Below are 230,686 nucleotides of genomic sequence, written 5' to 3'. Positions count from 1 at the left end.
GCGCATCGACCGACGGGTGATTTCGCTGACGCCCAACCAGCAGGCTCAGTTCTCGCGGGAAACGACCTCGTTCCAGAAAAAACTCGCCGATCAGCCCGTAGTGATTGATCGGGAAATGACCGCCGACAATTTCGAGTTCGACGAAACACCGGTCGAGCAGGTGCTTCAGCGCGTCGAGAAAGCGTATGGTATCGACATCATTTACGATTCGGATGTGCTGCAAAACTGCGCCCTCACGGCCTCGCTGGCCGACGAGAGCCTGAACAACAAGCTGACTATCATTTGCAAAGGCATTGAAGCGCGCTACGAAGTGATCGACGGTAAGATCATCATTCAGTCGCGCGGGTGCCGATAAAAGACCCTCCATCAACCTCCCTTTAATTCCGTACAACCAACCTAAAACGTTCCTTATTTCCACTCTTTTCCGCGTATGAAACAGGTTTACACCTCTACCCGAATGACAGCCCTACGGGTTTTCATGGCCTTGCTGCTGATGGCCGGGAGTCATTTGGCCAGTAGCGCCGTGCAGGAGCTGCTCGAACAGCGCATCAGCATCAGTCTGGAACAGACACCCATGAAGCGGGCGTTTGTCGAGATCAGCCAGGCAGCCGGCGTCAAGTTTGTGTTTAACTCGAAGGTGATTCGGGCCGACGAAAAGATCACGCTCGTAGCCCGCAACGAACGCCTGGAAGACGTCCTGAACCGGCTGCTCAAACCGCGCAACATCCAGTTTGAAGTGTCGGGGCGGCAAATTATTTTCTCCCGGCCGGAGCCCAAACTCCTGCCGAGCCTGCCCCCCACCGGCCTCGAACAACCACTTGCCGCAGCCGATATTACGGTGACCGGTAAGGTGTTCGACGAAAAAGGCGTGGGCCTGCCCGGCGTGAGCGTCGTGGTGAAAGGCACCACCCGCGGTACCAACACCGACGCTACCGGTAGCTACAAAATCGACGTGCCGAACGCCAGTACCATTCTGGTTTTCAGCTTTCTGGGATACCAAAAACAGGAGGTTACGATTGGTTCGCAATCCAACCTGACCGTGACCCTACAACCCGACAACCAGACCCTGAACGAAGTGGTGGTAGTAGGTTTCGGTACGCAGCGCAAGGCCACCCTCACGGGTTCGCTGGCGACCATCTCGACCCGCGACCTGGAGCAAAGCCCCACGGCCAACCTCACTAACGCCCTCGCCGGACGCTTGCCAGGTTTGTTTGCCAACCAGTTCAACGGGGGTGAGCCGGGTGTCGACCGAAGCAACGTATATATTCGGGGGTTGGGTACCTACGGCAATCAGGCCCCTATCGTGATTATCGACGGACTGGAGCGCAGCATGGACTACCTGGCCCCGTCGGAAATTGAAACGTTTACGATTCTGAAAGATGCCTCGTCGACGGCTCCGTTTGGGGTGCGGGGGGCCAACGGGGTAATCCTGATTACGACTAAGCGCGGCAAAGTGCAGGACCGGGCTCTGGTCAATTTCAAAACCTCGATGGGTGTAAACCAGCCCGTTAAGTTCCCAAACTACCTCGGCTCGGCTGATTATGCCACGCTCTACAACGAGGCCATCGTGAACAACAATCCGGGTGTTAACCCGGCCACGCTCAACCTGTTTTCGGATCAGGCTATCCAGAAATTTCGGAATGCCGTGGGCGACAACTCCGACGGTAACGGCTATAACTGGGACTATTTCGATTACGCCTTCAAGCCCGGTAAGCAGCAGGACCACAGCCTCAACATCAGTGGAGGGTCGGGTAAGGCTCGCTACTTTGTGCTGGCCAACTACTTCCGGCAGGATGGCAACTACCAGCATACCGACCTGAGCAACTACAACACCCAGGCCGTATTTAAGCGGTACAACTTCCGCTCGAATATCGACATCGACATTACGAAGGATTTTTACGCCCGGCTCGATCTCGCGGCCCGCATCACCGACCGCACCGCGCCGGGAACCACAGCCTCTCGCATTGTCGAGATTGCCAACACCCAGCCGCCGTATCTGCCCATTGTGTTGCCCGCCAACGATAACCCCGCCAATGGCCGGTCGGTGGTCAACAACCCGCTTGGAATGCTCTTCGGCGACCAGATTTACCGCTTCAACATGCTCGGCGAATTGAGCCGCACGGGTTTCCTGAACGAGAAAAACACCTACCTCAACGGGTCGTTTGTGCTGGGCCGCCACCTCGATTTTATCACGCCGGGCCTTAAAGTTGAAGGTCTGTTTGGCTACGATGCCTCCGAAGGCATCTGGGTGTACCGGCAGGTAAACACGTACTCGGAAGGCTACCGCGTGTACCCCGGTTACGCGACACTCCAACCCGACGCCGGTATTGATGTGTACCGCAACCCGGCCATCTACACCGGCATTTACAAGCGGGGCAACAAATACGACTCCGATCAGACGCTGAGCAACACCTCAAGCCGCAACCCGAGCGACGGCCGTTCGTACACGCAGCTCAAGCTGGAATACCTGCGCAACTTTGGCAATCATAACGTAACAGGTCTGGTGCTGGCCAACCGGTCGAAGCGGGTGATCGACAATCAGGTTCCGTTTGTGTATCAGGGCCTCACGAGCCGTATCACCTACGGCTACGATGACCGGTATCTGTTTGAAATCAACGCGGCCTACAACGGCTCCGAGAACTTTGCCAAAGGCAAGCGGTACGGTTTTTTCCCGGCGGTATCGGCGGGCTGGGTCGTCTCGCGCGAGAAATTCATGAGCAACCTGCCCTGGGTGAACAACTTCAAGATCAGAGCTTCGCACGGGCTTGTGGGTAGCGACCGGATTCCGAACGACGCCCGGTTTGTGTACCTCCAATACTACAGCGGTGGCTCTGATTACAGCTTCGGGACGGATAACTTCGGCTCGGGTGCGGGGGGCGGCCTCCGCGAAGGCAACCTCGCCAATGCCAATCTGAGCTGGGAGAAAGCCCGCAAAACAAACATCGGTATCGACCTGGCCCTGTTCCGCAACCTGACCTTCACGGTCGATCTGTTCAAAGAGCACCGCTACGACATCATCACCGATCTGGCCGACAACACCAAGCTCGGCTTCCCGACGATTGTGGGCAAAAGTGCGCCGTACATCAACTCGGGGATTGTCGACAACAAAGGGATCGACCTCGAAGTGGGCTGGTCGGGCAATCTGGGTTCAGGGTTCTCGTACTTTATACGGCCTAACCTGACCTACGCCCGCAACCGGATTGTGTTTATGAACGAAGTGCCCTACGCCATGCCCGACCGGGCCAATACCGGCCGCCGGATTGGGGAACACTTCAACTACATTGTCGATCATTTTGTGCGCGATGCCGCCGAAGCCGCCGAGCTTAACGGCCGCAACAACGGAGCCGGTTTTCAGCCCTGGGGCAAACTGGTGCCGGGCGATGTGGTGTACAAAGACATCAACGGCGATGGGGTAATCAACGACCTCGGCGACCGCGTTGCCACGGGCAACCCCCGCAACCCCGAACTGATGTTTGGCTTGCCCGTAGGCGCGCGCTACAAGGGCTTCGATTTCAGCATGCTTTTCCAGGGGGCCTCCCGCACCTCGGTGCAGCTGAGCGGCCCGGCCGTGTACGACTTCCCCCTGTTCTCGCAGGATAAGTACGGCAAGGTAAAACCCATGCACCTCAACCGCTGGACACCCGCCACAGCCGCTACGGCTACCTACCCGGCCCTGCACTTTGGCGAGCACACCAACAACAAAAACCCGTTCAGCAACCTGTTTCTGTACGACGCACAGTACCTGCGCCTGAAAACGGTTGAGCTGGGGTACAACATTCCTAAACCGCTGTTGCAGCGCATTCACCTCCAAACGGCCCGCGTGTACGCGCAGGGGCTCAACCTGCTTACCTGGGATAAACTGAAAGATGCCGACATCGACCCCGAAGTACGCGAAGGCGATGGCTCCTGGTACCCCGTGCAGAAGGTGTTCAACTTTGGTCTCGACATTACTTTTTAATTGCCTCAACTCATGAAGCGTACCCTCGTATTCTCCACCCTTTTCCTGTTCTTCGCGCTGGTACTGGTTTCGTGCCAGGATGACTTTCTCGAACGTCGGCCCGACGATCAGATTGATGCCGAACAGGTGTTTACCCGCTACGTGAAAGCCAATCAGCTGGTTACCGACATATACGCGCAGGTAAAAGCCGCCAACCGCCCGCTGGTGTATTTTGTCCACTTCTCGACCGCACCCGCGACCGATGAGTGCGAAGGATCTACGGTAGAAGGCGGTATTACGAACAAATTTAACTCGGGCGACTGGGGCCCCAACGCCATGCCCGACCGTAGCGACGGCGGACAGTACTGGAACGGTCTGTACAGCAAAATCCGGCAGACCAACGTATTTCTGGAAGGCGTTCGTAAATACAAAACCCCCGACAACCCCTTGCAGGAGGGCGATCTCGATCGACGGATTGGTGAGGTGTATTTCATGCGCGCTTACCTCCATTACCTGGCCGCCCGCATGTACGGCGAAATTGTGTACGTTGACCGGGTAGTACAGGCTACCGACCCGATGAACTTCAAGAAGGAGTCGTTTCACTCGATTGTCGGCAAAATTGCCCGCGACTGCGATTCGGCCTACGCCCGGGTGCCGGGTTTGTGGAGCGGCACCGATTTCGGCCGTATCGACAAAGGGGCTTGTCTGGGTCTGAAAGCCATGGCCCGCTGGATGGCGGCCACTCCGCTCTGGAACGGCGGTACACTGGCCGGCGATACCCGGCAGTTCAAATCGGAATACAGCTACAACCAGACCCGCTGGGCGCAGGCCCGCGATGCCGCCAAGGCCGTACTCGACTTCAAAGCCGATGGAATTCCCCGCTACAGCCTGTACGTTGGCCACGATGCGAGCGACTTCAAGGACGATGCCGGGGTGAACAACAACAACTCGAAGGTGTATGCCCGCCTTTGGGACCTGTACCACAGCATGGATGCCTACCAGAAAGAAGCGGTCTTTTTCGTGACCCGCGACAAAGACAACAACTGGCAGGGCGACGTGTACCCACCCAGTTCGGGCGGCAGTGCGCGCCAGATGCCCGTGCAGGAGCAGGTTGATGAGTACGAGTACATTGCGCCAAACGGATACGGCTACCCGGTGTACGACAGCCGCGCCAAGGCCGACGGCTACGACGACGAAAACCCCTACGAGAGCGTGAAGCGCGACCCCCGTTTCTACCGCGATATTGTGTATCACGGCTCTACGTTTAAAGGCAAGGTGATCAATACCGCCGAGGGATCGGACCGCGTGGGCGCAACCAACTCAACCACAACGGGCTACTTCCTGCGGAAAATCCTGCGCGAGTCGTGGAACCGCGACAAGAGCTTTGCCATCAACGGCCCACCCGTTTGGCGACTGCCTGAGTTCATGTACATCTACTGCGAAGGCGTGAACGAAACCACCGGCCCCAACGCCGAAATCGCCGATCTGCTCAATCAGGTACGCAAGCGGTCGTTTATGGCACCCATTGCGCCCGAGGCCGTCAGCAACAAGAAACTCATGAGCGAGTACATTCAGCGCGAGCGCCGGGTCGAGCTGTTTTACGAAAACAACCGGATCTGGACGACACGCCTGTATCTGGAGCCCAGCGCGGAAACCGAACTGGCCAAAGAGCAAAACTGGCAATCGGCTGGCAGCACCAACGATGAGCGTTCGCAAAAGGCATGGCCTTACCCCAAAACCCAACGGATGGTCAACGGAATGCGGCCTGTAGAAGACCCCAACGGCAAAATTGTGATTGGCACGAAGAAGTACAAGATGCGCCGTTTCTTTATCGAAAACCGGGTATTTCTGGCCCCACGCCACTACCTGTTCCCCATTATGCAGAGTGAGCTACAGCGTACGCCCACCCTGCTTCAAAACCCCGGTTGGTAAAGCTTTGCGCCCTTCATCCGGTATTACTGAGTAGTTTCCATACCTGACTCCGACCTGGCATTTCCTTTAGAGATGCCAGGTTTTGTCATTTTAGGGAGAGCGATGACATCTTTCTAAACAAGATATCATCGCCTGGAGCCAAATTCTGAAGAATAGCCGACGGGAGTTACTATCTACTAAACGGTTGCTGACGCGTGGGCCTTCGACAGGCTCAGGCTGACTGGCGGCTCTCAAAACAACGGTCAGCCTGAGCCTGTCGAAGGCCCACGCGTCAGCAAGTTTTCTCCAGAGATGTCATCTCTGAGTTAGGTCCCCAGAGCCGCCCAGATTTTGTCGTACACTTCCACGGCCGATACCGGCTTAGTGCCGACCGAGTTACCGATCAACACCGGATGAAATTCGGGAGCCGTACCTACCCGCCCGTGCGAGCCCCGGATAATCGTAGCGTCGAGCGGAATCACATCCATCAGGTAGCGAAAGCCCAGTTTTTTGCGGAGCAGCTTGTAGCCCGCCCGGAGTTTGATGAGCGGGTTGGCCGGGTCCATAAACATCTCGACGGGGTCGTAGCCAGGCTTACGGTGAATATCCACGAGCCGCGCAAAATCGGGGGCCACACGGTCATCGAGCCAGTAGTAGTAAGTAAACCAGCTGTCGGCATCGGCCATCAGCACGAGGTCGCCGGCCCGCTCGTGGTCAATGTGGTAGGCCTTCTGTTGTTCGCGGTCGAGTACCAGCTCCACACCGGGGGTTTTCTCACACAACGCCCTCACTTTAGGCAGCAAGGCCGGATCGTTGACGTACACGTGTGCCACCTGATGATCCGACACAGCAAACGCCCTCGAAGCCCCCGCATCGAGCAGCTCCAGCCCGCGCTCCACACGCACCTGAATCAAATCGGCCTCGCGAAGGACCCGGTTGATGTGCACCGGCCGGCTCACGGGCGTGATGCCGTATTCCGACAAAACCATGACCTCGGCACCCACCTTTTCGTAGTGCGTAATCAGGTCACGGCAAACATCATCAATCTGCTTTAGCTCAGGCGCAATTTTAGCCAAATCCTGCCCACCAAACTTTTGCAGGCAATAATCCAGATGCGGCAGGTAAATAAGCGTCAGCGTGGGGTCGTGCCACTTGTCGACCAGCAGTGATGCATCGGCAATCCAGCGCGTCGATACGATATTAGCACCCGGGCCCCAAAATTGAAAAAGAGGAAACGTACCCAGCTCAGCCTGTAATCGGTCGCGGAGGTCGGCGGGTTGGCTGTAACAGTCGGGCATTTTGCGGCCGTCGGCGAGGTACTGCGGCCGGGGCGTAACCGAGTAATCGGCCGAGCTGTACATATTGTACCACCAGAACATTTTGGAGACCGTAAACGTGGGATCGACTTTTCGGGCGCGCTCCCAGATTTTCTCGGCCTTCACCAAATGGTTCGACTGCTTCCAGAACTTGATTTCGGCATCGGTATGATCGTACCAGCCGTTGCCCACAATACCGTGTTCGGTCGGCCATTTGCCCGTGATGTACGTAGACTGTACCGAGGTCGTCACGGCGGGCAGCATGGGATTTATCGTGGCCCGATTTTTCGTGGCCATCCAGTTTTTGAGGAAGGGCGTGTGCTCGCTAATGAGCGAGTACGACAAACCAACCACATCTATTACGACAGTCTTTTTCATAGCGAAAGAGTGAAAGAGTGAAAGAGCGAAAGAGTAAATGGAAACCGGCAAGTTGTTCTTGCGGCAGCCACTCACTCTTTCGCTCTTTCACTCCGCTTCGGCGGACCGATTCACTAATTGTCTTACCCAGTTCAGTTCGCGCTCGATGGAGTCGACAAGGTTTAGCTTGAGACCTTCGGGCAGTACCTCCCAGGTGTAGGTTTCTACTTCCATCTGATCGGTAAACGGGGTCACGGCCTGTAACCGGAGCACCTCCCGAATATCGTCCTGTGTGGATTGCAGCAGGCCGTAATCTTCCACGAAAATAGGCACGTGAAAGTGCGACCGCCATTCGGCATGCGTCTCACTAAACTGAGCCAGGGCGTCGGGCAAATCATTGAACCGAACCAGTTCGCCCGTTTGCGTACGGGCCACCACCTGATGCAGATACGTAGGCTCGTTGAACCCGGCAAAAGCCTGCCGGATGGCCTCTCGCCCGTCGGTTTCGGCGGGTATCGTGGCTTTGAGGGCGGCACTAATCTGAATTTTCCCGACTCGTAGATCGGCCGCTTTGAGCTTAGCCAGCACATCGGCCGGGCGCTCATAGCCCACCGCAAAATGGCACACGTCGTAACACAACTGCACATGCCGACGTAGCGCTTCGCCCGCAGCCGAAGCACTCATGCCGAACTGCCCGGCCAGATGCCGCTCGCCCATGGGCAAGAGATAGTCGGTGAACCAATGCACAAACTCGTCGGCCGTTTCGAGCAGGCCATCGGGTTCGGGTTCCAGATCAAGGTGCATAGCCAGCCCCGTTTCGCCTTCCAGCTTCACGAGGTGCGTCAACACCTCCAGCAGGTTCTGCGTGGTTTGGGTAAACGCGGCATCGCGGGCGTCGGCATCGCCCCACCGAAACCAGTGTCGGTACGACAGGGGCGAGGTCGAAATGCCGGGCTGCGTAGTGAGCGGCCCCGTTTGCAGTTGTGCCAGCAGCGTAAACAGCCGATTGGTGTAAGCCACCCGCTCGGGCGTAGTCCAGTCGGGTTTGTGCACCGCATCTTTGACCCGCACGCCATGAAAACCGCCAAACGGAAACCCATTCATGGTAAACACATAACAGCCCGTTTCGGTCAGCCATTGACGCAACTCGGCTACGCGTGTGCCGACCGCCAGCTCGGTACTCGCTACGTTCGACAGGCGCAGGCCGAGACCCAGCGGAGCGTCGGGCGTCAGTCGGTTTTTGAGGGGAGGAATGGCCCGTTGCAGGGCGGCAAAGTGCTCAACCCAGTGCTCCCCGGCGTGAATGTTGGTGCAATAGCCGAGGTGTCCGAGAGATATCTGCATGATGAAGGTTTGCCAAACCTGCAAGGTTCTGGAGACCTTACAGGTTTAAACAGAATGAAGGTTTACCAAACCTGCAAGGTCTCAAAGACCTTACAGGTTTAAACAGGTTGTTGGGATACGGGCGAGGGTGGTTTATGGTTTTAGGTTTATCGTTTGTAGTGATCGGCACAAGGGATTATAGCAGCCGACAAAAACCAAAAACCAAAAACTAAAAACAATAAACCAAAAACCGGAACCACATTTAGTCGAGTGCCAGGCTCGGTTGCCGGTTGGCCAGCAGATGAATAGCCTGCCGGAGCAGCGTTTCGTCCATCTCGTTGACCTCCTCACCATAGCCGATACCCCGCAGCAGCAGAATCGTCAGCCGACCGCCAAGGTGCTCGCGGAACTCACCCAGGCCACGCAGCACACCGGCGCTGTCGTCCTGATCGAGGGCCGGGTCGTACAAGGCGAAACCAAGTGTTTCGAGAACCGCCAGCACCCGGTTCAGGTCTTCGTCGGCGAGGTAACCGAGCAGGTGCGCGTATTGACAATCGAGGGCCATACCAATGGCAACAGCCTCGCCATGCCGCAACGCAAAACCGGTAAGTTGTTCGAGTTTGTGTGCGCTCCAGTGCCCAAAATCGAGCGGGCGCGACGACCCCTGCTCAAACGGGTCGCCCCCGGCAATGTGGTTCATGTGCAACTCGGCACAGCGGTACACCAGGTACTGCATGGCTGCTTCGTTGCGGTTGGCCAGGGCCAGGGCATTAGCCTCGATCCAGTCGAAGAAAGGCGCATCTTTAATCAACGCCACTTTCACGGCTTCGGCCATGCCCGAACGCCAGTCGCGCTCATCGAGGGTCCGCAAAAACCGGTAGTCATTGAACACGGCTACGGGCGGAGCAAACGTGCCGAGGAAGTTTTTCTTACCCCGATAGTTCACGCCGTTTTTCACACCAATACCCGAATCGTTTTGCGAGAGTACCGTGGTCGGAATCCGAATATGCCGAATGCCCCGGTGCGCAATGGCCGCTGCGTAGCCCACCAGATCGAGCACCGACCCGCCACCGATACCCACCACGTACGAGTGCCGGTCGATTCCGTAACGATCCACCGCGTCGATGATGCGTTCGACCAGAGCGGAGTCGTTTTTAGCGGGTTCTCCGCCCGGCACCGTCACCAGATCGTCGACCAGCTCCACGTTGGGTTGCCCGGCGAAATAATCCCGGATTTGTTCGCCCAGATCGGGGAAGTGCGCCAGTACGCCCTCATCAATCACGAAGAGCAGCTTTTTGCGTGAGGCTTCGCTGCTTTGCGCGGCCAGAAAATCGGCCAGCGAGGTATTGTGCGAATCAAACAGGCCGTCGGTGAAGCTGATGCTGTACGTAAAGCGGACGCTGAATGACTGATTAAGTTGATTCATGTTAGTTGACGCCAAGGCGCGCTGTGTTCACATCGAACAAACGCGGCCTACTTTTTTTAACGGTTGTTGTACGCCTAAGCAAGCAGCCTGTGCCTATGATATGGGCCTTGAAGGGCCGACACAACCCACTTCTGAATAACTACCAAAAACAGGAGTAATTCGTTTCTACTCTGAACAAAACCGACCACCGGGTGACCTGTTTATCGTTCAAAGATACATGGCTACGTAACCGCAAACAACCGCGCCAGCAACCGCGACAACGGCAGCAAACACATGACCAGCAGGGCAAACGGGAAAGAAGCAAACGCAGCTACCCAGGCCGCATTCATCACAATCAACGACAAAACGCCTGCCTTTACGGCCATGCCGATATTACGGCCAATCGGCTCGCGCACGGCCTGCCAGAGCGGCACAAAAATGTAATACCCGAAAATAATCAGAAAGGGCAAGGCGGTACCCAACTGCCCCCGCGACTGGGCAATGGCGGCAATTATGGCGATGACAGCCCCGTAGAGCAGGCCCGCCAGGCGCAGCGTGCGCGTGTTGCCCCCGTGTACTTCGCCCTGACTAATGGCCGTGATAGCTCCGATGTACAGCACCGGCACCACCCCCAGCCAGGCCCACGGCTGCACCTGATCGGGCAGTACGCTTACGCCCAGCAACAGATTAAGCCCCCGGCACAAACCCATATTGATGGGGCCAATCAGGGCGTGATGCTTGCTGAACCGGTTGTACACCAAAGCGGCCACACCCGTAGCCACGGCCAGCCAACCCGACAGAGGGTTTACCATAAACGCGGCCACGACGCCAACCGCCAGCAGTATGGCGCCGAGGGTGGTAGCCGCCATCAGGCTTACGCGCCCACTCGGAATGGGCCGTTCGGGCCGCTCCACGGCATCGAGCTCGGCATCGAACACATCGTTGAACACCACCCCGCCCCCGTACAAACCCACCGTAGCCAGGCTAAGCCAACCCACGGGTGCCGGGGCCGCATCGGGGAGCGTCAGATAACCGGCAATTGCCATACCCGCCAGCACATCGGCCACGGCGGTAATCAAGTTCGCCGGGCGAGTCAGGCGGAGAAGGGGAAGAAGCATAAAGAGTGATAAGCGATGAGTGATGAACGATAAGTGATAAAAGTCGTGCGTCAGCCAGTTCATCACTCATCGTTCATCACTCATCGCTATTTGATAATGGTTGAATCTTTGTCAATACGGGGTGCCTGCCCACCACGCAGTACCGACGAGCCGTTGAAACGCTGGCTCTGGTCGATGGTGAGGGGCTGGTCGAAATCGCTCAGGCTTATCTGGCCGCTGGGGGCAAAGGCTGTCACGGCGTTTTCGAGGGTCACGAGCCGGATGGCCTCGTCCGAAATACCGTTCTGCTTCATCAGGGCGGCTGTTTTTGGCACCGCCAGCGGGTCGCTGATGCCCCAGTCGGCAGCCGAGTTGATCATGATCCGGTCGGGGCCGTATTGCCGGACGATCTCAACCATGCGCTCGTTGCCCATTTTGGTGAATGGGTAAATGGTAAAGCCCGCCCAGAAGCCCCGGTCGAGCACCTCACGTACGGTTTCCTCGTTGTTGTGGTCGATGATAACCATGCCGGGGTCAATGCCGTGTTCAATGGCAATGTCCATGCTGCGGGTCGTTCCCCGTTTTTTGTCGCGGTGGGGGGTGTGTACCTGCACAGGCAGGTTGGCCTCTTTTGCCAACTCAAGCTGGGCGCGGTAGTATTTTTCTTCGGCAGGGGTCTGGTCGTCAAACCCAATTTCGCCGATACCCACCACGCCCTCTTTGTAAATAAACAGGGGCAGAATCTCCATCACCTGTTCGGCCAAAGCCTCCTGATTGGCTTCTTTGGAGTTGAGCCCCATGGTACAATAGTGCCGGATACCAAACTGCGACGCCCGGAACCGTTCCCAGCCAACCAGACTGGCGTAGTAATCCCGAAACGAATCGACGCCGGTACGGGGCTGCCCCAACCAGAACGCCGGCTCCAAAACGGCCACAATACCCGCATCAGCCATCGCCTGATAATCGTCGGTAGTGCGGGAAATCATATGCACGTGCATGTCGAAGAACTTCATGCCCCGTATTGACTCTAAGAAAGAAGACATAAGCAGTCAAGCAGAATTAGATGTATAATGTACAGTATAAAATGTATAACGAAAAAGCTGACTGTCAACAGTTAACTCAATTATTCATTATGCATTGCACATTCACTTAGCTGTATGAATTGTAAAAGAGTGAAAGAACGAAAGTGTGAAAGAGCGTGGGCCGCAAAGCGTAGAAAGGGGGGAATCTACCTCCTGAACAAGCCATTCACTCTTTCACTCTATCACTCTTTCGCTCATTAGTTTGGGTAAATGTTCGGGAACCTCGCGTCCGGCGGCCCGGCGCTCGGCGGCAAAGTCGTGCAGAATCGCTTGCAACCTGGGGTTGTTACGCGCCCACAAGCCCTGAATCTGCGTCACATCTTTACCAATAAAAAAGGCTTTCATCACCAGCTGATTCCAGGCGGCTTCGTCGAGTTGCTCGGCCGGGTATGGGTTATGCAGCATGATAGCCGCCTGCACATCGGCAATATTGTTCCGAACGCCTTCCGTAGCCTGAAAACGCCAGTCTTCGGGGTATTCGAGTACGGGCAGGGCGGAGTACAGGGCCACCAGTTCGTTCATTTCGGCCGCCCGAAACAGTTCGGTGATACTGCGCCGGTACTCCTGCCGGTCGGCCGATGGATACTGAAGCAGCCACCACACGCGGGCCAGCCGATCCATGGTCCAGTCGACAAGCTGGAAACCGGGGCGAGCCTCGGCCAACGCCGTAGCCATCTCGTCAGAAACCACCACGGGCGCCTTACCCATAAACCGGGGCATGGCCGTAAAAACCCGGTAAAAGACGGCGTTGGTCGGTTGGTTACGGTACAGATCGAGTTGCTGCCGAAGCCAGGTGAGGGCGCGTTCGGCGTCGGGCTGCTGTTCGAGCAGGGCAAACAAAAGTGAGCTTACAGGTCGCATATCCATTAGACAAAAGTACGATTGACAGGCTCAATACTCTTTTAAAAATAGCCTGATTTCTGTAGCCCCCCGAACTGATTTCGGTCACGTAGGGCGGGGGTGCAGAGGATAGGAAACCTTTCTTACCCATTTTTCGACCACTCATCCCAAACTCCCGCGCCCCCCTACGCCTATCGGCATCATTGAGGTGAAACAACAAATAAACTACTCCCATGAAACCGTTCGTAGCCTTCTCTGCCGCTCTGCTTTTGGGTGCATCTGCCCTGTGTACCTCTGCCCTCTCAACGCCAGCCATGGCTCAGTCGAAGCCCTCGACCGAAGCCTATTACGAAGAAAAGCCCCGCCTTGAAGCCGTTGTTTATCCGGCGGCTACCCCGCTCAAACTCTGGATGAATGTGGAAAAGGAAGACCCGCGCGCCCGTATCAAAGTGGAACTGTTCGACGCACAAAACCACTTGCTCCACAGCCAGACCTACAACGCCCGGGTAAACCGGTTCAACCAGAAATTTGACCTCAGCAACATGCCCGATGGGCGGTACACGTTCCGTATCACCGACGGGAATTCGGTTCGCGAACGGACGTTCAAACTCTCGTCGCCGGGCTTGCAGGAACAGCTGCCCAACCGATTGGTGACACTGAACTAAACGAGGGGAGGGAAAAGGGTTAAAAACCCGTTAAATGCCATCCTGATTTTCGACAGTTCAACGGTTTTTTTAGACCATTCAGCCGTCGCTTTTACCGCTTGACGCATTATCGTTTTCAACAATAGCACTGACTGTCACAACTTTGCAGTGTTCAAAGCGAACAACAACACAACAAAAACTTTTGAACCACTCCCCGGAGTACAAGTATGAAAACTGTCATTAAATCCATCCTTTTAGGCCTGTCCCTTTTCGTTGCTTTTTGTGCCCTTTTGTTTGTCTCGGCTAGTGCCGTTGAAGCCCGGCCCATCAAACGCGACAACAATGCCATCACCACCGTGCGCCATGCCGCCTTTGCCGTCAACGCAGGCCGGGCCCTGAGCGTAAACGTTGAAAAGCCAGCCGGCGAAATGTTGCGTGTCCAGTTTACGAATGGCGAAGGCCGCGTGATGGCCGAGCAATTTGTGAGCAAGCAGGCGGGTGCCTACAGCATGAAATTCAACATTGAGCAACTGCCCGATGGTGTGTATCAGGTTCGGATTATGGGTAAAGAAAAAGTAGGTGAGTACTCGTTTACGCTGAAGTCGCCCGAGCAGCAAGCAACTCGTCAACTGAGTATTCAATAACGAATGTGGGCGCAACCGGTAAAACACGGTTGCGCCCAACCCAAAACAGTGAGGTAAAACAATTAGGTGCCCTATTCCTATCTTCCTTTCCTTTTAAACACCCCGGCCCGCCAACGCGAACCGGGGTGTTGTTTTTTAGGACGGTACCTTCTCGAACCAGGGTTGCGCCTTTTCGAGCTGCCCGGCCAGCCGGAATAGCGTAGCCTCATCGCCGAGCATGGCCGTAAACATAGTCCCAACCGGCAAGCCATCTGCCGACCAGTGCAGGGGCACCGACATCGACGGTTGCCCGGTCATGTTGGCAATACCGGTAAAGCTGATGTAGCCAAGCGATTTTTCGGCAAGCTCGTCCATAATCTTGCTGCCTTTGAGCCGTTTCAGGCCACCCAACGTATCCACGAGCCGAATCATCCGGTTTTCGGCGGCCGTGTTCTGAAACAAACCAATTTCAATAGGGGGCCGGGGCAGTGTAGGGGTCAGCACCACATCGAACCGGTCGTGTAGCAGGCCCATACTGCGGGTCAGCTCGTTCCAGCGTCGTTTCTGAAACGCGTAATCGACCGCCGAAAACCCTTCGGCCATACGTGCAATGGCCCAGGTGTTCAGCTCCACATCGTCGCGACGGACGGGCCGCCCGAGGTAGTTGGCCAGTTCGCGCAGGGTAGCGCCCGTTTCGCTCACCACCATCGTAAAAAAGGCCTCCGTCAGAATACTCTTGCTGTACGGCAACTTGATCTCCTCGACCTGATGCCCCAGGCTTTCGAGCAGTTTGGCGGCATCCTGCACCGCCCTGACGCATTCGGGATGTGTGGGCTGCGACGGAATCAGGGCCTCGGTCGAGAAGCCAATACGCAGTTGACCGGGCTCGCGGGTGGCCTCTTCGGCAAAGGGCCGTTCGGGATTGGGCAAAAAATAGGGGTCGCCCGTCATGGGTCCGCTCAGGGCATCGAGCAGGGCCGCACTGTCGCGCACGGAGCGGGTCACGGCATGGTTCACCACAGCTCCCGACCACATTTCGCCATTGGCCGGGCCAAGGGGCACCCGCCCACGGGAGGGCTTCATGCCAAACAGGCCGCAGCTACTCGCCGGAATCCGGATGGAGCCGCCCCCGTCGCTCGCCGACGCCATCGGTACAATACCCGCCGAGACTGCCACGGCCGAGCCCCCGCTGCTACCGCCCGGCGAGTGGGCCGGGCTCCACGGATTACGGGCCGGGCCGTACAGTTTAGACTCGGTGTAGGGCGTAAGGCCAAACTCAGGGGTGTTGGTTTTACCAAACAGCACCAGACCGGCCTGCTTCATGCGGGTCACGGCTTCGCTATCGGTTTGGGGCACGTAGTTCTGATACCCCGCACAGCCCGACTTGAGCGGTACGCCCGCCCATTCGAGTTCGAGGTCTTTGAGCAAAAACGGCACCCCCCGAAACGGCCCGACACCCGGCAGTTGGGTAGCCATTTCACGGCCCTTGTCGTACAGCGGTGTTACAATGGCGTTCAGTTGGGGGTTTACCGCTTCGGCACGGGCAATGGCCGTTTCGAGGAGTTCGGCCGGGGTTACTTCGTTGCGCCGAACCAGCTCGGCCAGGGCCGTAGCATCGTATTGGCGGTATTCGTCGAAGGCCATAGCAGGCCGGGCAGGAACAGTCATGGTACAGTGTAGGTGGTTTTGGGTATGCACTAAGGCCGCTCGGCCGTTACCGACCGGAGCCTGATTTTGTCGTTGGGTCCCTCCTGCCCCGGTGTGGCTTCGAGCTGAATCTGGTAGATGAGGCCATCCCAACCGCTGCGGTTAGTCAGGTCAATTTCGTAGGTACGCATCTGCCCATCGCCGATGATCGGAAAGTCAACCACCCGGTCGGGGGTACCCACAAAATCGCCATCGCCCGGCTTGAGCCAGTTGAAGCGGGCCGTACGAGCTGCGGTTGTGAAGGCGGCCTGAACGTAGATTTTATTGAGGTCGGCGGCTCGCCAAAACACGCGCGGGCTCTTCAGGCTGAACGCGCTTTTGCTCAGGTCGGCCCGGCTCCAGCGCACCACCAGCTCGTTCTGAATAGGCCAGCCGGCATCGGTCGTATTGTAATAGTGCCAGCCCTGCCGACTGTTGGTGAACCGGAAATTCGGTTTGGTTTCGGGCCGGGGCTGCGCGTACACAAACGCCCGAATATCGGTCACCGTGCCGATAATCAGGTTGTACTCATACTCGTACACGGTGTTATGGTCCATGACCACCAGCGGGGTGGCCGCCTGGTAGCTCGTGGGGTCGTCGAATTCGGTGCCGGTACTCGAAGAGCCCAGAAAGCCCGTCACAAACCGGAACTGATTGGGCACGTGCAAGCCCAGGCCACGCCCGTTTTTGTCGAGCAGGGCCGTCCAGTTTTCGGTAGCCTGCCGCACCGCCATATCCTTTTCGGCCGAGAGATTCACAACCGGTGCGTTGGTAAAAGGCTGTGCGCCCGTGTAGGTCACAATCTGATTGAGAGGGGCGTTGAGGTAGGCACAAGGCACCTCCTGCGCGCGGGCTTCGTACTGCGTGGTGTCGCGACGGTTTACCTGCGTGCGGCTCCGAACATGCACCACATTGTCGCGCAGGGTGAGCCAATGCTCCATAACGCACTCGGCGGGCTCGTTGAACAAGGGCCACACCAGCGGGATCGTCTTCACATAAATCCGGTTACTATCGAGCTGCTGATAGCCGATTACCTGCGCCGGGTTGTTGTGCATATCACCGGTTTGTACGGGGTTCCAGCCGAGGTTTCGCCAGACAAAAGCGGGCTGTTTGCCATTCTGCACGTACGGAATCGGGCCCGAGTAGAGACTCGTCTGGAGTTGCCGCCCCAGATCGAAGTTATTGATCATGTTGGTGCCGCGCGGGCCATCGGTCAGAAACGTAATGGCGCCACCGGCCACCAGATCGACACCCACCCGCACTTTGGCATTGCTCAGGATCACCAGACGTGGCACCCCCGGCGCTGCGGGCGGGGCGGGCAGATTGGGATTAAACACCGAGGTCCATCCCGAGCCCGAGTTGCCACCTCCCCCGCCGGGTACATTAATGGGCGGTTGCCCTGTTTGCGGAGGGGTTGTTCCTGTTGAGGTTGAGCCGCCACCGGGCTGTGTGACCGAGCCGCCACCGGTGGTGCTGCCGGGCGGGGTGGTACCGATGGGGTAAAACGTTTCGACACTGGGCTTGCAGGAAGCCAGCCCGGCCAGTAGCAACAACAGGTATGGATAGAAAAGGCGCATAGACAAAGATACAAAAAGGGTAGATTACTGGCTTACACTCCGCAACCGCAGCCGACTGCCGCGCTCGCTGGCAGAGGCATCCGCGCCCGGTGTCGCTTCTAGTTGAATCTGGTAAATGATACCATCCCAGCCGGGCGCGCGGCTCAGATCAATGGTATAGGTACGAAACTGCCCATCGCCAATGATCGGAAAATCGACCCCACCGCTTCGGAGCACTTCAAACTCCTGATCGCCGGGTTTGCGCCAGTTGAGCCGGGCGGTTTTGGACGAGGTGGTAAACGCAGCTTCGAGCACAATCCGGCGCACGTCGGCCGCCCGCCAGAATCCCTTGGGCGACTTGATGGCAAAGCTGGGCAGGGTCGGATCGGTGCGGCCCCACTGTACCGACAACTCGTTGCGAATGGGCCAGCCGGTATCGCGGGTATTGTAGTAATGCCAGCCCTGCCGGTTGGTGGTGAAGCGGAAATTGGGGCCGGTATCGGGTCGGGGCTGGCTATACACATACTGCCGAATGCGCTCCACCGAACCCACAATCAGGTCGTACTCAAACTCAAACACGCCGTTGTGATCCATCACCTGAAACGGAATAGCCGTGAGATAGCCGGTATCCCCGTCGCGTTCGCCACCAACGCCGGTAGCCCCGAAAAAGCCCGAAATGAACCGAAATTCGTTGCGCCGGTAAATACCCACACCCCAGCTGTTTTTGTCGACCAGAGCGGCCCAGTTTTCGGTAGCATACCGTTCGGTAATGGCGTGCGGAGCGTTGAACTCAAACAGGGCATCGTTGGTAAACGGTTTATCGCCGGTGTACGTGATAACCCGGTAATACGGCGCATTGAGGTGCATACAGGGGGCCTCCTGCGTACGGGCCTGATACTGCGTGGTGTCGGGTCGGGAGAGCTGGGTGCGGCTACGCACACGAATCACATTTCCCCGGAGTTCGAGCCAATGCTCCATCTGGCACTCGGCAGGGCGGTTGCGAAGGGGCCAAATGAGCGGGCTGGTTTTTACATAGAGCCGGTTGGTGCTGTCTTTACGGTACGAGACCACCTGCGAGGGGTTGTTGTACATATCGCCCGTTTGCACGGGGTTCCAGCCGAGGCCAATCCATTGGGGTATAGGCCGGTTGCCGGCTTCTTCAAAGGGCACCGGCCCGGAATAAAGACTGGTCTGAAGCTGCCGGCCCAGATCGTAGTTATTGACCATGTTGACGCCCGTGAGCGCATCGGCTAGGTAGGTGATGGCACCGCCCGCGTTGAGGTCGATACCCACTTTTATCTGACTATTTTCCAGAAAAATGCGCTGTGGAGCCGGTATCACGGGCGGAGGGTTGAACCCACCGCCGGGCAGAATCGGGGCCGGAAACACCGTTTCAACATCGTCGCCACAACCGCCCAGCCCGATCAACAGACTCAGCACCAAACTAACCAGATATCCTTTTCGCGGGTGGATGTGCTGCATGAACAAACTTCGTTTATCGACAAAAGTATCCGTTTGTCGAACGTGATGGTTTCTACAAGGTAGGTATTTGCGGTTTTTTGACTCAGTGCGCCCTTTCCTTCTCTCAGTATGGGTAAAACATACAGCCTCCTGACGGTGTCTTTTTGGCACGCGGATGACACGGATTAGGCAGATGAACGCAGACCCCGGTACTGGCTATTTCCAGAAACACTGACCACATTGGGAATATCAATCCGCGACGATTCGCCTAATCTGCGCCATCCGCGTGCCAATTCACATCCATCCGTGTCATTCGCGTGCTAGTTGGATTTCTTTTTACCCGAAGCCGGATAACACCCTAATAATTAAATACTTACCCCGAATCTCCTCTCAAAAAACCATAAACCACAAACTATAAACTACGCAACTGTATTAAGGTATGCGGTTTAACCCCTAATTTTGCGGGATTTTTGGCCTTACGCTTCCCAGCGTAGACGGCCAAAAAGATACTTTGCCCAGTTTGCTTTGCACATTCCGGAGCGCCGGATCGCCGGACCGCCGGACCGTTTTATTACCCCGCTCAGAAATGCCCAAAAACGCCAACATCCGCTCGGTACTTATCATCGGCTCTGGCCCCATCATCATCGGTCAGGCCTGTGAGTTTGACTACTCTGGCTCCCAAGCCGCCCGTTCTATCCGCGAGGAAGGCATCGAAGTGGCCCTGATCAACTCCAACCCGGCGACGATCATGACCGACCCGATCAACGCTGACTATGTGTACCTGAAGCCGCTGGAGAAAAAATCGATTGTCGAGATTCTGGAAAAGCACCGGCAGATGGGCAAGCCCATTGACGCCGTACTGCCTACCATGGGTGGCCAAACGGCTCTCAACCTCGCCATCGACTGCGATAAGGCGGGTGTCTGGGAAAAGTACAACGTACAAATTATCGGGGTCGATATCAAAGCGATTGAGACGACCGAAGACCGCGAGAAATTCCGCCTGCTGATGCTTCAGCTCGACGCGGGCGTTTGCAAAGGCCGTACGGCCCGCTCGTTTCTGGAGGGTAAAGAGATTGCCCAGGAGATTGGCTTCCCGCTCGTGATCCGGCCCTCATTTACGCTCGGTGGTACCGGCGGGGGTTTCGTTAACACGCCCGAAGAATTCGACAAAGCCCTGACCAACGGTCTGCACGCGTCGCCCGTACACGAGGTACTGGTAGAGCAAAGCGTAATGGGCTGGAAAGAATATGAGCTGGAGCTGCTGCGCGACGGTAACGGCAACTTTATCATCGTCTGCTCGATCGAGAACTTCGACCCGATGGGCATTCACACCGGCGACTCTATCACGGTGGCCCCGGCCATGACCCTGCCCGATACGCTGTACCAGAAAATGCGCGACCTCGCCATCAAGGTGATGAACGGCATTGGGCAGTTTGCCGGTGGCTGTAACATTCAGTTCTCGGTAAATCCCGAAACCGACGATATCATCGTGATCGAGGTGAACCCACGGGTGAGCCGGTCGTCGGCACTAGCCTCCAAAGCAACGGGTTACCCCATTGCCAAGATTGCCGCCAAAATGGCAATCGGCTACAACCTCGACGAACTGATCAACCCGATTACGGGCACGACGTCGGCGTTTTTTGAGCCTGCTATCGACTACGTGATCGTGAAAGTACCCCGCTGGAACTTCGATAAGTTTCCGGGTGCCGACCGTTCGCTCGGTCTGCAAATGAAGTCGGTAGGCGAGACCATGGGTATTGGCCGCAACTTCCAGGAAGCGTTGCAGAAGGCGTGTCAGTCGCTCGAAATCCGGCGCAACGGTCTGGGTGCCGACGGCCGCGAACTGACCGACATCAACGCCCTCAAGCAAAGCCTGGCGCACCCCAGCTGGAACCGGTTGTTCCATATCTACGATGCGTTTAAGGCCGGGATGTCGTTCCGCACGATTCGGCAACTGACCAAAATTGACCCCTGGTTCCTGCACCAGATTGAAGAACTGATTGAGCTGGAGCGCGAGATTGAGCAGTACGACCTGGACGATGTGCCGGCCGAACTCATCCGCACGGCCAAGCAGAAAGGCTATGCCGACCGGCAGCTGGCGCACCTCCTGCAGGTAAAAGAAAGCAAGATTTACCAGTACCGTCAGGATCACAACATCCGGCGGGTGTACAAGTGCGTGGATACCTGCGCGGCTGAGTTTGAGGCCAAAACGCCGTACTATTACTCGACGTTTAACAACCAGTTGCCCATCACGCAGGACCGCCCCGAGCCGGTATCGGACCTGCCCGGCAACGAGTCGATCCGTTCAAACCGCAAGAAAGTGGTTATTCTGGGCTCCGGCCCCAACCGCATCGGGCAGGGTATCGAGTTCGACTACTCGTGCGTACACGGGGTGCTGGCCGCTAAAGAAGCGGGTTACGAAACGATCATGATCAACTGTAACCCCGAAACCGTTTCGACCGACCCCGACGTGGCCGATAAGCTGTACTTCGAGCCGGTGTTCTGGGAGCACGTACACGCCATCATCATGCACGAGCAGCCCGAAGGCGTGATTGTGCAGCTGGGTGGCCAGACGGCCCTCAAGATGGCCGAAAAACTGACCCGCTACGGCATCAAGATTATCGGTACGAGCTGGGAAGCCCTCGACCTGGCCGAAGACCGGGGCCTGTTCTCCGACATGCTCCGCAAACTCGACATTCCGTATCCGAAATTCGGTACGGTGCGCGAGTCAGAAGCCGCAATCGAACTCTCACGCGACCTCGGCTTCCCGTTGCTGGTACGCCCCAGCTACGTACTCGGCGGGCAGTCGATGAAGATCGTGATCAACGAAACGGAGCTGGAGCAGCACGTGATGAAGATTCTGTCGGACATTCCAGACAACAACATCCTGCTCGACCACTTCCTCGAAAACGCGATTGAGGCCGAAGCCGACGCCATCTGCGATGGTGAAAACGTGTACATCATCGGGATTATGGAGCACATCGAACCGGCGGGTATTCACTCCGGCGACTCGTATGCCCTGCTGCCGCCATTCGACCTGAGCGAAGCCGTCATAGGCCAGATTGAAGAGTACACCCGGAAAATCGCCGTGGCACTGAAAACGGTTGGTCTGATCAACATTCAGTTTGCCATCAAAGACGAGAAGGTGTATGTAATCGAAGCCAACCCGCGCGCCAGCCGGACGGTGCCGTTCATTTGCAAGGCTTATCAGGAGCCATACGTTAACTACGCGACGAAGGTGATGCTGGGTGCCAACAAGGTGACCGATTTCGACTTCAAGCCGGTGAAGAAAGGCTACGCCATCAAGATTCCGGTATTCTCGTTCAACAAGTTTCCGAACGTAAACAAGGAGCTTGGGCCCGAAATGAAATCGACCGGTGAAGGCATCTATTTCATCGACGACCTGCACGACGATTTCTTCCTGAAAGTGTACTCGGAGCGGAATCTGTACCTGAGCCGGTAAACGTTACCCGGTAAGCGTTACCCGGTAAGCAATTGTTACTTGTTGTGCCACAGCCTAAACAGGCTGTGGCACAACTGTTTTATGGCAATTTACGTTAAGTTTGTAGACTCACGGAGCTAAACGGAGAATTGTTTTATGACTGTATTAACCATACCACTGGATGATGCACTGGCGACCAAACTCCAGCAGGAAACCGCATTGACCAATGGCGATGAAGCGGCCATTGTTCGGAAAGCACTCAATGACTATCTGCGCCGTCAGCATATGGAACGGCTTCGTCAGGAGTTGCGTCCCTATGCCGAAGCCGCCCTGATTCGGTCAGAGGAAGACATCTTTCGTGAAGTTTCGTAATGCTGCCACCCGACACTCGCCTTGTATTTGACACCAATGTGCTGTTGTCCGCTTTCGTCTTTAAGAAATTCGCGGGCGAGGTTTACGAATACTGCGCTGAGCACTGTGTACCTTTTACCTCAGACTGGATTCTGGATGAGCTGAACGAGAAACTGGAGCAGAAGTTCAAACTGCCCCCTTCGCTATGTCAGGAGATAACAGATCGAATCCGGTCTGACGCCCAGGTTAGCTTACCCACTAATCCGCTCCCAACCGACTCCCCGGACCCCGATGATAACCATGTATTGCGGCTGGCACTCTTTGTCGAAGCTCAGTTTTTGATCACCGGCGACAAGGAACATTTACTGCCTTTGAAACAGGTTGGCCTAACGGAAATTATCAGTCCCCGCGAATTTTACGAGCGCTACATAGCCTGAGCGGGGCCACCATCGGCAACAAAGACCTTCAACGCGTCGTTGTCACTACACACGTCTCCACCCAACTCAACCAGAAACAATTCACCCAAAACGTCAGACGACCTATGAACCGTGTTTTGGCCGTTGCTTCGTTCGCCCTGATTGGCCTTGCCGGCTGCAATGAGCCGACCAATAACGCCACTACAACCACCGCGCCCGGCTCCACCACAACCACACCCGCCACCTCGGCCAACGCGCCAAATCTGCAAATGCAGACGATCCTGACGGGTTACCAGATCATCTGGGGCATGGATTTTCTGCCCAATGGCGACCTGCTTTTCACCGAAAAACAAGGGCGGCTCTACCGGTTCGCCAACAATACCGCCACCGAACTAACGGGCTTCCCCGCCGATGTGAACGCCCGCGGGCAGGGGGGCCTCCTCGACCTGCGCGTGCATCCCAACTACGCCAGCAACGGCTGGGTCTACGCCGTTTACTCAAGCGCCCCGGCAAGCAACGGCCCAACCCAACTGAACCTCGTCCGGTTCAAGGTGAACGGGAATCAGATCACCGACCTGAGCACCCTTTTCAAAACGTCGGCTACTAACACCTGGCAGGGGCATTACGGCGGCCGTATTGAGTTTGACCGCGATGGGCTTTTATACCTAAGCGTGGGCGAGGGTGGCTCCGGCACCTATGGCGGTCCCAATTCATCGAACCAGAACGGCCAGAATCTGAACTCCGACTGGGGCAAAATTCACCGCCTGACCGACTCAGGCGGCATTCCGGCCAGCAATCCGATACTACCGGGTCGTACCGCACCCACCACCATTTTCTCGTACGGTCACCGCAACCCGCAAGGTCTGGCTCTGAACCCCACTACGGGCGACATTTGGGCCACCGAACACGGCCCGCGCGGGGGCGACGAGGTGAACATCATTCAGGCGGGCCGCAACTACGGCTGGCCCGTGGTTTCAAACGGTCTCAATTACGACGGCTCGGTGATTTCGGGCAGCCCCACCCGGCAGGGCATACAAGCCCCCGTTTTCACCTGGACCCCGTCGATGGGGCCGTCGGGGCTGGCCTTTCTCACAAGCGAGACGTTTAAAAGCTGGAAAGGTGATCTGATGGTCGGTGGCCTGGCCCTGACCTATCTGAGCCGCTGCGATGTGCGCGACAACACCATTGCGGGCGAAGAAAAGCTGCTCGACCGGCAGGGCCGCGTGCGTTGTGTGCGGCAGGGGCCCGACGGTAACCTCTACGTTTCGCTCGAAAACCCCGGCCGAATTATCCGGATTGTGCCGCAGTAAAACGATGTGGCCAGGGCAAGTCGGGTGCCAGCTTGCCCTGTTTCCTGACGAAGATAAGTTATTTCACGCGCTCGAAGCGACTCTCATACCCATCCATAAAGTTGTCAGTGAGAGTCAGATTCTTCCGGTCTAGTATAAGAATATCGTTAGTAAAGCCCATGAAGTAAGGCCCAATACCCCGGCCGGATACCGACGGCTTAACGGTCCGGTTCAGCACCCGAATACTGGAAGTCTCTTTACCGTTGTACGTGTTCGCGGACTTTTCGATGGTGTAACTGCCCGACATTTCCAACGTATCATTCCGAAACGATTCGAACGTACCCTGCCGCCCAATTCGGAGCACAAACCGATCTTTAGGGTTCGGCTTGACACTATGACCGGCAAAGCCTCCTCTTGATTCTTTCCATAACCAATCGCCCACAATAAGTGGATCGGGGTCTTTTGATTGGCACCCCCACGCGCCAAACAGGAGCATTATCAGGATTAGCTTTTTCATGTGTAGTTTGGATAGATGATATAAGCTAAGATACATCGACAACGTAAACCGTTGGAATCCGATGTAACTTTCCATAAAATAAACCTTTACGCAGGTGGGGCCGTTTGGAAGATAAACCCTCCCTTTTTACCATGACGATTCAGACGACAACGGCCCTCAACAACGGCGTCCAAATGCCGATGCTGGGCCTCGGTGTGTATGCCCCCTCGCAACAAAACGAAGTGCAACAGGCCGTTGAATGGGCCCTGGAGGCCGGTTGTCGGCTCATAGATACAGCCAGCATATACGGTAACGAGCGCGAAGTAGCCGCAGCCATTGCCGCTAGTGGGATTCCCCGCCGGGAGGTGTTTATCACCACCAAAGTCTGGAACACCGACATGGGCTACGAGGCTACGTTTCGGGCCTTCGACCGGAGCCTGGCCAAGCTCGGCACCGACTACGCCGACCTGTACCTCATTCACTGGCCCATCCGCGAAAAACGGCTCGACACCTGGCGGGCTCTCGAAAAGCTGTACGCCGACGAGCGGGTACGGGCCGTTGGCGTTTCCAATTATTATGTACCTCATCTGGAAGAGCTGTTCACGGTTGCCAATATCACCCCGGCCGTCAATCAGTTTGAGTTGAGCCCGTATTGCCACCCCGCCGAAACCATGGCCTACTGCCGCCAGAAAGGAATTCAGATTGAAGGCTACGCTCCGCTGGTGCGGGGGCTCAAGGCCGACGACCCGCGCTTGCAGGCCGTGGCCCGGCAACACGGCAAAAGTACGTTTCAGGTGCTGGTGCGCTGGTCGTTGCAACACGGTGCCGTCACGATTCCGAAGTCGGTGAAACGCGACCGTATTCGGGACAACTTCGATGTGTTCGATTTTGAACTCACCCCCGACAACATGGCCGAAATGGATACCTGGCACGACAACACCCGCATTGCCGATGATCCGATGACCTTGCTGTAGTACCCAGGCAAGCTCTTTAACAACGCCAACCGGCCTGTTCACCACCCCCAGAAAAGACCAACGATCGGGTGATCCGGCACCGAATTGTCTACGGGGAGGTTCATCGCTTTCTGATACATCTTATCTTCGTGGGTTCCAGACACTCTTGGTAACTCCATGAACAAACTTTTACTATCAGCTACGGTCCTGTTGCTCACCACAGGCGTCTACGCACAGAAGAAAGTCCGCCGGACAGCACCCACCCCGGCGAGTCAGGCCATTGCGGCCACCCCAGCCGCCGACCGGCTGCGCCCCCGCGCCAGCACCTCACTCGTGCAGAACCTGCCATTCAAATCGGTAGGACCAACGGTCATGAGCGGGCGCGTGGTCGATTTGGCCGTGAACCCGGCCAACTCCAACGAGTTTTATGTGGCATACGCCAGCGGGGGGCTTTGGCACACCAGCAACAATGGTATCTCGTTTGAGCCACTGTTTCAGCACGAGGCCGTAATGACCATCGGAGCGTTGGCTGTTGACTGGAAGCCCGCCGTACCCACCATTTGGCTCGGCACGGGCGAAGCCAACTCAAGCCGGTCGTCGTACTCGGGCGTGGGCTGCTACAAAAGCCTCGACGGAGGCAAAACCTGGCAACTGCTGCCGGGCCTCGAAGAGTCGCACCATATCGGCAAAATTGAACTGCACCCCACCGACCCCAACGTAGCCTGGGTGGCCGTAGCGGGGCACCTGTACACCCCCAACAAAGAGCGGGGCCTTTACAAAACCTCCGACGGGGGTAAAACCTGGCGGCAAACGCTCTACATCGACGATAAGACCGGCGCTATTGATGTAGACACCGACCCCACCAACCCACAGGTGCTGTACGCGGCTATGTGGCACAAAGAGCGCCGGGCCTGGAATTTCGTAGAGGGTGGCAAAACCTCAGGCCTGTACAAAAGCACCGACGGGGGCGAAACCTGGAAACTCATCACCGGAGCCGCTTCGGGTTTCCCGCAGGATGAGAACACGGGGCGCATCGGCCTGAGCATTTTCCCCAAAAACACGCAAACTCTGTACGCCATTCTGGACAACCAGAACCCCCGCCCGGCCAAAGAGAAAAAAGCCGAGAGCCAAACCAAAAAGCTCACCAAAGACGCCCTCCGGGTTATCTCGAAAGAAGATTTCCTGAAATCCGAAGACGCCTTTATCGCCGAATACCTGGAGGAGCAAAACTTCCCGGCCCGGTACACACCCAGCCTGCTCAAAGACATGGTGCGGACCGACAAGATCAAGCCCATCGCGATTCTGGAATACACCGACGACGCCAACTCGCGGCTGATCAATGCCGAGGTGATTGGGGCCGAGGTGTACCGCTCCGACGATGGCGGTGCCCGCTGGCGCAAGGTCAATGCCGACTATCTCGACGGCCTCTACAACACCTACGGCTACTACTTCGGCAACGTCTGGATTGCACCCGACAATGCCGACAAAATCGTGATTGCCGGGGTGCCCGTGATCCGGTCGGAGGATGGCGGGAAAACCTACCGGGGTATGGATCAGGCCAATGTACACGCCGACCACCACGCCCTCTGGATCAACCCCCGCAACAACAACCACATGATTTTGGGCAACGACGGGGGTATCAACATCACTTACGACAACGGCAAGACCTGGTTTAAGGCCAACACGCCCGCAGTAGGGCAGTTTTACGCTGTTGCTGTGGACATGGCCAAGCCGTACAACATTTACGGCGGATTGCAGGACAACGGTGTCTGGACCGGCCCCAGCACCTACAAAGCCGACTACAACTGGTACGACGGCGGACAGTACCCCTACAAATCGTTGCTTGGGGGGGATGGGATGCAGGTACAGGTTGACTGGCGCGACAACAGCACCGTGTACACGGGTTTCCAGTTTGGCAATTACTTCCGAATCAATCGCAATACTGGCGAGATGAAGCGGCTCGTGGTCCCGACCGAGGTGGGCGAGGCCCGGCTGCGCTGGAACTGGGAAGCCCCTATTCTAATCTCACGCCATAATCAGGACGTGATCTACTTCGGCTCCAACCGATTCCACCGGAGCCTGAACCGGGGCGACGAGTTCAAAACCCTTTCGGGCGACCTCACCGCAACGGCGGACCGCCACGGCCCCAAACCCGGCGATGTGACCTTCGGGACGCTGACGACTATCGACGAGTCGCCCCTGAAATTCGGATTGCTCTACACCGGTAGTGACGACGGCCGGGTGCATGTTTCGCGCGATGGCGGGTACACCTGGACCGACGTTTCGGCGGGTCTGCCGCAGGGGCTGTGGGTAAGTCAGGTATCGGCCTCAGCGCATCAGGAAGGCACCGTGTACGTATCGCTCAATGGCTACCGCGACGACCATTTCCGGCCGTATGTGTTTGTTTCAAAAGACTACGGTCAGACCTGGCAATCCCTGGCCGGTAGCCTGCCTCAGGAGCCGGTCAATGTGGTGCGCGAAGACCCCAAAAACCCGAAACTACTCTACGTAGGCACCGACCACGGACTTTACATCAGCCTCGATGGCGGTCAGAATTTCGTTCGGGCCAGCTCGGCTACCCTGCCTGCCGTAGCGGTTCATGACCTGGTGATTCACCCGCGCGACGGGGAGCTGGTAGTGGGCACCCACGGCCGGTCGATTTACACCGCCAACATCGAACCCCTGCAACAAATGGTCGATTCGCTGATGACGAAGCCCCTGCACCTGTTCGCCCTGAAGCCGATCACGGCCAACCCCAGCTGGGGCCGGATTTTCAACAAGTACGACGAAGCTCCGACCTACGCGTACCCCATGACGTACTACGCGAAGCAGGCTGGTCAGACAGTGGTAAAAATCACGACAGACAAAGGGCTGGTGCTGAAAACCCTTACCGACACCACCGAAGCGGGCCTTAACTACCTGACGTACAATTACACCGTTGATGCGACTGCGCGTGAGGCCTACGAGAAATACCTCAACGACACCCGCAAGAAAGACGACAAACCCGTGGAGCTTACCCCAGCCGACGACAAAAACCTGTACATCCGACCCGGCAAGTACAAGCTGAGCCTGACGCAGAACGGCACCACCATAACGCACGATCTGGAGATAAAAGCGCCCGAACGCCGGTCGCGTCGACCACTTACCTTCGCTTCGCCCGACGAGTTTGAAGCCTGGCGCGAAGAACAGGAAGAAGGCGGCAAGTAAACACCAGTACATTACCCATTAAAATGCCCCATCATGGCGTTACTCAGCGAGCCAACCAGCCTCCCTGCAACGCCATGATGGGGTTTACGATTACCTCCTTTATGTCGACACTCCTTCAGGCCACCCCGGCCCACCTCGATCAACTCATGCCTCTGATCGAAGGCTTCTACACCCATTTTGGCTATCCGTATGAGGCAACCACCCACCGCGCTCTGGTGGATCACTTTCTGAACACTCCACATCTGGGGTCGCTCTGGCTTATTCAGCACGAGGGCCACAACGCGGGTTATCTGGCCCTTACCTATGGATTTACGTTTGAGTTTCTCGGTCGCGATGCCTTCGTTGATGAACTGTACATCACAGAACCATACCGCAGCCTAGGCCTCGGTCGCTCGGCCCTGAAACAGATTCAGCACCTGGCACCCGAACTCGGCCTGGTGGCTATTCACCTGCAAACCGAGTCGTACAACGGCCGCGCCAAACGCCTGTACGAGCAATCGGGTTTTCGCGATCTGGGCCGCTCCACCCTCACCTGGCGACCGGGTCTCGCCTGACCGGGTCTCGCTGACCGGATTGCCGCTTGTCCGCGTACGGCACCACTCGCCGTTGGCCGGGTTGAACACCCCAAAAGCTCGGCGTATCTTCATCCAAACAACTCGTTATGCGCCGTCGCCTTCTTCTTTTTCTCTTCATGCTGCCGGGTCTTTGCACTGCCCAAAACCGGTTTGCCCTCGATTCACTCGCCCAAAAAGCCCGGCTTTACCTCAACGCCCGGCAACCCGATTCACTGTACGCGCTCATGGGCGACGATTTCAGACGGGAGATCTCGCGCGAACAGTTTCGGACCATTTCGATGGGCCTGAGCGCACAACTGGGCGAATGGAAACGGAATACCTTCCGGCAGTTTAAAGGTGATGCCATTCGGTACGCGGCCGTGTTTGCCAATGCGCCGATGGATTTCTACCTCAGCCAGGACAAAACGGGCCGCATCCAGACCTTTCTGTTTCGGGCCTACGAACCCGACCCACCTGCCGAGTTGCCGACAGTTGCCAACAACAATCCGCTACGCACCCGGCTCGACGTACGCGTCGATTCGCTGTGTCGGCTCTTTTTTGCCCAGAACAAAGGCGTAGGCCTGAGTATCGGCCTGCTCCGCAACGACAGCCTGTTTGTGTACGGTTACGGCGAAACCAGCCGGGGCAACCAAACAGTGCCTACTGCCAGCCATCTGTTCGAGATTGGGTCGGTCAGCAAAACGTTTACGGCTACACTTCTGGCCGATCTGGTACAACGCGGCAAACTGAAACTCACTGACCCAGTCAACCGATACCTCCCCGACTCGATTCCGGCCTTGCAGAAAGACGGGAAACCCGTAACCCTCCTGAGCCTGAGCAACCATACCTCAGGCCTGCCCCGGCTACCGGCCAACCTGCTGCTGGCCAACCCCGTTAATCCCTACAAAGCTTATGACCGCCGGGCTTTGTTTGCGGCTCTGAAGCAAATGAGCCTGCTCACGCCCCCCGGCCAAACGCTCGCGTACTCCAATCTGGGTGTTGGGCTGCTGGGCACTCTGCTCGAAGTCCAAACGGGCCAATCGTACGAGACGCTGGTTCGCGAGCGCATTGCCCGGCCGCTGGGCATGACCAGCACCGTACAAACCCTCACCGAAGCTGAAAAGCCCCGGTTTGTGCAGGGACATGACCTCCGGCAAAACGCGGTATCATCATGGGAGTTCGATGCCCTGGCGGGAGCCGGAGCACTCCGGTCCAACGTCACCGATCTGCTCCGGTACCTGAAAGCGCAACTCGGCGACGCGCCCAAAGCACTCAGAAAAGCTATTTCGCTTACCCACGCACCCACCTACACCGAACCGAAGCGGCAAATTGGCCTCGGCTGGTTCAGCGACCCGGAGGGCTGGTTTTTTCACAATGGCGGCACGGGTGGCTTCAGCAGTTTTGTGGGCTTCGACCCGGCCGCCCGCACGGGGGTTGTGGTGCTATCAAACAGCGCCATTCAGGTCGACCGGCTCAGCGCTCAATTGGTCGAACTTATCGGAAAGAAATGAGTTGAACGGCTATACACCGGCTGGCACAGGCCGGCCGGGTACATCTGACAAACACCACCATGCACCTTCACGTAGGCTGTACGCTTCAGTTTGAAGCACAGGATAACACGCCCGTTATTTTTATGCTCCGCCCCCGCTCCGGTAGTGGGCAGTGGATTATTTCGGAAGAGTACGAAATTACACCCAATGTGCCCGTTACCGAGTTTACCGACCGGTACGGTAACCTGTGTCAGCGGCTGGTAGCCCCCGCCGGGCCGTTCAGCGTTCGGACGGCCGCCACCGTCCAAACCGACGACACCATCGACGTAGCACCGGGGGCTCCGTTTGTGCCGATTGAAGACTTACCCGACGATGTGCTGCATTTTCTGCTGCCGAGCCGCTATTGCCAGTCCGATCAGTTGGGCGAGTTAGCCGCCGACATCACGGCCGCTGTCGAAACGCCGGGCTACGATCAGGCCGAGGCCATCCGACGCTGGATCAACCAGAACATCCGCTACGAGTATGGCACCAGCGACGCCAGTACCTCGGCCGTCGACACGGCCGCGCACCGGGTGGGCGTTTGCCGCGACTTCACCCATTTGGGTATGGCCCTGTGCCGCAGTCTCAACATTCCGGCCCGCATGGTGGTCGGGTATCTGCACGAGTTGAAACCAATGGACCTGCACGCCTGGTTCGAAGCCTATGTTGATGGACGTTGGTACACCTTCGATGCCACCCAAACTGAACCAAAATGCAACCGCGTGACGGTTGCCTATGGCCGTGATGCCGCCGACGTGGCCTTCACCACCCAGTTTGGGCCGATGCTGCTAAATACGATGGAAGTTTGGGTGAAAGCAGGGGAGTAGCAAAAAAGGCAACCGGCTACCCGGTTGCCTTTTTTACCTGTTGAGAAAACAAAAGAGGCCACTAAATTTAGTGGCCTCTTGCTTAGTAGCGGGAGCTGGACTCGAACCAGCGACCTTTGGGTTATGAGCCCAACGAGCTACCAACTGCTCCATCCCGCGCTGTTGGGAGTACAAAAGTAGTAGGTCTTTCGGGAAAATCAAACTACCTTTGTAAAAAAATAACGAAGCCCCTCCGCATATTGTTCTGCCGGAGGGGACTTTTTTTCTGTAGCCATTGGTTATCAACACTATATGGGATCACCTAAAAACAAAAAAAATTTGGCGGGTGCCGACGTGCCCGACCCCGCACAAGCCGACAGTACGCCATCGGGCACGTCGGCACCCGCTTCTCCGTCGCTCGATTCTGCTGCCGACGATACATTTTCCGATGATGCGCTTGCACCCATCTCCACTACCCCCGCTACCGAGTACCCCGGCCGCGCAGGGTTTGTGAGTATTGTGGGCAAACCCAACGTGGGCAAGTCGACACTCATGAATCAGCTGGTTGGCGAACGGCTCTCGATTATCACCTCGAAGGCCCAAACCACCCGCCACCGGATCATGGGAATTCTGAACGGTACTCACAACGACGAACCGTTTCAGCTGGTCTACTCCGACACGCCCGGTATCATTAAGCCGCTGTACAAACTGCACGAATCCATGATGAGCTTTGTGCGGGGTTCACTCGAAGATGCCGACGTGATTCTGTTCGTTACCGATATTTTCGAGAAGCACGACGAAGACGACGTACTGCGCCGACTGCAACATGCCGAGGCTCCGGTCATTCTGCTGGTCAACAAAATTGACCTGGCAACGCCTGAGCAGGTTGAAGAAAAACTTGCCTACTGGCAGGGGCATTTTGGGGCGGCCGAGGTGCTGCCTATCTCGGCCCTCAACGCCGTTAACATTGATAAACTCTTCGACGGGATCATCAGCCGGTTGCCGCACCACCCGCCCTATTTCCCCGGCGACGAACTAACCGATAAGCCCGAGCGTTTTTTTGCTTCGGAGATCATCCGGGAAAAGATTTTCCTCAATTACAAAAAAGAAGTGCCGTACAGCTCCGAAGTTGTCATTACCGGCTTCAAAGAGCGCGACGACATGATTGTGATTTCTGCCGAAATTCTGGTTGAGCGCCCCACCCAACGGGCCATTCTGCTGGGCGAAGGCGGTAAGATGATCAAGAAAACGGGCATTATGGCTCGCGAAGAACTCGAACAGTTTTTCAACAAAAAGGTATTTCTCGAAACATTCATCAAGGTAGAACCCGACTGGCGCAACAAAGAGCGTATGCTCAAGCGGTTTGGGTATGATGAATAACAGTTAACAACGAACAACTGACAACGAACAGCAATCAATAAGCCGTTTACGGAGCTGGTTACTGTTCGTTGTTCGTTGTTCACTGATCCCTGAAAATGGCAAACATTGTTGCAATAGTTGGTCGCCCAAACGTGGGTAAATCAACGTTTTTTAACCGCCTGACCGAGCAGCGGCAGGCCATTATGGACAATCAGCCGGGCGTAACCCGCGACCGGCACTACGGATACGCCGAGTGGACCGACAAACGGTTTACCGTGATCGATACGGGCGGTTATGTAGTAGGCTCCGAAGACGTATTTGAAGGCGCGATCCGTGAGCAGGTCGAAATTGCAATCGAAGAAGCTACGGTCGTTTTGTTCATGGTCGATTCGATGACGGGCCTGACCGGGCTCGATCAGGACTTTGCCAACATTCTCCGGCGCTCTAAGAAGCCCGTATTTGTGGTGGCCAACAAAGCCGAAACCGCCGACCGCATGCAGGCTTCGGCCGAGTTTTACGCCCTGGGCCTTGGCGACCCCTACCCCATTTCGTCGCAAACCGGTACCGGTACCGGCGACCTGCTCGACGAGGTGATTAAACATTTCCAGACCGAAGACCCCGAAGACCCCAACGCGGGGGTTCCCCGGATCGCCATCATTGGTCGGCCCAACGTGGGTAAGTCGTCGTTTCTGAACGTACTGCTGGGCAAGGAGCGTAGTATCGTGACTGATATCGCCGGCACCACCCGCGACGCCATCGACACCCGCTACAAAGCCTTCGGTAAAGACTTTATTCTGACCGATACGGCCGGTCTGCGCCGGAAAGCCCGCGTCAACGACAACATCGAGTTTTATTCGATTCTGAGGACGCTTAAAGCGATGGAGGCCTCCGACATCTGCATTGCCATGCTTGATGCCACACGCGGCCTCGAAGCGCAGGACCTGAACATTATTGGGCAGGCCGTGAAAGCCAAAAAAGGCGTGGTGCTGATGGTCAACAAATGGGATGCTGTCGAGAAAGACCACAAAACGGCCGACATCTGGCGTAAGGAGATGATTCGGCGGCTGGCCCCGATCGATTACCTGCCGATTCTGTTTGCGTCGGTACACGAGAAGCAGCGCATTTTTCAGGTGATGGAAAAGGCGATGGAGGTGTACGAAAACAAACACAAGAAAATTACCACCTCGAAACTGAATGAGGTGATGCAGCCCGAGATTGAGAAGTACCCTCCACCGGCTACCAAGGGTAAGCACATTAAGATCAAGTATATGATTCAGCTGCCTACCCCCTCGCCTACGTTTGTCTTTTTCTGCAACCTGCCTCAGTACATCAAAGAACCGTACGAGCGCTATCTGGAAAACAAACTCCGCGAGCATTTCGGGTTCGATGGGGTCCCGATTACGATTTTCTTCCGGCAGAAGTAAGCTTCAGGTATTCTTTGGCCTCTCCCCGAACAACATGCGGGGAGAGGCTTTTGTATTTTAGACCCAGCCGTACTTGGGTAGGTCAACTGTTTTGTAAGGTGTGCTATAATCGGAAAGCCAGTTGGTAGCGCCAAAGGTCGCTTGGGGACGCAGGGAGCGCAATCCCCCGAAGAGGGTATTTTTCGGACCAAGCCGGACTATTTTCTTTGCGGAATATCCTTTTTGCACCGGCGCGTTTTTCACGAATGAGAGCAAGACTAACCGTCAATTTTTACAATTAGCCGGAGGGATTCACATTTTAGCTACCTATTAACAGATAGCATAGGACCAATTGTTAATATTTTCAGTGCCGTTATGTTACTTCGTGAACATATTTCCGTCCAACAAACAACCGGAACAGTTATGGTATCATTACGTGTTCTAAAGCAAAGAGTCCTGGTAAACGGTTTATTTACAAAATTTATAGATGTTACCATTGAGTAACATGCTTAGAATTTTAACTTACCGCAAAATTACTTAGACCAGACAATAAAAATCCTTTATGATCAATTGCTTATAAGTTGTTTAGTAACTGATCTTTGCTTAATTTTAGTGGCATTAGTGCAGTACTTTTTTAATAACCCCATATGATAACCACGAATAACATGGAAGATGAAAAGCGTGTAGAGCGAGCAGCCTACGTGCTAAAGGCGGTCGCGCACCCCTTGCGAATTAAGATCATTCAGATGCTGGATGAGCACCGTGAGTTGAATGTTTCAACTATCTACAAGAACCTGAACGCTGAGCAGTCTTTGATCTCACACCACCTGATTAACATGCGCGACAAGGGAATCCTTGATATCCGGCGCAGCGGCAAAAACATCTACTACTTTCTGGTAGACAACGCTATGTCAGAAGTGATTACCTGCATCTACAAAAGCAAAGTATTGAGCTAATACGTTAGCTACGCAAAAAGCCCTTCCAGAGTCATCTGGAAGGGCTTTTTTGTTTTAATATGGGCTTGGCGGCTTATCCAAACAACTCACCCGTCTTGTACGTCGGCACTACACCGAGGTGGATGTAGGCTTTCTCGGTGGCTTCGCGCCCGCGGGAAGTCCGCTTCAAATACCCTTCCTGAATCAGAAACGGCTCGTAAACCTCTTCAATCGTTTCGGATTCTTCGCCACAGGCGGTGGCAATGGTGGTGATTCCGACGGGGCCGCCCTTAAACTTATCAATAATGGTCGACAGAATACGGTTATCCATATCATCGAGACCATTCTGATCCACATCGAGCGCACTCAGGGCCATCTCGGCGATATCAACGGTGATGGTACCATTGCCTTTCACCTGCGCAAAGTCGCGGGTACGGCGCAGCAGGTTGTTGGCAATCCGTGGGGTTCCCCGACTCCGGCGGGCAATCTCAAATGCTCCCTGCTCGTTGATGGGCGTCCCCAGAATAGCCGATGAGCGCTGTACAATGGATGTCAGTAGCTTGGCGTCGTAATACTCCAACCGGCAGCTAATCCCAAAGCGAGCCCGCAGGGGCGACGTGAGCATACCCGCCCGAGTGGTGGCTCCGATGAGTGTAAACGGATTCAGCTTGATCTGCACAGTACGGGCATTAGGACCCGAATCGAGCATGATGTCAATTTTGTAATCTTCCATCGCCGAATACAGGTACTCTTCCACAATAGGGTTGAGCCGGTGAATCTCATCGATGAAGAGTACGTCGTTGGGCTGCAAATTGGTGAGCAGACCCGCCAGATCGCTCGGCTTGTCGAGTACGGGCCCCGACGTCATTTTGATATTGGCCTCCAACTCGTTGGCCACAATGTGCGACAGGGTGGTTTTACCCAAACCCGGAGGCCCGTGGAGCAGCACATGGTCGAGGGCATCGCCCCGCTGCTTAGCCGCCTGCACAAACACCGAGAGGTTGGCCAGCACCTTGGCCTGCCCTGTAAAATCACCAAACGACAACGGCCGAAGTGCCCGTTCGATCTCTTTGTCGGTGGCGGTCATTCCGTCGGTTGTTCCGCTTAAAAAGTCTTTCCGCATAGCAAAAAAAGAAGAGGCAACCGTTGAGGCTACCTCTTCAAATTTACGAAATTTTCGGGAGAAATGGGCGTGTAAACCGGATGAATACGGCCCGTTACACCGGTTTTTTACCGAATCAGCAGCACCGATCCACGCCGAACTACACGCGGCAATTGCGGGTCGTACTGACTGCCGTACGTAATCACGTAAGCGTACATCATGGGTGGGTACACCTCACCCCGATACGTACCATCCCACTTGACCTCAGGACTGTCGCTGGCAAAGATCACCTCACCCCACCGGTTGAATATCTTGATTTCAAACCCCGACGTATAGGCACTGTACACGTCGAATTGGTCATTCAGGCCGTCGCCATTGGGCGTAAATGCTTCGGGCGTGAAAACCCTCGGCTCGCAATAATCGACGACCTGCGTCGACGCTACGGCCGTACAACCCGATGGATCGGTGGCCTGCACCGTGTACCTGCCTACTGTACTCACGCGCAATGTGCGGCCCGGACCACCCGCGCCACCCCACACAAACGAAGCACTCGCGGGGCCACCAGCCACCAACGTAGTAGAACCCCCATCGCCCACACAGAACCGGTACTGCGGAGCCAGCTGAATGGCAGGTGCGGGCCGGTCGGTGATCTGCACACTTGCCGTACCTGTACATCCGTTGGGGTTGCTCACCCGTACCGAGTACGTGCCGGGCGCCGTAACGCTGATGGTCGGTGAAGTGAGGCCATTACTCCACTGATACTGGTTGTTGGCAACGGTTGAACTGACGGGTTGTAGCAAAGCCGGGTCACCGGCGCATTTGTCCTGCGGAGGTCCCAAATCAGCAAAGCCCGTGGGGTCGAGGCCGACCCGCGTGGAGGCCGTGGCACTGCACCCGTTTACGTCGCTCACCTGCACCGTGTACGTACCGCTGTTGATACCCGTCAGTATGGAGGCATTACCCACGATGGCGTTGGCTCCGTCGCGCCAGACGTACAAGGCGGGAGTACCGCCCGTTGCATTCAGACTAATGGTGCCACTGCCCGGCCTTGAACAAAGCTGATCGCGCGGAACGGGGGTTATTGCCAGCGTATTAACCGGCGAACGCAGGGTGTAGTTGGACGTCGAGGAGCATGATAACTGGTCGGTGACCCGAACGGTGTACGTGCCTTCGCCCAGAGCCGACAATGAGTTGCCGGTGGTCGGTAAGGGCTGGTTGTTTCCTGCCCAGGCATACGTAAACGTACCCGAGCTTTGGGGCGATACCAGAATACTACCGTTCAGGATGGTGCAGCTACTGGGATTAACGGTCGAGGCTGTCAGCCGTGGATTTTGGCGCTCAGTCACCGTAACCGACGCCGTATTGGTACACAAATCAGCTGCATTCGGTAGCGAGTTTGGATTCCTGTAGGTAGCCGTTACCGAATACACACCGGCCGCATTAACGGTTGCGGTTCTGGTCGTTTGCCCATTACTCCAGTTAAACGAGTTATACGAAGGAGCAATAGCAGAAAAGCCTACCGTTGTACTGCTACCCTGGCAGAGTATAGGCTCAGGTGCCAGCGTAAACGGTTCGTTAGGCCGGGTAAAGAGCACATTGGCGTCATCGCGGACAAAGCATTCGGGGCTTTCGTTAAACGCGAAGGCTATGTACGTACCGTTTCGGGTGGCCTCAAACGTTTTTCCCCTACCAACAACCCGGTTGGCATACACCCAGGCGTAATTCTGGGCCTGTACATCAATCGACAAGGTGGCCGACATTGGCATCCGACACACAAACTGGTCATTCAGGGTGATGCTCTGCGGAACTGACGCAATGGTGACTGCGTCGGTAGCTGTAACGACCGTACAACTGGGGCCAAAGGTGTTATTGGGCCCTTTCTGAAACGTTTCCACAGTTAACGTGGCCGTGTAACTGCCGGGTCGGGCGTACTTGTGCGACGCCTGGGTAGCCGTACCGGAATAGGGTGTTGTACCGTCGCCAAAATCAATGGTATAACGCTCTTTCAGATCGGGGCAGAACGGCCCAATGGTAAACTGGGTTGTATCGCCGATACATTCGCCCTCATGACTCAGTCCCGCCCCGTTCGATGGTGGCTGACTGAAATTGGCAATCTGGTTGGGCAGTCCAAGCTGCCCCGTTTTACTACCCAACGACTGCCCCCGCGGGTTGAACCGGAGCGTGTCGAGCAGGCTGGCGTTGGGGTTTTCGATTACCCCCAGCTCCGACTGGCCGGGTATCGACATGTAAATCCGTCCATCGGGGCCAATCTGCAAGGCTCCAAACTGCTGGGTAGTGCTGGTAGCCACTTCGGATCGGGCGGCCGTGAGCTGATCGGGATCGGTAATGGTCAGATCGTAGCGGAGCAGATACGACGACACCGCCGTGCCGCTGGCGGGGTCGCCTTTGAGGGTCACGTACAGGCTTTTCCCATCGGGCGAAAACTCGACCCCGTACGCACTGGGCGGGGCTGGCCCGAGGTCGATAGTTCGGTCGTATTCGAGCGTACCCGTTTTATCATTGAATTTATACAGTTCCACAATGTTGTTGGCAATCGCCGTGTTGGAGCCGGGTACGCCCGGTACAATCATGGCCACCGGGCGCACTACCCCATCGGCCGTATTACTGCCGGGGTTGGTGGCCGTGCCCGACGTCCCCGTGGCCGAGGTCGCCGTAGTGCTCTGCGGGGCCGGGCCTATTTTGATGTACCCTTCGCCCTGAGCGGCCAGTGTCTGCGACCGGCTTTGTGTGATCACCACCGTTTTCTGCTCAGGCACCGCATTCCGGGTGATGTGCGTAATCCGAAACGTACTACCGCCAAAATCACGGGTGATCACCCAATAGGTTGAATCCTGCTCGTTTTGCACCCCTGCCGAACGTTCGGTGCTCAGTGCCGTGGTCGATGAGCCCGCTACGGGCAGGTTAGTTTCGACAATGGCTCCCTTGCCATCGTTTTTGCGCATGTCGACAATGCTGTACGTAAGCTGCCGGGTCCCGTTGATTTCGGCGGTGGTGTACACATAGTACTGGTACTCGCAGCCCCGGCAAGTGCCTTTCGGCACAATCAGGGCCGATTGGGTTGAAATCTGGCTGCCACCCAGCGATGCAACCGCCGTAGTGATAACCGGCTTCGAAGTTGTTGGGTCGATCACCAGTTTTCCGTTGGCGTCAAACTGTACCGCGCCCATCACGTTGCCGTCGGCATCATACACTTTTACCCCATCGGTATAAAACAAAACGTTGCCTTTGGCATCAGAAATAGACGAAGCCCCCTCAATGGTACTGAGCTTACCATCGTCGATGGGTGAAGGCGAACCGCCACCGGCAAAATCGAGACCGGCATTATTACCAAAATACCACTTGGCGCCGGGCGAGCCTGCCTGTTCGGGGCAAACTTGTACCTGAATCCGGTTTTCGGTTGTACAACCAAAGGCATTCGTCACCTCGACCGAGTAGCAGCCTGAGCCGGTCACGCTAATGGTTTGGGTGATTTCGCCTTTGGGAGCCCACTCATACGTCACGCCCGAAGGGGCTCCATTGGGGTAGGGATCTAAAGTTAGCACCTGCCCTTTACAGATGGTCGTATCAGTACGCCAGTTCTGAAACTCACGCGGTGCGGTGCCGATATTGATCTGAAACGTTTCGGTTTGGGCGGGCAGGGCACTATTTGAAAAGGTACGGGTGACAGTAACCGTTTTTAAGCCTTGCGATGAATAGCCGTATTGTACCACACTGTACGACGTGGTCGAGGTCGACGCACCGGGGGTAGCGGTGCCGCTGATGGGAGCACTGTCAAACTCCCATTTCCACGAAGCAACGCCCGGCGTAGCATCCCGAAACGTGGTGGGTTCGCCCTTGCACTGGCTATCCCCCGACCCGATTTCGGTTTGCACGCACGGACGCCGAATGCTGATACCCGACGGTAATCCGTTGCCGGTTCCCGTCGACGACGTGGGTGGGGTTCCCTGCCCCAACACGGGCCACAAACTGCTCAGTCCCAGCAGACAGAGCAAGACACCAAAAAACCGAAAATATGTAGACGCGTAGCGCATAAATAACCTGTCATCCTCTAAACCTATACTACCACCTCTCCCATAACTAATGCAGCGGCCGTTCGTTAATTTTAACGAAAACCAGGCCGCAAAATTTTATCTCATCGTTGCCGCCACGGTGCGCCCAAAAAAGGCGTAATTTTATAAACATTCCCAAATTGGTGCGGGCAATTTGCGCTAATTAGTTAGCGTTTAATTGAAACGGCAAGCTTTTTGCGCTGACCATGACCATTATGACCAAACGTTTCCTTTTGTTGGGGTTTATCCTGCTCCTGAGCCAGCTTGGTTCGGCGCAAGATCCCCAATTCACGCAGTTCTACGCGGCCCCGCTGTACCTTAACCCCGCTTTTGCCGGATCAGCGCTGGCACCCCGTGTAACGGCTAATTACCGCAATCAGTGGCCATCCGTTGCAAACTACGTAACGTCGATGGTTGGCGTTGATCATTACATCGATCGGTTTAATAGTGGTGTGGGGCTCATGCTGATCAGCGACAATCAGGGACAGGGCCAGATTCGTTCGACTGAGATTGCCGGGCAATACGCGTATCAGGTTCAGATCAACGAGGTGTCGGCCGTGCGGTTGGGCTTACAGGCGTCGTACGTTAACCGCAATGTAGGGTATTTTGGTCTTACCTTCGGCGACCAGTTCAGCAATCGTGGGTTCATTGATGGCAGCACCAGCGCCGACGCCGGCCTGCTCGGTTCGGCCCGGCCCAACAAGTACGTCGATTTCTCGACCGGTGCCCTGTACTACTCCGATTGGGTTTGGCTCGGCGTATCAGCCCACCACATCAACCGCCCGAGCCAGGGCTTCTTTGCGGGCGACAACAGCCGCTTGCCCATCAAAGGAAGTATTCATACCGGTTTGCGTATTCCGCTGATGGGCTTCACGGGGCTGGGCGACGAGGCTGAGCGAGAAATCAGTTTCTCCCCGGTGGTTCACTATAAATTTCAGGGTAAGTACGATCAGCTGGACATAGGCGCTTACTTCACGTACTCTCCGCTCACGGTAGGGGCTTATTACCGGGGGCTACCCTTCAAGAAATACGATCAACGGATCAATAACCACGATGCCATGGCGTTTCTGGTGGGTTTCCGACAGGATAAATTCTCGGTTGGCTACAGCTACGATGCTACCATCTCGACCCTCGGTTTTGCGAGTGGCGGCTCCCACGAAATTTCGATCTCCTATCTTTTCGATCCGATTGAGAACAACCGGAAAGCCCGCAACCGGCGCCGGAACCCTCAGTTGGCCTGCCCGAAGTTTTAACACAAAAAAATCCCCCTGCCGCGCGGCAGGGGGATTTTTATTTGACTACTAATTGCACGGTATAGCGGCTTTTTTGTTCGAGCAACAGTTTTTTGTCGACCAGCACCCGGTCGATGGTGGCCTGATCGTAGTAGCGGATGGTGATGAGCTCCAGGCCTTCATTGTAGCTAACCCGGAAGTTCTGCCGGAGCAAATCGAGCAGAGCCGGTAGCCGGTCGGGGTTTGTATCGACTACTACCGAGAAGCTGATTGCGGTGTTTTGCATCAAATTAATTTTGATCCCGGCGGCCGCAAACTGCCCGAAAATCTGACTCAGGTTATCTTCGGCTATAAACGAAAAATCCTTCGGGTGCAGCGAAATGAGCGTCTGATTGACCTTGAAGATAAATGAGGGGGTAGTCAGTTGCCCTTCCGACGCGTTGATCACCGTGCCGGGTGCTTCGGGCTGCAAAAACGACCGTACGTACAACGGAATTCCTTTGTTCTGAAGCGGCTTGATGGTTTTTGGGTGAATCACCGTAGCCCCGTAATAGGCCAGCTCAATGGCATCCTGGTACGTCAGTTGGGTGAGTAATACGGTTTGGTCGAAATACTTCGGATCGGCATTGAGTACCCCCGGTACATCTTTCCAGATCGTGACGCTCTCGGCATCGGTACAGTACGCGAAGATAGCCGCCGTGTAATCGGAGCCTTCGCGGCCCAGCGTGGTTGTGAGCCCCGTACCAGCAGCCTGCCCCACAAACCCCTGGGTGACAATCAGGCTACCGTCGCCACAGCCATTGACAAACCCCCGTATGGCACGCTGAGTCTGTTCCCAATCCACTTTGCCTTCGCGAAAAGTATCATCGGTACAGACCAGTTGGCGGGCATCGGCCCAGATAGCCCCGCAGTAAGCAGCCACAATCTGGGTCGAGATAATTTCGCCGACCGAAACAATCTGATCATAAATCTGATCGAACGGACCAGACGGTTTCTGCCGCAGTACGGTATCGACCCACAAAAAGGTACCATAAGCACCCCGGAACGTCTGGGCCCAGTCGGCACCGGCGAGGTCGCGCATGATGGCTTCGTGGTAGCTTTGCACCGTTGCCCAACGGGTGAGGGCTTCGTCGGTTTTATGATCGGCATAGGCGCGGGTCACCTCTTCGAGTGCGTTGGTGGTTTTACCCATCGCCGAAACCACCACAATAGCGCCCTGCTGGGCCTGTGTACGCAGAATATGGGCCAGGTTCCGAACACCGGCCGCGTCTTTAACGGATGCCCCGCCAAACTTAAAAACCTTCATTCGGGTCATAAATGGACAGGATTACAGGATTAAACAGGATTTTCGTGTGAATGGAAATCCTGTTTAATCCTGTAATCCTGTCAAAAGAACTTTTTTAAATGACAATCTTGCTCCCCGCATACAGAAGCTCTTTCACGGCCGAAGCAATGCCTTCAGGATCAAAGCCACACTCGCGGTGCAACTCGATTTGCTCGCCATGTTCGATGATGGCGTCGGGGATACCGAGCCGTTTTACATGAGCCGAATAGCCGTGCTCGGCCATAAACTCCAGCACCGCCGAGCCGAAGCCGCCCATCAAACAGCCATCTTCAACAGTCAGCACCCGGTCGAAACGAGTAAAGATCTGGTGGAGCAAAGCCTCGTCGAGTGGTTTCACATAACGCATGTCGAAATGCGCCGGGTGAATACCTTCTTTCGCCAGGGTAGCAGAGGCCTCTACAGCATAATTGCCGATGTGGCCCAGCGTCAGGATAGCAACGCCTTCGCCGTCCTGAATTAGCCGACCTTTGCCAATTTCCTGCTTTTCGAGCGGAGTACGCCAGGCGGGCATCACGCCCTCGCCCCGTGGATACCGGATGGTAAACGCCCGTTTGCCCTGCTGAACCTCGTCGGAAGCGGCCGTAAACATCATGTTCCGCAGCTCCTGCTCATTCATGGGGGCCGCCACAATCATGTTGGGCACGCAACGCATGTAAGCAATGTCGTAAGCACCGTGGTGCGTAGGGCCGTCGGCACCGGCAAAACCCGCCCGGTCGAGGCAGAAAATAACCGGCAACTCCTGAATACACACATCATGCACCACCTGATCGTAGGCACGCTGCATAAACGTGGAGTAAATATTACAGAACACCACCTGCCCCCGGGTGGCCATACCGGCCGAGAACGTAACGGCATGCTGTTCGGCAATGCCCACATCGAAGGCCCGGTCGGGCATGGCCTTCATCATGATATTCATCGACGAACCTGAAGGCATAGCCGGGGTAACGCCCACCACTTTGGCGTTTTGCTCGGCCAGCTCAACGAGCGTATGCCCAAACACATCCTGATACTTAGGCGGCTGCGGGCTGTCGTACACTTTTTTCTTGATTTCGCCCGTGACCTTGTCGAACAAACCGGGCGCGTGCCACTTGGTCTGATCTTTTTCGGCGGGGCCATATCCCTTACCTTTCACCGTCAGCACGTGCAACAGCTTGGGGCCGGGAATTTGCTTAAGGTCTTCGAGCACACTCGTCAGGTGGTCGATGTCGTGTCCATCAATTGGACCGAAATACCGCAGGTTGAGCGACTCAAACAGGTTACTTTGCTCAAGCAGAGAACCTTTGATGCCCGTTTGAATCTGCGACACCAACTCCTGAGCGGTTTTGCCCAGCTTGTCCATTTTGCCGAGCAGGTTCCAGATCTCGCCCTTTACCTTATTGTAGGTTTGCGAAGTGGTGATGTCGGTCAGGTATTCGCGCAGGGCCCCCACATTGGGGTCGATGCTCATGTTGTTGTCGTTCAACACAATGAGCAGGTTGGCATCGGTAGCCCCCGCGTGATTCATCCCTTCAAACGCTTCGCCAGCCGTCATCGAGCCATCGCCAATAACGGCAATGTGCTGCCGCAGGGGGTTACCCTCCAGCTTCGACGCAACGGCCATACCCAAAGCGGCTGAAATAGACGTCGACGAGTGGCCTACGCCAAAGGTGTCGTACTCGCTCTCTTTGCGCTTGGGAAAACCCGAAATGCCTTTGTAGAACCGGTTGGTATGAAAAACGTCGCGCCGACCAGTTAGGATCTTGTGGCCGTAGGCCTGATGACCCACATCCCAAACCAGCTGATCGTCAGGCGTATTGAAGACATAATGAAGTGCTACTGTCAGTTCAACCACGCCGAGGCTGGCCCCGAAGTGCCCTCCATAAACCGATACGTTATCGATGATAAACTGACGAAGCTGGTCGCAAACCTTAGGGAGTTCTGTCTTATCGAACCGACGGAGATCGGCGGGCGTGTTGATGGTAGCGAGTAAGTTGCCGGGGGTAATCAGCATGGTTGATCGTCAAAATCGTTGTGTTACAACAACAAACGGGCCTGAATAATGTTCACGCCTGTTTGTCCGTAGCGATTAAAACACAATGCGAAGGTAGGACGAAAATAGGACAAAACGAATAGTAGCACTGTCGGGCAGTCAGACACGGGCAACCGGGCCTGTGTACCTGAGCCACCCAATCTGCTGCCAACCGATCTAACTCCGCTGACTGGCGCGGAACAGTTTCTGTTTTTCTTCGCGCGACAGGCTCTCGTAGCCCGAACGCGAAATCTTGTCCAGAATAGCGTCAATTTCGTCCTGATCAGGCATCGACACCGACGCGTTTCCGGGACTTGCGCCGGCCGCAGCGTAGGTACTGGCGTTGGCGTTGGCATTGCTCCGCTGCCGGTACGACACCTTCACGGCGGGCTTGGGGCGGGTCAGCGACTGCCAGCCATCCATGAGCCAGTAAATTGGACGACCAAGATCGGTGCCGTTCTGAAGCAGTTTGATAAAGAAAAAGCCCATCACGGCTCCGCCCAGGTGCGCCAGTTCACCACCCGAGTTGGGTCCGAGTGAGTTTGCCAACGACAGTACAATCAGAAAAAACACAATGTACTTAATCCGAACCGGGCCGAAGAACAGCAGGTGAAACGAGTAGTTGGGCAAGAGCGTAGCCGCACCAACAGCCACCGAGAAAAACGCGCCCGATGAGCCCAGCATATACACACCACCTGAGCGCTGCACAAAGTACGGCACCAGATTAAACATGGCCAGATACAGCAAACCACCGGCAATACCGCCCAGCACATACAACCCCAGCAACCGACGCGCCCCCAGGTATTCATCCACCAAACGCCCGAACCAGTACAGGCCCAACATATTGAATAGAATATGAAACGGCTTCTCGTGGGTAAAGAAGTAGGTAATCAGCGTCCAGGGACGGCGTATGAACTCAGCGGCACTAGCCGGAATCGTCAGCTGCTCGACTACTTTGCTGTAGTACGCAGGCGATTCGGATACCGTAAATACAAGATACAGAATCAGCAACGTCAGAAAAACCACGACGTTGACTAATATCAGTTGCGCCAACGTGTTGTTGGGCTTCGAAAATTCAGACCGGAAATCGTCAAGTAACCCGCTCATCACTCAAAAAAACATTTTTCGTTGAGAACCCCAGTATTTCACCAATATGAACGCAAACAACATGCCGCCGATATGCGCAAAGTGGGCCACGTTGTCGGACTGGGCCTGATACAAACCCGAGTACACCTCATAGGCTCCGTAGAACAGAACGAGATACTTTGCCTTGACCGGTATAGGTGGAAACAACAAAAGCAACTCAGTGTTTGGAAACAACAGGCCAAACGCCATAATGACCCCAAAAATAGCCCCCGAAGCCCCCACCATGGGCGAATCAATCAAACGCTCCCAGCGCCCATTGACAAAGCTAAGACTCTGTCGTTGAAAGGATTGATTGTCCGGATTTTTCGTGTACGCATCAATAAATCCTTCCAACTGATCGTAAGCCGCGCTGGCCTGACTCTCCACAAATCCCCAGAATGCGTCGGGTGTTGGGTTGGCCCGGTACTCTTCGACCAAAGCGTACACCCGACTCATTTCGTAATAGTTAACACCGAGATACAGCAGGGCTGCTCCCAGACCGCAGAACATATAAAAAAACAAAAACCGCCGGGAGCCCCAGACGCGCTCCAGCATGGGCCCAAACACAAACAACCCGATCATGTTGCTGAATATGTGCCCGAAGCCCGCGTGCAGAAACATGTGCGTCAGGAATTGCAGCGGCTGAAACTTATCCGACAGAAACGAGTGTAGCCCGAATTGTTCAATCACTGGCTGTGAGGTAAACACAAACGCCAATACGTTCAGCAGAATAAGGGTACGGACTACCGGTGTCAGCATATCAAAGTATTCAATTTACGGTGTTTAACCCGATTATAGTTTAAAAAGTCCCTGAATTTTATCCAACGTCAGTACGGTCGTGATCGGTTCGCCGGTGGGTGTGTAACCGGGCGTACTCGATGCGAATAATTGATCGATCAGGGCTTTGCTTTCCAGATCACTCAGCCGGTTCTGATGCCGCAACGCCGACCGCCGGGCCAACGACCGCGCCAGAGCCTCTGACCGTTCGAGTTTAAGACGACCGGTATCGGCCCGGAGTTGCGCCAGCAGGTTCGAAAAAAGTTCTTCTTCGTTTTCGCCGGGGGTCAGGGCAGGTATGCCCCGCAGCACAAAGGTGTTGGCCCCCAGCTCATCGAACTGGAACCCTACGCCCGTCAGCTCGTCGCGCAGGTCGATGGCCAGTTGGTAGTCGACCGCCGAAACGCTTACCGTTTTGGGAAACAGCAATTGCTGCGACGCGCCGTTGCGCTTGGTCAGAGCCGCGTGAAACTGATCGTACAGAATCCGCTCGTAGGCCCGGCGCTGATCGACCACCAGCACGCCCGATTTCACCGGTGCCAGCAAGTACCGGCCCTGCACCTGCATGATCTGGCCGCCCGCGTTGGGGCTTTCGAGCGTCGGCACGGGCTCAAACGGAATCTGATTGGCTTTGCTGCCCAGAGTGAGGGCGTCGATAGCCTCGTGCGTGTCGCCAGCCGCGCTTGCGGGAGCGGCTACCGCCGGTGGTAACCACTCGGCCGGCTCACTTTGCCCCCCCGAAGCACTACCAGCTTCGTCACGATTCAGCGCCCGGGCCCGCTCAATAATCAGGTTGGCATTGGCCGAAAGCGGTTTGGCCACATCGGCCTTAGCCCCACCCGTGATTGACCCGCCCGTTCGTGGGCCGCCCGCTTCAAATTGACTTGCACCCGGCGGAAACTGATCGAACCGGGGAGCTGACAGGGGTTTGTCGGGGGCATTGGTCTCGCGTGCGGTCGTGTGCCCCAGCCCTCCGCTCGCCCAGGCGGGCATCACGGGGCGCGGCAGGTCAGAACCTGGTTTGTCGGCAGCGTCGGCCCCCCGACGGTCGCGGGCGCTGTTCTGACTGCTCAGAAAATTGACGTTGGAGTCGAAATCGAGCGAGGGTGAGAGATTGTACACCCCCATGGCCTTCCGGACGGCCGCCATCATGATCGCGTACACCGACCGCTCGTCGTCGAACTTAATTTCGGTTTTGGTGGGGTGGATATTGATGTCGATATGCGAAGGGTCGATATCGATGAAAAGAACATAGAACGGGTGGTAATTATCGGGCAGGGTGCCTTCGTAAGCGCCCAGCACGGCATGATGCAGGTAATTGTGCTTGATGAACCGGTTGTTTACGAAAAAATACTGCTCGTTGCGGGTTTTCTTGGCCGATTCGGGCTTGCCAATGTAGCCGCGCACGGTCACGTAGGGCGTTTGCTCTTCGCAGTACGCCATTTGATCGCGGTAGCCTTTGCCAAACATATCGACAATTCGGCGGCTAAGCTTACCCGACGGCAGGTTAAACACTTCGCGGTCGTCCTGAAACAACGAAAAAGCCACCTCCGGGTGGGCCAGCGCCACGCGCTGAAACTCATCCAGAATATGCCGCATCTCCACCGAGTTCGACTTCAGAAAGTTGCGCCGGGCGGGTACGTTGAAAAACAAATTTTTCACCAGCAGATTGGTACCCGGCAAACACGAAATCTGCTCCTGCGCCTTGATCTCCGAGCCTTCAATCCGAACCAGTGTACCCAGTTCTTCGGCGGCCCGGCGGGTGCGCATTTCAACCTGGGCTACAGCCGCAATCGACGCCAGCGCTTCGCCCCGAAACCCCATCGTTTTGATCCGAAACAGGTCGTCAGACGAGCGAATCTTGGACGTTGCGTGCCGCTCGAAACTCATGCGGGCGTCGGTCTCAGTCATACCCGCCCCGTCGTCGATCACCTGCACCAGCGTACGGCCGGCATCCCGCACAACCAACTGCACTGATTTGGCACCGGCATCTACCGAGTTTTCAAGCAACTCTTTCACCACCGACGCGGGCCGCTGTACCACCTCACCAGCGGCAATCTGGTTGGCAATCGAGTCGGGTAGAAGCTGTATGACGTTATGCATGGGCGTAATGTATAATGAGTAATGTACAATGAATAATGAGTAATGATGGCAATAGCGCCGAAAACGCTCCACTATTCATTATACATTACACATTATCCATTAGAAGCGAAGTGGCACCACCACTTTCAGGCTGGCGTTTCGACCCATATTGAATACCCCAAGCCGACCGGTCGCCGGGTTTTCCCCGAAATATTTCAACCGATTCTGATGGCTTTGGTACGCACGGTCGAGCAGGTTATTGATCGACAGATACACCGAAAATCGGGTTTGACCGTCTTTCCCTACCACGTCGGCACCAGCTCCTACATTCCATAACGTAAAAGCAGGCGTTGGCGTTTCGGTTCCGAACGCTAATAATGCCCTATTCTGTGCCTGATTATACTCGATTTCGGTTTGCGCATACGCATTTCGTAAGGAGCGCCCCAGTTCGGCCCGGGTTAGCTTGGCCTGTACAATGGTACGCGGGGGCGGCAAGAACGGCAGATACCGGGCCGAATCGCCCTGAGCCGATAAATTTCGCGAACGAACCAGCGAGTACGTTCCCGACAAATGGAGCCATTTGGCCCCTGCCGGATTGTACACCAGCTGGGCCTCGGCCCCGTACAGAACGGCGTTGCCCTGCACGTAACGATAGGTCAGGATCGGCCGGGCGGGGTCCACAATAGAGTCTTGCCCCATCCGGTTCAATACCTTTTCGGAATAGGTGTAGTTTTGAATCCCATTGCGGAACAGACTCGCCGTAATGGAAAGCTCCGGGGTTTCGTAAACTACGCCCAAATCGCTCTGGAATGATGTTTCGGACTTCAGGTTGGGGTTACCAATTTCATACCGGAATGTACCGGCATGTTCGCCATTGGCCGACAGTTCGGGGGTTGTGGGCGCCCGGAACCCCCGCGCCAAATTGGCTTTTATGGTCAGTTTGGGCGTAAGAGCATACGAAGCCCCCAGGCTCGCCGTTGGGTTGGCGTAGGTTTTGTCTAAACCCGCAAACCGCACCGCCCGGTTGGTGCCATTGGTTTCGGTAAACGCGCCCGACTCATCCACGTAGAGCGGGTTGATCTGCATCCGGCGCACATCCACCCGCACCCCACCATTGACCGTGAGTCGGTCGGTTTTTTTCTGAAAAAAGGCCACCACCCCGTTGTCGAGCGATTGATAACCGGGGTACAGCACTTCGAGGCCCCGGTTCTGGTTTTTCTGCCACAGCCCGCTTGTACCCACGGTAAATTCCCAGCCGTTGCGGGCGTCCATGAAATACTTCAGGTCGTAATACACATTTTGCAGGAAGAAATACAGCGCTGGCTGGCCGGGCGTGAGTGTACTGGCAAACTCCTGCCGCCGGTTTTGGCTGTAGCTCACCACCGCCGACAGGTTGCCCCGACCTAGCCGGGCAAAGGTATTCCACGACAGCTTGGCGTGATTCAGATTCTGGTAATTGGCCGGATTAATGGCGCGGCTCCGCAACTCGGCATCCGTCACGGGCGCTACATCTTCGGTGGTGTCGTTGACCCGCACCAGTTTCACAAACCGGCCGGTACGGTCGCGCTCGCCCGTTACGATGTTAATGTCCTGGTGCCAGTTGGAGAAGTTGAGTTGTGAATAGCCCCATTTCCGGCTGATGCCAACGGCCCCGTTTACGTCCATCTCGCGGTACGCTGAGCCGTACACCCGCCCGTCGAAACGGTTGCGGTAGTTGCCTGCGCTTTTGCCGCTCACCCGCAACCGGGCGTACAACCCTTTCTGACCCGTGGTTTCCATCATGGCTGAGAGTCCAAGCATCCCGTTGTTGCTCTGGTAGTTGGTCATGATTTGCCCCTGTGTTACGCCCGGCTGCGGGGGGCGTGCCGAGATCAGGCTCATAACCCCGCCCAGCCCGTCGGAACCGTACAGCAAACTCCCAGCTCCTTTGATAATCTCGTAGCGATCAATCGAGTACTCATCAATTTGCAGAGCGTGTTCTTCGCCCCACTGATTGTCTTCCTGCCGCACGCCGTCGTGCACGGTGATAACCCGGTTGAAACCCAAGCCCCGAATTACGGGTTTCGACAGACCTACACCCGTCGAAATTTGCGACATACCGGGCAGTTTCACCACTGCATCGACCAGGTTGGTCGAGGCTGTTTGAAGCCACTGCATTTTCGAGTACGTCATGATTGGGATAGGGCTCTCTTTCACGGTAGAGCCCGTTGTGAGGCCGGTGACCACCACTTCATTCAGTTGAGTAGCCTCGGTAGCCAGCATGAAATCGAACCGGGTGCTATCGGCCGAGAGCTGCACCCGGCGGGTGAGTGTTTTATAGCCCACCAACCGCACCTCCACCGACAACGGCCCTATAGGCAAGCCCGGCAACCGAAACCGGCCGAGCGTATCGGTTGCCGCTCCTTTTTGCAGGGATGGGATGTAGATGGTAGCCCCGATGAGCGGTTCACGGGTTTTCTGATCGGTCACCAGACCATTCAGCACCGCGTTACCGGCTGGCGTAGTCGATTGAGCAATAGTGTATTGGGGCAAGTTAAGGCCAAGCCAGAGAAGGCCCGCCGTCAGACAAAGCCGAAGAAGTAAATTCATGAAGAGAATGTTGCATGGTAAACAGTAAGAAACAGTTTATGGCGTAAGTTCTCTGGCGTGCGTCATGAGGGTACGCAGCAACAAGCCGTGCACCCGTACGCGCCGTACGACCCACTATGATTCCATAAACAGAAGTGTGTACCTATACAACGGGCGGCCCCCGGAGCAGGAAAACAGCCAGCGTGGCCGGCTTGAATACAGAAGCCCGGAAAAGCGGGGGTACACTCAACAGGCTCAGAACAACCGGCAACAGCAACACAAAAAGCGAAGGCTGCCAATCGGTATGGAGCAGATGGCTCAGCGAGTCGAGCCAGATGATTTCCTGTTGGGTGTGATTGTTTGGCTGGTACGGATCGTCGCCAACCGGAATGTAGGGGTGCGCGTGACTAACAACGGTACCGTCGGCCAGCCGGTGCGAGTGCTGAAAGACCACGCCGTTGACGAGCATCAACAGGTGTAGCCCCAGCAACAGGCGGGCAATCGTCAGACGATATGGGAAGGCGGATAGCACGTTTTGCTCGTCACAAAAGCTTATTATGCAAATGTAGCTAATAAACCGCGTTGTGGCCTTGTCGGTTTTAGCTCACCAGCCTCACAAATTGAGTGAGCAAAAAAAGATGCCACACTCGGTTGAGTGTGGCATCGGAATCCTTATCGCGTTTCCTTACCGGCGGCCCCGGCCTCCGCGCCGGTTTTCGCCTTTGGGAGCGGCCTTGTCGCGGCCCCGTTGCCGACTGGCTTCGCGCAGGCCGGGCGCTTTGGGCTTCTCCGACTTTGCACCACCCCGACGACCCGAATCCCGGCGGGAACTGCCGCCCCGGCGCGAGTCGCTCGTGAAGTCGAGGTCAGCGTCGGTGGCCCGTTTGCCGGTATCACCTACCAACGTAAAGTCCATGCTCCGCCGGGCCAGGTTGGTTTCTTTCACCCGTACCTGAACAGCATCGCCGAAGGTGAACATCTTCTTCGAACGCCGACCGATGATCCGGTAGTTGTCTTTATCGAACTCGAAGAAGTCGCTTGTGAGATCGCTCATTCTGACCAGGCCCTCGCAGCTGTTTTCGGGAATCTCAACGAAAATACCGAACTCGGTAACCCCCGAAATAACCCCGTCGAACACCCGGTTGGGGTCCATGCGGCTCATAAACTCCACCTGCTTGTACTTGATGCTCGCGCGCTCGGCTTCGGCAGCCGCCCGTTCGCGCTCCGACGCGTGCCGGCACCCATCCTCAACTGGTTCGGAATCTACTGAAGCCCCTTTGTCGAGGTAATGCTGCAACAACCGGTGGGCCATCATGTCGGGGTACCGACGAATAGGCGACGTAAAGTGCGAATACCGCGTGAAACCCAGCCCAAAGTGACCCAAATCCTGAGTACTGTAGCGGGCTTTCGACATAGTCCGAACGGCGAGTTGCTGAAGCATATTCTGCTCCGGCCGCCCTTCAATGGCGTCCATAAACTGATTCATTGACCGCGACAACTGATCGGGATCATCGACCGTCAGCTTAAAACCAAGCCGTTTGGCAAAGTCCGATAGCACGCGCAGCTTCTCTTCGTCGGGGCCTTCGTGCACCCGGTACACCATCGTATTGGGCTTGCCTTTGGTCGACAGGCGGTGCACAAATTCGGCTACCCGCTTGTTGGCCAACAGCATAAACTCCTCAATTAGCTTGTGGGCGTCTTTTCGAATTTTGGGCCGCACGGCAATCGGCACCCCGTTTTCGTCAAGTTCAAACTTTACTTCGGGTGTTTCGAAGTTGATAGCGCCATTGCGGAATCGCTCGGCCCGCAGCTTGTGCGCGAGGGCGTTGAGCAACCGCAGTTCTTCTACATAATCGCCCGCCCCGGTATCCATAATGTCCTGGGCTTCTTCGTAGGCAAACCGCCGGTCCGAGTGAATCACCGTCCGCCCGAACCACTCTTTCACAATTTTGGCCTCGGGTGATAGCTCAAACACGGCCGAAAAGGTCAGCTTGTCTTCGTTGGGCCGCAGCGAACACAGGCCGTTCGACAGTTTTTCGGGCAGCATAGGTACCACCCGATCGACCAGATACACCGACGTAGCCCGCTCAAACGCTTCGGCTTCGAGGGCCGTACCGGGTACCACATAATGCGTTACGTCGGCAATGTGAACCCCAATTTCGTAATTACCATTTTCGAGGTAATTGACCGAAAGCGCGTCGTCAAAATCCTTAGCGTCGACGGGGTCGATGGTAAAGGTTGTGATCGGGCGAAAATCGCGCCGTTTGGCAATTTCGGCAGCCGTAATCTCGGTCGGGATTTTCTCGGCGTCGGCCTCTACCCCATCCGGAAAATCGAGTGGCAACCCAAACTCGGCCAGAATGGCGTGCATTTCGGTGTTGTGTTGCCCAGCCGCGCCCAGTACCGTAATCACCTCACCTTCGAGCCGATGGCGTCCGGTGGCATCTTCGGGGTACTTGGTCAGCCGAACAATTACCTTCTCACCCTGCTTGGCCCCGCCAATGTTATCGCCCGAAACGTACACTTCGTCGTACAGCCGTCGGTTGTCGGGCTGCACGTAAGCGTACTTGCCCCACACGTCGATGGTGCCCACCAGTTCGGTCCGGCCCCGCTCTACGATCTGCACAATACGGCCTTCCTGCCGCCGACCCGACCGCCGGGCTCCGCGCCGACTGCCGTCGCTGAAGGCCACCACCCGCACTTTGTCGCCATCAATGGCACCGCCCATATCATCGGCTGATACCCAGATGTCAGCGTCACGGTCGCGGGCCGCCGTACCATCGCCAGTTAGCACCACAAACGCAAACTGTTCGTTTACGTGTTCTACCGTACCCAGCAAGGTTTTTTGTTCGTCGCTTGCCCGGTACGCGCCTGTTTCGTCGAGGAGCAGCCGCCCCTCATCAATTAGCTCGCCAATAAGGCCATGCACCATCAGCTTCATCTTGCGGTCGCCGATTCCGAAATGATCCAGAACCTGCTGCTGCGAGAATGAAGATTCGTTATTTATTTCAAAGAAAGCCGCGATGTCCGCTTTCAATTCATCCAGAAACGAGTCGGGATTGCTCAACCGGGTTGGTTTCCCCCGTCGGTCGGCACCCTGTTCGCGAGCCCTACCGCCCGATGCGCGGGCAATACTCGGCCGAACCGAGCCATCTGCCTGCCCCGACTGCGGCCGGGCGTATTCATTTTGTTTAGGTTTTTTACTTCTCATTATTTTAAAAAATGTAGCATGAGTACAGCTACGCGCACCTCAGGCGGCACCCCTACTAAGCGGGTATGCCGACGTGCATGGATGCTTACTCATCGTTTACTCGTGCAGGATTCCCTCAAGCCCACCAAGGGCCGGAACCGGCACCAGATTGTCCTCCACAATACTATCAGGAACAAAGATGAATTTTTTATCAAAAATTTGATTATCAATAAAATAACTCACCCAATATTCATTATTCAGATGAAACACATTGGGCATAATGGTTTCAATTAATTGATGATCGCCCGGCTCAATTTGCGGGAAAAAGTGCCGAAGCGTGGAGGTCTTCAGCTTTTCATCATTTTGTTCGCCGTATCCCTGCGAGGTCACAAATACCGTATGGATAGGCACCTGGTTTTGGTTGATGAGGAAAACCTGCCAATCGTACTCGTTCACCTCATTCAATTTCCGCGCCACAACAACCTGTATCTTCTCAACTGGCAAAAAAGGAATGTCTTTCTTCATGCTAACTCACCCCTGCCTCTCGCCTTTTTCGGGAGAAAAAACGGGGAAATTCTATTTCATTAAACGATTTCCATCTCAAAGAGGGCTGCCAAGTGCCGCTGCATAATCCCCGCCACTTCGGTCATCTCTACCGGGCGCCCCAACTCGGCCGACAGTGAAGTCACGGCTTTGTCGGTAATACCACAGGGGACAATATGCCCAAAATAGCTCAAATCTGTATTCACGTTGAGGGCAAAACCGTGCATCGTTACCCAACGGCTCGCTTTTACGCCCATTGCGCAAATCTTGCGGGCCGGGCCTGTGGTGGTCAACCCACCGGCTTGCACGCCCTCACCGAGCCACACACCCGTCAATCGTTCACTCCCCAGCCCTTCGATGCGCCCGGCTACCAGACCATAATCGGCCAGGGTACGAATAACTGCTTCTTCGAGCAAACGCATGTACCGGTGAATGTCGGTGAAAAAGTTATCCAAATCCAGAATCGGGTAGCCCACCAGCTGACCGGGGCCATGGTAGGTAATATCCCCCCCCCGATTGATCCGATGGTAGGTAGCCCCGATGGTTTTCAGAAAGTCGTCATTCGCCAGCAAGTTGGTTTCATGCCCACTTTTTCCGAGGGTGTACACGTGCGGATGCTCGCAAAAAATCAGGTAGTTCGAGGTTGGTAACTGCTCCTCGGCGGGGCGGCTCCGGTTGGCTACTTTCTGAGCGATCGTGTCGGCAAACATCCCTTCCTGCCTGTCCCAAGCCTCCTGATAATCAATCAGTCCCCAATGCTGCACCTGTACTTTTTTGTTCACGCGGGTAGTGTTTTAATCAGACTTTTACGCGCCAAATGCAACGATCAGAATAGCCTGGCCGGCCTCCTCCCGATACAATTTTCACGATTCAACGTCTTAATACACAACACCAAAACCCCGGCAGACGTTCGGTACCTCTGTTGGGGCCAACAGCTCACTAACTATTTATCGGCATGGCCGCACATAATGATTTTGGCAAACAGGGCGAGGAAGAGGCCATTCGGTATCTGCAGGCCGAAGGGTATCAGGTACTGGAGAGTAACTACCGCTACCAGCATGCTGAGATTGATCTGATTGCTCAGAAAGGGAAGTTACTCGTTTTTGTAGAGGTGAAAGCCCGCAGCAGTACGGCCTACGGCAACCCCGAAGAGTTTGTGTCGTACACCAAAGTGAGGCTACTCAAACGGGTGGCCGAGCACTACATCTTTGCCCGCAACTGGCATCACGATGTCCGGTTCGACATTATCGCCATCGTCCGCACGAATGGCGAGATGAAGGTGAAGCACATCGAAGATGCGTTTTATTAAACTTGCTGACGCGTGGGCCTTCGACAGGCTCAGGCTGACCTTAATTTGTGAGTTTCCAGTCAGCCTGAGCCTGTCGAAGGCCCACGCGTCAGCAAAATAGTCAGGCAACCAACGCTACCTCGGTAATTTCCTGAGGCAGTTTGATCTTATCCAGCAACTGCTCTTCGAGCAAATCGGCCCAGGTGGTCATGTACAAAACTACGTCGTTGCGGACATTATGACGCAGGTGCCGTTTCTCAAGCGGGAGCCGGTGAAGTACAGCCCGGTCGTCCAGTTTTTCGAGGTGCTTCAGGTCTTCGAGCGTCAGGCCGGCATTTAACATTTCGTTGATAACCAGATCAATTGGCATGGCGCTCGTGGGGCAGTAGTCGTCGACCTGTTCGTTCCAGTCGCCGTACCGTTCCATGGCGTACCGATGAATCTGATCTTTGCTCAACTTAGTTAGCTCCTGAGCCAGGTTGCCGCAGTTGCAGCCCCCCATGTGGCCCCACTGGTAATGCGCTCCCTGCTGTAAGTTACGGGCCGTTCGGCGAAGGGCCTCAATAAGTTCGAGGTTCGGTCGTGCCATTGTTTTAATGGATAATGTACGTGAATGTATAATGAATACTGTACAGTGAACAATGATTTATGCTGCTGCATATCAACCTTTTCACTATTCATTCTACACTAAGCATTATACAATTAATTTTGACAGGGTACTATAATGGGCGATAATATACAATGGGTAGCGATTAATATAAAATAGCTCTTGCGTGAAAGCCATTTCACATTATTCACTACCCATTATACATTTTGTGCAAGGTAAATGTTTTACCGCACCAACTCCATCAAATCTTTGTCGTTCACCTCTTTACGAATGTCGGCCATGTCGAGGAATCGCTTGTAAATACCGTCGAGCGTCGGTTTATCGTACCGGAAGCCCAGCAGTTCGAGCCGGTGCTTGAGCGCGTGCCGTCCCGAGCGGGCCGTCAGTACGATCAGCGATTTATCCACACCTACATCGAGGGGGTTCATGATCTCGTAGTTTTCAGAATGCTTCAGGAAGCCATCCTGATGGATACCCGACGAGTGCGCAAACGCATTGCGGCCTACAATCGCTTTGTTGGCCTGTACCGGCATCCGCATCATTTCGGATACGAGCCGACTCACCGGAAACAGGCGCGTGGTGTCAATACCGGTTTCAAAACCTAACTCTTTGTGCACTTTGAGCGCCATCACCACCTCTTCGAGTGAGGTGTTGCCCGCCCGTTCGCCAATACCGTTCATGGTCACCTCTACCTGCCGGGCGCCGTTGGCAATACCCGCCAGGGTGTTGGCCGTTGCCAGACCCAGGTCGTTATGGCAGTGAATCGAAATCGTAGCCTTATCGACGTTCGGCACGTTGTTGTAGATGTACCGGATTTTGTCGCCGTACTCATTGGGCAGGCAGTAACCCGTTGTGTCGGGAATATTGACCACCGTAGCCCCGGCCGCAATGACAGCTTCGGTCAGGCGGCACAGAAAATCCAGATCGGCCCGGCCAGCGTCTTCGGCGTAGAATTCCACATCGTCGACGTACGAGCGAGCGTGTTTCACGGCCGACACGGCCTGTTCCAGGATGGCCTCGCGGGTGCTCCCGAACTTGTTGCGAATGTGAATATCCGACGCACCGATACCCGTATGAATACGCCCTTGCCGCGCGTGCTTCAGCGCTTGTCCGGCCGCGTCGATATCGCCTTTAACGGCCCGCGACAGGGCACAAACGGTTGGACGGGTTACGGCTTTGGCAATCTCCTCGACCGACCGAAAATCGCCGGGACTCGAAATCGGGAAACCGGCCTCGATGATGTCAACGCCTAATCGTTCCAGTTCCTTGGCTACCACTACTTTTTCTTCAGTTGTTAGCTGACAACCGGGTACCTGCTCGCCGTCGCGAAGAGTTGTGTCGAAGATGAAAATGCGCTGACTCATTACGTTTAGGTCTTGTTATCGGATTGATAGCGTAAAAAAGGCCCTTTTCCAGTCGGAGAAGGGCCTTGGCAATATGAACACTGTGTTCCTTCTCAGGCCCTTATCGAGTTGATAGCATTAGCTGAAGGCGAAGAAGAATACAGGACAAAGTCATTGCGAAATTTCGCTGGTTGCGTAATTACACCACAAAAATAAGGAGTCCCATCAAAGTTCCAAACGTGTCCCTCAATTTTTATCAGGCTAATTGCGCCAGAACCTGCTCACCCATTTGGTTCGTTCCCAACACCTTATCGGCTGGGGTATCGGCATCGGCAATATCGCGGGTCCGATAACCGCTTTTCAGTACAGCGTCAACGGAATTAATAACCGCTTCTGCCTCTGTTTTCAGGCCAAACGAGATTTCCAGGAGCAAGGCTACCGACAATACCGACGCCAGCGGATTGGCTACGCCTTTGCCGGTAATATCGTGCGCTGATCCGTGAATCGGTTCGTACACGCCGGTGCTGTCGCCAACCGAGGCCGAAGCCAGCATGCCCATCGAACCGGCAATCTGCGAGGCTTCGTCGGTCAGAATATCCCCAAAAAGGTTACCCGTTACCACCACATCGAACCGCTTAGGGTCTTTGATCAGCAGCATGGCAGCCGCATCGATAAACTGATGCTCTACCGTTACGTCGGGGTATTCGGGCGCAATAGCCTGCACCACTTCGCGCCAGAGCCGGCTGCTTTCGAGTACGTTGGCCTTATCGACCGAGCAAAGGCGCTTGCTCCGGGTCCGGGCCGCTTCGAACGCTTTACGCACAATCCGCTCTACCTCGTACTTGCTGTAGATCATGGTATCGTACGCGGTGTTGCCGTCGTCGAGCCGCTCCCGCTTACCAAAATACACGTCGCCTGTCAGCTCCCGGAAAAACAGAATGTCGGCCCCACGCAGAATTTCGGGCTTAATGCTCGATGCTTCCAGCAGTTCGTCGAACAGCTTGATAGGCCGCAGGTTGGCGTACAGGCCCAGTTCTTTGCGCATTTTCAGAAGTCCCTGCTCAGGGCGCACCTTCGCCGAGGGGTCGTTGTCGTACTTGGGGTGCCCTACGGCTCCGAACAGGACGGCATCGGCCGATTTCATTTTGGTGAGGGTTTCTTCGGGCAGGGGCGAACCAGTTGCCTCAATGGCAACGTGCCCAATCAGGGCTTCGTCGTAGGTAAACTCATGCCCAAACTTCTGAGCAATTACTTCCAGAATCTGCTTGCCAACGGCGGTCACTTCGGCACCGATACCATCACCGGGCACTACAAGGATGTGTTTTTTCATGGGGAAAAAGGAAAAAGGGAAAAAGGAGAAGGGAAAACGCCGGATTCAACTTCCTGTTCCGTTCTCCGTTTTCCCTTTTCCGTCTATTCAAGTGTATTTAACATTTTCTGGGTAGCCTTAATGGCCGACACGGTTTGGTCGGAGTCGAGCCCCCGGGTTTTGAATTCGCGGTTTTTAACCTTCCAGGTAATGATTGTCTCGCACAAGGCATCGGTGCGCCCCCCGGTCGGAATCCGAACGGCGTAGTCGGTGAGCATGGGCAAGGTCATCTTTTTACGGCTGTACACCTTCTTGAGCGCGTTCATGAAGGCATCATACTGCCCATCGCCCTGCGCGTTTTCTTCGAACAGCTCCTCGTCGATCCGAACCCGCAGCGTAGCCGAGGGCTTGAGGTCTTTGGAGTGAGTGAGCACGTAATTGAGCACCTCCACCCGCGACGCAATGGCGTTGGTATTCAGAACGTCGGCAATCACGTAGGGCAGGTCTTCGCGGGTGACAACCTCTTTCAGGTCGCCCAGTTCGATAACGCGCTGGGTTACTTTCTTCAGGTCTTCGTCCGACAATTGAATACCCAGCTCGCGGAGGTTGTTGTCGATATTGGCCTTACCCGACATCTTGCCCAGCGCGTAACTCCGTTTGCGGCCGAAGCGCTCAGGAAGCAACGCATTGAAATACAGGTTGTTCTTCTTGTCACCATCGGCATGGATACCCGCTGTTTGGGTAAAAACGTTATCGCCCACAACGGGTTTGTTATCGGGAATCCGAAGGCCCGAAAACGTCTCGACAATCTTGCTAACCTGATACAGCGACTTTTCGACCACGCCCAGCTTGAGCTGGGGCATAAAGTCGCGCAAGACGGCGATGGTGCTGGCCAAGGGGGCATTTCCGGCCCGCTCGCCCAACCCATTTACGGTCAGGTGAATGCCATGGGCACCCGCTCGCAGGGCCTCCATCACGTTGGCCACGCCGAGATCGTAGTCGTTGTGCGCATGAAAATCGAAGTGCATACCGGCGTACCGCGTCACCAACTGATCGACAAACGTGTAGCTTTCGGCGGGTGTCAGCACGCCGAGTGTATCGGGCAGTAATACCCGGCGGACAGGCTGCGTCTGGAGGAAATCCAGGAACTGCAGCACGTAGTCCGGTGAGTTACGCATCCCGTTGCTCCAGTCTTCCAGGTACACATTGACCTGAATACCGAGCTTCTGCGCGTCGGTTATGGTCTGTGCAATGTCGGCAAAATGTACCTCCGGTGTTTTCTTGAGCTGGTGCGTGAGGTGGTTGAGCGAGCCTTTGGTGAGCAGATTCATGACCCGCGCGCCCGAAGCCTGCATCCACTCGAGCGAAGCCCCGCCATCGACAAACGTGAGCACCTCGACCCGATCGAGCAAACCCGCCCCGGCTGCCCAGCGCGTGATCTGCTGTACCGCTTCCAATTCACCCGCCGACACCCGCGCCGATGCAACCTCGACCCGGTCGACTTTTACCTCGGTCAGCAGCAGTTGCGCCAGGGCCAGTTTTTCGGAAGCCGAAAACGACACCCCGCTGGTTTGTTCACCATCGCGGAGGGTCGTGTCCATAATTTCAATGTAACGGTGGTTCATTGGAGAAATGAGTGATTGAGTGATTGAGTGATTGAGTGAATTCGTAAAACCAGAGTTGATTCCCTTTTTTATTCGCTCATTCACTCAATCACTCATTCACCAATTAAAATGGTCTCGTTTCGGCAAACTGCTCAATCTCCCCTTTCATAGACAACAGATAATCGATATCGTCGAAACCGTTGGTGAGGTTGTGCTTCTTGTAGCCGTTGATGCCGAAGCTCTCGCTCTCGCCCGTTGCCAGAATCGTGATGGTTTGTTCGGGCAGGTTCACCTCCAGCTCGGTGTTGGGGTCGGCCTCGATGGCTGCGAAGATTTTCTCCAGAAACTCAGGGCTCACCTGCACCGGCAGAATGCCGATGTTCAGGGCGTTGCCCCGGAAAATGTCGGCAAAAAAGCTTGATACCACACACCGGAAGCCGTAGTCGTAGATAGCCCAGGCAGCGTGCTCGCGACTTGAGCCACTCCCGAAATTTTTGCCTCCTACCAGGATTTTACCTTTGTAGGTCGGGTTGTTCAGCACAAAATCGGCCTTGGGGGTATCGTCATTGTTGTACCGCCAATCGCGGAACAGATTGTCGCCAAATCCTTTGCGCTCTGTGGCTTTGAGGAAGCGGGCGGGTATGATTTGGTCCGTATCAACGTTCTCGATGGGCATCGGAACGGCCGTAGACCGGAGAACCGTAAATTTATCGTAAGCCATGGTAAAGTTTTCAGTTTAGTGTTTACGGTTTTTAGTTTGTGGATTCCGGCTAACTGACGGCATAGATCCGTCACTCGAAAACCACAAACTAAAAACCGTAAACTATATAAATTCCCGTGGGTCAGTAACCTTGCCGGTTACGGCGGCTGCGGCTGCTACAAGCGGGCTGGCCAACAGGGTGCGGGCACCGGGGCCCTGACGCCCTTCGAAGTTGCGGTTTGAGGTCGATACGGCGTACTTGCCGGCCGGGATTTTGTCTTCGTTCATGGCCAAACAAGCCGAGCAGCCGGGCTGACGAAGCTGAAAACCGGCTTCCGACAGAATGTCGAGAATACCTTCTTCCTTAATCTGAGCCTCAACAATATGCGAACCCGGCACGAGCCAGGCCGTTACGTTGTCGGCTTTTTTGCGGCCCTTTACGATAGACGCAAACGCCCGGAAGTCTTCGATACGGCCGTTGGTGCAGCTGCCGAGGAACACAAAATCGACGGGTTTGCCCAGCATCGAATCGTTTTCGGCAAAGCCCATGTATTGCAGTGATTTTTTGTAGCTGGCTGCGCCATCTTTTACGGCTTCGGCCAGCGGAATCTGGCGAGTTACGCCCGTACCAAGGCCGGGGTTGGTGCCATACGTGATCTGAGGCTCAATGTCGGCCGCATCGAACGTGAGGTCCACGTCGAATTCGGCACCGTCGTCGGTTTTGAGCGATTCGAAATACGGTACAAGCTTGTCCCAGGCCTCGCCCTGCGGAGCCAGCTCGCGGCCTTTCAGGTAGTCCAGCGTGGTTTGGTCGGGGGCTACCATACCGCCCCGTGCACCCATCTCGATGCTCATGTTACATACCGTCATGCGGCCTTCCATGGTCATGTTCCGGAACACATCGCCTGCATACTCGACAAAGTAACCCGTGGCTCCACTGGCCGAAATCTGCGAAATAATGTACAGAATAACGTCTTTGGGCAGAACGCCTTTGCCTACGGTGCCATTGACCGAAATCCGCATTTTTTTCGGCTTCGGCTGCATGATACACTGGGTTGCCAGCACCATTTCGACCTCCGAGGTGCCGATACCAAACGCAATAGCTCCGAAAGCTCCGTGCGTGCTGGTGTGCGAGTCGCCACAAACGATGGTCATACCGGGCAGGGTGATCCCGTTTTCTGGGCCTACCACATGCACGATCCCGTTTTTCTGGTGGCCCAGCCCCCAGTGCGAGATGTTGTATTTTTTAGCGTTACGCTCCAGAGCCGCCAACTGATTGGCCGACAGCGGATCGGCTACGGGCAGGTGCTGGTTGATGGTGGGCGTATTGTGGTCGGCCGTAGCAAAGGTGCGGCCCGAAAACAGGACACCCGCGCCCCGTCCTTCGAGGCCCAGGAAAGCAACCGGGCTGGTTACTTCGTGAATAAAATGACGGTCGATGAACAACACATCGGGCCCATCTTCGACGTGCCGGATGACGTGGGCATCCCAGACTTTATCGAACAAGGTTTTGGGGGTACTCATAACAGAGAGGACATTAAGTGTTCGTTACGCAATGCGGGCGTACGTCGGCTTTAGCTATCCTGTGCGTTACCTGAGCACTCAGGAGCCGGCGCCCGCAAACTCTGCAACAAATGTGCGTGTTTCGGTACGATCTGGCATCCCGTTGTTCGTCCAGTAAATAGCGATTTTAGTCCAAACGATAGTTTTGTACGTAAAACAATATAAAGGTTATTTTTTGAATTGCTGTTCGAGCTCACGTTTCGACTCGTCCATAAACTCTTTCACTATTTTCATCACCTCGGGCTGATACTTTGTCATGGTTCTCGTCATGATGTCTTTGGTAATTTCCGGGAGCTTACTGACAAATTTCTGACCAGCAGGCGTCCGATAGAATACACAAAAGGCGTCAATCTCCTCCATCGTGAAGTGCTGATCGTAGATTTCAACCATATCTTCATTTAGCATCTTCAGGCTATTTGCTTTCGTGATCGTTATCATTTTCTGCATGAACGTATCCCGTCTCCGAATCATTGACGAGTCCACTTTCACGCGCGTGCTATCCAGGAATGAATTTGATAAACTTTTGTAGGCGGCTATTGAGGCATCCATTTGCTTCAAAATCAACGAATCTTGCTTCATGAGCGTGAACAAATACTTTATCCGGGCTCTCTTCTCCGAATTTTGAGCATTTGCAGGCAGAGAAAAACAGAACAGACTAACGGCGATATACAGTATTACTTTCATTTCAAGTATGTGGTTTCTTTCAAATGTAATCACTAAAACCTAAGTTGTATTATCTATTTTGATGACTTTCCTGTACGGCATTTCGATTCGTCAGCCATCGTTTTGCCCGTTGCAGCAGTGTTGCCGTTCTCGCATCGCTCAATAGATGGTGAGATGAAACGAGAGCTGTTCTTATTTCAACCCTTTTATTACCCGCTCCCATTCGAAGGCCGGGCCAATATCCAGCTTGTCAGGGCGGAAATTGGCATGGGTCAGAATACCACTGAACCCGTTGATTCGGCTCTCGGTAAGCAAACTATACCGTTCGGGTTCGGGCAGGAAAGCGCGTTTGATATTGTACTTGCGCGTCAGGTAGCGCAGTAGCACAATTAAACTATCGTACTGCTTCGAGGTAAACGTAGCAAAGTAACTTTTGCCCCGGAAAGGCGTTTTGAGGGCCTTGAAATGGGCCGTGTCGGTCAGGCTACAGTAGATGTCGTCGGAGTTATTGTCGGAGCAAAGGTTGTTGCCGATCTTATTCAGGAAACCAATGTTTGAGATTTCGATAGCAATTGTCCGCTTGCTCATGGCGGTATTGCCACCGACTGCGCCCGGCCCGAGGTGGTACGACCAGTATTTCGACGACCACAGGTTCAGGATACGCCCGTCGCGGGCAATGACAAACGGCACCGATATTTCCTGCGATGGTGCCGTGAGCGAGGCTATGTCTCCTTTCAGATAGCCCGCTGTGTAATGTAGTACAATGTTGGTCTTGGTTATTTCCTCGTCGAAAAAGAACGACGTATCCCCGTTTTCGCGCCCGCACCGGATATACGTCAGCTTTCCCGACTCACCCGGAATAGGCACGGTAGTGGGCGTCAGGATATGCTTACGGCCCATACTATCGAGGCCCGTGTCGAAAAAGGATTGTTCGTAGGTAGTGAGGCTTGCGGGTTTCATGCGTGCAAGTTAGGCCAATTCGCCCGCAGGCTCTACAGGCTCACGACGTAATCCAGCAATTGATCAATTTCGTGTTGAGGGCGGTTTTTCAAGAGGTTTTCGTACATGAGCGACTTGGTTTCGTCGGTTGTTTGCGCAATCTCGCTCCGGGAAATTTTGACCACCTGATTGCCCACCAGCATGAGCGAAATCTGCTTCGCGTCGGCGTAAACCACTCGGCCCAGAAGCACCTGACCATCTTTTTTGGTAATTCGGGAGCCCGCCATACCCGGCTTAATCACCCGCGAAGGGTGCAGAATTTCGCCCAGAATATCCTCGCGCGATAGTTGCTTACCAATGCCTTTCAGATTCGGCCCGAGCAATTCGGTGGTGCCGTCGACCTGATGACAGGCCAGGCAAGCGTATTCGGCAAACAGCTGCCGGCCGGCCTCGCGCGAGCTAACCGACGCCAACGGGCGGTTGCCGTTGCGGACTTTGGCCGGTTGGCCCGCCAAGGCCGGGTCGTATTCGAGCTTGTAAAAACTCCCAGACTTAGGCTGGGTCGAATTGTACCAGTAGTCGGCTACGCCATGATTGGCCAGATACAAGGCCCCGTTGCGGCCAAAAGCCAGGGCTGAGAGTTTGGGGACATCGGCAACGATCTGCTCGCGGAAGCTATACCGCCCATCGGCTGCGCGAATGATCGACACCCGGCTCACAGCCCCCCGGGTCCAGCGTTCGCCGGGGCCGTAGAATGCCACAAACAGATCGCCGGCCGTACCACCAAACGGATTATCAGGCCGGTTGAAAATGATGCCCGAGGGCGCCACTTCGGTTTCGAGCGAGTAGGCCGGCCCCTGCACTGTTTCGGCCGTTTTGTACTTGGCTTTGTTGTGGCCGTAAAAACCCTCTTTCACCAGCAGATTGAGCTCTTCGGTTGGGTTGCCACCGCCCGCGTTGTCAGTAAAAAACAAGTCGCCGTGTTCATTGAACGCCATACCGTACACCGATCGGATGCCGGTTGCCACTTTGGAAACCTGCTTGCCATCGGGCGAAATCCGCAGAATAGCGCCCCGGTACTGGTTAGGATCGGGCGAGGCTCCGGCATTCCACGAATCGGTGGTGAGGGCGCAGTACAACCAGCCATCGGGGCTCACAGTAAGGCCCGCCGTCCATTCGTACGGGTGCCGACTGTAGGGAATATCCTTGAAAACGGTCCAGTTTTTATCGGCTTTACCGTCGTTATTTGTATCCAGAAATGCCCGAATCTCCTGGCTCGTCCCGATAAAAACGGTATCGCCTTTATGGGCAAACCCTGCCGGTGATTGCAGCCCCAGGGCCGTAACGTTGCAGTACAGGACAGCCTCATCTTCGAGTCCGTCGCCGTCGGAGTCACGCAGGCGGTACACCTCACCACTTTTGTTGGCGGCAAACAATTGGCCGCGCGGACCCAGAGCCAGCTGGACGGGGTTCAGAATCCGGACGCCCTTCGTGATGGGCAGTTTGGTCAGGCGGTACGGGCCATAGACCGCCACCGTTGTATCGGCATTCGTACGAGAGTCGGGTTTGAAACCCGCCCAGCGGTAGGCCGACAGACCGAAAGCGGTCAGGCACACGCCCAGAACAAGCCATAACGGAGTAATTTTCGTCTTCATAAAAGGTGGTAAAGCGGTCGATTTTTTTCAATAGTCCAGCCCAATCAGGTTTCCCACAAAACCCAGAACGCGGACAGCGGCATCGGGCGGGTTGCGGGCGATGATGTCATTTCGGTACCGGTTCATCAGCACCCCCATATACAGCATTGTTTTGGGGTTCATCGAAAATTCGGTTTGCCGGTTATTCGTCACCTTGTCCAGCACTTTGCTCACATCTTCGAAGTATTCCTCCATCCGCAGGGCGGGCTGATGCGCATTCAGCACTTTCACCGTTTGGTCCGTCGGGTTCCGAAACGTGTGGGAAACACCGGCGGGCACCATCAGCTTGTCGCCTTCGCGGGCAACGATCCATTTGTCTTTGACATAGAACTCCATCTCACCTTCGAGCACCTCGTACGTTTCGATGGCGTTCGGGTGAATATGCAACAGCGGGTCTTTCATGTTGCAACCGGGCAAGAGTTCCCAGTGAAGGTCGAGCGACTTTCCGTTGGTATCGGCCCGCGTTTGCAGCACCGTGAATACCATACCCAGCGGGGTGAGGTCCAGAATTTGGTTGGCCGTTGCCATGGCTTTTACCTATTACGTGTTGGTGATTAGGTTTACAGGAGTCGGCCCGGTCTATACGCATCATGCCGGGCATTTCCATGGCAAACAAATTGCAAAAACACACGCAACTATAAAAGAACTATTTATTAATCAGGCGCTTACCGAACAATAAATATACACTTAGGCTACTTATAGTTAATCAGGCAGAAGGATTTTGTTAGTGCTACCATTCCTATTCCGTACAAAATAAAGTACTTATCTTTGTTTATGTCCTTTCGATTAGACCGTACTGCTTTCCATGCAGGAACACACGAGCAAACGGAGCAATACCATGCCGTCTGCCAACCGGCTACTTATGCAGAACGGTTGCGCGCAGCCGCTTATCTGAACAGTATTGCGTTTCTCTACTCTATAGAGCACCCACCCCGCCTGGATAGACAGGCGTTTTCGGCTCGATCACATTCGCACCAGCATGGCCAATCTGTTCAATGACGATTTTCAGGACTTTTTACGAGCTCTTCACCAATGTGATGTGCGCTATGTGCTCGTAGGAGGTTACTCGGTAATTCTACACGGGTATAGCCGAACTACGGGTGATATGGATATTTGGGTGGATAAGACACCCGAAAACTACGAACGCCTATGTCATGCGTTTTCTGTTTTCGGAATGCCCACCTTTGATATGACAGCAGAGAATTTTCTACACAACCCTGCTTTTGACGTTTTCACTTTCGGACGTCAACCTGTTGCCATTGATGTTATTACAAGTATCAAAGGCTTAACCTTTACCGAGACCTACGAGGAAGCAACAAATGTAGAGATAGAAGGAATTCCGATCAGGCTCATTCAATACCATCATCTAGTGCGTGCGAAACAGGCAGCTGGTCGCCCGCGCGATCAAAATGATCTAGATAATCTCCGGCGTGTTAACGAGTAGCCGAAAGACCAAACAGCAGCAGGGTATCGTCGCCTTCGCGGGTCAGCTCAGATTCGAGCGTGAAGCCCAGTCGTTTCAGCAACCCAACCGAAGGCACATTGGTCGGTAGCGTGATGGCCTGAAGTTTGGGTAGCCCAAGCTCACCGAACCCAACAACCAGGGCTTGCCGGGCCACCTCATAGGCATACCCCTGCCCGACGAAAGCCGGCAGTAAGGCATAGCCAATATCGGGGTGTTCGAGATAATCGCGTTGCAGAAAGCCACACAGGCCAATGGGCTCCCCGGTTTCTTTGAGCGTAACCCGCCCCAGCCCAAAACCGAAGCGTTCGTAGTTTTTCAACGGCCCCTGCCGCAGGTACTCTTCGGCCTGTTGCTCCGTGCGCACGTTACGGTCGCCGATGTATTGGAGCCAACCGGGTGTGTTGAGTAGTTCGACGATAAACGGGCTATCGGCGAGGGTCAGCGATTCGAGTCGCAAGCGCTCCGTTTCGAATACCAGACGGTTCATGGAATCAGGAGGCTATTGCTTTACCCGCACGTATTCTTCCGTGTTCAACCGGTCGATGCCCGCGCTTTCGATCTTTTCGACGCCCCGCTGCACCAGCGTATCGTTTTTAATCCGAATGGTGAAGGCAAAATCGTGTCCTTCCCAATTGCGGTCGTTGCAGTACTCCAGGTGCTCAGTATAGAGACTATCGCGCAGCTCGTAGCGCCCTCCCCCAGCGGCAAACGCAACCGAGGTGTCTTTGTCTCGGCCGTGTTGCAAAAAGGCAAAATGTGAGCCGTTGATCACCTTGATAAACGATGTTTTGCCGGTGTAGTCGGTCACGGTAGTGTCGCCTTTTTCGATCAGCGTAGCCCGGAAAAGCTGCCACGTGCCTTCGAGCGCCGGGCTGGAGGTCTGTGCTCCATCGGGCTCACGGCCACAGGAGAGTAGCAGAATAGACAAAGAAGCCAGTTGAAACAGTGCTTTCATAATTGGTAGCCGATAGTGGTTTTGGCGGTACATTGTTGAGACGCCACCCGCCCCATAAACCGCCCGATTTGGTGTACTTACTCATTAGGGCCCATGAAACGTTGGGGGTTGCGTTTCTTACCCAACATCAATGCACGGGCCCGGCGGCTGACCCAACTTTGCAACCAGTTTTCGTTGTTACCCCCAACCATTATGCTCCGTATCACGCCCCGTTCCTTAGCTTTATTGGCCGGATGGTCTATTGTGTTGATGGCCCTTCTGGCCGGATTTGCCCACGGCTACGTATTCAGTAGCCTGTTTGTACCAGGCAACGCGCCCGTTACCGTTCATCAGCTACGCCTGTCCGAAACACTTTTCCGGGCCGGCATTCTCGCTTTCTGGGTCGTTTTGCTTTGCGATGTTGTGGTGTCGGGCGCGCTGTACCTCTTTCTTAAACCCGTCCACCAGCGGCTTGCGTTATGGAGTAGCGGCTTGCGGCTGGTGTACACGGCCATGCTCGGAGCCGCGCTCATGCACCTGACCGCCATTGTACCCCTTCTCCATGCCCAAACGCCGACGGCCGAGGTACCGGGCGAGCCGATACTGCGTCTATTCGGGCAGTTTAGCCTAGGTTGGTCGGCCGGGCTGATTGTGTTCGGGGCGCACCTGTTGGCATTGGGGGTGCTGGTTTACCGGGCTCGGTTTGTGCCCCCGGTTTGGGGTTGGTTGCTGGGGCTGGCGGGAATCTGCTACCTCAGCACGAACGTGGCGAATCTGCTTTGGGATGATTACCCTACCCACAAGGCAACCGTCGAAGGTATTCTGAGCCTGCCCATGATTGTGGGCGAACTGGGCTTTGGGATCTGGCTGCTGGTACGAGGAGGCAAACCGAAGCCAACGCAGGCATAGCCAACCGTTTCGGGCGCCGGAACCGCTACGCTTTAGTCAATAACCGTTTGCGGATTCGGCTCAGCGACTCGGGCGTAACCCCCAGATAACTCGCGATTTGATGCTGAGGTACGCGTTGTAACAGACCCGGCCGATGCTCTTGCAGATGCCTGTACCGTTCTTCGGGCGAGAGGGTCGTAAAGGTGGCAAACTCGTCCTGCATCTGCCCGAGGTTTTGTTCCATCATATCCCGCGTGATGGCTACCAACTTCGGAAACTGGTTGTACATGGCCTGCTCCTGATTCGGGCTCCCCTCAATCAGCAGGCAGTCTTCGGTACAAACCATGTAGAACCTCGACGGTACCTGGTTGGCGTAGCTGTTGAAATCGACAACGGCCTGCTCTTCGGTGAAGAACGCGGTGGTTTTTTCCATACCGTCCAGCAACCGGTACTGCCGTACACAGCCTTTCAGCACAAAGTAACACGCCTGGGCCACCTCGCCTTCGCGCAGCAGATAGCTCCCTTTTCTGACCACGCGCACGGGTATTTGCCGGGCGATTTCGGCCGCTTCGGCCGGGGTGAGTAGGCCAAACTTTGACACAAAGTCCAGCAGTTCTGTTTGCATACGTTTGGCGGTTTGCCCCAACGGTTACCCTACCCGCTTGGGCGTGGCTCCGTACTGTTGCTTGTAGGCTTTGATAAAGTGCGACACGCTTTCGTACCCGATCTCCATACTGACCTCCGACACGTTTTTGGTTGTGTTGCGCAGGAGAAAATGCGCGTGTTCGAGCCGTTTCTGGCGCATCCATTGCCCCGGCGATGTGTGAAAATGGCTTTCGAAATCACGCTTGAACGTCGACAGGCTCCGCCCCGACAACCGGGCCAGTTCACTCATCGACAACGGCTTGAGCAGGTACGCATTCATTAGGTAATCGAGGTCGGTTTTCTGGCCCTGGTAAATATCGAGCAAGATACCACGCAGTTGGCCGGTAGTGTCGAGTTCGAGCAGATGAATCAGCAATTCCTGGTATTTGAGCCGCAGCAACTCGTTCAGGTACGGCGTATCGGCCCCAAAATACGGCAACAGCGACTGAATAAACGTGGTAAACGCCGGTGAAGAAGCCAATGATAAAATAGCCTCGCCCGGCAAGGGGCGCTCCGACGAGGAGGCAAACGACGACTGAAATACCGGGAGGTGCTGACTCACAAACTCCTTGAGTAGCTTCTCGTTGACGAAAAACACCAGGCTTTTGTAGTTGGTGTCGATGGATTCGTTCATGGAGTAGCAGCCGCGCTGAAAAAACAGAATCTGCCCTTTGTGCACGTGTAGCTCCTGCGTGGGCGAGCTGAATTTTTTTTCGCCCTCCAGCACCACAATCACGGCATGCTCTTCAAAAAAGACTTCGTTCCGTTCGGGGTACACGTCGCTCCGGTACGCCACAAACGTCATCTCGGTGGCATCGGGCCGCCGGATACGTAAGGTCTCAAACTGACTCGGCTGAATGGATGACGGAACGCGAAGCATATTTTTCGACAGGATTTACTTTTTTGACAGGATTTACAGGATGGGCAGGATTTTGTCTTGTGAGAAGGTTTCGACAGGATTACAGGATGGACAGGATTTTTTTGTACACCAGGAGTTACTTTTGGACTCTTATCGCTTTATTTCATTCTATATGATTCATAAAGAACTTACTGAATTGGTTATAGGGGCTGCTTTCACTGTTCATAATACATTGGGTCCGGGCTTTTTGGAAAAAGTGTATGAAAACGCGTTGGTGGTCGAATTGCAACAACTCGGACTGTTCGTAGAAGCCCAAGTGCCTATTCCGGTTACATATAAGGGCGTTCCTGTGGGCGATTTTGTGGCTGACCTGTTTGTTGAATCCTGCCTTCTGATTGAGTTGAAAGCCGTGGAGCAGATTCACCCAAAACACGAAGCCCAGCTTGTGAACTACCTCACCGCAACGGGTATTGACATCGGACTACTAATTAATTTCGGGTCAAGTGTAAGCGTAAAACGCAAATACCGCGTCCGTTCATCCACATAGCATACTAGATCCTGTCCATCCTGTAATCCTGTCAAAACCTTCTCAATCAACATACAAAACAAAATCTTGCCCATCCTGTAACCCTGTCAAAACCTTCACGCAAGACAAAATCCTGCCCATCCTGTAATCCTGTCGAAAAATTTAAATCAAAAACTGGAACAAATCCGGTTGGTCATTGAGGTATTCAAACACGATGTTCTGCGCCTGCATCCGCTGGAGCAATGGCTCAAAATCGTCGCGGTGTTTCAGTTCGATACCCACTACGGCCGGCCCCATTTCGCGATTGGTCTTTTTGGCATACTCGAACCGGGTAATATCGTCGGAGGGGCCAAGCACATTCAGAAAATCGCGGAAGGCCCCAGCCCGCTGCGGAAACCGGATAATGAAGTAGTGTTTGAGCCCTTCGTATAGGAGTGACCGTTCCTTAATTTCTTCGGTGCGGGTGATGTCGTTGTTGCCGCCCCCCACCAGACACACCACGTTTTTGCCCCGGATTTCGTCTTTCACCAAATCGAGCGCGGCAATAGACAGCGCCCCGGCTGGCTCGGCCACAATAGCCTCTTCGTTGTAAAGTTGCAGAATGGTCGTGCACACTTTGCCCTCGGGCACCAGCACCACCCGGTCGAGATTCTGGCGGCAGATTTGGAACGTAATATCGCCCACGCGTTTCACGGCCGCCCCGTCGACAAACTTGTCGATATGGTCGAGGGCGACGACATGGCCCTGTTCCAGTGAGACTTTCATAGAAGGCGACCCCAGCGGCTCCACACCGATGAGCCTGGTTTTGGGGCTCAACTGCCGAAACACCGTCGACACGCCGGCCGCCAACCCGCCCCCGCCGATAGCCATGAGGACGTAATCGATTTTGAAGTTGGCGTCTTTGAAGATTTCGAGCCCTACGGTGCCTTGTCCCTCCATCACGAGCACATCGTCGAACGGGTGCACAAACGTACTGTCGTGGGTTTGCACGTACTGGTTAGCGGCCGCGTAGGCATCGTCGTAGGTATCGCCAATCAGCTCCACATCTACAAATGCCTTCCCGAACAGCTTCACCTGCTTTACCTTCTGGTTGGGCGTAGTGGTAGGCATGAAAATAATGCCTTTGACACCCATTTTGCGGCACGCATACGCTACGCCCTGCGCGTGGTTGCCCGCACTGGCGCACACCACCCCCTTGGCCAGCGACTCGTTGGGGAGGGCCGCCATCTTGTTGTACGCACCCCGGATTTTGTACGACCGAACCACCTGAAGGTCTTCGCGCTTGAGAAAGATATTGGCCCCGTACCGGTCCGACAGGTTCAGGTTTTCCTGCAACGGCGTATGGGTAGCCACGCCCCGGAGCCGGTCGGCCGCGAGGTAAATATTGTCCAGATCAGGGAGCGGTTGATTATTGGAATCGATCACAGCGAGAAGTCAGCGCAGAGCCTTCGTTGAATGAAGTGCTAATTTCTCAATTTCTGGTCAGAATGTGCTTACCTAAGCAACGGAAAACGGCCAGACGTTCAGGTTGCATTGCGGATCTCGCTTACCACTATTGCCCCCTATCAGCGATTAGCGGTTGGGCACGTTTATGGTTTGGTGGTCAGACTGGTTTTGCTGAAAGTCTTCGGGACTCGTGCCATATTCGATTGCCAAAACAAACAGCATAAAACAAAGAAATGAAACCTTCTGCATCACAGCCAGCAACCCCCAATCGCCTGTCCCATATAGGTACAAAGTGAAGTAAAAGATAAGCAGGCTCCCAATGCAAAAAACCTTTAACCAATAAAGTCTTGTCCTTAAAACAGAGACCGTGATATAAAACAGTCCAAGCATGTTCAGTGTACTCGAAACCGTCACCATGATATCATGCCAGGCTGTTGCAATGAGAAAAGTAAAAAGCATGTTTATAATGCCAATATGTTTTAAAACCATCGCCGAATGCTTTTGAGGTATTTTTCGTGAAGTATGAATAAAGAAAAGTAAATAACCGATGGAGTTGAAGACCATACCGGCTAATGCCCAAATTCTGGCTGGGTTTATGTCTCCATTGAGTGCTCTGGCTAAAAACAAATTGCTGAAAAAGTTCTTCGACCAGTCAAACCCAACCGACGTTTTGTCAAGGATTGAGCCGCCTGGATAAAGCAGGGTGGCAATCACCAGCAAAAGCACAGAGATAATTACACACAGCAAAACTGAATACCTACGCATCGTTATGTAAATTTATTTATTATGCGTCCTTTGCATGAACGGTTGCAGTGGCCGCAGACGTTAACCGGCCTGCCGCTGTACGGGCATTTATAATAAGGAGAGGTATTCATGTAACAGACTCTTGTTACCCTTACAGTACCTCTATATTTTCTGTCGTTTCCAAAGTTAGTTAAGTACTGCCTTGTTTATCTGCTGTATGCCTAACAAAAAGGGTAGTAACCGGCTCTTAACCAGCTACTACCCAATCAACGATACCTTATAAAACGGCTTAGTTCCGCTCGGGGCGCAGGTTGCGCACGGCGGCACCAGCCTGCCACATTTCAGAGTCGCGCAGTTCGGCCAGTTCAACTTCCAGCTTCTCGCGGTAGTCGGGCTGCGAGTTGCGGGTGATGCTGATTTCGGCCTGCTCCTGCGATTTTACCGAGTTGTAGAGTTGCTCAAATACAGGCTTGGTGGCGTCGCGGAATGGCTTCCACCAGTCGAGGGCACCGCGCTGGGCCGTGGTCGAGCAGTTGGCGTACATCCAGTCCATGCCGTTTTCGGCCACGAGCGGCATCAGCGACTGCGTCAGCTCTTCCACCGTTTCGTTGAAGGCTTCCGAGGGGCTGTGGCCGTTGGCCCGCAACACTTCGTACTGAGCGGCAAAAATACCCTGAATAGCGCCCATCAGGGTGCCCCGCTCGCCGGTCAGGTCCGACGTTACTTCGCGATAGAAATCCGTTTCGAACAGGTAGCCTGAGCCAACGCCGATACCCATAGCGATGCACTTTTCGCGGGCTTTGCCGCTCGCATCCTGGTAAATGGCGAAGCTTGAGTTGAGGCCTTTACCTTCTACAAACAACCGGCGCAGCGACGTACCCGATCCTTTGGGAGCCACCAGAAACACGTCGACATCGGCCGGCGGCACAATGCCCGTTTTCTCTTTGTACGTCACCCCGAATCCGTGCGAGAAGTACAGCGACTTGCCGGGTTTGAGGGCCGCTTTTACCGTAGGCCACAATTCAATCTGAGCGGCATCTGACAGCAGGAAGCAAATGATGGTGCCCCGCTCCAGCGCTTCGTCAATTTCAAACAGCGTTTCGCCCGGTACCCAGCCATCAGCCACGGCTTTGTCGTACGTTTTGCCCTTCCGCTGACCAACGATCACGTTGAAGCCATTGTCGCGCATGTTGAGCGACTGACCGGGACCCTGTACCCCATAACCGATTACGGCGATGGTTTCGTCTTTCAGGGTTTCGAGGGCTTTCTCGAGCGGAAATTCTTCACGGGTAACAACGTTCTCAACGACTCCGCCAAAATTAATCTGTGCCATTCTGGTAATTGTATGTAAGTAAAAGGTAAAAAACAGGGGTTATTCGGGGCTTCAGGCCATGTAGTACGCCCACTCAGCCTCGGGCAGGTATTCCACGAGGCCTTTCTCGGTTTTGCCAACGGCCACTCGGCCCGAGCGAACAAATTCCAACATTTCGTGCTGCTGCCGCAGGTATTCGAAGAAGGCAAAAATCTCCTGCTCGCTACCAGTTTTCTCAATCACCACGTAATCGAGGCCCCAGTACACCACCCACGCTTTGTGCTGCTTATTGACCGTCTCTACATCAAGGGGCTTGGCACCGAGGGGCGTTGCCACCTTAAAGAGAGCAATTTCGTTGTACACGATCTCATCGTTGAGGTACCCGAACACGGCCAGTACCTCCACAATTTTGCGAATCTGGCGAACCAGCTTCTCGACTTCCTCCCGCGATTCGTGTTTGATCACAATCGTGAACCGCGATACGCCCATCCGCTCGGTTTCCGATACGGTCAGGCTTTCGATATTGATGCGCCGACGGGTGAAGATGATCGTGATGCGGTTTAGCAACCCAATCGTGTTCGACGTGAAGACGCATATGGTGTATGTGGTCATGCTCAGTTTTGGGTTTATTCTAACCGGATCTGCGAAACACTGGCACCGGCCGGAACCATCGGAAACACGTTTTCTTCTTTCTCAACGATTACCTCAAGCAGATACGGCCCCTCGTGCGCCAGCATCTGATCGAGCGAGTCCGACAGTGTGGCCCGGTCTGAGCAGGTGTGCCCATCCATACCAAACCCGCGGGCGATGGTGATGAAATCGGGGTTCTGCAACTCCACAAACGAGTACCGGCGCTGGTGAAACAGCTGTTGCCACTGCCGTACCATCCCGAGGAAGTTATTGTTCAGAATGATGGCCTTAACCGGCTGTTTGTTCTGCACAATGGTACCCAGCTCCTGAAGGGTCATCTGGAAGCAGCCGTCGCCGATGATGGCTACCACCTGCCGGTCGGGAGCGCCTACCTGCGCACCAAAGGCTGCGGGCAGGGCAAAGCCCATTGTACCCATGCCACCCGACGTAACCAGGCTGTTGGGCCGCCGGAACTGGTAGTACCGCGAGGCCATCATCTGATGCTGCCCCACATCGGTCACGAGTACGGCCTCACCATTAGTTTTCTTCGAGAGCAGATCAATCACCTCGCCCATCTGAATTTTTTCGCTGACTCCCGATAGGCTGGGTACGGTGATTTTCTCGTTCTCAATCGCTTCGTATTTCCGAAACTCATTCCGCCATACGGTATGGTCGTTCGGGTTCACGAGCGGCATCAGGGCGTTCAGAGCCTCTTTGGCATCGCCCACAACCGGGGCGTGGGCCTTGATGATTTTATCGATCTCGGCCGGGTCAATTTCGATGTGCACCACCTTCGCCTGCTTGATAAACTTGCTGGCGTCGCCCGTCACCCGGTCATCGAACCGCATCCCGATAGCGATAATCACATCGGCCTGATCGGTCAGAACGTTGGAGCCGTAGTTACCGTGCATACCGAGCCAGCCCACGTACAGCGGGTGGTCGGTCGAGATGGTCGACTGCCCCAGCAGGGTTGTCGCTACCGGAATTCCGGTTTTCTCGGCAAAGGCTTTCAGTTCTTCCTCGGCCTTGGCGAGTTGCACGCCATGCCCCGCCAGAATATACGGGCGTTTGGCCTCGTTGATCAGTTTGGCAGCCGCTTCGACCTGATCGGGCTTGGGCACCAGCCGCGGCCGGTAGCTGATCATGCTCTGGCAACGCTCGTAGGTAAACGGCCGGGTCATGAGTTCCAGCTGGGCACTCTTGGTAATATCAATCAGTACCGGACCGGGCCGCCCCGACTGTGCAATGTAAAATGCTTTGGCCATCACCTCGGGCACCTCGTCGGCGCTCGTGATCTGGTAGTTCCACTTGGTAATGGGCATGGTCACGCCCATCACATCGGCTTCCTGAAACGCATCGGTACCGAGCAGCTTCTTGCCAACCTGCCCCACAATGCACACCAGCGGGGTAGAGTCGATGAGGGCGTCGGCGATGGCCGTGACGAGATTGGTAGCTCCCGGCCCCGACGTCACCAGACAAACGCCCGCCCGGCCCTGCATGCGGGCATAGCCCTGTGCCGCGTGGCCGGCGCCCTGCTCATGCCGAACCAGAATATGATTGATCTGATCCTGAAAGTCGTACAGGGCATCGTACACCGGCATAATGGCCCCGCCCGGATACCCGAAAATCGTATCAACGTTTTCGGCCAGCAGAGCACGCATGAGAGCTTCTGAGCCAGACATTAGCTTCATGGCTGCCGGCTCGGTTTCTATTTCAGGTAAGACGCTGACCGTTTCCATAGGGAGGTGCGTTTTAGTTTGTCAGGCTTTATCTTGTTCGCGTTCGAGCGCATCAAGAATGTGTTCAATCAAAATCAGTAATGGCGTGGCTTCCTCCGTGACTGTCAACCAGACAATCATTAAGTCAATATCAATGTATTGATGAATCAGCCTATCTCGCATACCAGCCATGTCTTTCCACGGAACTTCGGAGAATCGTTCACGTAGAGACGTTGACAGACGTTTGGTCGCTTCTCCAGCTATTTCCAACTGTCTAACTCAGGCATCCTGTGTTTTCGAGTCAGCCAGAAACTCGTCCAGAGTCATTCCTTCAGCGTACTCAAGCAGTTTCCTGAAGCTATTGGCAATATGCTCAAGATATATCCGGTCGTCTTTCATTACGAGAGAATTTTCAGGTCCTGAAAGACATATTGGCGCATCCGTTCATTCTTCAAAGCCCCTTCCGATACCAGATCAACCGGTATGTTGAGCAGTTCCGACATTTCTCGTTGCATCCGCACAAACGTCAGCAATGATACTGGCCGGGTCAGTTTCACTAAAATATCGAGGTCACTATCCGGCCGGTTTTCACCTCGTGCCCACGAGCCAAACACACCAACCCACTCCGGCTGGTAAGGCTGGAGATAACTTAGGATTTTGGTATTTTGGTCAGGCGTTATCATTGCGTTTGTTATGTTCAATTCAGTTTTGTTGTACTCGGGGCCGTTCCTTTTCGGGTCGCCACCAACAGCCCGGTCGACCAGGCCAGTTTCACCGTATGCAGGTCAGGGCGGCTTTCCAGGTCAGCCACCAGCTTGTCTACGTTCTGATCGTGTCCTTCGGGCCAGTTGGACTGCGGCAACATATCGTCGATCACATACATGCCTCCCTCAGCTAATAGCCCCAGTGCAGCATCCAGATGACTGTATTTGCCGGGCCAGGCATCCGCAAAAATCAAGTCGAACACCTGGTTTTTATTCGTTTCAAGCCAATTTCCGGCATCGGCACAAACCAGCGTCAGCCGCGTATCGTCGCCCAGAAACTCCTGCGCGATGGCCTGGTATTCCGGCTCATTATCAATCGAAACCAGGGTCGACTGGGCATCCATACCGGCCAACAGCCAGGCAGTTGCCAGCCCAGTTCCCGTACCAATTTCGAGCACTGCCGCGCCCGGTTTAGCCCCCACCATGGCTTTCAGAAAAGCACCCGTTTGGAGATCGGACGGCATCGAAAACCCAATTGCCTGTCCCGCCTGAGCAATTGGGTCAAATCCAGGAGGGATGTTGGCTACGGAATCGGAGAACATGAGAGGCCGTTTAGTTATGCTTCGTCGGTTACGCAGCCTTCGCTGGCGCTTTTCACGTTGCGGATATACTTACCCAATGTCCCTTTGGTAAAGCGAGGCTGGGGTTGTACCCAATGGCTCCGGCGCTCGGCCAGTTCCTCATCCGATACGTGCAGCGTCAGTTCCCGGCCTACGGCGTCGAGCGTAATCCGGTCGCCGTCTTTAACCAGAGCAATAGGGCCACCCTCAAACGCTTCGGGGGTTACGTGACCGACCACAAACCCGTGCGTACCGCCCGAGAAACGGCCGTCGGTAATCAAGGCAACCTTGTCGCCAAGGCCCGCACCCATAATCGCCGAGGTGGGCTTCAGCATCTCACTCATGCCGGGGCCACCTTTGGGGCCTGCATTGCGGATCACGATAACCTGACCCGGCAGAATCTCTCCTTTCGACAGGGCCACGATAATGTCGCCTTCCTGCTCAAATACTTTGGCGGTTCCTTCAAAACGCTCGCCTTCTTTGCCCGTAATCTTGGCTACTGAGCCGGTTGGAGCAAGGTTGCCGCGCAGAATCTGAATATGGCCCGTTTTCTTGATCGGCTGGGTCAGCGGGAATACAATCTTCTGGGCTTCAAAATCGAGGTCTGGAGCCTCAGCAAGGTTTTCAGCGACGGTTTTGCCCGTCACAGTCATACACTCGCCATGAATCATGCCCTGCTGGTAGAGATACTTCATCACGGCCGGCACACCGCCGATAGCGAGCATGTCTTCCATGTAATATTTACCGCTGGGCTTCAGGTCGGCCAAAAGTGGGGTCCGGTCGCTGATCGCCTGAATCTCGTCGAGCGAAAGGGTCAGGCCAGCCGCCCGGGCAATAGCCAGATAATGCAGTACAGCGTTGGTCGATCCCCCGAGAGCCATCACAATAGTCAGAGCGTTTTCGAGCGACTGCTTCGTAATAATATCGGCCGGGGTAATGTTCAGCTCCAGCAACCGGCGCATGGCCGCGCCAATTTTCTTACACTCTTCCTGCTTGCCCTCGTGCGTGGCGGGGTAGCTGCTGCTAAAAGGCAAACTTAGGCCCATCGCTTCGATGCTGCTGGCCATGGTGTTGGCCGTGTACATACCTCCGCAGGCACCAGCTCCCGGAATCGAGTTTTTAATAACGCCCTCGTAATCTTCGTCGGAGATATTCCCGGCGTATTTTTTGCCGAGTGCCTCAAACGCCGACACGATGTCGAGTTTTTGTCCTTTATAATGCCCCGACCGGATGGTACCGCCATACACCATGATGCCGGGGCGGTCGAGCCGGGCCATCGCCATTACGGCACCGGGCATGTTTTTATCACAACCCACCACGGTCACCACACCGTCGTACCATTGAGCCGCTACCACCGATTCGATAGAGTCGGCGATCAGGTCACGGCTGGGTAGCGAGTAACGCATCCCATCGTTGCCGTTGGTCATCCCGTCTGATACACCAATGGTATTAAAAATTAAACCCACCAGACCATTCGCCTGAATCCCCTGCTTCACGTAAACCGACAGGCCATTGAGGTGCATATTACACGTATTACCCTCGTAGCCGGTACTGGCAATGCCAATCTGGGGCTTCTGCATATCTTCCGACGTCAGGCCAACCCCATACAGCATGGCTTTAGCAGCTGGGTTGTCCATTTGTTGCGTCAGAATGCGACTGAATCGGTTAAGTTCGGTTTGTGGCGAGTCAGATGTCATGATATTTAGCGAAATTTCGCTCTTTGCGTAATCACGCTGTAAATTAACACTCTATTTTTTTTCGGCGCAACAACCGGTCCTTTTTATGGTGAAATTTCTGTTCTCTCCAAATGGTCGTAAATTTGATACTTGCTACCAGGCATTTGGGTAACCCGTTGACGCATTCACACCCGGCTATTCATGGATCAACTTCCAGACAAGCATCTTGATAACCAATCGATTCAGCACCGATTACGGCAGGTATTTGACCAGTTGGGGCTGACGATCTACCAGATTGCCAAAGACACATCGGAGAATCCATCTAAGTTTTACAACATTCTGAACGGTCGGGCCAAGCCCTCGTACGACACGATTCTGAACCTGCTGGTGCAGTACCCGCAAATTCGGGCCGATTATATTTTCAGGGGTGTAGAGCCTGTGCTGGATATAAATGGGCCTCCGCCCGTTGTGCGGGTGCCGGTGCCGCCCGCCGAACCCGATCAAATCGAGATTCCGTTTGTGCCCACCCGGTTCTACGCCAGCTTTGTCGAATCCATCAGCGACGGAATCCGGGAAGCCGATCTGGAAAGCTATCCTGTCAGCGCAGCTATAGCCCGGAAGTACCCACAAGCCATTGTACTGGAAATCGAAGGCAACAGCATGAGCCCGCAGTTGGTGAGCGGAGCCCGCGTAATGGCTACACCGGTAGCCGAAGGCGACTGGGTGTATCAGTCGGGCGGAGTGTATGCCGTGATGTACCGTGATTATCTGGTGGTGAAACGAATTCGGGAAAACAACCTGCTTACCCATCAGCAACTGACGCTGTACTCCGATCACCCTAATGGCGGCAGCGTCACCATCAGTGCCGACGACCTGCGGGGCCTCTGGAAAGTTGTACGGATTGTAGAAGCCCCGGTTGAATGAATAGTTTACGGTCTGTAGTTTTCAGTTATGACTTACGCACATAAGCCCCATTGTGAGCACTATGCCTGTCAACCGTAACGCATAAACTCTATACGAACTGAGTGAACGAACCATGTAAAATGCATAGTGAATAATTGTATTACCTACTGACAAACAACTATTTAATTATGCATTCTACATTGTTCATTATACATTTAATTCAGTCTGACTACTTATGTCATTAAGCCCCCGAATTATTGCCTTTCTGCTGGCAGTTCTGATTTCGGGCTTGACCGTTGCGTTTCTGAGCGTGGTAGACGGCGTCACCATCAACATGCTTTTTGTGGTGTCTGTATCGTCGTTTGTGGTTTCGTTTTTTCTGATTCTATACGCCGTTGAGCTGTTGGTGTACCGGGAAGTGAACAAAATGTACAAAACGATTCGGCGGCTCAAGCTTCGCGATTTCAACCTTTCCAACAAGACGATCATCAAAAACAACAACCCGTTTAAGAAACTCAACGATGAGATCTTTGTGTACGTGGCCAAAAAGCAGAAAGAGATTGATGAACTGAAGCGGCTCGAACAGTTTCGGCGGGAGTTTCTGGCCGATGTATCGCACGAACTGAAAACCCCCATTTTTGCTGCTCAGGGGTTTATTCATACCCTAATCGACGGGGCTGTCGACGATGAGTTTGTCCGCGACAAGTTTCTGGCCAAGGCCGCCCGCAGTCTCGACGGCCTCGATGCGCTGGTGAAAGATCTCGTGGCCTTATCGCAGCTCGAAACGGGTGAAATTCGGATGCACCTCGAACGCGTCGATATTTACCAGATCACCTTAGAGATTTTTGAGCAGCTCGAAAATATAGCCGAGGCCAAAGGCATTACCCTCCGTATTAAATCGAGTTTACAACGCTCTGACCTGATACGAGCAGACACACGAACGGACACAGCCCGACCGAACGCGGCCCGACCAAGCGTGGCCCGACCCGACGTACAGGGGCCTGTGTGGGTCATGGCCGACCCCCAGCGCATTACCCAGGTGATGACCAACCTGATTGAAAACGGTATTAAATACGGGAATGATGCCGGTAAGGTGGTCGTGAGTTTTGCCGACGACAAGAAGCATATTTCCATTTCAGTGCGCGACGACGGGCCGGGTATTGCCCCCGAGCACCTGAGCCGAATCTTCGAACGTTTCTACCGGGTCGAAAAAAGCCGGTCGAAAGAACGCGGAGGCACTGGTTTGGGTTTAGCCATTGTGAAGCATATTCTGAATGCCCACAAATCCAAGATTACGGTCATGAGCAAACCCGACAAGGGGACCATGTTCCGGTTTAAATTAGAGAAAGCGGTTGAAACTGAACTTTGAATCCCTCATCGTTTTTGAAAACGATGACTACATTCTGATCAATAAACCTCCTCATGTGGCCTCGCTCGACGAACGGACGCAGGACCGGGGCGGGGTTAGTATTTTGCGTCTGGCCAAAGAGTACCATGCCGATGCACAACTGGGCCACCGGCTCGACAAGGAAACGTCGGGGATTCTGGCCATTGCCAAAAACCCCGAAGCCTACCGGCATCTGGCCATGCAATTTGAGCACCGCGAAGTGGCCAAGCGGTACCATGCCGTAGTCAACGGTATCCATGACTTCGATGGGGTATCAGTGTACCTGCCCATTGCCCCCATTAAAGATGGCACCGCCGTACGGATTGACCGGGAAAAAGGCAAAATTGCCGAAACCATCTTCAATACGTTGCGGGCTTACGGGCATCATACCCTGGTGGAGTGTATGCCAATTACCGGACGTATGCACCAGATTCGGGTACACCTTATGTGTCTAAAGGCGCCCATCGTCAACGATCCAACCTACGGTGGCGCCCCGATTTACCTGTCTAAAATCAAGCGGAAGTTTAATCTCAAAAAAGACACCGAAGAGCAACCTCTGATTCAGCGGGTAGCCCTGCACGCGCACTCGCTCACCTTTGATCTGCTCAATGGTGAAACCGCAACCTTTGTGGCCCCATATCCTAAAGACTTCGATACGGTGGTGAAGCAATTGGAGAAAAATGCGTAATTCGGCGGCCGATTGGCTGCCGGTTGTTCATTAACAAGCACCGGCGCCTGCTTTCTGAATACATTGTTGGTTAAAGAATATCTTACTTTTATGTTCGTACACTCTGTTTACTTCTGGCTTCAGAACCCCCAAAATGAGGCTGACCGCGATGCCCTCAACGCCGGGCTGCAAACCCTCAAAACGATTGATGCCGTTTCGACCGTTTATGTAGGTCGCCCGGCCGAAACGCGCCGTCCGGTGATCGACCATAGCTACGATTTCGCCCTGACGCTCGTGTTTACCGACAAAGCCGCCCATGACGTGTATCAGGAGCACCCGACGCACCTGCAGTTTGTAGCCGACTGTAGCCACTTATGGAACCGGGTCCAGATTTATGATTCGGTTGAATAACCCAAACGCCCTATGATTACTACCCGTTTCATAGGGCGTTTTTCTTTTATAAACCTTTACCATAGTAGCCAACGTCAGAATCAAGGTAGATTTACTTTCCCTGTCCCGTCACGTATATTCCCCATAGATCCTGCTCAATCTGCTGCTCTGTGGTAAGCGAGCCTACATTTTAATACTTTATCGAGCAACTAACTATACAACGTTACTACTTATTAGCAATCAGTTTATTAACCAGGGCTTATCCGAGAGATTCTTTAGTGTATTATAAGTTATTGATTATCATTTTATTCTGAAACGTCTACTTATAAATTGACGCTAAACTCCCCAATTTGATACTGAGTAAACGACCGCTCCATTAATTGCGGCTTAAAGAGTAATACTCATGGAGTAGATAGAAAGTACGGCCCTCTTTATGGGAAAATGGCAAAAATTTATATTCTTAATACCATCTCCTATGAAGTTAATGTTTACGCCAGTTAAGACCCACTGGCTTACCTCCGCCTGCCTTGTGGCACTGCTGGCAGGTGAGCCTGCCTGGGCTGTTACGGGTACTCCACCCAGAGCCCTTACCGAACAAGCCAGCCGCCAGGAGCGGACCGTGTCGGGACGTATCACCTCAGGAGACGACAATCAGGGATTACCTGGTGTGAACGTAGCCGTAAAAGGAACCACACGCGGTACCACTACGGATGCCGAGGGACGTTATCGCCTGTCGATTCCCAACAATCAGGCCGTGCTGGTTTTCTCTTCCGTGGGCTTCATTGGCCAGGAAGTAGCTGCGGGCAACCGGAGCACCATTGACATTAAAATGGAGGCCGACGACCGCACGCTCAACGAAGTTGTTGTGGTTGGTTACGGTACGCAGAAAAAGAGCCAGTTGACCGGTGCCATTACGTCGGTAGGCGCAAAAGAAATTCAGGAAATGCCCATTACGAACCTCGGTCAGGCCTTGCAAGGCCGCGTAGCCGGGGTCGACGTAACGCAGGCAGGTTCGCGGCCGGGAGCGGTACCCACTATTCGGATTCGGGGTCGCCGGTCGTTCAGTGCCAGCAATGACCCACTGTACGTAGTCGACGGGATTCCCCTCTCGGCAGGTTATGAGGACATGAACCCGAACGACGTGGCTTCGATGGAAGTCTTGAAAGACGCCACCGCAACGGCCATTTACGGGGCGCGGGGTGCCAACGGGGTCGTTCTGATCACAACGAAGCGAGGAGGCCAAAAAGGGAAAACAACGGTGTCGTACGACGGCTACGCGGGGGTATCAAAACCATTAGACAAACTTGAACTCTTCAGCGGTTCCGAATTCGCCGAGTTTGTCCGGGAAGCCTACCGGGCTACAGGCGGCTACAAAGACGCAAACGGTAATCCCGTTCCGACTGGCGTTGCCGACCCAGTTGCCGATGCCAAAGTAGCCGTGTTGGGTGGTGACCCCGCCGTTGCAAAAGGCATTGCCAATGGCACTAACACCGATTGGCAGGACCTGATTTTACGAAATGGCTCCATGCAAAACCACTCTATCGGTATTCAGGGAGGTAGCGACCGTACTCAGTTCTACGTGTCAGCGGGCTATTTTCAGGATAAAGGCGTTTCGGCGGGTCTTGACTTTACCCGGTATTCGCTGCGAGCCAACATCGACCATCAGATCAATAAGGTGCTGAAAGTAGGACTTTCGTCGTACTTCATGTACAGCCAACGGAATGGCGAAGGGCTTAACCCGTATCAGTTCACGATTCAGCAGAACCCGCTGGCCGTTCCGTACGACGACAATGGTAACCTGATTTTCTCGCCAACGAACGACGCCCTGCTGACCAACCCGCTGGCCGAAATCATACCGGGCAACCAGGTTGATGAAACCAAAAAATACCGGGTGTTCAACAGCATTTTTGCGGAAGCCAACATCATTGAAGGCCTGAAGTACCGGGTTAACTTTGGCCCTGACTTCACGCTGGCTCGCCGGGGTGTTTTCATTGGTTCGCAAACCAACGCCCGTAAACTGGGTGACCCACAAGCCTGGAATGAGAACCGCTTTGGATTCAACTACACGCTGGAGAACATCGTAAACTACACGAAATCGTTTGGCGGTAAGCATAACCTGAACGTAACGCTGCTCCACTCTATTCAGCGTGACAACTTCGAGCGGTACCGTACTGATGTGCAGGGTGTGCCGGCCGAAACGCAGCAGTTCTACAACCTGGGAGCCGCCAGCTCGGTACAGGCTACGGCCAGTGAACTGGTTCAGTGGACGATTAACTCGTACATGGCCCGCGTGAACTACGATTTCAACGATAAGTACCTCCTCACAGCTACGATTCGTCGGGACGGTTCGAGCCGGTTCGGTGAGAACACAAAGTATGGTAACTTCCCCGGTATTGCTCTCGGCTGGAATATCAATAATGAGCCCTTCCTGAAGTCTGTAGCCTGGATTGACCTGTTGAAACTACGGGCGGGATACGGATCGGTAGGTAATCAGGCCGTAACCCCTTACCAAACGCAGGGACTTCTGGGCCGGACGGCTTACGCCTGGGGATCAACCGCTGCATTCGGATATCGGCCCAGCACCATTGGCAACCCAGACCTCCGCTGGGAGTCGTCGGCGACGGTCAACTTCGGTCTCGACTTCAGCTTATGGCGTGGCCGTCTGCAGGGCTCACTCGAACTCTACCAGACCAACACGACCGCTCTCCTGCTGGCCGATCAGCTTCCTGGCTCTACCGGCTTCAATTCGGTAACGCGTAACGTAGGCGAAACCCGCAACCGGGGTATTGAACTCGGCTTCACGACGTACAACATCAACTCGCCATCTGGCTTTAAGTGGTCGACTGATTTTCAGTTCATGAAGAATACCGAGGCTATTGTATCGCTGTACAATGGTAAAATCGACGACGTGGGTAACGGCTGGTTTATTGGCCGTCCGCTGAGCACCGTGTTTGATTACAAGAAACTGGGCATCTGGCAGACGAGCGAAGCCGATGTGGCCAAATCATTCGCCAGCGAAGCCGGACAGATCAAAATTCAGGACACGAACGGTGACGGCCGCATCAATGCCGACGACCGGGTAATTATCGGTTCAGACGTACCCAAGTTCAGCGCGGGTGTCACCAACCGGTTCGCTTACAAAGGCTTCGACCTCTCGTTCTTCTTCTTTGGTCGGTTTGGTAACCTGCTTCGGAGCGATTTCCACCGTGATCGGAACGCCCTGGCTGGCCGGTACCAGCAAATCAAAGTGGATTACTGGACCCCCAACAACCCGACCAACGAGTTCCCCCGTCCGAAGAGCAATCAGGAGTTCCCAGTTTACAACTCAACTATTTCGTACTTCGACGGAACGTTTGTGAAACTCCGGAACGTCAATTTCGGCTACACATTCAACCCCACAATTGCCCGTAAGTTCAAAATGGAGTCGCTGCGCTTTTTTGCCAGCATTCAGCAGCCGTTCATCTGGTCAGAATACCGGAGCAAGTACAATGGCATTGACCCCGAAGTACCGGGCCTCAACGTAAGCGCAGGCGGTATTGTACCCGCAACTTCGGTTACGACTTTTGGTCTGAACGCCAAGTTCTAAAAACGTCCGGTTTTAATCAGAAAACGAAGTTGACAAGACACGTTTTTAAGCGACTAAACAATGAAAATCAAGAATATAAAAAATTCAATTCGCATTACTGGCCTGGCAACACTGCTGTTGTTTAGCCAGTCGTGTAAAGATGTGCTGGAAGAAACGGTCATTTCGGGCATTGGCAACGATTACGTAAATACGGCCAAAGGCTTCCAGGATGCGGTGAAAGCGGCTTACTCGACGCTCCGCTACTACTACGGTACGCAACAGGGCCTGACAATGACCGAATACGGCACCGATATTTACGCGACTGGAGCCGACGGCGGTTACAAAGGTTTTCACTTTTACGATGGCCAGCTAAACCCCACTGTCGACTATCTCGCCAACACCTGGGATGAGCTGTATCGGGGCATTAACACCTGTAACGCCATCATTGAGCGTGCTGCCAACGTAGCCGGTGTACCCGATGCGGTTAAGAAGGCGCGGGTGGCCGAAGCCAAGTTTTTGCGGGCCCACTACTACTACATTCTGCTGATGCAATGGGGTAGCGTTGACCTGCGGCTTACCGAAACGCTGGCTCCCACCAAGGAGACCAAGCGGGCTCCAGAATCGGAGATTTACGCGGCTATCATTAAAGATCTGAATGAGGCTATCGTTGATCTGGAAGCAAAGGCGCAATCGGCCGAATATGGCCGGGCAACCCGCCCCGCAGCCGAAACCTTACTGGCAAAGGTATACCTGGCAAAAGGCTATTCGACATCGAAAGCCGCTGATGATTTCAGCAAAGCAGCCGCGCTCTGCAAAACCGTAACAACAGCTTACGGCTTTAAACTGCTCGACGATTTTGCCAGCGTGTTCGATGAGAACAATCAGGTGAATAGCGAGATCGTTTTTGCTGTTCAGTACACCACTGACCCGCTTTCAAACCTGACCAACGGCGTTGGTGCTGCCAACGGTGGTAACAACCTGCACCTGTTCTTCGGCATGCAGTACGACGTACAGCCGGGTATGAAGCGTGATGTATTCTACGGTCGTCCATTTAAGCGGCTCCGCCCAACCTCGTACCTGTTGAACACGGTTTTTGCCGATCGCACCAACGATTCACGGTACAAGAAAACGTTCCGCGATACGTGGCTCAGCAATAACCCTGGTAACAACCTGAACGCGGCCTCATTCGACGACTCGAAAACTAAAGTTTCGTTTGCCGCCGGTGACACCGCCATCTTTATTCCGGGTGTTGAATGGACCAAGGCACAGCGGGCCGCTAAGAAGTATCAGGTGTTGGTGCCCAGTGCGTATAACGAAGCGCTGTTCCCCACGCTCCAGAAATTCTTCGATACCAAACGCCCTGACTTGACCTACGAGCCCGGTAGCCGCGACTATTTCGTGTTCCGTTTGGCCGATGTCTATCTGATGTTGGCCGAGGCTTCGCTGCAATCGAACAACATTGCTGATGCCGTAACAGCTATCAATATGGTCCGTACGCGGGCTGCCTGGCCGGGTAAGAAAGACGCTATGACCATTGCCGCCAAAGACATGACCTTCGAGCTGATCATCGAAGAGCGTGCCCGCGAGCTGGCTGGCGAACAAACCCGCTGGATTGACCTTAAGCGTTGGGGCCTTCTGGTCGACCGGGTGAAGAAGTATAACCCACAGGCGGCTGTCAACATCAAAGACTTCCACGTGGTACGCCCGATTCCGCAAACACAGATTGACCGGAGTGCCAAAGGAACTGATGGAAAATCGGTATTTGCCCAAAACACAGGGTACTAATTCGGTTTATCAGATTTAAGCAACGAGCCGCCGGGAGTTTCCCGGCGGCTCGTTGTCTTTCAGGCCTTACCGTATTTGCTGGCGATACCGAAGGCTCTCGGCCATAGGCGCTCCACGAAGTATAAACCAGGCTAAACGGCCAAACTCTCGATCACGGAATACTTTCCGCGCATTTTTGAGCGCATAGAATACCCGCAATGCCGCCCGTTCAATAGGGCTGTGATACTTTCGGAAATAATGAAACAGCGAAATGTAAAACTCCCGGCGCACCGTCCAGCTTTGTGAACCACTTCCGCCCGCGAAATGAACAAACTGGGCAGCTGGTACAAGGGCCGATTGCCAACCCGCCCGCTTTACCCGCAAGCAGAAATCTTCCTCCTCACAATACAAAAAATGGGTAGTATCTAAACCACCCAACTGCCGTAAAACGGACCCTCTGATAAACATGGCGCTTCCCGTAACTACAGGCACTGTGATCGGCTCTGTGTACTCTTTTTTCTTATCTGGGTAGGCGTTAGGTTCTACAAGCCGCATGAATGCAGTCCCTAACACATTAATGCCCAAAGAGGGAAAATACGCGAATGAGTGATCCATCGAACCATCACCTTTATAAGTCTGTGGTGTGCATACCCCTACCTGTGTATTTATTTCCAGAAAAGCACTGAGGAGTCCACATACATCGTTCCGAAACAAGGTATCGTTATTGAGGAGAAAATAGTACTCCGAATCTGGCCGGGCCTGCTGCACACCCAGCATATTCCCTCCGGCAAAGCCCAGATTAATACAACTCGATACAAGCTTTACTTTATCCGTTTCTGAAATGGACAGCAGCCTGTCCCGGTCGGCAGGCTCCGAATTATTATCCACTACAATAATTTCGTATGAGTCGTCCTTTGTCTCTTTCCTAATCGATTCGATACAGTCTATTGTATAACTGGCTGAATTATAGCTCACCAGTATTATCGACACGAAGGGGGTGCTCTTCTTTATCATTCAGGTTATTTCTAACAAAAACGCCAGCAACCTACAATCTGGTTACTGGCGTCACAAAAAAACTAAAAAGAGTGGGCGCTCGTGCGCTGTACGGAATTAAAAATGGCGGTCACCGGCTTCGCGCTTACCCAGCATTACGGCCCCTACCATTGCAACCAGGAACAGAACCGATGCGAGTTCAAACGGAAGTAAGTAATCCCCGTAAAGAACCATACCAAGATTTTCGACAAGGCCGGTCTTCGCATCGAACGCTATTGCGTTGTACGATCCGACTTGGGCAGCCTTAAAAATGCCGAGCATCAGGACCATCAGAGTACCACCAACGATCACGGCAGCAATTTTAGCTAGGCTCGTCTTCGATTCTTCGTCTTCTTTACGTAGGTTCAAAAACATGATCGTGAAGAGGAAGAGAACCATGATTGCCCCGGCATATACGATAATGTTAACAGCCGCCAGAAACTGAGCATTCAACAGGACGTAATGTCCTGATAAACAAAAAAACGTGGCGATCAGGGCCAGTACGCTATGGATCGGATTTCGCGCTGTAACCACCACAATGGCACTTAGTACCGTAACAAACGCCAGTATCCAGAACAGGTACCCTGTGGGAGTCAGTTGCTTAAAATGCGCTAAAAGTTCGTTCATTTCTAAAAGTTTCAGGTTTGAGGTGTAAGCGTTGGCCTGGGGCAGACCCCGGCTCACGGCACTTGCACCCCGAAACGATTTTTATCCCACTGACCGCGACAGACTTGGCTCAGTTGGTGTAGCCTGAACGTTCGGGTTGTTGCGCACGTACCGATCATCCATCTTTTCCACCAGCTGGTCTTTCCCGTAAACTACATTATCGCGCTCGGTAAATACCGGTACGAAACGATCATGCCGGAGATAGATCGCTTGCTTGGGGCAAGCCTCTTCGCACAAGCCACAAAAAATACACCGCAGCATATTGATCTCGTACACAGCCGCGTATTTCTCTTCACGGTACAGCCCCTCGTCGCCTTTCCGGCGCTCGGCCGCTACCATCGAGATAGCCTCTGCCGGGCAGGCCACGGCACACAGGCCGCAGGCCGTACACCGCTCGCGCCCCTGTTCATCGCGCTTGAGCACGTGATGCCCCCGAAAAATTGGTCCCAGGTAACGCTTTACCTCCGGGTACTGAATGGTTGGCTTTTTCTGGAAAAAGTGCCGTATCGTGATGCCCAGCCCCTGGAGGATAGCCGGAAGATACATCTTCTCGGCCAAGGTCATCTCCTTGTTGCTGACTTGTTTGGATCGGTTTGTTAACTGCATAGTACACCCGTTTATGATCTGAAATTGCCTGCTCGTGGGGTAGCAAACGCTTTTATATCGCCCACAAACACAGCCATCCAGACTTTTTTACGCTTTCTGCATCGCTACGGCGCCTTTGGGCGCTTTGGCCGCCGACATGACCGCCAATACAACCATTACAGCAACAATGGCCCAGGTAGCGTAATTAAAGTTGAAAAGTAAGCCCGCACCCGTCACAATTACGTTCAGGATTGAGAGCGGAATCAGCGACTTCCACCCCAGGTTCATCAGCTGATCGTACCGGAACCGAGGCAAGGTCCAGCGTACCCACATGAAGAAGAAAATGAAGAAGAAGATTTTACCGAAAAACAGAACCGTACCAATGGCCGTAGCCACGTTATGGCCTGTGTTTGCACCAAGTGCGTTGGTCAGGGCTTCGTGCGCCTGAGCCGCAAACGGGTAGTGATAACCACCAAAATACAGCGACGCGATTACCGCCGATGACACAAACATGTTGATGTACTCGGCAAACAGATAGAAGCCAAGCTTCATGGAGCTGTATTCGGTATGGTAACCACCTACAAGTTCCGTTTCGCACTCAGGAAGGTCAAACGGCGTACGGTTACACTCCGCAAACGCACACACTAGGAAGATAACAAAGCCTAAAGGCTGTGTAAACACCCCCCAGCCAAAGAAACCAACCTCGGCCTGCTGCTCAACAATAGCCCGAACCGACAGAGAACCCGTCATCATCAAAATCGCGATGATCGACATACCCAGCGCAATTTCGTAGCTGATGTTCTGCGAAGCTGCCCGGATAGCGCCCAGCAGAGAGAACTTGTTGTTGGAAGCCCAGCCTCCCACCATGATTCCGTACACCCCGAGCGAAACCACACCGAAGATGTACAGCATCCCGATATTGATTTCGATACCCTGCACCGGAATTTCGTACTGCCCGAACCGGATGCTATCGCCAAACGGAATAACAGCGCTCGACATCAGGGCAGTCAGCATAGCCAGGCAAGGGCCCAGAATAAAAAGCCATTTGCTTGCCTGCGCCGGAATAAAGTCTTCTTTGAAGAACATCTTACCCGCATCGGCAATAGGTTGCAACAACCCCCACGGACCCGCCCGGTTTGGACCCAGACGATCCTGCAGAAAGCCCGCAACTTTACGCTCGGCGTAGGTTGAGTAGGTAGCAATCAGCAACGTAATCCCGAAGATTACGAGGATGATAATTGCTTTGGTTATAAGAACGGTTAAATCCATTATTGTGCGTTTCCAGTTTTCAGTTTTCAGCTTCGGGTTGTTTGATACAGCCTAAAGTCGAAAATTGAAAACACTAAACTGTAAACTAATTATTCCGTAGCAGATGGCAACGACTTGTTGAACCGCTCAGGGGGTAGCTGCTGAATACCCAGCTGACTGGTATCGCGGGTATCGTCGACCGTTTTGTACTGAGCAGCGGCCAAACGTTGTCCGAAAGCGGGCTTCTGCAAATCAGCCCGGTACTTATTGGCCGAAATAACCGAGCCACGAGCAATTTTGGTTGGTCCTTCGATCACCCAATCGCTCGTATTTTTGGTCTCAAAGCGGCAGGTGTTGCAGATAAACTCCGTCACCTCATTCCACTCATTCCGCCGAGCCGTTACCCGAATCACCTCTTCGCCCCGGTACCACAGCGTTACCTTACCCGAACAGGTTGGGCAATCGCGGTGTGCATCAACCGGCTTGGTAAACCAAACCCGGTTTTTAAAGCGGTAGGTTTTATCGGTCAGGGCACCAACCGGGCAAACGTCGATCACGTTGCCGGAGAAATCGTTGTCGATAGCCTTTTCGATGTACGTGCCGATCTCGGCAGCATCGCCCCGGTTCAGTACCCCGTGCACGCGCTTGTTGGTGATTTGGTCGGCCGTGAACACGCAACGGTAGCACAGAATACAGCGGGTCATGTGCAGTTGCACATACGGGCCCAGATCATGCTTGTCGAACGTCCGGCGTTCTTCTTCGTAGCGTGTGTTGGCCGCACCGTGGTCAAACGCGAAGTTTTGCAGGTCACACTCACCCGCCTGATCACAAACCGGGCAGTCGAGTGGGTGGTTGATCAGCAGAAACTCCACGACTCCTTTACGAGCATCGAGCACCTGCGGGTTGGTCGTATTTTCGACCACCATACCGTCTTGTACGGGCGTGATGCAGGAAGCTACCAGCTTGGGCATCGGACGAGGGTCTTTTGCCGAACCAGCTGCTACGCGCACCAGACAGGCCCGACATTTACCACCACTTCCTTTAAGGGGCTGGTAGTAACACATGGCCGGAGGGGCCACCTCAGGGCCAATTTTACGAGCCGCCTGCAGAATGGTCGTTCCAGGCTCTACTTCGACCTCGATACCATCTACAGTGACTTTGAATAATTGCGGTTTTACGTCTTCCATCGCTATTTGTACAACGAATTGGTAATTCGTTGGGCCGTCAGGCCAAAAAATTCGATAGTTATATTGGCCTAAAGGCCCAACGAATTACCAATTCGTTGTACTAAGAATTATACCAGCGCCATATCGCCTTTATACACGGCTCCCGGCTGGGTAGCTTCGTGCGGGTTGGTAATATGCCACTCAAACTCATCCCGGAAATGACGGATTGCACTGGCTACGGGCCAGGCAGCCGCATCGCCCAATGGGCAAATAGTGTTTCCTTCGATCCGACGGGCCACATCAACCAGCAGATCAATATCGTGCTGGTTACCATGTCCGTATTCAATCCGGTGAAGTACTTTCTCCATCCAGCCGGTTCCTTCACGGCAAGGGCTACACTGCCCACACGACTCATGGTGGTAGAACCGCGAGAAGTTCCACGTATTCCGAACGATACAGGCCGTTTCGTCGAACACGATAAAACCACCCGAACCCAGCATGGTACCCGTCTGGAAACCACCTTCCGACAATGACTCGTACGACATCAGTCGCTTGTCGCCATTGCCGAGTTTCAGAATCAGATTAGCGGGCAAAATGGGAACTGAAGAGCCTCCCGCTACCACAGCCTTTAGCTTATGACCGGGCCGGATGCCACCGCACCATTCATCGGCATAAATGAAATCTTCGACCGGTAAACCCAGCTCAATTTCATAAACACCCGGCTTATTGATATGCCCCGACGCCGAAATCAACTTGGTGCCGGTTGAGCGACCAATGCCAATAGCGGCATAGGCATCGCCACCATGATTCACAATCCACGACGTAGTAGCAATCGACTCTACGTTGTTCACCACCGTCGGGCACTGATACAGGCCTTTCACGGCGGGGAATGGCGGCTTATTACGTGGGTTACCCCGCTTGCCCTCGAGCGATTCGAGCAGGGCAGTCTCTTCGCCACAGATATAGGCACCACCACCAGGCTGCACGACCAACTCAAGATCGTAGCCACTACCCAGGATGTTTTTCCCGAGGAAACCGGCCGCTTTCGCTTCGGCAATGGCTTTTTCGAGAATATGAATCACGTACATCAGCTCACCCCGTACGTAGATAAACGACTTGTTCGCACCCAGCGCAAAGCTGGATACGATCATCCCCTCGATAAGCAGGTGGGGCATCGTTTTCATCAGGTAGTGATCCTTAAACGTTCCTGGCTCCGACTCATCGGCGTTGCAAACCAGGTACCGGGGGACACCCTCTGGTTTGGCCAGAAAACTCCATTTCATACCCATTGGGAAGCCAGCGCCCCCCCGGCCACGCACACCCGACTTCTTCACCTCTTCCACCACCTCATCGGGAGTCATGGTTTTCAGGGCTTTCTCAACGGCGGTATAGCCACCTTGCTTCCGATACACATCGAATGTCTCGATGCCCGGAACGTTGATATGCTCAGTAAGTACTTTAATAGCCATCGTGTGGGTTATTTCGACAGTTCGTCAATGATCTCGTCAACTCGTTCGTTGGTCAGGTGGGTATAATACTTCTCCCGAATCTGAAACACGGGGCCCATTCCACAGGCAGCCAGACATTCTACTTCTTTGATGGTAAACTGTCCATCAACTGTTGTCTGCCCCGCTTCAATACCGAGCCGCTGCCGCAGATGTGCGTACACTTCCTCGCCCCCCATCAGGCAGCAAGGGCCCGTCCGGCAGTACTCAATTACGTGCTTGCCAACCGGGTTAATGTGAAACATGGTGTAGAACGTAGCTACCTCATACACTTCGATTGGTTCAATCTGAAGCAGTCCGGCTACGTAGTCCATACCTTCTGTGGGAGTCCAGCCCTCCTGCTCCTGCAACAAGTGTAACAGGGGCAACAAAGCCGACTTTTGCCGTCCTTCGGGGTAGCGGGCAATAATTTCTTTTGCCTTTTCCAGCCGCTCCGGCGTAAACTGTATAGTGGGTTTCGTTTCTGTCGTCATTGTTTAAGCATCCAATTCTCCAGCAATCACGTTCAGGCTACTCATAATCACGATGGCATCGGAGAGCGTGGTACCCTTACACATTTCCGGGAAGGCCTGATAATAGATAAAGCACGGACGCCGGAAGTGTAGGCGATACGGAGCACGGCCCCCATCGCTAATCAGATAGAAGCCCAGTTCGCCATTACCCCCCTCAACGGCATGGTACACTTCGCCAGCCGGCGCGTCAATCTCGCCCATCACAATCTTAAAGTGATAGATCAGGGCTTCCATGTTTTTGTACACCTCCTGCTTAGGCGGCAGGTAGTACTCAGGCGCATCGGCGAAATAAGGGCCTTCGGGCAGGTTTTCGAGGGCTTGCTCTACAATGCGTAAGCTTTGCCAGATTTCCTCATTACGAACCATAAACCGGTCGTAGGTATCTCCGCTCTTTCCAACCGGAATGTCGAACTCGAAGTCTTCGTACGATGAATACGGATTCATCACCCGCACGTCGTAGTCGACACCGGCCGCCCGGAGGTTAGGGCCCGTAAAGCCGTAGCTCAGGGCACGCTCTGCCGAAATAGGCCCTACATCAATCACCCGATCCATGAAGATCCGGTTACGGTTGAAGAGGTTTTCGAACTCGCGCATTACAGGCGGGAAGTCCTTAATAAATTTCCGAATCTTACGGATGGCCTCGGGCGAAAGGTCGCGTTCCATGCCCCCAATCCGACCCATGTTGGTCGTCAGGCGGGCACCGCACACTTCTTCGTAGATTTCGTAGATCTCTTCCCGCTGCTCAAACAGATAGAGGAAGCCGGTAAACGCGCCCGTGTCTACACCGAGGATACCGTTACAGATGAGGTGGTCGGCAATACGAGCCAGCTCCATCATGATAACCCGAATGTATTGCGCGCGCTTGGGCACCTGTACGCCAAGGAGTTTCTCGACGGTCATGTGCCAGCCAAAGTTGTTGATCGGCGACGAACAGTAGTTCATCCGATCGGTCAACGTGGTGATCTGGTAGAAAGGCCGCCGTTCGGCTATTTTCTCGAACGCCCGGTGAATGTAACCCACCGTTTGTTCGCCCGACACGATTTTCTCACCATCCATTTGCAGGATATTCTGGAAAATTCCGTGGGTAGCCGGGTGTGTCGGGCCGAGGTTCAGCGTTGTCAGTTCATTGACGTACTGAATTGGTCCTTCTGGAGTGGCCGGGGTGTTGCGTGCCCCAACGGCATCTATGCTAAGGTCTTCTGTAACCATTTTTCAAAGAGTGAATGAGTGAAATAGCGAAAGAGTGCAGGTAGCGGCAATCGCTCTCTCACTCTTTCAGTCTTTCGCTCTTTATCTTCCAAAAAGCGCGTCAATTTTATCCCGACGGGTGCCGTCTTCGAGCGGATACTCTTTGCGCATGGGGTGATAATCCATTTCTTCCATGTTCAGAATCCGCTCCAGTTTAGGGTGCCCATCGAACAGAATACCGAAGTAATCGAACGTTTCGCGCTCCATCCAGTTGGCCGACTCATACAGCACGGTGGCCGTCGGTACGTGCAGATCCTCGTTAGACAGATACACCTTGAGCCGGATCCGGTAGTTGTTGATCAGGCTGTGCGCATGGTACACCACACAAAACTCCCGACCGGGGCTATCCGGGTAATGAACAGCGGTGATATCGGTCAGGAAGCTTATCTGAAACGTTTTATGGTCTTTCAGATACTGGAGAAGCGGAATGAGTTGCTCGCGCGTGACTGTCAGCGTAAGCAGATCAAACGGGTCGTCGAAATCTGACACCGCATCGCCAAATTGCTGAATGATGTCCTGAGCAACCGTTTCGTTAGTAAGCATAATGGTGGATTATTGGATGCCGTATGAATTCAGCAACAATTGGTATTCTTCGGTGTTCCGGCGACGCAACGACTCGTTACGGGCCAATTCCTGAATTTGCATAACGCCTTCGATCACCTGCTCGGGGCGAGGAGGGCAACCGGGAATGTACACATCAACCGGAATGATCCGGTCGATTCCTTGCAATACGCTGTACGTATCGAAAATACCACCGCTCGATGCGCAGGCACCCATGGCGATTACCCAACGAGGCTCGGCCATTTGCAGGTAAACCTGCTTTACAATGGGGGCCATCTTTTTGGCGATGGTTCCCATCACCATGAGCATGTCGGCCTGCCGGGGCGAGAAGCTCGGACGCTCCGACCCGAACCGGGCGATGTCGTAGTGCGAGCCCATGGTAGCCATAAACTCAATACCACAGCAGGAAGTAGCAAACGGCAAGGGCCACAACGAGTTGGCGCGGGCCATGCCAATGACTTTATCGAATGAGGTCGCGAAGAACCCGGAGCCTGTATGCCCATCGGGAGCTTCGACCATTTTGACGCTTGTTGACATCAGTTTACTGGGTATGTCTTTGTTTAAATATAACGATTTTGTGTATCGTTATCGTTTCTTACGATAGGCTTATTCCCACTTCAAAACGCCCTTCCGTATCACGTAATAGAACCCCGACAGCAACAGCCCCATGAACAGAATCATCTCAAGGAAACCCGTTACACCCAGCTGTTTAAAGTTAACTGCCCAAGGGTACATAAAAATTACTTCTACGTCGAACAAAACGAAGAGGATAGCGATCAGAAAGTACTTGATAGAGATTGGCGTGCGGGCATCACCAACTACCGGAATACCGCACTCAAACGGATCATCTTTCTTCTGACTGTTTCGCTTTGGGCCCACCATATGCGTAACAATCATGGTTGTTACGATAAAGCCCAGGGCCAAAATTAATTGAATGAACACCGGCAAATAATCCGATGGTACGTAAGCAGCATTCATACAGAGAGCTCGACAAAATGTGTTGCAAGTTAAGCATAAAATAAACACGGCCGTTTGCGAGGCTGGAACATTGTACCATAACAAACTACTCAGGAAACGCGCTGTTGACCTGAATAGTTATGCACAAAAAAGCCCTTGTCGCAACAAGGGCTTTCGAACCGAAAATCGGCGGAATATTAATCGACCACAAACCGTTTGGAAACGTTGAAGCCTGCCGAGCGCACCCGAACCACATACTGCCCTTTGGCCAGTGACGACATGGGTAACAACTGCCGCTGATTGAACGAGGCTACCGTGGTGGTGAATACCAGCTGACCGGTAAGCGAGTACACCGACACTTCGGCATTAGGCAGATCTTCGAGTGTTTCAACATACACCACTCCGTCTTTCGATGGGTTGGGGTACACACTCATTCCCTGGTCCGCTTCGCTCAGGACATATTCAAACGGATTGGAAAAACTGGAATAACAGGTGATGCTGCTACCGTTATTCAGGGTATAAACCGTTTTAGCCCGCGCTGTGTAGGTACCACTGCTACCCACCTTGGCTACCGACGTGTTCTGATTTTGCAGGGTATTAGGTCCCCTGCGCCAGTCGAAGAAGTCACCGAACCCCGACGCTGCCGGAACCGTGGCTTTGAGTGAATACGTACCCGCCTGCGAGATGACCGGCACAACTAACCGGGGCCGGACCACCAGATTAACAGGCGTCGACTGGGCGGAGCGGCAACCATACAGGTTAGTGGCTTGTACGGTGTAGGCACCGGCAGCACCTACCGTGAGTGTCCGGCTTACAGCGCCGGTATTCCAGGTGATACGTGTGTTGGCGGGCGAATTAACCGACAGCGTCAAGACCGAGTCAGAACAAACCTGTAATTCGGTGGCAGCGGGGGAGCCCGGTTGTCGGGCTAAGGTAATTGTAGGGGTTGCTGGCTGAATCGGATCGGCTACTTCAACAGCCGGGGCCAGGAAGGTATTCCCTTTCGCATCTTTCAGCGTAGCGCGGTAGGTACCCGCTGCTGTTACACTCAACGTTTGGGTCGTTTGACCCGACTGCCAGCTGTAGCTTGCCGCGTTGGGCAACCGGATCGACACACCATTGGGCGCGCAGCTTACCGTGATGGCCGGTTGAGGTAAAGGCAATAACGGGAGCGAACTGGTAAAGAAGATAGCGTCCATACTGTTATACCAGGCTTGCGCCAGTTGCCGTAGACCATCGCCCCCGAAGTGAACATCGTCGCCGGGGCGGGGGCGCTGAATCGCGTCTGTAAACGGGCCGGGCAGTACGTTGTTGTTGTACACGTTGATCACGTCTGACTGAGCCTGAACAATATTCTCACTCACTTTGCCCTGATTGTAGGAAGAACGGGCCAAGATCCAGGCCGGATACCGATCGGTATCTGCCCGAGTCTTATTAACAAGGTACTGCATCAGTGTAGCGTACTCCTGCCGACCCAGATTGAGGGGAACGTTATCGGTTTCACCCTGCTGCCAGAGTACGGCTCGGAGCCCAAACAGTGAGCTGTAGTAACGCAGGGCAATAATCAGGTTGCCGTAAGGCATACCCACCGGGAAGTTTTCGTCGGGGGTACCCATGCGGAAAATGTTCTTGGTAATTTTTCCATCGGCACTTTCGGTCCAGTTGCGGATGGTAGTACCCGCCCAGGCTGTGTTGATGAACAAAACCGGGCAGTTGTATTGCTTGGCAATAAGATCACCGAGGATTCCCCAGCACCACGCACTTTGCCCACGAGGCCCAATCAGGGCTGAGGCACTCAGTTGCTGGAACTTGGGGGCTGGTGGGTCGGCGAGGGAGTTTCTGGCGAAGTTATCATAATCAACGCAGTTGACCCGATCATCGGTGGCGCCGGCGGCTCCGAGATCCTGAAAACCCTGCGCATTGGATTGCCCGGTTACAATGAACACCTCACCGATGCCCACTTTCCGCACTACATCTTCACCGATCACTGTACGACCTGAGAAAGCCCGCACTTCGAGCCGGTACCAGCCGGTTGTTCCCCGCACGGGCCCCTGAAATATACCACCCTGCGGATTACGCTGAATGGTTTGCCAGGCGGTAGTTAGCCCCTGCCCTACATTCTCGAATACCAGTCGTGCCTGCACACTATCGACCGGCTGGTAGTAGCTACCCGACACAAAGATTGTTGATGTCTGATCATTATTGCGCTGGAATACGGCCCGGCTCTCGGGGTATGTGATTCGTACAACCTGCGCTTCGACCCGCCCCGCACATAGCCCAGCTAAAAGCAAAAATGCGTTTAAAATGCCCCGTATGCTCTGTTTCATAAAGATGTATGACAAGCCTGATTTTACCTACATTCAAAAATCAGCCCAAACTGAATGTGTCACTAAAAGTAAGTCCAAGTGTGCGCCAGCGTCACCCCTTCCAACTTATTATAACTTACCAGTAGCAAATTTAGTATATCCCGGTAAAATACAAATCAATATGGCGGCTCGCCAGGTAGTTTATCGGTCTTAAACGACGAATCGCCGGGCAGTTTGACCACCCGACGATTCGTTGTCTGCTTCGATGAGTATCTGGTTAAAAACCCACCAAAATACGTTTTGACTGATTAAATCCGGGAGCCCGAACCTGCAGAATATACTGACCGGGGCTAACATTGGTTAAACTTAGCGTTTTGCGGTCATCGAATAGCGGAACCGGTACGGTCATGATTTCCTGGCCACTGAGCGAGTAAACGGCAATAACCGCATTCTGAATATTTTCCAATGTCTCGACCGTCACTTGGCGGGTTGGGGTTGGGTTAGGATACACGCTCAAACCATTGAAACTGGCATCGAGCGTGTAGGCAAACGGCTGCGAAAATGGCGAGGCACACGTTAAGTCCGGGCTGTACACAATAAACGAACGCACCTGATACGAGCCCGACTGAGCGGCTTTGAGTGTGCTTGTCCGAACGGCTAACGAATCGGTATTCCGACGCCAGCTGTACGAGGCCTCGGTAGTTGGCCCAAAAGCCTGCAAGGTAAACGTACCCACCTGATTGATGGTCGGCGTAGCTGGCAGCGGCCGGGCATTTACCGAAATAGCGTTGCTTTGCGGAGAAATACAGCCATTGTTATCGCGGGTGCGGGCCGTGTAGGTTCCTGACCGGCGTACGGTCAGAGCTTGGGTTGAGTCGCCCGACGACCAGAATGTACTTACCGAATTAGTAGCAGTCAACGTCACCTGATCGCCCTCACAAAACGTAGTTCGACCCGAAGCGGCAATAGTAGGCGCATTGGGCAGCGGATTGACCCGCACATCCAGACGCGACGACTCGGCCGATACGCAGTTGAACTGATTCCGTACCCGTACCGTGTAGCTTCCGGCCTGATTGGTGGTGATACTCCGGGTGGTTTGCCCGTTGCTCCACTGATAGGAGGCATTTTCGGGAGCCGTAAGGGTTATAGATCGGTCAGCACAAAACGTAGTAGGGCCGTTGGTAGCAATGACAGGCGTTGCCGGATTCGGGTTTACAACTACATTGATAGCATTGGACCGTGGAGATGAGCACCCGTTTTGGTCGGTAATCGTTACTTGATACGTGCCACCCCGCCGTACGTCGATCACCTGGCTGGTTTCGCCCGTGCTCCAGTTATAGCGCACATTGTCGGCATTAACGCGTAAAATCGTGTTGTCGCCCTCACAGAACGTAGTCGGTCTTTCATTGGCAATTACAGGGGCCACCGGATTGGGGTTGACCTGCACATTGACTGCCTGCGAGTTGAACTCACAGCCACTTACATCCCGATAACGCACAAAAAAGCTACCTGACGTATTCGTTGTCAGCACCCGGTTGTTGGTCACAACCTGATTGGTTTGGCCGTTAATGAAGGAGATGTTGTTCTCGTAATTTGCCGTCAGGTTTACCGAACCGCCCTCGCAAAACGTTGTGGGGCCGCTTGGAGCTACAAACGGAGCATCTGCCACACGCACAGCGGCCGTGTAGCTTACATTACCGAAACCATCTTTAACCTTAGCCCGGTACCGGTTTCCGCCACCACCACGAATAATGGTTGGCCCGCCGTCGGCGCCAACAACCTGCCCCTGATCATTCAATGTTTCCCAAACAATGCTCGAAAACTGCCCGTTGACCGTGTACGACACCTGATTATTGCCGGGGCAGCCTGCTGAAATAGTTGCCAACGAAGCCGGAGCTACAGGTTGGGCACTATTGAAAAAGGTGTCATCGAGCGAGCTATTCCACAGAGCTGCTACCTTCTCCAATCCGGCATTGTTGAAGTGGGCATTATCGGCCCGATCCAGAATCACGTCGGTGTTGGGCCCTCCGAATATGCCCCCCGATGGATTGATCGCTACGTTTTGCCCGTTGATTACTTTCGTATCTATACCGCCCATGTCACTGTCGTATGAGGCCCGGGCAATCACCCACGGGATCCGTTTGCCGGTATCCTGCTGTACCCGGTTTATAAGCCACAGCAAATCGTTGGTGTACTGAGTGGCGGGGGTATCGCGGAAGTTGTCAGCCTCTCCCTGATGCCAGAGTACAGCCCGTAACCCGTACTGATTCGCGTAAAACTGAGCAGCCTGTTTCAGGTTACCATAAGGCATTCCGGCAGGTAGCGGCACCTGTGAATACACATTGAAGGTTTGGCCAACTTCAACACTCTCACGCCAGTTGCGCACGGTTGTAGCGCCCCAGCCTGCGTTGAAAAACATAACGGGCACCCCAAGGCGTTGCACCAGAAAGTCGCCAAGCCGCCCCCAATAGTAGGGCCCGAATCCGCGTGGTGCCAACACCATATTGTTGTCAACCTTGGTAAATGCAGGGTAACTCGGGTCGGCCAACGATTCGTTTTGCTGCCCCACAATGGCCGTATTGACCCGATCGTCGCCAGCGGGTAGCCCGTCGGGACGTACGCCCTGGGCATTTGATTGGCCGGCCACAATAAAGACTTCGCCAACCCCAAACGGCTCAAGCGATGCATAGCCGACCGTCTGGTCATTATTCATCCCCCGCACTTCGAGCCGGTACCAACCTCCCGATACATTCGTTAGTTCACCCGAAAAACTGCCCCCTGTGGGGCTGTTCTGGATAGTACGCCAATCAAAGCTGGCCCCGCCATTGAGGGCTGTTAACTTCGCTTCGATTCGGGTTACCGAACTGGTGTAGAATCCCGCTACACGCACTGTAGCCTGATTATTTAATCCGCGTTGAAAAACTGCTCGGGTTGTGGGAAACGTAATCTGTACCTGGGCTATACTAATGGAAGACAACAGCAGTAAGCCGAAGCAAGCTACGTAAAATGTAAAATTTTTCATGACGGGGCTCCCTACAGAAACGACCTCCTCTACCGGTGAGCGTTTCGGGTTTTATGATTCGGTGTCGGATAAGGGTTGGGCGGCTGATAATGTTTGCCAGATGGCGTCTTTCAACTCGGTCAGTCCCTCTTGTTTTACCGCTGATATGAAGACGCATTTAACCCGGTCGGGTAACGTTTTCTTCAATCTGGCCAAGTCTTCTTCGGTTGCCAAATCCGTTTTTGTGATCGCCAGCAACCGCTCCTTCTCTACTAACTCGGGGTTATACTGATGTAGCTCGTTGACCAGCGTGTTGTATTCGGCCCGAATGTTCTCGGCAGTAACCGGTACGGTAAACAGCAACACAGAGTTGCGTTCGATATGGCGCAGGAACCGCAGACCAAGCCCTTTCCCCTGCGACGCCCCTTCGATGATGCCCGGTATATCAGCCATGACAAACGACTTGTAGTCGCGGTAGGCTACCACGCCCAGATTAGGTACCAGCGTCGTAAATGGGTAATCAGCAATTTCGGGCTTAGCAGCCGACATCACCGACAATAAGGTTGATTTACCGGCATTTGGGAAACCTACCAGCCCCACATCGGCCAGCAGTTTTAGCTCCAGAATAATCCACGCTTCCTGGCCTGCTTCGCCCGGCTGGGCATAGTACGGCGTTTGTTGGGTGGCCGATTTGAAATGGTCGTTTCCCAGACCACCACGGCCCCCGGGCAACAGAATTACCTCTTCGCCATCGGTGGTAATCTCGGCCATCTGCTCGCCCGTTTCGGCATGGCGGGCAATGGTCCCCAGAGGTACGTCAAGGATAATATCTTCGCCCTGATGCCCCGTCCGCCGACCGCCTTCACCACCCTGCCCCGGCGAAGCTTTGATGTGCTTCCGATACTTCAGGTGCAACAGGGTCCAGTGCTGGGAGTTGCCGCGCAAAATAATATGCCCGCCCCGGCCCCCGTCGCCCCCATCGGGGCCACCCTTAGCCACATGTTTTTCACGCCGGAAGTGCACAGACCCTGCTCCACCGGCTCCTGAACGACAATTTATTTTTACGTAGTCAATAAAATTTGATGATGCCATGCTCAATTGGTTACCACCGGCCCGTTCTTACCTCGTCCCTTCACGCAGTGGTTCGTACGCATTAGTTGAGTTGGGCCTCAGTGATTTTATGACAGATAGCATCGAAAATGCTATCGATATCGCCTACTCCGTCAATTGCCGCGTACTTACCCTGATTGTTGTAGTACCCGGCCACAGGCGTTGTTTTATCGTTATACTCCTTAACCCGCCGACGAATCAGCTCTTCGTTCTGATCATCGGGCCGTCCCGATGTCTGCCCTCGTTGTAAAAGTCGACGAGTCAGTTCTTCTTCCTCCACGATCAAAGCAACCATGGTCGTAATCCGCTCATTGTACTGAGCCAACAACGCATCGAGTGCTTCGGCTTGTGGCACCGTACGCGGGAAACCGTCGAAAATAAAGCCGGCCGCCGATTGGTTTTCGCGCAGTTTGCTATCAATCATTCCAATCACTACCTCGTCGGGAACCAGCAAGCCCTGATCCATCAACGACTTCGCTTTCAACCCCAGCTCCGTGCCTGCTGCAATCTGTGACCGGAGCAAATCACCCGTTGAAAGGTGCACCAACTGGTACTTGGCAATCAATTTTTCGCTTTGCGTGCCTTTGCCCGCACCCGGAGGGCCAAACAGTACAAGATTAAGCATGGGGTTTATGTAGTGGGCTTTTAAACATTTGTTAATTGCGGGCGCAAAGTTACGACTGACACGATAAAATAATAGGCACTCATCTTCAAACAGGTTTGTTTTTATCCATTGGAAAACAAAAGCGACTTCCCTGGTTGAGGAAGTCGCCTGAAAACTGACCTAAATCAGCGTACTTATTTCGCAGAGCCTTTCTTGGCTGGCGTCTTGGGAGCGGGCTTAGCGGCCGGTGCTGCAGGAGCTGCCTGAGCCGGTTTTGGGCCTTCCATAAACTCCTTCGCTTGCTTATCGTTCGGGTCAATAGCCAGAATCTTCGATGCTAACTCTTTCGCCTTGGCGTCATCTTTGCGCGCTACAGCATCACCGGCAAGCAGACGGTACGACTGCACTAATAAGCGGTTGAACTGCTGTGCTTTTGATGCGTCAGCTGCGATATCCTGGGGAGCCAGCTCCGTGAACTTCTCGAGATAGGGAACAAAAGCCCGATTCGACAAAGCCTCTGCTGATGGGTAAGCATAGTAGTTCGACGTACCCCGGTAGTAATAAGCCGGCGAGTAGTTTGGCGTAATCTCGGCCAGCTTAGCGTACGACGAGTCGGCACGCAGGAACCACTGCTTACGCAACTGACGAGCCGCTGCCGTATCTTCTTTAGCCACATCACGACCAATCCGGAAACCCATGTTGTAAGCGGCAAGACCCATCAACAGATAGTCGTTGTTCAACGGCTTACCCTGACCGATCGTTTTCACGTAGTAGTCATACGCCCGGTCGTACCGCTTGCTGTCGTTGTATTTCTTGGCAATTTCACGGTACAGGTTCTCCGTCGTATCTTCAGGAGCTGCCTTCTCAAGGTTGATAATCGAGAGTGAATCTCCTTCAGGTGTACCCAGCTGACCATAAGCACGGCCCAGGTATTTGTAATCGTCATAGATTACTTTCTGAGGAGCCGTAGCAATAAACTTCTTCAGTGATTCAACCGCTTGCTCGTTCTTACCCAGCGCGGTGTAAGCCCAGCCATACATACGGTCCAGAACGGGATCGTTTACCTTACCTTTCAGCTGATCCAGATAGCTGGTTGCTTTCAGATAGTCGTTGGCCAGGAAGTAGTACTTGGCAACCGTTGTCAGGTAATCAGGATCGGTTGTACCGCTTTTCTGTACGTACTTCTCCATGTTGGCTGCCGCACCTTTGTACGCCCGTGAGCCAGCCAGTGCATCGGCCAGTGAGCGGTACGTCAACGCAAACTCAGGGTCCGTCTCAATTGCTTTGTTAAAGAACTCCTGCGCTTTCACGTAGTTCTTACCACGCAGATACAGGCGGCCAATTTTGTAGTTTGCCTCGGCCAGATTCGGTGAAACCGAAAGGGCATCTTCGTAACGCGAGACCGCCATACCACCATCATTTTTGATGAAGTAGGCATCGCCCAACGCCATCTTGATGTCAGCGTTCGTATTTTTCTTATCCAGCTTGGCCGCTGCATCTAACAGGGCAATTGCCGCTGCCGGATCATTATTTTTCTCGTTCAGCGTATATGCTTCACCAGCCCGGAACAAAACGTCCATGTTTTTGCTCTTGGTGGCACTTACAGCCTGATCAATCTTTGTTTTGGCGGTAGCCCGATCCCCCTGAGCCAGTGCCACGGCGCCCAAACCAACGCTGTTCAATTGATTTTTTGGGTCAGCAGCTGCTCCTTTTTCAAAAGCAGCTTTGGCCTTATCAAGTTGGTTGGTGCGGAGGTAATAATACCCCAGATAGAACTGATTGTCGGCCGATGGCGAGCTGCTTGCCAACTGCGTGAACGTTTGTTCAGCTTTTGCAAACCGCTCCGACTCCAGGTCCTTCAACCCCGTTTGAATATCCTGCGCAAACACCGGAGCCGTCAACATGGCACCCAGTGCCAGTGTTGTCATCAGCGATTTTTTCTGAATCTTCATCATGTACTTCAGGTTGGTAAGAAGTTAGTTTCTACTGTCCCAATAAAACAAGCGGCAAAACTAAAAAATTGCACTTAAACAGAAAAATTTACTCACTTCTGAATATAAACTTCTCGATTGTATGGCCTAGTTGGCCAAAGACCCAATTTCTCAACAATGAGGCTTCCGGCATCCCGGGCCAAGTAATTAATGAGTCCACCACCCAATCCAGAGTGAGCTTCCCGACTAATAATATACAGTGGCCGACGTAGCGGATAGTCCTGTAAACCAAGGCTTCGCTGGAATGGCTGAAAATATTCGTCACGGCTAGCAGGGTTCGCTTTGTCTGACACTCCGAGCACCCGCAAGTCGCGAGATAACTCAGCTGTCAACGGCTCATCGCCATCGCTGATCCAGTTTACGCCTATAAAACCCAGCGCCCGCGGATTCTGCCGCACGTACTCAATCACCTCCCGGTTCGACTTGGCGGTAAACAAACGCAACTTCGAGACATCGGTCACTTTGAACGTTCGCAAGACAAAGTCAATGTTGCTTCCGTTGCCGTTGTCGAAAACAAGCGTAACCGGCCCACTTTGCGTACTGCCTTTTAACTGCCCCCAATCGGTAATTTGTCCACTAAACAGCCCCCGCAGTTCATCCATTGTAATGAGGCTATCCCGATTCGCTTTTCCGGTGATCAGGGCTACTCCATCCGTCGCAATCCGTTCGGTTTTACCTACGATTTTACGTCCATCCAGTACAGCCTGCTCGTTCTTGGTTAGTGGCCGCGTACAGAAAACCATCCGGGCACTATCCCGAAGCATCATGGCAATGGCTTCCTTTTCGGGGCGGAACACCACGTTGAATTTGGCATCGGGGTAAATACCCGAATAGGTGCCTGTCAGTTGTTCAACCAAAGGCCGAAACGACTCATCGGACACAACTGTAATCGTGCCTCGGGAGGGCGTATCAAGTTCCTGCTGTTTCTGAGACGAGTTGCATCCCAGTACAGTCGCTACCAACGCTAAGGTTAAAAGCAATGATTTCATCGTGTCTAATGGATGCAACGAGTCGAATTATTCCACATCGCTGACAGTGTGATTATTGGATTTAAAAAAAATAGTATGGTTTAATGAACGGGGCTTATTTAGCTCCTGCTCATTAAACCATACTCACAGGCTCGGCTTAATCCCGATCTCTGTCTTTATACATGTAATACGCCCGAAAGGCGCGTGAGCCGCCATACCAGATAAGCAAAGCTGCCATACCGTAGCGCAATGGTCCGGGTGGAGGGAAGATGACAAAAGACTGAGAGGAGGCTATCAGTGCGATGCCTCCTCCCAGATATGCCACCGAAGCAACTGCTGCTAAAACAAGCGTCAGCTGTTCCGATAATCGATTACGCTGCGGCATTACTCCAACTGGAAGTTAATGGGCAGGTTATACTTTACACGTACCGGACGGCCCGACTGCTTACCTGGCTTCCACTTAGGCATAGCTTTAACTACGCGGGTGGCTTCCTCGTCCGTTCCGAAACCAAGGCCCTTCAGAACCTGTACGTCCTGAATACTACCATCGGTGTTTACTACGAAACTAACAAATACACGACCCGATACGTTGGCCCGCTGAGCAGCAGCTGGGTAACGCAGGTTTTTGCTCAGGTAAGACGAAAGAGCAGCCATACCACCCGTAAATTCGGGTTGCTGTTCTACCACAGTGAAGACTTCATCTTCTTTCGGGGCAGGTGCCTCAACGGCTACTTCGACTTTAGTTGGACCAGCCGTTTCTTCAGGGGCTACAATCACCTCTTCGGCGTTGGGGTCACCTTCCTGCGTCTTTTCAGCAGCCACAGCCTCTTTCAGTTCTTCAACGGCCGGAGGGGGCGTTTCTTCGGGAACCTCTTCGTCCGGCTTAACTTCGGGCGGGAGGAACTTCACCGTGTTCACCTTCGGTACTTCTACCGGTGGTGGTGGTGGTGGTGGTGGTTCGTTCGGATCAATTGGCGGTGGTGGCAATTTCATCAAGTCCACTTCCACCATTGCCTGCTCATCAGCACTTTCCGAAGACAGGGCGTTGATGATTGTCGGCGAAAGGGTGGCCAAGGTGAAAATCACAGCGCCAATCAGAAGAGCCCGGGCTACCGTACGCGGATAGTCCTTCCGCAGCGTATAAGCACCATAGGCTTTGTTCCGGTTCGCAAACACTATATCATCCAGTGTTGCTTTTGCTGTCGTTTCTGCCATTGTGTATTATACGTCTAACTTAAGTTTATCTTTCAGGAGAGCCTTCTCGTCGGCCGTCAGTTCGTCAACCAGCGCGTATCGTTTGGTTTTCGTAATGGCCATCTCGTCCAGAATATCCACCATGTTCCGGTAGGTTGATTCTTTGGTCGGCTTGATTACAATTACAAACTTGTCAGCAGGAACCTTACGACCTTCTTCCTGAATAGCCTTGCGGAGGTCATAACCAAAGCCTACTGTTTTGACTTCCGGGTCTTCGTTGGCCGCTTTACCAAAAATGTAGTGCGCCTTGTTATCCTTACCCAGGAAGATAGTCATTACGTTTGAAGCCTTGATCGGCTCCGTCTCTTCCGTTTTGGTTTTATCCGGAACGTTAAGCGTCATCGAAGACGGCTTACTAAGGGTAGTAGCCAGGATGAAGAAGGTAATCAGGAGAAATCCCAGGTCAACCATCGGCGTCATGTCAATTCGGGTTGACGCCTTTTTGGACCGTACCTTACCATCGCCTTTACCACCACCCCCACCGGAGGTGTCTATTTCTGACATGGTATTACAGAATGTTTATGGCTTGTGGTTCGTAGTTTATGGCTAAACACTAACGATATACGTATGCTCAACCATAAACTACGTACTACGAACCGTTTTAGTCAGCTGTCCAGCCGGCGGGTGGCGCTTCCGTACCCGTGATCAGGTTGAACTTGTTAATATTTTGCGCTTGCAACGTAGCCAACACGTTTTTGAAGTTCGGAAACTTCGCCAGATTGTCTCCTTTGAGCGCGATCCGAAGATCGTTGTTTGCCTTGCGGGCATTGAACACCCAATCCTTCAGTTCGTTGGCCGCGCCTGCACCCGTTGAATCGGTTGGGATACCGGGTTGCTTATAGGCATTGCGTTTTTCAGGATCCAGATTCAAAAACGCCTTCAACTGGGTTTTAGGCATTCCGAAACTCGACAGAAGGCTAAACGCTTTTTTCTCTTTGTCAGTAAACGACAAGCCATTGGCAGCAGCAAAATTGTCGAGCATATCCAGACGCTTCTGCTGATTGTCGATACCGAAATACACGTTCCCTTCCTTACTCAGGCTGATAGTCATGATGTCCTTATCGGGCACCTTGATGCCGGAGATCGACGAGGGGGTCTCGATGGCTGCCGCGTCCTGCGCCCGGAACTGGGCGGTCAGGATGAAGAAGGTTAGTAGCAGAAAGGCTACGTCCACCATCGCGGTCATGTCCATGCTGGCCCCATGTCGTTTGGGTTTTACTCGTGGCATGTGTCGTTCGAATTAAAGTGAAAAGCTGAGAACCGTACTAACTCTGCGCTTCTTAGTAGTGAGCGGCAAAGTTTTGCTGGATGCTCAGACCGATTTCGTCGATGTTGTACGTCAGCGCATCAATCCGGCTGGTGAAGTAAGCGTACATCATCGTTGCAATAGCTGCCGTACCGATACCAACGGCCGTGTTTACAAGGGCCTCAGAGATACCCGTTGACAGAGCGGCCGTGTCAGGCTGACCGGTAGCACCCATCGCCGAGAAGGCACGAATCATACCCAATACCGTTCCGAGGAGGGCGATCAGGGTAGATACAGACGCCAGCGTTGCGATGATAACGAGGTTCTTCTCCAGCATCGGCAGTTCGAGCGTTGTCGCTTCTTCAACTTCTTTTGAGAGGGCGGCCAGTTTCTGCTCTTTCGTCAGTTCGTTGTCTGTAGCCAGTTGCTGATACTTCAGCAGGGCGGTCTTCACAACGTTACCGATTGAGCCTTTCTGCTTGTCGCACTCGCGGATGGCTGCTTCTACTTCGTTTTTGTCGAGCAGGCTCTTCACCTTCACAACGAAATCATCTACTGAACCTGAGCCATTAGCACGGCCGATTGTGATAAAACGCTCGATCGAGAACACCAATACGCACAAGAAGCAGGTGAAAAGGATCGGTACGATAAAACCACCTTTGTAGATAATGCCAAAGAAGTCACCAGCTAAAGGCTGCTTCGTGTTGTCACCATCCTGGAAGTGGCTGCCATCACCGAAGATGAAGTAATAAACCAAGTGACCGATCACCAACAGAATCGGGATAACTAACACCGGATTCAAACCACCAGACTTTTTCTTGGGGGCGGCAACTTTAGCTGGAGCTGGAGCAGGATTCTGTGTTTTCATTGAACTTGTACTGTAGGGTTAAATTGAAAGTTTGATTTTCGCTCGTCAAAAAAAGTCAAAAATTTTACAATGGTTGCTTTTACTGCAATAAAATTTTGATGAACACCTCTCAAGGCTTAGACAAAAGTAGGGCTTTGCGGGCAATTCGATGCAAGTCACACAACCAAAAAATTTAACCCAAGTAGTAGTCCAGCTATAGGAGTTATGACTTTTTCAAGAAACCCAATCTATGGACTCTATCTATTTGCCGAACATAATCGCTTGTTAAACAACACATCAGCCTGTGCTCGTCCAAACACGCAAATTGTAATTTAGGAGGGGCCTTGTTCATTGGTCTTTCAATAGGTTTTAGTGTTACTTACTCACAGGCAGTAGACCGTGATTTGTCTGATAGATGCTTTTGGCGGGCTTATTCCACAAAGCCTATCACAAAAATTTATTCATTCGGGACGACTCAAGTCACGATTCCATGCTTTTGCAACGCCCTTTTTTATTTAGTTTCTGGCAAAACCACCCAATAAATCCACCCTATTTCAAATATATACCCTAAAAAAGCTCCCTGATCTAGTACATCTGCCTTATACTACGATGCACAGGATGAAGCCTGATTACGCTGAGCAATAGACGTTATGAGTAAGCTATTCATGTCGGTCGGGTGCAATCAAACCTAAACCGGTTTTCGCTCAAGGCCGTAAGCCTCTTTCCTTTTGTCTATCAGGCGTTTTTTGCTCAAAAGTCCCTTCCGTCTGTGCCTGATTTATAAGCTAATCCTTTTTTTAAGACGTTACCCTCACGCGAAAACTCACAAAAGCAGATAATTTTACAGTTTGGACCTATCCCGGCGCTTCTGTGCCGATCTTTTCTTCTTTACAGATGGCCAGATTTTTGCTAATAGGTTCTCTTACACCAGCATTAAGACCTTTTCTTTATTTTAAACAAAGCCTATCAGGTTTGAACCAGCACTTCTTGTACGTTCATTATGAAAATTAGATTGCTCTACCAGTATAGTTGGTTGACCGTGTTTGTGTTGTTGATGAGTGGAGTACGTATCATGGCGCAATCCATTACTGCTATCGGTCCACCCAGCCCTAATCCTTGCGTTGCTCCGGGCGGCAGCGTTAGTGTTCCGTTCTCTACAACAGGTGTTTTTAAAGTATCCAACACCTTTACGGTCCAGCTTTCCGATAACACGGGCAACTTCCCGGCCAGCCCTGTTGTACTGGCCACCCAAACAAATGGCCCCAGCACGCCGACTACAATTACCATGGCTGGCGTGATACCCGCCAACACGGTAGCCGGTAGTTATCGCATCCGGGTAGTGTCGAGCGACCCGGCCAGAGTCAGCTCCTTGATCACCATCAACGTGTCGCCACTGTCCCCCGCAGCCGGTGTAGCCAGCCCAGCGGGCCAGATTTGCGCGGGTACGCCCGTCTCATTGACGGCTAGCGGCTCAAATCTCAAGTGGTTCAATTCGAGTGGGCAGCTGGTTGCTACTGGTAGCCCATACACATTTAATGCAACGGGGTCTGGTAACCAAACCTTTACTGTTACACAGTTGGTGGGTCTTTGCGAGAGTCCTGGTCGTGCGGTTACAATTACGGTAGTGGCAAAGTCGCCTAACCCCACTATACCCGCCCAGCCCAATTATTGTCAGGGGGTTCCGGGTGCACCTCTAAACGCAACGGGTACAAACCTCCTCTGGTACGGTACCAATATCAACAATCCGTCGCCCAGCAGTTCGCCCACGGTACCACCCACCGGCGCGGCTGGTTCGGTTGGGCCTTTCTACGTTAGCCAGAACACTACCGGCTGTGAGAGCGACCGTGTCCCCATTACCGTCACGGTTAATGCAACCCCATCGGCACCAGCTGTACCCTCTCCGCAGGCATTTTGTCAGAGCACCGCTCAGCAAACCCTAAGCCCAAGCGGAGCTGGTTTCCGCTGGTACACGAGCACGGGTGCCCTGCTACCAAACAATGGAGCTGCACCCACGGTATCGCTTAACACGCCGGGCACAACCACCTACCAGGTGAGTGCAATAAACAATGGCTGCGAAAGTGTAGCCCGGAGCACCGTTCAATTTGTGGTCAACGCGTCGCCGGCCGCTATTGCGCCGGTATCGCTGGCATACTGTGAAGCGGCTCGTCCGGCTTCGCTAACCGTAAGCGGCTCTAATGTTCGTTGGTATTCCGATGCCGCTGGCAATAATCAGATTGGCACACCCGCTCCTCCTCAATTTCCGAATACTTACACGTATTACGTACGGCAATTCGACGCAAACAACTGCGCCAGTGCCCCGTCGGCTTATTCAGTTCGGGTATTTAGCACCCCTAATGCGCCTACGGTTACCACCGATTTGAGCCGTTGTGTCGGCGATGCCCCCCGCCCGTTATCGGCAACAGGCACCAATTTAACCTGGTTTGACAATACAGGAGCCCAATTGGGAGGAGCGCCGTCGCCAGCGACTACAGCGCCTGCTTCGTTGAGCTACTCAGTGTCGCAAACCAGCAATGATGGGTGCCTTAGCCCCCGCGCTACGGCCGTTGTTATTGTTAATGCCATACCCGCCCCGCCAACAGCTACCCCACCCGCTCCGCTTTGTGAAGGCTTCACGCCCCCCACACTTAGCGCCAGTGGTCAATCGCTGCGGTGGTACGGCCAAAGCGCAACCGGCGGTACCGCATCGGGTAGCCCGTCGCCAATCGACGTGAACCGAATCGGCCAGACCAACTACTACGTTAGTCAGGTTGTCAACGGTTGCGAAAGCCCCCGTGCGGCTATTCCGGTTACGGTTAAAGATACCCCCGATGCCCCTGGCGTAAGCAACTCAGCGTTCTGCCAGAATGATCAACCACCCGTTTTGTCGGCTTCAACGGTTCCTAACGCAACGGCGTTCTGGTACCCAACGGCACTGGGTGGCACTGGGTCATCGACCGCGCCGGGTGTTCCCAACAACACCGCGCAAACCCTGTTCTATTATGTCAGCCAGCGTCTCGACGGCTGCGAAGGTCCCCGGGCAACTCTCTCAGTACGGGTGAAGCCCCGGCCAGGTGCTCCGGTTGTGGCCCCTCTCGAATTTTGCAACAATGCGCCATCGCAACCAATTCAGGCACAAGGCATTAATCTGCGTTACTACGATCCGTCGGGTAATGTGACAGGCACCGCGCCCATCCCACCAACCGGAACGGTAACTACCCTGACGTACCAGATAACCCAGACCCTTGAAGAGTGCGAAGGACCCCGAGCCACATTGAATGTTCGGATCAAGCCATTACCCTCGGCACCGGGTGTTTCTGACATTGCGTACTGCCAGGTACAGCAAGACCAACCGGCACAATCGGTACCGCCGGTAACGGCGCAGGGCCAGAATCTGCGGTGGTACAATACGGACGGCAATCAATTCCCCAACGCTCCTACTCCCCAGATCGATCAGGTGCGGACTTATTCGTTTGGCGTTTCGCAAACGGTCGAAAACTGTGAGGGTCCCCGCGCTACACTTAACGTTCGGATTCAGACAACCCCAGCTCCCGTGGTCAGTGCGACCTCTGTTACGTATTGCCGTAACGACGTGGCCACTCCGCTCCGGGCAACGGCTGAACAGGGTGCTCAGCTCCGCTGGATTGATCCCAACGGTAACCTGACCAACGAAGCCCCAACGCCTTTTACACTGAACCCAACACCGCCGGGTGGCCGTTCTTTCTTTGTGTACCAGATTGGTGCTAACGGCTGTTACAGCCCCCGGTCGAGCATCCGGCTGTTTGTTAACACCAACCCGACGCTGGCTATTTTAGGGACAACTTCGGTCAACCTCGGCCGAACGGCTCCGCTTCAACTCCGCTTTACGGGTGTCCCGCCGTTTAACTACACCTTGTCTGACGGGACTACCGGAACAGCCACCGATACCCTGGCAACGGTCAACGTGATGCCTTCGCAAACAACCGTGTATCAGGTAGCGAGCGTATCCAACGTCTGCGGAACCGGTTTGCCGGGCAACCCCGCCACGGCAACCGTGACGGTTCGTATCCCGACCATCACGACCGAACAGCTGAGCACATCGGTTCTTTGTGCCGGCACCAACCTGACAGTTCCATTTACCACTACGGGTGAGTTCAACACGGGCAACGTATTCCGGGTTGAGGTTTCGACCGATAGCACGGGCCGCGCTTCGACTACGGTGGGCGTGGGCAATGCAACCGTTGGGCCTATCACGGCCACCATTCCGAGCAGTTTGAGCGGGGGGCTTTATTACGTCAGGGTCGTGGCCTCAAACCCCGGCATTGCGGTGTTGGGTCGGCCAAGCCCTGTTCTTCTGAATGTCCGTCCGCTTCCCTCGGCAACCCTGACCGGTACGCAGGATATTTTCGAAGGCACCACGGCTAAACTGAGCGTTAGCTTCACGGGCGATGGCCCTTGGACATTTGCCTACGCCGATAGCCTCCGAAATCAGGAAGTAGTGACCAACGCCAACCCGCATACGCTTGAGGTTCGGCCACTTAGCAACAATACCTACCGGCTCGTGTCGGTACGAAACAACTGCGGTCCCGGAGCCGTTTCGGGCACGGCTGCGGTCCGGGTACTGCCGGTACTGGGGCTGGAAGACGACCCGCTCGGATCGGCCGTGAAAGCGTACCCTGTGCCGACAACTACCACGCTAACGATCGAAATCGACGTACCGTTACCGCGGCAGGGCGCAACCGTAATCCTTACCGATGGCAATGGTCGGCAGATACTTCAGCAGCTTACCCGCGACCGGCAGTCGACGCTGGACCTGAGTGATAAGCCCGCTGGCGTTTACCTCCTGAATGTTCGGGTAGGCGATAAGCAGACAACCCGCCGGGTGCTGAAACAGTAACCGGATACCTCCAGAAATAGCCAGTCTTTGACAATTCAGATAGAGTCTGCTCTACGTTGTTAAAGACTGGCTATTTTCATAACCGGTTTTCGCCCTAAAACCACGACAAGCCTGTATGGGAAACGTATTTACCGACGAGTACTTTATGGCAATAGCCCTCGACCTGGCCGAGCAGGCTGCCGAAGCCGGTGAGATTCCGGTGGGGGCCGTTGTGGTGAGCAACAACCGCGTAATTGGCAAAGGGTATAACCAGACAGAGCGACTCCACGACGTGACGGCCCACGCCGAGATCCTGGCCATTTCGGCGGCCTCCAATTACCTCAATGCCAAATACCTGACTAATTGTACCCTGTACGTGACGCTCGAACCGTGCGTGATGTGTGCGGGGGCTTTGTTTTGGAGTCAGATGAGCCGGATCGTGATCGGGGCCGACGATGAAAAGCGGGGCTATAGTCAGATTCAGGGAAATTTACTACACCCCAAAACCCGCCTGACTACGGGCGTACTGGCCGATGAGAGCCGCCAGTTGCTCAAACAGTTTTTTGGCCGAATGCGGTAGCGCATCCTGTTCTGAGCGGAAACGGGCTCTTTCGATCATTCCCTCTTCCACTCTTTGGCCGCCGTGAACATAAACCAAAAGCTTCGTGTTAAACCGACGAAGTCTATTTATCATCATAATCCTTTTTGAGCAATGGCATTTGTATTAGATCCTCTGCCTTATCCGAGCGATTCGCTCGAGCCTAACATCGACAAACAGACGATGGAGATTCACCACGGCAAACACCACAACGCCTACGTGACGAACCTTAACAATGCCGTTTCGGGTACCGAAATGGAAAACAAGTCGATCGAGGATCTGCTGGCCAATGTGAGCCAATATCCCGTAGCTGTCCGCAACAATGGCGGTGGCCACTACAACCATACGCTGTTCTGGAACACCCTGTCGGGCAATGGCGGTGGTCAGCCCGTGGGCGAACTGGCCGCGGCTATCGACCAGAAATTTGGTTCATTCGACGCCTTCAAAGAAGAATTTGCGAAAGCCGCTACTACCCGTTTCGGCTCAGGCTGGGCCTGGTTGATTGTTACAGGCGACGGACAACTCGCGGTAACCTCTACGCCTAACCAGGACAACCCACTGATGGACGTTGCTGAAACGAAAGGTTTCCCGATTATTGGCCTCGACGTATGGGAGCACGCCTACTACCTGAAATACCAGAACCGTCGGCCCGACTACATCGGTGCGTACTGGAATGTGGTAGACTGGAACGCGGCCGAGAAACGCTACCAGCTGGGTAAGAAATAACGCGTAAGGTGTAATGCGTAATGGGATTGGTTGAGATTGAGCCATTCATCATTACGCATTACACCTTTTTATTGTTACGCTTCGAAAACATGGAAATTGTTAATCGAGTAGCCAATAGCGGGCTTATCACCCTCGACCTTGAAGAACTCTACCATCCCGGCGAACGGGTTGTGTACGACTTGAAAGACAACCTCTACATGGGGTTGATTTTGAAAGAGAAGGATTTCCGGGAGTTTTTGAAAACGCACGACTGGAGCCAGTACAGCGGCAAAAATGTAGCCGTTACGTGCTCAGAAGACGCGATTGTGCCTACCTGGGCTTACATGCTGCTGACCCTGCACCTACAGCCCCATGCCAATATGGTGGTGTTTGGTAGCCTGCAGGATCTGGAAGAAAAGCTGTACTTCGACGCTATCGCTCAAATCAACGCCGACGACTACCGCGACGCCCGGGTCGTGGTAAAAGGGTGCAGCAAAGTACCCGTACCAACTGCGGCTTATGTGGAGGTAACCCGGTTGCTCAAACCGGTGGTGCAGTCGCTCATGTTCGGTGAGCCGTGCAGTACGGTACCCCTGTTCAAGCGCCCCAAAGTAGCCCTGTCAAACTAACCGAAACGACATTCGGTGCCACCGGCAAGGGCCATGCTCCCGAATAGCCGCCCGATGAATAGGTGTTGGGTAACCGGCATTCGCTGCCCAACCATAGTGCGGGTACTCTTGCCCTAACTGTTCCATCAGATCGTCGCGGTAACATTTGGCCAACACCGAGGCAGCCGCTATCGACAAAAATTTAGCGTCGCCTTTCACGATACAGGTGTGCGGAATCATGGGATAAGGCACAAACCGGTTTCCATCGACCAACAGGTGCTCGGGGCGCACCGTCAGCGCATCTACGGCGCGGTGCATTGCCAGAAAACTGGCTTTCAGAATATTAATCCGGTCAATGTCTTCGTTCGACACCTCGGCTACGGCCCAGGCCACGGCATCGCGCATAATGTCGAGCCGTACCTGCTCCCGTTGCCCGCGCGTGAGCTGCTTCGAATCGTTCAGAATCGGGTGCTGGTAATCCGACGGCAGAATTACGGCAGCCGCCACTACAGGGCCGGCCAGGCAACCCCGGCCAACTTCGTCGAGCCCGGCTTCGATCAGGTTAACGTTGTAATGAGATAAAAGCATGTTTCAACGAACAGTGAACAACTGACAACGAACAACCAACAACTGACAACGAACAACCAACAACTGACAACGAACAACCAACAACTGACAACTGACAGTGAACAGAGGACAACGAACATTCGGCAATCGCCCACTGTTGGCTGTGCACTTCTTGTTGTTCGTTGATCACTGTTCGTTGACCTCTGTTCACTGTCTTTAGTCTTCCAGTACATTTCCAAAAATGGTGCTCTTGAGCAGCAATGCTCCCAGCAGAAACAAAATACCCCAGTTCAGATAAACCCGGTAGTACTCCTGCACATCCTGATAAATCCGAACACGCACCGGGGCTTTTTCGAGCCGGTCGATACGGGAAAACACCTGTTTCAGCTGTCGGGCATCGGTAGCCCGATAATAGCTTCCATCGGCCGTCCGGGCAATGGCTTTCAACACCCCCTCGTCAACAGCCGACACCTGCGCCAGACTATCGACCGCCGAGGTTACTGTTCCCGGCCGCCCCACGGCAATGGTGTAAATCCGAATATCATACGCTTTAGAGAGCTTAGCCGCCAGCATGGGGTCGATGTTACCCGCTGTATTTTCGCCGTCACTGAGCAAAATCACGACCTTACTCCCCGTCGATGCCGAATCGGTTGTGGGGGCATCGCGCATTCGGTTAATGCACCGCCCCAAGGCATCGCCAATGGCCGTTCCCGAAGCCGGAATCAGACGCTGATTGAGGTCGGTCAGGTAACGACGCAGCAACGTGTAATCGGTAGTGAGTGGGCACAACGAAAAGGCCTCGCCGGCAAAGGCGACCAAGCCGATGCGGTCGTTTTTACGGCCCCGTACAAAGTCTTCGGCAACGCGCCGGGCTGCGGCCAGGCGATTAGGTTTGAGGTCGGTTTCGGCCATCGACGACGAAACATCAATGGCCAGCATAATATCGATACCCGGCGATTGTTCTTCCCGGCGTTCCTGAATGATCTGCGGTCGGGCCAAAGCGATCAGGATACAGCACACGCCTAAAAAAAATGCCCCCGGCAGCAGATAGCGTCCCGCCTGCCAGAGCGGCCGATTGCCCACCTTCGTCCCCGACGAAAGCGCCAACTGCTGACGCGCCCGGCCATTGAGTGCGCTCCGCACCAAAAACAGCAGGGCAAACCCCAGAATGGCGTAGAGCACCAGCCGATTCTCGAAATGAAACTGCTGCCACTGCTGCGGGCTAAACCACGAAATGGAATACCAGGGCTGATTCATACCGATTCGGATAATGGCGTGTTGGGCTCCGACTGCTGCGATTGCGTGCGCACTGCCCGCCGACGCTGGTAGGTTCGGATGGCTACCTCGCGTAACAGCTGTAATGCCTGCCCCGACTCGTCGGTAAACGTACCGCCGTAAATGAGCCGGTCGGTGGTTTTGAGTGCGTTTTCAACCGCCCCCGGCGAGGCAGGTACGGAAGTTTCCTGCGCCTGAATCTGGCTTACGATTTCGGGCGTTGTCATGGTCAGATAAGGCTGTTGCTCCAGTTTTTCCAGGTACCGCTTCCAGCGCACCACAGCCTGATTGGCCAGGTCAGAAGCGGTTTCGGGTTTAATCGCACCCACCAGCTTATCGTACCGGCGTAAAAACCGCAGATGGTTTCGGTGCAACTGCCACAACGTCCATTGTCGATTGAGTGCCTGCCCAAATAAGGCGTAGATCAGAGCAACAGCCACCCCAATTACCGTGAGCGTAACCAGTAATACCGGGTAGTTGAGCTCTTGCCGGAGGGGCACTACCTTCAAGCTGGGCCGGAGCTGCAACGTATCGGGGCGGGCCGACAATAGTTTCGACCGAAAAAAAACCGTATCGACCGATGAATAGACCGTTGTGCAGTCGGCCGAACCCACTATGTACAACGGCACCCGCAGGATGAGTTGCGGCTCTGTACTGAACGAAACGAGCGTGTACACGGCACTGTCGACACTGATTCCATCGGCAGTACGGGTGGGCAGAACAACGGTTTCACGGAGTAAAAACGGGCTAAAATGAGTGGAATCAGGGAAAAGAACATCCTCGGTGACCGCATGCCGGAAACTCAGTGCGAACCGGAACGGTCGGCCAATCTCGAACGAATCGGTCAGGAAATGGCCCTGCGGTATGGTCACGGGGGGTACGTTCTGGGCCTGTAGTCGTGCGTACAGACACAGCCAGAAAATCACTCCCCAGAAACAGGCATACCGGTTAATCACCTTTCGATCTTAGCCATTCGGGCTGTCGCCACCCGATATGTTTTTTGAACGGCAAAGATGGCAGATGTTCCGCAAAAAAAGACCCGCCAGTGGGTACCGGCGGGTCATAAATAGCGTTGATGCACTTACCGAATAGGCGAAAACTGAACATTGGCTACTTTCCAGCCATTACCCTGTTTTACACATACCGCCGTAAAAAGTACGTCCGACTGAAGAGCCTGCCCCTGAAGTGAACCCTTGAATTTGGTGGTACCGGTCACCACGGCGGCATCGTTGTTGTACGACCGGGCCCGCATACCCGAAGGTGTTGCTGTCTCGACGGTCAGATGCCCACCGCTCAGGGCCTGCACCAACAGATCGCGATCGGCCGTGTTGCCGTCAAAGTTGACAATACTGAAATCGTCTGTCGTGATGGACTGCATCTTGTTGCTGTCCTCGTCCTGCATGGCTTTGAAAAAGGCACCCGTCAGGGCAGAGGGGTCTTGAGCCGGATCGGCAGGCGCCGACTGCGCGTAGGTTGTCAATGAAAACAGGCCCAAAACGGCCAACACCAGTAAGCGTTTCATGGTAGATTCAGGAAAATTTATTTTCCCGAAAAGTGCCACAATTTCCCCGTAAAACAAAACGGCTACCCCGTTTCGAAGCCAGCTATTCGCTTTTTACCGTGATGCGGATATCGGTATGCCGTCCGCGATCATCGGCACACGAAAGCTTGTACACGCCCGGCCTTGGGTTGATAAAGACAGCTTCGGTTGGGTCGGCCTTACGCAACAGTTTATCGTTCAGATACCAGTACACCGTCCGTACATCATTGGCCGCCTGACAAGCCAGTTGAATAGCCGTTGGCTGCTTGGGGTCGATAAAATACTCGCTGCCGTGATTAGGTGACGTAATGAGCGGGGCCTTACCTCCCTCGTTGTCAAATAGGCGCTCACAGGCCGGGTTATGCGGAGGGGGGGCCTCGTACGGAATCCGTTTGACCACGTAGTAAGCAATCAGTTCGGGGGCCAGATTCGGGTACGTGCGCCGGATGGTCCCTCGGTCGGGCAGGCAATGCGCACAATACGACACCCGACCGGCAGAATCGGTAAAAACTACTTTTTGATGCGTACACCGCGCGCTACCCGAAACCCCCATGATGTAGTAATCGACGGCACGTGCCGTGCACGAGTCGTTGGGCACCGCCCCCGACTCGGGGCAAATTTGCCGCAGGGCCAGCCGGGCGTCGGAGCGGGTCGTAGGCGGCCGAAACCACCCTTTGGGCGAGTTGTAATCCAAGGCGTTAAAAAGTCCAAACAGCAGCGGTGTGGCCGTATTGGCTCCGCTTAGCTCAGGGACACCTACGCCCGAAAAATTACCAACCCAAACCCCAATCGTGTACCGCCGGTTGTAGCCAATACTCCAGGCATCACGCCGACCATAGGAGGTACCCGTTTTCCACGCAATGCGGGGTAGGTGGTAGCTATTGTCGAAGTTGTTGGGCAAGTCGGGACGGGTAATCTGGGTAAGTGTGTTGGTAACTAAATAGGCAGCCTCGGGCGAGAGTACTGCTTGCCCGGTACGCGGTTTCACTTCTGGCGTGTCGACCAGCCGCAGCGGCCCTACCTGCCCCCCGTTGGCAAACCCAGCAAAGAGCGTCACCAGTTCTTCGAGCGTGACCCCACAACCGCCCAGAATCATGGAAAGGCCCAGGTCACGCGCTTGCTTGCTCACGGTCGAAAAGCCGGCCTTCTGCATCGCTTTCACAAACGTTGGCGTACTGATGTCGCGGAGTAGTTTCACGGCTGGCACGTTGAGCGAATTGGCCAGGGCAAACTCAGCCGTTACCGGACCATTGAACCGACGGTCATAATTTTCGGGTTCATACCCGCCAAAGTTGGTCGGCACGTCGTTTAGTTTCGATTTGGGCGTAATCAGGCCCGCATCGAACGCCAGCCCATACAACAGTGGTTTCAGGGTGCTGCCCGGCGAACGCACCGCCCGAACACCATCTACCTGCCCACCATCGAACACATTATAAAAATCGGCCGAACCGACGTAAGCAACCACCTTCCGGGTCTGGTTATCCACAACCAGCACAGCCGCATTGTGGATATTATAGGCCCGCATCCGATTGATGTAGTTTTGTACAAGCCGCTCGGCCCCGGCCTGCATGGCGGGTCGGATAGCGGTGTGTATGATGCCCGTTGGCCCCATCCGTTTCTCAGCCAGCAATCGGCGGGCAAAGTGGGGCATCTGTTGCGGAGCGGCCCGTCGGCGGGCCGTGAGGGGTTCGTCTAAAGCATCGGCAATAGCGGTGGCAGAAAACAGGCCCTGCGCGCCAAAACGCCGGAGCCAGCGATTCCGCTCCTGCCGGACCTGTTCGTTACGCACACCCAAACGCAGGCTCGATGGTCGGTTAGGAATGATAGTGAGCGCAGTCACTTCGGCCAAACTGAGCAGTTGGGGCGGTTTTCCGAAGTACAGCATCGAGGCCGATTTGATTCCCTCAATATTGCTCCCGTAAGGCAGCAGGTTGAGGTACAATTGCAGAATTTCGCCTTTAGAATAGTGCAGTTCCAGCTGCAACGCCCGCACCAGTTCAATCAGCTTGCTCAGGTAGGTACGCTCACGGGGCTCCAGCAACCGAACCACCTGCATCGTGATGGTCGATGCCCCCGACGTCCGGCGCCCCCGGAGTACGTTCCGCCCCAACGCCCGCATGAGCGCCAGTGGATTTATACCGGGGTGGTAATAAAAATATTTGTCTTCTTTAAACAGGATAGCCTCGCGCAGTACGGGCGTAATATCATCGGTTTGGGCATACAGCCGCCACTTATCGTCGCGGCTCAGAAAGGCATGCAGTATGGTCCCGTCGGCCGCCGTCACTACGGGCGAATACGGCACGGCGGTCCGAATCGGGAAGGCCCAGTCCAGTAACAAAGCAACCAGCAATCCGGTTACTACAATCTGTGCCGACCGTCGGCGCCAAAGGGGCATCCCTGATCGGGCAGAAAGTCGTTTTTGAACACTCAACATAGCCGACACCCTTTCATTTTGACCTAATTTGATAATTTGCAAAGCTATCAGGCGCTACTGAACATTCTAAACCAGATAGAGGGTATGGCAGATGGTTTTTCGCCACCCGTCTAGGATTGTTTGCTATTGTGTCGGATTTCCTGTAGCCTACCCAACTTTCGGGCGTCTAACGTCCTACATCCAAGATCCAGCTTTTCATGAAAATTCAATTTATGGGTGCAGCCCGCACCGTAACCGGCAGTAAACACCTCATCACTACCCAGCAGGGCACTAAAATTCTTCTCGACTGCGGCTTGTTTCAGGGTATCGACACCGACGACCTGAATCAGAACTTCCATTTCAACCCGGCCGATGTCGACTACTTATTGCTCTCACACGCACACATCGACCACACGGGTCTCGTCCCCCGGTTAGTGCGGCAGGGATTTACGGGACCGATCTACTGCACCCACGCAACGGCCGATTTGTGCAATATTATGCTGCTCGACAGCGCCCATATTCAGGAAACGGACCTGAAACGAGTCAACGAACGGCGGCAGCGGCAGGGTCGGCCGCTACTCGACATGCTGTACGATGTGGGCGATGTGGAGCAGGCACTGAGTCAGATTCGTACCGTGCGGTACAACGAGTCTTTCTGGCTCGATGAAAACATTCAGGTCCTTTACACCGACGCGGCTCACCTGCTCGGTAGCGCGGCTATCAGCCTCACCATTCGGGAAGAAGGCTACACCAAGCGGCTTTTCTTCAGTGGCGATATTGGTCGTCCCAACGACAAGATTCTGCGTAAACCGGAGCCATTTCCGCAGGCTGATTATATCATCTGCGAATCAACGTACGGGGCCAGCCTGCACGAGCCCGAACCCGACATGAAAGCGCATCTGCTACGCATTGTGGAGGACACCTGCGTCAAAAACCGGGGCAAACTGATTATACCTGCTTTCGCCGTCGACCGTACGCAGGAGGTCGTGTACGCTCTCGACCAGCTCGCCAGCGAGGGTCTTCTGCCGGTATTACCCGTGTATGTCGACAGTCCCCTGGCGGTCAAAGCAACGCGGGTGATGCAGGACAACGAGGACTGTTTTAACCCCGAAATTTTGCGGTACATCCACAAAGACGGCGATGCGTTTGACTTCCCCAACCTGCATTACGTATCGGAAGTAGCTGATTCTAAAGCTATCAACGACCGCCCGGGGCCGTGCGTCATTATTTCGGCGTCGGGGATGGCCGAAGCCGGGCGCATTAAGCACCACATTAAAAACAACATTGAAGATCCCCGTAATACCATTTTGCTGGTCGGCTACGCATCGCCAAGTAGCTTGGGCGGAGCTCTCAAACGGGGCGATAAGCAAGTACGTATTTTTGGGGAAACATTTGACGTGCGGGCGCGGGTAGCCGTAATGGATGCCTTGAGCGCCCACGCCGATTATGCCGAAATGCTCGACTACCTAAGCTGCCAGAACCCGGCCGAGGTCAAGAAGGTGTTCCTGGTTCATGGCGATTACGACGAACAGCAGATCTGGAAAGAGAAATTACAAGATGCTGGTTTTCAGCACATCGAAATACCGGATATGTACGAGGCCGTAAATTTGTAAAAAAATTACGGCTGAGGGCTTGCAAAAGCTATAATCGAGCCTCTATATTTGCAGTCCCAACACGGGGGAATGTGCTGCCGAAGTGGTGAAATTGGTAGACACGCACGTTTCAGGGGCGTGTGCCTTCACGGGCATGCGAGTTCGAGTCTCGCCTTCGGCACATAGAGGACCGCAGCTAACTTAGCTGCGGTCTTTGTCTTTTCAGGCTGGGGAGAAAACAGGGGATGAATTCAGAGAAAACAATTACATAAAGTCTCTTGACTGATTCACCTGAATCATCCCGAATTTTATTAACGCCCCCAGGCAGTTGTAATAAAGCGACCTCCTTTCTAAACTGAACATTGTACTGATGCCCAAAGTGGGAAAGAAGGCCCTTTATTCGCCAGCCCTTTAAAAGCTGGGATAATACATGGTTGGCATTATATGTCGAAATTGGCTGGTTACGTCATTGGGCCTTCAGCACCCGTACTACTTGTGATTGGTTGGGAGTAGATACCTGAAGCAAATAGACTCCTGCTGTATGCCCCGACTTTATGCTAAGTCGCTGTGTAGATAAGGCCTGATCAACACGCTCCTCACTCACCCGCCGTCCCTGTTGGTCTACCAAGGTAACCCGTAGGGGGTGACCATCAGCCCCGTTTACCTTGATGTGTATTAGTTCGCTCACAACAGGATTACCCAATACGGTTACTCTCAATTGTTGATCTGGCTTAGCCTCACCAAGTCGCGCACGGCCACAAGCCGCTTTCAAATCCCAGAGGTAAGTCACAGTGACTCCACTCTGAGTTGCCTGCAGTAGCAGGGGTTGTACATCGTTAGCCGTTCGTAGCTCGGCATCTACAAATGCATTGGGGTTTGTAGTCGGACCGGTGATACCAATAGCAGAAAAAGTAATAGGACTGCCATCGCCCCCGCTGGTATTGAATCGAAAGGCACCAGTAGCACAGTCGTAGGTGGGCGATAGTAGTGTCAATCCCCCCCCTGATGGAATGATCGGGCATTGCGCTCGGATATTCCAAACATAAGTCACAGTGATTCCACTCTGAGTTGCCCGAAGTAGTAGAGGTTGTGCATCAATCGCCGTACGCAACTCAGTATCTACAAACGCATTAGGATTAGTAGTTGGTCCCGTGATACCAATAGCGGAAAAGGTAATCGGGCTACCATCGCCCCCGCACGTATTGAACCGAAAGGCACCGGTGGCACAGTCATAAGTAGGGGCCAGCAGGGTTAGTGCCGTTTGCGGAAGCTCCACCGTCACGCTACCCGAACAGGTCCCCCCCTTAGCAATCATCACCTTGTATGTCCCTGCATCCAGAGGCAAAAAAGTAAGCGTTCCCGCAATGAGGGTACCGTTCTCCTGTAGGACAAACGTACCACCAACACTCTTAGTGAGCGTATACTGATAGGGGGCGGTAATGCCACCGACTTCTACCTGGAAACTGCCATCACTGGCCCCGCAGGTAGGTCGATTTATGTTAGTCGACGTCAGGGTTAGGGTCGTTTGAGGAAGCTCTACGGTCACCTCGCCCGAACAAGTCCCTCCCTTAGCAATCATCACCTTGTATGTCCCGCCAGTCAGGGACACAAAGGTGAGCGTACCCGCAATGAGCGTACCGTTTTCCTGTAAGACTGGACTGCCACTAACGTCCTTCACCAGCGTATATTGATAGGGGGCGGTGATGCCACCGACTTCTACCCTAAAACTACCGTCTTTGCCCCCACAGGTAGCTTGGGTTATGTTTGTCGGCGTCAGCGTTAGGACCGTTTGCGAAAGCTCTACGGTCACCTCGCCCGAACAGGTGCCCCCTTTAGCAATCATCACCTTGTATGTCCCGCCAGTTAGGGACACAAAGGTGAGCGTACCTGCAATGAGCGTACCGTTCTCCTGTAAAACAAAAGTACCGCCAACACTCTTAGTGAGCGTATACTGATAGGGAGCGGTAATACCACCAACTTCTACCCTAAAACTACCGTCATTGGCTCCGCAGGTAGGTTGGTCTATGTTAGTCGGCGTTAGGATTAAATCACACTGAGCTATAGCATTAGCCAAAGATAAAAAGCAAAGCACAACTGTAAAGAGTAGTGCCACGAGCTGCCTCTGTTGTAAGCTAATAAGCTTGGAAAGGCTTTCTATACACGTAGAATTAACCATGGGATTATGAGTTGAGAGGGGGATGATTATAGGATTTCATAGCTCCTTTACATCGGAAGTAGGAGTAAAAGAAATCCGATAGGTATAAACCCAGCGCGCGTAAGAAAGGCAGAAGATAGGTACCTTAAAGTAAGCAATCCACGGGCACAAAAAGAGTAGAAGCCTTTGGCATATCTATGAATAAATCGGTAGGCTAAGGTACTTTTTTAAGAAAACATAGTATAACAAACAATACATTTTTTAGTTATCGGTTAATAGATAAGTTGCTCAAATTGATCCGATTATCAACTTGTTATTAGTCATACATGCTACTATACGGTTGGAAACACATAAGTAAAGAACCTCCTTTCCAAGTTTGGGCATTATTATAATGCTCAGATCAGAAAGTAGGTCGCTTTATTTAATGGCCAAGACTTAAGTGAATGAACAATGTAAAATGCATAATGAATAATTCAATTACCTGTTGACGGTCAGCTCTTTCATTGTACATTCTACACTATTCATTCCCTTATGTGAAGTCTCTACAAAGCCAAATTTAGCCCGTTTGCGTTTCGCCTTCGGTACATAAAAAACCGTAGCTAACCTAGCTACAGTCTTTATCTTTTGGGCAGTAAGCAAAACAGGAATTACAACACCGGGCTGGCTACTCGAATGAAATTTGTTGCCAGCCTGTTTGCCGGTACACCCGAAACAGGTACCAGAAAATACCCGCCGAAACCGGTGTGGCTACCCCTACCGCGTAGGGTAACTGACTGAGGCCATAGTGAGCCCCGCCAACGAGCGCCATCACCAGCAAAGCCACCATACTCCGGGCCGTATTACTCCGTCTAATAGCATCTTGCGTAATGGAGAAAGGCAACCGACGCTCGTTCGCTAAAGCAGCCGACATGGTTATGATAAGCGAATTACTGAAGGCCAGCAAAATATCGTCGATCGTATGGAGGCCATATCGCCAGAGAATATAAGCGGCTACTAGTCCGTAAAAAGGCACCATCAGCTTTGTAATCAGGGCTTTCATGGCGCCTGACAATATCTCGCCGGGCTGACTGATGGGCGTACTTCCGTACACCCAGGCGGCTTTGTAGTCGTCCGAAGCCGCCAGTTGGTACTGGGCCGTCATCAAAAACAAACCCGTGTAATACAGCGCAAACAGATAGAAAAAATCAGAGCGGCCTGAGTAGCTGATGCTCCCCGTTGACATGACGATGATATACGCCAGGCCAAAGCCCAGCTGCGGGTAGGTTTTCAGCTTGAATTTTCGGTCGCGGGCGGTTATGGACCAGATTAACCCAAAAGCAGCCCGTTCGAGCGGGGAGTTGGTCAGCACGCGGCTCAACCGTTGCGTAAGCGCACTTGGCTGCCGGACAGCCCCCGCTGCAACTGTTGGTTGCTGATCCTGCTCCATACCGGCCAGTTTTACATTAAACACCGGCCCAAGCACCCGGCTCATAAACCACAAGCCGCCAAATGGCATAACAATGGCAAGTAAAGCCAAAAGGGCATGGTTGGTGTCGAAAGCAGGCTGAATGAGCATATCAACGGCCCCGGCCATCCAGATGGGTGGTACGGCATAAAACCAGGTTTGCCACTCGGTAGCCCGTCCAAACGTTTCGGGATCAACCAGCCGGGGCAATACCTGATAGCTACCATAAAACAGAATAGCCATCCCGATCTGGAAATAATTGATGACCTCCCGCAGCCGCTCCTCGCTCGTGAACTGCATCAGAAGCAGGTAAAATACGTTGGTCAGGAACACCATCAGCATCGACGCCAGTAACGCCATCGCCAAATACACCAACCCAGCCACCGGTCCAAACCGGTACGTAACGACACCGATGCTCACCAACGACAAGGCCAATGTAATGGCAAACAAATAGCTCGCTACGTGCACAATGCGTGCCATCAGGAGCGTACGCCCGCTCACGGGCCGGGGCAAAATAATCTGGTTATCGGCCGAGTCGAGAATCAGGGATGAAAAATCGGAGAGCAGTGTCATGGCGCAAAACATCATGACATACCCAAACGAAACGGCCAACGGGATAAACATGGCCGTTCGGGGCGGTACCAGCAGCACTACCCCACCCACAAACAAGCCGAAAAAAGCATAAACACCCAGGATCAGCAAAAACTGATGGTTTTTGTCGCCTGTTTGGCCTTGCCCATACCGACCCAGAGCCGTATAGCTCCGGCGGTTATCCATAGTCAGTTTAACCGCTACAATGGCCTGCAATGCCACCGGATCGGCCCCCAGAATGCGCCAAAGTGGAGCCAACGCTTTCACTAACTCAAACACAATTATTTTCATGGGCGGCTATTTGGTTAGGGTGTTGATGAACTCAGTAGCCACGCCTTGTTGACCCTCGCTACCCGTCAGTTGTCCAAACAGCTGCTCCAGCGAACCGCTGTGCTGCTGCTGTAGCTGAGCAAACGTACCATCGGCAATCACCTGCCCCTGATTGATGATAATGATCCGGTCTGAGATTTTCTCGACCACATCCATAATGTGCGAGCTGTAAAAGATAGTCTTGCCCGCATCGGCCAACTGACGGATAATCGCCTTCACCAATACCACAGCGTTGGCATCAAGGCCCGACAGTGGTTCGTCCAGAAAAATAACTTCGGGGTTATGAAGCATGCCCGCAATGAGCAGTACTTTCTGCCGCATCCCTTTCGAAAAGGTTGTCATTCGGGCATCAGCATAGCCACCCAGCTCAAACAGGGTGAGCAAATCATGGGCCTTGTAGCGAATGGTATCTTCATCCATACCGTACAACTGCCCGATGAAGGCCAGATACTCCAGCGGGGTGAGGGTATCGTACAGAGCCGCGTTTTCGGGCACGTAGCCAATCCGGCTTTTCACAGCTATGGGATCTTCTTTGACATCGTACCCCAATACCGACACTTGCCCCGAGAAATTAGCCAGCAAGCCAATCAGAATTTTGATCGTGGTTGATTTTCCGGCGCCATTCGGGCCAATATACCCAACCACCTGCCCTGCCTCCACCGTCAGGTCTATACCTTTCAGAACATGCGTGGAGCCGTAGTAATTATGCAACCCCTGAATCTGAATAACCGGATTGTTCATTTTGTGTGAATTATTCGCGCCCGAATGTTTATAAAGCCCCCGGAACAGCCGGTAGAACCCAGCCTCTTACGTCACTATTGCGCACAAAATAGCGAATAAACCGGTGCCCCAACATCCGCAGGGCTTATCGGTGCTCATTATGGGGCAGGCGGTCGGCAAAGGGGTTGGCTGGATGTAAAAAGCTGACCAAACAAAAAGCCCCGCTTCGGGAAGCGGGGCTTTTTGTTCATGCTATAACGACCGGTAACTAAACAGCCGCGGTCTCGGCCGATACCAGATCGTGTTTTACCAGATACTCGGCAATTTGTACGGCGTTGGTAGCGGCACCCTTGCGGAGATTGTCGGCTACGCACCAGAAATTGAGAGTTTTGGGCTGCGTTTCGTCGCGCCGAATCCGGCCTACAAATACCTCGTCGCGGCCGTGCGCCGTAAGAGGCATCGGGTACACCTTATTGGCAGGATCGTCCTGTACTACTACCCCTTCGGCATTGCGCAGGAGTTCAGTAACCTCGGCCAGATCAAATTCTTCTTCAAACTCCACGTTGACTGCTTCCGAGTGACCACCAATGGTCGGAATCCGAACCGTAGTGGCCGTTACCCGAATGTTGTCGTCGCCCATGATTTTTTTGGTCTCGTTGACCATTTTCATCTCTTCTTTGGTATAACCATTGTCGAGGAACACGTCGATATGGGGCAGTACGTTCAGATCGATGGGGTGCGGGTACACCTTGTCCACGCTGCTATCACCTTTTCGTTCTGCAAACAACTGATCTACAGCCGCTTTACCCGTCCCTGTAACCGACTGGTAGGTCGATACAACCACCCGCTTTACTTTGTACCGCTCGTGCAAGGGCTTCAGGGCCACCACCATCTGAATAGTCGAGCAGTTGGGGTTGGCAATGATTTTATCGTTGGCGGTCAGCACATTGGCATTTACTTCGGGCACCACCAGTGGTTTGGTAGGGTCCATGCGCCAGGCCGACGAGTTGTCGATGACAGTGATACCCGCTTCGGCGAATTTGGGAGCCAATGCCGTAGAGGTGCTGCCACCCGCTGAGAAAATCGCAATGGCCGGGCGGGCCGCAATCGCATCTTCAAAGCTCACGACCGTGTAGGGTTTACCCTTAAACTCGACCTGTTTACCCACCGAACGCTCAGAAGCTACAGGAATGAGTTCGGTGACGGGGAAGTTACGCTCTTCCAACACCTTCAGGATTTCGCTACCGACCAGGCCGGTAGCCCCAACGACTGCGATTTTCATAAAAATATACTTGATTTTTTGTGAATTTGACCGCTTAGACGGCCAAACGCAAAAATACGCCCGGATTATTGAAGGATTGTTATTGAGGCATTAAAATCGGCGTATTAGGGGCTAAACCCAGGACTTAGCGAAACCTGTAAACCCATTGGGGCGTCACACAAAACTGTAAAGGCACATCGGTTGGTTCAATATCGATGATTTCGGGCGACGGCTCAAACAGTGATAAGCCGACCGTCAGGCAATCGGGGCGGCATTCGGCCAGAAACCGGTCGTAGTAGCCCCCGCCGTAGCCAACCCGATGGCCGCGACCGTCGAAAGCCAGCAACGGCACAAAAACCAGGTCGAACTGATTACTGGGTACGGCTTGTGCGCTACCCACCGGCTCAGGAATTCCCCAACGGTTTTCAATAAGGGTTGTATGGGGTGTGAGCGGGTAGTGCGTAAGGGTATGACGTACCGGATCGGTGACCGACACACATACGTGCACCGCCGGGTGCTGGGCCCAGACCCGACGAACAATCGACCAGGTATCCACCTCGTTTTGGCGGGTAATCGGCAGAAAAATATGAATGTTTCCTCCGGCTAGCGGTAGCAGAGACGCCTGCACAATTTGCGCACAGATCGCTTCGCTCCGACGCGTCACTTCCTCAGCCGACAACGCCCGGCGCAGAGCCAGAAACTGCCCGCGAAGGTCCTGCTTCGTGGCCATTCCGCTTATTGTTCCAAACAGACCTGCATCCGGTAATCAAACGGATCGAAGCTATCCAGAAGCTTTTCGATAAAGCGTTTATCGTTGAGGTAAAACGTCAGGAAATTCTCGACCCGCTCCTGCAAACCGCCCCCCGGAAACAACTCTTGCTTTACAGCCAGCAACTGCCGCACGCCTACCTCCTGATTCCGCTCCTCGGCCCGGCGCATTTTTTTCTGCAACCGCTCCACGGCATTGGCAAACCGCTTGGTTTCGGCCAGTACGGCCCGTTCCAGCGTCGGGTCGACCATCATGGCCTTGTGCAACATGGCATCGAGTGTTTGATGCATGGCTTTATTCTCCTTGTCGAAGCGCAGAGCATGCCGGGTGTGGTGTTCTACGTACCGATGTTTAAGTTTGGTTTCGTCGAGAAACCACTCTTCCATCGTCATGCCCAGTTTAAACAATCGCTTGGCACTCACACGGGGTACGTAGAGCGCAAAATTGCGGGGCATCAGCAACGGGAAAGGTGTCTGATACTGATCAAAAACCCCTTTCAACTGCATCCAGTAAGGCACTTCCGACGGACCACCGATGTAGGCAAGATTGGGCAGAATAGTCTCCTGATACAAAGGCCGCAATACCACATTCGGACTGAACCGCTCGGGATGCTCGGCTACCTGTTGTAACAGATCAGCTTCCGAAAACGCCCAGTTTGTGTTTACAACCGTGTATTTGCCCGCATCAGCCGAATCGCCCGGAGCACGCTCGATCCGCTCGCGCACGCCGTCGGTCAGGTAAAACAGATTAATATCGCGGGGGGTAATCACCGCTTCGTACCCTTCCTTCACGAGGGCCTCGGTGGTCTGCTGCACCCGTTGGGCCGACGTTTGACGGGTCAGTTCATCGGTAATGATGGGGGCAAACAACCGTTTTAGCTCAGGATCGTCGGCGTCGAGACAAACGAGCCCTTCACTACCGAACAGCTCGTTCATGTAGTACCGAACGGCATCGGCCAGCGTATCATGGTTCAGGTATGCCTGCTCAAACAGGTGTAGCTTTTCGGGTATCTGCGCAAACAGGGTTTGCAGCTCGCGGGGATTCATGCGCCCCACAGCCCCCCGCTGCTCCGTTTGCCAGGTATAGGTACGGCCACAGATTCGGGCGTGGCTGATCTCGTCGAAGTCGTGATCTTCCGAAGCCATCCAGTACACCGGCACAAAGTTGTAATCGGGGTATGCCTGCGCCAGTCGTTTGGCGAGGTTGATGGTCGTAACCAGCTTGTAAATCACGTACAGTGGCCCCGTAAATATATTGAGCTGATGCCCCGTAGTAACCGTAAACGTATTAGGGTCTGCCAGCACCGATACATCAGGCTTGTGCGTCAGGGCAGCATACTGTTTGTTCAGTACCCGCACGAGCGTTTGCCGATGTTCGGCCGAGAAGTTCTGCTTCTGTTTGATCTGGGCCCCAAACGCTTCGGGAACCGGGAACTGCCCGTAAAAGGGCTGAAGGGGCTCTTTACGAGCTATATAATCAAGGAAGAAAGAAGAAAACTGGCCGGTGGCCGAAAGCGGCAGGTACTGACAGTCCATGCAGGAAGCGGGTTTACCGAGGGCAACAATCGAAAAACCCGCAAGGTTCAGCCAGCGGGTTAGGAGAAGACAAACAACCGAATTGAGGAGAAAAGGGACAGTCCAACCTATCCGCTACAGGCACTATAAACGGACAGTGTTAGCCGTAAACCAGGCCCGGCATTCGTCGAGGGTAACTTGACCGGAAGCCAGATTAATGATAAAATTGAAAAGCTCATTGTGCGGTAAGCTACGGTTTAACCGCATACTATTTAGCTATAAGAAAAGCAAGAGCAGCCTCAAGGCCTGTTCTCTTATTTTCGTCTGAAAAAATATGGTTGCAGATGATACTGTAACAGTAAACTGCAGATTTGTCAGCAATAGTTGGATAGAGCGGCTCGCCAAACATTTCGGCTTGCACAGCTTCGAGTACGTAATCCAGGCTTTCTTCGTGCAAAAAGTTACATGGCGGCATAAAATTACCGCCATGCTCACTAACCGTTCGTTTATTGATAAAAACGATATCTTCTTTATCGAGAAAAATCATGCTAAGGCTTTGAATACGTCACCGTATTCGTCGAAATCCTCCTGAATGATTTTTGCCAGACGCTGCTTCTTTGTCTCTTTCAATAAATCATTAACTTCACTCAACAAAGCACCTACAAAGTCGGGATCAGTGCTCACTAATTGGGTGAGTGATTTGCGAAGCATTTCTTTGTCTATTGTAGCTTCCATATCCGTTTTGTAAAAAGTGAACTCGAATCAACGCATACTCTGAAGCACCCTTGCTCTAACACAATTTACACCACCACGCCGTACAAATCAAATTCTTCGGCCCGCTCTATCCGGACGTTCGCAAAGTCGCCTAATCTGACATACGTATCGGCTGAAACAATCACTTCATTGTCGACCTCAGGCGAGTCGAACTGCGTACGCCCGATAAAATGGCCACCTTCTTTTCGGTCGAACAGCACCTTGTAGGTTTGCCCGATTCGCTCCTGATTCAGTTCGTACGAAATGCCCTGCTGAACCTCCATGATGGCGTCGGCACGCTCCTGCTTCACGTCGGCCGGCACATCATCAGGCATGGTAAACGAGTGCGTTTGGTCTTCGTGCGAGTATGTAAACACCCCCAGCCGCTCAAAACGCATCCGCTCCACAAAATCGTAGGTTTCTTCAAACATGGCGTCGGTTTCGCCGGGGTGCCCCACAATCAGGGTTGTACGCAGGGCAATGCCCGGCACGCGCTCCCGAATGGTATGCACCAGCTCTTCGGTTTTCTCGCGGGTAATACCCCGGCGCATCGCCTTTAGCATGGCCGTCGAGCCGGTTTGCAGGGGCATGTCGAGATACTTACACACGTGCGGATGCTCGCGCATCACGTCGAGCACGTCGAGCGGAAAACCCGACGGGTAGGCATACTGTAGCCGCACCCACTCGATTCCCTCCACATCGGCCAATTGGCCAATCAGCTCCGACAGGTTGCGTTTCTTATAAATATCCAGGCCGTAATACGTCAGGTCCTGCGCAATCAGAATCAGCTCTTTCGTACCCCGACGTGCCAACGACCGGGCTTCGGTGAGCAGCTCGTCCATCGGGCGCGACACGTGCCCACCCCGCATGAGCGGAATGGCGCAAAACGAGCAGGGCCGGTCGCAACCTTCGGCAATTTTGAGGTACGCAAAGTGAGCGGGGGTAGTGAGCAACCGCTCGCCCACGAGTTCCTTCTTATAGTCGGCCCGGAGCGTTTTGAGCAGGCGCGGCATCTCGTTGGTGCCAAACCACGCATCGACGGTCGGAATCTCGACTTCCAGCTCGTCTTTGTACCGGTGCGACAAACAGCCCGTTACGTACACCTTATCCACCATCCCGGCTTCTTTGGCGTCGGTATAGCGCAAAATGGTATTGATCGACTCCTCCTTGGCATTATCGATAAAGCCGCAGGTATTGATCACCACAATGTTGGCGTCGTCTTTCTTCGACTCGTGTGTCACCTCCATGCCGTTGCCCTTGAGCTGCGTAAACAGCACCTCCGAATCGACCAGATTCTTGGAACAACCCAGTGTGACAATGTTGATTTTATTGGTACGAACTCCTTTAGTTTTCAAGACAATCAGTTGAATTACCGTATGCTAAGCAACGGTTAGGTTTGGGGCAAAGTTCGTTAGGCTTCGGTAGATTCAGAAATAGCTACCCTATCAATCCAGGGAATTCGTTTACCGTCATACCGAAACGGCACCTGCCCGAAATACACTTCCCGAATATGGGTCAGAAACGAACTGTTGTGGTTCAGGCAAACCACCAACCCGTCGGTCAGGTGAAATCGCCAGTACGTGAAACCGCTAAAAAGCTTAGAGCCTATGAAACCAATACCGACCAGTTCAACCAGAGTTAGATCGGCAGCCGTAAATGAGACAATATAGTCAGGGTATTGGAGGGAGACACACTTGTCGGTGGGGTCGAGCGTTACCGAGACATCACGAGTTAGTTGCCAGTATTGGTTGTTGAGCCGAAACCAGATCCAGATGTAATACAAAGCCCAACCGCACACGCCCACCAGGCCAATAGCAATCGTATAATGCCAGACCTTTTCGGCTTCGGGCAACATGTAGGCAAAAGTGAAATACAACAAGGACAGAAGTAACAAGCCCAAAAATACGGTCGAGAGCAGATCGAACCGGGTGAAATACTGCCATTCGGTGGTCTGGTAGGTCACCTGTTTTTCCAGGGGCGAATGGTCACCGGTCGATTCACGGGAGAAGCGAATCAGCCGATACATAAACCATCCAAAAATGAGCAACAGAATGACTCCTGCAAGCATACCCCTCGTTCGCAATTAATGTCCGAATCAGAATGCCGCGCCGTGGGTGATTTCGAGCGTTGTGCGGGTCACTTTTCGGGGATTCACGGTTTCGGGATTGATGTGGTTCTGCCCATCGAACTGATTGCCGAACAAACCCTTCGGCTCACGAATCAGTACCGAGTACCGCCCGGCAGGCAGCTTGTAAGCACAAAACTTACCCTGCTTATCGGATTTTACCGTCCGCACCGGGGCAATGCCCGGTACCTCCGTAATAAATCCCTCCTCGTCACGGCGCACCTGCTCCAACGTCAGAGCCGGATAGATCACCACCTCCCGAACCACCGGTTTACCTTTGGGCACGGGTTTATCGGGGCCCGGCATAAAGTTACCCTGTTTCTCGACTACCGTTCCGCAAATACCCTGCGCCGGTGCGGGCTTTGGCTTGCGGGGCCTGGCCTGTTGTGCATAAACAAGCAAGGAGGAACAGGTTAATGTTACCAGTAGCCAGAACCGGGTGTAACTGAATTTGTTCACAGACCTAATTCTCGTTTTACTTCATCAAGCGAGTGCCACGAAGTAGTTTCGTTTTTACTCTTGATCGCATACATATAGTCCACAAAGTCTTCAATCGTATCGAACGACTCTAAGCCTTCCTGAAGCGCCTTGTATTCGTTGTAGTCCATCACAGCGAACTTAGGCTCACCCTCTGATTGAATAATTTGAACCTGTAAATTCATTTGTAAATCTCTTTTCGGTGTCCAATATCAATCACTGCAATGATCCGAATCGCATCTTCCTGATCATACAACACACGATAATTGCCAACGCGCAACCTGTAAATGGCTTCAGGGTGATTTGACAAACGTTTTACATTCGCTTTGGGTGTTGGGTCTTTTGCCAATTCTTCCAACGCATTAACGATTCGCTCTGCATCGGGCCGCTGTATTTTTTGAAGGCTTTTCAAAGCCCGATTCGAAAAGGATAACCGGTACATTACCCAATCGCTCACTTCTTAAAAAACGAATCCACAAACTCCATCTTGTTGAACGTCTGCAAATCTTCGATGCGCTCGCCCACACCGATGTATTTGACCGGAATTTTGAACTGATCCGAAATCCCGATGACCACTCCACCCTTAGCCGTACCGTCAAGCTTGGTAATCGCCAGGGCCGTCACTTCGGTGGCTTTGGTAAACTCGGTAGCCTGAATAAACGCGTTTTGCCCCGTTGATCCATCCAGTACCAGCAAGACCTCATGCGGGGCTTCGGGCAGAAACTTCTGCATCACCCGCTTAATCTTACTCAACTCGTTCATCAGGTTCACCTTGGTGTGCAAACGGCCGGCCGTATCAATAATGACCACGTCGGCCTGCATGTCTACGGCTTTTTTCACCGCGTCGAAGGCCACTGCCGAGGGGTCGGTATTCATACCATGCTCAATCACGGGCACACCCACCCGGCTACCCCACAGCTTAAGCTGATCCACGGCAGCCGCCCGGAAGGTATCGCCCGCACCAAGCACTACTTTATACCCTCGCTTGTGAAACTGAGCCGCCAACTTACCAATGGTGGTTGTTTTACCCACCCCGTTGACCCCTACTACCATAATCACGTAAGGTCGTTTGTCGGCAGGCAATTCAAAGTCTTCAGCCGGGGTGCTGCCCCCTGCCTGGGTCTCCGAAAGCAGACCCGCAATTTCTTCGCGCAAAATCCGGTCGAGCTCGTCGGTACCCAAGTATTTATCGCGAGCCACGCGCTCTTCAATGCGTCGGATAATCTTGACGGTGGTATCAACCCCCACATCCGATGTTATCAATACTTCCTCCAGGTCGTCGAGCACCTCATCGTCGACCTTCGATTTGCCAACGACTGCCCGGCCCAGTTTGGAGAAGAAACTGTCTTTTGTTTTTTCGAGCCCCTTATCGAGCGTTTCTTTTTTTTCCTTCGAGAATAAACCGAATAAGGCCATAGTTTTAGTGCTTAGCGGCCGCCGGCCGGTGCAGGGTGTCGGATAGTCGGCGTTCTCGGCCGAACACGCCGTTCAACCGATTGAACGCGGGACTGCTACTTTTTCAACAAAGCTAAAACAAAAAAAGTCCCTCTGGGGGACTTTCGTGAGTGTGTGGATGCCGATGGCTAAAAAGCGACTAAGCTTTCAGCGCATTCTGCACCTCGTCCACCGGGACCATTTCTTCCTTAAAGGTGTAGGCGCCAGTTTTTGGCGACTTAACGGCTTTGATAATCTTGGCGAATGCCTTACCGTTGTCCTTCGTTTTCAGGGTTGCAACTACCTTCTTTGCCATCGTTGGAAAAGTTTATAGTTTATGGTTTATAGTTCAGAAGTTTCTCCGGGGAGAACTACAAACTATAAACCTTAAACACTTATTTAATTTCTTTGTGGAGCGTTACACGCTTCAGAAATGGGTTGTATTTCTTACGCTCGATACGGCTCGGCGTATTCTTGCGGTTTTTCGTAGTAATGTACCGCGACATGCCTGGAACACCAGAGTCTTTTTGCTCGGTGCACTCCAAAATAACCTGAATTCTATTGCCTTTCTTAGCCATCGCTATGATCTATTTTCTCAACAGGAGCGCAAAGGTAAGAAACTTTTAAGATTCGGACAAAACGCAACCCGAAAATGTGATGACTTTTAATAAGTTATCCACAGCTTCTGAACATTTTACGCCGAAAAAGTCATTTCGCGCCCTATTGACACTGTTTTAGGGCAACTCCTGTTACCCCATTACAATCGACGACCACTACCTTTGTGCTGCCCATGACGACGACACAAACGCTTGATTATACCCCCGGTGCAGGCCTGATTAAGACCCAATCGACCTCAGCGGATACCTATCTGCTCGATTCGGAAACCAACTTCTACCGGCCCGAAGACCTGGCCGAGGGGCAGATGATTCTGAACATGGGGCCGCAACACCCCTCAACCCACGGCGTATTGCGGCTTGAAGTAGTTACCGATGGCGAAATTATTGTCGACACGGTACCACATATGGGCTATCTGCATCGATGCTTTGAAAAGCATGCCCAGTCGCTCCCGTTTAATCAAACGATTCCGTTTGTCGATCGGCTCGATTACCTGGCTGCGATGAACTCCGAGCATGTGTTTGTGATGGGCGTGGAAAAAATGCTTGGCATTCAGGGCGATATACCTAAACGGATTGAGTACATCCGGGTACTGGTAGCTGAGCTGAACCGGATTGCTTCGCACTTTGTGGCTATTGGCACGTACGCCATCGACATTGGTGCCTACACGCCCTTTCTGTACTACATGCGCGACCGCGAGCATATTCAGCGCATGCTCGAGTGGGTGAGTGGGGCGCGAATGCTCTACAATTACATCTGGATTGGCGGTCTGTTTTACGACTTGCCCGTGGGATTTGAAGAACGTTGCCGCGAGCTGGTTACCTATTTGGTACCAAAGCTCACCGAACTGGAGCAGCTTGTGAGCGACAACGAGATTTTTGTGAAGCGCACAGCGGGAGTGGGCGTGTTGCCCCTGGCGGTGGCCATCAACTACGGTTGCACCGGCCCAGTACTGCGGGGGTCGGGCCTACGGTACGATCTTCGCCGGGTGGATGGGTACTCGGTATATCCCGAACTCGACTTTGAGATTCCGATTGGTACCGGGCAGGTGGGCACCGTGGGCGACTGCTGGGACCGCAACTACATCCGGATTCGGGAGTGCCGCGAGTCGCTCCGTATCATAAGCCAATGCCTCGATCAACTCACGGGCCCCCACAAACGCACCCGCGACTTCGACCCACACGCCATATTGCCAAAAAAAATCCGGCCCAAAGCCATGGATGTGTACGTGCGGGGCGAAAGTGCCAAAGGTGAGTTGGGCTTCTTTTTCCGAACCGACGGCCGCTCCGACATTCCGGTACGGTGCAAGTGCCGGGCCTGCTCGTTTCACAACCTGTCGGTCCTTCCCGAAATCAGTAAAGGGGCCATGATCGCCGACCTCGTTGCCATTCTGGGCTCGATTGATATTGTGATGGGAGAACTGGACAGATAACAGCCAACAGTGAGCAACGAACAGTTGTAAAAACCGAGCATCTTTGCACTAAGAACACTGCCAGTTGTTCGTGTTCGTTGGTATCTGTTCACTGTAAGTTGTTCACTGCTCACTGAAAATATGTCTGACTTCTTCATCTACCTCGGGTTAGGTTTCGATCATATTACTGACCCAAGCGGCTATGACCACATTCTCTTTGTTATTGCACTCTGTGCCATCTACACCCTACGCGAATGGCGACAGGTCCTGATTCTGGTCACGGCCTTCACCGTTGGGCACTCCATTACGCTGGCGCTGGCTACGTTACGACTGGTTGAGTATCGTACCGATGTTATCGAACTACTCATCCCGATTACCATTCTGATTACGGCGATTGTCAACTTTTTTCAGGAAGATAAAACCAACCGGTTCCGCACCCGGAACCGCGCTAACCGCCCCTGGCCCCGGTACATACTGGCGGCTGTTTTTGGCTTAATTCACGGGCTGGGTTTCTCCAATTATCTCCGTAGTCTGCTCGGCCGCGAGTCGTCTATTTGGCAACCGTTACTCGCCTTCAACATTGGCCTTGAACTGGGGCAACTTCTGATTGTACTGCTCATTCTGACCGTTGCCTGGCTCGCTATTGAGCAATTGGGCGCACGCCGACACTCCTGGACACTCATTATATCAGGAATTGTGGCCGGAATGGCCCTTTCATTAATTTTGAATAACCCGCTGGTAGCCGGTGAATAGTCACTTTTTCGTAGTTTTACGGAATATTCTTTGTTTAATCTTACCTTTCATGAGAAACTACTTCTGGCTATGGCTTTTGGCCGCCAGTATCTCCTTCGTCAACGCTCAAACGCCCCCCTCTACGTACAGCGCCAACACGCGATTTGAGCAACTGGGGCCCATGCTCCCAACCCCCAACACGTTCCGAAGCTCATCGGGAGCACCGGGTAAAGATTACTTCCAGAACCGCGCCGACTACGACATCAAGGCAGAACTCGACGACGCTAACCAGCGCATCACGGGTTCGGAAACCATCACGTATTTCAACAACTCGACCGACGCTCTCACCTACCTGTGGGTTCAGCTCGACCAGAATCTGTTTCGGCCCGAAGCGATCGGCAACACGGCCCGTACCAACAGCATCAATGCCGAGCGTGGGGCATCGGCTTCGCAGCTTGACCCCAGCGCATCCCTGCGCACCAAAAATTACGGCTACAATATCACGTCGGTACGCGATGCGGCCGGCAAGCCGTTGAAGTACACCATCAATCAGACCATGATGCGCATCGACCTGCCCGCCCCGGTGGCACCCGGCAAATCGGTGCAGTTTGGTATCGACTGGAACTTCAACATTGTAGACGCAAAATCGACCGGAGCCCGGTCAGGCTACGAGTACTTCCCAAAAGACGGCAACTACGTCTACGAAATCGCTCAGTGGTTCCCGCGTATGTGCGCTTACGACGACGCGAACGGCTGGCAGAACAAGCAGTTTCTGGGACAGGGCGAGTTTACCCTCATTTTCGGTAACTACAAAGTTGCCCTCACCGTACCCAACGACCACGTTGTGGGCGCTACGGGTGAGCTGCAAAACCCGTCGCAGGTGCTGACACCTACGCAGCTGGCCCGTTGGAACAACGCGAAAGGTAAAGGCGACAAGCCGGGCGAAAATCCGGTTCTGATCGTGACGCAAGCCGAGGCCGAAGCGGCTGAAAAAGGCAAGCCCACAGGCAAAAAAACCTGGATCTACAAAGCAAACAACGTACGTGATTTTGCCTTTGCCTCATCGCGCAAGTTTGTCTGGGATGCTCTGAATCCCAACGTCGAAGGCAAACGGGTATGGGCTATGTCGCTTTACCCAAAAGAAGCTAACCCACTCTGGGGCCAATACTCAACTCGGCTGGTGGCCCACACGCTACGCTCGTACTCAAAACGTACGTTTGGCTATCCTTATCCAGTAGCCTACTCGGTACACGGCCCGGTGGGCGGTATGGAATACCCCATGATTTGCTTCAACGGTGCCCGCCCCGAGCCCGATGGTACGTATTCACAGGGCACCAAAAACTTCCTGATTCTGGTGGTCATCCACGAGGTTGGCCACAACTTCTTCCCGATGATCGTGAACTCCGACGAGCGTCAATGGTCATGGATGGACGAAGGCCTGAACAGCTTTCTGGAAGGCTTAGCCTGTCTGGAGTGGGACCCCGATTTCCCAGCCCACGGTATCGAGCCCCAATACATTACCGATTACATGCGCCTGAACCCATCGCAGCAGGTGCCCATTATGGCCAGCTCCGACAATATTCCGCCGAATACGTTTGGCCCCAATGCATACAGCAAACCCGCCACGGGCCTGAACATTCTGCGCGAAACGATCATGGGTCGTGAGCTCTTCGACTATGCGTTTAAAGAGTACTCACGCCGGTGGATGTTCAAGTCACCCACGCCAGCCGATTTCTTCCGGACGATGGAAGATGCCTCGGGCGTTGACCTCGACTGGTTCTGGAAAGGTTGGTTTTACAGCGTACAGCCCGTGGATCAGGCTCTGACGAAAGTCGACTGGTTTCAGCCAGCCAGCCAGAACCCGGAGATTACGAAAGGTGAAGCCCGTGAAGCAGCCCAACGGCGTAACAACACCATCAGCAAGCAACGCGATGCAGCCGATAAAGGAAATACCGTAGTGGCGCAGGACAGCACCATGAAGGATTTCTATAACACCTACGACCCCTACGCCGTAACCGAACAGGACAAGAAACGCTACCAGGATTATCTGGCAAGTCTTACCCCCGAAGAGCGTAAGCTGGCCGAGGGCAACACCAACTACTACACGCTTTCGCTGCAAAACAAAGGCGGACTGCCGATGCCCGTGATTGTTCGGATGGAGTTCGAGGACGGCACCGACTCGATTGCCCGCTTCCCGGCCGAAATCTGGCGCTTCAACGATGTGCAGATCAAAAAGATCATCACCACGAACAAGAAAGTGAAGCAATGGACACTGGACCCCTTCAGCGAAATTGCCGATATCAACACGGAAGACAACAGTTTCCCACCGGCACCGCAGCAGCCAACTCGGTTCCAACTGTTTAAGCAACAGCGCGGAGCGGGCGCTTCGGCCCCAAACCCGATGCAGCAACAGCGTCAGCAATTGAACGGGGCACCCGCCCCCGCCCGACAGGGAACCGGTCGCAACTAACACCTGAATTTAACTAACCAACAAACCATGAAGAAAAAGCTTTTGAGTATCTGTCTGATGCTTTGGTCGGGTTCGCTGCTGGCCCAGCAGGCCCCATCGAGCTTCAGCGCCAACGATCGCTTTGAACAGCTGGGACCCGCCCTACCTACGCCCAACACGTTCCGGACGTCGTCGGGGGCACCGGGTAAGGATTACTTCGAGAACCGCGCTGATTACGATATTAAGGTCACCCTCGACGATGCCAACCAGAAAATTACCGGCTCGGAGATGGTAACGTATTATAACAACTCGCCGGACGTGCTGACGTACATTTGGCTTCAACTCGATCAGAACCTGTTTGCCAAGGGCTCTACGGCCAGCCTGACCCGTACGGGCGGTATCAGCGAGCAGGGTATGAGCATCAGCCAGTTGAGCAACCTCAACTCTGTGCGTGAGCGTAGCCAGAATCAGCCTTCTGATAAGTATGGCTATAATATCACGGCGGTGTACGATAAAGCGCGCAAGCCCCTGAAATACACCATCAACCAAACCATGATGCGGATTGAGCTGCCGACGCCTTTGGCGCCCGGCAAGTCGGTGCAGTTTGGCGTAGATTGGAATTACTACGTGACGGAATACTACGGTCGCTCAGGCTACGAGTTTTTCCCGAAAGATGGCAACTACAACTACAACATCGCGCACTGGTTTCCGCGCCTGTGTAAGTACGACGACATAAACGGCTGGCAGAATAAGCAGTTTCTGGGCGGGTCGGAGTTTACGTTGATCTTCGGCAATTACAAGGTAGCCATTACCGTGCCGGCCGACCATGTTGTGGCTGCCTCGGGCGAATGCCAAAACTACAATCAGGTACTTACGCCAACGCAGATGCAGCGGCTGAACCAAGCCAAAAATGCCAAGACCCCTGTGGTGATTGTGACCCAGGCCGAGGCCGAAGCCGCTGAGAAAAATAAGGCAACGGCAACGAAGACCTGGATCTACAAAGCCGACAACGTTCGCGACTTTGCCTTTGCCTCATCGCGCAAATACATCTGGGACGCCATGCAGACCGATGTGTACGGGAACGGTCGTAAGATCTGGAGTATGTCGTACTACCCAAAAGAAGGCAATCCTCTTTGGGAAAAATACTCGACACGCGCGGTTGAGCACACCCTGCGGTCGTACGGCAAGCGCACGTTTGAGTACCCTTACCCTGTGGCTATTTCGGTACACTCAGTAGCGGGTGGCGGTATGGAATACCCCATGATTTCGTTCAATGGTGGTCGGCCAGAAGCGGATGGCACATACTCAGAGCAGACGAAATACGGCATGATTGGCGTAATCATCCACGAAGTTGGGCACAACTTCTTCCCGATGATCGTGAACTCCGATGAGCGGCAGTGGACCTGGATGGACGAAGGGCTGAATACATTCTGCCAGTATCTGGCCGAGAAAGAATGGGACTACAACTGGCCAAGCCGCCGGGGCGAACCACGCGACATTGTCGATTACATGAAGATGGACAAGAACATGCTGGTGCCCATTATGACGTCGGGCGAGAACGTGATTTTGCTCGGTCCTAATGCATACGCCAAACCCGCCACGGCGCTCAACATCCTGCGCGAAACGGTAATGGGCCGCGAGTTGTTCGACTATGCTTTCAAAGAGTATGCAAACCGCTGGAAGTTCAAGTCGCCAACCCCGGCCGATTTCTTCCGGACGATGGAAGATGCTTCGGGCGTTGACCTCGACTGGTTCTGGAAAGGCTGGTTCTATGGCGTACAGCCCGTGGATCAGGATTTGGTTGAAGTTGATTGGTTCCAGGCCGACAATCAGAACCCCGAAGTCAATAAGGCACTCGCCCGCGAAGCCGCGCAACGGCGCAACAACACCATTAGCAAGCAACGCGATGCGGCCGATAAAGGAAACACCGTCGTGGCGCAGGACAGCACCATGAAGGATTTCTACAATAGCTATGACCCATACGCTGTAACGGAGCAGGACAAGAAACGCTACCAGGATTATCTGGCAAGTCTTACCCCCGAAGAGCGCAAAACGGTTGAGAATAGCAGCACGATGAACTACTACACGCTTTCGCTCAAAAACAAAGGAGGATTGCCAATGCCGGTGATTATCCGGATGCAGTTCGAGGACGGCACCGACTCGGTGGCCCGCTTCCCGGCCGAAATCTGGCGCTTCAACGATGTGCAGATCAAGAAAGTGATTGCCACCAACAAAAAGGTGACGCAGTGGACGCTCGACCCATTCCAGGAGATTGCGGATATCGACGCCGAAAATAACTCGTTCCCACGGGTATCAACGCCTACCCGGTTCCAGTTATTCCGGCAGCGCCAGGGTGGCTTTACCCCGCAGCCTAACCCGATGCAGCAACAGCGGCAACAGGCGGGTCAGGGCGCAGCTCCCGCAAGGCAGGGTACCGGGCGCAACTAATATGCACAGCTAATGACTGCTGACGCCTGAGCACGGACGGTACTTCCTTCCGATACGCTCAGGCGTTCGCTCTTTATAGTTCCTGATACCATTCATCCCTACATTCATGAACAAACGTTTAGCTTACTTGGGCATCCTGATGGGTGCCTTGCTGGTTTCGGTGTCTGCTCAGGCCCAGCAACCCACCTCGCCGACCACCACCACAACGGCGTCTACTTCGGCAGCGGGTGCCGGCAAAAAAGAGGCCAGCGGCCCTAAACCGTACAAAGAGGTCATCACGGCCGCGGCCCAAACCAGCCGGGGGTTATTTACCAGCCATCGGGTCGAAGACAAGTTTTTCTTCGAGATTCCCGACTCGCTCATTGGCCGGGAGTTCATGGCCATCACACGGATTTCGAAGGCCCCGACGGGTGCAGGTTATGGTGGCGAAATTGCCAACCGGCAGGTACTCCGGTGGGAGCGCGGCCCCGAAAAGAAGTTGTTTCTGCGGGTAGTCAGCTACCTCAACGTCGGAGCCGATACCCTCCAGCCGATTTATCAGGCCGTTCGCAACTCCAACATGGAGCCAATCACAGCCTCGTTCGACATCCGGGCGATTCGCAAAGACACGTCGGTGGTGATTGAAGTAACGGATTTCTTTAAGTCCGACAATCAGGTGGTTTCGCTGGACCCGGCCACCAAAACGCGCTATCGGCTTACCACCCCCGCCACCGACCGTTCGTTTATTCAGCGCATCCGCTCCTATCCGATCAATACGGAGGTCCGGACCGTAAAAACGTACAACGTAAGCCCAGCCCCTGCTACACCAGGACCCGTGACCTCCACCCAGCTACCGGCGGCATCGGCCGCCGGAGCCGTAACAATGGAGATTAACACCTCAATGATTCTGCTACCCCAAAACCGGATGCGGAAGCGCTTCTTCGACAGTCGCGTGGGCTTTTTTGCCAACGGATACACCGTTTACGACGACGGCTCGCAGCGCACCGAGAAAGAGACGTTTGCAGTGCGCTGGCGACTGGAGCCCAAGTCGGCCGCCGATGCCGACCGGCAGAAACGGGGGCAGCTGATCGAGCCCAAAAAACCGATTGTGTACTACATCGACCCTGCTACGCCCATCAAATGGCGGAAGTATCTGAAACAGGGGGTCGACGACTGGCAGGTAGCGTTCGAGAAAGCAGGCTGGAAAAACGCGATTATGGCCAAAGACTGGAATGAAAAAGACTCAACGATGAGCCTTGAAGACGCCCGCTATTCGGTAATCCGGTACTTTGCTTCGGATATCGAGAATGCTTACGGCCCCAACGTGCATGATCCCCGGACGGGCGAAATCATCGAAAGCCACATCGGCTGGTATCATAACGTGATGAACCTGCTCCGCAAATGGTATATGGTTCAGGGCGCGGCTGTCGATGCCCGTGCCCGTAAGCCTAAGTTCGACGATGAGCTGATGGGTCAATTAGTCCGGTTCGTATCGTCACATGAGGTAGGGCATACGCTGGGACTGCGGCACAACTTCGGATCGAGCCACGCGACGCCGGTTGAGAAGCTGCGCGACAAAAACTACATCAAACAGTTTGGACACACGCCTTCCATTATGGACTATGCCCGGTTCAACTATGTAGCCCAGCCCGAAGATGGCGTCACGGATCTTTTTCCGCGAATTGGCCTGTACGACATTTGGGCTATCGAGTGGGGTTATAAGCCTATTTACGATACTAAATCGGCGGAAGAAGACAAACTAGTGCTGAACCAGTGGGTAAAGCAGCACGAGTCGGACCCAAAATACTGGTTTGGCACCGAGACTAACCCGATGGACCCCCGCTCGCAAAGCGAAGACCTCGGCGACAATGCCATGCTGGCCAGCGATTACGGTATCCGCAACCTGAAGCGGATTATGCCTAACCTGCCGCAGTGGACCCGCGAAGAGGCCGAAGATTTCGACAAGCTCCAGGAGATGTATGGCGAAATTGCCGGGCAGTTCCGGCGGTACATGGGGCACGTAACCAAGTATGTTGGCGGCATCTACGAAACGCCAAAGACCTACGATCAGCAGGGTATGGTGTACGAACCGACCCCGAAAAACCTGCAGAAAGACGCGGTGGCCTTCCTGAACAAGCAACTGTTTGAAACGCCTACCTGGCTGCTCGACGCGAAAATTATGCCGCTCGTTCGGCCCGACCAGGGTGTCGATTACATCCGAACGTTACAGGAAAACACGCTCAACAGCCTGTTTGATGTGGGTCGCCTGAGCCGTCTGATCGAAAACAGCAGCCGAAGCGAGTCGTATAGCCTCGACGAATTCTACGATGATGTGCAAACAGGCATCTGGAGTGAACTGAGCACCAAGAAGCCTATCGATACTTATCGTCGGAACCTGCAAAAGGTGTATGTCGAAAAACTGATCGGTATGCTGACGAACCCACCCGCATCTACACGGCCAGCCGGTTTCCAGGGGCAGGGATACTCGTTCAACCCCGGCCCGTACACCGACGTGCAGAAGTCCGATATCATGTCGGTAACGAGGGCCTATCTGGTACAGTTACAGAGCGATATTCGTTCGGCACTACCAGGCCAGCCGGATAAAATGAGCCGCTACCACCTCGACGATGTGCTGGTACGAATCAACCGCGCTCTGGACCCAAGCCGGCCGATCACTGAGCTTGCGGAGAAAAAATAACAAACGCTACTGAGGATAAAGATTACGGTACGCCAAAGATAACTATCACGCTTTTTCGTCCTTCCCCATTGTACCGTAATCTTTATCCTCTTATCTTTGCAAAACAATTCGGGATGTAGCGCAGTCCGGTAGCGTGCTTGCATGGGGTGCAAGAGGTCGTGGGTTCGAATCCCGCCTTCCCGACAGTCAAAAACCGCCTTTTCTCTCAGATCAGGCGGTTTTTTTGTGAATTCGTAGTCTGGTAGCGTGCTTGCATGGAGGAAAGAGGTCGTGGACGGTCGGCCGCTGCCGTTCGAATCCCGTAGGTCTCATTCAGGCTCTTTTTACGAAAACCTGCCAAACAATCAGCCCCGATAACAATCTAAGCTGCTACCGGGGCTAAAATGGCCTTCCTTCGATATTGCGTTTACTCGATCGCGCTATAAATCACTTCGTGGATTTTCCGACGCAATTTGGTCGTATTGATGGACGTATTAGCCGCCGTGGGGTGAATTCGGTTTGATAGAAACACAAAAACCAGCTCCTCATTTGGATCAACCCACACCACGTTACCGGTGAATCCCGTGTGCCCAAACGAGCGCTCAGAAGCCTGCTCGGCTACATACACACTGCTGGTTTCGGGATTGGGACGATCCCAGCCAAGCGACCGATGGCTACGGGGGCTTACTGTTTGCGAGAAGTAAGGCACCGTATTGGGTTGCAGTACCCGATAGCCTCCGTACTCGCCCCGCTGCAAATTCATCTGCAACAAGGCAGCCACATCACGAGCGTTGCCAAACAGCCCCGCATGCCCAGACACGCCACCCTGTACGGCGGCCATCTGGTCATGTACCGTACCAATCAGCAAGGTATTTCGGTAATAGGTATCATTTTCGGTGGGTGCACAACGCGGGTTGGCAAACCGCTGTAGGGGCGTAAATCCGATTGAGACAAGGCCCAATGGTTTGTAAATTTCCTGCTCTACAAACTGATCGAGGGGCTGTTTAGTAATACGCTCCACAATTTTCTGCAACATCAGGAAATTCAAATCACTGTACACATAAGCCGGGCGTCCATCGTCAATCTTTTTGGACATAGGCGACTGTACCACCCACTTCCACACTGAATCTTTCAACGACGTACGGGCCCAAAGATTCGGGGCGACCTGCAACGTGTACGCACTATCGGGAGTAGCACTGTACAGAGTTGGTTTTAGTCCCCCACCCGGCAGGCGGGTGCGGTCCCAGGTCGTAGGGTAATACGACACCATACCCGACTGATGCCAGAGCAGATCCTGAATAACAATATTTTGCTTATTGGTACCTCGTAACTCCGGCAGGTACACCGATGCCTTTTGGGTAATATCCAGCTGCTTCCGGTCGTGCAGGAGCATGGCTGCCTGTAGCGTGCTCAGTACCTTCGTCAACGAGGCCAGATCGTACAGGGTTTCGCCGGTCACCTTCTCAGTACCCGCGTACGTCAGCTTCCCAAAATACTTCTCGTACACAATCTTGCCTTTGCGGGCCACAATAATCTGACTTCCGGGCACCACCTTACCCGCCAGTGCTGTTTGCATCAGCTGGTCAATCTGTTTCAGCTTGGTGGCATTCATGCCCACACTCTCGGGGGTACCGTACGCCAGCCGGCCAGCCGGAACAACCGTTTTGCCGTAGCCTATCTTCCAGTTTCCTGTCGATACGGGCATTACACCCTCCGCGCCGAGACCACCAAAAATTACCTGAGCCGTAGCCCGCTGCATCTCATCAAAATCCTGATAACCGCAGATCAGGGCGTCGGCCGCCGTGAACTGATTTAAGCTATAAGCCGATCCAAACGCCGTCACGACTACTTTGGTGCCACACTGCTTCAGGCGGTTAATCAAGTCGAGCGAGGCCTTGGTTACCCCAAACTTACGGTATGCCGATTCGCTCATGCGGTGAAAGCTCATGATCACCACATTGGCGTCCCCTACCGAAGCCAGAATCTCGTTAACCTCCGCGTCGGTCGCTACTTTGTCGGGATACGTAATTTTCTTGATTGGCGCGTACTGAGCCAGCGTTTTCTGGAAGGTGTTGTTCCATTCGGCACCAATCGCAATCGAAGCAATGCGGGCTGTATCAAGGCGGGCAATCGGCAACAGATCGTTATTGTTTTCAACCACCGTCACCGTTGCGTTGCAAAGCTCCTGTTTCAGAGCCTGAGCCTCGGGCGAGTTGAGGTCCTGCTCCAGATTGACCATCGAAATGGGCTTGTAATTATTCAAACCAGCCCAATACTTGGCCCGCAGAATCTTACGCACTTTTTCATCGATCAACTCCTGCGAAATCTGCCCGGTTTGAACCGCATTCAGAATAGCCGCCGTTGCTTCCTTGATATTTTCGGGGTAAAGCAGGATGTCGTTGCCCGCAATCAAGGCTTTCAGATTCACATCAACCGGACGACCGGCCCGGCTGATACCGCCCATGTTCATGGCGTCGGTGAAAACCAGCCCCCGAAAACCCAGTTCTTTTTTGAGTAGTTCGGTCACTACCTTATCCGACAACGTGGCCGCGATAGCCGGGCGATTGTCGACAACCGGAACATGCAAATGCCCCGTCACGACGCCCATCAAACTATCAGCAATAAGCCGACGGAACGGGTACAGATCTATGTTGTGTAACTGCTCGGCCGAACGGCTGATAACCGGCAGAGTGTGGTGCGAATCGAGATTTGTGTCGCCATGACCGGGAAAATGCTTAGCCGTGGCAATAATTCGGTTGCTTTGGAGACCCCTCATATAGGCCGATGCCTTACGGGCTACGTTCTCTTTCGATTCGCCGAACGAACGATTGCCAATAACGGGATTTGCCGGGTTGCTGTTGACGTCGGAAACGGGGGCAAAGTTGATATGAATACCCAATCGGCGGCATTGGCGGCCAATTTCATCGCCCATCCGGTACACCAGCCGATCATCGCGCAGAGCGCCCAAAGCCATCTGCTTGGGAAAATCCATGGCACTGTCGAGCCGCATACCCAGCCCCCATTCACCGTCGATCCCAACGAGCATCGGGATTTTGGAGAGAGACTGATACCGATTGGTCAGTAGAGCCTGCCGGTGCGGGCCGCCCTGAAAGAAGATCAGTCCACCGATGTGGTAGTTCTGAATCAGGTGTTCAATGTACTGATAATGATTGGCGTGCCGGTTTGAGAACGTGGCCACCATGAAAAACTGCCCTACTTTTTGCTCAGGCGTCATGGTTGTAAACACGCTGTCGATCCATTTTTCGGCACTGCTGTCTACAGGAGCCAGCACTTCGACCGGCCGAGTCGCCGGAAACGTATGATCCTTGCCCTTAGGTTTAGAGACAACGGGTTTCTTAACGACCGCCGAACGCCGTAGGGTTGATACGAGTCGTTTGGCTGGCGTTGTCAAAGCCGCAGCGCTCAGTAAACCAACAAGTAGCAGACAAACTACAGATAATCCAATTCGCACGTTCTTCCCCATCGTTCACTATCAGGTAGTAGGTTCAATCCATCAAAAATGTATTTCTCGTCATACGAATCCATAAAATTAGTCAATGTACCCGTCAGACACTACTGATTACCTGCTCAGGGTATGTTTTTAACGTAAATTTTACGGGATACTGATAAGCCATTCTTACTTTTGTACAAATTACCCCCTCCTGAACGTCTATAACATAAGCATAATCAGGCGGTTCCGATAATCCGGCACATCGGCCTTACGTTATACCAACCGTGTAATTAACTCCTTATGAAACTGGGTTTCCTTACGTTTTTATCCTGTTGTCTGTTCTCTTCGGCTATGGCCCAACCTGCCAGCCAGGCGTACCGGGCTTTGCTTCATACGCTGTATGGCAATAGCACCGTACCGACGGTTACCGTGACGGAGTTGAAAGCCATGAAAGACGTGGTTTTGCTCGATACCCGCGAAAAAAAGGAGTACGATGTGAGTCATCTGCCCAACGCCCGTTGGGTTGGCTACGATGATTTCAGCTTCGAGCGGCTCAAAGGCATCCCCAAAACGGCCAACATCGTGACGTACTGTTCGGTGGGATATCGGAGCGATAAAATCGGCGACAAACTAAAAGCCGCTGGTTATGAGCGGGTTCATAACCTATACGGTAGCCTGTTCGAATGGGTGAATCAGGGCAACCCGGTTGTCGACCATACGGGTAAGCCCACCAAGCTCGTCCATGCGTACTCGCGGCCGTGGGGCGTGTGGCTTAAGCGGGGCGAGAAGGTTTACTAAAACCTAAGCACAGCCAGTATCGGCTATCAGCCCCCAAACCCTTGTGTGCCTGGACGTCTGATAGCCGATACTAAATTACTTAAAACTGCTCCGTACGCGAGAAAAAGAAGTTCCCTTCGATCTGCGCGTTTTCGTCGGAGTCAGAGCCATGGATGGCGTTTGCTTCGATCGACTTGGCATACAGCTTCCGAATGGTGCCTTCTTCGGCATTGGCCGGGTTTGTAGCACCGATCAGTTTCCGGAAGTCGGCTACGGCATTTTCTTTCTCCAGAATCATCGGTACAATAGCCCCCGACGACATGTACTCGCACAGCGATGCGTAGAAAGGCCGCTCACTGTGAACTTCGTAGAATTGGCCCGCCCGCTCGCTGCTCATCTTCGTCTTTTTCATGGCGACGATGCGGAAACCGGCTTCTTCAATCATTTTGATGATGGCCCCTGTATGCCCAGCCTCAACGGCGTCGGGCTTAATCATGGTGAATGTACGATTCGTAATCATTGGGAAGTGTACCAAATAAAATTTTGCGCAAAGGTAGCGACGAATTTCCATTTCGGGTGCCAGTTACTCGATATTGCCCCTGAAACAGCGTGCTTTACCTACTCCGGGTAGGGAGTAGGTAAGGTTTCTTCTTCTGACCGCCCGGCCACCCGGAGGATTACAGGATAAACAGGATTTTCTGGGCCTGAATAAATCCTGTTTATCCTGTAATCCTGTCAAGAGACTTTTTTTGAAAAACCCGCCCTAATGAACTTGTCCTACACCAGACCCGCCAATATCCGAAACCTGATGTTCAAATAATTTGTACCTTTGTGGCTTGATTTTTCGGCAAATGCTGCCGACCACTCATGCAAGATCTCGATGCCATTGGCGAGTTGCTTCAGCACCCGCAAACAATTCTGATTACGACACACCAAAACCCCGACGCGGACGCCATGGGCTCCTCGCTCGGATTAGCGGCCTACCTCAAAAAACGGGGGCACCGCGTTACCGTCGTTACCCCTACCGATTATCCCCAAAGTTTGCATTGGTTAGCCGGCAACAGCGATGTGGTTGTTTTTGAGGAGCGTGTACGCACGGCCGTCACCCAGTTGGTCGACGAAGCCGACCTGCTTTTCTGCCTCGATTTTTCCAGCCTCGACCGTATCCGCGAACTGGGCGCCCTGATCCGGCAGGCCCGCGGTCGTAAAATCCTGATCGATCACCACCTCGAGCCCGAATCATTTGCCGATCTCGGCCTTTGGGACCCTACAGCAGCCGCCACGGCTCAGTTGATTTTCCGCCTGATTGTTGGGCTGGGGCATAAAGACATGATTGATGTGCCGATGGCCGAGTGCCTGTACGCCGGTTTGATGACCGATACCGGCTCCTTTCGGCACGGTAGCACCACCGGCGATGTACACCGTATGGCCGCCGATCTGCTCGACCTCCGCATCGATGTGAGCAGCATTCACCGGCGTATTTACGACAACACATCGCTCGATAAGCTCCGCATGCTTGGGTATGTGCTCAACGAAAAGCTGGTGGTTGTGCCCGAATACAAGTTTGCCTACATCACCCTGAGTGCCGAGGAACTGAAGCGGTTCCGTTCCAAAACCGGCGACACTGAGGGGCTGGTCAACTACGCCCTTTCGGTGGAAGGGGTCGTTATGGCGGCTATTCTGATTGACCGGGGCGAAGAGATTCGGATCTCATTCCGCTCGGTCGGTGAGTTTTCGGTACGCGAACTGGCGAGCACCCATTTCAACGGGGGTGGGCATCGGAATGCGGCCGGTGGCCGGTCGCGGTTGTCACTGGCCGAAACTGAAGACTGGCTGCTGAGCGTGGTACCGCGCTACCAACAGCAACTGGCCGAAACCGTTTAGTACCTCTGTTCTTCATAATCAGTATTCATTTTACATTAATTAACTCCAAAACATGCTTTTTAACCGTCTGGCAACAGCAGCGCTCCTCGTAGCCGCGATGGCCGCTTGCGGACGCAACCGCGTCGAGGTCAGCGAGACTGGCCTGAAATACCAGCTTCACGAAGACAACGAAGAAAGCCGCAAGGCGAAGGTGGGCGATATCATGACCATCCAGCTTCAGCTAAAAAACAGCAAAGACTCCGTTCTGCGCGATACGCACAAAGAACCCGCTCCGCTGAAACTGATGCTGCAGGTACCGCCGTTCAAAGGTTCGTTTGAAGAAGGACTGGCCATGCTCTCAAAAGGCGATAGCGCTACGTTCTACGTAAGTGCCGATTCGCTGTTTGGCCGGGCTATGCAGGCCATGCCTCCGGGTGTTACCAAGGGCTCCGATATCACCTTCAACGTGAAGGTACTCGAAGTACAGAGCGAGGAAGAATACCGCAAAGCTGAAACGACCGCAGCGAGCAAGCAAAAAGGTGTTGACGATAAAATTATTGCCGATTACCTCGCTAAGAACGGTTTGGCTGGTAAAGCCCAGAAAACCGAGCAGGGCGTGTACTACGTGATTACGCAGCCCGGCAGCGGTCCGGTACCCAACCGGGGCGACCTGATCAAGGTTGATTACACGGGTAAACTGCTCGACGGTAAAACCTTCGACTCGTCGGTAGGTAAGCAGCCCATCGAACTGCCCATCGGTGTAGGGCAGGTGATTCCGGGCTGGGACGACGCCATGCTGAAACTGCACAAAGGCGAAAAAGCAACCCTCATCATTCCGTCGACGATGGCCTATGGCGCACAGGGTTCACCCCCGGTGATTCCGGCCAATGCCGTGCTGGTTTTCGACGTGAACCTGATCGATATCCGCAAAAACCCACAGCAGCCTTAAGCCTTTCGTTGGTACAAACAGCACGCCCACCAATTGCCTGGCGTGCTGTTTGTTTCTACAGCCAAGCTATCCGTTAAGCTTTTTTAACAGGCATTGGGACGGCTCAAACCGACACCAAAACCCGTTAAAACGCGTTATTCAAAGTGTTCCTGCGCGAACATTTATCCCTTGAAGTAGCATGAATCGAGTATCCTGGAAAAACTGGCTTATTGTCGGCTGCCTTGGCGTCGTAGGTCTGAGTAGCTGCACCGAACCCGGCGAGGCTCTGCGTGATCGGAAACGACGCGAAAACGAAGCAGAAATTGCGCAGTACGTAGCCCAAAACAATTTGACCGGACAGGCTCGCACCACCGACGCCGGTACCACCTACATCATCACAACGACCAACCCAACCGGGCAAACAGCGGGCGTTGGAGACGAAATTCAGTACCACTATACCGCCCGCCGATTCGATGGCCTTATTGTCGACAGCAGCGATGTAGCCGCCAACATTCCACGCGTTCTGACCCGTGGTTATTTCAATCAGGCACTTATTTCGGCTGGTTTGTACGATGGCATTGTAAACAGTGGCCCTGTTGTATCGGGTACCAACCGGTTAGGGCTACGCAAGGGCGAGTCGGCCATGCTGCTCGTTCCATTTAACCTGGACAACGGCCGACCCAACACGCTGCTGCTGCCGCAATATCTGCCCATTCGGTACGACGTGCGCATTGTGAATGTACGAACGGAAGAACAGCAGATTCAGGAATATCTGACCGCCAATAAACTGACGCCTACGTTCTCAGAAACGAACGGGTTACGGGTAGTTGTGACCCAGGCCCGCCCCGATTCTGTGCAGGTTACCACGGGTAAAACCGTGGGCGTATCGTACCGGGGTTCTCTGCTGAATGGTGTTGTGTTTGACCCTGCCAACAATCCAACCGGTACAAACACTATTTCGGTACAGATTGGCGCCAATCAGGTAGTACCGGGCTTCGATCAGGGCCTCGCCAAACTTCGTAAAGGCGAGAAAGCGCGCTTGATCTTCCCATCAGCTCTGGGCTACGGAATCACGGGTTCCGGAGCTACTATACGCCCCTACGCATCGCTGGTATTCGATGTGGAGATTACCAGCGTTCAATAGACTTTCCCAAAAATCGTAACGCGTAGCCGTTCGCTTTTCAGCCGAACGGCTTTTTTTGTACCATGAAATCACTTTGCTTCGCTACCAACAACGCCCATAAAATTGAGGAGGTGGCCCACGCCCTGGGTGGGGCGTTTCAGATTCTGACGCTGGCCGAAATAGGCTGTACCGACGAACTCCCCGAAACGACCGGCACGATACCGGGTAACTCTCGACAGAAAGCCCGCTACGTGGCCGACCATTTCCAGATTGACTGTTTCGCCGACGATTCGGGGCTTGAGGTCGATGCGCTCAACGGTGAGCCCGGCGTCGATACGGCGTATTACTCCGGTAGCCGCGACCACGCCAAAAACAACGCCTTTCTGTTGCAAAAAATGGAGGGTGTAGCAAACCGCCGGGCCCGCTTCCGGGCAGTGATTACCCTTGTAAAAGGTGACGAGGAGCACCAGTTTGAAGGTATCGTAGAGGGTCAAATCGCAACCGAGCCCCATGGTTCGGGGGGCTTTGGATATGACCCCATCTTTATTCCCGAAGGGTACGAGCAAACATTTGGTGAGCTGGGCATGGACGTAAAAAATACCCTAAGCCACCGGGCCAAGGCAGTGCGGCAGTTGGTAGAGTTTCTTCGGGATTAGAGCTGAACACTCTATCCCTCCTTTAGAGATGACATCTCTCCAAACGAGATGTCATCTCTAAAGGAGCCCCAAACAAAAACGCCCCAACGTCATTGCTGACGAGGGGCGCTTTCGCTTCTTGGTAGTGCGTACTCTTAAAAGAACTTAGCCCGGCGGTCTTCTACTTTAGAAGCCTCTTTAATGGCCTCATTGATGTAGAAGCTCGTGCGTGAAGCTGAGTTTTGCTGAATCAGGTTTTTGTACTGTGCATAGTCGGCAACAGTACCGGCCGGCGTCAGCTTCGTGGTTTCCATGATCAGCACACCGGCTTCGCCAGCAAACGGCTTAGAGCGCTTACCCGGCTTCAGACCGAAGGCTTTGCCCAGAGCAACCGGATCAACACCGGCACTGCGGAGGAAACCAGTAGCCAGGTTAATGTCGGTGGCGGTTTCAACCAGCGCACCGGCACCGTATTTCTGAGCAATCGACTCCAGTGAACCACTGGCGCTGCCCAGTTTTGCAATGATCTGCTCGGCTTTCAATTCATTCCGAACCTTGGCCGTCAGTTCCTGCTTGTAATCGTCGGCTTTCACGTTGTCTTTCTCGGTTTTGCCTGTCAGCACAGCCACCACATACTGGTCGCCCACTTCAAACGGCTCCGACACATCACCGACATCATTCTTATCGTCGAATGCCCAACGCACCAGCTGACGTGCTTCGGTCAGGGCGTTTACGTTGTTAGCACCTTCCGGAATCCGCTCGGCAGTAGCTACCACCAGCGATTTGTCTTCTTTCACCTTAGCCTCAAACTCAGCACGCGTGTTCGCTTCTGATGCAAACTGATCGGCTTTGCGCAGGGCTTCGTCGCGGGTGATCTGACTGGCTGTAATCGTTTTGCCAATACCGGCAATGCGGTACAGCAGGTTGGTTTTGGGTTCGGTGATTTTGATGATGTGATAGCCAAAATCGGTTTTCACAACGCGGGGAATCAAGCCTTCGCCGTTGAAATCGAAGATGGCCTTCTCAAACGGCTTCACCATTTGGCCGTTGTTTTTGAAGTAGCCCAGGTCACCACCATTCTGTGCCGAACCATCGGCGCTATTGGCTTGCGCCAGTGCTTCGAAGCTGGCACCACCCTGAATTTGCTTCAACAGGTCATTTGCTTTCTGCTCAGCCTGCAACGAATCGGCACCAGTCCGAATCAGAATATGGCTGGCGCGAACCGTGTAGCTCGTGTCGCGCTTGGTACCGCCAAACTTGTAAATGAAGTAGGTGTTGCCTTCGCGGAAGGGACCGTAGATTCCACCCGGCGAGAACGTGCTCACCGCTTGTTGCAGCTGCTCAGGCATTTCGCCGAGTGTCATGTAAAGCGGCACCCGTACATCGCTGTTGATCTGTGCAAACGACGAATCGCTTTTGGCAGCGCCCAAACCACGAGCGAGGCTCTTGATTTCGTTATACAGCGTAGCGCTGTCTTCTTTCGACGGAGCCACCGAGAACGTTACGTACTGCAGCGAACGCGTATCAGCACCGGGATACTCGTCTTTGTGCTTGCTCAGGTAGTCGCTCAGTTGCGAATCCGACACCTTCACGGTTGTATCGTTGATAGCATAGTAAGGCACGAACAGGAACTTCACGTCGGCCTTGCTGTTTTGCGCCTGATATTCTTTCTGAGCCTCGGCTGTCGTAGCAAAGGCCGACAAACGCATCAGGTTTTCGTACTTCTCCCGGAGCCGATCCTGGCTCAGGTTTTTCTCGAAGTTAGCCCAGGCAGCCTGCTGTTGGGGTGGCAGGTTACGCAGACCTTTCAGATAGTTGATGATCTGATTTTTGTCGAAAACACCTGTCTGCGGGTTGGTAAATGCCTGACGAACCTGTGGGCTGATGTTGGTACCCTGCACCATGTCGACGAGTTCTTCGGGCGACACTTTCAGGCCCAGCTTGTCGAATTCTTTCTGGTAGGCGATGTCAAAAATCAGCTGATTCCAGGCCTGCTCCCGAATCTGTGCCATATCGGCTTCGCCGGGTGCGCGGCCAGCCTGCTGCTCAAATTGAGCGCGGAGTTCGTCGACCTTTAAATTAAAATCTTGATAGTCAATATCTTCGCCGGCTATCTCGCCAACTTTCTGATTATTTCCGCCGAAGAGCGTGTTCTGTCCGCCCAGCAAATCTCCCCCCACAATGAACAGCAGCAAGCTGATGGCAATCACACCAACGGCAATTCCAGATCGTTCTCTGATTTTGTTAATTAACGACATGTCCGGTTTACACGAAATTTAGACCCGCAAAATAACAATTTTCCCCACTGGGAAACAAGAGCTTCGCTAAGGTCACTCCCAGACTTGAACTAATTTTTCTTTGATTAAGTCACACCCGAGGCACGTGTAGAGGCCCTGAATGGAACAGACAGCGTTATCAGCCGTATCCTCCAAACGCCTTCTGGCCTACTCAGACCCGGCGTCCGAGGCCATTGCCACCGGTGGGTTGTCCCACCGAAGTACCGAAAATCGGGCAAACAGTTCTTCGCTGTACCAACGCCGGTCGCGGGTGCGCCGAACCACTTCCTTGTGGCCGCTTTGCCGGTACGCAAACTGCTCAACAGCCGCCCGGTTGCGCCATACACTAATGGTACATTGCTGTACAACGGGGGCCTCGCCCACCCCAATGGCAAAAAGCAGATTGTCTTTGTGGTCGAGTAGCCGCTGACGGGCCGCGGGTACGTGTCGCCAGAAATCAGGTAAAGCACCCAGGCGAATGGTAGCCCGGGTCAATACGGCCACTGGGGCATCGGGGTTAGGTGGGCACGTGGCACCCTGAGGCCGACCGTCGCCAAAGGGATTAACACCATCCCACAAGCCATGGGCGTGATACGGAGTCAGGTAAAGCGTACTGACCGAATCGGTACCTTCCAGGAACGGCGCAAAGGAGGGAGAATTCAGAAACTGCCCAGCCTGCTGCTCTGTATCCCAAACCCCCATATACACGTAGGTGGACAGGTTCGGAATAAGGCCAAAATTTCGGCCGCTGCCCATGAGTTTGCCAAACCGCAACCCATCGGCGGTAAACGGACGCATAAGGACGCGACCCATATTGGCAAACGCCCGAAATCGGGCAGCCGGGCGATAGTGAAGAACGGATACCGTTACGATGGACATAATGCTGTAAACACTGACAATACCCAAACCCCCAAAGGCTACCCAATTGTTCGAATCAGACCGGTACAATCCGTTACGAATATGAGCTCATACGGCTTTTGTAGACTCACGAGAATGGGCAAAAAAATTTAAGTAAAAATTATTCGACGTCTTCAATTTTTTGTAGACGTCGGCTCGAAACAACTATTCAGTTAGGCAATACCTCTACACGGATGGGGCATTGTTTCCACACCTGTTTGTCACCCACTCTTACAACAATTACTTCAAAGTGATGCCTGTAGAGTACTCATCGTCTCTTGTGCTTATCTTACTTCGTACCATTATTGGCAACCAACCCCTGCCAGCAACCTAATCGATCACCTACGCTCACCACCCGTTCAGAAAGAATCATACCCCAACTCCTTTCGTGGCAGAGAATCAACCAAACAAAAAACACCGGTCCGCATGGCAGACCGGCGTTTTAAAACCACCACTATTAAGGTAATACTAATCGTCTTTACCGTCGGGATCGACTTTATCTTCAGCTTTGTCGAACGCATTACCAATGCTCCGACCTGCCTGCTTAAAGCCAGCCTTAATATCTTTCCAGGCCGCTGCGGTGGCGTTTTGCGCCTTGTCGAGGTCAGCAGCCAGATTCTTACGTTTCTGTTCCAGTTCGGCCAATTCTTCACGAGTTTCGGCTTTTACCTTATTACCCTGAGCTTTAATGTCGGCCTGCACTTTATCAATACGGGCATCCAGTTTAGCCTGTTCTTCTTTTATGTCGGCAACGGCTTCCCGGCGTTCGCGTTCAAAATCGGCGGCTGCTTCGTCGGCGGTGGCTTCGACCTTATCGCCAGCCTCGTTTATGTCCTGACGAGCCTCAGCAGTGGCATCTTTTGCATCGGCTTCAATGGCATCACCGGTACGTTCCATGGCGTCTTCGGTGCGTGATTCGTTTTTGTTGTCAGAACCACAGGCCTGGAGCAGGGCAAGTGATGAGACCACCATCATGACACCGGCTACGGTTTTGATTTGCTTGATGACAAGAGCAATACGTTTCATGTTGTGTTAGTTGTGTAGTTTGTTACTGACCAACCTAATGGCAAACGATGTGCCATTAGTTTTTCCACTTCACCGCACAACCAATGGGTCGGGTAGCCGGGGTCGGGACGGGGCGGCCCGCTACAAGGCTCACAAGAGCCTCTTCCAGATATCGCTTTTGCACACCGGCCGCATCCTGCGGATTATCATCGATGGCACCGATGTACTGCACCACAAACGCATTGCCCACCCGCTTGAGCAAAAACACCTGTGGGGTCCGGGTTGCGCCAAAGCTGCGGGCTACCGACTGGGTTTCATCCAGCGTGTACACAAACGAAAACGACCGCTCACGCGCACGGGTCTGTACCACTTCAAAGGCATCTTCGGGGTAGATGGCCGGGTCGGAAGTCTGGATCGCCAGCACCGGGTACCCCTGAGCCGCAAAGCGCCCGTGGATAGCCATGAGCCTGTCTTCGTAGGCTTTCGCAAAGGGACAGTGGTTCGCCATAAACACAACCACCACACCTGCCTGCGACCGGTAGTCGGTCAGGCTGATAAGCTTGTTGTCCATATTCCGCACCTGAAAATCGGTCACGGCATCGCCCACAGCGTACCCTTTTCCAACTGGAGTCTGAGCCTGCGCAAACCCGAAGGTCAATACGATACTCGCCAACAAGACCAGACCAGCGATTTTTTTCATGAGTGAAAGCATGTATTTATCACTTGGACAACAACAAATCGGGAAAGATTAATTCGTTTGGTCCGGGCAGACCAAAAAGACGCCGTATCGGGCCTGAGGTGGCAGTTGGCTTTGGGCACGGGTTGTTACAGGGCATCCACCGTGACCAGTGCGTACCCTTTTTGTTTCCACTCGGTCAACAGGGCGTCGAGGTGTGCATACAGCTTGTCGGTGCGAGCGGGGGCAGTACCTACATGCATGAGTAGGATAAACCCATTCAGGCCCGACCGATGCCGGGTTTCGTAGTCACGAATCGACTGGAGAATGACCTCGCTACTGCGGTAATTGCGCGCGTCGGGGGTGGTGTAGTCGGCATGGCTGAGGGTACCGGGGGTGTAATTGATTAGTTGCCAGCCCTCGGCCCGGCTCCAGGCGGCAATGGTGTCGTTGTACCACTCGAAGGGCGGCATAAACAGGCGCGGCCCCTGGGGTTGCGGACCTACAGCGGCCAAAGCGGCTTCATTGGACCGCAGATCGGCCACAAATTGCGACCGCGTTACGAGCAGGCTGTCCCGGTTTTTCCAGTCACAATACAACAGGTGCTCGTCGGAGTGCGGGCCGAGATAATGCCCTTCACGCCCAAGCCGACGGGCAAGCGCCCCCAAAGCCGGGTTGCGCAAAAACCGGCCGGTCAGAAAAAAAGAAGCCCGGACGTTGTGCTTCCGCAGGGTCCGGGCAATGTGTTCTCCTCCGTCGGCGTATTCGTCGCCGGTAAACACCAGCGCGATACGCCGAAGACTGGTGTCGCCCCTGATTTTGGCGCCTTTGAAATACGTCGACTTATCGTCCAATGGCTTTTTAACCGGGCTCAGGGCTGGTTTCGCGGCTTTTCGGATCGAAGCTGGTTTCGATTTAGCTGGGGGCAACGCCCGGTTTTCGGCCTGTTTGGCAGCCAACAGATACACGAGCGAGGCCGTGCCGTCCATGGTCGGCTCGTTGGTGCTGTAATCGCCATAATCGTCGTGATACACGGCTACCCGGCTTTGGAACGGGGCATACTCGTCGGGCTGATAGAGAGTTATCCCAATGAGCCGCCCGTAAATACTGCCCCGCACCGGCCCATCTACCAGGCCACCATCAATGGGGTATTGTTTCAGATGCGTGAAAGCCGAGTGCGGGTCGGCGGGGGTATCGGCGTTGGCGGGCAGACCGTACACAAAGCTGGTTCCCCACGGATTACAGCCAAACAACCAGTCGAAATTGGCCTGTTCGAGAGCTGCGTACTGCGTATCGCCGGTAAGTTGCCGGTACCAGAAACACTGCGTAGCAAAGGAAGTCGTGTAGTTGTTGCTGCACCACACAAACGGCACACCCCGGTAAAACGCATTTTGCCGGGCGCGCTGCCAGATAATGTCGATACCTTGTTTGTAGAATCCGGTCACGGTTTTGCGCTCCCGGCCAGGCAGGCGCTTGGCCAATTCGGCATGACCGATGTTTACAAACGGATACCATTGGTAATGCCGGGCGGTATCGTTCAGAATCCAGGGGGTAACCGGCTCCTGCCGGGCAAAGTCGAGCGCCTGTTTTTGCCACTCGACCGCTTTGGCGCCGGTAGCCTTGCTGGCGTTCAGCTGCTCCACAGCCGCCAGTTCCATATCGTCGACGTAATTATCCTCCTCGTAAAAATAAGGGGCTGTGCCGGGGGCCGTCTGACAATTGCCCGGCTTTTGCAGGCCCAGCCGGTACGCCGACTGCGACCGTTGCCAGAGCCGCCCGGCATAATCGGGCTGCCGATCGCGCCAGAGCTGATAGCCTAAGGCAAGGGCGCTACTTACCTTACCTGCCGTTGAAGCTACCCCGGTCGCCCGGTTTTTATGCCGGAACATCCCCTGCGGCTTACCCGATGCGAAATACAACGGCCGTTCGAAGCCTTTTCCGTACAACTTATCTTCTTTCGGAATCCGCATACCGGCATGGTCGCGGTCGTCGCCCAGCTGATTAAACAGCCAATCGTCGGTAGGGTGCATTTTCAGCAGCCAGTCGAGCCCCCACCGGGCTTCGTCGAGCACATCGGGGTATCCGTTGGCCCCTTCGAGCCCATTGGCCGCGTGCGCATCGCCAAAAGCCCCCGGAAAATCGCGCGCGGCAGCCAGCAGATGATAGGTCGCATTGGCCGAGGTGGTTACGTACTGCAAATAGTCGGATGCATCGTGCCAGCCCCCGGTCGCGTCAATGTGGGTACTGTCGGGCATAGGACCATAAAGCGTGTAGCCGTCGTGCGTGTGGCATGAGTCTTTCAGAAACGGATTGAACCCACTACGCTGCTGGCGCATGTACCGAAGGCAAAAGTCGGCCGTCCCGTCATACACATCTTCGCCAATCCGAAACTCGGGCGACCGGCCGCCGTCGTCGGTGCGGAGGTAGTACCGGCCCGGCCTACGCACCGACGAAAAATCGAGCCGGTGTGTTTGTGCGAAGGGGCCGTATGCCCCGAAAGCCCGCCCGGCTTGCTGCCCCCACACTACGCGGTCGGTTTGCGCATCAATCAGCTCAAAACGGCCGATTGGTTTGTCGGTCAGACTTGCCCATACAGCCACTTTGACACTCGCAGGCCGGTACCCCAACAAATTGATACGGATTACGCCCGGCTCGTCGGTTTGCTTCACAAAGGCAAGCAAGCCAACGGCCAATATGAACAAAAGAATACGAGTCGTCATGAAGTAAGGGTAACAAAAAGGCCGAAGGGGTAACTATTTCACCGGAAACGATCGGCCCGCAAATTATGGCTTCACGTGCCACAAACTAAGCCGGGGCTCATTTTTTTACGAACTTAGACGCCGGTTGGCTCCACCTATACTTGATTAAAGCCGTTCGACCATTTTTTTAATCAAAAAAAGTAAACGACTATTGTTTACTGAACAGTGTTTATTACGTTTGTAACACCAAGTTGACCTGATGGGAATTCTAGAGCGAAAAGAGCGTGAACGGGAGGAAATGCGCCGGTTGATTGTGGATGGTGCCCGGCATCTGTTTGTACAGAATGGCTACGAGAAAGTAAGCATTCGCAACATTGCCGAAGCCATTGAATACAGTCCGGCAACGATTTATCTGTATTTCAAGGATAAAAACGAGATTCTGTACGCCGTTCATCAGCAGGCTTTTTCGAAGATGATGGAAGAGTTTCGGCCTATTTTCGCCCTCGAAGACCCCTTCGAGCGGTTAGTAGAAATGGGCCGACGATACATCAACTTTGCCGTCGAAAACCCTGAGCTGTTTGATATTATGTTTATCGTAACGGCACCGATGGAAGCTTTAGAGTGCCGCGAGGACATCTGGAGCGAAGGACGAATTGCCTTCAATATGCTGGTGCAGGTGGTGCAGGATTGCATAAAGGCCGGAGTTTTGCACGCCGACGATGCCGAGGTAGCGGCCATGATGATCTGGAGCAATATTCACGGCTACACAGCCCTGTTTCTCAGGAAGCGCATGATGATGTTTTCCGAAGAACGCCGACAGGTGCTTATGCGTGAAGCATTCGACTTATTTGTCCATACATTGAAAAAGGGGCTGCAATAAGCCACTTTTTTTTAGTCATACACTAAACACCGTTCAGTAACTAACAACCGATTATGAAAAGACCACTACGGTATCTGTTGGGGCTGGCCTGCTTGTGGCCGGGGTTCCTGATGGCCCAGGCTCAGCCCAGTTCGGTACTCGACGAGTACATTCAGCTGGGTTTGCAGAACAACCTCGCCCTGCGGCAGGAAACGCTTGATGTAAGCCGCGTAACCGAGTCGCTCAATCAGGCGCGGGCCCTGTTTTATCCGCGTCTGACGTTCAACCCAACCTACTCGATGGCTGCGGGTGGGCGTCGGCTTCAGTTCCCGATTGGCGATCTGCTCAATCCGATTTACGGCACTCTCAACCGCCTAACCGGCTCAGACGCCTTTCCGACCAACCTCCAGAACGTAAACGAGTTGCTGGCACCCAACAACTTTCACGACACCAAAGTGAGTGTGCAGTTTGCGCTCTACAATACTGATATTCACTACAATTACCTGATTCAGAAAAACCTTCTCAGCGCGCAGGAAGCCCGGCGGCAGGTAATCGAAAACGAACTCCGGTACAACATCACTACGGCTTACTACCAGTACCTGCAAACGCTGGATGCCATCCGAATTTTTGAAAACGCACGCACAACCCTGCGCGAACTGGTGCGGCTCAACCAGAAACTGGTAGCCAACAACGTAGCCACGCGCGACGTGGTATCGTCGGCCGAATACGAAGTAAGTAAGCTGGACGGTCAATTGGCTGGAGCCCAGAAAAATCGCGAAACGGCCCGGGCATACCTAAATTTTCTGCTTAACCGAGACTTGCTCACGGCCGTCAGAGTGGACAGTTCGCTGCTTACCGCCCCGCTACCTGCCCCCACCGAATCGGTGGTGAGCCTGGAAGAGACCGCTCTGGCCAGCCGTAAAGAACTCACCCAGTTACAGGGGTCGCTGCGGGCCGCACAAACCGCCATCCGACTGGCCGAGGCCAACGCCAAACTCCCATCGGTGTACGTAGGTGGCAACGCGGGGTTTCAGGGATTTGGCTACACGTTTCGTAATCAGGCCTATACAGTAGGGCAACTGGGTCTAAGCTGGGATCTGTTCAAAGGCTACGAAAAACGCTCAAAAATTCAGCAGTCCCGGATTCAGGCCGAGCAGCTACAGACCAAACTAACCGAGGTGCAGCAGCAAATCAGATTGCAGGTGGTGCAGGCTTATTATGAGCTCGAAGCCGCCGAAGAAAACGGCCGGACTACCCGACAGGGTGTAACCGCAGCTGGCCAAACGCTGGGTGTGATTGACAGCAAATACCGAAACGGACAGGCCCTATTAATCGAGTTTCTGAAGGCCCAGAACGACTACCTCACGGCTCAGATCGGCGAATCGCTCGCGCGGATGGATATACGGGTAAAGCGGGCGGCTCTCGACCGGGTTACGGCCGTGCGGTAGCCAATAGACGATACCCGAACGCTTTTCTGACAATGTAATGACTCAGAACCGGTCCGCGACCCTCAAACACTCTTCTACTCGTTGCGGCCCGCACTCTTTACCGTACGCGGCCCGCACTCTTTCACTCTTTCACTCTTTCGCTCTTTCACTCTTTATGAACTATCTCCTTACACTATCCCTCGCTCTGCTTATCTGGGCTTGCGGCAGCAAAGCCGAAGCCCCCAACCAAACGGCCACTACCGACAACCTCGATGAAACCGTGGTGCCCGTCCGGTTAGCCCCCGTGCAGGTTGTGCAACGTGCCGAACCCATTATGATTTCGGGGCTGCTGTCGTCGGCCGAAGAGGCCCGGCTATCGTTCAAGATTGGCGGAATCATCAACCGCACCTATGTCGAAGAAGGTCAAACCGTTCGTAAAGGGCAGTTGCTGGCGACCCTCGACCTCACCGAAATCAACGCACAGGTGAATCAGGCCGAACTGGCCGTCGAGAAATCGGAGCGCGACCTGAACCGGGTAAAAGCCCTCTACGCCGATACAGCCGCCACCCTCGAACAGATGCAGAACGCCACCACCGGCAGCCGACTGGCCCGGCAAAACCTGACCGTAGCCCAGTTTAACCGCTCATACGCACAGATTCGCTCGTCGGTTGACGGCACCGTGACCCGTAAGCTGATGACCGACGGCGAGCTTGCCGCGCCGGGTGCGCCGGTTTTTCTGGTGTCGGGCAACCGGCCCAATGACTGGGTCGTTCGGGTGGGTGTATCGGACAAAGACTGGGCCCGGCTCCGGCTCGGCAACCGGGCTTCTGTAACCCTCGATGCCTACCCCGGTCAGTCATTTCGGGGGGTAGTGACCGAGCTGGCCGGAGCCGCCGACCCCATAAACAAGCTGTACGAAGTAGAAATCCGGATCGATCCGGGTAAGGTGCGGTTTGCACCGGGCTTGTTTGCCAAAGTCCAACTCACCCCCGACCAGTCTCGCTCCTACGCGCTGGTGCCCGTTGAAGCCATTGTGGAGGGCAACGGGCAGGAAGGCTTCGTGTACGTACTCACGCCCGACCGCCGGGGTGTACGCAAGCAGCCGGTGCAAATCGGGTATCTGGACGGCAGTAACGTACTGCTCACCAACGGACTAACCAACACGCTGGAGGTAGTCACGGCGGGCTCCGCTTTTCTGACCGAAGAATCGAAGGTGAAAGTGATGGGCGATTAAGAAATGAGCTTGATTAACTGACTCACAGCGTAGTCCCGAAAGGCAATATGTGTGGCTGCGACTTTCCGAACAATGAGTGACTCATTCAACAAAAAGATTTTGTGAATCCGTACAAAACTTGTCAGCGGAAGAGGTGCCCCACTGTAATTGGCAGCAAGCAGGGGAATCGACAGACCATCGTGTTTAACCTGACTGGTAACCTGCATGAGCAGATAATCGCCCGTTTGGTTTATGACCTCATTTGAAATTACCAGAGCAGGTCGCCGTTTGGTGGAGGTAATATCGGTAAATGGAAAGTGAACAACGACCAAATCACCGGGCTGATATAGCGCAAGGCTCATAGTAATGTGTCCCAACGTTGATCTTCAGCACTCTCCCACGATTCGGCCAATGTGGCTTCAGCCAACTGCGTAACCTCATCAACGGGCGGTAGCGCCACAATCTCTTCGATCCCTTCCAGATCACGAAGAGCTTGCTGTACCCGCTCACGGCCGGCTTCGTCACGAACCCGAATAAGTAATGTTTCCATAGCTTCTGAATGAGTAATGAAGCTACCAAATATTCCCGTTAGATCCAATCTTTTTCAGGATTATGAACCTCTCCGAATTTTCTGTTAAAAACTGGCAGTTTATGCTGGTGTTGTTCGTCGCGGTGGTGGCACTGGGCGTCAACTCCCTGCTGAATATGCCCCGGGGCGAAGACCCTGAGTTTACGGCCCCCAGCTTCGCCGTCATTGTGGTGTACCCCGGCACCGATGCCCTCGACATGGAAAAACTCGTGGCGAACCCGGCCGAAGAACGATTCAACGCGCTGGACAATATCAATACCATTCGGACCAGTATCGACGATGGGTTGGCCGTGATGCGCATTGAATACGACTACACCAGCGATCCCGACGAAAAATACCAGGAACTCGTTCGGGAAGTGAATGCCCTCCGTACCGAACTGCCCGCTGATATTTTTCGAATTCAGATCAACAAGTTCTCCCCCACCGACGTCAACATTGTACAGGTGGCGCTGCTGTCGGAAGTAGCCTCGACCCGCGAGCTAGGCGAGCACGCCGACCGCCTGAAAGAGCAACTCACCAAAGTAAAAAGCCTCAAAAACGCCGAAGACTGGGGCTACCCCGCTACCACCGTGCGTATTTCGCTCAATACCGACCGCATGGCGCAGGAAAACATTCCGGTCAACCGGGTAATTGGCGCACTTCAGGCCGAAAACCTCAATATTCCGGGTGGCAGCATTCAGGCAGGCACGCGCAAGTTCAACGTTAAAACATCGGGTGATTACAGCTCCCTTGATGATATTCGGAACACGATTGTCTCAACCAACCCGCCTGGCGTGGCCGCGCAGAAAATTATTTACCTCCGCGACATTGCCGATGTGTCGCTCAATTACGAAGACGAGACCCATATTACCCGGCTCAACGGGCACCGGGCGGTGCTGGTCACGGCCGGGCAAAAAGTGGGTATGAACATCGACAAAGTAGGGCAACAGGTAAACCCCGTCATCGAGCAGTTTGCCAAAACCCTGCCCCCACACATCAAGCTGGTCAAAAACTTCGATCAGGCTGCCAGTGTCAGCAAGCGGCTCGGTCGGTTTGCCAAAGACTTTCTGATTGCCATTCTGCTGGTATCGCTCACTCTACTGCCGCTTGGTTTCCGGGCCGCCGTGGTGGTCATGATCTCAATTCCGTTATCACTCGCTATCGGGTTAGCCGGGCTCAATTTCCTCGGCTTCAGCATTAACCAGTTGAGCATTGTGGGGCTTATTGTGGCCCTTGGTATCCTGGTCGATGATTCGATTGTGGTGGTCGAAAACATCGAACGGTACATTCGGGAAGGGCACAGCAAACGCGAAGCCGCCATCCGGGCCACCAAACAGATTACACTGGCCGTAATTGGCTGCACCACCACACTTATTCTGGCGTTTCTGCCCCTGCTGTTTTTACCCGAAGCCTCCGGCGATTTCATCCGGTCGCTGCCGATGGCTGTCATCACCACCGTGCTGGCTTCGTTGCTGGTATCGCTCACGATTGTCCCCTTCCTGTCTAGCCGGCTGCTCAAGGAGTCGCACAACCCGGAGGGCAACCTGTTTATGCGCGCTCTGAAACGGGTTATCAGCGGCTCATACAGCCGACTGCTGCACTGGGGCCTCCGGCACCCGGCCCTGACCCTGCTGGCCGCCCTCGCGCTGTTTGTAGGTGCTCTGGCCCTCGTTCCCAAAGTCGGCTTTGCCCTGTTTCCGGCCTCCGAGAAACCGCAGTTTCTGATCAACATCGAAACACCCGAAGGCAGCAGCCTTTCCGAAACCAACTCGGTGGCCCGGTACGTCGAATCGGTGCTCAAGAAAGAGCCGGAGGTTCAGTACTTCACGACGAATGTGGGCAAAGGCAATCCCCGGATTTATTACAACGTCATTCAGCGCAGCGAGGCTACCAATTTCTCCCAACTGTTCGTACAGTTACACGATATGCCGCCGACTCAAAAGCGGGCGCTCATCGACAAACTCCGCGATCGGCTGCTGCACTATCCCAATGCGCGGATCGAAGTGAAAGATTTTGAACAAGGCCCCGACCAGGAGGCTCCCATTGCGATTCGGGTATTTGGCGAGAACCTCGACACCCTGCGCACCGTGGCGGCCCGCGTTGAAACGGCACTCAAACAAACACCCGGCCTGATCTACATCAACAACCCGCTGGCCACCCGTAAAACCGATATTCGGGTGCGGATCAACAAAGAAAAAGCGGGTTTGCTGGGCATCTCGGTGGCCGATATCAACCGCACCATCCGGCTTGCCATTGCGGGGCTCAACGTGGGTACGTTTAAAGCAGCCAACGGCCCCAACGGCTCCGACGATTATACCATCAACGTAACCGTGCCCGCTGGCAACGCGCCCAAAGGAGCCGTAGCCGATCAGCGCGTGTTCGACAACCTGTACGTGAATACGCTCACAGGAGGGGCCGTACCGCTGCGGCAAGTGGCCGACCTGACGTTTGAGACCAGTACCAATCAAATTCGGCATTACGATAAAGACCGTTTCACAACGATCACGGGCTTTGTCAAAACCGGCTATCTGGTCGATAATGTGTACAAAGACCTGTTGCAAAAGATCGACGCGATGAAGTTTCCGGCCGGGTTCTCGTACAAGGCCGCCGGGGAGCTCGAAAGCCGTGAGAAATCGTTTGGCGGGCTCGGTACCATTATCCTGATCACGATTTTTGGGTTCATTGCCGTACTCGTGCTGGAGTTTGGTACCCTGAAAAGTACGCTCATCGTGCTGTCGGTGATTCCGTTGGGTATTATCGGAGCCATCGGGGCTATGTTGCTCACGGGTGACCCATTCTCGTTCGTGGCGGTGATCGGCCTGATTGCCCTGATCGGTATTGAAGTCAAAAACTCGATTCTGCTTGTCGATTTTACGAATCAGCTCCGGGCCGAAGGGGTTCCACTATTGGAGGCCATTCAGGAAGCGGGCGAAATTCGGTTCGTACCCATCGTGCTCACGTCGCTTACGGCTATTGGCGGGCTCATTCCGCTGGCTATCGAAAACAACCCACTCTACTCACCTCTGGCGTATGTGCTCATTGGAGGTCTGATTTCGAGCACGTTGTTGTCGCGCATTGTGACGCCCGTTTTGTACAAGTTGCTTCCTCCGCGCGTCGAACTCCAGAAACAGCCGGAAGAACTGGAACTGGCCTGAGCAGGTGTTTCTTTTCATTCAGTAGAGCGTGCCAGCTACCCGGTTGGCGCGCTCTTTTTTAAATAGCACCTTACCGCACCCACACCCGTTGCACCAGACGCCAATCGGCCCCGTCGGCCCGGATCAGATACAAACCACCCCCAAACGAGCCAATGAGTTCGACACGGCCATCGGAACCGGTACGAGCCGTAACTGGCACCGGCAATCCCGCAGCCGACCACAACGACCACGCGGCCCCGCCCAGATTCCGGCCTTTGAGGGCTACAACCCCCGGTCCATTCGTATCGATAACCAATAACGAGGGCGTACGGTCGTCGAGCACCACGGCTACTACCTCGGAGAGGTGCGCCGTACCATCGCGGTCCACTTGCCGAAGTCGGTAGTAGGTCGTGCCCGCGTCGGGCCAGTCGTCGGTAAATGTATAGAGTTGGCGGGTATCGGTAGTGCCTCGTGCGGGCAGTTGCCCCACCGTTCCGAACTCGGCCAATGTGCGGCTCCGCTGAATTTCGAACCGGTCGGCGTCCTGCTCGGTAGCGGTAGCCCAGCTGAGCTGCACGCGGTTGTCGGGCAGAGCCTGCGCCCGAAAGTACAGGAGCGATACCGGCAACGGAGCCGTGGTCACGGTGCCCGAAATAGTTAGTTCGTCGAGCCGCAGGGTACCACCGCTGTTTGGTGGGCATCCATAGATTCGAAACGAGATAGCCCCGGCCTGATTGGCATACGCCCCACCCGACAACGGAATCCCGGCGGCCCCAAATGGGGGTGTTTCAGGCACACTCCCTGTAAATATATCGTTCGCAAATCCATCGACACTCGACCGTACGCTAATCTGCTGCGGCCCCGCCCCCGACCGGCCGAAGAAAAACGAAAGTTGTGAAAGAGTCATTTTCTGACCCGCGTTGGGCTGTACCGTAATCATCGCAAACTCATTGCGGTTGCATTGCGACTGCGACCAGTCGCCGACATTTACAGCTTGCCCCGCAGCCCCATTCACATAGGGACCTACATTCGATGGCCTCACGCCCACAAATCCAGCGTCGCCCACGGATATATACGGCGACGAGCTGCTGCCTGCCGTATTCCCGTCGAACGACCACCGGGCCGTAAAAGGTGTTTGTGCCAGCAGCCGGACCGCCGTTAACAAACAGATTATGAGTAGATACAGTCGCATAAGGCGACAAATTACAAAAAAGGTAGACATCCTGGATGGAGCCACAAAAAAAGGCAGTAGGGTCTTCTTGTGCCCTACTGCCTTACGTACTCTATGTAGTTTTTTACGGATCAGTACACAAACTCACCGGCCTCGCTACGGATGGTTACCTGCTTACCTGTGTGCGCTTCCACACGCCCAATCACCTGCGCTTCGATACCAAATGACTGTGCTACGCGTATCACTTGGTGGGCAAACTCATCGGGCAAGTACACCTCCAGCCGGTGGCCCATGTTGAATACTTTGTACATCTCCTGCCAGCTTGTGCCACTTTCCTGCTGAATGAGCCGGAACAAAGGTGGCACCGGGAAGAGGTTATCTTTGATCACATGCAGATTGTCGATAAAGTGCAGCACCTTGGTTTGTGCCCCGCCAGAGCAATGCACCATCCCGTGAATATGGGGCCGCAACTCGTCGAGCAATTGCTTCACCACCGGCGCATAGGTCCGCGTAGGTGATAAAATTAGCTTACCCACCGGCACCGACCCGTTCTCTACGGGCTCCGCCGACTGCAACTCGCGGCTCCCGCTATACACTAAGCTCCGATCTACGGCCGGGTCGAAACTTTCGGGGTATCGCTCAGCCAGATAATGCGCCAGTACATCGTGCCGGGCCGAGGTCAGGCCGTTGCTGCCCATACCACCGTTGTACTCAGTTTCGTAGGTGGCCTGCCCAAACGAAGCCAGGCCCACCACCACATCGCCGGGCTGAATACGGTCATTGCTGATGACCTGATCCCGGCGCATCCGGGCAATCACGGTACTGTCGACGATTACCGTTCGGACCAGATCGCCTACGTCGGCGGTTTCGCCACCGGTGCTGTAAATTTCGATGCCATGCTCCCGCATCATGGCCAGCACCTCTTCGGTTCCGTTGATGATTTCGGCAATCACCTCCCCCGGAATCAGGTTCTTGTTCCGCCCGATGGTCGATGAGAGTAGCATGGGGCCGGTAGCGCCCACACAAATCAGGTCGTCGGTATTCATCACGACGGCGTCCTGTGCAATGCCACGCCAAACGCTCAGATCACCCGTTTCGCGCCAGTACAGGTACGCCAGCGACGATTTGGTACCCGCCCCATCGGCGTGCATGATGGTGCAGTAGTCCGGGTCACCGGCCAACGTATCGGGTACGATTTTACAAAAAGCCTTGGGAAACAGCCCCTTGTCGAGCTGAGCAATGGCGCGGTGAACGTCTTCCTTATCGGCAGAAACCCCACGCTGAGCATAACGATCAGTCATGGGGCAAAGATAGGGAGGAAAGGAGAAGGGAGGAAAGGAGAAGGGGGAAGAAAGGGAGAAGGGAGTAGGGACACAAGCGTAGTCTCACCTTTTTCCCTTTCCTCCTTCCTCCCTTCTCCTTAATAATGTATTCCCGCTTCGGTGCGGACGGCGTCGAGCAGGCCGATGAGGTCGAGGCTGTTGTCGAGCGACCAGAGCGGGCTCTCGGTACGTCCTTCGGCAAGACACTGCATCACGTGCCGGGCTTCGTACTCGTACCCAAAGGTGGTTCTCGGAACGCTGAACACCTCCGGCTCTTCGCCTTCCCGTTCAAGGGATACCGTAGTACTTTCATGAAAACGCCCGGCAATCCGAATGGTGCCCTGTTCGCCGTGAATGACGCCGACGGTATCTGTTTTCACCAGAATGGTGCTATCGAGGAGGGCCAGTTCACCATCCGCATAGGTGAGTGCCATTCCACACTGCTCATCGACACCCGTAGCGCCAAACGAGGCAGCCGCCCGGATATGCGCCGGTTTACCCAGAATCAGATACGACAGAAACAGGGGATAAATACCAATATCGAGCAGAGAGCCTCCGCCCAGTGCCTTATTAAACAGCCGACCTTCGGGGTCTTTATTGGCCGCAAAACCAAAGTCGGCCCGCACCATCCGAACCGGGCCAACAGCCCCCGAATCGACCCACTCTTTAGCTTTCAGAATCGTTGGCATAAAGCGGCTCCACAGGGCTTCCATCAGAAAAACGCCCCGCTCGCGGGCCATTTGTACCATCTCGGCAACCTGCCCGGCATCCATACCAAACGGCTTTTCGCAGAGCACCGGAATACCGGCATTTAGCAACATCAGCGTGTTGGCATGATGGTACACATGGCGCGTGGCAATGTACACCACGTCGAGGTCGGGGCAGGTGAGCAGTTCCTCGTACGACCCGTAGCAGTGTGTTGCGCCGTACTGAGCGCCGAAAGCCTCGGCCCGGGCCTGGTCAGAAGCGGCTACCGCATGTAGCTGAGCCCCTTCAACGGTCAGTAAGTCCTGCACAAATTTGTGGGCAATACGGCCTAATCCTAAAATACCCCAGCGGGTTACGGGTTTAGTAGTGTTCATGGTTGCGTACTGGTTGGAAACATCGAAATGCGAATGTAAACAATTCGGGGCGGGCTATACGTTGACATAGTAGTTTAACCATTCGGCTCACCACCCGGTTTACTCTATGCGCTTTTGCTTTTACGTCGTTCTTCTGTGCTTTGTTTTAGGTACCCGGCTGGGGTTTGCCCAGCTTACCGAGCAACCCGACCCTCTCCGACCCGCCCGGCCCGATACGGCCCAATCGGCCCCGCGCGACTCCGTTGGGGTTGTGGCTGATAGCCTGCCCGATGAGCAACCGGCGATCCCGACACCCATCAGCCAGTTGCGGTATCGGCTCACGGCCGACGGAACCGCCACGCGGGGCAACGTCAACCGGTTTTTATTACAACTCACGGCCGCCCTCGACCTGTCGGTGAGCAAACAGTTTAAATTTTCGAGTAGCCCTTCGTTTGTGTACGGACGCCAGAACGCCCTGCTCAACGAGCGCGAGTGGTTTGCCGATTTCCGAACCACCTACCGGCACGAAAAACGGCTGTATTATCTGGCGTTTGGCTCGTTGGAGAAAAGTAACCTGCGGAAGATTCAGAACCGGCAGATTGCGGCCGGGGGCGTCGGGCTGAAACTGCTCAACCGGCAGAAAGCCTACCTCTCGCTCACCAACGTACTGCTTTTGGAACGTACCGATTTTATTGAAGGGCAGGATTTCAGTGTACTACGAAACTCAGCCCGCTTGTTTGGCGAGTATCAGCTGGGCGAAGCCGTGCGGGTTAGCCACACAACCTTCTGGCAACCCGCCCTGAACCAGACAGGGAATATACGTTGGAACGGCACGGCCACGGTACAGGTCAAAATGACCGACGCCCTGAGCCTCCGCACCACACTCGCCAACTCGTACGAGAGCGTGGTGGTGCCGGGGCGGCTCCGCAACGACCTGCGCTGGACGATCGGCCTCGCCTACGAACGCAAATAGCTTACTGCTTTTCGGGATACGGAATCACGAGCCGTTCGCCCCGGGTAGCCATATCTTTCGACTTACCATTGGCGCGCATGAGGGCTTCCTTGCTAACCCCGTACTTTTGGGCCACCACCCGCAGTACATCGCCGGGGCCCACGGTGTGCACAGCCATCACCTTTACTTTCAGCTTTGTCACCCCCGACTTTACCTGCTCTTCCGAAACATCCGGGTTCAGCTCTTTGAGGGTGCTAATTTTCATATTGTACCGATTGGCAATCCCGTAAAATGTTTCGCCTGACTGCACCGTGTGCGTCGATGCCGAACCGCCCGGTTTTACGGCTATTTTTTCAACAGGCTTAGCCGCTTCGGGCTCGGCCTTAGGCGTCTCCGTTGCGGATTCGGCCTTTTTCAGCTCTTCGGCCGATGGCTTCCCTTCGGTTTTTTCGCGGTTGTCGGCGGCTACATCTTCCACAGCGGCCGCATTGGCAGGCTCCTCCACGGGTGCCGGTGCCTGCGACAGGTCGACGGGCGTAGGCGTGGCCGTTGTATCGGTGAGGGTGTCGAGGGGCGTGATGAACTCAGGGTCACCCTGCCCCGCCAGCGATTGGGTGGTGGTGTCGAGAGCCACATTGGTCAGCTCTTCGGCCCCACCCGTATTGTCAGCTACATACTCGTAACCCACGTACAGCAAAGCCGCAATCATAGCCACCAGCACCGTCAGTGTGATGGTCGGCAGCGTGGAGCTTCCCTGACCGTTTCGTGTATTGTTAGCTTGCATCTTCTTAAAAACGTTTGTGGTATATAGTCAACCAACTGAAAAGTGAGTGGGCCGATTAAGACAGACCGTTGGTCAGCTCGCGGCTCATTTCGTCTACCTTGCTTTTCAGCTCCTCTTTGAATTGATCGAGTCGGGTAGCTACGGCCGGGTCGGTGAGGCTCACGATCTGAGCCGCCAGAATCCCGGCGTTGCGCGCCCCATTGAGAGCCACCGTCGCAACGGGCACACCCGAGGGCATTTGGAGAATTGACAGAACCGAGTCCCACCCATCAATCGAATTGCTTGATTTGACCGGCACCCCGATCACCGGCAACGTCGTCAGCGAGGCAACCATTCCCGGCAGGTGGGCCGCTCCGCCCGCACCCGCAATAATGACCTGAATTCCCCGGCTACGGGCCGACTTACCATAATCGACCATTTTTTCGGGCGTCCGATGCGCCGATACAATGTCCATTTCCCACTGAACCCCGAGCGAATCGAGCGCGTCGGCGGCCTCCTGCATCACCTTACGGTCGGAGATGCTTCCCATTATTATTCCTACCATTCAATCAAGAAAGCCCTTGCGTACAGGTACTCTATGCGAAATAACGGAGAATCAGCCAAAACAGGGTAATTATGAACGGTAATTTATCGCCGTACACGACAATTCGAGGGTAGAGAACCGGGACAGACACCGGGCGATGGGCCCATCGAACTAAACGGTAGTCGTATGCCGGTAAAAGCTACGTATTTTCCGAACCATATACTGCACATTGTCGATACCCAAGGTCGGGTACAAAGGCAGGCAGAGCCCCCGCTCGAAACCGTAGTCGGCATGAGCGTAGGCCGTAAATGCCCCCGGCCGGGCGGGTAACGTGCGGGAGTTTTCGGGCGTAAAACAGGGTTGCCTATGTAGCGGGTAGAAAAACGAACGGGTCTGCACGCCGTATTCGGCTAGAAAGGATTGTAGCTCATTGGCCCGCTCGGCGATGAGCACACACCGAAACGGCACGTGTGTACTGTGCGGGGCTGCCCCCACCACCCGTATCTGGGTTATATCGCTCAACCCCTCTTCGTAAACACTCCAGAGCAACTGTTTCCAGCTAATGATGTCGTCTAACTTCCGTAACTGACTCACACCAATAGCGGCCTGCATGTCGGTCATCCGAAAGTTGAAGCCAACGGCCGGATGCACAAATGAGCCCCGTTCCATGCGGCCCTGATTGCGCAATAGGCACAGGCGCTGGTAGATAGCTTCGTCGCGGCAGGCCACAAACCCACCCTCGCCCGTAGTGATGGTTTTGTCGGCAAAAAACGAAAAACAACTCACGTCGCCGAAGCTGCCTACGTGTTTGCCCCGGTGCCGAACGCCAATGCCCTGAGCCGCATCTTCAATCACAAACAGACCGTGCTGCTGGGCAAATACGTCAACGGCCTCCATATCGCAGGCTGTCCCGTACAGGTGAACGGGCATAATGGCGCGGGTACGAGCCGAAAGCCCCTCGGCCGCCCGGTTCATGTCAATCTGAAATGTATCGGGCTCGACCTCCACGAAAACCGGCATAGCGCCCACCATCAGCACCGCCGAGGCAGAGCCTGCAAAGGTGATGTCGGGCACAAGCACCTCATCGCCGGGGCCAATCCCGAGGGCCATCAAACCCAGGCTCAGGGCCATTGTTCCGTTGGGGGCCAGTACACCGTACGGAACCCCAATCAGCTGCCGCAGTGCATCGACAAACAAAGCCGACTGCGGGCCTTCGGTAATCCAGTTATTCTGAATCGTTTGCAACACAGCGGCCGCATCCTGTTCGTCCAGATACGGAACAATCTGGGGTATGGTACGGTGTATAAGTTCGTCGGGCATGGTGGGTGCTTCGTAAAACGTATAGCGTTTTCAGGGTGGAGAGAACCACACCAAATAAAGCACCCTTTTTTTGTACAAACAACCAAAATGCGCTATTCGGCTACACAATCGGCAGCCTGTCGAACCGGCGCCCCAGAATAGCCTCGTCGTCGGTTTTGAGCCAGTCGCGGAGCAGGGTGGCGTAGATGCTTCGGAAATCGACGGTGTATTTCAGATCGCCCTCGTCGAGGTCGGTCAGGTTGGGAGCCGCGTTGATCACCCGCGACCCGGCCGCCGGCCCGGCCCCATTGCCGCCAAACAGCAACACGTTACTTGCCGTGCCGTGATCGGTACCGTTGCTGGCGTTTTGCTTGACCCGACGCCCAAACTCCGAAAACGTCATCAGCAACACATCCTGCGTACGCCCGGCCCGCTTCATATCGTCCATAAATGCCCGCACCGCTTCAGCGTATTGGCGTAACAACCGCTCCTGCTGCCCCGGCTGGTTGATGTGTGTATCGAAACTCCCGATTGAGACATAGTACACACTCGTTTCAAGGCCCGACTGAATCAGTTCCGACACGGTTTTCAGGCGGCTACCCAGCTCACTGGCAGGGTATAGTTTAGGCGTCGATACGGTTTTGGCTTTATCGTACACGTGCTCAGCCGACGATACCGTTTCGGCCAGCGTTTTGTACAGATACGCTACCTGATCGTGTTCGGGCACGGGGGCTGGCGTGGTGGTACTCAGTCCTTTTACAAGGCCACTCCGGGTTTGGTTGTACAGTTTTTTCGGGTCGAGTACGGCGAGGCCATTCACGGTCTCACCCTTCATCGAGAGGCTCAGGGTATCGTCGACCTCAAGGGCCCGGTACGGCACACCAGCCCGGGCCGACGGGGCGCCTTTGCATTGCGCGTCCAGATACCGACCCACCCAACCTGTGTTTACATACTGATTGGAGTCACTCGCAGTATGCCAGATGTCCATTGACCGAAAATGGGAACGGTCGGGGTTAGGATAGCCCACGTTGTTGATAAGGGTCATCTGCCCGTCGTCGTACAAAGGCCGCAGCGCTTCCAGCGCCGGGTTCAGGCCCAGCTCGTCGGTCAGGGTCAACACCTTTTCGGGCCGAATCGCGATGGTAGGGCGCTCCCGGTAGTAAATGTCGTTTCGGTACGGCACCACGGTGTTCAGGCCGTCGTTACCACCCGATAACTGAACCACCACTACAATTTTTTGACCCGTTGGGGGTAGCCCCATTCGGTCCAGTTCGTAGGCCTTCAGAAAATTGGGAATCAGCAACGACCCGGCCGTGGTCAGTGCTGATTTTTGCAGAAAGTCGCGACGCGTTGGCATGGGAGAAACGTAAAGAGCGAAAGAGTGAAAGAGTGAAAGAGTGCGGGCCGCGTACGGCAATGAGTGCGGACTGCGAACGGCAATGAGTGACTGTGTAAAGCTCACAAACTCTCAATCCGGCATTGTACATTACTCGTTATTCATTATTCATTCCACATTATCCACTAACTAAGCTGATATTCCGGCAAGGCCATGATAGCAGCCGTCAGCGTTTTAATCGTCTCGGAGGTATCCTGCCCCGGCTTGAGTTGCTTCAGCAACAGATTGCGTTGTTCGGGGCGGAGCGGCAGAGGCAACAGGTACGTCGCCAGGGCGTCGGGCAGGTCGGCTTCGGCAACGCGGGCAAAGGGCTTTTCAAAACCCGCCCAGTCGACTTTGGTCGCAAACTGATTGGCTCCTTTGCGGGCCAGCAGCGTGGCGTTGACATCGGCTTCGTCTTTCGAACGAACATTCACCTCGGCGGCCCGCAACACGTAGTCGGGCAACTTCATGCGGAAAAGCAGGCTCGATGAATCAATCCAGTTTCGGCCGCCGGGCCAGCCTGCTACGTTGGGCGGGTAAAACAGAATCTGACCGAGGGTACGCTGTACAAACACCTGCGGTTGTGGCGAATCGAAGCTGACGCCCAGGGTATGCCGCATACCGGCCAGCAACTCCACCGGCGACTTGATCTGCGCGCCCAGATTGGCTTTGTCGTAGAACCAGCTGGCCGAAAAAATCGTCTCCATCAGATCGGCAATCTGGTAACCACTGCGGTAAAACTGCTCGGCCAGGTCATTCACACGCGCCGGGTCGGGGGTTTCGTTGACGAAGAACCGGTACAATTTATCGACTACAAACCGGGCTGTTTCGCGCCGTTCGAGCAGCATCCCGATCACATCTTCGCCTTTGAACAAGCCTGTTTTTCCGAAAATCGTTTTCGGTCCGTCGTCGTGTACGCGCTCCCGAAACACAAACTGCCCTTCAAGCGTAAACTGCCAGCCCGTAAACGCCCGGGCGGCTTCTTTAATATCGTGCTCGGTATAGTTAGCACCCGCCGACGACCCGCGCCCGAGCGTAAACAGCTCCATCAGCTCGCGGGCAAAATTTTCGTTGGGGGCGTTTTTGCGGTTCTGCTGGTTATTCAAAAACTGGAGCATGGCGGGTGTTTTTGAAACGGCCATAAGCAGATCACCAAACGAACCAAGGGCATGTTGCCGGATCACGTTGCCGTAATCCTGCATCACGAGCGCATTGCGGCCTTGGGCCCGCACCGCAAAATGACCATGCCAGAACAAGGCCATCTTTTCGCGCAGGGCCCCTTTGGCCGCCACCATGCGGTCGAGCCACTGCACATTGAGGTCGCGAACGAGCTCGGCATTTTCACGGATACGCGTCCGCAGGGCGTCGCGGTCGAGCATGCCATTGCGCAGGAGTCCTTTTAGTTGCTTTTTGGAGTCGTATTCTTCACGGGCTACCACCTGTAGGGGCTCAACCTTCTGACTATCGTCGATGAGCTTTTTGACTACCCGCCGGAGCGGCATACGAGCAGCCGCATTCAGTTCGGCGGGGGTACCCCCAAAAGCAGCCCGGTTAAACAGGTGCCGCATCTGTGCCACGGCCTGGCGTTGAGGTGCGTGAATCTGTTCCATCAAAAAAGGGGGTTTACAGTTCTCTGTTTACAGTTTTCAGTTCGCTATGTAGCTGCATAATCTCCCCAGAATCGTTGAGAGCGACTTCTGCCTGATGCCCCAAAAAATGTAAACGATAACCGTGTGTTTGGCTTTGATTCGGAAATAAAGCCCAGGTTTAATGGGAGCTACAGAATTTTCTTTCTGAAGTACTGCCCCCTAAGTGAATGAACAATGTAAAATGCATAATGAGTAATTGTATTACCTGCTGATAGTCAACCATTTCATTATACATTTTACACTATTCATTTTACATTTAATTCTGTCTGACCACTAAAAACCAGAAACCGCAGCGCCAGCCACCATAAACCAGAAACAATAAACCAGTCTACCGAACGCCCAGATCCTGCAAGGCACTCTTGAGCATCTCGACGCGCTGCCGTTTGTGAAACAGAATCGGAGGGGCCGATCGCTCCTGGCAATCCAGCGCCCGGCACCGCTCACACGATTCGTTGACCATCCGCCGGTTGATGGCCGGGTCGTTGAGGAAGTTCACCCGTTTCAGGCTGGTTTCGTTGAGCAGAATCCCGAGCGAAACGCTGTGGTTGAGCCCCCGGATGGGTGTGAGCGGGCGCGCCAGCCCAAACACAAAATAGCTATTGTGCGAATCGATGTAGGTGGAAATCTGTGCCCGCAGCAACGGCTTGTCTACAGGCCCCTGCTGTTGGGCATCGGCCAGTTCGGTGAGCATCTTGAGCGAAATCCACCGGCGGCAGTAGTGCTCACCCGTAATCCCGTGCGGGTTATGCAGCCGCGAGAGGTGCATTTCTTTGGTCAGGTTGAAAGTCTCTTCACCCGGCGAAACGTCGCCCGGCGAAACGTCGCCCGGCGAAACGTCGCGCGGCTCGTGCTCAAAACGGAGAAAAAATAACTGATCGATACCGAAGTAGTGGGGCAAAAAATTGCTGATCCGGTGCAACAGGGTTTCGGGCGTAGCCTGGAGCTGATCGAGCATCTGCTCCAGCGCCACGGCGGCTTCGGCCCAGGTGGGCAGGCTAAGCCAGTTTTCGAGCAGGGGCAGCACCCGGTCCCGACGCATCAGAATGGCCCCCGCAAAGTACGAAGCCCGGAAGTTGGTCAGCACCTGATCGAACGACTGTACCTCGACCCACGACGACGTGAGCGGGCGCTCCTTGCTTTCGAGCCGCAGAAAACCCACCTCCCGACCAAGCGTAAACGCGCGCTGATCGGACGTGAGAACCTGATTGAGCAACAGTTTCTTTTCGGCCGGCAACAGCACCGACCGCAAACTGCTCAGGTGCGGGTGGCTCCCCTCGTTGAACAGCTCAACGGTATAGCCGTGGCACTCGTGCAGGTACTGACTCAAAAACGACTCGTTGAGCACGAAAGCCGGGTCGGGGCTTACCTGCGCCAGAAATGCATCGGCCGCCTGCTCGATGTCGGCAAAGTAGTTTTCGTGCATCTCGATGTACGTCCGGACCACGGCGAAGTAAAACTCTTCGACACTCAGGTTGTACTGCCGCCCGATTTCCATGATTGTGCTGATAAACGCGCTCAGTTTGGTGGGCGCGTTGGCCAGCAACTCGAGCAAGTCGGCGGGTTCGATGCCAAACATACTCAGCGGGAGGTCACGCAGGATGTTGGAACGCAGCAGGTTATAAATCGGCTCCATCCGTTTGCTCAACTGCACCGACACGAGCGCGTCGTACGTGACGCCCATAGCCCCCGCCAGGGCAATAATCTTATCGGTTTTGGGGTACTTCTTCCCTTTTTCGATCTCGTTGATGTACGACACCGACACCCCCGACAAATCGGCCAGGTCGTACTGAGTCAAGCCTTTGTCGAGCCGGAGTTGCCGGAGCTTTAAACCAAAGAGAATACGAATGCTATCCGAACTAAAATCCATACTGCTTAGAGAAGACCCAACGCCAAACTTACTATAATCCACGCGGTTTGCCCATTTTCAGTACGGAATCGGGAGAATTTTTGGCCGTTTGCGAATATTCGCTTTTCTATTCAAAATTCGCTTTGTAAACTTGCTGGCACAATGAAATCGCACGAATTTCAACTCATTACGGCAATGACACCAACCTCTTTTTCAACAGAACGGATTATGACGACCTACACGGATGTCGTGACCGAAAGCAGTTTGCGCGCCTTCATCGGGGCGGGGCTTCGGCAAGTGGCGAAAGCTATTGAACAAGGCCAGGAGAGTTTGTTAGCGCACGGAGAAATTCCGGCGGGGTCGGCCTGTGAGCGCGTGGGCAACTGGCTTAAAAACCAGACCCCTACGTACGATGGTCGGGTGATCGAATTGTCGTGGTTCCGGCACCTGTTGGTCGAGGAGATGGACAATCTCCGATACACCTTGGGTGAACAGGCCTACTGGTCGGGCAACTACCCGGAAGCGGGTCGGCTATTCAACGAGTTGGCCGCGGCCTGTGTCGACTAACGAAAGGGTGGCCACGCGGCCTTTTCAACCAGACTTACTTTATCAGCAAATTTGCGCGAGCGGCCCCAACGGTCGCTCGTTTTATTTTCGGACAAGCTGGTAGTTTTTCTGAAAACACCGGAGACCCTTGTACACCGTCACATTGAGGGTGTAAGAGTTGGTGAGTTGGATCGCCACGTCGTAGTGGGTCCCACTCGATGGATGAATCAGTTTGCCGCCACTCCATTCTTTTCCATTGAAGGTGAGGTTCGTAAATAGCAGCCGGTTGCCGGAGAGCTTATGCTGGTACGCGGCCCCAACCTCCACAATGCGGCCGAAATACTGGCCATTTTCCCGGTACACTTCAATGGTCGACTGGCGGGCCGGGAACAGCCAACTTCCCAGAATCAGATCAGCATTACGACCCGACGACCAGCTTCCCAGCAAGAGCAATATGGCAATGCCGTGTACGATTCGGCGGGCGAAAAAGGGCGCTTGTATCTTCATGGCACGTCATCGGTTGAGTAAGTAAAACGAAAATAACCAACGTATCGGACTATACTAAACCGAACGACCTAAATACTTCTAAATTATTTCTTTATGCCTTTACGGGAAATATTCGGTCGCTGCAACCCTACCTGTTATTTAATCGTACAGGCGTATTATATTGGCTAGCTTTTTTTAAACGCATCCTACCCTATGAAGGGATGACTTACTTAAACCGATGACGTACCGCTACTTTTGGATTGCCACAACTGCGTTGTTAGCTGTGGTCATTTGGCCTTCCTGGGCCCAACCGCTTCCTCAATATACGGCTTCACAACTCCGCCAGCAGACGGCAACCCAGCAGGCGGTCCGGGAGTTTCGGCAAACAAACTTCGATCAGGCTGTCGAAAAAGCCCGGCTGCTGGATCGCCCGGTCCGGGTAACCCAACCCGACGGTACGGTGCAGCAACTATGGGGCCTCGATGAGCGGGGCAACCTCCTCTACGAACACACCTACAACAACATCCGGGCGGCCAGCACCACGCGCACCTCCGACCTGTACACGGGCGGAGGGTTAGGCCTGTCGCTTTCGGGCAGCAGTCCCAACGTGCGTGATCGGCTCGCCATCTGGGACGGCGGCCGGGTGCGGGGGTCGCACCTGGAGTTTGGGAGTCGTGTTACCCAAATGGATAATCCGGCCGGCACCGACAACCATGCCACCCACGTGGCCGGTACGCTGGTGGCTCAGGGCCGCAACCCGCTGGTGCGGGGTATGGCCTTCGGGGCAAACCTGAAAGCATACGACTTCGCCAGTGGCGACACCGAAATTGCCGAGGCCGCCGGTACGTACCTCGTCTCGAACCACTCCTACGGGTTTACGGGGGGCTGGTTTTTCAACAGCAGTCGCTCGGGCTCGATCAAATGGGAGTGGTACGGCGACACCACCATCAGCGAGCGCGAAGACTACAAGTTTGGTTTTTATGACTCAAATACCCGCAACTGGGACCGGATCGCCTTTAATGCGCCGTACTATCTGCTCGTAAAATCGGCCGGAAACAGCCACGGTAGCAATGGCCCCGGCGACGGTCAACCATACGTCCTGATCAACCACCGCAACGCCACCAGCACGAAGCCCCGCAGCGACCAGAACGGCTACGACCAGATTTCGACCAACAGCACGGCCAAAAATATTCTGACCGTAGCGGCCGTCTCGAATATTCTGGGTGATTACAACCTTCCGTCCGACGTGCAGATTGCGAGTTTCAGCAGTTGGGGACCCACCGACGATGGTCGTATCAAACCCGATATTGCGGCCGTAGGGGTCGATATTCTGTCGAACAGCTCCCGTAACGACAGTGCCTATGCCGTGCTGAGCGGCACCTCCATGTCGGCCCCCAATGCCACGGGGTCGCTGCTACTGTTGCAGGAATTGTACGCCAGCCGCAACAAAGGAGATTTCATGCGGGCCTCGACGCTCAAAGGGCTGGTGCTGCATACGGCCAGCGAAGCGGGCGATGCCCCCGGTCCCGACTACCGCTTTGGGTGGGGACTGCTCAACACGGCGCGGGCCGCGCAGGTATTGCTCAATACCGACCAGAACCATTTGTTGAGCGAGCAAAGCCTGTTGCCCAACCAAACCTACAGCCTGCCGGTGGTAGCCTCCGGGCGCGGGCCCCTCACGGTGACCATCGTCTGGCACGACCCCGAAGCGACGGCCACCACCCTCACGGCCGCTAACGTCAACAGCCGGACACCCAAGCTCGTGAATGACCTCGACCTGCGCATCACCACCGCCGACGGACGGCAAACCTCGTTGCCGTGGGTGCTTAACCCAGACAGTCCGGCGCAAGCCGCCACTACGGGCGACAATATCCGCGACAATGTGGAGCAGGTGGTGGTGCAAAACACTGTACCGGGGCAGTCGTACACCATTACGGTTACGCACAAAAGCTCACTCATCAATGGTAAGCAAGATTACGCCCTGCTGGCGTCGGGCGTGGGCGGAACCGCCTACTGTGCATCGGGTTCAACTAACGACGGACTTCAAATTAAGGGCATTCAGTTGGGCTCACTCAGCCGAACCGCATCGGGAAGCTGCGTGTCGTATTCGGATTTTACCCAAACAAGCCTCCCCGTTCAAGTAGGGCAAACGCTGCCGTTTTCAGTAACAGCTGGGACCTGCAATGGCGCCGTAGCTCGCGGGGCAAGCGTACGGGTTTTTGCCGACTGGAATAACAACGGCCTGTTTACCGACCCCGGCGATACACTGACTACATCAGACATATTCAGCAACACGGGTACGTTTGCCACTACGCTACAGATACCTCCTTCGGTCAGTCTCGATCAGCTGGTACGGGTGCGCGTTGTTGTTAGCGAAACCGGTTTCCCCAACTTTATTGCCCCCTGCGGCAGCTACAGCCGTGGCGAAACGCAGGACTACCTGCTTCGGATTATTCGCTCGCTCAATGATGTTGGCGTGGCAGGCATTATAACACCCGACGCCAGCTACTGCCCTTCTAACAGTACCCCATCAGTTACGGTACGGGTGCGCAACTTCGGGTCGCAAACCCAGCGAAACGTTCCTGTCGATGTTACCGTGACCGACCCGGCTACCGGCAGTAGCATTAGGGCACAGGCCACCTTACCCGTACTGTCCGGTTTCCGCGAGAGTCTGCTCAGTGTACCGTTCCGGTCTTTTCCTGGCACAGGCAACTCGGCGAGCTACCGGATCACTGCCACTACCTCGCTCACGGTCGATCAGAATCCGATGAACAACCTCGTGACCGAAACCCGCACCGTAACCACCGGTGCCCCCTTGTCTGTATCGGCGTTTACGGCTTCGGTTTGCGGCACCGATACCACCGTTGCCCTGCGTAACAACAGCGTAGGTACGGCATTCTGGTACAGTGCCCCGACGGGCGGTAACCTGTTAGCAGTAAACAACATTGCCCAGACCCGCCAGCGCCAAAATGTGTACTATGTGGATGTCAACAGCCTGAACGCACTGCTTGGCCCGGTTGCCAAAACGGCTTTCAACGGGGGTAGCTATAGCGGCAACTTTGGTCCGGCACCCCTTATCAGTACGCGCGTACCTGTGCTGCTCGAAAGCGCCCGGATTTACACGGCGGCCCCCGGTCGGCTGACGTTTACCGTTCGGCGGCTTTCCGACGATGTAGCCGTATCGACCGTGTCGCTCGATGTGACCGCCACCCGCAACTCGAGCCTGACCGCCCTCAACGCCAGCGGTCAGTTGGTCGATGACCCGAACGACCCCGGTGCCGAGTACCCGCTCAATCTGCGGATTCCGCAGGCAGGCGACTACCGAATCACGATCGGGTACGAAGGTGGGGTGTCCATATTTCGGAGTAATGTAGGCGTCGCGGGCTTCCCGTACCAGATCCGCACGGCCTCAGGCGAGCCCATCGTAAGCATTCGGGGGTCGTTGTTCGACAATGCCTCCACGGGCCAAACCGATACGCTCACCAATGCCTGGTATTATCTGTACAACCTCCGGGTTCGCTCGCTCGACTGCCCAGCTCCAGCGCGGGTAGCCGTGAGCACGTCAACAGGACAGCTTCCGGTCGTGAACCTCACCGCCGACGGCTCAACTACCATTTGCCGGGGGGCCGGTGTTACCTTGCAGGCCACTGCCACCGATATGCTGACGTACCAGTGGCTGTTCAACGGACAGCCTATTAACGGGGCCACGAGCGCCACATTCCGGGCCACGGGAGAGGGAGCTTACTCGGTGCGGGTAGCCAATAACTGCGTACCCACCAGTTCGAGTAGTATCCAGGTAAGCCTCCGCGAATCGCAGGCACCGACCGTTCAGCTCGATGGGCTTGTGCTCCGCTCCGACGCTACCATCAGCAACCAATGGCTCCTCAACGGCATTCCCATCACGGGAGCCACGAGCCAATCACTGACGGCCACCCAAACGGGCCGGTACGCGGTTCGGGGAAACGTAAACGGGTGTGGCGAGGTGGTTTCTAACGAGGTACTCGTCACGATTCTGGCCACCGATGACCCACTCGCTACAGGTATCGAAGCCTTTCCTAACCCCACTACGCAGCGGGTCACGGTTCGGCTTCCCCTACAGCCCCGGCAGCAGCTACCCACGGCCCGGCTCGTAACGGCTACCGGTCAGACCGTAACCGAAAAAGTAATGCAACGAGAGGCCAATTTTTTTGCGGCCGATCTGGATTTAAGCAATCAGGCGGGCGGTACATTTTTTGTGGTGATATTGGGTAGCGACGGCGGCAAAACAGCCGTTGTCCGTATCACTAAACTGTGAGCCCCAACCCATCTGACACAAAACTACGTCGCTCAACATACCGGCTTCCAGTGGCTAACCAGCACACATACCAACTGATTGTGTGCTGGTTAGCTACTGGTTGGTTGGTATTACTGAGCCTATGGGGGCAGGCTCAAGCACCTAACCTACCCACTGGGGAGGTGCTCGTCAAAGAGCTATCGGAGCGGTACGCCCAACGTACCAAACGAGCCCATCAGCTGGCCCAGCAGTTGGGGTGGCCTATCCACAAAAATTATTCCAACGGACAGCGGTTTAGCCTACAGGACGTTGACTCTCTGGGGCATCCGATCTACTACCGAACCCACAATACCCACGCCAGCCTGCTCACCCAAACGGCAGCCCTTTACAGTAAAGGAACTGCCGGGCTCGCCTTATCGGGAAGTAGCCCGCTGTTGGCCGGGCGGCTCGGCATGTGGGATGGCGGTCGGGCCCTCGCCCAGCACCGCGAATTTGGCGGAAACAACGCCCGGGTTCAGTACATGAATCAACAGGGCGAACTAAGCGACCATACCACCCATCTGGCAGGCACCCTTATTGCCCAGGGCATTAACCCGGCCGCAAAAGGCATGGCCTTTGGTGCTACGCTCAAGATCTGGGATTACGACGACGATATCACCGAAATGGCCTCGGCTGCCAAAGACCTGTTGCTCTCCAACCACGCGTACGGTCCCGTAGTCGGCTGGGTGTATAACCCCGACCGCCCCGGCAACGACGCTAACGGGAAGTGGGAATGGTGGGGCAATACGGCCATGAGCGCGACCGAGGAGTATCTGTTTGGCTTTTACAATGCCAAAGCGGCCGACATTGACCGGATTGCCTACAGCAATCCTTACTATCTGGTGGTACGGTCGGCCGATAACAAACGGGCCGAAACCGGTCCCCCGGCCAATACAGCCTATTTTCTGCGTAATACTGACGAAAAAAGTACACTGCCTCGCCTACGCAACGATGGCTACGATGTAATTGCGGCCGAAGCCACCGCGAAAAACGTTCTGACGGTAGGTGCCGCCGATGTAAGCACCGACCTGAGCCGCATCACGGTCTCATCGTACAGCGGCTGGGGCCCTACCGACGATGGCCGCATCAAGCCCGATTTGCTTGGTGTTGGTACACCCATCCTGTCTACGCTGTCGTCGGGCACCGCCAGTTACGGGAGCCTGCTGGGGACTTCTATGGCATCGGCCACTGTAACAGGGGCTCTGTTGCTATTGCAGGAACTGTACGCCCAACTGAAGCCGGGTCAATTTATGCGGTCGGCTACGCTGCGCGCCCTCGCCCTACACACAGCTACCCGCCCAAGGCCCGCCGGACAAACAGCCCTGCCCCCACCCGACTACCGACAGGGCTGGGGATTACTCAACGCCTACGAAGCCGCTCAGGTCATTCTGAACCATACTGGCGCGCATCAACTGCAGGAGGCCTCGCTCCGGCAAGGAACCACTTATCTGCAGTCGGTAGTGGCTCAGGGCAACGAACCGCTGGTGGTAACCATTGCCTGGACCGACCCCGAAAGCACCCCTACCGCGTTGAATCCGCGCTACGTAAACAGCCGGGTACCCAAGCTGATTAACGACCTGGATGTACGGGTTACCGACGACAAAGGCCTCACCGCCAACCCCTGGACCCTCAACCCGAACCGCCCCGAGCAGGTGGCCATACCGGGCGATAACATTCGGGATAATGTGGAACAGGTGGTGATTCAGGACCCTGTGCCGGGCCGTACGTACACCATTCGGGTAAGTCACAAAGGCGATCTGCGGTACGGGGCGCAACCGTTTTCGGTGGTCGTGAGCGGCCTCCGCCGAATCGAATGCCCGCTTCAGGTGTCGCTGTCACCCAACGCCGATACGACCCTTTGCCCCGGCCGACCGTTGCTACTTTCGGCAGGGCAGGCTCAGTTTGTCAACTCGAAAACACTCGCTACGGCCGTCCGCTACGAATGGCTCCGCAACGGCATTCCGGTTGCCGACGCCAACAGTGCATCGTATGTGGTAGCCAACCCCGGCTCATATGCCGTTCGGGTTACCGACCGCAACGGGTGCAGCGGTACCAGCCGACCTATTCTGGTACAGGCATTGGCCGACCGCACCTTACTGACACCGACTGTCAGCCAACTCCTTTGCTCAGCCCGACCGAGTGTTCAGCTGATGGCCACGGGTGAGCCGGGCGCCACCTACGAGTGGTTCCGCGATGGCCAGGTGATTAGCCGGGGCACAGCAATGCGCTACCAGGCAAGTGTGCCGGGGAGTTATGCTGTAAAAATGAGCCAGAACGGCTGCTCGGTACAAAGCCCGACCACGGTTGTTGAATCAGCCACGAAGCCACTGACCGAGATTCTGCCCACCGATAGCGACATTGTTCTGCCCAGGGGATCGTCGGTACGGCTACAGGTACCGGCCAATTCAGACTATACATACCAATGGTTTCGCGACGATGCGCCCATTGCACAGGCCATCGGCGCGTCGTGGCTGGTTAATCAACCGGGGCTGTACCGCCTGCGCATCAGCCAGCAAAGTTGTACGGCCCTGCTCAATCCGCGCACGGTGCGGTCGTCATTGGCACAAGCCGACTCCCTGTTTAGTACGGTCCCCGCCGACAGTATGTTGCTGGTGATGCCCAACCCCGCGTCGGAGCAGGTCACGGTGCAGTACAACCGTAAAACGTCGGAGCACCCCATCGCGTTGGTGTACAGTCTAAATGGCCTTTTGTTGATGACCGAAACACCGCTCACTTTCCGCGATGGGCTTTACGAAGCCACGATTCCGGTGCGGAGCTTTCCGCCGGGACATTACATGATTCAGGTCATCGACGGCCCCCGAGTGCGCGCTACCCGGTTTGTGAAGCGTTGAGAAATAAAAAACAGTCAAGCCGGGGCCTGACCGTACGAAACTGTATAGAAATGAATGGATAATGAATAATGGTGTCGCTCATTGTTCATTATCCATTCTTCATTATCCATTACCATCAGGTTAGATTCGGACGAAGAGCTTACGCCGGTAGAGCCACACCATCAGATACCAGGCCGCCCAGAAAGCCAGGCCGCCAATAATGGCATGTTGTACACCCGCCGAAAGGCCCCCAATGACCGGTCCGACGTGCGTCCGGACATTATCGACCATCCAGCCGTGAATTGTCCAGTGTGTCAGGTAAGCCGCCATAGAATTGGCCCCTACCACCACAAACCAGAAGTTGCCCTTTTTCCACTGCCGACTTTCGATCAGCCACACAAAAAAGGCCAGCATGAGTAACACCAGCCCCCCACTAAACAAGGTCCAGGTGGGTGTCCAGATGCGCTTAACAATCGGGCAAACCGATGCGTAGTGCAACACCAGCCCCAGCACCACGGCACCAATGCCCCAGATCAGCAACGTCCGAATTTTGGTACCTAAGTCGCGGTTACTCTGAAGCAGTTGCCCAGCCCGCAGGCCCATCAGCATGGTACCCAACGACGGAATAAAGCTCAGGGTTTGGTAGCCACCCCGGTTGATAATAAATGGTTTGGCGCGTGGAAAGAGGTTCAGAAACCACTGATCGAAATAGTTGGCCGGGTTCACGTGGATATTCCAGTGCGCCATAAAACCCGTCAGCGGCTCGTACTTGCTGCCCTCTACCACGCCGTATTCCGTCAGTAACTCGGCGTTGGCCAACGGATAGAAAGCAAACAAGGCCCAATAACCGACCAGAATCACGGCCAGCGCGGCCCACTGCACCCGCTCCGACTGAAACGCGAGCCAGAACAGCAGCGGGTATCCGAGTCCAATCTGGGTAATGACATCCTCGAAGGTGAAGTACGTCAGATCACGGCCCATCGACCGCAGAAAAATCCCGAGCAGAATCAGGATGGCGGTACGTCGCCAGGTATGCGCCCACAGCTCACGCATTGGGGCACCTTTAGCCAGCCGGGAGGCAATCGAAAACGGAACCGCTACCCCCACCATAAACATAAACGAAGGCTGAATGAGGTCCCAGGCCCGGCAGCCGATCCAGAGTTCGTGCGAGGTCTGGTAGCCAATAAATTGCCAGAACGCACTATCGGGGTAAAATTCGGCCAGCTTAGGCAGTTCGAGGGTAGCCTCGGTCATCAGAAACACCATCACCACACCCCGAAATACATCCAGCGAGAGGAAGCGTTCGGTTTGCCTGACAGCGGGAGCAGCTTGTGCAATCATAGAGTACGACAGATCAAGGGTTTGTAGGAAGTTTGAATCTGGAAAATTTTCGGCTGTGAATCAAGATAAAGGCTTGCATACCAGACCGGCAAAGAATCCAGATTCAGCGCTATAGTCGATAAAGAAGCATTTCGGATAGAGTTAATGCTTATTTTGTGCACAAACCCCCTAAATAGGTCGACCGCATGAAAAACAACCTTTGGCTCGCCGGATTGGCCGTGGCCACGTCTTTGTCAGGACACGCACAAACCGAAAAAATTGATCAGGCCGCGATGCAGAAAATCCGGGAAGAAGGATTGCAGCGTTCGCAGGTGATGGAAACGGCCTTTTACCTGACCGACGTCAACGGCCCCCGCTTACAAGGTCCCGGCTTCATGAAAGCCGCCAACTGGACCAAAGACAAGCTGACCGGCTGGGGCCTCAAAAATGCCCGACTCGAACCCTGGGGCGACTGGGGCAAAGGTTGGGGAGTAGAACGCTGCTACCTGGCCATGACCGCTCCCTACTACAAGTCGATTATTGCCGTACCTCGCGCCTGGAGCGGTAGCACAACCAAGCTACAGAATGCCGAAATTCTGTTTATCAGCGATTCAGACACGACTGCCCTGGAGAGTTACCGCAACAAGCTCCGCAATAAGGTTATTCTGATTGACCAATCGTACAAAGTAACGCCGTCGTTCCGGCCCGACGCCGACCGATTCACCGATGAAGCACTGGCCAAAATGGCCGCCGAAAGCAGCCCGGCCCGCCAGCGTTCGGGGCAGGACTCGTCGTACCGCAGCCTCATTCAGAGCATGCGTACCCGCAACGCGTTTAACCAGAAAATGCGCAAACTGGCCAAGCAGGAAGGAGCCGTTGGCATTCTGAACACGACCCAAACCAGCAAAGACGGAACCCTGTTTGTGAGTGGCGACTACGCCAACGCGGCCCTCGGCTCTACCCCCGACGACCTCGCTGACCTCTCTATTTCGGTGGAAGATTACCTGATGCTGTGCCGACTTATGAAAGCCAACGTACCGGTTAAACTTGAACTCGACGTAAAAACAAAGTTTTACACCGACGATATCAAGGGCTATAACGTACTGGCCGAAATCCCCGGCACCGACCCCAAACTGAAAGAAGAAGTTGTCATGTTGGGCGCGCACCTCGACTCCTGGCATGCTGCTACCGGCGCTACCGACAATGCGGCTGGCAGTGCCGTGATGATGGAAGCCGTTCGGATTCTGAATAGCGCCGGGCTGGAACCCCGCCGGACTATTCGGATTGCCCTCTGGAGTGGCGAAGAACAGGGGTTACACGGCTCCAAAAATTACGTTACCAACAAACTGGTCAGCGCTGGAACAAACAAACTCACCCGCGAGGGCGAAAACCTGGTGGCATACTACAATGTGGACAACGGAACGGGCAAAATTCGCGGCATCTATTTACAGGGAAACGAAGCGGCCGGACCTATTTTCGCCGAGTGGCTCAAACCCTTTCATGACCTCGGTGCAACCACCGTTGCCCCCCGCAGCAGTGGCGGAACCGATCACGTCTCGTTCGACCGGGCGGGCCTGAACGGATTCGGCTTTATTCAGGATCGGATTGAGTACGACACGCGCACGCACCACACCAACATGGATACATACGACCACCTCCAGCCCGACGACCTGAAACAGGCCGCCACGGTGGTAGCCGCTTTTGTGTACAATACCGCCATGCGCGACGCCCGTCTGCCCGTCAAGACCCCGGCTATGCAGTCGGCGCGGTAGACGGTCGATTGTAGAAAGAAGAAAAAGGGGTTGCCGGTATTTCGGCAGCCCCTTTTTGGGTATCTGGCACCTCATTCGGCCCAGGTTGACAAGGTTTGCCAGAGGTCTCTGGTTAGAACAGATTGACCTCTGGGTTGATCGAGATACCGAATTTTTCGCCCACAGAGCGCTGTACTTCATGCGCCAGAGCCAGAATTTCGTGGCCGGTGGCTTTTCCGTAGTTGACCAGCACCAGCGCCTGTCGTGCGTGTACGCCCGCATCGCCGGTTCGGTAGCCCTTCCAGCCACAGCGTTCAATTAGCCAGCCAGCCGGCACCTTTACCCGGTCGGTATCGGCCAGAGGGTAGCCCGGCATATCCGGCCACTCCTGGCGCAGTGCCTCAAACTGTTCTTTCGGAATTTCAGGATTTTTGAAGAAGCTGCCAGCATTGCCGATCTCGGCCGGGTCAGGTAGCTTACTTCGCCGAATACGAATCACGGCATCGGAAACAGCCTTGATCGACAGCGTCTCGTCGGTAACGCCCATCTCGGCCAGGGTTTCGGCAATGGCCCCGTACGTGGTATGAAACGTGGGCGTTTTATCGAGTTGAAACGTCACGCTCGTGATAATGTATTGATCTCTCAGCTCGTGCTTGAACACGCTCTCGCGGTATCCGAACTGACACTCGGCGTGGGTAAACGTGCGAATCTCACCCGTTTGCCGGTTCAGCGCTTCCAACGACTCAAATACCTGCTCAATCTCGACACCATAGGCCCCAATATTTTGCATGGGGGCGGCCCCCACCGTGCCCGGAATCAACGACAGATTTTCGAGCCCCGCATACCCGCGCTTCACGCAGTACATCACAAACTCGTGCCAGTTGACCCCCGCCCCGGCTTTCACCCAGTAATGGCGTTCATCCTGACGCACCAGTTCAATTCCCTGAATATTCATCCGGATGACCATACCCTCAACGTCGCCCGTCAGCAGCAGGTTACTCCCTCCGCCCAGAATCAGCTTCGGCACGGCAACGTACTCGTTCAGGTGCAGCAGCGTTTGCAAATCAGCCGGGTCCTGAATTTCGGCCCAGTAGCGGGCATTGGCATGAATACCAAATGTATTGTAGGGTTTCAGAGAAACGTTACTTTGAACGTTCAGCATACGCAATCAGTCGATACGATAGGTCGCAAAAGTAACGAAAAAGGCGATGGCCCGACCGTTTGGGCGGTTTCGGAAGCTGACAATCCTGACCATCAAAATATTCTGTAAGTTTGCAATCAGCTTAAAACACACACATGAAATCGTTTTCAGCCCTTTGGGTCAGCCTAATGGTGTTTTTGTTCACAGCCTGTGCTCCCAAAACGCTGCCCTCTTCGAACCGTACCGGCGATTATAACGCCTACAACGAAGATTTATCGGAGGCCCGACCCGTGTACAGCAACATGGGCACCCGGCCGGGGGCGACCACCAAAACCGGTTCGGCTACCAGTACCAGTTCGGCATCAACCGAATCCCGGAAAATTACTACTGTCGGATCGGCGGAAGCTTTACACATTAATCGTAAAGTAGACGAACAACTAACATCGATTGCGGATAAAAACCGGTCGTTGCGTTACGCATCGGGCTACCGAATTCAGGTGTACGTAGGCAACGAACGCCAACAGGCCGAAGCCACCAAACTCCAGGTTTACCAGAACTTTCCGGAGCTCACTGCTTACTTAAGTTACAATCAGCCAACGTATAAACTCAAAGTTGGTGACTTTATCCGGCGGATGGACGCCGAACGGTATTTTGGGCAAATCAAACAGATGATGCCCTCGGCTATGCTTCAACCCGACAAAATTGATGTCCGACGAAGCCTATCGATAAAATAAATGTCAGAAATTTCATTTTTTAGCCTTACTTTCGTCCCGGCAATCTTGAATTAGTACCAAAAAGGATTTCAGCGTCCTATACACGTATGAAGAAAGCGTTAATTACAGGTATCACAGGGCAAGACGGCGCCTATCTGGCCGAACTGCTGCTGGAAAAAGGTTACGAAGTGCACGGCATCAAGCGCCGGAGCTCTATGTTCAATACGCAACGTATTGATCACATTTACGAAGATCCCCACGAGACCAATGTTCGGTTTCACCTGCACTACGGTGACCTGGCCGACTCTACGAATATTATCCGGATTATTCAAGAAGTACAACCCGATGAGATCTACAACCTCGGCGCCATGTCGCACGTGCGCGTGAGCTTCGACGAGCCCGAATACACGGCTCAGGTCGACGGTATCGGTACGCTGCGGATTCTGGAAGCCGTTCGGTTGCTGGGTATGACGGACAAAACGCGCATTTATCAGGCTTCGACGTCGGAGCTGTATGGTGGGGTGCAGGGCCACGCTCAGTCGGAGCTGACGCCGTTTTACCCACGCTCGCCGTATGCCGTTGCCAAGCTGTATGGCTACTGGATCACGGTCAACTACCGCGAAGCGTACAATATGTATGCCTGCAACGGGATTCTGTTTAACCACGAGTCGCCACTGCGGGGTGAGACATTCGTAACCCGGAAAATTACGCGCGCAGTAGCCCGTATCGGTCTGGGCCTGCAAGACAAGGTATTCCTCGGCAACCTCGACGCACAGCGCGACTGGGGTCATGCCAAAGATTATGTAGAGGCTATGTGGCTTATTCTGCAACAGGAGAAACCCGAAGATTTTGTGATTGCCACCGGCCAAACTACCCACATCCGCGATTTCGTGAAGATGGCGTTTGCCGAAATCGGCGTTGAGGTTGTGTTTGAAGGTGAAGGTGTCAATGAAAAAGGTGTAGTGGTTAACTCCAGCAACCCCGACTTCCCGGTAGCGGTGGGTCAGGAGGTCGTAGCTATCGACGAGCGTTATTTCCGCCCGACGGAAGTAGACTTGCTCCTGGGTGACCCCACCAAGGCAATGACGAAGCTGAACTGGAAGCCCAAGTACGATCTGAAGGCACTGGTTCAGGACATGGTTCACGCTGACGTTGCCCTGTTCCGCAAAGATCAGCTGCTGGAGAAGAGCGGTCACCGCGTACTGAACTACTTCGAATAACAAACGGGCGGGCAACAAGCTCACCCAGGTCTTTCATAAAAAACGGTTGCTGCATTGGGTTTCACCCGACGCGGCAACCGTTTTTAGTTTTTGGTTTATTGTTTTTAGTTGACCGTGGCAGGAAACTACGCACCTGGCTGTATTGAGTGATTGGCTTGTTGCTTTTTCTAAATCATTAAACAAGAGCGTCAAACCCTGGCAGGGGTTGAAGGTAACAAAACAGAAGACCTTAGCCGTGGTTGAAGGCAGTACGTAAGACCAGGACTCAATTGAACAACACTCAATACACCTAACCAACAGCAGCCTACAACTAAGTAGTCAGACAGAATTAAATGTAAAATGAATAGTGTAAAATGTACAATGAGACGGCTGATTATCAGAAGCTAATACAATTGTTCATTATACATTTTACATTGTTCATTCACTTAAAAACCAAAAACGCTAAACCATAAACCCTTTTCGCGCAAGCCGATCGGCTTCGGCAGCTACGATGAGCGAGTCGAGACCGTTTTCGTTCGTGATTTTGCGGTGTGTTTCAGGGAAATACACCGCACTCACCTGATCGCGGAACATAAGCCGGAGTAATTCGCTGTACAGGTGCAGTTTATCGTCGCCGAACCCGTACCGGAGTTCAATCTGCTGATACGCTTCAAAATCTTTGTGCCGCCCGCGCAATACCCGGTCTTTCCCACCGAAGTTGGCCGTTACGTTCAACTGCGCCCCCGGAAACAGCGTCATCAGCTCGCGGGTGGTTTCTTCATCGACCACCGCCCGCAGCACGAGTCGGGTAGGCACCCACTCGTACAATGTAATGTCGCCCCGCTCAAACAGAATACGCATTTCCTGCCGGTCCATGCGGCCCGTTTGTGTGAAACCGTGGTAAAAATTGACCGTTTTCAAACCGGTCTGCTCGTCGCCGTACGCAACCGTACAGCTCACCTGATCTTCGATATCCGCGCTATCCGGCCGTTTGGTCACCTGCGCCGACAGCACCTTTCCCTGACCCAGCCACCCGCTGAACATATCGAAGAAATGGACCCCATGCTCTACGAAAATACCCCCGCTTTTGGTGCGATCCCAAAACCAGTGTTCGGGCGAGAGCCCTTCATCGCCCGCGTAATTTTCAAAGTACCCATGCAGCACCTCGCCCAGCAGGTTCAGATCAATCAACCGTTTCACCCGTTCGAACATAGGGTTGTAGCGTTGCATCAGGTTCGTTACCATCAGCAGACCTTTCTGAGCCGCCTTCTCAAGCATAAGCCGCCCTTCCTCAGGATTCATGGCGAGGGGTTTCTCGCAAATGACGTGCTTACCTGCATCGAGTGCGCGCATAGCCTGCTCAAAATGCAGAAACGGGGGCGTGGCAATATAAATTAAATTGATGTCGGGGTGGCTCAGTAGCTCATCCAGCGAGTCGAGGTGTTCGGCCCCAAAACGCCGGGCTGCGGTTTTGGCTTCCTCTCGTCTGGAGCCCGCAATGGCCACCAGTTTGACGTTGGGTGTTTGCATAAACTGCTGGACCGCAAACAGCCCGAAGCCCCCCATGCCAATAACACCCAGCCCAATATCGGGTAAAAGTTCTCCGGCGGGCGATAGCCCGGCTGTCGGATTTGTTTCCATAACGTGACGGTTGATTCAGGCATACAACACATCAGGTCGGGTAACTGTTGGTAAGGGCTTTTTCCCGGATCAGAGTATGACCGTCGGGCGCGGAATCAGGCTGTGTCGGTCGTTGGCCATGAGTCGCTCAAAGAGCTGCACCGTAGCGGCCGCATCACCGTGGGCACGGTGCCGGTTGTCGAGCGGAATTTCGAGCGAATTGCACAACTTGCCCAGGCTGTATGAAGGCAGGCCGGGGAATATTTTTCGGCTGGTACGAACGGTGCAGAGTGTTCGGCGGAAAAATGGGTAGTCTAACCACTCCAGCTCTTTCTTGACAAAGTTGAAATCGAACGCAACGTTGTGCGCCACAAAAATAGCCCCCTGCGACATCCGAATGACCTCGTCGGCCACCTGCTCAAAGCGCGGAGCGTCGGCAACCATCTGGTGGTTTATCCCCGTGAGGTGTTGAATAAACGGCGGAATAGGGCATTCGGGATTCAGTAAGGTGTGAAAGACATCAACGACCTCGTGGCCGTTGTGGCGAAACATGGCGATTTCAGTAATCCGACTGGGCCCCTTCACGCCCCCGGTCGTTTCAACGTCTACGATACAATACACAGGATAAAAGTACGCAATCAGCGCGAAGCTTGCAACGGCCGCACCACCATGGGCTTACGGGCCACAAAACCACGACGGATCAATTCAAGCGTTTTGGTAAGTGTATAGTCTCGGTTGTGCAAGAGGTCGTCGTAGGTGCGGCCAACGGTATAATCGGGCTCCACCGTAAAGCCATTGGCCCGCTCCGGGTCAACGGCATGGGTGAGTTTCTTGAGCGGAATACGCACCTGAATCCGGGAGTTGGGTAGAGTCACAGTTTTGAAATGACCGGCAAAATCGCCCCAGTACGCGCCCCCGCAGGCTTCGCCCACAAACGTACCTACACCCGCGTCCAACGACTTCGCCAGCACCGATGTAGCCGCCGAAAACGAGGCCCCATTCATCAGAAAATACAGATTGCCTTTGTAGGCCAGCGTACGCCGGGGCCGGAACTGCCGCTTGTGCGAGCGGCTCGAAAAACCACCCCGACCGTCGGACTTGTACTGCATGGAAAACTGAAGGGCCGAAAACGGATTCCAGCGGGTCACCAATTCGGCCCGAGCCGCTTTTTTGAGTTGCTCACGCTGCATGATCGTAAACTTCTCGGGCATCCAGTATTGCAGCAACCGCGCCGAGTTGAGCACCATACCCCCGCCATTATGCTGCAAGTCGACCACGAGGTTTTCTATTTTCTGGTCCTGAATCTGGCGGAAGGCCTTCTTCAACCGACGCTTATAAGCCAACTGAAAGGGGTCGTGTCGTTTCGCACCCATAAACGTAGAAACGCGCAGAACGGCCGTCCGCGACAGGGTATCTACTACCCGTACCGACAGATTGCTGTGGTACTCGGTTTCGTGGCTGTAGCGCTTTTGCATGGTAGCCCGAAATTGCTGAAGCGTAACACACGGAATCCGGGTTTTACGAATAAGTCGCAGAGAATCATTGGCCAGTCGGTACGTAATGGTGAGCGAATCGACGGCCGAAAACCAGGCCGCGTAGTAGTCGGCAAACTGGTGCAAACTCCACTGCCGCCGGCCCGTCAGGTTGTCGCCATCGGAGCCCGACCGGTCGTTTTCCATCAATTCCTGATGAATACTCGCCACCGTCCGCCCGTCGATCGTGAGCAGTTCGGTGCCGCGCCGGAGGGTTGTATCGGCCGAGACATTGTGGGTCACGAAATACCCAGTACCAGCGTCACGGATAAAAAACGGAAAATAGCGGGTGTGCTTGTCGATATACGACCGCCGATGGTTCAGGTTGGTATGGCCGTCTTTGAGGGCGCTCACGAGCGGACTCACATGCCGAAAAAAATGCAGATACTCGACCGACGTGTTCAGCTGATTATAAAGCGAGTCGTACAGGCGTTCGTAGCGGGCGCGGGGCGTGTAATGCCCAATAGCCGGGTGGAGCTGATCGAGCCGACGTTTCAGAAACTCAATATCCTCCCGTGCTTCGGAGGGGGTCAGGGTTTGTCCCGACACCGCCCCGGCTAACTGAACGAATATAGTAATCAGGCAAACGACAATAACCTGCTTCATGGAGTACGTTACGGTTACTAACCTACGTCGGTCGGGCTAGCATAAATTATTCTGTGAATATAAAAGCAGGCCAATTAATTATCAATCTACTTGCTTGATGGTATAAATAAAATTTGGTTAAAAAAATTTGAAACAAATAACTAAATTATTAGTTTTGAAACTAAAAACTACGTTATAACGTCGTAACTCATTGATAATCGGTATGGAAGTACGTGAACTCACCAAAGCGGAGGAGGAAATTATGCGGGTGCTTTGGCAGCTGGACCGCGCATTTGTAAAGGATGTACTGGCGCAGCTCCCCGAGCCTAAGCCAGCCTACAATACGGTTTCGACGATTATCCGGATTCTGGAAAAGAAAGGGCTGGTGGGCTACACTGCGTACGGCAAAACGCACGAATACTACGCCCTGATTACGGAAGAGCAGTATCGGCGTTTCCAGACCGAGCAGCTCATGAGCAACTACTTCGACAACTCGCTCAAAAAGCTGGTGTCGTTTTTTGTGAAAGAGAAAAACCTAAGCCTGAACGAAGCCGATGAAATAATCCGGCTACTAAACCAAAACAAAACCGAGCCATGACCGCCTTGGACTATTTTATCCGCACCAATTTATACCTGCTGCTCTTTTTTGGGTGTTACTACCTGCTGCTCCGGCGGCACACGTTTTTCGGCCTCAACCGGGCCTATCTGCTGGCTTCGGCCGTGCTCTCACTCGTCTTACCGTTGGTTGAACTGCCCACCGAGACGGTGGCGGCTTTGCCCGCTACGCCGGTTCAACTGCCTACCCTTACGCCCGTTCGGGCCGAGGCAACCCCCACCGGCCCCGACTGGGTGGCCCTGGGTTGGTGGGCTTACGGGCTGGTAGCGCTGGCGTTGCTGGTTCGGCTCACCTGGCGAACAACGCGGCTATTCGACTACATTCATCAACACCCCCAACAAACGCTGGAGGACTATACGCTGGTACAGCCATCAGACCCGCAAACGCCTACGTTCTCGTTTTTCCGATACATGGTACTGAGCCCCGCCGACCGGCAGGTGGAGGCTGTTCGGGCCCACGAGCTAGTGCACATCCGGCAATGGCACAGTGCCGACGTGCTCTTTTTTGAGGTCATGCAGACCCTGTTCTGGTACAACCCGGTGCTGTTGGCATACCGGGCGTCCATTCGGCAAGTACACGAGTTTCTGGCCGATGCGGGCGCTTCAGCTACGCACCGGGCCGACTATGCCCGGTATCTGGTGACCTACGCCCTCGGCGACGGACCCGAAGCGCTTACCAACTCGTTCTTCAAGCCTTCTCTGCTGGTGCCCAGGCTTCGTATGCTGCAACGCCGGACCACCAACCGCTGGGCACTGGGCAAGTATGCGCTCGTGCTACCGGTTACGTTGGTTACGCTGGCGCTGACGGCCGCCCGGCCCGAAATGGAACACTTGATCGTGGAGCCATTTCAGACGCAAAAGCCAAGCCCCATAAAAGGGCGCGTGGTGGGATCTGACCACAAAGCGCTCCCCGGCGCCCACGTGATCGTGAGTAATGCCACACAGGGCACCATTACCGACCGGAATGGTCAATTTGAAATTTACACAAAGCCGGGTACCCGATTGGTGGTCAGTTTTGCCGGGTTCGTATCACAGGAAGTAGTGGCACAAGCCGGGAAAGAAATTATGATACGGTTAGCCCCACAGAGTGGGCGGCCGGCCTCGCAAAAGTCTGCGTCGCCTTCGGGCAAAAAACAACCGGTGTCTCGTCAAACTACAGACCCGATTTCAACACAAGGGCGGGCAGAAGATATTATTACTGTTCAGGAGCACAGGATTGTGGGGCAACGTAGAATGGCGGTCGGTGATACCAATAGTAGCCCTGTCCAGATTCGGATTCGTGGCAATTCGGCTGGGCTCGGCACTCCACCTCCCCTGTTTATTGTGGATGGTATAGTCCAGCAATCAGAGGTAGGACTGAGCGAACTTAACCCCAAGGAAATCGAGTCAATTAATGTGTTGAAAGGCTCTTCGGCTTACGCTATTTATGGCGAGAAGGGCACGCATGGCGTCGTTATTGTCACCACAAAAACAGGCAAGAAAGATGAAACCAAACCAGCAGAACCGGCCAAACACTAACGTACCCGGTTACGAACTCACCAACTCATTTCTCCGTCTCTCCGAACTCAAACAACGCGTACAGATGCTTACCAAACCAAACTCCTCACCCCGCGCGCTCTGGCGCTATCCGTTTGTACTGGCATTTGCGGGGCTGTTGCTCATGTGTACGCAGGTAGAGAAGGAAATTGATCAGGCGGTCAACAATCGGGAGAAGGTAGACCAATCCCTGAAACTGACGCAGATAAAGGGCGAAATTTTCACGGTTGTGGAAAAACAACCTGAGTTTCCCGGCGGAATGGATGGCCTCAGTAAGTATCTTCAGGAGAACCTGCGCTACCCGGCTGCGGCCCAACGAGCCAATGTTCAGGGCCGGGTATTTATGAGCTTTGTGGTTACGCAAGACGGTGGCATTGCCGACGCGAAGGTTCTCAAGGGAATCGGCTTTGGGTGCGATGAAGAAGCGATCCGTGTCACGAGCCGGATGCCCAAATGGAAACCGGGCAGCCAGGACGGGAAACCGCTCAATGTGCGTTATGTTCTCCCGATTGCGTTTGAGCTGGAACCAGAGGCTTTAAAGCAACAGGCGAAGTAACCCCGTTTTTTGGAGTGATGGGTAGGCTATGCGGCCCGCCTGCGCACTCACACTGTTAGCCTAAAACACCGGGGGCGGCACCAATGTGGTGCCGCCCCCGGTGTTTTACTCCTTAACCAGCTTTCGGCTCACCATGCCTTTGGCCGTTTCGAGGGTCACGAGGTAAACACCTTTTGGCAGATGCGCCACCGAAAGCGTAGCCCGATGACTCCGCACAGGTTGCTCCATCAGTTGCGTGCCGGTCAGGCTACTGAGCGTAATCCGGTCGATGATTACAGTCGGGGGAACCTCTACCATTACCTGCGCCGGGGCGGGGTTGGGGTATAGTTTTAAGGCAGTAGCCCAGTCGGGTTCAAGGCCCAGCACCGCCAGTACGGTAAACGTCCGGTCGACGGGGGTAGCGGCATAAAATTGGTTGTTGCCGTCCTGATACGCCCGAATCACCACGGTGCCGGGTCCCGTAACGCGCACCTTGTTGCCATTGAGCTCGGCCGGCCCCGACCGCACCGAGTATTGCACCGCCAACCCAGCCGATGAGGTAGCCGCCAGCGTAAACTCGGGTTCATTGGCATACCGGTCGGGCAGGCTGTTGAACGAGATTGTCTGAGCCGTTTTGGTTGGGATCGTACGGGTCGCCTGGGTGTACCAAACCGGCCATTTAGCCCGGTTGACCAGGGTCTGCACCGAGCCCGAAGGGGTGATTTTATCGGCGGCCAGATTAATAGCGGCTATATTTTCAACCCCCGCGTCGGTTTCGACCGTGAACACCAGCCGGTTGTCGAGCCGCGAATAACTCGGGAAGCCAAGGGTATTGTTTTCGTAAACCGCTTCAAGCTCACCTTTGTCCACATCGGCGGCTACGATGTAGTATTCGTCATCGTCTTCATAAAAATAATCGAAGGCAATGATGTTGGGCGAGTTTTTGGCATACGACGGATTCCCGACACTCTCCCCATCTTCCAGGCTCGAAAACAGCTTTTCGATTTCGCCCGACGCAAAGTTTTTCGTCTTGTTGTCCCAGACGTTGATAAAGCCCACATCCCAGTAACTGATATCGTCGCCGTCGGCGTTGGTCAGCTCGTTGTAGGCATCATAAATGAGGTTTTCGCCCGTCAGATCCCACTCAAACGAGTCGGCATACTGCACGTCGCCGTTCGTAATGCCCTCGCTGTAGGTAGGGTTGTACAGGGTAAAGGTTTTCCAGACTTTCCGGTCGAAGCTGTACACGTAGACTTTGGGTTCGGCCTCGGCCGAAAGAGCCGCCAGTTTGGTACCATCTTTCGAAATAGCGACGTTGTCCCAGCGGGTCTCGTTCGAAATAACCGTTTCGGTAGGCGTACCGGTCAGGCTCACGGCCCGGATGCGTTTGTCGGGCGACACGTAATAGGCAAACTTACCGTCGTCGGTCACGCTGGGGCGGTGTGTCATACCCTGACTACTTTTCAGATCAAACTTATTGGAGCCCACAACCGTCGAATACAGTTTTTTGTCGGTGCCGTAGAGCAGCATCAGATCCTGCCCCTGCGCCACGGGAATGTCGGTTTTGGGGTCGGGAGTGGTTTGGGTGCTTTCCACAATCCCTACCCTATCGAACGCCGATTTGGCCGCGGCCACCTCGGCGCTGTTGGCCCCGTGCAGGTCGGAGGCCGCTTTGATAACCGCCAAACGCAGGTCAAGAAACTTCGACGTTCGGGTGAGGTAGTTCGTCAGGGCACGGTAATACACTTTTTCGGCCTTTTCTTTGCTTACACTGGTGGCAAACAGGTAAAACGCGTAGTTGGGAATCCCGCTGTTGACGTGCACGCCCCCGTTATCGTCGTCGGCAGCCATATTCTGGTATTCGGCCATCGTTTTAGGCTGCCAGCCGTAGTCATTCTTACCACCCTGATTTGGGTTGGCCAAGCTCCGCAAAGCACCCTGCGTGTACCGGGTCGATTTGATGATTTCCTCGCCTAAGGTCCAGTCATCCCGGTCGATCATGACACCAAACACATCGGCCATCGACTCATTGATGGCTCCCGACTGACTTTTATAGACCAGATTGGCCGAGTTTTCGATCACGCCATGCGTCATTTCGTGCCCCGCCACATCGAGGCTACCACCCAGCGGTTTAAAGAGCGTTTTACCGTTACCGTACGCGATAAACTCGCCGTTCCAGTAGGCATTATCCATCGCGGTTCCGTCGTCTTCGTCGGCTACGTTGACCACCGAAATCATCGTTCCGCCCTTGCCATTGAGCGAGTTACGGGCGTGGGTGTTGCGGAAATAATCGTAGGCCAGCCCCGCGTTGTAATGAGCCGACACCGCCGTGGGTGTCCAGTCGGTGTTGTTCGATGAGCTGATGTGCCAGAATTTCTGGTTGTCGCCGTAGGTATTGCGCGAGTCTACCGTGACCAGACCACCCACCGTTTTGTCAGGAATAGTCGATGCAGCGTTGTTGAACATCGAGCGCGACGCATCGATCAGGAAATGCTGACTGGTCGTTTTCTGGTACGTCGAGAACGTCCGCGACACGCCATTGAGGTCGCGGGCCGTGGCTTTGATAGGCCCGGCAAAGCTACAGGTGGTGTTGGCCTTGTCGAGTACCTCGCCCGTTTCGGCGTCCACCCAGTACGCCCACCGCTGCACCATACTCGGCCGGATGGTCAGCTCGTAGGCCAGCCGGTGCGTTGCCCCGACGGGATACAGGCAAAGGTCGCCTTTAGCCTGCTCCAGATTCAGCAGATTGCTACCAAACGTACGCACTACACCCGTTTTACCCACATCGGTCAGCGCCCGCGACACGGCCTGCTTCATCGAGAGTTTTGGGGTCGTATTGATGCCGTCGGCCACGGTTTGGTACTGCCCGTTGAGCAGCCCCACCACGCCCTCGGTCAGGTGAGCCACCAGTTCGGCCCCGAATACTGGCACCCCTTTGTACGTCTGCGTCAGGCGAACGTGGGTTTGGCCCATGGCGTCGGTTTCGGCTTGCCGGACTTCAAACGACGACGCGGGCTTGTCGATGTTGAGTAGCCCCCGCACCTGATCCAGGAACTGAAACGTAACGGCTACGGCGCTCGTGCGGGCCTGCGCACCCGACAAGGGTGCCCCCACGCCAGGTTTGCGGGGAGCCAGCTTAGCTACGGCGCGGTTTTCGATGTAGATAGGCAAGCCCGTTGTCCCATCGCGAACCACGCGTAGCCGGAGAGGTTGCAGACCTTTCTGGGTCGCCACGTTGCTCATCAGCGCTTGCTTTCGGCTCCGCGACACGGGGATGGGCGCTTCGTCGGCCCCGATTCGCCGGGACAGGTTATCGACCGGGCGCTCGGTTTTGTGTTTCATTCGGAACCCGGCGGCTGGCGGTTGGACCGAGGGGGGTTGTGCCAGCACCGCTGTGCCGGCCAGGCATAAAAAAGAGAGGTAAACGGGTTTCATAAAAGTTGGTGGTAGTGACGGGGTGGGTACTCAGGGGAATGCTTACCCGGAACCTAGGCCGGAACCGGGGTACTCGTTTACTTTTTCAGGCGCATATTGGCCGGAATCGTCGCCATAAATGCACTGTAGAATTTCTCGTAACTGTCGGGCACACTGTCTTTGGGGCTGCCCCAGGTTACGGTGTACGTTTCGGTGCCTTTGCGCCAGCTTACGGCTTTGTACGTGTTGCCGGGGTTATCAAACTGGGTTGTTTTGATTTTACACCGGTCTTCCAGCGACCAAAACACCCGCCGGGTATTCGGGGCCGATTGTTTGCCGAGTAGCGCGTATGCGGCATCGGTACTGCGCTTGCCGTAGAGCCGACCGTCGTCCTGCAAACTATACGACGTAGACCGGCCGGTAAAACCTCCTCCGGTGGTTACGGTTATCACCCGTCCTTTGTAGGTGAGCGGAGAGGTGGCCGTTTTGGGTGTACGTTTGACCGTGGCCTTTTGCCCAAAGCCAGCCAAACTGCTACCCATGAGGCAGAGCAGCAAAAAACCTATTCGAAGCATAATCAGGGGATTGTGATTTGGTTACGGGTTTATTTTCTGCTCGTAAAGATGCGCACGTTGCCCAAAAGGTGTACGACGCATCCGGATGAACAGGAGATTTTGATAGTCGGCGTGCTCTATTTTTTGGATAGACGGGGTAGTGCCCAGCCCGCGGGCAATTTCCAGAATGGTGTTGCTATGGCCCACTACGAGCGCATTTTTGCCCCGCAGCTGACGTAACCGACCGGTAATGGCCGTTACGGGCGATGCCGGATAGCGGGTGAGGGGTAGGCCCAGTTGAGTGGCCAACGGAGCGGCCGTTTGCTCGGTACGGCGGTACGGCGTGATGTAGATACTGTCAATTTGCGCGTTGGCCAGCAAACCGGCCAATGCCCGCGCCCGCAGCAGACCCGCGGCCGACAGGCTCGTGGTGTCGGAGTCGTTGAGCCGTTCGGCGTGGCGCACCACGTAAATAGAACTGGTTGAGCAGCCAGCACTGAGCAGCATAATGCCCAAAGCGATAACAAGCGACAGCCTGTGGGGTATCTTCATGATACAGGAGTTTTTGATGATGAAAAGCGAAAGTATTACTTACTACTCAGCTTTCATGCCCCTCCCCACTCTTTCGCTCGTTATCGCTTTCGCTATTTCTGATTATTTGTTGCCCAGCTCCTCAACCGCCAGCCACGCCATGAGGCCGGGGCCAACCGTAAGCGCCGACTCGTCGATGTCGAACGTAGGCGTGTGTACACCCGACACAATTCCGCGCGACTCGTTGCGGGTGCCCAGCCGATAAAAGCACGAATCGACCACCTGCGAGTAAAACGCAAAGTCTTCGCCCGCCATCCAGAGGTCAAGGTCGACCACGTTTTCGGCACCCATGTACGCTACGGCCGACGCCCGCGTCCGGCGGGTTAGTTCGGGATGGTTCTGGAGAAATGGGTAGCCTTTCACGCGGGTAAACTCGCAGGAGCCACCCATGGCCTCGGCCATGCCCTCGGCCAGCTTCTGCATCCGGCGCAGGCCTTCTTCCCGCCATTCTTCATTCATGCAGCGGAAAGTCCCTTCAATTTTTACCTCGTTGGGAATCACGTTGGTAACGCCATCGGCAATAAACCGCCCAAACGACAGCACCGATGGGCTCGCCGGGGGCCGGTTGCGGCTGATGATCTGTTGCAAAGCCACAATAATGTGCGATGCAATCAGAACCGGGTCAATCAGTTGGTCGGGCATGGCACCGTGCCCGCCTTTACCGCGCACGGTCAGGTACAATTCATCGGTACTGGCCATGTACATGCCCTCGCGGAATCCGATTTTGCCCACCGGAATGTTGGGGGCTACGTGTTGACCGAGCATGCCAACCGGAGCCGGGTTCTGGAGTACACCATCGGCAATCATGAGCGACGCCCCACCGGGGGCTTTCTCCTCGGCAGGCTGAAACACCAGCTTCACCGTCCCCGAAAATTCATCGCGCAGGGTGTTCAGAATCCGGGCCGTGGTGAGCAGACTAGCCGTATGCACATCGTGACCACAGGCGTGCATGACTCCCTCCACGGTCGATTTGTACGGTACATTGTTCGCTTCGTGAATCGGTAAGGCATCCATATCGGCCCGGAGACCCACCACCCGGTGGCTGGTCGGGCCCGGCTTGCGCCCTTCGATCAGAGCCACCACGCCCGTATTGGCAACGCCCTCCTGCGGAGTCAGGCCGATGGCCTTGAGCTGATCGGCCACGTAGCGGGCTGTTTGGTACTCATGAAACGACAATTCGGGATGCGCGTGCAGGTGTCGGCGGGTAGCCACGGCATCGTCGGCGAACTGCTGGGCGAGGGATTTTATGCTGTCTATCATAGCTGAATGTACAATGAATAAGGAGTAATGTATAATGACCAGCTATCGTTACGCATGGTACATTCTACATTATTGAACTCCTCGCGTGGTCATAAACTGATGGTCGGCCACGACGGTCTGCAAAAATAACTCGGCAGGCATTGGCGACGAAACCCCGGTCACGGATTTAACGCGGGTAGCGGCCCGGTCCAGCAGCACCGGGTGGCCTGTCCGGAGGGTGTCACGGATACTATTGAGATCCCGATCGGTGAGGACAATGACGTCGGGGAATTGGACGCGGTAGTCGTCGGGCAGCAGCGTATGGAGCACATCGTCGAGCGTGATAGCCGGTTTAATTTTGACCACCGTTGTGCCGGCGGCCACATCGCCCAGCCGCTGCCCCCGGTCGTTGGCGGCCACGGCCACCATCGCCACCACGCCATTGAGCACGCGTGTATCCACCAGTCGAAACAGCCAGCGAAGCAGGTAATCGCCCAGGCCCGGCCGCGACCCATCGAGCTTAACCACCCGGATATTCATGGCCAGTTTACCCAGGCTCTGCCCGTTGAGCAGCCATTCGGTGAGTAGGTCGTAGAACAGAATAGGAGCCAGCACCACAAAAAACCAGTAGTAGTTCCCCAGCATCCGACCGCCCTGCGAGGCTATGTAGGCCGTCAGAATCACCCAGCCCAGAAAAATGAGGTAATCGATCAGGGTAGCCACAAACCGCTCGCCAAGGCTGGCGGGCTCGTACTCAAGCACAACGTTCTGGGAGGTTCGGATCGTGACGGGCATACGGGTGTTGTTTACCTCACGCAGAGTGAAGTACAAACATAAAAAAAAGCCGCGAGCCAGGGGCGTTTCGCGGCTTTTTCGTTCTCACTGAAAAATGGAGACCGATATGACTAACGACGAACGGGCTATTGAGCCGGTGCCTCGTCAGCCTCATTTGTTTCGGCGGCCGACTCGTCGGCTTTTGCCTCAAACACTTCGGGGGCATGCTGGCGCAAAATACCGTACCAGCTGACCAGTTTCTTGATGTCGGATGTCCGAACGCGCTCCCGGTCGTACTCGGGGAGCACCTCGCCCATAAAGTTGGCGAGTTCGGCATCGCTGCTTTTGGGGGTTACGGGCACGCTGTCGCCAAACTTGTCGGCTACGGCCCGCAGCACCTCGCCGAGTGCCACCGACTGATCGGGGGTATCGACGTACATTGAAATATCGTTCAGAACCGAGACACGGGCGGTTGGCCCCATCATGGTTTTCTCTTTCTTCTCATCGAGCGATTCGACAATGACGCCCGAACGGCTGGGTTTAAGAATGCGATAGAGTCCGCTGAATCCGCTGATATTGGCAATCTGACGTAATGCTTCCATATTCAACTAAACCGATAACGTCGGTGGAGCTAGGTGTATTGTCTCTGAATTGTTAAAATAAGTCGCGAAGATACGAAGCCGTACGCAGTTTTAGGCGAAACCGAATCGGTTACCGCCCGGAATCGTTTGCGCTCTACGGCAACCCCATAGTAGCTTACAGGCCCAACTCTTTCTCGTCGAGTCCGGCTTCGCGGGCCGAGAACTTCATGATCTGAAGCACCTCGTGGTAGCTAAACAGCCGCCCGCTGAGGTAATCCTGTTCCTGTGGGTCGGCGTACACTTTCTTGCCCTGTAAGTCGCGGATGTTTTCGTGCATCGAAATGAGCACATCGTGAAAAAACTCGGTGAGTTGGTCAGCAGTCATTGGCGGTCGGTTACCAGGGCTTTTTCTCGGCCGGAATCACAAAGTCGCGGTTGAGGGGCTCAATAAAATCGAGCAGCTCTTTCTGGCCCGCCCGGTTCACGGCCGATGTCAGAAACATTTGGGGTATTTCTTCCCAGCCAATCTCCTGCAAGGCCGCTTTATAGCGCTCCTGCACGTTTTGCAGCCCTCCCGACTTCAGCTTTTCGGTTTTGGTGAACACGATCACAAACGGAATGCCCTGCTCACCCAGCCGGGTCATGAAATCGAGATCAATTTTTTGCGGGGCAATGCGCGAATCAACCAGCACAAAGGTGCAGATCAGGTTGGGGCGGGTAGTCAGGTACGTATCAATCATACGCACGAAACCCGCCCGGGTGCCTTTGCCCACCTGCGCGAAACCGTAACCCGGCAAATCGACCAGATACCACTCTTTGTTGATGATAAAGTGGTTGATAAGCTGCGTTTTCCCCGGCGTTTGCGACGTTTTGGCCAGCCCGTGCCGGCTGACGAGCATGTTGATCAACGACGACTTCCCCACGTTGGACCGCCCAATAAACGCATACTCGGGTTTATCGGGGTTAGGGCACTTGGCCGGGTCGGTATTGCTGATGAGGAATTCCGCGGATTTGACTTGCATGGCACTTTCAGAGTTGAATTGGCCACAAAGTTAGTCTAATCCCTTTTCCGAAAGGTAGTTCCGGGTAGGTTCCAGGTGATGCAGCAGATGATAAGCCGTAAAATACAGCATCTCCCGAAGGGTCAACAACCCCATAGCCGGGTGCGGAAGCTGATAGTTTTCCAGATCGTCGTCAGTCCAGTTTGTCAACGCATCGACCACACGCTGATGAACGGCCGCGAAATTATTTTCTACCGTCATTCGCTCGGCGAGGTCCTCTGCCCGGGCGCTCATGCTTGCGGGGGCTTTGATGCCATTATCGGCAAGGGCCTTCCGATAATCAGCTACCAGTTGCGCATACGAGCGTGAGGGCCTACCGGGTTGGCCAAACTGATGAAGCACCTCCCGAGGGCCAGCCAACAACCGAGCCACGGGCCGGGCACTGAGGTACAAATGCTGCACGGTTTCGGCAACCGACCATTTATCATCGCCCAGTGGCGCGTAAAACTGGGCATCGGTCAGCGGGTTGGTCAGCCACAAAAAGGCCCGGTAGCGGTCGGTCAGGGTTTGTTGGATTTCAGAAACGATCATGGGGTTGTGCTTCGACGGCTGCAACGTAAGCGGTCAAAAGTAGTAACTTTGCCAAAATCAATGGCGAAAGAGTGAAAGAGCAAATGAGCGACTTTTATCACTCTTTCGCTCTTTCACTCTTTCGTTTTTCATTCATGTCACTGAAACAACAGATCGACGCCGATATCAAGCAGGCCATGCTGGCCAAAGAAGCCGATAAACTGCGGGCTCTCCGCGCTATTAAATCCCTTATTCTGCTCGAAGAAACCAAAGAGGGCGCGGGCGACGGCCTGAAACCCGAAGACGAGCTGAAGCTGCTGACCAAAGCCGTGAAGCAGCGCAAAGACTCGGCGGATATTTTCCGGCAACAAGGCCGCGCGGATTTGCTCGCCACCGAAGAAGCCGAAATCGCGGTGATCGAAAAGTACCTGCCCAAGCAACTGACCGAAGACGAACTCCGGGCCAGGCTTCAGGACATTATCGGCCGCGTGGGTGCCTCGGCCCCCTCAGACATGGGTAAAGTAATGGGGGTAGCCACCAAAGAACTGGCCGGTATAGCCGAAGGAAAGGCGATTTCGGCTATGGTGAAGTCACTACTGCAATAAACAACGAACAGCTAACAACGAACAATAAACAACGAACAGCCCTTATGCACTGTTCGTTGTTTATTGTTCATTGCTATGAAGACCCTCGACATTCTGATTCTGATTCCACTGATTTGGGGTGCCTGGAACGGGTACCGCAAGGGGCTGCTGGTCGAGGTGGTGGCCGTAATTGCCTTTGTGGTGGCAATGGTGGTCGGGCTTAAGTTTCTGAGCTTCGGCATCGACCTGCTTGCCCCGTATATCAGCCGCGAGCTGGCCCGCAAATTTTTGCCGTGGCTCGGCTTCTCCATTATCTTCTTCCCGGTTGTCTTTATGGTCAACCGGATGGGCTACTCGCTGCGCCAATCGCTCCGGCAAACGTTGCTCGGCAGTTTCGATCGGTTTGCCGGAGCCGCTGTTGGCATCTTTACGTGGGTGTTTGGAATTAGTGTGATGCTCTGGTTGTTCAGCTATATGGGCGTGCAAATGCCCCCCCAACAAACCAAAGACACGTATTTATATCCCCTTATTCGGCCGGTAGCCCCCAAAGTGATGGACGTAGCCGCCGTGTGGGTTCCTAAAGGCCTCGAAGCGGGAAAAAAAATTAGTGAAAGAGTGAAAGAGTAAACGTTTGACTCAAGAACAGTCCCTTATTCGCTCTTTCACTCTCTCACTCTTTCTTCATGAAACAAGACATCCGCAAACTCACCCCTACGCAAATCAAAGACTGGTTTGTGCAAAACGGCGAGCAGGGCTTTCGGGCCAAACAGGTACACGAATGGCTCTGGAAAAAGTCGGCGCACTCGTTTGGGCAGATGAGCAACCTGTCGGTGCCTTTGCGCGAGAAGCTCGAAATGGCATTTGAAATCCGGCCTTTGTCAGTTGCTACCGAACAACGCAGTAACGACGGCACCATCAAATCATCGTTTCGGTTGTTCGACGGCAACCTGGTGGAAGGAGTGCTGATTCCGGCTTTGCGCAACGACGACACCCTTCAGGACCGTGAGCGCACCGACGCAACGGGCGGCCCGCGCATGACCGCCTGTGTGTCGAGTCAGGTCGGGTGCTCGCTCACGTGCAAGTTTTGCGCAACGGGTTACATGGACCGTAAACGAAACCTCGACGCAGCCGAGATTTACGATCAGGTGGTGGCCATTGACCGGCAGGCTAAGGCCAACTACGAGGCTCCGCTTACCAACATTGTGTACATGGGCATGGGCGAGCCTTTGCTGAACTACAAAAACGTGCTCGAATCCGTCGATCGGATAACCTCGCCCGATGGGCTGGGTATGTCGGCGAAGCGGATTACGGTATCGACGGCTGGTATTGCGAAGATGATCAAACAACTGGGCGACGATCAGGTGAAGTTTAACCTGGCCCTGTCGTTACACGCGGCCAACGACGTAAAGCGGAACCAGATTATGCCCATCAACGAGAGCAACTCGCTCAAGAACCTGGCCGAATCGCTCAATTACTTCTACCGCAAAACGGGTACGCGCGTCACGTTTGAATACATCGTTTTTTACAACTTCAACGATACCCTGCAAGACGCTAAAGAGTTGTGGGAGTTTACGAAGCGGGTGCCGGCCAAGATTAACATCATTGAGTACAACCCAATTGCGGAGGCCAATTTCACCAATACCGATCCACAAACGCTCGACAAGTTTGCCGGTTTTCTCGACGCAAAGGGCGTAACGGTCAATATTCGCCGGAGCCGGGGTAAAGATATTGATGCCGCCTGCGGGCAGCTGGCGGGGAAAGAGAAGTAAGCCGACTACTCCTTACTTCCCACCCAATCCGGCACGTCCTGTTCGATGGCCGCTCGTACTTTGGCCACAATATCATCGACTGAGTCGTTGGGGTCGATCTGAAGCGGGGGCTTAATCCGCACTGTCAACAGGGTGTTGCGCTTCTTAAACCGGAGCCCCTTTTTATCGAACGCCCGCCGAAACCCGTTGATCACGATAGGCACTACAATGGGCTGATTCTGCATAATCATGTGGGCCGTGCCCTTGCGTACAGGGGCATACGGGCTGGTGGTCCCCTGCGGGAAACTCACCACCCAGCCGTGGGCAAGTGCCTTACCGACCTTCTCACCCGCGGAGGTATCTACCTCCCGTTTAACATCGCGCCCATCGGCCCGCCACGACCGCTCTACCGTGATCGCTCCGCCCATGCTGAACAGACGGGCCAGAACCCCCTTTTTCATCGTTTCCGAAGCAGCCACGTAATAGTTACGGGCTCGTGGGCCAAACAGGTACATGGGCGGCAGCAGGGTATTTTTGAAGCCCCATTTCACCGAACAGAAGATGTGGAAGAAGGCAATAACGTCGGCAAAGTAGGTCTGGTGATTGGACAGGAATAGCACGTTATTAATCGGTAGGTTCTCGATATTTTCCGTCCCCTCAATCTCAATTCGGTTTACTACCGTGTACCGCGCGTAGGTAAACCAACCAATGGTTCCGATCAGGATTCGTTTCACCAACAGTGAATTACCAAACGGATCGCACTCAAACAGGCCCAGCACATCGAGCAGGGCAAGCGGCTTGGGTAAATAACTGAATTTGGTTGGCTTAACGTATTTCATCATCAATGGGCTGTCGCGTAAAGTGTAAATATACAAGCCCTGTACATTGTTTGTGAACGGGCTTGTATCGCACAAAGACAGAAAAAAAATTTCCTACCCGGTTAATCCTTTTCGCACGGCGCTCGTCAAAGAACCAGAAACAGCCAGAAACACCCGGCCAAACGAATTTTGCCTGACGGGGCTGGCACTAAAGAATCTGCTTCCCATGAAACGAATCGTACTCGCCTTTGCTGCGGCAATCGGCCTCTTCACCACCACTTCAACCTTTGCACAAGTACAGTTTGGCGTCCGTGGGGGCGCCCATTGGGGAACCGTCTCAAAACCCGCTATTCTGGACAATTATTCGCCCAGCTTCCAGCTGTCGCCCGGCCCACAGGGAGCCTTGTTTCTCGACATTCCGGTGAGCGAGCGCGTATCGTTCCGGCCCGAACTGGGTTACTCACAGAAAGGGTTGGTCCTGCGCGAAAGCTTCTCGTTTGATGTGCTGGGCGTACCCGTGCCGTTGGGTGCCCGTATTGCCCTCCAAACCCGCAATATTGATCTGCCCCTGCTGGCCAAGATCAACCTGGCCAGTACCGAAAGTTCAGTACAGCCATACCTGATTGCCGGACCAGCCGTAAGTTATGCCGCCGACAGCCGGGTGCGCGCCCGGGCCGAAGGTCTGTTTCGCACGCAGCCGTTTGATCTGAATGTGCCGCTGGGCGGGGTTATGAACCGCTGGGATGTAAGTGGCGTAGGTGGCCTGGGCCTGGCTTTCAATGCCGGTGCCGGACAATTTGTCCTCGAAGGCCGCTACGTGCATGGCCTCACCCGCCAGATCGAGGTACCTGTAGTGCAGCTGCCCGTTCGCAACCGCGGGGTTAGTGTATCGCTCGGCTACTCGTTCCCGATTGGACAGTAACCGTGACCCGAAATACAGCGTCAGAAGTACGCAAGATATATTGAGCGAATGAGTGCTTGAGTGAATCAATGCTGCTCATCCCCTTATGAAAGATTGTTTTTGTTGAACCTACGAACTGAATCAAAGAAGCCGGGCCACTTGGACCCGGCTTTCTTTTTTACCGAAATAGCTGTCTGATAAATTACCCCTTTTCCGCAAACTTCGCCTTGCCCGCGTCGAGGAACTTCGCGAAGTTATTCGCATTCAGATCATAATTCTTCGGCCGCACAAGCAGGTTCCCTTCGTGGTCTACAAGGCAGTAGTGCGGCTGGGCGTTGTTGTTGTATTTCACAATCTGAAGGTCGGCGTTCTGGGCACCAATCGTCTTTTTCTCTTTCTGATCGTAGGTCGAGGTGTACCACTCCGACTGCGGCAACTCCGTTTTATCATCAACGTACAGCGCCACCACCACATAGTCGTTCTGAAGCCGCGACAACACCGGTGCCTCCGACCACACACGGGCTTCCATTTCGCGGCAGTTGACGCAGCCGTGACCCGTGAAGTCGATAAATACCGGCTTGTTTACCGTTTTAGCGTAGGCCAAAGCCTCTTTGTAATCGAAGAAACCGTTCAGACCGTGGGGCAGGCTAAATAATTGCCCATGCCGACGGGCGCCCCCGCTGTTCGTTGCCGACTGTTCGTTGTTCGTTGTTGACTGTCTACTGATGTTAAAGTCCTGTGAGGTTTCGGGGGGCAGATAACCCGCCAACGCCTTGAGCGGAGCGCCCCACAAGCCCGGCACCATGTACACCACAAAGGCAAAGGTCAAAATAGCCAGCAACAACCGGGGCACACTCACCATTTTGGTTTCGCTGTCGTGCGGCAACCGGATTTTGCCGAGCAGATAAAAGCCAATCAGGGCAAAAATAACGACCCAGAACGCCAGAAATACTTCCCGGTCGAGCAGACCCCAGTGGTACACCTGATCGGCAATACTCAGGAATTTAAGAGCCAGCGCCAGTTCCAGAAAACCCAGTACCACTTTGACTGAGTTGAGCCAGCCGCCCGATTTGGGCAGGCTCTTGAGCCACTGCGGAAACAAAGCAAACAGGGTAAACGGAATAGCAAACGCCGACGAGAAAGCTGCCATACCCACAATAGGTTTGATCACCTCGCCCCCCGCCGAAGCCACCAGCAGGCTTCCCACAATAGGCCCCGTGCACGAAAACGAAACCAGCACCAGCGTGAAGGCCATAAACAGAATCCCCACTACTCCACCGCGCTCGGCCTGGGCATCGGCCTTATTGACCAGCGAGCTGGGCAGCACAATCTCGAACAACCCCAGAAACGACAGGCCGAACACAAAAAAGACGGCAAAAAATAAGACGTTGGGCAACCAGTGCGTACTCACAAAGTTGGCGAAGGCTGGGCCGTTGATCCGCGACACGATGGTGCCAATGAGCACGTAAATGCCAATAATGGATAAACCATACAGCAGGGCTTTCCAGGCTCCACCTTTCTGGTTGGTGAAGAAACTGACCGTCATCGGGATAATCGGAAACACGCAGGGCGTGAGCAAAGCCACTAACCCCGACAGAAAAGCTGTGAGCACAAACGCCCAGAGTGAGCCATCGGCCGCGTCGGTTTCGGTGCCTTCTACCGCCGTAAGCGACTCGGTCGGGTCGGCCACAACAGGGGCCGCCGACGAAGTTTCGGCATTGTCTACTGTAGCCGCCGTATCGGTTTCGGCTGAGGTAGCCGCTACGGCCGTTGCCGTCGTGATAGAAGCACTCAGCGGCTTGGTCGCTGTAGCACTCGCCGGGCCCGTAGCCGCTCCGGCCTGAACCGTCAGTTCAAACGGGGCATCGGCAGGGGGCAGGCAGGTACCGTCTTTGGTTGAGCAGGTCGAGAAATTGATGTTCCCGGCAATCACGGTCCCTGCCTTTTTGATCTTTACTTTTTGCAGAAACAGAGCCTCCCTGGTAAAATATCGCACATTGCCGGGCCATATTTCTTCGTATTTTTCCTTGGCCCCTACCGGTGTAGCCTTGCCTACGGCTTCGTAGTTGGCACTTGGGTTAATGGTAACAACGGCAATGTTGGGACCCAGGTTTGGATCAAAATCATTGGAGTACACGTACCAGCCATCGTCAATAACAGCTTTTATACGTACCGTCACAATGTCGCCCGCATTGGCAGTCGGCTTGTCGAGGCTAAACGACCAGGTAGCCGGATTTTTCTGAATTTGACCCAGCGATAAAAGAGGCAATATCAAAAGCGCCCAGAGGGCTGGCAATGTCTTCATGGTTGGTGATTTGTAGTAGGTACAAGCCATACGCATTTCATAACACGTTCAATGCAAAATTATTTCCATTGAACGTGTAGCAAAAGTAAGACCATCAGGCACAGGTTCGGTTTTAACATAAAAAACACCGCCCGGAAAGCATTCCGGGCGGTGTATGCATTACCAACCTATGAAGTAACTGTTAATAGCTAAATAATACGGGGTTCAGATAACTACTCGGTTTGCTACCTACCGGCGCATTGTCGAGCCAGGCCGCCAAATCGGCCACCTGATAGCTGTTGCGAGGCTGCATAACCACCTGATCCTGATCCATGTAAATCATGGTCATTACTTTCCGGGGCCGGTCGGAGGTGTTAGGCCCGGCCCGGTGGAACGTCCAGCCGGCATGATAGCTCACCTCCCCCAGGTCAAAGGGCGTGTCGTTCATCGGAAAATTTTGCCGTTGCAATTCGTCCGATAAAATCCGCTCACTATCGTCACTAATTTCAATGTCGCGCCCAATTTCAACGTGCTGACTCCCTTCGGCAAAAGCCAGGGGGCCCATCTGCATGGGCGTTTCCTGCAACGGAATCCAGACAGTAATGGTCTTGGGCGAAGCCAGTGGCCAGTAAAACTGATCGGCATGCCAGGGCGTAATCCCCCCCGACGGCTCTTTGTACAAAGCCTGATCGTGGTAAAGCCGCACACCGTTCACTTCCATCAGATCCGTAGCGATTTGGGCCAACCGACGCGAAAACACAAACTCCTTTACCTCGTCGTCTTCGCGCCAGAGGTTCATGATCTGCAAAAAAGCTCGCTCATACGTGGTACGCTCCTCCATGGGCTTGGTGAGTGTGTTGAGCCGAACAACCTGCTCACTAATAATAGACCCATAATACTCCAGCACAGCCGGACTCAGTACCTGCTTGAGCTTCACATACCCTTTGGTGCGATACGTGTCGATGGCTTCGGCCGGTACCTGATAGGGGGTGTTCAACTCCTCCAAAAGTGCCTTTTTATCCGTTTGAACAATCATACGTGTCTATTAGCCCGTCAAATTATACATTCTTCATTGATAGGGCAAATTTATTTGAACAATTCTAAGAAAATATTCGACCTCTTTGCGCATTTATGTACGATCTTGACAAGCCCAAAAAAATACCGCTCTTTTGTACGTTAAAATGCTACAATATGTACCAATTGGCTTCCGTGTAGCCATTCTGGTTATTCCGACCCTGCCATGAAAGCACTTTTTGAGAAGGTTACGATTGGCGAGCAGAGCTCTCTGCTGGTAAAGCAGGTGCGCATGCCTCAGTTCGATGCCCCCTGGCACTACCACCCGGAGTACGAGCTAACCTGTATTGTCCGAAGCAGCGGCAAACGGTTTGTGGGCGATCATATCGGCGCTTTCGACGCCGACGATCTGGTGCTGGTGGGCCCAAACCTACCGCATTTCTGGCGTAACGATGACATGCTACCGGCCGAGGCCCCCGCCGAAGCCGTTGTTGTTCAGTTTCCGGCTACGTTTGAAGATACCATCCTGAAACACCTGCCCGAGGCCGAAGCGATTTGCCAAATGCTCAAACGGGCGCAGTACGGGCTACGCTTTTCGGCGGCAACATCGGGGCGAGTGCGCCCGCACATGGAGCAGTTGCTTCACCGGCAGGGGATGGACCGGCTGCTCGCTTTTCTGACGTTGCTCAACGAACTCAGCCGCGACACCGATTTTGTGTTGCTCGCGAGCGATGGGTATCAGCTCTCAGTGAGCGAGGCCGAAACCGAACGCATGAAACGGGTTCTCGACTATATGCTGAGCCATTTTAAGGGTGAGATCAGCATTGACCAGATTGCCTCAGTAGCGGGCATGGCTCCGGCGGCCTTCTGCCGGTATTTCCGTCGGCGTACCAGCAAATCTTTTGTCGAATACCTCAACGAACTCCGAATCAGCCACGCCCGCAAACTTCTGGCGCAGGCCGACCTGAGCGTGGGGCAGGTAGCCCTTGAATGCGGCTTCAACAACATTTCGCACTTCCACCGGCAGTTTCGGCTCCATACCAATACCACCCCGCTCAAGTACCAGATTGCCGCCCGAAACCGGCTTCCCCGCCGTCAGCAGGCCGACAAATGGCCCGCATGATGACGTTGAAATCGGATGCTTGACCCGGCCCAACCCAATTAACCATTAAATCTCCGGCCGATCTCGGATGCATCGTTCGCATACCTGCCCGAAAACCTTTATTTTTGTGGGCGATAGCCAGTTAATCGAGCAGACGTTTGGCTGCTCCTGCATCTTTTTCGCGTCCAACTATGATCACTGCAACGACCGCTAGCACCCGCGATGCGCAGGTATTTGACCTCATTGCCAAAGAACAGCACCGGCAAGAATCGGGTATTGAGCTGATTGCTTCCGAAAACTTCGTTTCGCCCGCCGTCATGGAAGCCGCCGGGAGCGTGCTTACCAACAAATACGCCGAGGGCTTGCCGGGCAAACGCTACTACGGTGGCTGTGAAGTAGTTGACCAGATCGAACAACTGGCCATCGACCGGGTAAAAGAACTCTTCGGCGCTACCTGGGCCAACGTTCAACCCCACTCAGGTGCCAACGCCAACACGGCCGTTTTTCTGGCCTGCCTGCAACCCGGTGACACCATCTTGGGCTTCGACCTCTCGCACGGTGGCCACCTGACACACGGATCACCCGTGAACATTTCGGGTAAGTACTTCCGGCCGACGTTCTACGGCGTAGAGCGCGAAACCGGTGTTATCAACTACGACAAAGTAGAAGAAACGGCCATGCGCGAGCGCCCCAAACTGATGATCTGCGGGGCCTCTGCTTACAGCCGCGATTGGGACTACGCCCGGCTCCGGGCCATTGCCGATCAGATTGGCGCCCTTTTGCTGGCTGATATTTCGCACCCATCGGGTTTGATTGCCAAGAAACTCCTCAACGATCCCTTCGATCATTGCCACATTGTTACCACTACTACCCACAAGACCCTCCGGGGCCCACGCGGGGGTCTGATCATGATGCGCAATGACTTCGAAAATCCGTTTGGCATCAAGACCCCCAAAGGTGAGCTGCGCCTGATGTCGTCGCTTCTCGATTCGGGGGTGTTCCCCGGTACGCAGGGCGGCCCGCTCGAGCACATTATTGCGGCCAAAGCCGTTGCGTTTGGCGAAGCTTTGAGCGATGAGTACGCCGAATACACCCAGCAGGTAAAGGCCAACGCGCAGGCCATGGCCCGAGCGTTTGTAGACCGGGGTTACTCGATTATTTCGGGCGGCACCGACAACCACCTGATGCTCATCGACCTCCGTACCAAAGGGGGCAACGCCACTAACCTGACCGGTAAGCTGGCCGAAAATTCCCTCATCAAGGCCGATATCACGATCAACAAGAACATGGTTCCGTTCGACGATAAGTCGCCGATGGTAACCTCAGGTATGCGGGTCGGAACGGCCGCCATGACTACCCGGGGCATGAAAGAATCGGATATGGAGCAGATCGTCGTATATATCGACGAAGTGCTGATGAACCACGACAACGACAGCCGCCTTTCATCCATTAAAGAGGAAATCAACGAATGGATGAAGGCGTTTCCGTTGTATGCTTAAACTTAAAGAGTGAAAGAGTGAAAGAGTGAAAGAGCGGTGAACGCTCACCCCAATCACTCTTTCACTCTTTCACCTTTCACTCTTTACAAAATGCCACTCGACCAAGATTTCAACGAGTACCCATACGACGAGCCAACCCAGGAACATCAGGACGAACCCCATGAAGATGGGACCGAGATGTCGTTTCTGGAACATCTGGAAGAGCTCCGCTGGCACATTATCCGGGCCCTCGCGGCCATTCTGGTATTTGGTCTGGTTGCGTTTATTTTCATCAAAGACATTTACCGGGTCGTTATTTTAGGACCCAGCCGCCCGGACTTCTGGACCTACCAGCAAATGTGTAAGCTGGCCGATTTTACGGGCTATGCCGACCTGTGTGTAAAGAAGCTGGATTTTAAATTACAGGCCCTGGGCATGGCCGATCAGTTTACCATGAGTATTACATCAGCGGTAATCATCGGGTTGTGCTTCGCGTTTCCGTACGCGTTCTGGGAGTTGTGGCGATTTATTAAACCGGGTCTGCGCACCAGCGAACGGCGAGCCGCCCGCGGAGCTACGTTCTATGTGTCGATGCTATTTTTGATGGGTCTTTTCTTCGGGTATTACATTGTATCGCCCTTAGCCATCAACTTCCTAGCCAATTACCAGCTCGACGAATCCATTCAGAACCAGTACGATATCACGTCGTACATTGGTACCCTGATTACGCTTTGCGTGGGTTGCGCCATTATGTTCCAGATGCCGGTAGTGGCCTTCGTGCTCTCGAAAGTAGGAGTACTTACTCCTTCGTTTATGCGGGCGTACCGGAAACACGCGTTCATCGTAATCCTGATTATTTCGGGTCTGATTACCCCTTCGCCGGATATTTACAGTCAGGTGCTGGTGTCATTGCCCCTGGCTATTTTGTACGAGGTAAGTATCTGGGTATCGGGCTCTATTGAACGCGCACGGTTAAAAGAGCTTGCCGAGAATGCGAAGAACGACGTGCAGAATTCTGACTTTTCGTAGTATGTCAACATTCAATTTTCGCCAATACCATTACCGTTCCATCAACGCAGCTACCGACGAAGAACGGGCCGCTATTAATCAGGAACTGAAAGATTTGTACGCGTCGCTACCCGACGATCAGAAGGATGTTTTCAACGCCGAACTGCAAACGTTTCTGGCTAAGGAAATGGGCCGCCTGAAATCAAGTTACGAATCCATCAAAGGGAGCGACACGAACAACTAACCGGTCGCGATTGGCTTTATATTTCAGAAAAAACTCGAACGAGGCCTCGTTCGAGTTTTTTTGTTTTTAATGCTCTGTCAGTTACCCCCTTGCGTATTCTGGATGAGCGTTACGTAAAACCTGACCATGTCGGCGTAGTCTTTCACCGAAACCCGTTCGTTGGTCCCGTGGGGTAGTTTCAGTGTTTCATCGGTCATCCGAATAGGCATAAACCGATACACATTCGGACAGATACTCCGGTAAAAACGGGCGTCAGTAGCGCCCAGCATCAGGTAGGGAGCCACCACAGCCTCGGGAAACACCGCCCGGATGCTCCGATGTAACTGCCCAAATGCGGGCGCATCGGGATCCGACAGAGACGAAGGGTTGTTCAGTTTGCCCAGCACGGTAACTGATACCCGCTCATCGTCAATGACTTGTTTGACCCGTTCGGTGACCGTTTGCGCGGTTTCGCCGGGTAGAATCCGAAAGTTAACGGTCACGGTGGCGTCGATGGGCAACACATTGTCTTTTTGGCCCGCTCGCATAATGGTAGCCGCCGTTGTGGTCCGTTGGGTAGCATCACCCGCGGTGGAGCCACTCAAAATTTGTTTCACCACGGGCGCAAACAGCCACACATTGGCAAATACCAGCCGGTTGCCGAAGCCCATTTCGGGGCCTACGTAGCCAAACAGTTGCTCAATACCGGCATCGAGCCGGGCCGGAAACGGGTTTTGTTCCAGTTTAGCCACCGCAGCCGCCACAATACCGATACTGGTTTGGCGAGGAGGCATAGACGAGTGGCCGCCTTCGCCCGTGGCGGTCAGCTCCAGACTAACGTAGCCTTTCTCGCCAATACCCACCAGAGCCACCGGCTTTTCAAAACCCGGAATCCCGTCCATTTTCACCGTACCACCTTCGTCAATCACCATGGCGGGCCGCACGCCCTGTTTTTCTAACAAAGCCGCTATCGACTGGGCACCGCGTTGCCCCAGGGTTTCTTCGTCCTGCCCAAAGGCAAGCATCACGGTTCGGTCGGGTTGATAGTTGGTACCTAGCAGGTACTCCACCGCTTCGAGCAGACCCATCACCGTTGTTTTATCGTCGACCGTGCCGCGCCCGTACACGTAGCCACCTTCAATCAGGCCCGCAAAAGGCGGTCGTTTCCAGAGTCGCTCGGTACCCTGAATCACCGGCACCACATCGTAATGCCCTAGCAGCAACACCGGAGGCAAGGCCGGATTTTTGCCCGTCCAGGTGTACAGCAGGCCGTATTGATTCACGGTTTGTAGCGTGAGTCGGCTGTGGAGCCGGGGAAATTGCCGCCGAATGAGGGCAATAAACTTGTCGAACTGCGTGGTATCGGTGAGCGAATAATCGGTGTACGACACCGTACGGCACCGGATAGCCTCGGCCAGCCGCGCAGCCGCCGAATCGGGCGAGAAGTTGTTTAGCGCGGGAGCCGGGGGTACGTCGGTCAGTTGTTTCGAGCTAAACCGGAACGTATTGACCAGCAACAGGGCGATGAGCCCCAAAAGCCCCCCAGCCAGAATCGTAACTATTTTTTTCATGCGCTCAGGGATTTCAGCATGACGTAATCCTGCATCAGAAAGCCGTTACCGATATCGATATCTTCGGTTTTAGCGATGCTAAAGCCCAGACGCTCGTAAAACTGCACGGCCCGGTTCTGGCGATTCACGTTCAGGGCAAGGGCGGTGTTACCTGCTGCCTGCGCCCGGCGCCCAACCTCCTCAATCAGCAACCGCCCGAGACCCTGCCCCTGGGTTTGGGGCAGCAAATAGAGCTTGTGAATTTTGGTGATTACTGGCGGGGCTGGTACAGATGGTAGTTCGTTTGGAGAAACGCCACCGGAGGGATCGCTCTGCCCGTAATTCAGCTCATACGACACATACCCCACCGGCTCACCCGTGTCGGTTTGGGCAATCAGAAAAACATGGCCTTTCTGGTCAACCTGCTCGGTCAGCGACGCCTGACTGTACATCCAGCCAAGCATGTATTCAATTTGATCAGCCGATAGAATCTCGCCAAACGTGACGGGCCAGGTTTGGCGGGCAATGTGTTCAATAGTCGGAAAATCGGAAGGGGTTGCAAAACGGATACGTGGCATTCTTCAAAAAGTTAGGAAACAAATTTCAGTACTGGACATTCAGACGTTAGACGTACTACCATTCTGTAAAAAAGTCTATCGTCTGGTGTCCAACATCTAAAATTCAGCACTGAAGAGTCAAATCATGCCCCGGGCTTTTAGTTCGAGGTACTTGTTTACGGTGTTGGCGGTCAGGTTTTGGGGGGCCGTCAGGATGGTCTGAATGCCGTACTGCTGCAACTGCCGCACAATCTGCCGCTTTTCGAAGCTAAACTTCTCGCCAATGGTTTTCATGTACACCTCCTCGGTGGTCAGAGCGGGTTTGTCGAGCAGGCTACGCAGTTCGGTATTCTCGAAAAAGACAACCAGCAGCAAGTGATCTTTGGCCATCCGGCGCAGATACGGCAACTGCCGGTGGAGGGCATTGGCCGTGTCGAAATTAGTAAACAACAGCAACAGGCTCCGTTGCCGGATGGTATGGCGCACCGTGAGGGTCAGCGACTCGTAGTCGGTTTCGAGAAAGCCGGTTCGCTGCCGGTACAGCAGTTCCAGAATTTTCTGAAGCTGCCCCGGCTTGCGTTCGGCGGGCAACACCTGATTCACCTCGTTGGCGAAGGTCAGAATACCCGCCCGATCTTGCTTGAGCAGGGCAATGTTGCTCAACACCAACGACGCATTGATGGCGTAATCGAGCAGGGTGAGCCCCTCAAACGGTGCACGCATCACACGGCCCTTGTCGATGAGGCAATACACCGGCTGCGAGCGTTCGTCCTGATAGGCATTCACCATGAGTTCGATACCGGCCGGGTTGGTTCGGCGGGCCGTAGCCCGGTGATTGATCGTCCGAATATCGTCGCCGGGTGTGTAGGGGCGCACCTGTTCAAACTCCATGCTATGCCCAATTCGGCGGATCCGTTTGATGCCTACTTCGTTCAGTCGGTTGGTAGCGGCCAGCAACTCGTACTGGCGCATCTGTAAAAACGATGGGTACACGGGCACCATCTGGTCGGCATCGAACCGAAACCGGCGTTTGAGCAATTGCA

At 54.3% G+C, this 230,686-nt stretch carries 191 protein-coding genes, 3 tRNA genes and 1 pseudogene (2 of these 195 cut by a window edge); 67 read left to right on the top strand and 128 right to left on the bottom strand.

Going from position 1 to position 230,686, the window contains the following annotated elements:
• The 3 genes from RUDLU_RS0116035 to RUDLU_RS0116025 form a co-directional block, all read left to right on the top strand.
• On the top strand, positions 1-355 hold the 3' end of the coding sequence (locus tag RUDLU_RS0116035) for a FecR family protein (RefSeq protein ID WP_019989423.1). 758 nt of this gene lie to the left of the window's left edge; the window shows 355 of its 1,113 coding nt (coding positions 759-1,113); the start codon falls outside the window, past its left edge; it ends in the stop codon at positions 353-355.
• Between the two features lie 75 nt (positions 356-430).
• Positions 431-3,958 (top strand): TonB-dependent receptor, encoded by a 3,528-nt coding sequence (locus RUDLU_RS0116030; protein WP_019989422.1) that lies wholly within the window; start codon positions 431-433, stop codon positions 3,956-3,958.
• Positions 3,959-3,970: 12 nt separating this feature from the next.
• Entirely contained in the window at positions 3,971-5,869 is a 1,899-nt protein-coding gene (locus RUDLU_RS0116025) for a RagB/SusD family nutrient uptake outer membrane protein (protein WP_019989421.1), read from the top strand.
• A gap of 305 nt (positions 5,870-6,174) precedes the next feature.
• On the opposite strand, the gene RUDLU_RS0116020 is transcribed toward RUDLU_RS0116025, so the two are convergent.
• The 6 genes from RUDLU_RS0116020 to RUDLU_RS0115995 form a co-directional block, all read right to left on the bottom strand.
• Positions 6,175-7,542 (bottom strand): alkaline phosphatase family protein, encoded by a 1,368-nt coding sequence (locus tag RUDLU_RS0116020; RefSeq protein ID WP_027303120.1) that lies wholly within the window; start codon positions 7,540-7,542, stop codon positions 6,175-6,177.
• Between the two features lie 87 nt (positions 7,543-7,629).
• Entirely contained in the window at positions 7,630-8,865 is a 1,236-nt protein-coding gene (gene eboE / locus RUDLU_RS0116015) for a metabolite traffic protein EboE (RefSeq protein ID WP_044130436.1), read from the bottom strand.
• A gap of 241 nt (positions 8,866-9,106) precedes the next feature.
• Positions 9,107-10,270, bottom strand: a complete 1,164-nt coding sequence (locus RUDLU_RS0116010) for a 3-dehydroquinate synthase (protein WP_019989418.1) — start codon at positions 10,268-10,270, stop codon at positions 9,107-9,109.
• Between the two features lie 221 nt (positions 10,271-10,491).
• The gene (eboC, locus tag RUDLU_RS0116005; protein ID WP_027303119.1) at positions 10,492-11,367 is read right to left on the bottom strand and encodes a UbiA-like protein EboC; all 876 of its coding nucleotides are present in this window, start codon (positions 11,365-11,367) and stop codon (positions 10,492-10,494) included.
• 86 nt (positions 11,368-11,453) lie between these two features.
• Positions 11,454-12,389, bottom strand: a complete 936-nt coding sequence (locus RUDLU_RS0116000; protein ID WP_044129509.1) for a TatD family hydrolase — start codon at positions 12,387-12,389, stop codon at positions 11,454-11,456.
• A gap of 213 nt (positions 12,390-12,602) precedes the next feature.
• Positions 12,603-13,295 (bottom strand): EboA domain-containing protein, encoded by a 693-nt coding sequence (locus RUDLU_RS0115995; protein ID WP_019989415.1) that lies wholly within the window; start codon positions 13,293-13,295, stop codon positions 12,603-12,605.
• Positions 13,296-13,501: 206 nt separating this feature from the next.
• Between RUDLU_RS0115995 and RUDLU_RS27575 the strand changes: the two genes are divergently transcribed.
• Positions 13,502-13,933, top strand: a complete 432-nt coding sequence (locus tag RUDLU_RS27575; RefSeq protein WP_019989414.1) for a T9SS type A sorting domain-containing protein — start codon at positions 13,502-13,504, stop codon at positions 13,931-13,933.
• 206 nt (positions 13,934-14,139) lie between these two features.
• Positions 14,140-14,556: a hypothetical protein gene (locus tag RUDLU_RS0115985; RefSeq protein ID WP_019989413.1), complete on the top strand. Its 417-nt coding sequence runs from the start codon at positions 14,140-14,142 to the stop codon at positions 14,554-14,556.
• Between the two features lie 135 nt (positions 14,557-14,691).
• Here the strand turns inward: RUDLU_RS0115985 and RUDLU_RS0115980 are convergent, their stop codons facing one another.
• The 3 genes from RUDLU_RS0115980 to RUDLU_RS0115970 are packed head-to-tail and all read right to left on the bottom strand — an operon-like array spanning position 14,692 to position 19,259.
• Positions 14,692-16,203, bottom strand: a complete 1,512-nt coding sequence (locus RUDLU_RS0115980; RefSeq protein ID WP_019989412.1) for an amidase — start codon at positions 16,201-16,203, stop codon at positions 14,692-14,694.
• Between the two features lie 29 nt (positions 16,204-16,232).
• Positions 16,233-17,798 carry a hypothetical protein gene (locus RUDLU_RS0115975; protein WP_019989411.1) on the bottom strand — a complete coding sequence of 522 codons (1,566 nt, stop codon included), beginning with the start codon at positions 17,796-17,798 and terminating at the stop codon, positions 16,233-16,235.
• Positions 17,799-17,822: 24 nt separating this feature from the next.
• Positions 17,823-19,259, bottom strand: a complete 1,437-nt coding sequence (locus RUDLU_RS0115970) for a hypothetical protein (protein WP_019989410.1) — start codon at positions 19,257-19,259, stop codon at positions 17,823-17,825.
• 565 nt (positions 19,260-19,824) lie between these two features.
• Here RUDLU_RS0115970 and carB point away from each other — a divergent pair.
• The 4 genes from carB (at position 19,825) to RUDLU_RS0115950 (ending at position 24,757) form a co-directional block, all read left to right on the top strand.
• Positions 19,825-22,701 (top strand): carbamoyl-phosphate synthase large subunit, encoded by a 2,877-nt coding sequence (carB, locus tag RUDLU_RS0115965; RefSeq protein WP_019989409.1) that lies wholly within the window; start codon positions 19,825-19,827, stop codon positions 22,699-22,701.
• 135 nt (positions 22,702-22,836) lie between these two features.
• Positions 22,837-23,052, top strand: coding sequence for a hypothetical protein (locus tag RUDLU_RS0115960; RefSeq protein WP_019989408.1), 216 nt, complete (start codon positions 22,837-22,839; stop codon positions 23,050-23,052).
• Positions 23,052-23,468, top strand: coding sequence for a putative toxin-antitoxin system toxin component, PIN family (locus tag RUDLU_RS0115955; protein WP_019989407.1), 417 nt, complete (start codon positions 23,052-23,054; stop codon positions 23,466-23,468). The genes RUDLU_RS0115960 and RUDLU_RS0115955 overlap by 1 nt, the downstream gene beginning before the upstream one ends.
• A gap of 104 nt (positions 23,469-23,572) precedes the next feature.
• Complete coding sequence (locus RUDLU_RS0115950; protein WP_019989406.1) at positions 23,573-24,757, top strand: PQQ-dependent sugar dehydrogenase; 1,185 nt, start codon at positions 23,573-23,575, stop codon at positions 24,755-24,757.
• Positions 24,758-24,815: 58 nt separating this feature from the next.
• Here RUDLU_RS0115950 and RUDLU_RS0115945 read toward each other — a convergent pair whose 3' ends face one another.
• Positions 24,816-25,253 carry a hypothetical protein gene (locus RUDLU_RS0115945; protein WP_157580234.1) on the bottom strand — a complete coding sequence of 146 codons (438 nt, stop codon included), beginning with the start codon at positions 25,251-25,253 and terminating at the stop codon, positions 24,816-24,818.
• 131 nt (positions 25,254-25,384) lie between these two features.
• On the opposite strand from RUDLU_RS0115945, the gene RUDLU_RS0115940 reads away from it, so the two are divergent.
• The 5 genes from RUDLU_RS0115940 (at position 25,385) to RUDLU_RS0115920 (ending at position 32,302) form a co-directional block, all read left to right on the top strand.
• Positions 25,385-26,206 (top strand): aldo/keto reductase, encoded by an 822-nt coding sequence (locus RUDLU_RS0115940; RefSeq protein WP_019989404.1) that lies wholly within the window; start codon positions 25,385-25,387, stop codon positions 26,204-26,206.
• Between the two features lie 156 nt (positions 26,207-26,362).
• Positions 26,363-29,392 carry a WD40/YVTN/BNR-like repeat-containing protein gene (locus RUDLU_RS0115935; RefSeq protein ID WP_019989403.1) on the top strand — a complete coding sequence of 1,010 codons (3,030 nt, stop codon included), beginning with the start codon at positions 26,363-26,365 and terminating at the stop codon, positions 29,390-29,392.
• A gap of 101 nt (positions 29,393-29,493) precedes the next feature.
• The gene (locus RUDLU_RS27570; protein WP_044130426.1) at positions 29,494-29,946 is read left to right on the top strand and encodes a GNAT family N-acetyltransferase; all 453 of its coding nucleotides are present in this window, start codon (positions 29,494-29,496) and stop codon (positions 29,944-29,946) included.
• Positions 29,947-30,053: 107 nt separating this feature from the next.
• Positions 30,054-31,457 carry a serine hydrolase domain-containing protein gene (locus RUDLU_RS28815; RefSeq protein WP_019989401.1) on the top strand — a complete coding sequence of 468 codons (1,404 nt, stop codon included), beginning with the start codon at positions 30,054-30,056 and terminating at the stop codon, positions 31,455-31,457.
• 59 nt (positions 31,458-31,516) lie between these two features.
• A complete protein-coding gene (locus RUDLU_RS0115920; RefSeq protein WP_019989400.1) occupies positions 31,517-32,302 on the top strand; it encodes a transglutaminase domain-containing protein in 786 nt (261 codons plus the stop codon).
• 86 nt (positions 32,303-32,388) lie between these two features.
• Here RUDLU_RS0115920 and RUDLU_RS0115915 read toward each other — a convergent pair.
• A tRNA-Met gene (locus RUDLU_RS0115915) sits at positions 32,389-32,461 on the bottom strand.
• A gap of 132 nt (positions 32,462-32,593) precedes the next feature.
• Here RUDLU_RS0115915 and era point away from each other — a divergent pair.
• From era to RUDLU_RS0115900, 3 genes are all read left to right on the top strand, one after another.
• Positions 32,594-33,661 carry a GTPase Era gene (gene era / locus RUDLU_RS0115910; RefSeq protein ID WP_019989399.1) on the top strand — a complete coding sequence of 356 codons (1,068 nt, stop codon included), beginning with the start codon at positions 32,594-32,596 and terminating at the stop codon, positions 33,659-33,661.
• A 95-nt stretch (positions 33,662-33,756) separates the two neighbouring features.
• Positions 33,757-35,064 carry a ribosome biogenesis GTPase Der gene (gene der / locus RUDLU_RS0115905; protein WP_027303117.1) on the top strand — a complete coding sequence of 436 codons (1,308 nt, stop codon included), beginning with the start codon at positions 33,757-33,759 and terminating at the stop codon, positions 35,062-35,064.
• Positions 35,065-35,690: 626 nt separating this feature from the next.
• Positions 35,691-35,999 carry an ArsR/SmtB family transcription factor gene (locus RUDLU_RS0115900; RefSeq protein WP_019989397.1) on the top strand — a complete coding sequence of 103 codons (309 nt, stop codon included), beginning with the start codon at positions 35,691-35,693 and terminating at the stop codon, positions 35,997-35,999.
• Between the two features lie 73 nt (positions 36,000-36,072).
• On the opposite strand, the gene ruvB is transcribed toward RUDLU_RS0115900, so the two are convergent.
• Together ruvB and RUDLU_RS27560 are read right to left on the bottom strand one after the other, a co-directional pair.
• The gene (gene ruvB / locus RUDLU_RS0115895; protein ID WP_027303116.1) at positions 36,073-37,101 is read right to left on the bottom strand and encodes a Holliday junction branch migration DNA helicase RuvB; all 1,029 of its coding nucleotides are present in this window, start codon (positions 37,099-37,101) and stop codon (positions 36,073-36,075) included.
• A 107-nt stretch (positions 37,102-37,208) separates the two neighbouring features.
• Positions 37,209-41,132 (bottom strand): T9SS type B sorting domain-containing protein, encoded by a 3,924-nt coding sequence (locus RUDLU_RS27560; protein WP_019989395.1) that lies wholly within the window; start codon positions 41,130-41,132, stop codon positions 37,209-37,211.
• 233 nt (positions 41,133-41,365) lie between these two features.
• On the opposite strand from RUDLU_RS27560, the gene RUDLU_RS0115880 reads away from it, so the two are divergent.
• On the top strand, positions 41,366-42,403 hold the full coding sequence (locus RUDLU_RS0115880; RefSeq protein WP_027303115.1) for a PorP/SprF family type IX secretion system membrane protein: 1,038 nt from the start codon (positions 41,366-41,368) through the stop codon (positions 42,401-42,403).
• A gap of 37 nt (positions 42,404-42,440) precedes the next feature.
• On the opposite strand, the gene RUDLU_RS0115875 is transcribed toward RUDLU_RS0115880, so the two are convergent.
• From RUDLU_RS0115875 to lipB, 10 genes are all read right to left on the bottom strand, one after another.
• Complete coding sequence (locus RUDLU_RS0115875; RefSeq protein ID WP_027303114.1) at positions 42,441-43,688, bottom strand: aspartate kinase; 1,248 nt, start codon at positions 43,686-43,688, stop codon at positions 42,441-42,443.
• 94 nt (positions 43,689-43,782) lie between these two features.
• A complete protein-coding gene (dxs, locus tag RUDLU_RS0115870) occupies positions 43,783-45,717 on the bottom strand; it encodes a 1-deoxy-D-xylulose-5-phosphate synthase (protein WP_019989391.1) in 1,935 nt (644 codons plus the stop codon).
• 195 nt (positions 45,718-45,912) lie between these two features.
• On the bottom strand, positions 45,913-46,842 hold the full coding sequence (locus tag RUDLU_RS0115865; protein ID WP_019989390.1) for a rhomboid family protein: 930 nt from the start codon (positions 46,840-46,842) through the stop codon (positions 45,913-45,915).
• A gap of 3 nt (positions 46,843-46,845) precedes the next feature.
• Complete coding sequence (locus RUDLU_RS0115860) at positions 46,846-47,619, bottom strand: rhomboid family intramembrane serine protease (protein ID WP_019989389.1); 774 nt, start codon at positions 47,617-47,619, stop codon at positions 46,846-46,848.
• A 33-nt stretch (positions 47,620-47,652) separates the two neighbouring features.
• A complete protein-coding gene (gene mutL, locus RUDLU_RS0115855; protein ID WP_019989388.1) occupies positions 47,653-49,740 on the bottom strand; it encodes a DNA mismatch repair endonuclease MutL in 2,088 nt (695 codons plus the stop codon).
• 99 nt (positions 49,741-49,839) lie between these two features.
• On the bottom strand, positions 49,840-52,308 hold the full coding sequence (locus RUDLU_RS0115850; protein ID WP_019989387.1) for a TonB-dependent receptor: 2,469 nt from the start codon (positions 52,306-52,308) through the stop codon (positions 49,840-49,842).
• 142 nt (positions 52,309-52,450) lie between these two features.
• On the bottom strand, positions 52,451-52,819 hold the full coding sequence (locus RUDLU_RS27555; protein ID WP_044129507.1) for a hypothetical protein: 369 nt from the start codon (positions 52,817-52,819) through the stop codon (positions 52,451-52,453).
• A 153-nt stretch (positions 52,820-52,972) separates the two neighbouring features.
• Positions 52,973-55,498 (bottom strand): ribonuclease R, encoded by a 2,526-nt coding sequence (rnr, locus tag RUDLU_RS0115840; RefSeq protein WP_019989385.1) that lies wholly within the window; start codon positions 55,496-55,498, stop codon positions 52,973-52,975.
• Positions 55,499-55,594: 96 nt separating this feature from the next.
• A complete protein-coding gene (locus tag RUDLU_RS0115835; protein WP_019989384.1) occupies positions 55,595-56,002 on the bottom strand; it encodes a hypothetical protein in 408 nt (135 codons plus the stop codon).
• A gap of 59 nt (positions 56,003-56,061) precedes the next feature.
• On the bottom strand, positions 56,062-56,802 hold the full coding sequence (lipB, locus tag RUDLU_RS0115830; protein ID WP_019989383.1) for a lipoyl(octanoyl) transferase LipB: 741 nt from the start codon (positions 56,800-56,802) through the stop codon (positions 56,062-56,064).
• A 173-nt stretch (positions 56,803-56,975) separates the two neighbouring features.
• On the opposite strand from lipB, the gene RUDLU_RS0115825 reads away from it, so the two are divergent.
• On the top strand, positions 56,976-57,329 hold the full coding sequence (locus RUDLU_RS0115825; RefSeq protein WP_019989382.1) for a YraN family protein: 354 nt from the start codon (positions 56,976-56,978) through the stop codon (positions 57,327-57,329).
• Between the two features lie 100 nt (positions 57,330-57,429).
• Here the strand turns inward: RUDLU_RS0115825 and RUDLU_RS0115820 are convergent, their stop codons facing one another.
• The 10 genes from RUDLU_RS0115820 to RUDLU_RS0115775 all read right to left on the bottom strand — a co-directional run bounded on the left by RUDLU_RS0115820 (position 57,430) and on the right by RUDLU_RS0115775 (position 68,258).
• Positions 57,430-57,897 carry a hypothetical protein gene (locus RUDLU_RS0115820; protein WP_019989381.1) on the bottom strand — a complete coding sequence of 156 codons (468 nt, stop codon included), beginning with the start codon at positions 57,895-57,897 and terminating at the stop codon, positions 57,430-57,432.
• Positions 57,898-58,139: 242 nt separating this feature from the next.
• The gene (locus RUDLU_RS27550) at positions 58,140-59,279 is read right to left on the bottom strand and encodes a 2-isopropylmalate synthase (RefSeq protein WP_019989380.1); all 1,140 of its coding nucleotides are present in this window, start codon (positions 59,277-59,279) and stop codon (positions 58,140-58,142) included.
• A gap of 235 nt (positions 59,280-59,514) precedes the next feature.
• The gene (gene leuB, locus RUDLU_RS0115810; protein ID WP_027303113.1) at positions 59,515-60,588 is read right to left on the bottom strand and encodes a 3-isopropylmalate dehydrogenase; all 1,074 of its coding nucleotides are present in this window, start codon (positions 60,586-60,588) and stop codon (positions 59,515-59,517) included.
• Between the two features lie 83 nt (positions 60,589-60,671).
• A complete protein-coding gene (locus tag RUDLU_RS0115805) occupies positions 60,672-62,192 on the bottom strand; it encodes an alpha-isopropylmalate synthase regulatory domain-containing protein (RefSeq protein ID WP_019989378.1) in 1,521 nt (506 codons plus the stop codon).
• Positions 62,193-62,295: 103 nt separating this feature from the next.
• Positions 62,296-62,892 carry a 3-isopropylmalate dehydratase small subunit gene (gene leuD, locus RUDLU_RS0115800; RefSeq protein ID WP_019989377.1) on the bottom strand — a complete coding sequence of 199 codons (597 nt, stop codon included), beginning with the start codon at positions 62,890-62,892 and terminating at the stop codon, positions 62,296-62,298.
• Positions 62,893-62,994: 102 nt separating this feature from the next.
• Positions 62,995-64,395 (bottom strand): 3-isopropylmalate dehydratase large subunit, encoded by a 1,401-nt coding sequence (leuC, locus tag RUDLU_RS0115795; RefSeq protein WP_019989376.1) that lies wholly within the window; start codon positions 64,393-64,395, stop codon positions 62,995-62,997.
• Between the two features lie 207 nt (positions 64,396-64,602).
• Positions 64,603-65,118, bottom strand: coding sequence for a DUF2059 domain-containing protein (locus RUDLU_RS30165; protein ID WP_019989375.1), 516 nt, complete (start codon positions 65,116-65,118; stop codon positions 64,603-64,605).
• A gap of 171 nt (positions 65,119-65,289) precedes the next feature.
• Entirely contained in the window at positions 65,290-66,057 is a 768-nt protein-coding gene (locus tag RUDLU_RS0115785) for an N-acetylmuramoyl-L-alanine amidase (protein WP_019989374.1), read from the bottom strand.
• Positions 66,058-66,089: 32 nt separating this feature from the next.
• Entirely contained in the window at positions 66,090-67,691 is a 1,602-nt protein-coding gene (locus RUDLU_RS0115780; protein WP_019989373.1) for a DUF7133 domain-containing protein, read from the bottom strand.
• Between the two features lie 27 nt (positions 67,692-67,718).
• Complete coding sequence (locus RUDLU_RS0115775; RefSeq protein WP_019989372.1) at positions 67,719-68,258, bottom strand: cupin domain-containing protein; 540 nt, start codon at positions 68,256-68,258, stop codon at positions 67,719-67,721.
• A 451-nt stretch (positions 68,259-68,709) separates the two neighbouring features.
• Between RUDLU_RS0115775 and RUDLU_RS0115770 the strand changes: the two genes are divergently transcribed.
• Positions 68,710-69,174: a nucleotidyltransferase gene (locus RUDLU_RS0115770; protein WP_019989371.1), complete on the top strand. Its 465-nt coding sequence runs from the start codon at positions 68,710-68,712 to the stop codon at positions 69,172-69,174.
• Here the strand turns inward: RUDLU_RS0115770 and RUDLU_RS0115765 are convergent.
• Entirely contained in the window at positions 69,164-69,682 is a 519-nt protein-coding gene (locus RUDLU_RS0115765; RefSeq protein ID WP_019989370.1) for a GNAT family N-acetyltransferase, read from the bottom strand. The genes RUDLU_RS0115770 and RUDLU_RS0115765 overlap by 11 nt on opposite strands.
• A gap of 12 nt (positions 69,683-69,694) precedes the next feature.
• Positions 69,695-70,150 carry a lipocalin-like domain-containing protein gene (locus RUDLU_RS0115760; RefSeq protein WP_019989369.1) on the bottom strand — a complete coding sequence of 152 codons (456 nt, stop codon included), beginning with the start codon at positions 70,148-70,150 and terminating at the stop codon, positions 69,695-69,697.
• A 93-nt stretch (positions 70,151-70,243) separates the two neighbouring features.
• On the opposite strand from RUDLU_RS0115760, the gene RUDLU_RS0115755 reads away from it, so the two are divergent.
• On the top strand, positions 70,244-71,038 hold the full coding sequence (locus tag RUDLU_RS0115755; RefSeq protein WP_019989368.1) for a DUF4386 domain-containing protein: 795 nt from the start codon (positions 70,244-70,246) through the stop codon (positions 71,036-71,038).
• A 25-nt stretch (positions 71,039-71,063) separates the two neighbouring features.
• On the opposite strand, the gene RUDLU_RS0115750 is transcribed toward RUDLU_RS0115755, so the two are convergent.
• Positions 71,064-71,642, bottom strand: coding sequence for a Crp/Fnr family transcriptional regulator (locus RUDLU_RS0115750; RefSeq protein ID WP_019989367.1), 579 nt, complete (start codon positions 71,640-71,642; stop codon positions 71,064-71,066).
• Positions 71,643-71,666: 24 nt separating this feature from the next.
• Positions 71,667-72,542 (bottom strand): response regulator transcription factor, encoded by an 876-nt coding sequence (locus RUDLU_RS0115745; RefSeq protein WP_027303111.1) that lies wholly within the window; start codon positions 72,540-72,542, stop codon positions 71,667-71,669.
• Between RUDLU_RS0115745 and RUDLU_RS0115740 the strand changes: the two genes are divergently transcribed.
• The gene (locus RUDLU_RS0115740; protein ID WP_019989365.1) at positions 72,520-73,068 is read left to right on the top strand and encodes a GxxExxY protein; all 549 of its coding nucleotides are present in this window, start codon (positions 72,520-72,522) and stop codon (positions 73,066-73,068) included. The genes RUDLU_RS0115745 and RUDLU_RS0115740 overlap by 23 nt on opposite strands.
• 141 nt (positions 73,069-73,209) lie before the next feature.
• Here the strand turns inward: RUDLU_RS0115740 and ilvA are convergent, their stop codons facing one another.
• The 9 genes from ilvA to ilvD all read right to left on the bottom strand — a co-directional run bounded on the left by ilvA (position 73,210) and on the right by ilvD (position 81,918).
• The gene (gene ilvA, locus RUDLU_RS0115735) at positions 73,210-74,472 is read right to left on the bottom strand and encodes a threonine ammonia-lyase (protein ID WP_019989364.1); all 1,263 of its coding nucleotides are present in this window, start codon (positions 74,470-74,472) and stop codon (positions 73,210-73,212) included.
• A 147-nt stretch (positions 74,473-74,619) separates the two neighbouring features.
• Complete coding sequence (locus tag RUDLU_RS0115730; protein ID WP_019989363.1) at positions 74,620-75,258, bottom strand: hypothetical protein; 639 nt, start codon at positions 75,256-75,258, stop codon at positions 74,620-74,622.
• A gap of 268 nt (positions 75,259-75,526) precedes the next feature.
• Positions 75,527-76,570, bottom strand: a complete 1,044-nt coding sequence (gene ilvC, locus RUDLU_RS0115725) for a ketol-acid reductoisomerase (protein WP_019989362.1) — start codon at positions 76,568-76,570, stop codon at positions 75,527-75,529.
• A 51-nt stretch (positions 76,571-76,621) separates the two neighbouring features.
• Positions 76,622-77,161 carry an acetolactate synthase small subunit gene (gene ilvN, locus RUDLU_RS0115720; protein WP_019989361.1) on the bottom strand — a complete coding sequence of 180 codons (540 nt, stop codon included), beginning with the start codon at positions 77,159-77,161 and terminating at the stop codon, positions 76,622-76,624.
• A gap of 14 nt (positions 77,162-77,175) precedes the next feature.
• On the bottom strand, positions 77,176-78,918 hold the full coding sequence (gene ilvB / locus RUDLU_RS0115715; protein ID WP_019989360.1) for a biosynthetic-type acetolactate synthase large subunit: 1,743 nt from the start codon (positions 78,916-78,918) through the stop codon (positions 77,176-77,178).
• 21 nt (positions 78,919-78,939) lie between these two features.
• Positions 78,940-79,167 (bottom strand): HepT-like ribonuclease domain-containing protein, encoded by a 228-nt coding sequence (locus tag RUDLU_RS30160; protein ID WP_019989359.1) that lies wholly within the window; start codon positions 79,165-79,167, stop codon positions 78,940-78,942.
• A gap of 128 nt (positions 79,168-79,295) precedes the next feature.
• Entirely contained in the window at positions 79,296-79,580 is a 285-nt protein-coding gene (locus RUDLU_RS0115705; protein ID WP_019989357.1) for a nucleotidyltransferase family protein, read from the bottom strand.
• Between the two features lie 14 nt (positions 79,581-79,594).
• Positions 79,595-80,203, bottom strand: a complete 609-nt coding sequence (locus tag RUDLU_RS0115700) for an O-methyltransferase (protein ID WP_019989356.1) — start codon at positions 80,201-80,203, stop codon at positions 79,595-79,597.
• Between the two features lie 14 nt (positions 80,204-80,217).
• Positions 80,218-81,918 (bottom strand): dihydroxy-acid dehydratase, encoded by a 1,701-nt coding sequence (ilvD, locus tag RUDLU_RS0115695; RefSeq protein WP_027303109.1) that lies wholly within the window; start codon positions 81,916-81,918, stop codon positions 80,218-80,220.
• Between the two features lie 180 nt (positions 81,919-82,098).
• On the opposite strand from ilvD, the gene RUDLU_RS0115690 reads away from it, so the two are divergent.
• From RUDLU_RS0115690 to RUDLU_RS0115665, 6 genes are all read left to right on the top strand, one after another.
• Positions 82,099-82,821, top strand: a complete 723-nt coding sequence (locus RUDLU_RS0115690) for a S24 family peptidase (RefSeq protein ID WP_019989354.1) — start codon at positions 82,099-82,101, stop codon at positions 82,819-82,821.
• 214 nt (positions 82,822-83,035) lie between these two features.
• The gene (locus RUDLU_RS0115685; protein WP_019989353.1) at positions 83,036-84,169 is read left to right on the top strand and encodes a sensor histidine kinase; all 1,134 of its coding nucleotides are present in this window, start codon (positions 83,036-83,038) and stop codon (positions 84,167-84,169) included.
• Positions 84,153-84,875, top strand: a complete 723-nt coding sequence (locus RUDLU_RS0115680) for an RluA family pseudouridine synthase (RefSeq protein WP_019989352.1) — start codon at positions 84,153-84,155, stop codon at positions 84,873-84,875. The genes RUDLU_RS0115685 and RUDLU_RS0115680 overlap by 17 nt, the downstream gene beginning before the upstream one ends.
• Before the next feature lie 90 nt (positions 84,876-84,965).
• On the top strand, positions 84,966-85,265 hold the full coding sequence (locus RUDLU_RS0115675; protein WP_019989351.1) for a Dabb family protein: 300 nt from the start codon (positions 84,966-84,968) through the stop codon (positions 85,263-85,265).
• 463 nt (positions 85,266-85,728) lie between these two features.
• Positions 85,729-88,830, top strand: coding sequence for a SusC/RagA family TonB-linked outer membrane protein (locus RUDLU_RS0115670; RefSeq protein ID WP_019989350.1), 3,102 nt, complete (start codon positions 85,729-85,731; stop codon positions 88,828-88,830).
• Positions 88,831-88,890: 60 nt separating this feature from the next.
• On the top strand, positions 88,891-90,594 hold the full coding sequence (locus RUDLU_RS0115665) for a RagB/SusD family nutrient uptake outer membrane protein (RefSeq protein WP_019989349.1): 1,704 nt from the start codon (positions 88,891-88,893) through the stop codon (positions 90,592-90,594).
• A gap of 66 nt (positions 90,595-90,660) precedes the next feature.
• On the opposite strand, the gene RUDLU_RS0115660 is transcribed toward RUDLU_RS0115665, so the two are convergent.
• The 21 genes from RUDLU_RS0115660 to RUDLU_RS0115560 all read right to left on the bottom strand — a co-directional run bounded on the left by RUDLU_RS0115660 (position 90,661) and on the right by RUDLU_RS0115560 (position 113,401).
• Positions 90,661-91,587, bottom strand: a complete 927-nt coding sequence (locus RUDLU_RS0115660; protein ID WP_019989348.1) for a glycosyltransferase family 2 protein — start codon at positions 91,585-91,587, stop codon at positions 90,661-90,663.
• A 96-nt stretch (positions 91,588-91,683) separates the two neighbouring features.
• Complete coding sequence (locus tag RUDLU_RS0115655; protein ID WP_019989347.1) at positions 91,684-92,232, bottom strand: NADH-quinone oxidoreductase subunit J family protein; 549 nt, start codon at positions 92,230-92,232, stop codon at positions 91,684-91,686.
• Between the two features lie 81 nt (positions 92,233-92,313).
• Positions 92,314-92,877 carry a NuoI/complex I 23 kDa subunit family protein gene (locus RUDLU_RS0115650; RefSeq protein WP_027303107.1) on the bottom strand — a complete coding sequence of 188 codons (564 nt, stop codon included), beginning with the start codon at positions 92,875-92,877 and terminating at the stop codon, positions 92,314-92,316.
• An 87-nt stretch (positions 92,878-92,964) separates the two neighbouring features.
• On the bottom strand, positions 92,965-94,125 hold the full coding sequence (gene nuoH / locus RUDLU_RS0115645) for an NADH-quinone oxidoreductase subunit NuoH (protein WP_019989345.1): 1,161 nt from the start codon (positions 94,123-94,125) through the stop codon (positions 92,965-92,967).
• Between the two features lie 89 nt (positions 94,126-94,214).
• Complete coding sequence (locus tag RUDLU_RS0115640) at positions 94,215-95,291, bottom strand: NADH-quinone oxidoreductase subunit G (protein ID WP_019989344.1); 1,077 nt, start codon at positions 95,289-95,291, stop codon at positions 94,215-94,217.
• A 107-nt stretch (positions 95,292-95,398) separates the two neighbouring features.
• Positions 95,399-96,739, bottom strand: coding sequence for an NADH-quinone oxidoreductase subunit NuoF (gene nuoF / locus RUDLU_RS0115635; protein WP_019989343.1), 1,341 nt, complete (start codon positions 96,737-96,739; stop codon positions 95,399-95,401).
• An 8-nt stretch (positions 96,740-96,747) separates the two neighbouring features.
• Complete coding sequence (gene nuoE, locus RUDLU_RS0115630) at positions 96,748-97,248, bottom strand: NADH-quinone oxidoreductase subunit NuoE (RefSeq protein ID WP_019989342.1); 501 nt, start codon at positions 97,246-97,248, stop codon at positions 96,748-96,750.
• A gap of 3 nt (positions 97,249-97,251) precedes the next feature.
• Positions 97,252-98,496: an NADH-quinone oxidoreductase subunit D gene (locus RUDLU_RS0115625; protein WP_019989341.1), complete on the bottom strand. Its 1,245-nt coding sequence runs from the start codon at positions 98,494-98,496 to the stop codon at positions 97,252-97,254.
• Between the two features lie 81 nt (positions 98,497-98,577).
• Positions 98,578-99,078 carry an NADH-quinone oxidoreductase subunit C gene (locus RUDLU_RS0115620; protein ID WP_019989340.1) on the bottom strand — a complete coding sequence of 167 codons (501 nt, stop codon included), beginning with the start codon at positions 99,076-99,078 and terminating at the stop codon, positions 98,578-98,580.
• A 9-nt stretch (positions 99,079-99,087) separates the two neighbouring features.
• Complete coding sequence (locus RUDLU_RS0115615) at positions 99,088-99,633, bottom strand: NADH-quinone oxidoreductase subunit B (protein WP_019989339.1); 546 nt, start codon at positions 99,631-99,633, stop codon at positions 99,088-99,090.
• A gap of 69 nt (positions 99,634-99,702) precedes the next feature.
• On the bottom strand, positions 99,703-100,074 hold the full coding sequence (locus RUDLU_RS0115610; protein WP_019989338.1) for an NADH-quinone oxidoreductase subunit A: 372 nt from the start codon (positions 100,072-100,074) through the stop codon (positions 99,703-99,705).
• Positions 100,075-100,250: 176 nt separating this feature from the next.
• The gene (locus RUDLU_RS0115605) at positions 100,251-102,380 is read right to left on the bottom strand and encodes a T9SS type A sorting domain-containing protein (RefSeq protein ID WP_019989337.1); all 2,130 of its coding nucleotides are present in this window, start codon (positions 102,378-102,380) and stop codon (positions 100,251-100,253) included.
• A gap of 256 nt (positions 102,381-102,636) precedes the next feature.
• Positions 102,637-105,249: a sialate O-acetylesterase gene (locus tag RUDLU_RS0115600; protein WP_245581675.1), complete on the bottom strand. Its 2,613-nt coding sequence runs from the start codon at positions 105,247-105,249 to the stop codon at positions 102,637-102,639.
• Positions 105,250-105,432: 183 nt separating this feature from the next.
• Positions 105,433-106,452, bottom strand: a complete 1,020-nt coding sequence (gene obgE, locus RUDLU_RS0115595; RefSeq protein ID WP_027303106.1) for a GTPase ObgE — start codon at positions 106,450-106,452, stop codon at positions 105,433-105,435.
• Positions 106,453-106,513: 61 nt separating this feature from the next.
• On the bottom strand, positions 106,514-107,095 hold the full coding sequence (locus RUDLU_RS0115590; RefSeq protein WP_019989334.1) for an adenylate kinase: 582 nt from the start codon (positions 107,093-107,095) through the stop codon (positions 106,514-106,516).
• A 173-nt stretch (positions 107,096-107,268) separates the two neighbouring features.
• Entirely contained in the window at positions 107,269-109,029 is a 1,761-nt protein-coding gene (locus tag RUDLU_RS0115585) for a tetratricopeptide repeat protein (RefSeq protein WP_052316748.1), read from the bottom strand.
• A gap of 89 nt (positions 109,030-109,118) precedes the next feature.
• The gene (locus tag RUDLU_RS0115580; protein WP_027303105.1) at positions 109,119-110,054 is read right to left on the bottom strand and encodes a PstS family phosphate ABC transporter substrate-binding protein; all 936 of its coding nucleotides are present in this window, start codon (positions 110,052-110,054) and stop codon (positions 109,119-109,121) included.
• A 363-nt stretch (positions 110,055-110,417) separates the two neighbouring features.
• Positions 110,418-111,248, bottom strand: coding sequence for an energy transducer TonB (locus tag RUDLU_RS0115575; RefSeq protein WP_019989331.1), 831 nt, complete (start codon positions 111,246-111,248; stop codon positions 110,418-110,420).
• 6 nt (positions 111,249-111,254) lie between these two features.
• Positions 111,255-111,791 carry an ExbD/TolR family protein gene (locus RUDLU_RS0115570; RefSeq protein ID WP_019989330.1) on the bottom strand — a complete coding sequence of 179 codons (537 nt, stop codon included), beginning with the start codon at positions 111,789-111,791 and terminating at the stop codon, positions 111,255-111,257.
• A gap of 97 nt (positions 111,792-111,888) precedes the next feature.
• Complete coding sequence (locus RUDLU_RS0115565; protein WP_027303104.1) at positions 111,889-112,515, bottom strand: ExbD/TolR family protein; 627 nt, start codon at positions 112,513-112,515, stop codon at positions 111,889-111,891.
• A 52-nt stretch (positions 112,516-112,567) separates the two neighbouring features.
• A complete protein-coding gene (locus RUDLU_RS0115560; protein ID WP_019989328.1) occupies positions 112,568-113,401 on the bottom strand; it encodes a MotA/TolQ/ExbB proton channel family protein in 834 nt (277 codons plus the stop codon).
• 979 nt (positions 113,402-114,380) lie between these two features.
• Between RUDLU_RS0115560 and RUDLU_RS0115555 the strand changes: the two genes are divergently transcribed.
• The 4 genes from RUDLU_RS0115555 (at position 114,381) to RUDLU_RS0115540 (ending at position 120,164) form a co-directional block, all read left to right on the top strand.
• On the top strand, positions 114,381-118,253 hold the full coding sequence (locus tag RUDLU_RS0115555) for an Ig-like domain-containing protein (RefSeq protein WP_027303103.1): 3,873 nt from the start codon (positions 114,381-114,383) through the stop codon (positions 118,251-118,253).
• Between the two features lie 115 nt (positions 118,254-118,368).
• Positions 118,369-118,812 carry a nucleoside deaminase gene (locus tag RUDLU_RS0115550; protein ID WP_019989325.1) on the top strand — a complete coding sequence of 148 codons (444 nt, stop codon included), beginning with the start codon at positions 118,369-118,371 and terminating at the stop codon, positions 118,810-118,812.
• A 132-nt stretch (positions 118,813-118,944) separates the two neighbouring features.
• Positions 118,945-119,556, top strand: coding sequence for a superoxide dismutase (locus tag RUDLU_RS0115545; RefSeq protein ID WP_019989324.1), 612 nt, complete (start codon positions 118,945-118,947; stop codon positions 119,554-119,556).
• 89 nt (positions 119,557-119,645) lie between these two features.
• Positions 119,646-120,164, top strand: coding sequence for a DUF2480 family protein (locus RUDLU_RS0115540; protein ID WP_044130407.1), 519 nt, complete (start codon positions 119,646-119,648; stop codon positions 120,162-120,164).
• On the opposite strand, the gene RUDLU_RS0115535 is transcribed toward RUDLU_RS0115540, so the two are convergent.
• From RUDLU_RS0115535 to pbpC, 5 genes are all read right to left on the bottom strand, one after another.
• Entirely contained in the window at positions 120,156-120,731 is a 576-nt protein-coding gene (locus tag RUDLU_RS0115535; RefSeq protein ID WP_019989322.1) for a ribonuclease HII, read from the bottom strand. The genes RUDLU_RS0115540 and RUDLU_RS0115535 overlap by 9 nt on opposite strands.
• A 195-nt stretch (positions 120,732-120,926) precedes the next feature.
• Positions 120,927-121,967, bottom strand: coding sequence for a VWA domain-containing protein (locus RUDLU_RS0115530; protein WP_019989321.1), 1,041 nt, complete (start codon positions 121,965-121,967; stop codon positions 120,927-120,929).
• A complete protein-coding gene (locus tag RUDLU_RS0115525) occupies positions 121,964-122,941 on the bottom strand; it encodes a hypothetical protein (protein WP_027303101.1) in 978 nt (325 codons plus the stop codon). Before RUDLU_RS0115525 ends, RUDLU_RS0115530 begins: the two co-directional genes overlap by 4 nt.
• Positions 122,942-123,066: 125 nt before the next feature.
• A complete protein-coding gene (locus RUDLU_RS0115520) occupies positions 123,067-123,507 on the bottom strand; it encodes a nuclear transport factor 2 family protein (RefSeq protein WP_027303100.1) in 441 nt (146 codons plus the stop codon).
• Positions 123,508-123,589: 82 nt separating this feature from the next.
• Positions 123,590-125,920, bottom strand: a complete 2,331-nt coding sequence (gene pbpC, locus RUDLU_RS0115515; RefSeq protein WP_019989318.1) for a penicillin-binding protein 1C — start codon at positions 125,918-125,920, stop codon at positions 123,590-123,592.
• Positions 125,921-126,156: 236 nt separating this feature from the next.
• Between pbpC and RUDLU_RS0115510 the strand changes: the two genes are divergently transcribed.
• Together RUDLU_RS0115510 and RUDLU_RS0115505 are read left to right on the top strand one after the other, a co-directional pair.
• Positions 126,157-127,551, top strand: a complete 1,395-nt coding sequence (locus RUDLU_RS0115510) for an MBL fold metallo-hydrolase RNA specificity domain-containing protein (protein WP_019989317.1) — start codon at positions 126,157-126,159, stop codon at positions 127,549-127,551.
• Positions 127,552-127,627: 76 nt separating this feature from the next.
• Positions 127,628-127,711 (top strand) — tRNA-Leu (locus RUDLU_RS0115505).
• Between the two features lie 285 nt (positions 127,712-127,996).
• Here RUDLU_RS0115505 and RUDLU_RS28800 read toward each other — a convergent pair.
• The 17 genes and pseudogenes from RUDLU_RS28800 to rpmG all read right to left on the bottom strand — a co-directional run bounded on the left by RUDLU_RS28800 (position 127,997) and on the right by rpmG (position 141,681).
• Positions 127,997-129,403 carry a T9SS type A sorting domain-containing protein gene (locus tag RUDLU_RS28800; protein WP_245581674.1) on the bottom strand — a complete coding sequence of 469 codons (1,407 nt, stop codon included), beginning with the start codon at positions 129,401-129,403 and terminating at the stop codon, positions 127,997-127,999.
• Positions 129,404-129,478: 75 nt separating this feature from the next.
• A pseudogene (locus RUDLU_RS30620) lies at positions 129,479-129,706 on the bottom strand (hypothetical protein); the annotation flags it as partial.
• A 643-nt stretch (positions 129,707-130,349) separates the two neighbouring features.
• A complete protein-coding gene (locus tag RUDLU_RS0115495; RefSeq protein WP_019989315.1) occupies positions 130,350-132,011 on the bottom strand; it encodes a hypothetical protein in 1,662 nt (553 codons plus the stop codon).
• 6 nt (positions 132,012-132,017) lie between these two features.
• Positions 132,018-132,791, bottom strand: a complete 774-nt coding sequence (locus RUDLU_RS0115490; protein ID WP_019989314.1) for an ABC transporter ATP-binding protein — start codon at positions 132,789-132,791, stop codon at positions 132,018-132,020.
• A 247-nt stretch (positions 132,792-133,038) separates the two neighbouring features.
• Positions 133,039-134,052, bottom strand: a complete 1,014-nt coding sequence (locus tag RUDLU_RS0115485; protein WP_019989313.1) for an aspartate-semialdehyde dehydrogenase — start codon at positions 134,050-134,052, stop codon at positions 133,039-133,041.
• Between the two features lie 124 nt (positions 134,053-134,176).
• Positions 134,177-134,761 (bottom strand): 5-formyltetrahydrofolate cyclo-ligase, encoded by a 585-nt coding sequence (locus RUDLU_RS0115480; protein WP_019989312.1) that lies wholly within the window; start codon positions 134,759-134,761, stop codon positions 134,177-134,179.
• A 5-nt stretch (positions 134,762-134,766) separates the two neighbouring features.
• Positions 134,767-136,335, bottom strand: a complete 1,569-nt coding sequence (gene bshC, locus RUDLU_RS0115475; protein WP_019989311.1) for a bacillithiol biosynthesis cysteine-adding enzyme BshC — start codon at positions 136,333-136,335, stop codon at positions 134,767-134,769.
• A 247-nt stretch (positions 136,336-136,582) separates the two neighbouring features.
• Positions 136,583-136,861, bottom strand: a complete 279-nt coding sequence (locus tag RUDLU_RS27535; protein ID WP_019989310.1) for a type II toxin-antitoxin system death-on-curing family toxin — start codon at positions 136,859-136,861, stop codon at positions 136,583-136,585.
• Positions 136,858-137,049, bottom strand: coding sequence for a hypothetical protein (locus tag RUDLU_RS0115465; RefSeq protein ID WP_019989309.1), 192 nt, complete (start codon positions 137,047-137,049; stop codon positions 136,858-136,860). Before RUDLU_RS0115465 ends, RUDLU_RS27535 begins: the two co-directional genes overlap by 4 nt.
• A gap of 65 nt (positions 137,050-137,114) precedes the next feature.
• Positions 137,115-138,422 (bottom strand): 30S ribosomal protein S12 methylthiotransferase RimO, encoded by a 1,308-nt coding sequence (gene rimO, locus RUDLU_RS0115460; protein WP_019989308.1) that lies wholly within the window; start codon positions 138,420-138,422, stop codon positions 137,115-137,117.
• Between the two features lie 56 nt (positions 138,423-138,478).
• A complete protein-coding gene (locus tag RUDLU_RS0115455) occupies positions 138,479-139,135 on the bottom strand; it encodes a hypothetical protein (protein ID WP_019989307.1) in 657 nt (218 codons plus the stop codon).
• A gap of 27 nt (positions 139,136-139,162) precedes the next feature.
• Entirely contained in the window at positions 139,163-139,594 is a 432-nt protein-coding gene (locus RUDLU_RS27530) for a hypothetical protein (RefSeq protein WP_044130403.1), read from the bottom strand.
• 53 nt (positions 139,595-139,647) lie between these two features.
• Complete coding sequence (locus RUDLU_RS0115445) at positions 139,648-139,854, bottom strand: type II toxin-antitoxin system prevent-host-death family antitoxin (protein ID WP_019989305.1); 207 nt, start codon at positions 139,852-139,854, stop codon at positions 139,648-139,650.
• On the bottom strand, positions 139,851-140,111 hold the full coding sequence (locus RUDLU_RS0115440; RefSeq protein WP_027303098.1) for a type II toxin-antitoxin system RelE family toxin: 261 nt from the start codon (positions 140,109-140,111) through the stop codon (positions 139,851-139,853). Before RUDLU_RS0115440 ends, RUDLU_RS0115445 begins: the two co-directional genes overlap by 4 nt.
• Before the next feature lie 11 nt (positions 140,112-140,122).
• The gene (ftsY, locus tag RUDLU_RS0115435; protein ID WP_019989303.1) at positions 140,123-141,085 is read right to left on the bottom strand and encodes a signal recognition particle-docking protein FtsY; all 963 of its coding nucleotides are present in this window, start codon (positions 141,083-141,085) and stop codon (positions 140,123-140,125) included.
• 178 nt (positions 141,086-141,263) lie between these two features.
• A complete protein-coding gene (locus tag RUDLU_RS29305; RefSeq protein ID WP_019989302.1) occupies positions 141,264-141,419 on the bottom strand; it encodes a DUF4295 domain-containing protein in 156 nt (51 codons plus the stop codon).
• A 79-nt stretch (positions 141,420-141,498) separates the two neighbouring features.
• Positions 141,499-141,681: a 50S ribosomal protein L33 gene (gene rpmG, locus RUDLU_RS0115425; RefSeq protein WP_044129502.1), complete on the bottom strand. Its 183-nt coding sequence runs from the start codon at positions 141,679-141,681 to the stop codon at positions 141,499-141,501.
• Positions 141,682-141,893: 212 nt separating this feature from the next.
• Here rpmG and RUDLU_RS0115420 point away from each other — a divergent pair, with 212 nt between their 5' ends.
• The 6 genes from RUDLU_RS0115420 to RUDLU_RS0115395 all read left to right on the top strand — a co-directional run bounded on the left by RUDLU_RS0115420 (position 141,894) and on the right by RUDLU_RS0115395 (position 151,618).
• Positions 141,894-143,150: an NADH-quinone oxidoreductase subunit D gene (locus RUDLU_RS0115420; protein WP_019989300.1), complete on the top strand. Its 1,257-nt coding sequence runs from the start codon at positions 141,894-141,896 to the stop codon at positions 143,148-143,150.
• Positions 143,151-143,270: 120 nt separating this feature from the next.
• Positions 143,271-143,882: a HupE/UreJ family protein gene (locus RUDLU_RS0115415; RefSeq protein ID WP_019989299.1), complete on the top strand. Its 612-nt coding sequence runs from the start codon at positions 143,271-143,273 to the stop codon at positions 143,880-143,882.
• Positions 143,883-143,931: 49 nt separating this feature from the next.
• A complete protein-coding gene (locus RUDLU_RS0115410) occupies positions 143,932-146,331 on the top strand; it encodes a M1 family metallopeptidase (protein ID WP_027303096.1) in 2,400 nt (799 codons plus the stop codon).
• 27 nt (positions 146,332-146,358) lie between these two features.
• Positions 146,359-148,758, top strand: a complete 2,400-nt coding sequence (locus tag RUDLU_RS0115405; protein ID WP_019989297.1) for a M1 family metallopeptidase — start codon at positions 146,359-146,361, stop codon at positions 148,756-148,758.
• A gap of 106 nt (positions 148,759-148,864) precedes the next feature.
• Positions 148,865-151,435 carry a zinc-dependent metalloprotease gene (locus RUDLU_RS0115400; RefSeq protein ID WP_044129500.1) on the top strand — a complete coding sequence of 857 codons (2,571 nt, stop codon included), beginning with the start codon at positions 148,865-148,867 and terminating at the stop codon, positions 151,433-151,435.
• Positions 151,436-151,544: 109 nt separating this feature from the next.
• A tRNA-Pro gene (locus RUDLU_RS0115395) sits at positions 151,545-151,618 on the top strand.
• Positions 151,619-151,841: 223 nt separating this feature from the next.
• On the opposite strand, the gene RUDLU_RS0115390 is transcribed toward RUDLU_RS0115395, so the two are convergent.
• Complete coding sequence (locus RUDLU_RS0115390) at positions 151,842-154,898, bottom strand: serine hydrolase domain-containing protein (protein WP_027303095.1); 3,057 nt, start codon at positions 154,896-154,898, stop codon at positions 151,842-151,844.
• 267 nt (positions 154,899-155,165) lie between these two features.
• Between RUDLU_RS0115390 and RUDLU_RS0115385 the strand changes: the two genes are divergently transcribed.
• Complete coding sequence (locus RUDLU_RS0115385) at positions 155,166-155,663, top strand: rhodanese-like domain-containing protein (protein ID WP_019989294.1); 498 nt, start codon at positions 155,166-155,168, stop codon at positions 155,661-155,663.
• Between the two features lie 79 nt (positions 155,664-155,742).
• Here RUDLU_RS0115385 and RUDLU_RS0115380 read toward each other — a convergent pair whose 3' ends face one another.
• Positions 155,743-156,162 (bottom strand): nucleoside-diphosphate kinase, encoded by a 420-nt coding sequence (locus RUDLU_RS0115380; protein ID WP_019989293.1) that lies wholly within the window; start codon positions 156,160-156,162, stop codon positions 155,743-155,745.
• A gap of 347 nt (positions 156,163-156,509) precedes the next feature.
• On the opposite strand from RUDLU_RS0115380, the gene RUDLU_RS0115375 reads away from it, so the two are divergent.
• From RUDLU_RS0115375 to rdgB, 4 genes are all read left to right on the top strand, one after another.
• Complete coding sequence (locus RUDLU_RS0115375) at positions 156,510-157,526, top strand: DHH family phosphoesterase (RefSeq protein ID WP_019989292.1); 1,017 nt, start codon at positions 156,510-156,512, stop codon at positions 157,524-157,526.
• Between the two features lie 52 nt (positions 157,527-157,578).
• Positions 157,579-158,454, top strand: coding sequence for an FKBP-type peptidyl-prolyl cis-trans isomerase (locus tag RUDLU_RS0115370; protein ID WP_019989291.1), 876 nt, complete (start codon positions 157,579-157,581; stop codon positions 158,452-158,454).
• Between the two features lie 178 nt (positions 158,455-158,632).
• Positions 158,633-159,577 carry an FKBP-type peptidyl-prolyl cis-trans isomerase gene (locus RUDLU_RS0115365; RefSeq protein ID WP_019989290.1) on the top strand — a complete coding sequence of 315 codons (945 nt, stop codon included), beginning with the start codon at positions 158,633-158,635 and terminating at the stop codon, positions 159,575-159,577.
• Between the two features lie 62 nt (positions 159,578-159,639).
• Positions 159,640-160,212, top strand: coding sequence for an RdgB/HAM1 family non-canonical purine NTP pyrophosphatase (gene rdgB / locus RUDLU_RS0115360; protein WP_019989289.1), 573 nt, complete (start codon positions 159,640-159,642; stop codon positions 160,210-160,212).
• A 134-nt stretch (positions 160,213-160,346) separates the two neighbouring features.
• Here the strand turns inward: rdgB and RUDLU_RS0115355 are convergent, their stop codons facing one another.
• From RUDLU_RS0115355 to RUDLU_RS0115335, 5 genes are all read right to left on the bottom strand, one after another.
• Positions 160,347-162,449: a SurA N-terminal domain-containing protein gene (locus tag RUDLU_RS0115355; protein WP_019989288.1), complete on the bottom strand. Its 2,103-nt coding sequence runs from the start codon at positions 162,447-162,449 to the stop codon at positions 160,347-160,349.
• 186 nt (positions 162,450-162,635) lie between these two features.
• Positions 162,636-163,346 carry a DUF3291 domain-containing protein gene (locus RUDLU_RS0115350; protein WP_157580230.1) on the bottom strand — a complete coding sequence of 237 codons (711 nt, stop codon included), beginning with the start codon at positions 163,344-163,346 and terminating at the stop codon, positions 162,636-162,638.
• 486 nt (positions 163,347-163,832) lie between these two features.
• Positions 163,833-164,390 (bottom strand): sll1863 family stress response protein, encoded by a 558-nt coding sequence (locus RUDLU_RS0115345; RefSeq protein ID WP_019989286.1) that lies wholly within the window; start codon positions 164,388-164,390, stop codon positions 163,833-163,835.
• A gap of 55 nt (positions 164,391-164,445) precedes the next feature.
• Entirely contained in the window at positions 164,446-165,069 is a 624-nt protein-coding gene (locus RUDLU_RS0115340; RefSeq protein WP_019989285.1) for a thioredoxin family protein, read from the bottom strand.
• 125 nt (positions 165,070-165,194) lie between these two features.
• Positions 165,195-167,765, bottom strand: a complete 2,571-nt coding sequence (locus RUDLU_RS0115335) for a bifunctional glycoside hydrolase family 9 protein/polysaccharide deacetylase (RefSeq protein WP_019989284.1) — start codon at positions 167,763-167,765, stop codon at positions 165,195-165,197.
• Positions 167,766-168,003: 238 nt separating this feature from the next.
• Between RUDLU_RS0115335 and RUDLU_RS0115330 the strand changes: the two genes are divergently transcribed.
• The 3 genes from RUDLU_RS0115330 (at position 168,004) to RUDLU_RS0115320 (ending at position 171,264) form a co-directional block, all read left to right on the top strand.
• Positions 168,004-168,624, top strand: coding sequence for a TetR/AcrR family transcriptional regulator (locus RUDLU_RS0115330; RefSeq protein WP_027303094.1), 621 nt, complete (start codon positions 168,004-168,006; stop codon positions 168,622-168,624).
• 53 nt (positions 168,625-168,677) lie between these two features.
• Positions 168,678-170,051, top strand: coding sequence for a TolC family protein (locus tag RUDLU_RS0115325; RefSeq protein ID WP_019989282.1), 1,374 nt, complete (start codon positions 168,678-168,680; stop codon positions 170,049-170,051).
• A 154-nt stretch (positions 170,052-170,205) separates the two neighbouring features.
• Positions 170,206-171,264, top strand: coding sequence for an efflux RND transporter periplasmic adaptor subunit (locus tag RUDLU_RS0115320; RefSeq protein WP_019989281.1), 1,059 nt, complete (start codon positions 170,206-170,208; stop codon positions 171,262-171,264).
• Here RUDLU_RS0115320 and RUDLU_RS0115315 read toward each other — a convergent pair.
• Both RUDLU_RS0115315 and RUDLU_RS0115310 read right to left on the bottom strand, forming a co-directional pair.
• The gene (locus RUDLU_RS0115315) at positions 171,261-171,605 is read right to left on the bottom strand and encodes a type II toxin-antitoxin system PemK/MazF family toxin (protein WP_019989280.1); all 345 of its coding nucleotides are present in this window, start codon (positions 171,603-171,605) and stop codon (positions 171,261-171,263) included. The two genes, RUDLU_RS0115320 and RUDLU_RS0115315, sit on opposite strands and share 4 nt — an antisense overlap.
• A complete protein-coding gene (locus RUDLU_RS0115310) occupies positions 171,602-171,793 on the bottom strand; it encodes a hypothetical protein (protein WP_157580228.1) in 192 nt (63 codons plus the stop codon). Before RUDLU_RS0115310 ends, RUDLU_RS0115315 begins: the two co-directional genes overlap by 4 nt.
• A gap of 62 nt (positions 171,794-171,855) precedes the next feature.
• Here RUDLU_RS0115310 and RUDLU_RS0115305 point away from each other — a divergent pair, with 62 nt between their 5' ends.
• Positions 171,856-174,966, top strand: coding sequence for an efflux RND transporter permease subunit (locus RUDLU_RS0115305; RefSeq protein ID WP_019989278.1), 3,111 nt, complete (start codon positions 171,856-171,858; stop codon positions 174,964-174,966).
• Positions 174,967-175,036: 70 nt separating this feature from the next.
• Here the strand turns inward: RUDLU_RS0115305 and RUDLU_RS27525 are convergent, their stop codons facing one another.
• The 3 genes from RUDLU_RS27525 to RUDLU_RS0115290 form a co-directional block, all read right to left on the bottom strand.
• Positions 175,037-176,137 (bottom strand): fibronectin type III domain-containing protein, encoded by a 1,101-nt coding sequence (locus RUDLU_RS27525; protein WP_052316746.1) that lies wholly within the window; start codon positions 176,135-176,137, stop codon positions 175,037-175,039.
• 110 nt (positions 176,138-176,247) lie between these two features.
• Positions 176,248-177,417: an AIR synthase-related protein gene (locus tag RUDLU_RS0115295; RefSeq protein ID WP_019989276.1), complete on the bottom strand. Its 1,170-nt coding sequence runs from the start codon at positions 177,415-177,417 to the stop codon at positions 176,248-176,250.
• Positions 177,418-177,536: 119 nt separating this feature from the next.
• Entirely contained in the window at positions 177,537-178,520 is a 984-nt protein-coding gene (locus RUDLU_RS0115290) for a Gfo/Idh/MocA family protein (protein WP_019989275.1), read from the bottom strand.
• A 106-nt stretch (positions 178,521-178,626) separates the two neighbouring features.
• On the opposite strand from RUDLU_RS0115290, the gene RUDLU_RS0115285 reads away from it, so the two are divergent.
• On the top strand, positions 178,627-179,472 hold the full coding sequence (locus RUDLU_RS0115285; RefSeq protein ID WP_019989274.1) for a DUF481 domain-containing protein: 846 nt from the start codon (positions 178,627-178,629) through the stop codon (positions 179,470-179,472).
• A gap of 1 nt (position 179,473) precedes the next feature.
• Here RUDLU_RS0115285 and RUDLU_RS0115280 read toward each other — a convergent pair whose 3' ends face one another.
• From RUDLU_RS0115280 to RUDLU_RS0115255, 6 genes are all read right to left on the bottom strand, one after another.
• Positions 179,474-180,235 carry a LysM peptidoglycan-binding domain-containing protein gene (locus tag RUDLU_RS0115280; RefSeq protein WP_019989273.1) on the bottom strand — a complete coding sequence of 254 codons (762 nt, stop codon included), beginning with the start codon at positions 180,233-180,235 and terminating at the stop codon, positions 179,474-179,476.
• A 55-nt stretch (positions 180,236-180,290) separates the two neighbouring features.
• On the bottom strand, positions 180,291-180,779 hold the full coding sequence (gene purE, locus RUDLU_RS0115275; protein ID WP_027303093.1) for a 5-(carboxyamino)imidazole ribonucleotide mutase: 489 nt from the start codon (positions 180,777-180,779) through the stop codon (positions 180,291-180,293).
• Between the two features lie 150 nt (positions 180,780-180,929).
• Positions 180,930-182,078, bottom strand: a complete 1,149-nt coding sequence (locus RUDLU_RS27520) for a DegT/DnrJ/EryC1/StrS family aminotransferase (protein WP_019989271.1) — start codon at positions 182,076-182,078, stop codon at positions 180,930-180,932.
• A gap of 100 nt (positions 182,079-182,178) precedes the next feature.
• Entirely contained in the window at positions 182,179-183,414 is a 1,236-nt protein-coding gene (locus RUDLU_RS0115265) for a DUF1501 domain-containing protein (RefSeq protein WP_019989270.1), read from the bottom strand.
• Positions 183,415-183,578: 164 nt separating this feature from the next.
• Positions 183,579-185,045, bottom strand: a complete 1,467-nt coding sequence (locus RUDLU_RS0115260) for a DUF1800 domain-containing protein (RefSeq protein ID WP_019989269.1) — start codon at positions 185,043-185,045, stop codon at positions 183,579-183,581.
• A gap of 367 nt (positions 185,046-185,412) precedes the next feature.
• Complete coding sequence (locus tag RUDLU_RS0115255) at positions 185,413-186,951, bottom strand: helix-turn-helix domain-containing protein (protein WP_019989268.1); 1,539 nt, start codon at positions 186,949-186,951, stop codon at positions 185,413-185,415.
• 141 nt (positions 186,952-187,092) lie between these two features.
• Between RUDLU_RS0115255 and RUDLU_RS0115250 the strand changes: the two genes are divergently transcribed.
• Positions 187,093-187,497: a hypothetical protein gene (locus RUDLU_RS0115250; protein WP_019989267.1), complete on the top strand. Its 405-nt coding sequence runs from the start codon at positions 187,093-187,095 to the stop codon at positions 187,495-187,497.
• Between the two features lie 81 nt (positions 187,498-187,578).
• Here the strand turns inward: RUDLU_RS0115250 and RUDLU_RS0115245 are convergent, their stop codons facing one another.
• On the bottom strand, positions 187,579-187,983 hold the full coding sequence (locus RUDLU_RS0115245) for a DUF2147 domain-containing protein (protein WP_019989266.1): 405 nt from the start codon (positions 187,981-187,983) through the stop codon (positions 187,579-187,581).
• A gap of 217 nt (positions 187,984-188,200) precedes the next feature.
• Between RUDLU_RS0115245 and RUDLU_RS0115240 the strand changes: the two genes are divergently transcribed.
• Both RUDLU_RS0115240 and RUDLU_RS0115235 read left to right on the top strand, forming a co-directional pair.
• Positions 188,201-192,256, top strand: coding sequence for a S8 family serine peptidase (locus RUDLU_RS0115240; protein WP_019989265.1), 4,056 nt, complete (start codon positions 188,201-188,203; stop codon positions 192,254-192,256).
• Positions 192,257-192,306: 50 nt separating this feature from the next.
• The gene (locus RUDLU_RS0115235) at positions 192,307-195,126 is read left to right on the top strand and encodes a S8 family peptidase (RefSeq protein WP_157580226.1); all 2,820 of its coding nucleotides are present in this window, start codon (positions 192,307-192,309) and stop codon (positions 195,124-195,126) included.
• Positions 195,127-195,246: 120 nt separating this feature from the next.
• Here RUDLU_RS0115235 and RUDLU_RS0115230 read toward each other — a convergent pair whose 3' ends face one another.
• Positions 195,247-196,446, bottom strand: a complete 1,200-nt coding sequence (locus RUDLU_RS0115230; protein ID WP_019989263.1) for an acyltransferase family protein — start codon at positions 196,444-196,446, stop codon at positions 195,247-195,249.
• Between the two features lie 185 nt (positions 196,447-196,631).
• Between RUDLU_RS0115230 and RUDLU_RS0115225 the strand changes: the two genes are divergently transcribed.
• A complete protein-coding gene (locus RUDLU_RS0115225; protein WP_019989262.1) occupies positions 196,632-198,197 on the top strand; it encodes a M20/M25/M40 family metallo-hydrolase in 1,566 nt (521 codons plus the stop codon).
• Between the two features lie 112 nt (positions 198,198-198,309).
• Here RUDLU_RS0115225 and murB read toward each other — a convergent pair whose 3' ends face one another.
• Positions 198,310-199,338 carry a UDP-N-acetylmuramate dehydrogenase gene (gene murB / locus RUDLU_RS0115220; RefSeq protein WP_019989261.1) on the bottom strand — a complete coding sequence of 343 codons (1,029 nt, stop codon included), beginning with the start codon at positions 199,336-199,338 and terminating at the stop codon, positions 198,310-198,312.
• A gap of 134 nt (positions 199,339-199,472) precedes the next feature.
• Between murB and RUDLU_RS29300 the strand changes: the two genes are divergently transcribed.
• Together RUDLU_RS29300 and gmd are read left to right on the top strand one after the other, a co-directional pair.
• Positions 199,473-200,051 carry an SPOR domain-containing protein gene (locus RUDLU_RS29300; RefSeq protein ID WP_019989260.1) on the top strand — a complete coding sequence of 193 codons (579 nt, stop codon included), beginning with the start codon at positions 199,473-199,475 and terminating at the stop codon, positions 200,049-200,051.
• Between the two features lie 86 nt (positions 200,052-200,137).
• On the top strand, positions 200,138-201,250 hold the full coding sequence (gmd, locus tag RUDLU_RS0115210) for a GDP-mannose 4,6-dehydratase (RefSeq protein WP_019989259.1): 1,113 nt from the start codon (positions 200,138-200,140) through the stop codon (positions 201,248-201,250).
• Between the two features lie 441 nt (positions 201,251-201,691).
• Here gmd and RUDLU_RS0115205 read toward each other — a convergent pair whose 3' ends face one another.
• The 3 genes from RUDLU_RS0115205 to RUDLU_RS0115195 all read right to left on the bottom strand — a co-directional run bounded on the left by RUDLU_RS0115205 (position 201,692) and on the right by RUDLU_RS0115195 (position 204,987).
• Complete coding sequence (locus tag RUDLU_RS0115205) at positions 201,692-202,870, bottom strand: Gfo/Idh/MocA family protein (protein WP_019989258.1); 1,179 nt, start codon at positions 202,868-202,870, stop codon at positions 201,692-201,694.
• Positions 202,871-202,939: 69 nt separating this feature from the next.
• Entirely contained in the window at positions 202,940-203,470 is a 531-nt protein-coding gene (locus RUDLU_RS0115200; RefSeq protein WP_027303089.1) for a 3'-5' exonuclease, read from the bottom strand.
• Positions 203,471-203,487: 17 nt separating this feature from the next.
• Positions 203,488-204,987: a S41 family peptidase gene (locus RUDLU_RS0115195; protein WP_019989256.1), complete on the bottom strand. Its 1,500-nt coding sequence runs from the start codon at positions 204,985-204,987 to the stop codon at positions 203,488-203,490.
• Positions 204,988-205,189: 202 nt separating this feature from the next.
• Between RUDLU_RS0115195 and RUDLU_RS0115190 the strand changes: the two genes are divergently transcribed.
• From RUDLU_RS0115190 to RUDLU_RS28790, 3 genes are read left to right on the top strand one after another with little or no spacing between them, the layout of a single operon-like run.
• Positions 205,190-205,564 (top strand): BlaI/MecI/CopY family transcriptional regulator, encoded by a 375-nt coding sequence (locus tag RUDLU_RS0115190; protein ID WP_019989255.1) that lies wholly within the window; start codon positions 205,190-205,192, stop codon positions 205,562-205,564.
• Positions 205,561-207,099: a M56 family metallopeptidase gene (locus RUDLU_RS28795; protein WP_019989254.1), complete on the top strand. Its 1,539-nt coding sequence runs from the start codon at positions 205,561-205,563 to the stop codon at positions 207,097-207,099. Before RUDLU_RS0115190 ends, RUDLU_RS28795 begins: the two co-directional genes overlap by 4 nt.
• A complete protein-coding gene (locus RUDLU_RS28790; RefSeq protein WP_019989253.1) occupies positions 207,065-207,673 on the top strand; it encodes an energy transducer TonB in 609 nt (202 codons plus the stop codon). Before RUDLU_RS28795 ends, RUDLU_RS28790 begins: the two co-directional genes overlap by 35 nt.
• Positions 207,674-207,778: 105 nt before the next feature.
• Here RUDLU_RS28790 and RUDLU_RS0115175 read toward each other — a convergent pair whose 3' ends face one another.
• The 9 genes from RUDLU_RS0115175 to RUDLU_RS27500 all read right to left on the bottom strand — a co-directional run bounded on the left by RUDLU_RS0115175 (position 207,779) and on the right by RUDLU_RS27500 (position 216,397).
• A complete protein-coding gene (locus RUDLU_RS0115175) occupies positions 207,779-211,087 on the bottom strand; it encodes a M4 family metallopeptidase (RefSeq protein ID WP_019989252.1) in 3,309 nt (1,102 codons plus the stop codon).
• Positions 211,088-211,164: 77 nt separating this feature from the next.
• Positions 211,165-211,641, bottom strand: coding sequence for a hypothetical protein (locus tag RUDLU_RS0115170; protein ID WP_019989251.1), 477 nt, complete (start codon positions 211,639-211,641; stop codon positions 211,165-211,167).
• Between the two features lie 21 nt (positions 211,642-211,662).
• Positions 211,663-212,172, bottom strand: coding sequence for a SixA phosphatase family protein (locus tag RUDLU_RS0115165; protein WP_019989250.1), 510 nt, complete (start codon positions 212,170-212,172; stop codon positions 211,663-211,665).
• A gap of 102 nt (positions 212,173-212,274) precedes the next feature.
• Positions 212,275-213,471: a M20 metallopeptidase family protein gene (locus RUDLU_RS0115160; protein ID WP_019989249.1), complete on the bottom strand. Its 1,197-nt coding sequence runs from the start codon at positions 213,469-213,471 to the stop codon at positions 212,275-212,277.
• A gap of 69 nt (positions 213,472-213,540) precedes the next feature.
• The gene (locus RUDLU_RS0115155; RefSeq protein ID WP_019989248.1) at positions 213,541-214,245 is read right to left on the bottom strand and encodes an RDD family protein; all 705 of its coding nucleotides are present in this window, start codon (positions 214,243-214,245) and stop codon (positions 213,541-213,543) included.
• Positions 214,246-214,370: 125 nt separating this feature from the next.
• Positions 214,371-214,826: a DUF5606 family protein gene (locus RUDLU_RS0115150; RefSeq protein WP_019989247.1), complete on the bottom strand. Its 456-nt coding sequence runs from the start codon at positions 214,824-214,826 to the stop codon at positions 214,371-214,373.
• A gap of 154 nt (positions 214,827-214,980) precedes the next feature.
• Complete coding sequence (locus RUDLU_RS0115145; protein WP_019989246.1) at positions 214,981-215,190, bottom strand: hypothetical protein; 210 nt, start codon at positions 215,188-215,190, stop codon at positions 214,981-214,983.
• A gap of 10 nt (positions 215,191-215,200) precedes the next feature.
• Positions 215,201-215,827 (bottom strand): ribosome biogenesis GTP-binding protein YihA/YsxC, encoded by a 627-nt coding sequence (gene yihA / locus RUDLU_RS0115140; RefSeq protein ID WP_019989245.1) that lies wholly within the window; start codon positions 215,825-215,827, stop codon positions 215,201-215,203.
• Positions 215,828-215,857: 30 nt separating this feature from the next.
• Entirely contained in the window at positions 215,858-216,397 is a 540-nt protein-coding gene (locus RUDLU_RS27500) for a DinB family protein (protein ID WP_019989244.1), read from the bottom strand.
• A 134-nt stretch (positions 216,398-216,531) separates the two neighbouring features.
• Between RUDLU_RS27500 and RUDLU_RS0115130 the strand changes: the two genes are divergently transcribed.
• The 3 genes from RUDLU_RS0115130 to rlmN all read left to right on the top strand — a co-directional run bounded on the left by RUDLU_RS0115130 (position 216,532) and on the right by rlmN (position 218,729).
• Positions 216,532-216,981 (top strand): GatB/YqeY domain-containing protein, encoded by a 450-nt coding sequence (locus RUDLU_RS0115130; protein ID WP_019989243.1) that lies wholly within the window; start codon positions 216,532-216,534, stop codon positions 216,979-216,981.
• 75 nt (positions 216,982-217,056) lie between these two features.
• On the top strand, positions 217,057-217,587 hold the full coding sequence (locus tag RUDLU_RS0115125) for a CvpA family protein (RefSeq protein WP_044130389.1): 531 nt from the start codon (positions 217,057-217,059) through the stop codon (positions 217,585-217,587).
• Positions 217,588-217,643: 56 nt separating this feature from the next.
• A complete protein-coding gene (gene rlmN, locus RUDLU_RS0115120) occupies positions 217,644-218,729 on the top strand; it encodes a dual-specificity RNA methyltransferase RlmN (RefSeq protein WP_019989241.1) in 1,086 nt (361 codons plus the stop codon).
• Positions 218,730-218,734: 5 nt separating this feature from the next.
• Here rlmN and RUDLU_RS0115115 read toward each other — a convergent pair whose 3' ends face one another.
• On the bottom strand, positions 218,735-219,547 hold the full coding sequence (locus RUDLU_RS0115115) for a lysophospholipid acyltransferase family protein (protein ID WP_044130387.1): 813 nt from the start codon (positions 219,545-219,547) through the stop codon (positions 218,735-218,737).
• Between the two features lie 205 nt (positions 219,548-219,752).
• Between RUDLU_RS0115115 and RUDLU_RS0115110 the strand changes: the two genes are divergently transcribed.
• Entirely contained in the window at positions 219,753-220,448 is a 696-nt protein-coding gene (locus RUDLU_RS0115110) for a porin family protein (RefSeq protein WP_027303086.1), read from the top strand.
• Between the two features lie 181 nt (positions 220,449-220,629).
• On the opposite strand, the gene RUDLU_RS0115105 is transcribed toward RUDLU_RS0115110, so the two are convergent.
• Entirely contained in the window at positions 220,630-222,732 is a 2,103-nt protein-coding gene (locus RUDLU_RS0115105; RefSeq protein ID WP_019989238.1) for a protein-disulfide reductase DsbD family protein, read from the bottom strand.
• Positions 222,733-222,913: 181 nt separating this feature from the next.
• Positions 222,914-223,747 carry a phytanoyl-CoA dioxygenase family protein gene (locus RUDLU_RS0115100; RefSeq protein WP_019989237.1) on the bottom strand — a complete coding sequence of 278 codons (834 nt, stop codon included), beginning with the start codon at positions 223,745-223,747 and terminating at the stop codon, positions 222,914-222,916.
• A gap of 204 nt (positions 223,748-223,951) precedes the next feature.
• Between RUDLU_RS0115100 and RUDLU_RS0115095 the strand changes: the two genes are divergently transcribed.
• The 4 genes from RUDLU_RS0115095 to RUDLU_RS0115080 all read left to right on the top strand — a co-directional run bounded on the left by RUDLU_RS0115095 (position 223,952) and on the right by RUDLU_RS0115080 (position 227,557).
• A complete protein-coding gene (locus RUDLU_RS0115095; RefSeq protein WP_019989236.1) occupies positions 223,952-224,848 on the top strand; it encodes an AraC family transcriptional regulator in 897 nt (298 codons plus the stop codon).
• A 170-nt stretch (positions 224,849-225,018) separates the two neighbouring features.
• Positions 225,019-226,326: a serine hydroxymethyltransferase gene (locus tag RUDLU_RS0115090; protein WP_019989235.1), complete on the top strand. Its 1,308-nt coding sequence runs from the start codon at positions 225,019-225,021 to the stop codon at positions 226,324-226,326.
• A gap of 90 nt (positions 226,327-226,416) precedes the next feature.
• Positions 226,417-227,334 (top strand): twin-arginine translocase subunit TatC, encoded by a 918-nt coding sequence (gene tatC / locus RUDLU_RS0115085; protein ID WP_019989234.1) that lies wholly within the window; start codon positions 226,417-226,419, stop codon positions 227,332-227,334.
• 1 nt (position 227,335) lies between these two features.
• On the top strand, positions 227,336-227,557 hold the full coding sequence (locus RUDLU_RS0115080) for a hypothetical protein (protein ID WP_019989233.1): 222 nt from the start codon (positions 227,336-227,338) through the stop codon (positions 227,555-227,557).
• A gap of 77 nt (positions 227,558-227,634) precedes the next feature.
• On the opposite strand, the gene RUDLU_RS0115075 is transcribed toward RUDLU_RS0115080, so the two are convergent.
• The 3 genes from RUDLU_RS0115075 to RUDLU_RS0115065 all read right to left on the bottom strand — a co-directional run.
• The gene (locus RUDLU_RS0115075) at positions 227,635-229,107 is read right to left on the bottom strand and encodes a M20 family peptidase (protein WP_019989232.1); all 1,473 of its coding nucleotides are present in this window, start codon (positions 229,105-229,107) and stop codon (positions 227,635-227,637) included.
• On the bottom strand, positions 229,104-229,664 hold the full coding sequence (locus RUDLU_RS0115070) for a GNAT family N-acetyltransferase (protein ID WP_019989231.1): 561 nt from the start codon (positions 229,662-229,664) through the stop codon (positions 229,104-229,106). Before RUDLU_RS0115070 ends, RUDLU_RS0115075 begins: the two co-directional genes overlap by 4 nt.
• 117 nt (positions 229,665-229,781) lie before the next feature.
• Positions 229,782-230,686, bottom strand: the 3' portion of a protein-coding gene (locus RUDLU_RS0115065; RefSeq protein WP_019989230.1) for a DUF58 domain-containing protein. 448 nt of this gene lie beyond the right edge of the window; the window shows 905 of its 1,353 coding nt (coding positions 449-1,353); the start codon falls outside the window, past its right edge; its stop codon occupies positions 229,782-229,784.

Origin of the sequence: Rudanella lutea DSM 19387, assembly GCF_000383955.1 — a bacterium.
GTDB lineage: Bacteria > Bacteroidota > Bacteroidia > Cytophagales > Spirosomataceae > Rudanella > Rudanella lutea.
Note: the sequence above shows the minus strand (reverse complement) of the source record. Positions and strands in the feature narration are given on the sequence as shown.

What these genes read in the sequence shown, in the direction of transcription:
- RUDLU_RS0116030 (WP_019989422.1), top strand. Translation starts at nt 431, where the DNA reads ATGAAACAGGTTTACACCTCTACCCGAATGACAGCCCTACGGGTTTTC.
- RUDLU_RS0116025 (WP_019989421.1), top strand. Translation starts at nt 3,971, where the DNA reads ATGAAGCGTACCCTCGTATTCTCCACCCTTTTCCTGTTCTTCGCGCTG.
- RUDLU_RS0116020 (WP_027303120.1), bottom strand. Translation starts at nt 7,542, where the DNA reads ATGAAAAAGACTGTCGTAATAGATGTGGTTGGTTTGTCGTACTCGCTC.
- eboE (WP_044130436.1), bottom strand. Translation starts at nt 8,865, where the DNA reads ATGCAGATATCTCTCGGACACCTCGGCTATTGCACCAACATTCACGCC.
- RUDLU_RS0116010 (WP_019989418.1), bottom strand. Translation starts at nt 10,270, where the DNA reads ATGAATCAACTTAATCAGTCATTCAGCGTCCGCTTTACGTACAGCATC.
- eboC (WP_027303119.1), bottom strand. Translation starts at nt 11,367, where the DNA reads ATGCTTCTTCCCCTTCTCCGCCTGACTCGCCCGGCGAACTTGATTACC.
- RUDLU_RS0116000 (WP_044129509.1), bottom strand. Translation starts at nt 12,389, where the DNA reads ATGTCTTCTTTCTTAGAGTCAATACGGGGCATGAAGTTCTTCGACATG.
- RUDLU_RS0115995 (WP_019989415.1), bottom strand. Translation starts at nt 13,295, where the DNA reads ATGGATATGCGACCTGTAAGCTCACTTTTGTTTGCCCTGCTCGAACAG.
- RUDLU_RS27575 (WP_019989414.1), top strand. Translation starts at nt 13,502, where the DNA reads ATGAAACCGTTCGTAGCCTTCTCTGCCGCTCTGCTTTTGGGTGCATCT.
- RUDLU_RS0115985 (WP_019989413.1), top strand. Translation starts at nt 14,140, where the DNA reads ATGAAAACTGTCATTAAATCCATCCTTTTAGGCCTGTCCCTTTTCGTT.
- RUDLU_RS0115980 (WP_019989412.1), bottom strand. Translation starts at nt 16,203, where the DNA reads ATGACTGTTCCTGCCCGGCCTGCTATGGCCTTCGACGAATACCGCCAA.
- RUDLU_RS0115975 (WP_019989411.1), bottom strand. Translation starts at nt 17,798, where the DNA reads ATGCGCCTTTTCTATCCATACCTGTTGTTGCTACTGGCCGGGCTGGCT.
- RUDLU_RS0115970 (WP_019989410.1), bottom strand. Translation starts at nt 19,259, where the DNA reads ATGCAGCACATCCACCCGCGAAAAGGATATCTGGTTAGTTTGGTGCTG.
- carB (WP_019989409.1), top strand. Translation starts at nt 19,825, where the DNA reads ATGCCCAAAAACGCCAACATCCGCTCGGTACTTATCATCGGCTCTGGC.
- RUDLU_RS0115960 (WP_019989408.1), top strand. Translation starts at nt 22,837, where the DNA reads ATGACTGTATTAACCATACCACTGGATGATGCACTGGCGACCAAACTC.
- RUDLU_RS0115955 (WP_019989407.1), top strand. Translation starts at nt 23,052, where the DNA reads ATGCTGCCACCCGACACTCGCCTTGTATTTGACACCAATGTGCTGTTG.
- RUDLU_RS0115950 (WP_019989406.1), top strand. Translation starts at nt 23,573, where the DNA reads ATGAACCGTGTTTTGGCCGTTGCTTCGTTCGCCCTGATTGGCCTTGCC.
- RUDLU_RS0115945 (WP_157580234.1), bottom strand. Translation starts at nt 25,253, where the DNA reads ATGAAAAAGCTAATCCTGATAATGCTCCTGTTTGGCGCGTGGGGGTGC.
- RUDLU_RS0115940 (WP_019989404.1), top strand. Translation starts at nt 25,385, where the DNA reads ATGACGATTCAGACGACAACGGCCCTCAACAACGGCGTCCAAATGCCG.
- RUDLU_RS0115935 (WP_019989403.1), top strand. Translation starts at nt 26,363, where the DNA reads ATGAACAAACTTTTACTATCAGCTACGGTCCTGTTGCTCACCACAGGC.
- RUDLU_RS27570 (WP_044130426.1), top strand. Translation starts at nt 29,494, where the DNA reads ATGTCGACACTCCTTCAGGCCACCCCGGCCCACCTCGATCAACTCATG.
- RUDLU_RS28815 (WP_019989401.1), top strand. Translation starts at nt 30,054, where the DNA reads ATGCGCCGTCGCCTTCTTCTTTTTCTCTTCATGCTGCCGGGTCTTTGC.
- RUDLU_RS0115920 (WP_019989400.1), top strand. Translation starts at nt 31,517, where the DNA reads ATGCACCTTCACGTAGGCTGTACGCTTCAGTTTGAAGCACAGGATAAC.
- era (WP_019989399.1), top strand. Translation starts at nt 32,594, where the DNA reads ATGGGATCACCTAAAAACAAAAAAAATTTGGCGGGTGCCGACGTGCCC.
- der (WP_027303117.1), top strand. Translation starts at nt 33,757, where the DNA reads ATGGCAAACATTGTTGCAATAGTTGGTCGCCCAAACGTGGGTAAATCA.
- RUDLU_RS0115900 (WP_019989397.1), top strand. Translation starts at nt 35,691, where the DNA reads ATGATAACCACGAATAACATGGAAGATGAAAAGCGTGTAGAGCGAGCA.
- ruvB (WP_027303116.1), bottom strand. Translation starts at nt 37,101, where the DNA reads ATGCGGAAAGACTTTTTAAGCGGAACAACCGACGGAATGACCGCCACC.
- RUDLU_RS27560 (WP_019989395.1), bottom strand. Translation starts at nt 41,132, where the DNA reads ATGCGCTACGCGTCTACATATTTTCGGTTTTTTGGTGTCTTGCTCTGT.
- RUDLU_RS0115880 (WP_027303115.1), top strand. Translation starts at nt 41,366, where the DNA reads ATGACCAAACGTTTCCTTTTGTTGGGGTTTATCCTGCTCCTGAGCCAG.
- RUDLU_RS0115875 (WP_027303114.1), bottom strand. Translation starts at nt 43,688, where the DNA reads ATGAAGGTTTTTAAGTTTGGCGGGGCATCCGTTAAAGACGCGGCCGGT.
- dxs (WP_019989391.1), bottom strand. Translation starts at nt 45,717, where the DNA reads ATGCTGATTACCCCCGGCAACTTACTCGCTACCATCAACACGCCCGCC.
- RUDLU_RS0115865 (WP_019989390.1), bottom strand. Translation starts at nt 46,842, where the DNA reads ATGAGCGGGTTACTTGACGATTTCCGGTCTGAATTTTCGAAGCCCAAC.
- RUDLU_RS0115860 (WP_019989389.1), bottom strand. Translation starts at nt 47,619, where the DNA reads ATGCTGACACCGGTAGTCCGTACCCTTATTCTGCTGAACGTATTGGCG.
- mutL (WP_019989388.1), bottom strand. Translation starts at nt 49,740, where the DNA reads ATGCATAACGTCATACAGCTTCTACCCGACTCGATTGCCAACCAGATT.
- RUDLU_RS0115850 (WP_019989387.1), bottom strand. Translation starts at nt 52,308, where the DNA reads ATGAATTTACTTCTTCGGCTTTGTCTGACGGCGGGCCTTCTCTGGCTT.
- rnr (WP_019989385.1), bottom strand. Translation starts at nt 55,498, where the DNA reads ATGAGAAGTAAAAAACCTAAACAAAATGAATACGCCCGGCCGCAGTCG.
- RUDLU_RS0115835 (WP_019989384.1), bottom strand. Translation starts at nt 56,002, where the DNA reads ATGAAGAAAGACATTCCTTTTTTGCCAGTTGAGAAGATACAGGTTGTT.
- RUDLU_RS0115825 (WP_019989382.1), top strand. Translation starts at nt 56,976, where the DNA reads ATGGCCGCACATAATGATTTTGGCAAACAGGGCGAGGAAGAGGCCATT.
- RUDLU_RS0115820 (WP_019989381.1), bottom strand. Translation starts at nt 57,897, where the DNA reads ATGGCACGACCGAACCTCGAACTTATTGAGGCCCTTCGCCGAACGGCC.
- RUDLU_RS27550 (WP_019989380.1), bottom strand. Translation starts at nt 59,279, where the DNA reads ATGAGTCAGCGCATTTTCATCTTCGACACAACTCTTCGCGACGGCGAG.
- leuB (WP_027303113.1), bottom strand. Translation starts at nt 60,588, where the DNA reads ATGAAAAAACACATCCTTGTAGTGCCCGGTGATGGTATCGGTGCCGAA.
- RUDLU_RS0115805 (WP_019989378.1), bottom strand. Translation starts at nt 62,192, where the DNA reads ATGAACCACCGTTACATTGAAATTATGGACACGACCCTCCGCGATGGT.
- leuD (WP_019989377.1), bottom strand. Translation starts at nt 62,892, where the DNA reads ATGGCTTACGATAAATTTACGGTTCTCCGGTCTACGGCCGTTCCGATG.
- leuC (WP_019989376.1), bottom strand. Translation starts at nt 64,395, where the DNA reads ATGAGTACCCCCAAAACCTTGTTCGATAAAGTCTGGGATGCCCACGTC.
- RUDLU_RS30165 (WP_019989375.1), bottom strand. Translation starts at nt 65,118, where the DNA reads ATGAAAGTAATACTGTATATCGCCGTTAGTCTGTTCTGTTTTTCTCTG.
- RUDLU_RS0115785 (WP_019989374.1), bottom strand. Translation starts at nt 66,057, where the DNA reads ATGAAACCCGCAAGCCTCACTACCTACGAACAATCCTTTTTCGACACG.
- RUDLU_RS0115780 (WP_019989373.1), bottom strand. Translation starts at nt 67,691, where the DNA reads ATGAAGACGAAAATTACTCCGTTATGGCTTGTTCTGGGCGTGTGCCTG.
- RUDLU_RS0115775 (WP_019989372.1), bottom strand. Translation starts at nt 68,258, where the DNA reads ATGGCAACGGCCAACCAAATTCTGGACCTCACCCCGCTGGGTATGGTA.
- RUDLU_RS0115770 (WP_019989371.1), top strand. Translation starts at nt 68,710, where the DNA reads ATGGCCAATCTGTTCAATGACGATTTTCAGGACTTTTTACGAGCTCTT.
- RUDLU_RS0115765 (WP_019989370.1), bottom strand. Translation starts at nt 69,682, where the DNA reads ATGAACCGTCTGGTATTCGAAACGGAGCGCTTGCGACTCGAATCGCTG.
- RUDLU_RS0115760 (WP_019989369.1), bottom strand. Translation starts at nt 70,150, where the DNA reads ATGAAAGCACTGTTTCAACTGGCTTCTTTGTCTATTCTGCTACTCTCC.
- RUDLU_RS0115755 (WP_019989368.1), top strand. Translation starts at nt 70,244, where the DNA reads ATGAAACGTTGGGGGTTGCGTTTCTTACCCAACATCAATGCACGGGCC.
- RUDLU_RS0115750 (WP_019989367.1), bottom strand. Translation starts at nt 71,642, where the DNA reads ATGCAAACAGAACTGCTGGACTTTGTGTCAAAGTTTGGCCTACTCACC.
- RUDLU_RS0115740 (WP_019989365.1), top strand. Translation starts at nt 72,520, where the DNA reads ATGGATGACGGAACGCGAAGCATATTTTTCGACAGGATTTACTTTTTT.
- RUDLU_RS0115745 (WP_027303111.1), bottom strand. Translation starts at nt 72,542, where the DNA reads ATGCTTCGCGTTCCGTCATCCATTCAGCCGAGTCAGTTTGAGACCTTA.
- RUDLU_RS0115730 (WP_019989363.1), bottom strand. Translation starts at nt 75,258, where the DNA reads ATGCGTAGGTATTCAGTTTTGCTGTGTGTAATTATCTCTGTGCTTTTG.
- ilvC (WP_019989362.1), bottom strand. Translation starts at nt 76,570, where the DNA reads ATGGCACAGATTAATTTTGGCGGAGTCGTTGAGAACGTTGTTACCCGT.
- ilvN (WP_019989361.1), bottom strand. Translation starts at nt 77,161, where the DNA reads ATGACCACATACACCATATGCGTCTTCACGTCGAACACGATTGGGTTG.
- ilvB (WP_019989360.1), bottom strand. Translation starts at nt 78,918, where the DNA reads ATGGAAACGGTCAGCGTCTTACCTGAAATAGAAACCGAGCCGGCAGCC.
- RUDLU_RS0115705 (WP_019989357.1), bottom strand. Translation starts at nt 79,580, where the DNA reads ATGATAACGCCTGACCAAAATACCAAAATCCTAAGTTATCTCCAGCCT.
- RUDLU_RS0115700 (WP_019989356.1), bottom strand. Translation starts at nt 80,203, where the DNA reads ATGTTCTCCGATTCCGTAGCCAACATCCCTCCTGGATTTGACCCAATT.
- ilvD (WP_027303109.1), bottom strand. Translation starts at nt 81,918, where the DNA reads ATGACATCTGACTCGCCACAAACCGAACTTAACCGATTCAGTCGCATT.
- RUDLU_RS0115690 (WP_019989354.1), top strand. Translation starts at nt 82,099, where the DNA reads ATGGATCAACTTCCAGACAAGCATCTTGATAACCAATCGATTCAGCAC.
- RUDLU_RS0115685 (WP_019989353.1), top strand. Translation starts at nt 83,036, where the DNA reads ATGTCATTAAGCCCCCGAATTATTGCCTTTCTGCTGGCAGTTCTGATT.
- RUDLU_RS0115675 (WP_019989351.1), top strand. Translation starts at nt 84,966, where the DNA reads ATGTTCGTACACTCTGTTTACTTCTGGCTTCAGAACCCCCAAAATGAG.
- RUDLU_RS0115670 (WP_019989350.1), top strand. Translation starts at nt 85,729, where the DNA reads ATGTTTACGCCAGTTAAGACCCACTGGCTTACCTCCGCCTGCCTTGTG.
- RUDLU_RS0115665 (WP_019989349.1), top strand. Translation starts at nt 88,891, where the DNA reads ATGAAAATCAAGAATATAAAAAATTCAATTCGCATTACTGGCCTGGCA.
- RUDLU_RS0115660 (WP_019989348.1), bottom strand. Translation starts at nt 91,587, where the DNA reads ATGATAAAGAAGAGCACCCCCTTCGTGTCGATAATACTGGTGAGCTAT.
- RUDLU_RS0115655 (WP_019989347.1), bottom strand. Translation starts at nt 92,232, where the DNA reads ATGAACGAACTTTTAGCGCATTTTAAGCAACTGACTCCCACAGGGTAC.
- RUDLU_RS0115650 (WP_027303107.1), bottom strand. Translation starts at nt 92,877, where the DNA reads ATGCAGTTAACAAACCGATCCAAACAAGTCAGCAACAAGGAGATGACC.
- nuoH (WP_019989345.1), bottom strand. Translation starts at nt 94,125, where the DNA reads ATGGATTTAACCGTTCTTATAACCAAAGCAATTATCATCCTCGTAATC.
- RUDLU_RS0115640 (WP_019989344.1), bottom strand. Translation starts at nt 95,291, where the DNA reads ATGGAAGACGTAAAACCGCAATTATTCAAAGTCACTGTAGATGGTATC.
- nuoF (WP_019989343.1), bottom strand. Translation starts at nt 96,739, where the DNA reads ATGGCTATTAAAGTACTTACTGAGCATATCAACGTTCCGGGCATCGAG.
- nuoE (WP_019989342.1), bottom strand. Translation starts at nt 97,248, where the DNA reads ATGACGACAGAAACGAAACCCACTATACAGTTTACGCCGGAGCGGCTG.
- RUDLU_RS0115625 (WP_019989341.1), bottom strand. Translation starts at nt 98,496, where the DNA reads ATGGTTACAGAAGACCTTAGCATAGATGCCGTTGGGGCACGCAACACC.
- RUDLU_RS0115620 (WP_019989340.1), bottom strand. Translation starts at nt 99,078, where the DNA reads ATGCTTACTAACGAAACGGTTGCTCAGGACATCATTCAGCAATTTGGC.
- RUDLU_RS0115615 (WP_019989339.1), bottom strand. Translation starts at nt 99,633, where the DNA reads ATGTCAACAAGCGTCAAAATGGTCGAAGCTCCCGATGGGCATACAGGC.
- RUDLU_RS0115610 (WP_019989338.1), bottom strand. Translation starts at nt 100,074, where the DNA reads ATGAATGCTGCTTACGTACCATCGGATTATTTGCCGGTGTTCATTCAA.
- RUDLU_RS0115605 (WP_019989337.1), bottom strand. Translation starts at nt 102,380, where the DNA reads ATGAAACAGAGCATACGGGGCATTTTAAACGCATTTTTGCTTTTAGCT.
- obgE (WP_027303106.1), bottom strand. Translation starts at nt 106,452, where the DNA reads ATGGCATCATCAAATTTTATTGACTACGTAAAAATAAATTGTCGTTCA.
- RUDLU_RS0115590 (WP_019989334.1), bottom strand. Translation starts at nt 107,095, where the DNA reads ATGCTTAATCTTGTACTGTTTGGCCCTCCGGGTGCGGGCAAAGGCACG.
- RUDLU_RS0115585 (WP_052316748.1), bottom strand. Translation starts at nt 109,029, where the DNA reads ATGATGAAGATTCAGAAAAAATCGCTGATGACAACACTGGCACTGGGT.
- RUDLU_RS0115580 (WP_027303105.1), bottom strand. Translation starts at nt 110,054, where the DNA reads ATGAAATCATTGCTTTTAACCTTAGCGTTGGTAGCGACTGTACTGGGA.
- RUDLU_RS0115575 (WP_019989331.1), bottom strand. Translation starts at nt 111,248, where the DNA reads ATGGCAGAAACGACAGCAAAAGCAACACTGGATGATATAGTGTTTGCG.
- RUDLU_RS0115570 (WP_019989330.1), bottom strand. Translation starts at nt 111,791, where the DNA reads ATGTCAGAAATAGACACCTCCGGTGGGGGTGGTGGTAAAGGCGATGGT.
- RUDLU_RS0115565 (WP_027303104.1), bottom strand. Translation starts at nt 112,515, where the DNA reads ATGCCACGAGTAAAACCCAAACGACATGGGGCCAGCATGGACATGACC.
- RUDLU_RS0115560 (WP_019989328.1), bottom strand. Translation starts at nt 113,401, where the DNA reads ATGAAAACACAGAATCCTGCTCCAGCTCCAGCTAAAGTTGCCGCCCCC.
- RUDLU_RS0115555 (WP_027303103.1), top strand. Translation starts at nt 114,381, where the DNA reads ATGAAAATTAGATTGCTCTACCAGTATAGTTGGTTGACCGTGTTTGTG.
- RUDLU_RS0115550 (WP_019989325.1), top strand. Translation starts at nt 118,369, where the DNA reads ATGGGAAACGTATTTACCGACGAGTACTTTATGGCAATAGCCCTCGAC.
- RUDLU_RS0115545 (WP_019989324.1), top strand. Translation starts at nt 118,945, where the DNA reads ATGGCATTTGTATTAGATCCTCTGCCTTATCCGAGCGATTCGCTCGAG.
- RUDLU_RS0115540 (WP_044130407.1), top strand. Translation starts at nt 119,646, where the DNA reads ATGGAAATTGTTAATCGAGTAGCCAATAGCGGGCTTATCACCCTCGAC.
- RUDLU_RS0115535 (WP_019989322.1), bottom strand. Translation starts at nt 120,731, where the DNA reads ATGCTTTTATCTCATTACAACGTTAACCTGATCGAAGCCGGGCTCGAC.
- RUDLU_RS0115530 (WP_019989321.1), bottom strand. Translation starts at nt 121,967, where the DNA reads ATGAATCAGCCCTGGTATTCCATTTCGTGGTTTAGCCCGCAGCAGTGG.
- RUDLU_RS0115520 (WP_027303100.1), bottom strand. Translation starts at nt 123,507, where the DNA reads ATGAAACGCTTACTGGTGTTGGCCGTTTTGGGCCTGTTTTCATTGACA.
- pbpC (WP_019989318.1), bottom strand. Translation starts at nt 125,920, where the DNA reads ATGCCCCTTTGGCGCCGACGGTCGGCACAGATTGTAGTAACCGGATTG.
- RUDLU_RS0115510 (WP_019989317.1), top strand. Translation starts at nt 126,157, where the DNA reads ATGAAAATTCAATTTATGGGTGCAGCCCGCACCGTAACCGGCAGTAAA.
- RUDLU_RS0115495 (WP_019989315.1), bottom strand. Translation starts at nt 132,011, where the DNA reads ATGAAAATAATTGTGTTTGAGTTAGTGAAAGCGTTGGCTCCACTTTGG.
- RUDLU_RS0115490 (WP_019989314.1), bottom strand. Translation starts at nt 132,791, where the DNA reads ATGAACAATCCGGTTATTCAGATTCAGGGGTTGCATAATTACTACGGC.
- RUDLU_RS0115485 (WP_019989313.1), bottom strand. Translation starts at nt 134,052, where the DNA reads ATGAAAATCGCAGTCGTTGGGGCTACCGGCCTGGTCGGTAGCGAAATC.
- RUDLU_RS0115480 (WP_019989312.1), bottom strand. Translation starts at nt 134,761, where the DNA reads ATGGCCACGAAGCAGGACCTTCGCGGGCAGTTTCTGGCTCTGCGCCGG.
- bshC (WP_019989311.1), bottom strand. Translation starts at nt 136,335, where the DNA reads ATGGACTGTCAGTACCTGCCGCTTTCGGCCACCGGCCAGTTTTCTTCT.
- RUDLU_RS27535 (WP_019989310.1), bottom strand. Translation starts at nt 136,861, where the DNA reads ATGATTTTTCTCGATAAAGAAGATATCGTTTTTATCAATAAACGAACG.
- RUDLU_RS0115465 (WP_019989309.1), bottom strand. Translation starts at nt 137,049, where the DNA reads ATGGAAGCTACAATAGACAAAGAAATGCTTCGCAAATCACTCACCCAA.
- RUDLU_RS0115455 (WP_019989307.1), bottom strand. Translation starts at nt 139,135, where the DNA reads ATGCTTGCAGGAGTCATTCTGTTGCTCATTTTTGGATGGTTTATGTAT.
- RUDLU_RS0115445 (WP_019989305.1), bottom strand. Translation starts at nt 139,854, where the DNA reads ATGAATTTACAGGTTCAAATTATTCAATCAGAGGGTGAGCCTAAGTTC.
- RUDLU_RS0115440 (WP_027303098.1), bottom strand. Translation starts at nt 140,111, where the DNA reads ATGTACCGGTTATCCTTTTCGAATCGGGCTTTGAAAAGCCTTCAAAAA.
- ftsY (WP_019989303.1), bottom strand. Translation starts at nt 141,085, where the DNA reads ATGGCCTTATTCGGTTTATTCTCGAAGGAAAAAAAAGAAACGCTCGAT.
- RUDLU_RS29305 (WP_019989302.1), bottom strand. Translation starts at nt 141,419, where the DNA reads ATGGCAAAGAAGGTAGTTGCAACCCTGAAAACGAAGGACAACGGTAAG.
- rpmG (WP_044129502.1), bottom strand. Translation starts at nt 141,681, where the DNA reads ATGGCTAAGAAAGGCAATAGAATTCAGGTTATTTTGGAGTGCACCGAG.
- RUDLU_RS0115420 (WP_019989300.1), top strand. Translation starts at nt 141,894, where the DNA reads ATGACGACGACACAAACGCTTGATTATACCCCCGGTGCAGGCCTGATT.
- RUDLU_RS0115415 (WP_019989299.1), top strand. Translation starts at nt 143,271, where the DNA reads ATGTCTGACTTCTTCATCTACCTCGGGTTAGGTTTCGATCATATTACT.
- RUDLU_RS0115410 (WP_027303096.1), top strand. Translation starts at nt 143,932, where the DNA reads ATGAGAAACTACTTCTGGCTATGGCTTTTGGCCGCCAGTATCTCCTTC.
- RUDLU_RS0115405 (WP_019989297.1), top strand. Translation starts at nt 146,359, where the DNA reads ATGAAGAAAAAGCTTTTGAGTATCTGTCTGATGCTTTGGTCGGGTTCG.
- RUDLU_RS0115400 (WP_044129500.1), top strand. Translation starts at nt 148,865, where the DNA reads ATGAACAAACGTTTAGCTTACTTGGGCATCCTGATGGGTGCCTTGCTG.
- RUDLU_RS0115390 (WP_027303095.1), bottom strand. Translation starts at nt 154,898, where the DNA reads ATGGGGAAGAACGTGCGAATTGGATTATCTGTAGTTTGTCTGCTACTT.
- RUDLU_RS0115385 (WP_019989294.1), top strand. Translation starts at nt 155,166, where the DNA reads ATGAAACTGGGTTTCCTTACGTTTTTATCCTGTTGTCTGTTCTCTTCG.
- RUDLU_RS0115380 (WP_019989293.1), bottom strand. Translation starts at nt 156,162, where the DNA reads ATGATTACGAATCGTACATTCACCATGATTAAGCCCGACGCCGTTGAG.
- RUDLU_RS0115375 (WP_019989292.1), top strand. Translation starts at nt 156,510, where the DNA reads ATGCAAGATCTCGATGCCATTGGCGAGTTGCTTCAGCACCCGCAAACA.
- RUDLU_RS0115370 (WP_019989291.1), top strand. Translation starts at nt 157,579, where the DNA reads ATGCTTTTTAACCGTCTGGCAACAGCAGCGCTCCTCGTAGCCGCGATG.
- RUDLU_RS0115365 (WP_019989290.1), top strand. Translation starts at nt 158,633, where the DNA reads ATGAATCGAGTATCCTGGAAAAACTGGCTTATTGTCGGCTGCCTTGGC.
- rdgB (WP_019989289.1), top strand. Translation starts at nt 159,640, where the DNA reads ATGAAATCACTTTGCTTCGCTACCAACAACGCCCATAAAATTGAGGAG.
- RUDLU_RS0115355 (WP_019989288.1), bottom strand. Translation starts at nt 162,449, where the DNA reads ATGTCGTTAATTAACAAAATCAGAGAACGATCTGGAATTGCCGTTGGT.
- RUDLU_RS0115350 (WP_157580230.1), bottom strand. Translation starts at nt 163,346, where the DNA reads ATGTCCATCGTAACGGTATCCGTTCTTCACTATCGCCCGGCTGCCCGA.
- RUDLU_RS0115345 (WP_019989286.1), bottom strand. Translation starts at nt 164,390, where the DNA reads ATGAAACGTATTGCTCTTGTCATCAAGCAAATCAAAACCGTAGCCGGT.
- RUDLU_RS0115340 (WP_019989285.1), bottom strand. Translation starts at nt 165,069, where the DNA reads ATGAAAAAAATCGCTGGTCTGGTCTTGTTGGCGAGTATCGTATTGACC.
- RUDLU_RS0115335 (WP_019989284.1), bottom strand. Translation starts at nt 167,765, where the DNA reads ATGACGACTCGTATTCTTTTGTTCATATTGGCCGTTGGCTTGCTTGCC.
- RUDLU_RS0115330 (WP_027303094.1), top strand. Translation starts at nt 168,004, where the DNA reads ATGGGAATTCTAGAGCGAAAAGAGCGTGAACGGGAGGAAATGCGCCGG.
- RUDLU_RS0115325 (WP_019989282.1), top strand. Translation starts at nt 168,678, where the DNA reads ATGAAAAGACCACTACGGTATCTGTTGGGGCTGGCCTGCTTGTGGCCG.
- RUDLU_RS0115320 (WP_019989281.1), top strand. Translation starts at nt 170,206, where the DNA reads ATGAACTATCTCCTTACACTATCCCTCGCTCTGCTTATCTGGGCTTGC.
- RUDLU_RS0115315 (WP_019989280.1), bottom strand. Translation starts at nt 171,605, where the DNA reads ATGAGCCTTGCGCTATATCAGCCCGGTGATTTGGTCGTTGTTCACTTT.
- RUDLU_RS0115310 (WP_157580228.1), bottom strand. Translation starts at nt 171,793, where the DNA reads ATGGAAACATTACTTATTCGGGTTCGTGACGAAGCCGGCCGTGAGCGG.
- RUDLU_RS0115305 (WP_019989278.1), top strand. Translation starts at nt 171,856, where the DNA reads ATGAACCTCTCCGAATTTTCTGTTAAAAACTGGCAGTTTATGCTGGTG.
- RUDLU_RS27525 (WP_052316746.1), bottom strand. Translation starts at nt 176,137, where the DNA reads ATGCGACTGTATCTACTCATAATCTGTTTGTTAACGGCGGTCCGGCTG.
- RUDLU_RS0115295 (WP_019989276.1), bottom strand. Translation starts at nt 177,417, where the DNA reads ATGACTGATCGTTATGCTCAGCGTGGGGTTTCTGCCGATAAGGAAGAC.
- RUDLU_RS0115290 (WP_019989275.1), bottom strand. Translation starts at nt 178,520, where the DNA reads ATGAACACTACTAAACCCGTAACCCGCTGGGGTATTTTAGGATTAGGC.
- RUDLU_RS0115285 (WP_019989274.1), top strand. Translation starts at nt 178,627, where the DNA reads ATGCGCTTTTGCTTTTACGTCGTTCTTCTGTGCTTTGTTTTAGGTACC.
- RUDLU_RS0115280 (WP_019989273.1), bottom strand. Translation starts at nt 180,235, where the DNA reads ATGCAAGCTAACAATACACGAAACGGTCAGGGAAGCTCCACGCTGCCG.
- purE (WP_027303093.1), bottom strand. Translation starts at nt 180,779, where the DNA reads ATGGTAGGAATAATAATGGGAAGCATCTCCGACCGTAAGGTGATGCAG.
- RUDLU_RS27520 (WP_019989271.1), bottom strand. Translation starts at nt 182,078, where the DNA reads ATGCCCGACGAACTTATACACCGTACCATACCCCAGATTGTTCCGTAT.
- RUDLU_RS0115265 (WP_019989270.1), bottom strand. Translation starts at nt 183,414, where the DNA reads ATGCCAACGCGTCGCGACTTTCTGCAAAAATCAGCACTGACCACGGCC.
- RUDLU_RS0115260 (WP_019989269.1), bottom strand. Translation starts at nt 185,045, where the DNA reads ATGGAACAGATTCACGCACCTCAACGCCAGGCCGTGGCACAGATGCGG.
- RUDLU_RS0115255 (WP_019989268.1), bottom strand. Translation starts at nt 186,951, where the DNA reads ATGGATTTTAGTTCGGATAGCATTCGTATTCTCTTTGGTTTAAAGCTC.
- RUDLU_RS0115250 (WP_019989267.1), top strand. Translation starts at nt 187,093, where the DNA reads ATGAAATCGCACGAATTTCAACTCATTACGGCAATGACACCAACCTCT.
- RUDLU_RS0115245 (WP_019989266.1), bottom strand. Translation starts at nt 187,983, where the DNA reads ATGAAGATACAAGCGCCCTTTTTCGCCCGCCGAATCGTACACGGCATT.
- RUDLU_RS0115240 (WP_019989265.1), top strand. Translation starts at nt 188,201, where the DNA reads ATGACGTACCGCTACTTTTGGATTGCCACAACTGCGTTGTTAGCTGTG.
- RUDLU_RS0115230 (WP_019989263.1), bottom strand. Translation starts at nt 196,446, where the DNA reads ATGATTGCACAAGCTGCTCCCGCTGTCAGGCAAACCGAACGCTTCCTC.
- RUDLU_RS0115225 (WP_019989262.1), top strand. Translation starts at nt 196,632, where the DNA reads ATGAAAAACAACCTTTGGCTCGCCGGATTGGCCGTGGCCACGTCTTTG.
- murB (WP_019989261.1), bottom strand. Translation starts at nt 199,338, where the DNA reads ATGCTGAACGTTCAAAGTAACGTTTCTCTGAAACCCTACAATACATTT.
- RUDLU_RS29300 (WP_019989260.1), top strand. Translation starts at nt 199,473, where the DNA reads ATGAAATCGTTTTCAGCCCTTTGGGTCAGCCTAATGGTGTTTTTGTTC.
- gmd (WP_019989259.1), top strand. Translation starts at nt 200,138, where the DNA reads ATGAAGAAAGCGTTAATTACAGGTATCACAGGGCAAGACGGCGCCTAT.
- RUDLU_RS0115205 (WP_019989258.1), bottom strand. Translation starts at nt 202,870, where the DNA reads ATGGAAACAAATCCGACAGCCGGGCTATCGCCCGCCGGAGAACTTTTA.
- RUDLU_RS0115195 (WP_019989256.1), bottom strand. Translation starts at nt 204,987, where the DNA reads ATGAAGCAGGTTATTGTCGTTTGCCTGATTACTATATTCGTTCAGTTA.
- RUDLU_RS0115190 (WP_019989255.1), top strand. Translation starts at nt 205,190, where the DNA reads ATGGAAGTACGTGAACTCACCAAAGCGGAGGAGGAAATTATGCGGGTG.
- RUDLU_RS28795 (WP_019989254.1), top strand. Translation starts at nt 205,561, where the DNA reads ATGACCGCCTTGGACTATTTTATCCGCACCAATTTATACCTGCTGCTC.
- RUDLU_RS28790 (WP_019989253.1), top strand. Translation starts at nt 207,065, where the DNA reads ATGAAACCAAACCAGCAGAACCGGCCAAACACTAACGTACCCGGTTAC.
- RUDLU_RS0115175 (WP_019989252.1), bottom strand. Translation starts at nt 211,087, where the DNA reads ATGAAACCCGTTTACCTCTCTTTTTTATGCCTGGCCGGCACAGCGGTG.
- RUDLU_RS0115170 (WP_019989251.1), bottom strand. Translation starts at nt 211,641, where the DNA reads ATGCTTCGAATAGGTTTTTTGCTGCTCTGCCTCATGGGTAGCAGTTTG.
- RUDLU_RS0115165 (WP_019989250.1), bottom strand. Translation starts at nt 212,172, where the DNA reads ATGAAGATACCCCACAGGCTGTCGCTTGTTATCGCTTTGGGCATTATG.
- RUDLU_RS0115160 (WP_019989249.1), bottom strand. Translation starts at nt 213,471, where the DNA reads ATGATAGACAGCATAAAATCCCTCGCCCAGCAGTTCGCCGACGATGCC.
- RUDLU_RS0115155 (WP_019989248.1), bottom strand. Translation starts at nt 214,245, where the DNA reads ATGCCCGTCACGATCCGAACCTCCCAGAACGTTGTGCTTGAGTACGAG.
- RUDLU_RS0115150 (WP_019989247.1), bottom strand. Translation starts at nt 214,826, where the DNA reads ATGGAAGCATTACGTCAGATTGCCAATATCAGCGGATTCAGCGGACTC.
- RUDLU_RS0115145 (WP_019989246.1), bottom strand. Translation starts at nt 215,190, where the DNA reads ATGACTGCTGACCAACTCACCGAGTTTTTTCACGATGTGCTCATTTCG.
- yihA (WP_019989245.1), bottom strand. Translation starts at nt 215,827, where the DNA reads ATGCAAGTCAAATCCGCGGAATTCCTCATCAGCAATACCGACCCGGCC.
- RUDLU_RS27500 (WP_019989244.1), bottom strand. Translation starts at nt 216,397, where the DNA reads ATGATCGTTTCTGAAATCCAACAAACCCTGACCGACCGCTACCGGGCC.
- RUDLU_RS0115130 (WP_019989243.1), top strand. Translation starts at nt 216,532, where the DNA reads ATGTCACTGAAACAACAGATCGACGCCGATATCAAGCAGGCCATGCTG.
- RUDLU_RS0115125 (WP_044130389.1), top strand. Translation starts at nt 217,057, where the DNA reads ATGAAGACCCTCGACATTCTGATTCTGATTCCACTGATTTGGGGTGCC.
- rlmN (WP_019989241.1), top strand. Translation starts at nt 217,644, where the DNA reads ATGAAACAAGACATCCGCAAACTCACCCCTACGCAAATCAAAGACTGG.
- RUDLU_RS0115115 (WP_044130387.1), bottom strand. Translation starts at nt 219,547, where the DNA reads ATGAAATACGTTAAGCCAACCAAATTCAGTTATTTACCCAAGCCGCTT.
- RUDLU_RS0115110 (WP_027303086.1), top strand. Translation starts at nt 219,753, where the DNA reads ATGAAACGAATCGTACTCGCCTTTGCTGCGGCAATCGGCCTCTTCACC.
- RUDLU_RS0115105 (WP_019989238.1), bottom strand. Translation starts at nt 222,732, where the DNA reads ATGAAGACATTGCCAGCCCTCTGGGCGCTTTTGATATTGCCTCTTTTA.
- RUDLU_RS0115100 (WP_019989237.1), bottom strand. Translation starts at nt 223,747, where the DNA reads ATGATTGTTCAAACGGATAAAAAGGCACTTTTGGAGGAGTTGAACACC.
- RUDLU_RS0115095 (WP_019989236.1), top strand. Translation starts at nt 223,952, where the DNA reads ATGAAAGCACTTTTTGAGAAGGTTACGATTGGCGAGCAGAGCTCTCTG.
- RUDLU_RS0115090 (WP_019989235.1), top strand. Translation starts at nt 225,019, where the DNA reads ATGATCACTGCAACGACCGCTAGCACCCGCGATGCGCAGGTATTTGAC.
- tatC (WP_019989234.1), top strand. Translation starts at nt 226,417, where the DNA reads ATGCCACTCGACCAAGATTTCAACGAGTACCCATACGACGAGCCAACC.
- RUDLU_RS0115080 (WP_019989233.1), top strand. Translation starts at nt 227,336, where the DNA reads ATGTCAACATTCAATTTTCGCCAATACCATTACCGTTCCATCAACGCA.
- RUDLU_RS0115075 (WP_019989232.1), bottom strand. Translation starts at nt 229,107, where the DNA reads ATGAAAAAAATAGTTACGATTCTGGCTGGGGGGCTTTTGGGGCTCATC.
- RUDLU_RS0115070 (WP_019989231.1), bottom strand. Translation starts at nt 229,664, where the DNA reads ATGCCACGTATCCGTTTTGCAACCCCTTCCGATTTTCCGACTATTGAA.